The sequence below is a fragment of the Duganella sp. BJB476 genome (genome assembly GCF_003416895.1).
In the GTDB taxonomy this organism is placed as follows: Bacteria; Pseudomonadota; Gammaproteobacteria; order Burkholderiales; family Burkholderiaceae_D; genus Rugamonas.
Genome location: NZ_QVIO01000007.1, coordinates 1 through 227,122, shown reverse-complemented (window position 1 = coordinate 227,122; position 227,122 = coordinate 1). Strand labels below are relative to the sequence as shown.

215 protein-coding genes, 1 other RNA gene and 1 riboswitch (1 of these 217 cut by a window edge) are annotated in these 227,122 nt (G+C 63.8%); of the genes, 138 read left to right on the top strand and 78 right to left on the bottom strand.

The features are described 5' to 3' along the window. Positions 1-360, bottom strand: the 5' portion of a protein-coding gene (locus D0T21_RS25105) for a valine--tRNA ligase (RefSeq protein WP_116992331.1). The gene continues 2,436 nt to the left of window position 1, outside the view; only the first 360 of its 2,796 coding nucleotides appear in the window; the start codon lies at positions 358-360; its stop codon lies beyond the left edge, outside the window. Positions 361-548: 188 nt separating this feature from the next. On the opposite strand from D0T21_RS25105, the gene D0T21_RS25100 reads away from it, so the two are divergent. After that, entirely contained in the window at positions 549-2,108 is a 1,560-nt protein-coding gene (locus D0T21_RS25100; RefSeq protein WP_116992332.1) for a M20/M25/M40 family metallo-hydrolase, read from the top strand. Between the two features lie 75 nt (positions 2,109-2,183). Further along, positions 2,184-2,999, top strand: coding sequence for a crotonase/enoyl-CoA hydratase family protein (locus D0T21_RS25095; RefSeq protein WP_116992333.1), 816 nt, complete (start codon positions 2,184-2,186; stop codon positions 2,997-2,999). 5 nt (positions 3,000-3,004) lie between these two features. On the opposite strand, the gene D0T21_RS25090 is transcribed toward D0T21_RS25095, so the two are convergent. From D0T21_RS25090 to D0T21_RS25080, 3 genes are read right to left on the bottom strand one after another with little or no spacing between them, the layout of a single operon-like run. Next, complete coding sequence (locus D0T21_RS25090) at positions 3,005-3,241, bottom strand: type II toxin-antitoxin system HicB family antitoxin (RefSeq protein WP_116992334.1); 237 nt, start codon at positions 3,239-3,241, stop codon at positions 3,005-3,007. Between the two features lie 2 nt (positions 3,242-3,243). Next, positions 3,244-3,468, bottom strand: a complete 225-nt coding sequence (locus D0T21_RS25085) for a hypothetical protein (protein WP_116992335.1) — start codon at positions 3,466-3,468, stop codon at positions 3,244-3,246. A 45-nt stretch (positions 3,469-3,513) separates the two neighbouring features. Beyond that, positions 3,514-4,086 carry a TetR/AcrR family transcriptional regulator gene (locus tag D0T21_RS25080; RefSeq protein ID WP_158568050.1) on the bottom strand — a complete coding sequence of 191 codons (573 nt, stop codon included), beginning with the start codon at positions 4,084-4,086 and terminating at the stop codon, positions 3,514-3,516. 120 nt (positions 4,087-4,206) lie between these two features. Between D0T21_RS25080 and D0T21_RS25075 the strand changes: the two genes are divergently transcribed. The 12 genes from D0T21_RS25075 to D0T21_RS25020 all read left to right on the top strand — a co-directional run bounded on the left by D0T21_RS25075 (position 4,207) and on the right by D0T21_RS25020 (position 17,619). Then, positions 4,207-5,079, top strand: a complete 873-nt coding sequence (locus D0T21_RS25075; RefSeq protein ID WP_116994555.1) for a sterol desaturase family protein — start codon at positions 4,207-4,209, stop codon at positions 5,077-5,079. 128 nt (positions 5,080-5,207) lie between these two features. Beyond that, a riboswitch (TPP riboswitch) is annotated at positions 5,208-5,308 on the top strand. A 66-nt stretch (positions 5,309-5,374) separates the two neighbouring features. Continuing rightward, positions 5,375-7,291, top strand: a complete 1,917-nt coding sequence (gene thiC, locus D0T21_RS25070) for a phosphomethylpyrimidine synthase ThiC (protein ID WP_116992338.1) — start codon at positions 5,375-5,377, stop codon at positions 7,289-7,291. 7 nt (positions 7,292-7,298) lie between these two features. Then, a complete protein-coding gene (thiS, locus tag D0T21_RS25065; protein WP_070271109.1) occupies positions 7,299-7,502 on the top strand; it encodes a sulfur carrier protein ThiS in 204 nt (67 codons plus the stop codon). A 112-nt stretch (positions 7,503-7,614) separates the two neighbouring features. Beyond that, positions 7,615-8,406 carry a thiazole synthase gene (locus D0T21_RS25060; RefSeq protein WP_116992339.1) on the top strand — a complete coding sequence of 264 codons (792 nt, stop codon included), beginning with the start codon at positions 7,615-7,617 and terminating at the stop codon, positions 8,404-8,406. Then, positions 8,403-9,275 (top strand): hydroxymethylpyrimidine/phosphomethylpyrimidine kinase, encoded by an 873-nt coding sequence (locus D0T21_RS25055; RefSeq protein ID WP_116992340.1) that lies wholly within the window; start codon positions 8,403-8,405, stop codon positions 9,273-9,275. The genes D0T21_RS25060 and D0T21_RS25055 overlap by 4 nt, the downstream gene beginning before the upstream one ends. 16 nt (positions 9,276-9,291) lie before the next feature. After that, positions 9,292-9,936, top strand: coding sequence for a thiamine phosphate synthase (gene thiE / locus D0T21_RS25050; protein WP_116992341.1), 645 nt, complete (start codon positions 9,292-9,294; stop codon positions 9,934-9,936). A gap of 70 nt (positions 9,937-10,006) precedes the next feature. Next, complete coding sequence (locus D0T21_RS25045; protein WP_020704940.1) at positions 10,007-10,636, top strand: ANTAR domain-containing response regulator; 630 nt, start codon at positions 10,007-10,009, stop codon at positions 10,634-10,636. 254 nt (positions 10,637-10,890) lie between these two features. Continuing rightward, positions 10,891-11,346, top strand: coding sequence for a response regulator (locus D0T21_RS25040; protein WP_116992342.1), 456 nt, complete (start codon positions 10,891-10,893; stop codon positions 11,344-11,346). A 100-nt stretch (positions 11,347-11,446) separates the two neighbouring features. Continuing rightward, positions 11,447-12,553, top strand: a complete 1,107-nt coding sequence (locus D0T21_RS25035; RefSeq protein WP_116992343.1) for an S-(hydroxymethyl)glutathione dehydrogenase/class III alcohol dehydrogenase — start codon at positions 11,447-11,449, stop codon at positions 12,551-12,553. 128 nt (positions 12,554-12,681) lie between these two features. Beyond that, complete coding sequence (locus D0T21_RS25030; RefSeq protein WP_116992344.1) at positions 12,682-12,864, top strand: hypothetical protein; 183 nt, start codon at positions 12,682-12,684, stop codon at positions 12,862-12,864. A 132-nt stretch (positions 12,865-12,996) separates the two neighbouring features. Continuing rightward, entirely contained in the window at positions 12,997-15,201 is a 2,205-nt protein-coding gene (locus tag D0T21_RS25025; protein ID WP_116992345.1) for a M56 family metallopeptidase, read from the top strand. Between the two features lie 114 nt (positions 15,202-15,315). Beyond that, positions 15,316-17,619, top strand: a complete 2,304-nt coding sequence (locus tag D0T21_RS25020; RefSeq protein ID WP_116992346.1) for a UvrD-helicase domain-containing protein — start codon at positions 15,316-15,318, stop codon at positions 17,617-17,619. A 9-nt stretch (positions 17,620-17,628) separates the two neighbouring features. Here the strand turns inward: D0T21_RS25020 and D0T21_RS25015 are convergent, their stop codons facing one another. From D0T21_RS25015 to D0T21_RS25000, 4 genes are all read right to left on the bottom strand, one after another. Continuing rightward, entirely contained in the window at positions 17,629-18,726 is a 1,098-nt protein-coding gene (locus D0T21_RS25015) for an acyltransferase (protein WP_116992347.1), read from the bottom strand. 15 nt (positions 18,727-18,741) lie between these two features. Beyond that, a complete protein-coding gene (locus D0T21_RS25010; protein ID WP_116992348.1) occupies positions 18,742-19,515 on the bottom strand; it encodes a BPSS1780 family membrane protein in 774 nt (257 codons plus the stop codon). Further along, entirely contained in the window at positions 19,512-20,471 is a 960-nt protein-coding gene (locus tag D0T21_RS25005) for a homoserine kinase (RefSeq protein WP_116992349.1), read from the bottom strand. The genes D0T21_RS25010 and D0T21_RS25005 overlap by 4 nt, the downstream gene beginning before the upstream one ends. Positions 20,472-20,553: 82 nt before the next feature. Beyond that, on the bottom strand, positions 20,554-20,958 hold the full coding sequence (locus D0T21_RS25000; protein ID WP_116992350.1) for a hypothetical protein: 405 nt from the start codon (positions 20,956-20,958) through the stop codon (positions 20,554-20,556). 248 nt (positions 20,959-21,206) lie between these two features. Here D0T21_RS25000 and polA point away from each other — a divergent pair, with 248 nt between their 5' ends. From polA to D0T21_RS32890, 5 genes are all read left to right on the top strand, one after another. Further along, on the top strand, positions 21,207-23,999 hold the full coding sequence (polA, locus tag D0T21_RS24995) for a DNA polymerase I (RefSeq protein ID WP_116992351.1): 2,793 nt from the start codon (positions 21,207-21,209) through the stop codon (positions 23,997-23,999). Positions 24,000-24,045: 46 nt separating this feature from the next. Beyond that, the gene (locus tag D0T21_RS24990) at positions 24,046-24,930 is read left to right on the top strand and encodes a dienelactone hydrolase family protein (RefSeq protein WP_116992352.1); all 885 of its coding nucleotides are present in this window, start codon (positions 24,046-24,048) and stop codon (positions 24,928-24,930) included. Between the two features lie 185 nt (positions 24,931-25,115). Next, positions 25,116-25,817: a ZIP family metal transporter gene (locus D0T21_RS24985; RefSeq protein ID WP_116992353.1), complete on the top strand. Its 702-nt coding sequence runs from the start codon at positions 25,116-25,118 to the stop codon at positions 25,815-25,817. A gap of 61 nt (positions 25,818-25,878) precedes the next feature. Then, complete coding sequence (locus D0T21_RS24980; protein WP_116992354.1) at positions 25,879-26,160, top strand: hypothetical protein; 282 nt, start codon at positions 25,879-25,881, stop codon at positions 26,158-26,160. Then, on the top strand, positions 26,132-26,434 hold the full coding sequence (locus D0T21_RS32890) for a type II toxin-antitoxin system RelE/ParE family toxin (RefSeq protein WP_116992355.1): 303 nt from the start codon (positions 26,132-26,134) through the stop codon (positions 26,432-26,434). The genes D0T21_RS24980 and D0T21_RS32890 overlap by 29 nt, the downstream gene beginning before the upstream one ends. On the opposite strand, the gene D0T21_RS24970 is transcribed toward D0T21_RS32890, so the two are convergent. From D0T21_RS24970 to D0T21_RS24960, 3 genes are all read right to left on the bottom strand, one after another. After that, positions 26,431-27,282, bottom strand: coding sequence for a sulfurtransferase (locus tag D0T21_RS24970; RefSeq protein WP_116992356.1), 852 nt, complete (start codon positions 27,280-27,282; stop codon positions 26,431-26,433). The genes D0T21_RS32890 and D0T21_RS24970 overlap by 4 nt on opposite strands. Positions 27,283-27,399: 117 nt before the next feature. Then, positions 27,400-28,323, bottom strand: a complete 924-nt coding sequence (locus D0T21_RS24965) for a DMT family transporter (protein ID WP_116992357.1) — start codon at positions 28,321-28,323, stop codon at positions 27,400-27,402. A 7-nt stretch (positions 28,324-28,330) separates the two neighbouring features. Next, a complete protein-coding gene (locus D0T21_RS24960) occupies positions 28,331-29,431 on the bottom strand; it encodes an aromatic ring-hydroxylating dioxygenase subunit alpha (protein WP_116992358.1) in 1,101 nt (366 codons plus the stop codon). A 335-nt stretch (positions 29,432-29,766) separates the two neighbouring features. On the opposite strand from D0T21_RS24960, the gene D0T21_RS24955 reads away from it, so the two are divergent. From D0T21_RS24955 to D0T21_RS24940, 4 genes are all read left to right on the top strand, one after another. Beyond that, the gene (locus tag D0T21_RS24955) at positions 29,767-30,024 is read left to right on the top strand and encodes an exodeoxyribonuclease VII small subunit (protein ID WP_116992359.1); all 258 of its coding nucleotides are present in this window, start codon (positions 29,767-29,769) and stop codon (positions 30,022-30,024) included. Further along, on the top strand, positions 30,021-30,911 hold the full coding sequence (locus D0T21_RS24950) for a polyprenyl synthetase family protein (RefSeq protein ID WP_116992360.1): 891 nt from the start codon (positions 30,021-30,023) through the stop codon (positions 30,909-30,911). The genes D0T21_RS24955 and D0T21_RS24950 overlap by 4 nt, the downstream gene beginning before the upstream one ends. Then, on the top strand, positions 30,912-32,783 hold the full coding sequence (dxs, locus tag D0T21_RS24945) for a 1-deoxy-D-xylulose-5-phosphate synthase (RefSeq protein ID WP_116992361.1): 1,872 nt from the start codon (positions 30,912-30,914) through the stop codon (positions 32,781-32,783). A 106-nt stretch (positions 32,784-32,889) separates the two neighbouring features. After that, positions 32,890-33,642 carry a M48 family metalloprotease gene (locus D0T21_RS24940; RefSeq protein ID WP_116992362.1) on the top strand — a complete coding sequence of 251 codons (753 nt, stop codon included), beginning with the start codon at positions 32,890-32,892 and terminating at the stop codon, positions 33,640-33,642. 5 nt (positions 33,643-33,647) lie between these two features. Here D0T21_RS24940 and D0T21_RS24935 read toward each other — a convergent pair whose 3' ends face one another. Together D0T21_RS24935 and D0T21_RS24930 are read right to left on the bottom strand one after the other, a co-directional pair. Next, positions 33,648-34,202 (bottom strand): cob(I)yrinic acid a,c-diamide adenosyltransferase, encoded by a 555-nt coding sequence (locus tag D0T21_RS24935; RefSeq protein WP_116992363.1) that lies wholly within the window; start codon positions 34,200-34,202, stop codon positions 33,648-33,650. A gap of 23 nt (positions 34,203-34,225) precedes the next feature. Beyond that, positions 34,226-34,780 (bottom strand): suppressor of fused domain protein, encoded by a 555-nt coding sequence (locus D0T21_RS24930; protein WP_116992364.1) that lies wholly within the window; start codon positions 34,778-34,780, stop codon positions 34,226-34,228. A gap of 125 nt (positions 34,781-34,905) precedes the next feature. Here D0T21_RS24930 and D0T21_RS24925 point away from each other — a divergent pair, with 125 nt between their 5' ends. Genes D0T21_RS24925 through glcF form a run of 3 tightly spaced genes read left to right on the top strand, consistent with a single transcriptional unit; the run spans position 34,906 to position 38,721 of the window. Then, positions 34,906-36,405 (top strand): FAD-linked oxidase C-terminal domain-containing protein, encoded by a 1,500-nt coding sequence (locus tag D0T21_RS24925; RefSeq protein WP_116992365.1) that lies wholly within the window; start codon positions 34,906-34,908, stop codon positions 36,403-36,405. 10 nt (positions 36,406-36,415) lie between these two features. Further along, positions 36,416-37,489: a glycolate oxidase subunit GlcE gene (gene glcE, locus D0T21_RS24920; protein ID WP_116992366.1), complete on the top strand. Its 1,074-nt coding sequence runs from the start codon at positions 36,416-36,418 to the stop codon at positions 37,487-37,489. Positions 37,490-37,497: 8 nt separating this feature from the next. Beyond that, positions 37,498-38,721 (top strand): glycolate oxidase subunit GlcF, encoded by a 1,224-nt coding sequence (gene glcF, locus D0T21_RS24915; RefSeq protein ID WP_116992367.1) that lies wholly within the window; start codon positions 37,498-37,500, stop codon positions 38,719-38,721. Here glcF and D0T21_RS24910 read toward each other — a convergent pair. The 4 genes from D0T21_RS24910 to D0T21_RS24895 all read right to left on the bottom strand — a co-directional run bounded on the left by D0T21_RS24910 (position 38,704) and on the right by D0T21_RS24895 (position 44,160). Next, on the bottom strand, positions 38,704-41,208 hold the full coding sequence (locus D0T21_RS24910; protein ID WP_229211632.1) for an EAL domain-containing protein: 2,505 nt from the start codon (positions 41,206-41,208) through the stop codon (positions 38,704-38,706). The genes glcF and D0T21_RS24910 overlap by 18 nt on opposite strands. 172 nt (positions 41,209-41,380) lie before the next feature. Next, complete coding sequence (locus D0T21_RS24905; protein WP_116992369.1) at positions 41,381-41,866, bottom strand: glutathione peroxidase; 486 nt, start codon at positions 41,864-41,866, stop codon at positions 41,381-41,383. 4 nt (positions 41,867-41,870) lie between these two features. Then, entirely contained in the window at positions 41,871-43,007 is a 1,137-nt protein-coding gene (locus D0T21_RS24900; RefSeq protein WP_116992370.1) for a PilT/PilU family type 4a pilus ATPase, read from the bottom strand. 109 nt (positions 43,008-43,116) lie between these two features. Continuing rightward, on the bottom strand, positions 43,117-44,160 hold the full coding sequence (locus D0T21_RS24895) for a type IV pilus twitching motility protein PilT (RefSeq protein WP_116992371.1): 1,044 nt from the start codon (positions 44,158-44,160) through the stop codon (positions 43,117-43,119). 79 nt (positions 44,161-44,239) lie between these two features. Between D0T21_RS24895 and D0T21_RS24890 the strand changes: the two genes are divergently transcribed. Genes D0T21_RS24890 through D0T21_RS24880 form a run of 3 tightly spaced genes read left to right on the top strand, consistent with a single transcriptional unit; the run spans position 44,240 to position 46,749 of the window. Further along, complete coding sequence (locus D0T21_RS24890; RefSeq protein WP_116992538.1) at positions 44,240-44,944, top strand: YggS family pyridoxal phosphate-dependent enzyme; 705 nt, start codon at positions 44,240-44,242, stop codon at positions 44,942-44,944. 1 nt (position 44,945) lies between these two features. Then, positions 44,946-45,770 carry a pyrroline-5-carboxylate reductase gene (gene proC, locus D0T21_RS24885; RefSeq protein WP_116992372.1) on the top strand — a complete coding sequence of 275 codons (825 nt, stop codon included), beginning with the start codon at positions 44,946-44,948 and terminating at the stop codon, positions 45,768-45,770. Between the two features lie 13 nt (positions 45,771-45,783). After that, positions 45,784-46,749 carry a PHB depolymerase family esterase gene (locus D0T21_RS24880; protein WP_116992373.1) on the top strand — a complete coding sequence of 322 codons (966 nt, stop codon included), beginning with the start codon at positions 45,784-45,786 and terminating at the stop codon, positions 46,747-46,749. Between the two features lies 1 nt (position 46,750). Here the strand turns inward: D0T21_RS24880 and D0T21_RS24875 are convergent, their stop codons facing one another. Both D0T21_RS24875 and D0T21_RS24870 read right to left on the bottom strand, forming a co-directional pair. Then, positions 46,751-47,887 (bottom strand): SO2930 family diheme c-type cytochrome, encoded by a 1,137-nt coding sequence (locus tag D0T21_RS24875; protein WP_116992374.1) that lies wholly within the window; start codon positions 47,885-47,887, stop codon positions 46,751-46,753. Further along, the gene (locus D0T21_RS24870) at positions 47,884-49,143 is read right to left on the bottom strand and encodes a parallel beta-helix domain-containing protein (RefSeq protein ID WP_116992375.1); all 1,260 of its coding nucleotides are present in this window, start codon (positions 49,141-49,143) and stop codon (positions 47,884-47,886) included. Before D0T21_RS24870 ends, D0T21_RS24875 begins: the two co-directional genes overlap by 4 nt. 143 nt (positions 49,144-49,286) lie before the next feature. On the opposite strand from D0T21_RS24870, the gene D0T21_RS24865 reads away from it, so the two are divergent. Continuing rightward, positions 49,287-49,586, top strand: a complete 300-nt coding sequence (locus tag D0T21_RS24865) for a high-potential iron-sulfur protein (RefSeq protein ID WP_116992376.1) — start codon at positions 49,287-49,289, stop codon at positions 49,584-49,586. A gap of 1 nt (position 49,587) precedes the next feature. Continuing rightward, positions 49,588-49,959, top strand: a complete 372-nt coding sequence (locus D0T21_RS24860; protein WP_116992377.1) for an MmcQ/YjbR family DNA-binding protein — start codon at positions 49,588-49,590, stop codon at positions 49,957-49,959. On the opposite strand, the gene D0T21_RS24855 is transcribed toward D0T21_RS24860, so the two are convergent. From D0T21_RS24855 to D0T21_RS24845, 3 genes are all read right to left on the bottom strand, one after another. After that, positions 49,928-50,275, bottom strand: coding sequence for a YqjD family protein (locus tag D0T21_RS24855; protein WP_116992378.1), 348 nt, complete (start codon positions 50,273-50,275; stop codon positions 49,928-49,930). The genes D0T21_RS24860 and D0T21_RS24855 overlap by 32 nt on opposite strands. 84 nt (positions 50,276-50,359) lie before the next feature. Continuing rightward, positions 50,360-51,214: a 4-hydroxybenzoate octaprenyltransferase gene (gene ubiA / locus D0T21_RS24850; protein WP_116992379.1), complete on the bottom strand. Its 855-nt coding sequence runs from the start codon at positions 51,212-51,214 to the stop codon at positions 50,360-50,362. Positions 51,215-51,271: 57 nt separating this feature from the next. Then, complete coding sequence (locus D0T21_RS24845; protein WP_116992380.1) at positions 51,272-52,207, bottom strand: hydrogen peroxide-inducible genes activator; 936 nt, start codon at positions 52,205-52,207, stop codon at positions 51,272-51,274. 111 nt (positions 52,208-52,318) lie between these two features. On the opposite strand from D0T21_RS24845, the gene D0T21_RS24840 reads away from it, so the two are divergent. The 11 genes from D0T21_RS24840 to D0T21_RS24790 all read left to right on the top strand — a co-directional run bounded on the left by D0T21_RS24840 (position 52,319) and on the right by D0T21_RS24790 (position 61,067). After that, the gene (locus D0T21_RS24840) at positions 52,319-53,503 is read left to right on the top strand and encodes a PilT/PilU family type 4a pilus ATPase (RefSeq protein ID WP_116992381.1); all 1,185 of its coding nucleotides are present in this window, start codon (positions 52,319-52,321) and stop codon (positions 53,501-53,503) included. Positions 53,504-53,515: 12 nt separating this feature from the next. Continuing rightward, positions 53,516-53,998, top strand: coding sequence for a D-glycero-beta-D-manno-heptose 1-phosphate adenylyltransferase (rfaE2, locus tag D0T21_RS24835; protein ID WP_116992382.1), 483 nt, complete (start codon positions 53,516-53,518; stop codon positions 53,996-53,998). A 4-nt stretch (positions 53,999-54,002) separates the two neighbouring features. Beyond that, positions 54,003-54,314 carry a hypothetical protein gene (locus D0T21_RS24830; RefSeq protein ID WP_116992383.1) on the top strand — a complete coding sequence of 104 codons (312 nt, stop codon included), beginning with the start codon at positions 54,003-54,005 and terminating at the stop codon, positions 54,312-54,314. Positions 54,315-54,361: 47 nt separating this feature from the next. Beyond that, complete coding sequence (locus tag D0T21_RS24825) at positions 54,362-54,865, top strand: hypothetical protein (RefSeq protein WP_116992384.1); 504 nt, start codon at positions 54,362-54,364, stop codon at positions 54,863-54,865. Positions 54,866-54,880: 15 nt separating this feature from the next. Further along, complete coding sequence (locus tag D0T21_RS24820; protein WP_116992539.1) at positions 54,881-55,972, top strand: cytochrome c oxidase subunit II; 1,092 nt, start codon at positions 54,881-54,883, stop codon at positions 55,970-55,972. Positions 55,973-55,982: 10 nt separating this feature from the next. Then, on the top strand, positions 55,983-57,722 hold the full coding sequence (ctaD, locus tag D0T21_RS24815; protein ID WP_116992385.1) for a cytochrome c oxidase subunit I: 1,740 nt from the start codon (positions 55,983-55,985) through the stop codon (positions 57,720-57,722). Next, entirely contained in the window at positions 57,719-58,312 is a 594-nt protein-coding gene (locus tag D0T21_RS24810; RefSeq protein WP_116992386.1) for a cytochrome c oxidase subunit 3, read from the top strand. The genes ctaD (D0T21_RS24815) and D0T21_RS24810 overlap by 4 nt, the downstream gene beginning before the upstream one ends. Beyond that, positions 58,309-58,974 carry a heme-copper oxidase subunit III family protein gene (locus D0T21_RS24805; protein ID WP_116992387.1) on the top strand — a complete coding sequence of 222 codons (666 nt, stop codon included), beginning with the start codon at positions 58,309-58,311 and terminating at the stop codon, positions 58,972-58,974. Before D0T21_RS24810 ends, D0T21_RS24805 begins: the two co-directional genes overlap by 4 nt. 8 nt (positions 58,975-58,982) lie before the next feature. Next, positions 58,983-59,288: a cytochrome C oxidase subunit IV family protein gene (locus D0T21_RS24800; RefSeq protein ID WP_116992388.1), complete on the top strand. Its 306-nt coding sequence runs from the start codon at positions 58,983-58,985 to the stop codon at positions 59,286-59,288. Between the two features lie 28 nt (positions 59,289-59,316). Then, entirely contained in the window at positions 59,317-60,060 is a 744-nt protein-coding gene (locus D0T21_RS24795) for an AraC family transcriptional regulator (RefSeq protein ID WP_116992389.1), read from the top strand. 65 nt (positions 60,061-60,125) lie between these two features. Further along, entirely contained in the window at positions 60,126-61,067 is a 942-nt protein-coding gene (locus tag D0T21_RS24790; protein WP_116992390.1) for a DMT family transporter, read from the top strand. On the opposite strand, the gene D0T21_RS24785 is transcribed toward D0T21_RS24790, so the two are convergent. Beyond that, a complete protein-coding gene (locus D0T21_RS24785) occupies positions 61,064-61,990 on the bottom strand; it encodes a LysR family transcriptional regulator (RefSeq protein WP_116992391.1) in 927 nt (308 codons plus the stop codon). The two genes, D0T21_RS24790 and D0T21_RS24785, sit on opposite strands and share 4 nt — an antisense overlap. Before the next feature lie 101 nt (positions 61,991-62,091). On the opposite strand from D0T21_RS24785, the gene D0T21_RS24780 reads away from it, so the two are divergent. Then, a complete protein-coding gene (locus D0T21_RS24780) occupies positions 62,092-63,111 on the top strand; it encodes an aldo/keto reductase (protein ID WP_116992392.1) in 1,020 nt (339 codons plus the stop codon). Positions 63,112-63,119: 8 nt separating this feature from the next. Here D0T21_RS24780 and D0T21_RS24775 read toward each other — a convergent pair whose 3' ends face one another. From D0T21_RS24775 to D0T21_RS24760, 4 genes are read right to left on the bottom strand one after another with little or no spacing between them, the layout of a single operon-like run. Beyond that, on the bottom strand, positions 63,120-63,662 hold the full coding sequence (locus D0T21_RS24775) for a hypothetical protein (RefSeq protein ID WP_116992393.1): 543 nt from the start codon (positions 63,660-63,662) through the stop codon (positions 63,120-63,122). Between the two features lie 40 nt (positions 63,663-63,702). After that, positions 63,703-64,440: an ABC transporter substrate-binding protein gene (locus D0T21_RS24770; RefSeq protein WP_116992394.1), complete on the bottom strand. Its 738-nt coding sequence runs from the start codon at positions 64,438-64,440 to the stop codon at positions 63,703-63,705. Positions 64,441-64,444: 4 nt separating this feature from the next. Beyond that, positions 64,445-64,915, bottom strand: a complete 471-nt coding sequence (trmL, locus tag D0T21_RS24765) for a tRNA (uridine(34)/cytosine(34)/5-carboxymethylaminomethyluridine(34)-2'-O)-methyltransferase TrmL (RefSeq protein ID WP_116992395.1) — start codon at positions 64,913-64,915, stop codon at positions 64,445-64,447. A 21-nt stretch (positions 64,916-64,936) separates the two neighbouring features. Beyond that, positions 64,937-65,704 carry a ComF family protein gene (locus tag D0T21_RS24760; protein WP_116992396.1) on the bottom strand — a complete coding sequence of 256 codons (768 nt, stop codon included), beginning with the start codon at positions 65,702-65,704 and terminating at the stop codon, positions 64,937-64,939. Between the two features lie 71 nt (positions 65,705-65,775). Here D0T21_RS24760 and D0T21_RS24755 point away from each other — a divergent pair, with 71 nt between their 5' ends. From D0T21_RS24755 to D0T21_RS24730, 7 genes are all read left to right on the top strand, one after another. Beyond that, positions 65,776-66,702, top strand: a complete 927-nt coding sequence (locus tag D0T21_RS24755; protein WP_116992397.1) for a methyltransferase domain-containing protein — start codon at positions 65,776-65,778, stop codon at positions 66,700-66,702. A 395-nt stretch (positions 66,703-67,097) separates the two neighbouring features. Then, positions 67,098-68,333, top strand: coding sequence for a cytochrome c oxidase subunit II (coxB, locus tag D0T21_RS24750; protein ID WP_116992398.1), 1,236 nt, complete (start codon positions 67,098-67,100; stop codon positions 68,331-68,333). Positions 68,334-68,348: 15 nt separating this feature from the next. Beyond that, on the top strand, positions 68,349-69,938 hold the full coding sequence (gene ctaD, locus D0T21_RS24745; RefSeq protein WP_116992399.1) for a cytochrome c oxidase subunit I: 1,590 nt from the start codon (positions 68,349-68,351) through the stop codon (positions 69,936-69,938). Then, positions 69,935-70,048, top strand: coding sequence for a cytochrome oxidase small assembly protein (locus D0T21_RS32565; RefSeq protein WP_307720730.1), 114 nt, complete (start codon positions 69,935-69,937; stop codon positions 70,046-70,048). The genes ctaD (D0T21_RS24745) and D0T21_RS32565 overlap by 4 nt, the downstream gene beginning before the upstream one ends. Before the next feature lies 1 nt (position 70,049). Continuing rightward, the gene (locus tag D0T21_RS24740) at positions 70,050-70,607 is read left to right on the top strand and encodes a cytochrome c oxidase assembly protein (protein ID WP_116992400.1); all 558 of its coding nucleotides are present in this window, start codon (positions 70,050-70,052) and stop codon (positions 70,605-70,607) included. Positions 70,608-70,618: 11 nt separating this feature from the next. Further along, positions 70,619-70,822 carry a DUF2970 domain-containing protein gene (locus D0T21_RS24735; protein ID WP_116992540.1) on the top strand — a complete coding sequence of 68 codons (204 nt, stop codon included), beginning with the start codon at positions 70,619-70,621 and terminating at the stop codon, positions 70,820-70,822. A 16-nt stretch (positions 70,823-70,838) separates the two neighbouring features. After that, positions 70,839-71,699 (top strand): cytochrome c oxidase subunit 3, encoded by an 861-nt coding sequence (locus D0T21_RS24730; protein WP_116992401.1) that lies wholly within the window; start codon positions 70,839-70,841, stop codon positions 71,697-71,699. Between the two features lie 81 nt (positions 71,700-71,780). Here the strand turns inward: D0T21_RS24730 and D0T21_RS24725 are convergent, their stop codons facing one another. Next, on the bottom strand, positions 71,781-71,984 hold the full coding sequence (locus D0T21_RS24725) for a twin transmembrane helix small protein (RefSeq protein WP_116992402.1): 204 nt from the start codon (positions 71,982-71,984) through the stop codon (positions 71,781-71,783). Positions 71,985-72,023: 39 nt separating this feature from the next. Here D0T21_RS24725 and D0T21_RS24720 point away from each other — a divergent pair, with 39 nt between their 5' ends. Genes D0T21_RS24720 through D0T21_RS24695 form a run of 6 tightly spaced genes read left to right on the top strand, consistent with a single transcriptional unit; the run spans position 72,024 to position 77,083 of the window. After that, positions 72,024-72,755: an SURF1 family protein gene (locus tag D0T21_RS24720; protein WP_116992403.1), complete on the top strand. Its 732-nt coding sequence runs from the start codon at positions 72,024-72,026 to the stop codon at positions 72,753-72,755. Beyond that, the gene (locus tag D0T21_RS24715) at positions 72,739-73,356 is read left to right on the top strand and encodes a redoxin domain-containing protein (RefSeq protein WP_116992404.1); all 618 of its coding nucleotides are present in this window, start codon (positions 72,739-72,741) and stop codon (positions 73,354-73,356) included. Before D0T21_RS24720 ends, D0T21_RS24715 begins: the two co-directional genes overlap by 17 nt. Positions 73,357-73,360: 4 nt before the next feature. Continuing rightward, complete coding sequence (locus D0T21_RS24710) at positions 73,361-74,527, top strand: heme A synthase (RefSeq protein ID WP_229211631.1); 1,167 nt, start codon at positions 73,361-73,363, stop codon at positions 74,525-74,527. Positions 74,528-74,546: 19 nt separating this feature from the next. Continuing rightward, a complete protein-coding gene (cyoE, locus tag D0T21_RS24705; protein WP_116992406.1) occupies positions 74,547-75,440 on the top strand; it encodes a heme o synthase in 894 nt (297 codons plus the stop codon). Between the two features lie 3 nt (positions 75,441-75,443). Beyond that, a complete protein-coding gene (locus tag D0T21_RS24700) occupies positions 75,444-76,043 on the top strand; it encodes an SCO family protein (RefSeq protein ID WP_116992407.1) in 600 nt (199 codons plus the stop codon). Beyond that, entirely contained in the window at positions 76,043-77,083 is a 1,041-nt protein-coding gene (locus tag D0T21_RS24695; RefSeq protein ID WP_116992408.1) for an AI-2E family transporter, read from the top strand. Before D0T21_RS24700 ends, D0T21_RS24695 begins: the two co-directional genes overlap by 1 nt. Here D0T21_RS24695 and D0T21_RS24690 read toward each other — a convergent pair. Genes D0T21_RS24690 through nhaR form a run of 3 tightly spaced genes read right to left on the bottom strand, consistent with a single transcriptional unit; the run spans position 77,080 to position 80,202 of the window. Beyond that, positions 77,080-77,892, bottom strand: a complete 813-nt coding sequence (locus D0T21_RS24690) for an ABC transporter substrate-binding protein (protein WP_116992409.1) — start codon at positions 77,890-77,892, stop codon at positions 77,080-77,082. The two genes, D0T21_RS24695 and D0T21_RS24690, sit on opposite strands and share 4 nt — an antisense overlap. Before the next feature lie 16 nt (positions 77,893-77,908). After that, positions 77,909-79,246, bottom strand: coding sequence for a hemolysin family protein (locus tag D0T21_RS24685; RefSeq protein ID WP_116992410.1), 1,338 nt, complete (start codon positions 79,244-79,246; stop codon positions 77,909-77,911). Between the two features lie 44 nt (positions 79,247-79,290). Beyond that, positions 79,291-80,202 carry a transcriptional activator NhaR gene (gene nhaR, locus D0T21_RS24680; protein ID WP_116992411.1) on the bottom strand — a complete coding sequence of 304 codons (912 nt, stop codon included), beginning with the start codon at positions 80,200-80,202 and terminating at the stop codon, positions 79,291-79,293. 104 nt (positions 80,203-80,306) lie between these two features. On the opposite strand from nhaR, the gene D0T21_RS24675 reads away from it, so the two are divergent. From D0T21_RS24675 to D0T21_RS24635, 9 genes are all read left to right on the top strand, one after another. Further along, the gene (locus D0T21_RS24675) at positions 80,307-81,356 is read left to right on the top strand and encodes a DUF475 domain-containing protein (protein WP_116992412.1); all 1,050 of its coding nucleotides are present in this window, start codon (positions 80,307-80,309) and stop codon (positions 81,354-81,356) included. A gap of 86 nt (positions 81,357-81,442) precedes the next feature. After that, entirely contained in the window at positions 81,443-82,018 is a 576-nt protein-coding gene (locus D0T21_RS24670; protein ID WP_008445327.1) for a TerD family protein, read from the top strand. Positions 82,019-82,048: 30 nt separating this feature from the next. Further along, positions 82,049-82,747 carry a TIGR00266 family protein gene (locus tag D0T21_RS24665; RefSeq protein ID WP_116992413.1) on the top strand — a complete coding sequence of 233 codons (699 nt, stop codon included), beginning with the start codon at positions 82,049-82,051 and terminating at the stop codon, positions 82,745-82,747. A gap of 18 nt (positions 82,748-82,765) precedes the next feature. Further along, on the top strand, positions 82,766-83,347 hold the full coding sequence (locus tag D0T21_RS24660) for a TerD family protein (RefSeq protein ID WP_116992414.1): 582 nt from the start codon (positions 82,766-82,768) through the stop codon (positions 83,345-83,347). Positions 83,348-83,461: 114 nt separating this feature from the next. Further along, complete coding sequence (locus D0T21_RS24655) at positions 83,462-84,280, top strand: HDOD domain-containing protein (RefSeq protein WP_116992415.1); 819 nt, start codon at positions 83,462-83,464, stop codon at positions 84,278-84,280. Between the two features lie 161 nt (positions 84,281-84,441). Then, positions 84,442-85,209 (top strand): FadR/GntR family transcriptional regulator, encoded by a 768-nt coding sequence (locus D0T21_RS24650; protein WP_116992416.1) that lies wholly within the window; start codon positions 84,442-84,444, stop codon positions 85,207-85,209. Between the two features lie 144 nt (positions 85,210-85,353). Continuing rightward, the gene (kdgD, locus tag D0T21_RS24645; protein ID WP_116992417.1) at positions 85,354-86,265 is read left to right on the top strand and encodes a 5-dehydro-4-deoxyglucarate dehydratase; all 912 of its coding nucleotides are present in this window, start codon (positions 85,354-85,356) and stop codon (positions 86,263-86,265) included. Positions 86,266-86,334: 69 nt separating this feature from the next. Then, a complete protein-coding gene (locus D0T21_RS24640; RefSeq protein WP_116992418.1) occupies positions 86,335-87,909 on the top strand; it encodes an aldehyde dehydrogenase (NADP(+)) in 1,575 nt (524 codons plus the stop codon). Then, positions 87,897-88,775 carry an SMP-30/gluconolactonase/LRE family protein gene (locus D0T21_RS24635; protein WP_116992419.1) on the top strand — a complete coding sequence of 293 codons (879 nt, stop codon included), beginning with the start codon at positions 87,897-87,899 and terminating at the stop codon, positions 88,773-88,775. The genes D0T21_RS24640 and D0T21_RS24635 overlap by 13 nt, the downstream gene beginning before the upstream one ends. 68 nt (positions 88,776-88,843) lie before the next feature. Here the strand turns inward: D0T21_RS24635 and D0T21_RS24630 are convergent, their stop codons facing one another. The 8 genes from D0T21_RS24630 to D0T21_RS24595 form a co-directional block, all read right to left on the bottom strand. After that, positions 88,844-89,329, bottom strand: a complete 486-nt coding sequence (locus tag D0T21_RS24630) for a hypothetical protein (protein WP_116992420.1) — start codon at positions 89,327-89,329, stop codon at positions 88,844-88,846. Positions 89,330-89,383: 54 nt separating this feature from the next. After that, the gene (locus D0T21_RS24625) at positions 89,384-89,875 is read right to left on the bottom strand and encodes a hypothetical protein (RefSeq protein WP_147328170.1); all 492 of its coding nucleotides are present in this window, start codon (positions 89,873-89,875) and stop codon (positions 89,384-89,386) included. Between the two features lie 73 nt (positions 89,876-89,948). Beyond that, a complete protein-coding gene (locus D0T21_RS24620) occupies positions 89,949-91,796 on the bottom strand; it encodes a glycoside hydrolase family 28 protein (protein ID WP_229211630.1) in 1,848 nt (615 codons plus the stop codon). A gap of 10 nt (positions 91,797-91,806) precedes the next feature. Next, positions 91,807-94,428, bottom strand: coding sequence for a pectinesterase family protein (locus D0T21_RS24615; RefSeq protein ID WP_116992423.1), 2,622 nt, complete (start codon positions 94,426-94,428; stop codon positions 91,807-91,809). Then, the gene (locus D0T21_RS24610) at positions 94,425-95,219 is read right to left on the bottom strand and encodes a rhamnogalacturonan acetylesterase (protein WP_116992424.1); all 795 of its coding nucleotides are present in this window, start codon (positions 95,217-95,219) and stop codon (positions 94,425-94,427) included. The genes D0T21_RS24615 and D0T21_RS24610 overlap by 4 nt, the downstream gene beginning before the upstream one ends. A 52-nt stretch (positions 95,220-95,271) precedes the next feature. Beyond that, positions 95,272-97,146, bottom strand: a complete 1,875-nt coding sequence (locus tag D0T21_RS24605) for a glycoside hydrolase family 28 protein (RefSeq protein WP_116992425.1) — start codon at positions 97,144-97,146, stop codon at positions 95,272-95,274. 11 nt (positions 97,147-97,157) lie between these two features. Then, on the bottom strand, positions 97,158-99,881 hold the full coding sequence (locus D0T21_RS24600) for a TonB-dependent siderophore receptor (RefSeq protein WP_116992426.1): 2,724 nt from the start codon (positions 99,879-99,881) through the stop codon (positions 97,158-97,160). A gap of 215 nt (positions 99,882-100,096) precedes the next feature. Then, the gene (locus tag D0T21_RS24595) at positions 100,097-100,840 is read right to left on the bottom strand and encodes a FadR/GntR family transcriptional regulator (protein WP_116992427.1); all 744 of its coding nucleotides are present in this window, start codon (positions 100,838-100,840) and stop codon (positions 100,097-100,099) included. Between the two features lie 294 nt (positions 100,841-101,134). Between D0T21_RS24595 and garD the strand changes: the two genes are divergently transcribed. Both garD and D0T21_RS24585 read left to right on the top strand, forming a co-directional pair. After that, complete coding sequence (gene garD / locus D0T21_RS24590) at positions 101,135-102,697, top strand: galactarate dehydratase (RefSeq protein ID WP_116992428.1); 1,563 nt, start codon at positions 101,135-101,137, stop codon at positions 102,695-102,697. A gap of 17 nt (positions 102,698-102,714) precedes the next feature. Further along, positions 102,715-103,524 carry an NAD(P)-dependent oxidoreductase gene (locus tag D0T21_RS24585; RefSeq protein ID WP_116992429.1) on the top strand — a complete coding sequence of 270 codons (810 nt, stop codon included), beginning with the start codon at positions 102,715-102,717 and terminating at the stop codon, positions 103,522-103,524. On the opposite strand, the gene D0T21_RS24580 is transcribed toward D0T21_RS24585, so the two are convergent. From D0T21_RS24580 to lepB, 5 genes are all read right to left on the bottom strand, one after another. Then, a complete protein-coding gene (locus D0T21_RS24580) occupies positions 103,521-104,516 on the bottom strand; it encodes a GlxA family transcriptional regulator (protein ID WP_116992430.1) in 996 nt (331 codons plus the stop codon). The two genes, D0T21_RS24585 and D0T21_RS24580, sit on opposite strands and share 4 nt — an antisense overlap. 22 nt (positions 104,517-104,538) lie before the next feature. Then, positions 104,539-105,609: a DJ-1/PfpI family protein gene (locus D0T21_RS24575; RefSeq protein WP_116992431.1), complete on the bottom strand. Its 1,071-nt coding sequence runs from the start codon at positions 105,607-105,609 to the stop codon at positions 104,539-104,541. 99 nt (positions 105,610-105,708) lie between these two features. Beyond that, entirely contained in the window at positions 105,709-108,111 is a 2,403-nt protein-coding gene (locus D0T21_RS24570; protein WP_116992432.1) for a CPBP family intramembrane glutamic endopeptidase, read from the bottom strand. After that, positions 108,108-108,848 carry an ABC transporter ATP-binding protein gene (locus D0T21_RS24565; protein ID WP_116992433.1) on the bottom strand — a complete coding sequence of 247 codons (741 nt, stop codon included), beginning with the start codon at positions 108,846-108,848 and terminating at the stop codon, positions 108,108-108,110. Before D0T21_RS24565 ends, D0T21_RS24570 begins: the two co-directional genes overlap by 4 nt. Before the next feature lie 69 nt (positions 108,849-108,917). Continuing rightward, a complete protein-coding gene (lepB, locus tag D0T21_RS24560) occupies positions 108,918-109,598 on the bottom strand; it encodes a signal peptidase I (RefSeq protein ID WP_116992434.1) in 681 nt (226 codons plus the stop codon). Positions 109,599-109,720: 122 nt separating this feature from the next. On the opposite strand from lepB, the gene D0T21_RS24555 reads away from it, so the two are divergent. Continuing rightward, positions 109,721-110,851, top strand: coding sequence for a cytochrome P450 (locus D0T21_RS24555; RefSeq protein ID WP_116992435.1), 1,131 nt, complete (start codon positions 109,721-109,723; stop codon positions 110,849-110,851). 109 nt (positions 110,852-110,960) lie between these two features. Beyond that, a complete protein-coding gene (locus D0T21_RS24550) occupies positions 110,961-111,194 on the top strand; it encodes a hypothetical protein (RefSeq protein ID WP_116992436.1) in 234 nt (77 codons plus the stop codon). A gap of 13 nt (positions 111,195-111,207) precedes the next feature. On the opposite strand, the gene ggt is transcribed toward D0T21_RS24550, so the two are convergent. Both ggt and D0T21_RS24540 read right to left on the bottom strand, forming a co-directional pair. Continuing rightward, positions 111,208-112,968: a gamma-glutamyltransferase gene (ggt, locus tag D0T21_RS24545; RefSeq protein WP_116992437.1), complete on the bottom strand. Its 1,761-nt coding sequence runs from the start codon at positions 112,966-112,968 to the stop codon at positions 111,208-111,210. 18 nt (positions 112,969-112,986) lie between these two features. Then, complete coding sequence (locus tag D0T21_RS24540; RefSeq protein WP_116992438.1) at positions 112,987-113,478, bottom strand: hypothetical protein; 492 nt, start codon at positions 113,476-113,478, stop codon at positions 112,987-112,989. 136 nt (positions 113,479-113,614) lie between these two features. Here D0T21_RS24540 and D0T21_RS24535 point away from each other — a divergent pair, with 136 nt between their 5' ends. Further along, positions 113,615-113,878 carry a hypothetical protein gene (locus D0T21_RS24535; protein ID WP_116992439.1) on the top strand — a complete coding sequence of 88 codons (264 nt, stop codon included), beginning with the start codon at positions 113,615-113,617 and terminating at the stop codon, positions 113,876-113,878. A 71-nt stretch (positions 113,879-113,949) separates the two neighbouring features. On the opposite strand, the gene rpoH is transcribed toward D0T21_RS24535, so the two are convergent. From rpoH to D0T21_RS24510, 5 genes are all read right to left on the bottom strand, one after another. Next, positions 113,950-114,849, bottom strand: coding sequence for an RNA polymerase sigma factor RpoH (rpoH, locus tag D0T21_RS24530; RefSeq protein WP_199538567.1), 900 nt, complete (start codon positions 114,847-114,849; stop codon positions 113,950-113,952). Positions 114,850-115,119: 270 nt separating this feature from the next. Beyond that, a complete protein-coding gene (ftsX, locus tag D0T21_RS24525; protein ID WP_116992441.1) occupies positions 115,120-116,040 on the bottom strand; it encodes a permease-like cell division protein FtsX in 921 nt (306 codons plus the stop codon). Beyond that, positions 116,037-116,693, bottom strand: coding sequence for a cell division ATP-binding protein FtsE (locus D0T21_RS24520; RefSeq protein WP_116992442.1), 657 nt, complete (start codon positions 116,691-116,693; stop codon positions 116,037-116,039). Before D0T21_RS24520 ends, ftsX begins: the two co-directional genes overlap by 4 nt. Positions 116,694-116,712: 19 nt before the next feature. After that, positions 116,713-117,753, bottom strand: coding sequence for a signal recognition particle-docking protein FtsY (gene ftsY, locus D0T21_RS24515; protein WP_116992541.1), 1,041 nt, complete (start codon positions 117,751-117,753; stop codon positions 116,713-116,715). Positions 117,754-117,872: 119 nt separating this feature from the next. Then, a complete protein-coding gene (locus tag D0T21_RS24510) occupies positions 117,873-118,817 on the bottom strand; it encodes a MerR family transcriptional regulator (RefSeq protein ID WP_116992443.1) in 945 nt (314 codons plus the stop codon). Between the two features lie 1,151 nt (positions 118,818-119,968). Here D0T21_RS24510 and D0T21_RS24505 point away from each other — a divergent pair. After that, the gene (locus D0T21_RS24505; RefSeq protein WP_116992444.1) at positions 119,969-121,045 is read left to right on the top strand and encodes a porin; all 1,077 of its coding nucleotides are present in this window, start codon (positions 119,969-119,971) and stop codon (positions 121,043-121,045) included. A 71-nt stretch (positions 121,046-121,116) separates the two neighbouring features. Then, positions 121,117-121,671, top strand: a complete 555-nt coding sequence (locus D0T21_RS24500; protein ID WP_116992445.1) for a hypothetical protein — start codon at positions 121,117-121,119, stop codon at positions 121,669-121,671. Between the two features lie 106 nt (positions 121,672-121,777). On the opposite strand, the gene D0T21_RS24495 is transcribed toward D0T21_RS24500, so the two are convergent. Next, complete coding sequence (locus D0T21_RS24495) at positions 121,778-123,481, bottom strand: thiamine pyrophosphate-binding protein (RefSeq protein WP_116992446.1); 1,704 nt, start codon at positions 123,479-123,481, stop codon at positions 121,778-121,780. A gap of 115 nt (positions 123,482-123,596) precedes the next feature. Between D0T21_RS24495 and rnpB the strand changes: the two genes are divergently transcribed. From rnpB to D0T21_RS24385, 22 genes are all read left to right on the top strand, one after another. Beyond that, positions 123,597-123,940: RNase P RNA component class A (rnpB, locus tag D0T21_RS24490), an RNA gene on the top strand. A gap of 66 nt (positions 123,941-124,006) precedes the next feature. Beyond that, on the top strand, positions 124,007-125,497 hold the full coding sequence (gene glpK, locus D0T21_RS24485; RefSeq protein ID WP_116992447.1) for a glycerol kinase GlpK: 1,491 nt from the start codon (positions 124,007-124,009) through the stop codon (positions 125,495-125,497). 215 nt (positions 125,498-125,712) lie between these two features. Next, positions 125,713-126,477 (top strand): AraC family transcriptional regulator, encoded by a 765-nt coding sequence (locus D0T21_RS24480; RefSeq protein ID WP_116992448.1) that lies wholly within the window; start codon positions 125,713-125,715, stop codon positions 126,475-126,477. Between the two features lie 189 nt (positions 126,478-126,666). Further along, positions 126,667-128,913, top strand: a complete 2,247-nt coding sequence (locus D0T21_RS24475; RefSeq protein ID WP_116994554.1) for a M9 family metallopeptidase — start codon at positions 126,667-126,669, stop codon at positions 128,911-128,913. Between the two features lie 632 nt (positions 128,914-129,545). Then, positions 129,546-129,974 (top strand): division/cell wall cluster transcriptional repressor MraZ, encoded by a 429-nt coding sequence (mraZ, locus tag D0T21_RS24470; RefSeq protein ID WP_116992450.1) that lies wholly within the window; start codon positions 129,546-129,548, stop codon positions 129,972-129,974. A gap of 9 nt (positions 129,975-129,983) precedes the next feature. Further along, complete coding sequence (rsmH, locus tag D0T21_RS24465) at positions 129,984-130,952, top strand: 16S rRNA (cytosine(1402)-N(4))-methyltransferase RsmH (protein WP_116994553.1); 969 nt, start codon at positions 129,984-129,986, stop codon at positions 130,950-130,952. After that, positions 130,949-131,224, top strand: coding sequence for a cell division protein FtsL (gene ftsL, locus D0T21_RS24460; protein WP_020705059.1), 276 nt, complete (start codon positions 130,949-130,951; stop codon positions 131,222-131,224). The genes rsmH and ftsL overlap by 4 nt, the downstream gene beginning before the upstream one ends. Beyond that, the gene (locus D0T21_RS24455; RefSeq protein ID WP_116992452.1) at positions 131,221-132,996 is read left to right on the top strand and encodes a penicillin-binding protein 2; all 1,776 of its coding nucleotides are present in this window, start codon (positions 131,221-131,223) and stop codon (positions 132,994-132,996) included. Before ftsL ends, D0T21_RS24455 begins: the two co-directional genes overlap by 4 nt. Further along, entirely contained in the window at positions 132,993-134,549 is a 1,557-nt protein-coding gene (locus tag D0T21_RS24450) for a UDP-N-acetylmuramoyl-L-alanyl-D-glutamate--2,6-diaminopimelate ligase (protein ID WP_116992453.1), read from the top strand. Before D0T21_RS24455 ends, D0T21_RS24450 begins: the two co-directional genes overlap by 4 nt. Next, positions 134,549-135,946: a UDP-N-acetylmuramoyl-tripeptide--D-alanyl-D-alanine ligase gene (murF, locus tag D0T21_RS24445; RefSeq protein ID WP_116992454.1), complete on the top strand. Its 1,398-nt coding sequence runs from the start codon at positions 134,549-134,551 to the stop codon at positions 135,944-135,946. Before D0T21_RS24450 ends, murF begins: the two co-directional genes overlap by 1 nt. A 2-nt stretch (positions 135,947-135,948) precedes the next feature. Then, positions 135,949-137,118 carry a phospho-N-acetylmuramoyl-pentapeptide-transferase gene (gene mraY / locus D0T21_RS24440; protein WP_116992455.1) on the top strand — a complete coding sequence of 390 codons (1,170 nt, stop codon included), beginning with the start codon at positions 135,949-135,951 and terminating at the stop codon, positions 137,116-137,118. Next, on the top strand, positions 137,118-138,659 hold the full coding sequence (murD, locus tag D0T21_RS24435; RefSeq protein WP_116992456.1) for a UDP-N-acetylmuramoyl-L-alanine--D-glutamate ligase: 1,542 nt from the start codon (positions 137,118-137,120) through the stop codon (positions 138,657-138,659). The genes mraY and murD overlap by 1 nt, the downstream gene beginning before the upstream one ends. Beyond that, entirely contained in the window at positions 138,659-139,879 is a 1,221-nt protein-coding gene (gene ftsW, locus D0T21_RS24430) for a putative lipid II flippase FtsW (protein WP_116992457.1), read from the top strand. Before murD ends, ftsW begins: the two co-directional genes overlap by 1 nt. Further along, positions 139,876-140,943, top strand: a complete 1,068-nt coding sequence (gene murG, locus D0T21_RS24425; protein ID WP_116994552.1) for an undecaprenyldiphospho-muramoylpentapeptide beta-N-acetylglucosaminyltransferase — start codon at positions 139,876-139,878, stop codon at positions 140,941-140,943. Before ftsW ends, murG begins: the two co-directional genes overlap by 4 nt. Beyond that, on the top strand, positions 140,940-142,331 hold the full coding sequence (gene murC, locus D0T21_RS24420) for a UDP-N-acetylmuramate--L-alanine ligase (protein ID WP_116992459.1): 1,392 nt from the start codon (positions 140,940-140,942) through the stop codon (positions 142,329-142,331). The genes murG and murC overlap by 4 nt, the downstream gene beginning before the upstream one ends. Positions 142,332-142,333: 2 nt before the next feature. Next, on the top strand, positions 142,334-143,293 hold the full coding sequence (locus D0T21_RS24415) for a D-alanine--D-alanine ligase (protein WP_116992460.1): 960 nt from the start codon (positions 142,334-142,336) through the stop codon (positions 143,291-143,293). Positions 143,294-143,301: 8 nt separating this feature from the next. After that, positions 143,302-144,093: a cell division protein FtsQ/DivIB gene (locus tag D0T21_RS24410; protein ID WP_116992461.1), complete on the top strand. Its 792-nt coding sequence runs from the start codon at positions 143,302-143,304 to the stop codon at positions 144,091-144,093. Between the two features lie 10 nt (positions 144,094-144,103). Further along, positions 144,104-145,336, top strand: coding sequence for a cell division protein FtsA (gene ftsA / locus D0T21_RS24405; protein WP_020705070.1), 1,233 nt, complete (start codon positions 144,104-144,106; stop codon positions 145,334-145,336). A 122-nt stretch (positions 145,337-145,458) separates the two neighbouring features. Next, on the top strand, positions 145,459-146,685 hold the full coding sequence (ftsZ, locus tag D0T21_RS24400; RefSeq protein WP_116992462.1) for a cell division protein FtsZ: 1,227 nt from the start codon (positions 145,459-145,461) through the stop codon (positions 146,683-146,685). Between the two features lie 83 nt (positions 146,686-146,768). Further along, positions 146,769-147,272 (top strand): peroxiredoxin, encoded by a 504-nt coding sequence (locus D0T21_RS24395; protein ID WP_116992463.1) that lies wholly within the window; start codon positions 146,769-146,771, stop codon positions 147,270-147,272. Positions 147,273-147,351: 79 nt separating this feature from the next. Further along, positions 147,352-148,470, top strand: coding sequence for an XRE family transcriptional regulator (locus D0T21_RS24390; protein ID WP_229211628.1), 1,119 nt, complete (start codon positions 147,352-147,354; stop codon positions 148,468-148,470). After that, positions 148,467-148,967: a DUF4411 family protein gene (locus D0T21_RS24385; protein WP_116992465.1), complete on the top strand. Its 501-nt coding sequence runs from the start codon at positions 148,467-148,469 to the stop codon at positions 148,965-148,967. The genes D0T21_RS24390 and D0T21_RS24385 overlap by 4 nt, the downstream gene beginning before the upstream one ends. A gap of 75 nt (positions 148,968-149,042) precedes the next feature. On the opposite strand, the gene D0T21_RS24380 is transcribed toward D0T21_RS24385, so the two are convergent. Both D0T21_RS24380 and D0T21_RS24375 read right to left on the bottom strand, forming a co-directional pair. Beyond that, positions 149,043-149,507, bottom strand: a complete 465-nt coding sequence (locus D0T21_RS24380) for a DUF2244 domain-containing protein (protein WP_116992466.1) — start codon at positions 149,505-149,507, stop codon at positions 149,043-149,045. Positions 149,508-149,570: 63 nt separating this feature from the next. Then, on the bottom strand, positions 149,571-150,347 hold the full coding sequence (locus tag D0T21_RS24375) for a class I SAM-dependent methyltransferase (protein WP_116992467.1): 777 nt from the start codon (positions 150,345-150,347) through the stop codon (positions 149,571-149,573). 90 nt (positions 150,348-150,437) lie between these two features. On the opposite strand from D0T21_RS24375, the gene D0T21_RS24370 reads away from it, so the two are divergent. The 7 genes from D0T21_RS24370 (at position 150,438) to lpxC (ending at position 155,114) form a co-directional block, all read left to right on the top strand. Next, positions 150,438-151,208: a helix-turn-helix transcriptional regulator gene (locus D0T21_RS24370; protein WP_116992468.1), complete on the top strand. Its 771-nt coding sequence runs from the start codon at positions 150,438-150,440 to the stop codon at positions 151,206-151,208. Positions 151,209-151,317: 109 nt separating this feature from the next. Then, positions 151,318-151,866 (top strand): DUF2867 domain-containing protein, encoded by a 549-nt coding sequence (locus D0T21_RS24365; protein WP_116992469.1) that lies wholly within the window; start codon positions 151,318-151,320, stop codon positions 151,864-151,866. Continuing rightward, positions 151,863-152,327, top strand: a complete 465-nt coding sequence (locus tag D0T21_RS24360; protein WP_229211627.1) for a VOC family protein — start codon at positions 151,863-151,865, stop codon at positions 152,325-152,327. Before D0T21_RS24365 ends, D0T21_RS24360 begins: the two co-directional genes overlap by 4 nt. 40 nt (positions 152,328-152,367) lie before the next feature. Next, positions 152,368-152,862 (top strand): hypothetical protein, encoded by a 495-nt coding sequence (locus D0T21_RS31835; protein WP_147328169.1) that lies wholly within the window; start codon positions 152,368-152,370, stop codon positions 152,860-152,862. A 48-nt stretch (positions 152,863-152,910) separates the two neighbouring features. Next, a complete protein-coding gene (locus D0T21_RS31830; protein WP_147328168.1) occupies positions 152,911-153,102 on the top strand; it encodes a hypothetical protein in 192 nt (63 codons plus the stop codon). A gap of 179 nt (positions 153,103-153,281) precedes the next feature. Beyond that, positions 153,282-154,124 (top strand): DMT family transporter, encoded by an 843-nt coding sequence (locus tag D0T21_RS24355; protein ID WP_116992543.1) that lies wholly within the window; start codon positions 153,282-153,284, stop codon positions 154,122-154,124. Between the two features lie 54 nt (positions 154,125-154,178). Next, positions 154,179-155,114, top strand: coding sequence for a UDP-3-O-acyl-N-acetylglucosamine deacetylase (gene lpxC, locus D0T21_RS24350; RefSeq protein WP_116992470.1), 936 nt, complete (start codon positions 154,179-154,181; stop codon positions 155,112-155,114). A 1-nt stretch (position 155,115) separates the two neighbouring features. Here lpxC and D0T21_RS24345 read toward each other — a convergent pair whose 3' ends face one another. After that, the gene (locus D0T21_RS24345) at positions 155,116-155,595 is read right to left on the bottom strand and encodes a DciA family protein (protein WP_229211626.1); all 480 of its coding nucleotides are present in this window, start codon (positions 155,593-155,595) and stop codon (positions 155,116-155,118) included. Between the two features lie 223 nt (positions 155,596-155,818). Between D0T21_RS24345 and secA the strand changes: the two genes are divergently transcribed. Both secA and D0T21_RS24335 read left to right on the top strand, forming a co-directional pair. Then, positions 155,819-158,605: a preprotein translocase subunit SecA gene (gene secA / locus D0T21_RS24340; protein WP_116992472.1), complete on the top strand. Its 2,787-nt coding sequence runs from the start codon at positions 155,819-155,821 to the stop codon at positions 158,603-158,605. 133 nt (positions 158,606-158,738) lie between these two features. Then, positions 158,739-159,710, top strand: a complete 972-nt coding sequence (locus tag D0T21_RS24335) for a dienelactone hydrolase (protein ID WP_116992473.1) — start codon at positions 158,739-158,741, stop codon at positions 159,708-159,710. A 12-nt stretch (positions 159,711-159,722) separates the two neighbouring features. Here D0T21_RS24335 and D0T21_RS24330 read toward each other — a convergent pair whose 3' ends face one another. Further along, the gene (locus D0T21_RS24330; protein WP_229211625.1) at positions 159,723-161,807 is read right to left on the bottom strand and encodes a TonB-dependent siderophore receptor; all 2,085 of its coding nucleotides are present in this window, start codon (positions 161,805-161,807) and stop codon (positions 159,723-159,725) included. A gap of 144 nt (positions 161,808-161,951) precedes the next feature. Between D0T21_RS24330 and D0T21_RS24325 the strand changes: the two genes are divergently transcribed. After that, positions 161,952-163,064: a sensor histidine kinase gene (locus D0T21_RS24325; RefSeq protein WP_116992475.1), complete on the top strand. Its 1,113-nt coding sequence runs from the start codon at positions 161,952-161,954 to the stop codon at positions 163,062-163,064. A gap of 5 nt (positions 163,065-163,069) precedes the next feature. After that, positions 163,070-163,837 carry a LytTR family DNA-binding domain-containing protein gene (locus D0T21_RS24320; protein WP_116992476.1) on the top strand — a complete coding sequence of 256 codons (768 nt, stop codon included), beginning with the start codon at positions 163,070-163,072 and terminating at the stop codon, positions 163,835-163,837. Here D0T21_RS24320 and D0T21_RS24315 read toward each other — a convergent pair. The 3 genes from D0T21_RS24315 to D0T21_RS24305 all read right to left on the bottom strand — a co-directional run bounded on the left by D0T21_RS24315 (position 163,834) and on the right by D0T21_RS24305 (position 167,543). Beyond that, positions 163,834-165,837, bottom strand: coding sequence for an ATP-binding protein (locus D0T21_RS24315; protein ID WP_229211624.1), 2,004 nt, complete (start codon positions 165,835-165,837; stop codon positions 163,834-163,836). The two genes, D0T21_RS24320 and D0T21_RS24315, sit on opposite strands and share 4 nt — an antisense overlap. Before the next feature lie 74 nt (positions 165,838-165,911). Next, positions 165,912-166,313 (bottom strand): hypothetical protein, encoded by a 402-nt coding sequence (locus D0T21_RS24310; protein WP_116992478.1) that lies wholly within the window; start codon positions 166,311-166,313, stop codon positions 165,912-165,914. A 15-nt stretch (positions 166,314-166,328) separates the two neighbouring features. Continuing rightward, on the bottom strand, positions 166,329-167,543 hold the full coding sequence (locus tag D0T21_RS24305; RefSeq protein ID WP_116992479.1) for a porin: 1,215 nt from the start codon (positions 167,541-167,543) through the stop codon (positions 166,329-166,331). A 357-nt stretch (positions 167,544-167,900) separates the two neighbouring features. Between D0T21_RS24305 and argJ the strand changes: the two genes are divergently transcribed. From argJ to D0T21_RS24285, 4 genes are read left to right on the top strand one after another with little or no spacing between them, the layout of a single operon-like run. Further along, the gene (gene argJ, locus D0T21_RS24300) at positions 167,901-169,139 is read left to right on the top strand and encodes a bifunctional glutamate N-acetyltransferase/amino-acid acetyltransferase ArgJ (RefSeq protein ID WP_116992480.1); all 1,239 of its coding nucleotides are present in this window, start codon (positions 167,901-167,903) and stop codon (positions 169,137-169,139) included. A gap of 1 nt (position 169,140) precedes the next feature. Continuing rightward, positions 169,141-170,013 carry an ATP-binding protein gene (locus D0T21_RS24295; protein WP_116992481.1) on the top strand — a complete coding sequence of 291 codons (873 nt, stop codon included), beginning with the start codon at positions 169,141-169,143 and terminating at the stop codon, positions 170,011-170,013. Further along, positions 170,010-170,426 carry an NUDIX domain-containing protein gene (locus tag D0T21_RS24290; RefSeq protein ID WP_116992482.1) on the top strand — a complete coding sequence of 139 codons (417 nt, stop codon included), beginning with the start codon at positions 170,010-170,012 and terminating at the stop codon, positions 170,424-170,426. Before D0T21_RS24295 ends, D0T21_RS24290 begins: the two co-directional genes overlap by 4 nt. A gap of 20 nt (positions 170,427-170,446) precedes the next feature. Next, positions 170,447-170,869 carry an anti-sigma factor domain-containing protein gene (locus D0T21_RS24285; RefSeq protein WP_373886688.1) on the top strand — a complete coding sequence of 141 codons (423 nt, stop codon included), beginning with the start codon at positions 170,447-170,449 and terminating at the stop codon, positions 170,867-170,869. A 4-nt stretch (positions 170,870-170,873) separates the two neighbouring features. Here the strand turns inward: D0T21_RS24285 and yacG are convergent, their stop codons facing one another. From yacG to D0T21_RS24265, 4 genes are all read right to left on the bottom strand, one after another. Next, positions 170,874-171,047: a DNA gyrase inhibitor YacG gene (gene yacG / locus D0T21_RS24280; RefSeq protein WP_116992484.1), complete on the bottom strand. Its 174-nt coding sequence runs from the start codon at positions 171,045-171,047 to the stop codon at positions 170,874-170,876. A gap of 9 nt (positions 171,048-171,056) precedes the next feature. Continuing rightward, positions 171,057-171,812 carry a cell division protein ZapD gene (zapD, locus tag D0T21_RS24275; RefSeq protein WP_008445477.1) on the bottom strand — a complete coding sequence of 252 codons (756 nt, stop codon included), beginning with the start codon at positions 171,810-171,812 and terminating at the stop codon, positions 171,057-171,059. Positions 171,813-171,877: 65 nt separating this feature from the next. Beyond that, positions 171,878-172,516 carry a dephospho-CoA kinase gene (gene coaE, locus D0T21_RS24270; RefSeq protein WP_116992485.1) on the bottom strand — a complete coding sequence of 213 codons (639 nt, stop codon included), beginning with the start codon at positions 172,514-172,516 and terminating at the stop codon, positions 171,878-171,880. A 7-nt stretch (positions 172,517-172,523) separates the two neighbouring features. Next, positions 172,524-173,399 (bottom strand): A24 family peptidase, encoded by an 876-nt coding sequence (locus D0T21_RS24265; RefSeq protein WP_116992486.1) that lies wholly within the window; start codon positions 173,397-173,399, stop codon positions 172,524-172,526. A gap of 173 nt (positions 173,400-173,572) precedes the next feature. Between D0T21_RS24265 and D0T21_RS24260 the strand changes: the two genes are divergently transcribed. Beyond that, on the top strand, positions 173,573-173,866 hold the full coding sequence (locus D0T21_RS24260) for a hypothetical protein (protein ID WP_147328167.1): 294 nt from the start codon (positions 173,573-173,575) through the stop codon (positions 173,864-173,866). Here the strand turns inward: D0T21_RS24260 and D0T21_RS24255 are convergent. From D0T21_RS24255 to uraH, 5 genes are all read right to left on the bottom strand, one after another. After that, on the bottom strand, positions 173,863-175,086 hold the full coding sequence (locus D0T21_RS24255) for a type II secretion system F family protein (RefSeq protein ID WP_116992488.1): 1,224 nt from the start codon (positions 175,084-175,086) through the stop codon (positions 173,863-173,865). The genes D0T21_RS24260 and D0T21_RS24255 overlap by 4 nt on opposite strands. 11 nt (positions 175,087-175,097) lie before the next feature. Then, the gene (pilB, locus tag D0T21_RS24250; protein ID WP_116992489.1) at positions 175,098-176,831 is read right to left on the bottom strand and encodes a type IV-A pilus assembly ATPase PilB; all 1,734 of its coding nucleotides are present in this window, start codon (positions 176,829-176,831) and stop codon (positions 175,098-175,100) included. 132 nt (positions 176,832-176,963) lie between these two features. After that, entirely contained in the window at positions 176,964-178,253 is a 1,290-nt protein-coding gene (locus tag D0T21_RS24245; RefSeq protein ID WP_116992490.1) for an HlyC/CorC family transporter, read from the bottom strand. A gap of 213 nt (positions 178,254-178,466) precedes the next feature. Then, positions 178,467-179,984, bottom strand: coding sequence for a tetratricopeptide repeat protein (locus D0T21_RS24240; protein WP_116992491.1), 1,518 nt, complete (start codon positions 179,982-179,984; stop codon positions 178,467-178,469). 40 nt (positions 179,985-180,024) lie between these two features. Continuing rightward, positions 180,025-180,378 carry a hydroxyisourate hydrolase gene (gene uraH / locus D0T21_RS24235; RefSeq protein ID WP_116992492.1) on the bottom strand — a complete coding sequence of 118 codons (354 nt, stop codon included), beginning with the start codon at positions 180,376-180,378 and terminating at the stop codon, positions 180,025-180,027. A 114-nt stretch (positions 180,379-180,492) separates the two neighbouring features. Between uraH and puuE the strand changes: the two genes are divergently transcribed. The 10 genes from puuE to D0T21_RS24185 all read left to right on the top strand — a co-directional run bounded on the left by puuE (position 180,493) and on the right by D0T21_RS24185 (position 196,443). Then, positions 180,493-181,446: an allantoinase PuuE gene (gene puuE / locus D0T21_RS24230; RefSeq protein WP_116992493.1), complete on the top strand. Its 954-nt coding sequence runs from the start codon at positions 180,493-180,495 to the stop codon at positions 181,444-181,446. Positions 181,447-181,453: 7 nt separating this feature from the next. Then, the gene (xdhA, locus tag D0T21_RS24225; protein WP_116992494.1) at positions 181,454-182,923 is read left to right on the top strand and encodes a xanthine dehydrogenase small subunit; all 1,470 of its coding nucleotides are present in this window, start codon (positions 181,454-181,456) and stop codon (positions 182,921-182,923) included. Between the two features lie 11 nt (positions 182,924-182,934). Beyond that, the gene (gene xdhB, locus D0T21_RS24220; RefSeq protein ID WP_116992495.1) at positions 182,935-185,268 is read left to right on the top strand and encodes a xanthine dehydrogenase molybdopterin binding subunit; all 2,334 of its coding nucleotides are present in this window, start codon (positions 182,935-182,937) and stop codon (positions 185,266-185,268) included. A gap of 10 nt (positions 185,269-185,278) precedes the next feature. Next, positions 185,279-186,406, top strand: a complete 1,128-nt coding sequence (gene xdhC, locus D0T21_RS24215; RefSeq protein WP_116992496.1) for a xanthine dehydrogenase accessory protein XdhC — start codon at positions 185,279-185,281, stop codon at positions 186,404-186,406. 28 nt (positions 186,407-186,434) lie between these two features. After that, positions 186,435-187,742, top strand: coding sequence for a guanine deaminase (guaD, locus tag D0T21_RS24210; RefSeq protein ID WP_116992497.1), 1,308 nt, complete (start codon positions 186,435-186,437; stop codon positions 187,740-187,742). Between the two features lie 17 nt (positions 187,743-187,759). Beyond that, positions 187,760-189,235, top strand: coding sequence for an adenosine deaminase (locus D0T21_RS24205; protein WP_116992498.1), 1,476 nt, complete (start codon positions 187,760-187,762; stop codon positions 189,233-189,235). Positions 189,236-189,843: 608 nt separating this feature from the next. After that, positions 189,844-192,237, top strand: coding sequence for a TonB-dependent receptor (locus D0T21_RS24200; protein WP_116992499.1), 2,394 nt, complete (start codon positions 189,844-189,846; stop codon positions 192,235-192,237). 188 nt (positions 192,238-192,425) lie between these two features. After that, the gene (locus D0T21_RS24195) at positions 192,426-194,144 is read left to right on the top strand and encodes a bifunctional UDP-sugar hydrolase/5'-nucleotidase (RefSeq protein ID WP_116992500.1); all 1,719 of its coding nucleotides are present in this window, start codon (positions 192,426-192,428) and stop codon (positions 194,142-194,144) included. An 8-nt stretch (positions 194,145-194,152) separates the two neighbouring features. Continuing rightward, entirely contained in the window at positions 194,153-195,379 is a 1,227-nt protein-coding gene (locus D0T21_RS24190) for a phospholipase D-like domain-containing protein (RefSeq protein WP_116992501.1), read from the top strand. After that, complete coding sequence (locus tag D0T21_RS24185) at positions 195,376-196,443, top strand: S1/P1 nuclease (RefSeq protein ID WP_116992502.1); 1,068 nt, start codon at positions 195,376-195,378, stop codon at positions 196,441-196,443. Before D0T21_RS24190 ends, D0T21_RS24185 begins: the two co-directional genes overlap by 4 nt. Before the next feature lie 6 nt (positions 196,444-196,449). Here D0T21_RS24185 and D0T21_RS24180 read toward each other — a convergent pair whose 3' ends face one another. Then, positions 196,450-197,358, bottom strand: a complete 909-nt coding sequence (locus D0T21_RS24180) for an ABC transporter substrate-binding protein (protein WP_116992503.1) — start codon at positions 197,356-197,358, stop codon at positions 196,450-196,452. A 196-nt stretch (positions 197,359-197,554) separates the two neighbouring features. Here D0T21_RS24180 and D0T21_RS24175 point away from each other — a divergent pair, with 196 nt between their 5' ends. The 4 genes from D0T21_RS24175 to D0T21_RS24160 all read left to right on the top strand — a co-directional run bounded on the left by D0T21_RS24175 (position 197,555) and on the right by D0T21_RS24160 (position 201,727). Beyond that, positions 197,555-198,343: a TorF family putative porin gene (locus tag D0T21_RS24175; protein WP_116992504.1), complete on the top strand. Its 789-nt coding sequence runs from the start codon at positions 197,555-197,557 to the stop codon at positions 198,341-198,343. 20 nt (positions 198,344-198,363) lie between these two features. Further along, positions 198,364-200,508: a methyl-accepting chemotaxis protein gene (locus D0T21_RS24170; protein ID WP_116992505.1), complete on the top strand. Its 2,145-nt coding sequence runs from the start codon at positions 198,364-198,366 to the stop codon at positions 200,506-200,508. A 115-nt stretch (positions 200,509-200,623) separates the two neighbouring features. Next, complete coding sequence (locus tag D0T21_RS24165) at positions 200,624-201,193, top strand: hypothetical protein (protein ID WP_147328166.1); 570 nt, start codon at positions 200,624-200,626, stop codon at positions 201,191-201,193. A gap of 9 nt (positions 201,194-201,202) precedes the next feature. Beyond that, a complete protein-coding gene (locus D0T21_RS24160) occupies positions 201,203-201,727 on the top strand; it encodes a phospholipase D family protein (protein ID WP_116992507.1) in 525 nt (174 codons plus the stop codon). A 3-nt stretch (positions 201,728-201,730) separates the two neighbouring features. On the opposite strand, the gene D0T21_RS24155 is transcribed toward D0T21_RS24160, so the two are convergent. Further along, complete coding sequence (locus tag D0T21_RS24155; RefSeq protein WP_116992508.1) at positions 201,731-202,501, bottom strand: DeoR/GlpR family DNA-binding transcription regulator; 771 nt, start codon at positions 202,499-202,501, stop codon at positions 201,731-201,733. Between the two features lie 76 nt (positions 202,502-202,577). Here D0T21_RS24155 and D0T21_RS24150 point away from each other — a divergent pair, with 76 nt between their 5' ends. Then, complete coding sequence (locus D0T21_RS24150) at positions 202,578-203,153, top strand: NUDIX domain-containing protein (protein ID WP_116992544.1); 576 nt, start codon at positions 202,578-202,580, stop codon at positions 203,151-203,153. A 10-nt stretch (positions 203,154-203,163) separates the two neighbouring features. Continuing rightward, complete coding sequence (locus D0T21_RS24145; protein ID WP_116992509.1) at positions 203,164-203,523, top strand: cytochrome c family protein; 360 nt, start codon at positions 203,164-203,166, stop codon at positions 203,521-203,523. Here the strand turns inward: D0T21_RS24145 and D0T21_RS24140 are convergent, their stop codons facing one another. The 5 genes from D0T21_RS24140 to tal form a co-directional block, all read right to left on the bottom strand. Continuing rightward, positions 203,524-204,495: an ABC transporter permease gene (locus tag D0T21_RS24140; protein ID WP_116992510.1), complete on the bottom strand. Its 972-nt coding sequence runs from the start codon at positions 204,493-204,495 to the stop codon at positions 203,524-203,526. Between the two features lie 7 nt (positions 204,496-204,502). Beyond that, positions 204,503-205,582, bottom strand: coding sequence for an ABC transporter permease (locus tag D0T21_RS24135; RefSeq protein WP_116994551.1), 1,080 nt, complete (start codon positions 205,580-205,582; stop codon positions 204,503-204,505). Further along, positions 205,579-207,108 (bottom strand): ABC transporter ATP-binding protein, encoded by a 1,530-nt coding sequence (locus D0T21_RS24130; RefSeq protein ID WP_116992512.1) that lies wholly within the window; start codon positions 207,106-207,108, stop codon positions 205,579-205,581. Before D0T21_RS24130 ends, D0T21_RS24135 begins: the two co-directional genes overlap by 4 nt. Before the next feature lie 88 nt (positions 207,109-207,196). Then, the gene (locus D0T21_RS24125) at positions 207,197-208,192 is read right to left on the bottom strand and encodes a BMP family protein (protein ID WP_116992513.1); all 996 of its coding nucleotides are present in this window, start codon (positions 208,190-208,192) and stop codon (positions 207,197-207,199) included. A gap of 120 nt (positions 208,193-208,312) precedes the next feature. Beyond that, entirely contained in the window at positions 208,313-209,404 is a 1,092-nt protein-coding gene (gene tal, locus D0T21_RS24120; protein ID WP_116992514.1) for a transaldolase, read from the bottom strand. A 544-nt stretch (positions 209,405-209,948) separates the two neighbouring features. On the opposite strand from tal, the gene D0T21_RS24115 reads away from it, so the two are divergent. The 4 genes from D0T21_RS24115 (at position 209,949) to pcp (ending at position 214,709) form a co-directional block, all read left to right on the top strand. Continuing rightward, on the top strand, positions 209,949-212,264 hold the full coding sequence (locus D0T21_RS24115) for a TonB-dependent receptor (protein WP_116992515.1): 2,316 nt from the start codon (positions 209,949-209,951) through the stop codon (positions 212,262-212,264). A 73-nt stretch (positions 212,265-212,337) separates the two neighbouring features. Beyond that, positions 212,338-213,045 carry a DUF969 domain-containing protein gene (locus D0T21_RS24110; RefSeq protein WP_116992516.1) on the top strand — a complete coding sequence of 236 codons (708 nt, stop codon included), beginning with the start codon at positions 212,338-212,340 and terminating at the stop codon, positions 213,043-213,045. Next, entirely contained in the window at positions 213,042-213,998 is a 957-nt protein-coding gene (locus D0T21_RS24105) for a DUF979 domain-containing protein (RefSeq protein ID WP_116992517.1), read from the top strand. Before D0T21_RS24110 ends, D0T21_RS24105 begins: the two co-directional genes overlap by 4 nt. Before the next feature lie 60 nt (positions 213,999-214,058). After that, positions 214,059-214,709 carry a pyroglutamyl-peptidase I gene (gene pcp / locus D0T21_RS24100; RefSeq protein ID WP_116992518.1) on the top strand — a complete coding sequence of 217 codons (651 nt, stop codon included), beginning with the start codon at positions 214,059-214,061 and terminating at the stop codon, positions 214,707-214,709. Here the strand turns inward: pcp and D0T21_RS24095 are convergent. The 3 genes from D0T21_RS24095 to D0T21_RS24085 are packed head-to-tail and all read right to left on the bottom strand — an operon-like array spanning position 214,706 to position 217,708. Next, entirely contained in the window at positions 214,706-215,614 is a 909-nt protein-coding gene (locus tag D0T21_RS24095) for a LysR family transcriptional regulator (RefSeq protein ID WP_116992519.1), read from the bottom strand. The two genes, pcp and D0T21_RS24095, sit on opposite strands and share 4 nt — an antisense overlap. Positions 215,615-215,642: 28 nt before the next feature. Then, a complete protein-coding gene (locus D0T21_RS24090) occupies positions 215,643-216,554 on the bottom strand; it encodes a pseudouridine-5'-phosphate glycosidase (RefSeq protein WP_116992520.1) in 912 nt (303 codons plus the stop codon). 11 nt (positions 216,555-216,565) lie between these two features. Further along, positions 216,566-217,708 (bottom strand): carbohydrate kinase, encoded by a 1,143-nt coding sequence (locus D0T21_RS24085; protein WP_116992521.1) that lies wholly within the window; start codon positions 217,706-217,708, stop codon positions 216,566-216,568. 211 nt (positions 217,709-217,919) lie between these two features. Here D0T21_RS24085 and xapA point away from each other — a divergent pair, with 211 nt between their 5' ends. The 8 genes from xapA (at position 217,920) to D0T21_RS24045 (ending at position 226,712) form a co-directional block, all read left to right on the top strand. Beyond that, on the top strand, positions 217,920-218,759 hold the full coding sequence (gene xapA / locus D0T21_RS24080; RefSeq protein WP_116992522.1) for a xanthosine phosphorylase: 840 nt from the start codon (positions 217,920-217,922) through the stop codon (positions 218,757-218,759). 52 nt (positions 218,760-218,811) lie between these two features. Then, the gene (locus D0T21_RS24075; RefSeq protein WP_116992523.1) at positions 218,812-220,005 is read left to right on the top strand and encodes a phosphopentomutase; all 1,194 of its coding nucleotides are present in this window, start codon (positions 218,812-218,814) and stop codon (positions 220,003-220,005) included. After that, the gene (deoC, locus tag D0T21_RS24070; protein ID WP_116992524.1) at positions 220,002-220,952 is read left to right on the top strand and encodes a deoxyribose-phosphate aldolase; all 951 of its coding nucleotides are present in this window, start codon (positions 220,002-220,004) and stop codon (positions 220,950-220,952) included. The genes D0T21_RS24075 and deoC overlap by 4 nt, the downstream gene beginning before the upstream one ends. 16 nt (positions 220,953-220,968) lie before the next feature. Beyond that, complete coding sequence (locus tag D0T21_RS24065) at positions 220,969-223,353, top strand: aldehyde dehydrogenase family protein (RefSeq protein ID WP_373886689.1); 2,385 nt, start codon at positions 220,969-220,971, stop codon at positions 223,351-223,353. Between the two features lie 82 nt (positions 223,354-223,435). Continuing rightward, positions 223,436-224,755 carry a thymidine phosphorylase gene (gene deoA, locus D0T21_RS24060; RefSeq protein ID WP_116992526.1) on the top strand — a complete coding sequence of 440 codons (1,320 nt, stop codon included), beginning with the start codon at positions 223,436-223,438 and terminating at the stop codon, positions 224,753-224,755. A gap of 11 nt (positions 224,756-224,766) precedes the next feature. Next, a complete protein-coding gene (locus tag D0T21_RS24055; protein WP_116992527.1) occupies positions 224,767-225,174 on the top strand; it encodes a cytidine deaminase in 408 nt (135 codons plus the stop codon). A 1-nt stretch (position 225,175) separates the two neighbouring features. Then, positions 225,176-226,396: a nucleoside deaminase gene (locus D0T21_RS24050; RefSeq protein ID WP_116992528.1), complete on the top strand. Its 1,221-nt coding sequence runs from the start codon at positions 225,176-225,178 to the stop codon at positions 226,394-226,396. A 73-nt stretch (positions 226,397-226,469) separates the two neighbouring features. After that, a complete protein-coding gene (locus D0T21_RS24045; protein WP_147328165.1) occupies positions 226,470-226,712 on the top strand; it encodes a hypothetical protein in 243 nt (80 codons plus the stop codon). Positions 226,713-227,122: the final 410 nt, after the last annotated feature.

The window sequence follows — 227,122 nt, the reverse complement described above, 5'->3', positions numbered from 1 at the left end:
CTCTTTCCACTCCCACACTTTCTTGACGAACTCTTCGCGGCCGAGGTCGTGGCGCGAGATTTTCTGCGCGTCCAGCTGGCGCTCCACCACGATCTGGGTGGCGATGCCGGCGTGGTCGGTGCCCGGGATCCAGGCGGTGTTGTGGCCCAGCATGCGATGGTAGCGGGTCAGGCCGTCCATGATGGTCTGGTTGAAGGCATGGCCCATGTGCAGGGTGCCGGTGACGTTCGGCGGCGGCAGCTGGATGCTGAAAGAAGGTTTGCCGGCGTCGAGGGTGGCGGTGTAGTAACCGCGCTGTTCCCACTCGGTACGCCAGAATTGTTCAATGTCGGCAGGCTCGAAAGACTTGGCTAATTCCATGATTTGGCAGATTAAATTTGGGAAAACAGCCATTATAGATGACGCGGCAAGCCACGAGCACATTAGCGGCTTGTTAAACTCTGGACATTTCCCGCCCGGATGTCGAATTCCGCAAGTTTTTTGACTCGCCCCCTCGAACAGCATACCGTTGCCTGTCCTAATAATGTTTTTTTGACATGGAGATGGAAATGACAACTCGCATCATTGCTGTGCTGATCGCAGGCTTATTCGCCGGCGCATCGGCTTCCGCGCTGGCCCAATCCGACAAGGTCTGGATCAGCGTCGGCGACGCCGCCTATGCGCAATTGCAGAAAGTCGCACCACAGGCGCTGGCGCGCGAAAGCCGCGCCAGCTTCGCGGCCTCGGCCGGCCAGGAGAAACTGCACCTGGTCGAAGTCGACGAGCAGCAGATGCTGGCGCTGTCGGCCGCCGTGCACCGCAAGTTGCGCCGTTGCGGCGGCTTCATGTTCCATGCCAGCGAGGCGGCCGGCATCGCCGCGCTGACGCCGGCCAAGGCCCAAGGCCAGGGCCGTGCTGCGCAGCTGGCCGCGGCGCGGCCGTCCTATGTGATCGACCAGCAAAGCGTGGTCAACCCCATGCTGAGCCAAATGCAGGCCAGCAACATCGGCCAGACCATCGTCGACATGTCGTCCTACGCCAACCGCTACTACACCACCAACAACGGCGTCAACGCGTCGAACTGGCTCAAGCAGCGCTGGACCACGATGGCGGCCGGCCGCAGCGACATCGCCGTGACCCAGTACACGCACGCGTCCTGGCCGCAGAAGTCGGTGATCCTGACCATCACCGGCAGCGACAACCCGAATGAAGTGGTGGTGCTGGGCGGCCACCTCGATTCGATCAACCAGGCCGGCACCAGCGAGACCACCAAGGCCCCCGGCGCCGACGACGACGCCTCCGGCATCGCCAGCATGACCGAAGTGTTGCGGGTGATGATCGCCAGCGGCTACAAGCCGCGCCGCACCATCAAGATGATCGGCTACGCCGCCGAGGAAGTGGGCCTGCGCGGCTCGCAGGACATCGCCCAGAACCACAAGGCCAACAACGTCAACGTGGTCGGCGTGATGCAGCTCGACATGACCAACTACAAGGGCTCGGTCAACGACATCTACCTGTACACCGACTACACCGACAGCGCACAGAACACCTTCGTCGGCAACCTGATCACGACCTACCTGCCGACCCTGAAGATCGGCTACGACAAGTGCGGCTACGCCTGCTCCGACCATGCGTCGTGGACCTCGGCCGGCTACTGGTCGTCGATGCCGTTCGAGGCGGCGATGGGCGAGGACGATCCCTACATCCACACCGCCAACGACACCTACGCCAACACCGGCAGCCAGGCCGACCATGCGCTCAAGTTCGCGCGCATGGCGCTGGCCTACGCGGTCGAGCTGGGCAGCGACGGCGCCGGCGTGACGCCGCCGGCCGACCACACCGAGACCTTCACCGGCACCCTGACCAGGGGCCAGACGCGCGCCTACGGTCCATATGCGGTGGCCGCCAACGGCAGCTTCAAGGCCGCGCTCAGCGGCAGCGGCGACACCGACCTGTATGTGCGCAAGGCCGGCGCGGCCAGCACCACCAGCTACGACTGCAAGTCCGACGGCCCGACCAGCACCGAGAGCTGCAGCGTGTCCTACACCGCCAACGGCAACGCCTACGTGCTGCTGAACGGCTACGCCGCATCGAGCTACACGCTGACCGTGACGTATCCGCCGCAATAAAGATGATGGGGCGGCTGGCTTGTTGCGGCCGCCCCACCTGGGGTATTCTTGAGCGATACATAACAGGAGACCTCGATGCCCAGCTTTGAAACCGTGACCGTCAGCGTGGAAGACCATATCGCCACCGTGCGTCTGAACCGCCCGGAGAAATTGAACGCCATGAACCTGGCGATGTGGAACGACATCCGCAGCGCCTTCCAGCACATCGACGCGACGCCGGGGATCCGCGTGGCGATCCTGGAAGGCGAGGGCAAGGCCTTCACCGCCGGCATCGACCTGCAGATGATGATGGGCCTGGGCCCGCAGATCCGCGACGACTGCGACGGCCGCACGCGCGAGAACCTGCGCCGCGTGATCCTCGACCTGCAAGACACGCTTACCAGCCTGGAGCGCTGCCGCAAGCCGGTGCTGGCGGCCGTGCACGGCGCCTGCGTCGGCGGCGGCATCGACCTGATCTGCTGCGCCGACATGCGCTACTGCTCGGCCGACGCCTGGTTCACCATCAAGGAAATCGACATCGGCATGACCGCCGACGTCGGCACCTTGCAGCGCCTGCCTAAACTGATCGGCGACGGCATGGCGCGCGAGCTGGCCTACACGGCGCGCAAGGTCGACGCCGCCGAGGCGAAAGAGATCCGCCTGGTCAACCGCGTGTACGACACGCCGGAAGCCTTGCGCGCCGGCGTGCGCGCGATCGCCGCCGAAATCGCGGCCAAGGCGCCGCTGGCCATCCGCGGCGTGAAGGAGATGATCACCTACGCCCGCGACCACTCGGTGGCAGACGGCCTCAACTACAACGCCACCTGGAACGCCGCCATGCTGATGTCGGCCGACCTGCAGGCGGCGATGATGGCCGGCATGAGCAAAACCACGCCGGTCTTCAAGGACTGAGCAGCTCAGCCCGTAAGGCGGTCCGCGCCTTTCCTGCTATTGGGCGCGGGTACCGGCAAGTTTTCAGCCCGCAAGGCTTCAATGGTCGCGATCAACGCATCGCGGCCATTGACGATGGCTTCCTCGACGGTTTCACCATCAGAAAAACATCCCCAGAAGTCGGTATAACTGATCAGGAAACCGCCACCCTCATCCTCGGTCAGAGGACGAATCTTATAAGGGTAGTCGTCAAGGTTGTCCATGCTCACATTCCCTCCGCAAACAAAATAAACTGCCGCAAATAAAATGCTTTGACTGTGCGATGAACCGGTATCGACAGTATCTCGCCATCCCATCGTTTGAATACACAATGGCTTCCGCTCATATGCCAAGCCATATTACGCCGTTTTGCGACCGTTTGAAGATCGCGCAAGTGCCAGTTGTGTGGGTTTGCGCGCATGGCTGCAAACAACTTTTCCGCAGTATTCATTTTATGGCTCTCGATGGGAGATCATCTCTCGTCATCAGAGCCGATTTATGGGGTGGCTGTTTTGCTACCGCGCAGAGATGCCTCAGCCAGCGCATCGAGCTCGCGCTGCATGGCGGCGATCGACGGTGCTTCCGGCGCGTCCACCCACCATGCCATCGCCTCGACGATGCCGCCGGCCACGAAGCGGGCCACCCACGGATGCGCCGCCGCCGGATGCCTCCGCCTTTGCAGTTCGATTTCCACCAACTGGCATACCATGGTCCTGAAGCGGCGCGCCACGCCGTGTCCGCCACGGCGCCCGATGGCGGCGCGGAACACGTCGCGCTGCTGCGCCATGTGCTCCAGCAGGCCGGGCAGGAAGTGGCAGCCCGCCTGCTCCACATCCGCCGTCTGCGCCGCAATCATGTCGCGCAGGTCGTTCATCCCTTCCGACAAGAGATCGTCCTTGCTCTGGTAGTGCATGTAGAAGGTCGAACGCCCCACGTTGGCGCGGTCGCAAATTTCCTGGATGGTCATCTCGTCCCAGCCGCGCGGCGCCATCAAGTCCAGCATCGCGTCGCGCAGCGCCGCCTTGGTTTTGAGGACGCGGCGGTCCGGTTCTGGTCTGCTGTCGGTCATGGCGTTCCTGGACATAAAACGGGTGGATGTCTGCTAACGGACATCGCCCCTGCCTGCGCGCTGTCGCGGACGACGGGCGGGAACGATCATGGACACCTGTCCACTTCAGGAGTTTAATCCATGTCCGATTCCCACGTTCCCGCGCGCTGGTGGCGCTACCTGTTTTACCCGCTCGCCCTGGCCGCCACGCTGGCCTTCATCCACGCTTCGGTTGGCGGCCGGCTCGGGCCGCTCGGCAAGGCTTATCCGGCTTACCTGCTGGGCATGATCGCGACCATGGTGCTGCTCGAACGCATCGCGCCGATGCGCCGCGAATGGAATATGACCAGGGCCTCGTTTTTCATGCGCGACCTGCCCATGCTGGTCGTCAACGGCGCCACCATCGCCGCGACCACCTACGTCGTGACCTGGCTGGCCGGCCGTCATGCCGGGCTGCCGCTGCATCGGAGCACGCTGCCGTGGCCAGTCGAAGCGGTGTGTGCCGTGCTGCTGTCGGACTTCCTCTGGTACTGGCTGCACCGCTACAGCCACGAAGGGCGGGGCGCGCTGGCCCGCTGGCTGTGGAAGACCCACGCGGTCCACCACCTGCCCGGCGAAGTCTATGTGTTCATGCACGTGGTGGGACACCCCATCAACAGCGCCTACGTCCGCGTGCTGCTGATGCTGCCGGCCATCCTGTTCGGCTTCTCGCCGGCGGCCGTGTTCGCGGCCTCGGTGTTCAACGGCTTCCAGGGGCTGGTGTCGCACTTCAACGTCGACGCCAGGGCGGGATGGTTCAACCGGCTGCTGGTCGGCACCGAGTTGCACCGTTTCCACCACAGCGCAAGCCGGGACGAGGCCGGGAACTACGGCGCCACCATCTCGATCTGGGACCAGCTGTTCGGCACCTACCGCCTGCCGGCCGCGCCGCCGCAACGGCTGGGCGTCGACGACCGCCAGCACTATCCCGGCGATCGCCAGTGGGCCAGGCTGCTGGGCTTGCCCTTCCGCTAGCAGGGAAAGTACGGCAGCGGCGGTTTTTGGTTCGTCTTCCGCGCCATACCAGGTATTGCGGTATTTTTTTGCGCAGGCATTGTCCGCGCGGCGCGGCGCGGCGTATAATCGTCCCGCTACCGCAAGGTGGCACACGCTAGGGGTCCTGCGCATTGCGATGCGCGGGTGAGAAATACCCTCCGAACCTGATCTGGATAATGCCAGCGAAGGGAAGCTTAGGACACCGCCGCCACACCCTGTGGAGAGGCACCGTCCAATCTCCTTTGCTGGCTCCTGTAGCTAACGAAGGAGCCACATGAACGCCAACGCCAAATTCCTCTCCGCCACCGCCACGGTGGACGAGGCAGCCATCAAGCCCTTACCGAATTCCCGTAAAGTCTACGTCGAAGGCAGCCGTCCCGACATCCGCGTGCCGATGCGCGAAATCACCCAGTCCGACACGCCGGCCTCGTTCGGCTTCGAAGCCAATCCGGCTATCTACGTCTACGACACCTCCGGCCCGTACACCGACCCGGACGCGGTGATCGACATCCGCTCCGGCCTGGCCGCGACCCCGCGCCTGCCGTGGATCCTGGAGCGCAACGACACCGAAGAACTGGACGGCCCGACCTCCGAATACGGCCAGGCCCGCCTGGCCGACCCTGCGCTGGCCGAGCTGCGCTTCAACCTGCACCGCAAGCCGCGCCGCGCGCAGGCTGGCAAAAACGTCACGCAGATGCACTACGCGCGCCAGGGCATCATCACGCCCGAGATGGAATTCGTCGCCATCCGCGAAAACCTGCGCCGCCAGGAATACCTGGGCAACCTGAAGAACTCCGGCCCGATGGGCCAGCGCCTGGCCGACCTGATGGGCCGCCAGCATCCGGGCCAGTCGTTCGGCGCCAGCATCCCGGCCACCATCACGCCGGAATTCGTGCGCGAGGAAATCGCCCGCGGCCGCGCCATCATCCCGGCCAACATCAATCACCCGGAAATCGAACCGATGATCATCGGCCGCAATTTCCTGGTCAAGATCAACGCCAACATCGGCAACTCCGCCGTCACCTCGTCGATCGGCGAGGAAGTCGAAAAGATGACCTGGGCCATCCGCTGGGGCGGCGACAACGTCATGGACCTGTCGACCGGCAAGCACATCCACGAAACGCGCGAATGGATCATCCGCAACAGCCCGGTCCCCATCGGCACCGTGCCGATCTACCAGGCGCTGGAAAAGGTCAACGGCAAGGCCGAGGACCTGACCTGGGAAATCTTCCGCGACACCTTGATCGAGCAGGCGGAGCAGGGCGTCGACTACTTCACCATCCACGCCGGCGTGCTGCTGCGCTACGTGCCGATGACGGCCAAGCGCCTGACCGGCATCGTCTCGCGCGGCGGCTCGATCATGGCCAAGTGGTGCCTGGCGCACCACAAGGAATCGTTCCTGTACACGCACTTCGAAGAGATCTGCCAGATCATGAAGGCCTACGACGTCTCGTTCTCGCTGGGCGACGGCCTGCGTCCCGGCTCGATCTACGACGCCAACGACGAAGCGCAACTGGGCGAACTGAAGACCCTGGGCGAACTGACCCAGATCGCCTGGAAGCACGACGTGCAGGTGATGATCGAAGGCCCCGGCCACGTGCCGATGCAGCTGATCAAGGAGAACATGGACCTGCAACTGGAGCAGTGCCACGAAGCGCCGTTCTACACGCTGGGCCCGTTGACCACCGACATCGCGCCAGGCTACGACCACATCACCTCCGGCATCGGCGCCGCGCAGATCGGCTGGTACGGCACCGCCATGCTGTGCTACGTCACGCCGAAGGAACACCTGGGCCTGCCCGACAAGAACGACGTCAAGGACGGCATCATCACCTACAAGATCGCCGCCCACGCGGCCGACCTGGCCAAGGGCCATCCGGGCGCGCAGATCCGCGACAACGCGCTGTCCAAGGCGCGCTTCGAGTTCCGCTGGGACGACCAGTTCAACATCGGCCTCGACCCGGACAAGGCGCGCGAATTCCACGACGAGACCCTGCCCAAGGATTCGGCCAAGGTGGCGCACTTCTGCTCGATGTGCGGTCCGCATTTCTGCTCGATGAAGATCACCCAGGAAGTGCGCGAGTTCGCCAAGGCCAACGGCGTGTCCGACGGCGCGGCGCTGGAGCAGGGCATGCAGGTCAAGGCGGTGGAGTTCATCAAGAACGGCGCCGAACTGTATCGCAAGCTGTGAGGCCGGCATGATCGACATCGAATTGAACGGCGCCCCGCACCAGGTGCCGCCGCGCCAGACGCTGAATGAACTGATCGACGCTTTGTCGTTGACCGGGCAGGCGCTGGCGCTGGCGGTCAACCGCGCGGTGGTGCCGCGCCAGCAGTGGCCGCAGCGCGAGCTGCAGCCGCAGGACAAGGTCGACATCGTGCGCGCCATCGGCGGCGGCTGATTTTTTTTGGTGGGGTCAAGTCTGACATTCGGACACGAACTCTAGCGTAGCGCGTGCTACGGCAGGGCTCGTGTCCGAATGTCAGACTTGACCCCCGAGTGAGGAGACGGACATGAACGCATCAACCCAAGACCTGCTGACCATCGCAGGCAAGAGCTACAAATCGCGGCTGCTGGTCGGCAGCGGCAAGTACAAGGACTTGCAACAGACCCGCGAGGCGACCGACGCCGCCGAAGCGGAAATCATCACCGTGGCCATCCGCCGCGTCAATATCGGCCAGGACCCGAAGGCGCCCAGCCTGCTGGACGTGCTGCCGCCGTCGCAGTACACCATCCTGCCCAACACGGCCGGCTGCTACACCGCCAAGGATGCGGTCTACACGCTGCAGATGGCGCGCGAACTGCTGAACGGCCACAAGCTGGTCAAGCTGGAAGTGCTGGGCGACGAGAAGACGCTGTTCCCGCACATGCCGGAAACCCTGGTCGCCGCCGAGGCGCTGGTCAAGGACGGCTTCGACGTCATGGTCTATTGCAGCGACGATCCTATCCAGGCCAAGATCCTGGAGGAAATCGGCTGCGTCGCGGTGATGCCGCTGGCCTCGCTGATCGGCTCCGGCATGGGCATCCTCAACCCGTGGAACCTGTCGTTGATCATCGAGCAGGCCAAGGTGCCGGTGCTGGTCGACGCCGGCGTCGGCACGGCGTCGGACGCCGCCATCGCCATGGAGCTGGGCTGCGACGGCGTGCTGATGAACACCGCCATCGCCGGCGCGCGCGATCCGGTGCGCATGGCGCGCGCCATGAAGCTGGGCGTGCAGGCCGGCCGCGAGGCTTACCTGGCCGGCCGCATCGCCCGCAAGTTCGCCGCCTCGCCGTCCTCGCCGATGGCGGGCCGGCTGGCATGAGCGAGCGCCTGTCCTCGCAAATGACGGCGCAGCTGATGGCACAACTGGTGGCGCGCCCGTGCGTGCTGGTGTTCGCCGGACTCGATCCGTCCGGCGGCGCCGGCATCGCCGCCGACCTGCAGGCGGTGGCCGGGCAGGGCGCGCATGCGCTTACCGTGGCCACCGCGCTGACGGTGCAGGACAACGACCGCGTCTACGGCGTGCAGCCGGTCGACGGCGCCATGGTGCTGCGCCAGGCGCAGGCGCTGGTCGACAAGGTGACGGTGTGCGCGGTGAAGATCGGCATTCCCGGCAGCGCCGCCAACGCGCTGGCGATCGCCGAAATCATCGCCCGCCTGCGCGCCCGCCAGCCGGAGCTGCCGGTGGTGCTGGACCCGGTGCTGACCAGCGGCCATGGCGACCTGCTGTCGCGCGACGACGCGGTGCAGGCGCTGGCGCCGCTGCTGCCGTTGGTGACGGTGATCACCCCCAACGGCCCGGAAGCGCTGGCGCTGACCGGCGTCGCCGATCCAGCCGCGCAGGCGCAGGCCTTGCGCGCGCGCGGCTGCCGCCATGTGCTGATCACCGGCGGCCATGGCGAGGGTGATGAAGTGGTCAACCGCTGGTTCGGCCCCGGCGCCACGCCGGCGCCGCGCCTGTCCGACAGCGAGCCGCCGGAAGACGCGCGCGACTGGAGCTGGCCGCGCCTGGCCGGTGAATTCCACGGCAGCGGCTGCACATTGGCCTCGGCCATCGCCGGCCAGCTGGCGCTGGGCATGTCGATCGAACGCGCGCTGGAACTGGCGCAACAGTATTGCTATCGCGCGCTGCGCGGCGCCTACACGGTGGCCGCCGGCCAGCGCATTCCGCAGCGCCTACCTTTGATCTGAGAGCTGAGAGCACATCATGCAAGGACTTTATTTGGTAACCCCCAACTGGGACGACACCAGCCGGATGCTGGACCTGAGCGAGCAGGCGCTGGCCGCCGCCCAGGGCGCGCAGCCGGGCGTGGCGATGCTGCAATACCGCCACAAGGAAGCCGGCCCGGAACAGCGGCTGGAGCAAGCCGGCGCCTTGCTGGCGTTGTGCCGGCGCTACGGCGTGCCCTTCATCGTCAACGATTATGTCGAGCTGTGCGAGGAGCTCGGCGCCGACGGCGTCCACCTCGGCGGCACCGATGCCGACGTGGCGCAGGTGCGCGCCCGGCTGGGGCCGGACCAGATCATCGGCGCCTCCTGCTATGGCGACCTGCCGCGCGCGCTGGCGGCGCAGGCGGCCGGCGCCAGCTACGTGGCGTTCGGCGGTTTCTACCCGTCGCGCGTGAAGAAATACGCAGTGACTACCAAGATGGAGATCCTCGACCAGGCGCGCGAGGTGATCCGCGTGCCGAGCGTGGTGATCGGCGGCATGACGCCGGACAACGCCGCGCCGCTGGCGGCGCGCGGGGCGTCGATGGTGGCGGCCATCAGCAGCGTCTACCAGGCCGACGACGTCGGCGCCGCCGTGGCGGCCTTCCTGCGGCTTTATGCTGATGAAAAAACGGGCAGATAAAACGCTTGGAGAATAGGCGGTTTTCCGCCTTATAATTGGTGCGTTAGCTTAAGCCTAAGGTTGCCGCCACATGAATGTCCCTTCCAGCCCGAAGCGTCTGATTCTGATCGTCGACGATGACCAACTGCTGCTCGATTTCCTGGGCGAGGTGCTCGGTCACGCCGGCTACGACATCCTCAAGGCCTCGTCGGCCGAACAGGCGCTGGAGCAGATCGCCCAGCGCGAACCGGACCTGGCCCTGCTCGACATCCACATGCCCGGCATGAACGGGCTGGAGCTGGCCAAGCAATTGCACGCCACCAGCTCGGTGCCCTTCATGTTCCTGTCCGGCCGCGGCGACGCCGACGCCGGCAAGCAGGCCGCCTCGTACGGCGCGGTCGGCTTCCTGGTCAAGCCGGTCGACGAAAAACACCTGATGCCGGCCTTTGCCGCCGGCCTGGCGCGCGCCGACGAAATCCGCCAGCTGCGCCGCACCGAACTCAATCTGAACGCCGCGCTGGCCGCCGGCCGCGAGACCAGCCTGGCCGTCGGCCTGCTGATGTGCAAGTTCCAGACCGACCGCAACACCGCCTTCGAAGTGCTGCGCGACCACGCCCGCTCCAACCGCCGCAAGGTCAACGAGGTGGCCGACCAGCTGCTGGCCGCCGAGGAAACCTTGAACAGCCTGCATGTGGCCTTCAACCAGCGTCTGAAAAAGTAAACGCCGGCGGTTTTTTTGCGGTATTTTCTTGCTTTACAGTACTTATCATGTAGACTGTGTCCATGAGCGGCAGGGTTGACCTGCCCGCTTCGTAGTGCGGCGGGGCCTCCAACCTGCACCTGCCGCCTCTCCGGTCGCCTGTTCCCTGCGACCGTCAATATTCCTTCGGCCCAACTCCGCCGACTCTTGCGTTGCCTTGCCAGCCCCGTGCTGCCGGCGTCGCATTTCTATCAGTTTTGTGTGCGGAGACACTTATGACGAACGTTTATTCCCAGGACAGCTATCGGCCTTTCAGCGAGCAGGACGGCGGCGCCGCGATCGGGTTTTCGATTTTCGCGGAAGCGCCCCGTGTGCTGCATATCGACAAGGACTTCGATGCGGCGCTGGTGCTGTCGACGCTGCTGGTGCCGGAAACCCGGGTCACCCATGCGTCCACCCTGGCCGATGCGCGCGAGATGCTGCAACACCAGCAGTTCGCGCTGGTGGTGATGGATCCCGACCTGCCCGACGGCGATGGCGCCAGCCTGCTGCCGCTGCTTTACCAGCAGCAGGGCGACGCCCGCGTGCTGGTGTACTCGGCGCGCCATCCCGAGCGGCACACGGCCGGCAGCGCCTTCCTGCCCAAGCCGTGGACTTCGCCGCGCCAGCTGTGGCGCACCGTGTCCGACCTGCTGGGCATCGGTTCGGCGATGCCGGTCGAACCGCAGTAGTCGCACGCGCCACAGATCGTCCCCGGCTTGCTATCATGGCGGACCACCGGAACGGCCCCCCCGTTCCGGTGCCCCGAACAACGCAGCCACAGGACGAACAATGAAAACCAAAGCAGCTATTGCATGGCAGGCGGGCAAACCGCTGACGATCGAGGAAGTGGAATTGGGCGGCCCGCGCGAAGGCGAGGTGCTGGTCGAGATCAAGGCCACCGGCATCTGCCACACCGACTATTACACGCTGTCCGGCGCCGATCCGGAAGGCATCTTCCCGGCCATCCTCGGCCATGAAGGCGCGGGCGTGGTGGTCGACGTCGGTCCCGGCGTCAAATCGCTCAAGAAAGACGACCACGTCATTCCGCTGTACACGCCGGAATGCCGCCAGTGCAAATTCTGCCTGTCGCAGAAGACCAACCTGTGCCAGTCGATCCGCTCGACCCAGGGCCGCGGCCTGATGCCGGACGCCACCAGCCGCTTTTCCATCGACGGCAAGCCGATCTACCACTACATGGGCACGTCGACCTTCTCCAACTACATCGTGGTGCCGGAGATCGCGTTGGCCAAGATCCGCGAAGATGCGCCGTTCGACAAGGTTTGCTACATCGGTTGCGGCGTCACCACCGGCGTCGGCGCGGTGCTGTTCACGGCCAAGGTCGAGGCGGGCGCCAACGTGGTGGTGTTCGGCCTGGGCGGCATCGGCCTGAACGTGATCCAGGCGGCCAAGATGGTGGGCGCCGACAAGATCATCGGCGTCGACATCAACCCGGCCCGCCAGGACATGGCGCGCAAGTTCGGCATGACCCACTTCATCAATCCGAAGGAAGTGGAGAACGTGGTCGACGCCATCATCCAGCTGACCGACGGCGGCGCCGATTACTCGTTCGAGTGCATCGGCAACACCACCACCATGCGCCAGTCGCTGGAGTGCTGCCACAAGGGTTGGGGCCAGTCCATCATCATCGGCGTGGCGGCGGCCGGGCAGGAGATCTCCACCCGTCCGTTCCAGCTGGTGACCGGCCGGGTGTGGAAGGGTTCCGCTTTCGGCGGCGCGCGCGGCCGCACCGACGTGCCGAAGATCGTCGACTGGTACATGGAAGGCAAGCTCAATATCGACGACCTGATCACCCATCGCCTGCCGCTGGAGCGCATCAACGAAGGCTTCGATTTGATGAAGAGCGGCGAATCGATCCGTTCCGTCGTCATTTATTGACGCCTGTCGCGGCGGAATGCAGCTGGCTCCGGTCAACGTGCATTCCGTCGCAATCCGCAGGCGTTCGGCGGCATGTTTGTCTACAGTGGAGTCATGGAAGTAAGGCCCACCACTGAAGGAGAAACATCATGAACGTACTGAAAAACATGGAAATCATCTTCGTCGCCAGCGCAGTCATCCTGTGCGCCACCGGCTACGCCAGCGCCCAGGTGCGCGCCACCCCGGCCATCGACGCCGGTTCGATCAAGGTGGTCGTGGTGGACGGCGTCAAGATGCCAGTCGTCACCATCAGCGCCAAACGCGCCCACTAAACCCGGTTGGATGAATGTAGAAAAAAAGTTCTAGACATCGTCATCTAGATAATTTATTCTACATCCATCAACTGGGGAGTGCGGAATGGAAGCTATACGCAATCATAAGATTTCACGGCAGGCAGGACGCTCATGAGCAGCGTCCTGGCCGCCCTGGTGCCCGCCATCGGCTGGGCGCTGCTGCACTTTATCTGGCAGGGCCTGCTGATCGGCTGGGCTGTCGCGCTGGCGATGCATGCGCTGCGCGGGGCCCGTCCGCAGACCCGTTACGCCGTGGCCTGCGCCGGCATGCTGTTGTGCGTGGCGCTGCCGCTGGCCGGCATCCTCGCCCAGTTGGCCGATGCCGACCGCGGCGCCGGCTCCGCCGCGCTGCTGCGCGTGCTGGCCGGGCAGGGCGCCGGCATGGCGGACGCCGCCGGCCAGGCCGCCGCTGCCGCCGCGCCCGGCCTGCTGGGCGACGGCGCCTTCTCCTCCTTTGAAGCGGTGCTGCGGCGCCAGTTGCCGTGGGTGGTCGGCCTGTGGCTGGCCGGTGCGGCACTGATGTCGCTGCGCCTGGCGCTGGGCCTGAAATGGGTTGCCGAGCGCACCCGCGCCGGCGAATACACCGTCAATCATTACTGGCAGCGGCGCCTGTCCGAACTGGCGCGGCGCTTCGACATCGAACGCCATGTACGGCTGGGCGTGGCCGATCTGCTGGACAGCCCGATCACGGCCGGCTGCTGGCGCCCCATCGTGCTGGTGCCGACCGCGCTGGTCAGCGGCATGCCGCCCGATCTGCTGGAAGCCTTGCTGGCGCACGAGCTGGCGCACATCAAGCGGCACGACTACCTGGTCAACCTGATTCAAAGCGCGATAGAGATCGTGCTGTTCTATCACCCTAGTGTTTGGGCCCTGTCACGCAGGATACGGATCGAGCGGGAACAAATCGCCGACGACCTCGCGGTGGACATGCTTGGCCAGCCCCAGAGGCTGGCAAAGGCCCTGTCGGAACTGGATCGGTTTCAGTTCGACACCACACAACTAGCCCACGCGGCTCACGGAGGAAATCTCATGTCTCGTATTAAACGCCTGCTGCGTCCCGATGTCGAACCGGTCAGCTGGAAAATGGCCTTGCCCCTGATGGGTTTGTTTGCCGCCGGCGCGGTGTTCTACGCCCAAGCCGCGCCGCAGCCGCCGGCCGTTGAAGCCGCCGCACCGATGGCGCAGGTCGAGCCGGTGCCGCCGCCGGCACCGGCTGCGCCAGCAGCACCAGCAGCACCAGCAGCATTAGAACCTGCACCGGCAGCGCCGGCCGCACCAGCAGCACCAGCAGCACCAGCAGCACCACCAGCAGCATCAGAACCAGCACCAGCAGCACCGGCCGCACCAGCCGCGCCGGTCGCCGAGTTGACCGTGCTACCCGCGCCGGCCAAGCCGGCTAAGCCAGCCAAGCCTCCGCGCGTATTGGCGGCTGCTCCCGCGCTGCCAGCCCTGCCAGCGTTGCCGGCAGCTCCGGCAGTCCCGGCTATGCCCGCAGCGCCGCCCGCACCGCCTGCGCCTCCGGCCGGAGTACAAAGCTACCACTATGACCGCTACACCTTCCCAGGCCGCGACGGCCAGCGTGCCGGCTATGCACTGGTACACGCCAACAAGGAGAACATCACCGTCTCGGCTGGGCATCAGGACCTGTCCAAAATCGAGAATGCGCGCCGCGCCGTCAAGGGCGACTTCATCTGGTTCCGCGACGGTGACAAAGCCTATCTGATCCAGGACCCGGCCGCCATCGCCAAGGCTGACGAAGCGTGGGCCGCCGTCAACCGCATCGGTGTGAAGATGGATGAGCAGGGCAAGAAAATGGATGCGCAAGGCAAAGTCATGGACGCGCTGGGCCGGCAAATGGAAAAACTGGGCCGGGATACCGAAGGCCGGGCCCAGCTGGACATGGATCGTCAGCAGCGTTTGATTGAACGGGTCACCCGCCAGCAGGAAGCGCTGGGCCGCCGCATCGAGCAGGCCGCGCGCGAAATGGGCGACGATCCGACCCCGGAAAAGATGCGCCGCTTCCACGAGCGCCAGGCTGCGTTGCAGGCGGAAATGGCGCCGTTGCAGAGCCAGATCGCCCAATCCCAGCGCGAAATGGCGCCGCAGCTGGAGAAAATCCAGGCCATGCAGGAGCCAATGAAGGCGCTGAGCAAGCAGATGTCGGAAGCCGGCAAGCCGATGGCCGAGCTGGGCCAGGCCATGGGCGAGCTGGGCCGCGAGCAAGCCAAGGCCAGCCGCGAAGCCGAGCGCACCATGAAGGAGCTGATCAAGGACGCCATCAAGGCCGGCAAAGCCGTTCCTGCACCGTCCGCATAAATCTGGGGCGGGGGTCAAGTCTGACATTCGGACACGAGCTCTGCCGTAACTTGCATTACGGCAGAGCTCGTGTCCGAATGTCAGACTTGACCCCCGCCCCGGTATAATCACGGGATGCACAATCTTCTTCATAATCTCAACGACGAACAACTCGCCGCCGTGACCCTGCCGGCACAAAGCGCCCTGATCCTCGCGGGCGCCGGCTCCGGCAAAACCCGCGTACTGACGACCCGCATCGCCTGGCTGATTCAAACCGGCCAGGTGTCGCCGTCCGGCCTGCTAGCGGTGACCTTCACCAACAAGGCCGCCAAGGAAATGATGACGCGTTTGTCGGCGATGTTGCCGATCAATACGCGCGGCATGTGGATCGGCACCTTCCACGGCCTGTGCAACCGCCTGCTGCGCACCCATCACCGCGACGCCGCGCTGCCGCAGACCTTCCAGATCCTCGATACCCAGGACCAGCTGTCGGCCATCAAGCGCCTGATCAAGGCCAACAACGTCGACGATGAGAAGTTTCCGCCGAAAGAGGTGATGTACTTCATCAACGGCGCCAAGGACCAGGGCCTGCGCGCCAACAAGATCGAGCCCTACAACGCCGACGAGCGCAAGAAGTGCGAGCTCTACCAGCTGTACGACGACCAGTGCCAGCGCGAAGGCGTGGTCGATTTCGCCGAGCTGCTGCTGCGCACCTACGAGCTGCTCAGCCGCAACCAGCCGCTGCGCGAGCACTACCAGCAGCGCTTCAAGCACATCCTGGTCGACGAGTTCCAGGACACCAATGACCTGCAATACAAGTGGCTCAAGCTGCTGGCCGGCCACGGCGAACGCGACGGCGGCAGCGCCCTGTTCGCCGTCGGCGACGACGACCAGAGCATCTACGCCTTCCGCGGCGCCAACGTCGGCAACATGAGCGCCTTCGAACGCGAGTTCAAGGTGCAGAACCTGATCAAGCTGGAGCAGAACTACCGCTCCCACGGCCACATCCTGGACGCCGCCAACGTGCTGATCGCCAACAACAGCAAGCGCCTGGGCAAGAACCTGCGCACCGACGCCGGCCATGGCGAGCCGGTGCGCGTGTACGAAGCCAGCTCCGACCTGGCCGAGGCGCAGTGGATCATCGAGGAAACCAAGAACCTGATCGCCGACGGCGCCGCCCGCAGCGAGATCGCCGTGCTATACCGCTCCAACGCGCAGTCGCGCGTGATCGAGCATGCGTTGTTCTCGGCCGGCATCCCGTACCACGTGTACGGCGGCCTGCGCTACTTCCAGCGCGCCGAGGTCAAGCACGCGATCGCTTATCTGCAGCTGATGGACAATCCGCACAACGACTCGGCCTTCCTGCGCGTGGTGAACTTCCCGACGCGCGGCATCGGCCTGCGTTCGATCGAAGCCTTGCAGGCGGCCGCCGACCAGCACCGCATTTCGCTGTACGCGGCCGTGCCTTACGTGGCCGGCAAGGCCGGTTCGTCGCTGGGCGGCTTCGTCAAGCTGATCGAGGGCGCGCGCTTTGAAACGCAGCAGATGGCCTTGCCGGAACTGGTGCGCGTGGTGCTGGAGGCCAGCGGCCTGCTGGCCCACTACCAGACCGAAAAAGAAGGCGCCGACCGCATCGAGAACCTGGAGCAGATGGTCAGCGCGGCCACCCAGTTCGTGTCCGAAGAAGGCTTCGGCCAGGGCGCGCCGGCGCACCTGGGTCCGCAGGCCCAGGCCCAGGCGGGCGTGTCCATCGTCAACGAAGACGGCTTCGAGATCCTCGACGCCGATGCCGCGCTGCCGACCGTGATGTCGCCGCTGTCGGCCTTCCTGTCGCACGCGTCGCTGGAGGCGGGCGACAACCAGGCCACCGCCGGCCAGCAAGCAGTGCAGATGATGACGGTGCACTCGGCCAAGGGGCTGGAATTCAACAACGTCTTCATCACCGGATTGGAAGAGGGCCTGTTCCCGCACGAGAGCAGCTCGCGCGAGCACGACGGCGTGGAAGAGGAACGCCGCCTGATGTACGTGGCGATCACGCGCGCGCGCCAGCGCCTGTACATGTGCTTTGCGCAGACCCGCATGCTGCACGGCCAGACCCGCTACAACATGAAGTCGCGCTTCTTCGACGAGCTGCCGGAGGAATCATTGAAGTGGCTGTCGCCCAAGGTGCAGTCCCACTGGTCGGGCAACAAGAAATCGGCCTGGGACCAGGCGCCGCTGGTCGGTTCGGACAACGCCATCGCGCAGAAGATCGCGCAGAAATCGCCGGGCAGCGGCTGGCGCATCGGCGAGTCTGTCGCGCACGGCAAGTTCGGCGAGGGAGTGATCGTCAACATCGAGGGCAGCGGCAACAACGCCCGCGCGCAGATCAACTTCGGCAGTCACGGCATGAAGGTGCTCGACCTGAGCATCGCCAAGCTGGACCGCCTGGGCCGCTAGGCCGCAGACTTACGCCGCAGCGGCGGCGATCGCGCGCCGCCGCTTCAGCGCGGCGCGCACATAGGCCAGCGCTGGCGCTTCCACGAAGTGCCAGCTGAACACCGACAACGGCAGCACGATCGCCAGCGTGGCCGCCAGCATGGTCCAGATGCCTGACGGCGGCAGCACGTTTTTCAGCATGATCATCACCGGCCAGTGATAGATATAGATGGCGTAGGAGTAATCGTGGCGCTGCAAATGGCGCCAGCGCAGCATCTGCGAACTGCCTACCCACAGCGCCAGCGTGATGCAGACCAGGTTGACGCCGAACACGGTCAGGGCCTGGTGTTCCAGGTCCAGCCAGCGCGTCGAATTCAAGGCCAGCAGCACACAGGCGACGATGAATTGGCGCGGGCCGAAGCGCACATGGGCGGCCAGCGTTTGCAGCAGCATGCCGCTCAGGAACAGCGTCCACAGCCGCGCTTCCCACACATAGCCGGCCAGCACGGTCGGGAATTGAAACGCCGCCACCGCCAGGATCAGCGACATCGCCATCATCCAGCGCCGCATCGGCAGGATCGCCGCGAAGCCGATCAGCGCCACCATCACATACATGCGGCCTTCCCAGTACACCGTCCACAGCGAGCCGTTCAGCGGCGCGCCGCCCAGCACCTTGGGCAGCGCCAGTTCGGCCGGCGGGATGATGTAGACCAGCCAGTGCAGCATGGCGCCGTTGAAGATGTAGCGCCACGGCGCCGGATCGGCCAGGCCGGCGATCCCTTCGGCCGAGAAGAAGATCACGGCGACGATGGTGGTCAGCGCCAGGCAGACGAACAGGCCCGGCACCAGGCGCGTGACGCGGCGCGCGATGAAGCGCGGCAGGTCGGGGTCGCGCATCCAGCTTTGTGTGATGAACAGGCCGCTCAGGACGAAGAAGACGTCGACCGCCAGCGCGCCGATGTCGGCGGTCGGCGGCAGCAGCGCGCTCAACGGGTCCGGCCCCGGCGCCACAATGCGGTGCACGCCGGCGTGGTACAGCACCACCAGCAAGGCGGCCACCAGTCGCACCAGGTTGAAACTATTGTCGTTCGATTCGATGGCGGCAGCCAGCGTGCGGGGTGTGGTCATAGGGCGAAAAAAGGATTAAGGAGCGGGTGGTGCGACCGGCGGCGCGCTGGCCTCCGGCGTGCCGAAAATCTGGCGGTAGCAGGCGTACAGGGTGCAGTGCATCAGCACGACCATGATCAGGAACAGGGTGAAGATGGCCGTCACCTTCAGCTGCGCCGAGTCGAACACCAGCATCGGGATCATGCTGCCGACCTGGAACATCAGGAACAGCACCACGGCCGCCGCCAGGAAGGCCTTGATGTCGCGGCATACCGCCACCACGCTGAAGAACAGCGCCTTGGCCAGCGTCATCTTCTGCCAGTAGATCAGCGGCGCCGCCAGGCAGGTCAGCATCCAGCCCAGCATGTAGATGCCGGACGAGATGAACAGGGCGCTGCGGGAATTTTCCAGCAAGTCCTGGTCCACCGGGATCTGGCGCGAGGCCATCTGGATCAGCACGCCGTCGTCCAGCCAGCTCAGCACCGCCAGCGCGAGCAGCATCACCAGCAGGTGCAGCAGGCCCAGGCCCAGCAAGGGGTTGCGCACCGGCTTGCGGAAGCCGCTGAACACCAGGTTCGGCAAGGCGCGCTTGTCGTGGTCGACGTCGGCGCAGGCTTGCAGCATGGCGATGCTGAACATCGGCGCCAGCAGGGTCGGCGCCACCGAGCCGAGGAAGGGCACCACCAGCGAGAACAGCGACAGGAACATGCAGCAGAAGAACAGCGCCATCAGCGCGCCCGGCTGTTTGCGGAACAGCTGCATGGCCTGCTTGACCCAGTGCCAACCGGCCTTGGCGGGGAGCTTGTTCATCCGCGCAATCCCGGCGCCGGCGTGGCGATGCGTTCGCGCAGGATGCGTTCGAAGTGGGTCGGGTCGTGCGGCGTCAGCATCTCCGCCGCGCGCGGCAGGTGGAAGTCGTACAGGCGCGACAGCCAGAAACGCAGCGCCGCCGCGCGCAGCATCGGCTGCCAGGCGGTCTGCTCGGCGTCGGTGAACGGCCGCACCGCGTGGTAGGCGTCCAGCATGGCGCGCACGCGGGCTTGGTCCAGCACGCCGGTGTCCAGATCGATGCACCAGTCGTTGACGGTGACGGCGACATCGAACAGCCAGGTGTCGCAGCCGGCGAAGTAGAAGTCGAAGAAGCCGGTCAGGCGTTCGCCGTCAAACATCACGTTGTTGCGGAACAGGTCGGCGTGCACCGGGCCGTGTTGCAGCGCGCGGTAGGTGTCGCAGCCGGCAAACGCGTCCTGGAAATGCATCTCGGCGCGCAGCAGGTGGGCGCAGCTCTCGTCGAGGAAGGGCAGCACTTGCGGCGTGGTCTCGTTCCACCAGTCCAGGCCGCGCAGATTGGGCTGCTCGAGCGGATAGTCGACGGCGGCCAGGTGCATACGCGCCAGCATGGCGCCGACGGCGGCGCAATGCACCGGCTGCGGATCCATCTGCGACTTGCCTTCGAGCTTGGTGACGATGGCCGCCGGCTTGCCGTGCAGGGCGGCCATCAGCTCGCCCTGGTCATTGGCGACCGGCGCCGGCACCAGCACGCCGCGATCGGCCAGGTGGTGCATCAGTTTGAGGTAAAACGGCAGCTGCTCGAAGGACAGCACCTCGAAGATGGTCAGGACGTAGTCGCCCGCTTCCGTCGTCAGGAAAAAGTTGCTGTTTTCGATGCCGCTGGCGATGCCTTTGAGCGCCAAGGGCTGGCCAAGGGGGAATTGCTTGATCCACTGGGTAAGGTCGTCCAGGCTGACCGGGGTAAACACTGCCATGAGAAAACTTGATGAGGTTCGGTGAGCGGCGCCGCCGTCGGGACGGGCGCCGGGGGACGCCCGCGCAGGGCGGGCGCGCGCGTTATTTCACGGCAGGTGGCGCGGCGGTGTCCGTCGAGCCGTCTTCTTCCGTGGTTTTTTTCTTTTTCTTGCCGATGTCGAATTCCATCACCGTCCATTGCGGGCCGCGGTTGGCGCCCCCCATCGCATCGCCGGGTAAGGCGGTGCCGGCCGGGCGGTTCGGCTTCAGCGTGTAGGTGCTGGGGCCGCTTTTGACGGTCGCTTCCACCACTTGACCGCTGTTGTCGCGCTTTTCGGTGATCTTGTGTTCCGGCGTCGGCTTGGCGGTCACGGTGATCGGATCTTCGGCCACTTCCTCGATCTTTTCCAATTTTGGCGGCGCCTGGCTCGGAGTCGACTGGGCAAACGCCGTGTGGGCGCTGAGCGTCAGGAGGAGGGCAGGCACAAGAATGGAGGTGCGCTTCATGATGGATCGCCTTAGGGTGAAAAACGGCTGTGAGAAACCGTCAAAATTTTATGTATGATCCATTGTAACAAACAGACACGCTTCGCTGTTTTTAAAAGCCGATTTCCCCATGGCGCCGGCGGTTATGTTGTTGTTTTGAAAAGACTGTGGCGGGTGGCGGAAGCGCCGCCAAAACCTGCGATAATGCGCCATTCGTTCGTGGTCTAGCCGCCATTGTTGCGCGGCCCCCTCACCCATATCTAGTTTCTATGCAAAATACCCTGCTGTTAGTTGACGGTTCCAGTTACCTCTATCGCGCCTTCCACGCGCTGCCCGACCTGCGCAGCCCGGACGGCCATCCGACCGGGGCCATGCACGGCATGGTCAATATGTTGCGTCGTTTGCGCGCCGACTACCCGGCCGCCTACATCGCCTGCGTGTTCGACGCCAAGGGCAAGACTTTCCGCGACGACATGTATCCCGAATACAAGGCCACGCGGGCCTCGATGCCGGACGACCTGCGCCTGCAGATCGAGCCCATCCACGAGGCGGTCAAGGCCATGGGCTGGCCCATCCTGATGGTCGAGGGCGTGGAGGCGGACGACGTCATCGGCACGCTGTCGGTGCAGGCGGCGCAGGCCGGCATGAACGTGGTGGTGTCCACCGGCGACAAGGACCTGGCGCAGCTGGTCAATCCGCAGGTCATGCTGATCAACACCATGACCAACGAAAAAATGGACGAGGCCGGCGTGCTGGCCAAGTTCGGCGTGCCGCCGAACCGCATCATCGATTACCTGACCCTGATCGGCGACACCGTCGACAATGTGCCGGGCGTGTCCAAGTGCGGCCCGAAGACCGCGCTCAAGTGGCTGGCCGCCTACGACTCGCTGGACGGCGTGATGGCCAACGCCGCCCAGGTCGGCGGCGCGGTGGGCGAGAACCTGCGCAGCGCGCTGGAGTGGCTACCCAAGGGCCGCGAACTGATCACCGTCAAGCTGGACTGCGACCTGTCGGCCCACATGGCGACCATCGCCGAGTCGCTGGTGGCGCGCGGCGAAGACCAGGAAACGCTGCTGGCCTTCTTCAGCAAGTACGGCTTCAAGACGCTGCTGCGCGAGCTGGGCGGAAGCACGCCGTCGGCGCCGGTCGGCGCGGCAGGCAAGGCTGCCGCAGCAGCTGCTGCCACCACCGCTGCACCGGCGGCCGGGGGCGCCGTCTCCGTCAACATGGACATGTTCGGCGAAGCGCCCAAGCTCAACACCAACTACGAAACCGTGCTCACCGACGAGCAGCTGGACAAGTGGATCGCGCTGATCGACGCCGCCAAGCTGACCGCCGTCGATACCGAAACCACGTCGCTGGAGCCTATGACGGCGCAGATGGTCGGCATTTCGCTGTCGGTGGAGCCGGGCGTGGCCTGCTACATCCCGGTGGCGCACAGCTACCAGGGCGTGCCGGAGCAGCTGTCGCGCGAGCACGTGCTGGCCAAACTGAAGCCTTGGCTGGAAGACGCCAGCAAGCTGAAAGTCGGCCAGAACCTGAAGTACGACAGCCACATCTTCGCCAACCATGGCGTCAAGCTGCAAGGCATCCAGCACGACACGCTGCTCGAATCGTATGTGTTCGAATCGCACCGCACGCACGACATGGACAGCCTGGCGCTGCGCCACCTGAACCACACGACGATTCCGTTCGTGGACGTGTGCGGCAAAGGCGCCAGCATGATCACCTTCGACAAGGTGGAGATCGCCCGCGCCACCGAATACGCAGCGGAAGACGCCGACATCACGCTGCGCCTGCACCTGGCGATGATCGGCGAGGTGGAGAACGACGCCAAGCTGAGCTTCATCTACCGCAACATCGAACTGCCGACCGCCGTGGTGCTGCAGAAGATCGAACGCAACGGCGTGCACATCGACGCCGAGCTGCTCAACATCCAGTCGGCCGAGCTGGGCGCGCGCATCGTCGAGCTGGAAGCGAAGGCGCATGAGCTGGCCGAGCAGCCGTTCAACCTCGGCTCGCCGAAGCAGATCGGCGAGATCTTCTTCGAGAAGCTGAAGCTGCCGGTGGTGAAGAAGACCCCGAGCGGCGCGCCGTCGACCGACGAGGAAGTGCTGCAAAAACTGGCCGAGGATTATCCGCTGCCGAAAGTGCTGCTGGAATACCGCAGCCTGTCGAAGCTGAAGTCGACCTATACCGACAAGCTGCCGAAAGGGATCAACCAGGAAACCGGCCGCGTGCACACCAACTACGCGCAGGCGGTGGCGGTGACGGGCCGGCTGGCCTCCAACGATCCGAATTTGCAGAACATCCCGATCCGCACCAAGGAAGGCCGCCGCATTCGCGAAGCCTTCATCGCGCCGCCGGGCAGCCACATCGTCTCGGCCGACTATTCGCAGATCGAGCTGCGCATCATGGCCCACATCTCGGAAGATGAGAACATGCTGCGCGCGTTTGCCGAGGGCGTGGACATTCACCGCGCCACAGCCGCCGAAATCTTCGGCGTGCCGCCGGACGAAGTCAGCAGCGAGCAGCGCCGCTACGCCAAGGTCATCAACTTCGGCCTGATCTACGGCATGAGCGCCTTCGGCCTGGCCGGCAACCTGGGCATCGAGCGTGGCGCGGCGCAAAGCTATATCGACCGCTACTTCGCGCGCTTCTCGGGCGTCAAGCAGTACATGGACGACACCCGCTTGCAGGCCAAGGCGCGCGGCTACGTGGAGACGGTGTTTGGCCGCCGCCTGTGGCTGCCGGAGATCAATTCGCCGAACGGCCCGCGCCGCCAGGGCGCCGAACGCGCGGCGATCAACGCGCCGATGCAGGGCACGGCGGCCGACCTGATCAAGCTGGCCATGGTGGCGGTGCAGGATTGGCTGGAAAAGGATAAGCTGCAGACCAAGATGATCATGCAGGTGCATGATGAACTGGTGCTGGAAGTGCCGGATGCCGAACTGGCGCTGGTCAAGGAAATGCTGCCGAAGCTGATGGCCGGCGTGGCGGAGCTGAAGGTTCCGCTGACCGCCGAAGTCGGCGTTGGGAAAAATTGGGACGAGGCTCACTGAGCCTCGGCGAACTGAGCTTCCGCACACTAATTTACGGAGGAATCGCATGGATGATTTGAGGCAGGATGCAGAGAGTTTGCTGACTAAAACCAGTCTGTCGGACGGCGTCGACCGCCGCGACTTCCTGAAGGTGGCGCTGGGCACCGGCTTTGCCGCCGCCGCGCTGCCGGTGGTGGCGCAGAACGTCATCAAGACCGACACCGCCGGCCTGACCGCCGGCACCATCACCCTCACGGTGGACGGCGTACAGGTGCCCGTGTACCGCGCCCAGCCCGAAGGCAAGACCAATCTGCCGGTGATACTGGTGGTATCGGAAATCTTCGGCGTGCACGAGCACATCGCCGACGTCGCCCGCCGTTTCGCCAAGCTGGGCTACCTGGCGCTGGCGCCGGACCTGTTCGTGCGCCAGGGCGATCCGCAAAAGGCCGCCTCGATCGCCGAACTGCAACGCGACATCATCTCCAAGACGCCGGACGCGCAAGTGATGGCCGACCTCGACGCCACCGTCGCGTGGGCCAAGGCCAACGGCGGCAACGGCGACAAGATCGGCATCACCGGCTTCTGCTGGGGCGGCCGCATCACCTGGATGTACGCCGCGCACAATCCGAGCATCAAGGCCGGCGTGGCCTGGTACGGCCGCCTGATGGGCGACAGCACTCCGGTGACTCCCAGGCACCCAGTTGATATCGCTGGATCTCTGACGGTGCCGGTGCTGGGCCTGTACGGCCTGAAGGACACCGGCATCACCCAGGAATCGATCGCGGCAATGAAGGCGGCGCTGGCCAAGGGGCCGAACAAGGCGAGCTTCGTCGTCTATCCGAACTCCGGCCACGCCTTCCACGCCGACTACCGCGCCAGCTACGTCGAGGCCGACGCCAAGGATGGCTGGGCCCGTTTACAGGCGTGGTTCAAGCAAAACGGCGTGATTTAAGCCCTGTTTTGCCGGGTTTTTAGCCAAAGATGAGCATAAAACCGGGCCGGGCGGTAAAATGACGCCCCCGGCCTGCGCGCAGCGGCGCGGTCCCTGCTACAAGAGGCTATAACATCGATCCCGTACTCATCTCCATCCTACTGGCCACCACGGTTGCCGGCGTCGTCAGCATCTCGGCTGCCGCGGTGTTCTCGTTTACGCTGCTGTCGAAGGTGGTGGAGCGCATGGTCAGCCTGTCGGTGGGCATCATGCTGTCGACCTCCTTGCTGCACGCCTTGCCGGAAGCATTCGAATCGGGCGCCAGCGCGCGCAGCCTGTTCGCGACCCTGCTGGGCGGGTTGCTGGCCTTCTTCCTGCTGGAGAAGACGGCCATCCTGCGCCATTCGCACCACCACGAGGGCGACGGCCACCACCACCATCACGGCCACGACAAGCGCGAGGCGGGCAAGGCCGGCTGGATGATCCTGGTCGGCGACGGCATGCACAACTTCACCGACGGCATCCTGATCGCGGCGGCCTTCCTAGCCAATCCGGAGCTGGGGCTGGTGACCGGGCTGGCCATCATCGCGCACGAGATTCCGCAGGAGATCGGCGACTTCATCGTACTGCTCAACGCCGGCTTCTCGCGCACGCGGGCCTATGTCTACAATTTGCTGTGCAGCCTGCTGGCGATCGCCGGCGGCCTGCTCGGCTATTACACGCTGGAACGCGCCAGCAGCATGATTCCGTATGTGCTGGTGTTCGCGTCGTCGGGTTTCATCTACATCGCCGTCAGCGACCTGATGCCACAGATGCAGCGCCGCGCCACAGTGCGCGAAACCATCCCGCAAGTACTACTGATCGCGCTCGGCGTGGTCATCGTGCTGTTCCTGACCCACGGTCACTGAGGCTTCTGACCGCTCAATCCGGCACGCTTGCACCAGGCGGCGCCGGGAGTATCATGGTGGGATGAACTCCAGACAAAAAAAGCAGACTGAAGCGTTAGCGGCTCTCTCCGCCGCCGATCGCGCTCGCCTGGAGCGCTTGGCTGCCTTGGCTCAAGTGACTGCAGAACATCTGTGGCCCGATGTCTGGCTATACGGCTTCGACGATACGGAAGAGAGCATTCAAGCCGATCTCGCAGCCCAAGCTGACATAGAGGCGGGCCGAACGATTCCAAACGAAGAAGTCATGGCGCAGGCGCGGCGAATACTGGAATCGAATGTCCAGCGCAAACGGAAAGCCGGCTAGACTCGTTGTAAGCTGGTCTGCTCAAGCGCAAGAGTCGCTCGATCAGACCATGGCGCATGTCTATGCACAGGATATGAGTGCCGGGAACCTAATGCTTCAACGACTGCAAAAAGCGCTTGATCTGATTGCGGAACAACCTGGAATAGGCACTCCAACAAAGCAGAAAAACCTGCGACGGTTTCCGATTCCCCGAACCGGCCATACTATTGAGTATAGGGTTGGCCGGAGGGGAATTACCATCACTCGTTGGGTGCGACAAACACGCAAGCCTTAGTTGCCAGTCGCCACCGGCCGGGCCGGGTCGGCGCACCATTCGCTCCAGGAGCCGGGGTAGAGCGCGGCTCCGGTCAGGCCGGCCACTTCCAGTGCCAGCAGGTTGTGGCAGGCCGTCACGCCCGATCCGCATTGCATGATTGCCTGCGGCGCGCTGGCGAACAGCGGCGCGAATTCTTCCTTCAATTGCGCGGCGTCCTTGAAGCGGCCGTCGGCGTTCAGGTTGTCCTTGAAGAAGCGGTTCTTCGCGGCAGGAATATGGCCGCCCACCGGATCGATGGTCTCGTTTTCGCCGCGATAACGGTCGGCCGCGCGTGCATCGACCACGGTGCGCGCCTGCGTGGCCAGATTGGCCACCACGTCCTCCACCGACACCGTCGGCGCCAGCGATGGTTGCTCGTGGATCGTGCCACGCGCGCGCGGCGCTTCCGGTGTCACCATCGGCAAGCCTTGCGACTGCCATGCGGCCAGGCCGCCGTCCAGTACCGCCACCGCCGGATGGCCCACCCAGCGCAGCAACCACCACAGACGCGCCGCGAACATGCCGCCGTGCGCATCGTACGCCACGACCTGCGTGTCGTCGTTGATGCCCCAGCCACGCAAGGTCTCGATCAGCGCCGCGCGCTCCGGCAGCGGATGGCGGCCGCGGAACTTGCCGTCCGCACCCTGCTTGGCGCCCGACAGGTCGGTATCGATATTGGCAAACTGCGCGTTCTGGATATGGCCGATGGCAAAGCCGTCGCGGCCCGCGTTGGGATTCATCAGGTCGTGGCGGCAATCGAGTATCACCCAATTGTCGTCGGTCAGGTGCTGGGACAGTTCGGCGGCGCCGATCAGAGTGGTGTGCATATTCCGGGGTTCCTTAGAGGTTGTTTCAACATGCCCGCAGCGAGGCGCAGCGACGAAGGCAGTGCGCCTGCACGGCGAGGAGCTGTAACGAAGCTGTGGGCATGTTGAAACGGCCTCTTAGACTTCGCTGGCTATCGGATCGGTAATGGCTATCGCCTTACCGTGCTCGGTGTTACGCGTATTGTAAAACGTTGTGGCCACACCGGACACCAGTATCACGCCTATGCCCGCCCAGCTGTGCCAGCTGAACACGTCGCCGAACACGAACACGCCCCACACGCTGGAAAACACGATGCCGGTGTATTGCAGATTGGCCACCACCAGCGTCTGGCCCAGGCGATAGGCGCGCGTCATGGCGATCTGCGCGCTGGTGGCGCAGATACCGATGCCCAGCAACAGCAAGCCGCCGTGCACGCTGGTGATCGGATGCCACACCGCACCCTGGTCGCCGGCAAACACGAAATTGCCGGCGATGCCGGCCAGCAGGTTCATGATCGAGAAGTAGAACACCACGCGGTTCTCGGGCTCGCCGGCCAGCCCCAGCTTGCGCACCTGCATATAGGCCATGGCCGACAGCACGCTGGAGCTGAGCGCGATCAGCGCCGGCGTCAGTTGATTGGCCTGGAAGGCCGGCTGCAACAGCAGCGTGACGCCGACAAAGCTCATGCCGACCGCCGCCAGCAGCGGCCACTTGACCTGGTTCTTGGCGTGCCACCAGCCCATTGCGAACAGCCACACGGCGATCCAGATCGGCGCCATGTAGTTGAGGGTCATGGCGGTGGCCAGCGGCAGCTTGGCGATGGCGTAGAACCACAGCCACAGCGACACCACGCCGACCAAGCCGCGCCACAAGTGGGCGCCCGGCATGGTGGTGGTGAATTTGCCGCCTTGAAGTTTGATGATGGTGAACAGCACGGTCACGCCGACCACGCCACGGTACATCACGATTTCGGATGTGGAGAACTGCTCCGAGGCCAGCTTCACGCACACCCCCATCGCGGCGAACATGAAACTGGCAAACAACATCCAAAGTGACTGCATCGTTTTCCTATAAATCGATATTGGCTCGATACCATTCGTGGAAGTGCTGCATGCCGTCTTCCATCGGCGACTGGTAAGGACCGGCGTCGCTGGTGCCTCGCTGCATCAGCACCTTGCGGCCGGCGTCCATGCGCAGGCCGATCTCGTCGTCCTCGGCGCAGGTTTCGAAGTAGGCCGCGCGTTCCGCTTCGATGAACTCGCGCTCGAACAGCACGATTTCCTCGGGGTAGTAGAACTCGACCACGTTCTTGGTGCGCTGCGGGCCGTCCGGCCACAGCGTCGAGACGATCAGCACATGCGGATACCACTCGACCATGATGTTCGGATACAGCGTCAGCCAGATCGCGCCATACGGTGGCGGTTCGCCGCCGCGGAACTTGAGCACCTGCTCCTGCCAGCGCTTGTAGATCTCGGAGCCGGACTTCTGCAAGCCCTTGTTGACGCCGACCGTCTGCACGCTGTAGTCGCGGCCGAATTCCCAGCGCAGGTCGTCGCAGCTGACAAAGCCGCCCAGGCCCGGATGGAAGGGCTCGACGTGATAGTCTTCCAGATAGACTTCAATGAAAGTCTTCCAGTTGTAGTTGCAGGTCTGGACTTCGACGTGGTCGAACATATAGCCGGAGAAATCCAGGTCCTTGGTGACCGAGAGTTCGGACAGCTTTTCCATGACGTTGTAGCCATTCTGCTCGAACAGCAGGCCGTTCCAGTTTTGCAGCTTGGTCTTCGGCAGGTTCAGGCACGGCGTCTCCGGGAAGTGCGGCGCGCCGATCAGCTCCCCCTTGAGGTCGTAGGTCCAGCGGTGCAGCGGGCAGACGATGTTGTTGGCGTTGCCGCGGCCGTTGAACATCAGCGCCTGGCGGTGGCGGCAGACGTTGGACAGCAGCTCCAACCCGTTTGCGTTGCGCACCAGCATACGCCCTTCGTTTTCGGAAACGAGGGTCGCGAAGTCGCCGACATTCGGCACCATCAGCTCGTGCCCGATATAGCGCGGGCCGGCCTGGAACAGTTGCTGCATTTCCCGCTGCAGTAGCGCTTCGTCAAAATAGACGTCAACCGGAAGTTGCGCGTGTGGACGCGCCAGCTTGGCGTGGGTACCCAGATCGGACATCCCAACCCCCCTTAATATGTACATCAAACCAAAGAGAGACAGAATCCGTAAAGACCTGAATTCAAAGTTGTTGAAAATGGTATTTCGGACAGAACCGGAGATTATACCGCGTTTCTCCCCGTTCTAGCGGACTGCCGTGCTCGTTTATAGGTGTATTTATATGCGTATCATTGTAATAAACGCATGCTTATGCAGCATATAGGGACGATTGCGATAAAATCCATAGTTTACGCCCTCGGCTTGGCCGCTATAGTTCCACCGGATAAGGTGGTTTGTTCTAAAATAACGGGCTACACTGCGCTGGCACGTGTTTTTGCCTTGAAACCTGAGTGACTATGTCTAAGAAATTAACTGCCGACGCGACCGCCGCCGCCCCCGTCTCGTTTGAAGAAGCGATGGCGGAACTGGCGCAGCTGGTTGCCCAAATGGAGGCGGGCCAACTGCCGCTGGAAGCCTCGGTGGCCGCCTATGCGCGCGGCTCGGAGCTGGTGAAGTTCTGCGCCGCCCAGCTGGAAAAAGTGGAATCCCAGGTCAAGGTGCTGGAAGGCGACATGCTCAAGCCTTTCGCGGAAGCCGGCGAGGCCGAACAATGAGCGGCGCCTTCGACGATTGGATGAAGACCGTGCAGGCGGCATCGGAAAACGATTTATCCGGTTTCCTGCCCCCAGCCACGGTGGTGCCGACCAAGCTGCACGCGGCGATGCGCTATGCGCTGCTGGGCGGCGGCAAGCGTGTGCGTCCGCTGCTGGTATACGCGGCCGGCGCGCTGTTCGGCGCCGATGCGGCCATTTTGAGCCGCGCGGCGGCGGCGGTGGAAATGATCCACGCCTATTCGCTGGTGCATGACGACATGCCGTGCATGGACGACGATGAACTGCGCCGCGGCAAGCCGACGGTGCACGTGGCCTACGACGAAGCGACCGCGCTGCTGGTCGGCGACGCGCTGCAATCGCAGGCCTTCCTGGTGCTGTCCGAGGCGGACAGTATCCCGGCCGCGCGCCAGGTGGCGATGCTGCGCCTGCTGGCGCACGCCTCCGGTTCGGCCGGCATGTGCGGCGGCCAGGCAATCGATCTCGACAGCGTGGGCCTGAGCCTGACGCTGGAACAGCTGGAGCAGATGCACCAGCTTAAAACCGGCGCGCTGCTGCGCGCCGCAGTGGTGCTGGGCGCGCTGGCCGGCAAGGATCTCGATCCGGCCGAGTTGACCGCGCTGAACGACTATGCACGCGCCATCGGCCTGGCCTTCCAGGTGGTGGACGACGTACTCGACGCCACGGCCGATTCGGCCACGCTGGGCAAGACCGCCGGCAAGGACGCCGCCGACAACAAACCGACCTATGTCTCGATCCTGGGTCTGGAACCGTCGCGCGCACTGGCGCAAAAATTGCGGCTCGACGCGCACGCAGCGCTCGCGCCGTTTGGAGAAAAAGCTCTGCGGTTACGCGAACTCGCGGATTTGATCGTGCAGCGGAAGGCATAAATGAAATTGCTCGAAAACATAGACTCACCAGCGGATGTGCGCAAACTGGCGCGCACCCAGCTGACCCCGCTCGCGCATGAACTGCGCAGCTACCTGCTGGATTCGGTATCGAAGACCGGCGGCCACCTGTCGTCCAACCTGGGCACGGTCGAACTGACCGTGGCGCTGCACTACGTGTTCAACACGCCGCACGACCGCATCGTGTGGGACGTGGGCCACCAGACTTATTCGCACAAGATCCTCACCGGCCGCCGCGAGCGCATGCACACGCTGCGCCAGCTGAACGGCATCTCCGGCTTCCCGAAGCGCGACGAAAGCGAATACGACACCTTCGGCACCGCCCACTCGTCGACCTCGATCTCGGCGGCGCTGGGCATGGCGCAGGCGGCCAAGATCAAGGGCGAGCACCGCCACGCGATCGCCGTGATCGGCGACGGCTCGATGACGGCCGGCATGGCCTTCGAAGCGCTGAACAACGCCGGCGTGCAGGAGGACGTCAATCTGCTGGTGATCCTGAACGACAACGACATGTCGATCTCGCCGCCGGTGGGCGCGCTGAACCGCTATCTGGCGAGGCTGATGTCGGGGCAGTTCTACGCCGCCGCCAAGAACGTCGGCAAATCCGTGTTGCCCGGCCCCGTGCTGGAGCTGGCCAAGCGCCTGGAAGAGCACGCCAAGGGCATGGTGGTTCCGGCCACCATGTTCGAGGAGTTCGGCTTCAACTACATCGGCCCGATCGACGGCCACGACCTCGAATCGCTGATCCCGACGCTGCAGAACATCAAGCAGCTCAAGGGGCCGCAGTTCCTGCACGTGGTGACCAAGAAGGGCCAGGGCTACAAGCTGGCCGAGGCCGATCCGGTGCTGTACCACGGTCCGGGCAAGTTCAACCCGGCCGAAGGCTTCAAGCCGGCCGTGGCGCCGGGCAAGGTCACCTACACGGAAGTATTCGGCAACTGGCTGTGCGACATGGCCGCCGCCGACAAGAAGCTGGTCGCGATCACGCCGGCCATGCGCGAAGGTTCGGGCATGGTGCGCTTCGAGCAGGAATATCCTGACCGCTACTTCGACGTTGGCATCGCCGAGCAGCACGCCGTAACCTTCGGCGCCGGCCTGGCCTGCGAAGGCCTGAAGCCGGTGGTGGCGATCTACTCCACCTTCCTGCAGCGCGGCTACGACCAGCTGATCCACGACGTGGCGCTGCAAAACCTGGACGTGACGTTCGCGCTGGACCGCGCGGGCCTGGTGGGCGCCGACGGCGCCACCCACGCCGGCAACTACGACATGGCGTATCTGCGCTGCATTCCGAACATGGTGGTCATGGCCGCCTCGGACGAAAACGAATGCCGCCAGATGCTGACCACCGGCTACCAGTACAAAGGTCCGGCGGCGATCCGCTATCCACGCGGCGCCGGCGCCGGTGCGGCGATCAAGCCGGAGCTGACCGCGCTGGAAATCGGCAAGGGCGAAATCAAGCGCAAGGGCCAGAAGATTGCCATTTTGGCCTTCGGTTCGATGGTGGCGCCTGCGATGGCCGCCGGCGAAGCGCTGGACGCCACGGTCGCCAATATGCGCTTCGTCAAACCGCTGGACGTGGAACTGGTGAAGCAGCTGGCCGCCGAGCACGACTACCTGGTAACGGTGGAAGAGGGCTCCATCATGGGCGGCGCCGGCTCTGCCGTGGCCGAAGCGATGGCCGCCGAAGGCATCGTCAAGCCATTGCAGATGCTGGGCCTGCCGGACAAGTTCATCGACCATGGCGACCCGGCCAAGCTGCTGGCCAGCGTGGGCCTGGACGCCGCCGGCATCACCGCCTCGATCAAGCAGCGCCACGCCGCCGCCGAGCCGCGCCTGGTGGTCAACAACGGCTAAATACCGTTGCTGTTACGCTCAAAGCCGCCTCCGGGCGGCTTTTTTCTTGCCTGCTGCAATAATGCGACCTATATTGATATAAACAGTTTATTCGGTTTATATCGCCATGAATGCCGCCGCTTCCCTGTTTGCCGGTTTGCTGTTCGCTTGCGGGACGGCGGGCGCGCAGGTGCCGGAATCGGGCAGGGCGCAGGAAATGGGTTTCAGCGCCGAGGAAGTGGCCAGCACCGTGGAAGACCGCTATATCGACCGCGTGGTCGAACTGGCGGCGGCCGGGCGGCTGGACGACGACCGCCTGTTGCTGGCGCGGCTGCAAACCATAGGCGCCGGCCTGATACGCGCCGCGGTGGCGCTGAAGCCGGAAGTGGCCGGGTGGGAGTGGGAGTTTCATACCACCAGCGATGCCGAAGTCGACGCCATCTGCATGGCCGGCGGCAAAATCCTGGTGGGCAGCGCCTTTGTGCGCCAGCTGGCGTTGAACGACGGCGAACTGGCAACCCTGCTGGGTCACGAAGTCGCGCACGCGGTGGCCGAGCATCACCGCGAAACCTTGTCGGAAGCGCTATTCCTGAACCGCTATCCGGCGGTGCCGCTGGAGGTGGTGATGGAACGGCTGGAAAGCGACCTGTCGGTGCAGATCCGCCTGTCCAAGCTATCGAGCATGCAGGAATCGGAGGCGGACCAGCTGGGCATGGTGCTGGCGCACCGAGCCGGCTGGCCGGCGGCCGACATGGTCAGCTTCTACCGCAAGCTGTCGACCGGCGACCAGGCGGCGCTGGTGTCCAGCGCCTATCCGGCCAGCGCCTCGCGCCTCAGCATGGCCAAGGGCATGGCGCTATTGTTCCAGTCCGACCGTTAAGCGTCTTAGCCGCGCTTGCGCTCGTGCTGCCACAGCACGTCGCTGCCGCCGCCAAAACGGTTCAGCACCCGCGACAGCACAAACATCAAGTCCGACAAGCGGTTCACATACTGGCGCGGATGCTCATGGATGGTCTCGGTCTTGCCCAGCGTGACGATGGCGCGCTCGGCGCGGCGGCACACGGTGCGGCACACGTGCGCCTGCGAAGCCGCACGGGAGCCGGCCGGCAGGATGAATTCCGTCAGGGCCGGCAGGGTGGCGTTGTACTTGGCCAGCAGCGCGTCCAGGCGCTCGACGTGCGCCTCGGTGATCATCTGGTAGCCGGGAATGCACAATTCGCCGCCCAGGTCGAACAGGTCGTGCTGGATGGTGACCAGCTCTTCGCGCAGGTCGGCCGGCATGTCTTCGCACAGCAGCAGGCCGATGTGCGAGTTCAGCTCGTCGACTTCGCCGATCGAGTGGATGCGCACGCTGTCCTTGTCGGTGCGGCTGCCGTCACCGAGGCCGGTGGTGCCGCCGTCGCCGGTGCGGGTGGCGATTTTGGAGAGTCGATTTCCCATATTGATTCCTGGTCTGTTTCGGATCAGCGCTTTGCCAGGCTGACGCGATGCGGGTTGAGGGGGGCATAGCCCGGCGTGTTCCAGAAGGCCTGCATGCCGATGGTTTCGTACAGGCTCACTTCCTCATCGTACATCGGATACAGGCCGGCGAGGAAAATGGTGCGGTCGGGCAGCTCGAACTTGAGCTGGTCGCCGTCCAGGAAGGGCGGTTTGTAGACGAAGCAGGCGTTCATGTCGCTGTCGCTGGACATGGGCGTGTCCAGCTTGAAGCAGGAACGGTAGGCGAAGGAGCCGGTGTGGAAGAAGTTCTGCGCCAGCAGGGCGGCGGCGCTGCCCCACAGCGGATCGGTGGTGTGCAGCGAGAACATCAGCTCCGGTTTGCCGTGTATCCATTCAGGACGGTTGGCGTTCGACAGGCCGCAGGTCACGGCGGTCAGCATGTCCTTGACGGGGTAATCCTTGAAGTAGTACACGAGCATGCGCGGCTCGCTCTCGGTCTTGATGCCGGCAAGCTGCATCTTGACGCCGAAACGCTCTTCCAGCGCCTCGCGCCAGGCCTGTTCGAAATTATTTTCCATATCTGTTCCAGTGGTGTGGTGAAGCTGCGCTCGGAAGAATACAACAATTTGGTCGGGTATTTCGACCGGACGGCCGTTTGTGCTTACAATCGATGCCTGATCAAGTGCTTCCAGGTGCCCGCTCCATGAACACTGCCACTCCCGAACGGACCGTACTGGCCGATATCGCCGCCCGCCGCGCGCAGGTCGCCGCGGCCTTGCTGCAGGTGCTGCCGGCGCGCGCCATCCTGTCCGAACCGGAAGACACCCGTCCCTATGAATGCGACGGCCTGGCCGCCTACCGCCAGTTGCCGATGATCGTCGTGCTACCCGACAGCGAGGCGCAGATCGTCGCCGTGCTGCGGGTATGCCGTGAGCTGAAGGTGCCCATCGTGCCGCGCGGCGCCGGCACCGGCCTGTCCGGCGGCGCCATGCCGATCGCCGACGGCGTGGTGCTGTCGACCGCGCGCCTGAACCGCATCGTGCGCATGGACGCCTATTCGCGGACCGCCGTGGTGCAGCCGGGCGTGCGCAACCTGGCGATCTCGGAAGCGGCGGCGCAGCATGGCCTGTACTACGCGCCCGATCCGTCGTCGCAGATCGCCTGCACCATCGGCGGCAACGTGGCGGAGAATTCCGGCGGTGTGCACTGCCTCAAATACGGCCTGACCGTGCACAACGTGCTGCGCGTGCGCATGGTGACCATTGATGGCGACGTGGTGGAACTGGGCAGCGAAGCGCTCGACGCGCCGGGGCTGGACCTGCTGTCGGTGTTCATCGGTTCGGAGGGCATGCTGGGCATCGTCACCGAGGTGACGGTCAAGCTGGTGCCCAAGCCGGCCACCGCGCGCGTGATCATGGCGTCGTTCAACGAGGTGACGGCGGGCTGCCACGCGGTGGCGGCGCTGATCGCGGCCGGCATCATCCCGGCCGGGCTGGAGATGATGGACCAGACCTCCTCGCGCATGGTCGAACCCTTCGTCAAGGCCGGCTACGATACCGACGCCGCCGCCATCCTGCTGTGCGAGGCCGACGGCACCGTCGAGGAAGTGGAAGAGGAAATCGCCCGCATGTCGGCGGTGCTGAACACGGCCGGCGCCAGCGCCATCGCGGTGTCGCAGACGGAGGCGGAGCGCCTGAAGTTCTGGTCCGGCCGCAAGAACGCCTTTCCGGCGGCGGGCCGCATCTCGCCCGACTACTACTGCATGGACGGCACCATCCCGCGCAAGCGCCTGGGCCAGGTGCTGGAGGGGATCGCGCAGATGGAGACCAGGTACGGCCTGCGCTGCGCCAATGTGTTCCACGCCGGCGACGGCAACCTGCATCCGCTGATCCTGTTCAACGCCAACATCCCCGACGAATTCGAGCGCGCCGAAGCCTTCGGCGCCGAGATCCTGGCGCTGTGCGTGGAAGTGGGCGGCACCATCACCGGTGAGCATGGCGTCGGCATCGAGAAGATCAATTCGATGTGCGCGCAGTTTGCGCCGGCCGAGCTGGATGCCTTCTTCTCGGTCAAGCGCGCTTTCGACACGGCCGGCCTGCTCAATCCCGACAAGGCCATCCCCACGTTGAACCGCTGCGCCGAATTCGGCAAGATGCGCGTCAGCGGCGGCATGCTGCCGTTCTCCCATCTTCCGCGCTTTTAAACGGAGCGACATGACGACCGAATCGTATTCCCACATCGCCGCGCAGTTCAGCGAGCGCATACGTGTCGCAACGGAGGCCGGCACGCCGCTATGCCTGCGCGGCGGCGGCAGCAAGGACTGGTACGGACAGCCGCCGCATGGCGAGGTGCTCGACACGCGAGCTTACGCCGGCATCGTCTCCTATGAGCCGACCGAATTGGTCATCACCGCGCGCTGCGGCACGCCGCTGGCGGAGATCGAAGCGCTGCTGGCGCAGCACCAGCAGATGCTGGCCTTCGAGCCGCCGCGCTACGGCGCCGCATCGACCATCGGCGGCGTGGTGGCCAGCGCCTTGTCCGGCCCGCGTCGCGCCAGTGCCGGCGCGGTGCGCGACTTTGTGCTCGGCGCGGTGCTGATGGACGGCCACGGTGAGGCGCTGCGCTTCGGCGGCCAGGTGATGAAGAACGTGGCGGGCTACGACGTATCGCGCCTGCTGGCCGGTTCGCTGGGCACGCTGGGTCTGATACTGGAAGTGTCGCTCAAGGTGCTGCCGGTGCCGCTGCGCGAGGCCAGCCTGCGCTTCGAGATGAGCGAGATCGACGCGCTGCGCCATCTGAACGAATGGGCCGGCCAGCCGCTGCCGATATCGGCCAGTTGCTGGCATCAGGGCGTGTTGTCGCTGCGGCTGTCCGGTGCCGAGGCGGCGGTGGAGGCGGCGCAGCGCAAGCTGGGCGGCGCGCCGCTGGAAGACGACGCGGCATTCTGGACTTCGCTGCGCGACCAGACGCACGGCTATTTCGACGGCGGCAGTTTGTGGCGTTTGTCGGTGCCGCCGGCTGCCAGCGCCATCATCCTGCGCGGCGAGCAGCTGATCGAGTGGGGAGGGGCGCAGCGCTGGCTCAAGGTGGAATCCACCGATGCCGAGCACGCGGCCGGCATACGCCGCGCCGTGGCGGCGGCTGGCGGCCATGCGACGCTGTTCCGGGGCGCGGACAAGAGCGTCGGCGTGTTTCATCCGCTGGCGCCGGCCGTGGCAAAGATTAACGAGCGGTTGAAACAGTCCTTCGATCCGGCGGGGATCTTCAATCCCGGCCGCATGTACTAGCGAACCCTATGCAAACCAACCTGGCTGATTTCATCAAGAACACCCGCGAAGGCGAAGAGGCCGACGCCATCCTGCGCGCCTGCGTCCACTGCGGCTTTTGCACCGCCACCTGTCCGACCTATCAGCTGCTGGGCGATGAGCTGGATGGCCCGCGTGGCCGCATCTACCTGATCAAGCAGGTGCTGGAAGGCGCGCCGGTGACGGTCAAGACGCAGACCCACCTGGACCGCTGCCTGACCTGCCGCAACTGCGAGACCACTTGTCCGTCCGGCGTCAAGTACGGCCGCCTGATCGACATCGGCCGCAAGGTGGTGGAGGAGCGCGTCGAGCGGCCGTTCATCGAGCGCATGAAACGACTGGTACTGAAGGAAGCCTTGCCGCGCAAGGCTGTCTTCACGGCGGGATTGCGCGCGGGGCAGCTATTCCGGCCGCTGCTGTCGCCCGCCATGCAGGACAAGATCCCGGCGATGCAGAGCGCCGGCGTGTGGCCGTCGCGCGAGCATGCGCGCAAGATGCTGGTGCTGGAAGGCTGCGCGCAGCCGGCGATGGCCCCCAACATCAACACCGCCACCGCGCGCGTGCTCGATGCGCTGGGCGTGCAGCTGATCGTCGCCCCCAAGGCCGGTTGCTGCGGCGCGGTGCGCCATCACCTGAACGACCAAGAGGCGGCGCTGGACGACATGCGCCGCAACGTCGACGCCTGGTGGCCGCACGTGCAGGATGGCACGATGGAGGCGATCGTGATGACCGCTTCCGGCTGCGGCGTCACCGTCAAGGAATACGGCCATCTGCTGGCGCACGACAGCGCCTACGCCGCCAAGGCGCAGCGCATCTCGGCGCTGACGCGCGATCTGAGCGAAGTGATGCCGGAGTTTGAGGAAGAGCTGAAGCGCCGCGCCAGCATCAAGGAGCGCGTGGCCTACCACCCGCCATGCACGCTACAACACGGCCAGCAGATACGCGGCAAAGTGGAGGGCGTGCTGCGCGCGGTCGGCGTCGATGTCGTGCTGTGCGCGGACAGCCATCTGTGCTGCGGCTCGGCCGGCACCTACTCGCTGCTGCAACCGGAGTTGTCGCTGCAACTGCGCGACCGCAAGCTGGCCAACCTGGCCGATACCGGCGCCACCACCATCGTCTCGGCCAACGTCGGCTGCACCGCGCACCTGCAATCGGGCACGGACACGCCGGTCAGGCACTGGATCGAACTGATCGACTCAGCCCTGAACAAATAGGGGCATCTGCGCGGTGCCGCCGGCCGGTTCGCCGTGCAGGCTGAGGATGGGCGGCAGCTGTGCGGCCGCCTGCCACACGGCCGCCGTGTCGAAACTGGCGACCCAGGCCAGCACCTCGTCCGCCGGCATCGGCCGGGCGATGCCGTAGCCTTGCACCAGGTCGCAGCCCAGGCGCATCAGCATGGCGCCGTGCTCCATGGTTTCCACGCCCTCGGCGATCACGCCCAGGCCGAAGGACTTGGCCAGGCCGATGACGGCGCTCACCAGGTGCAGGTCGTCGCGGTCCACCAGCATGTTGCGCACGAAGCTTTGGTCGATCTTCAGCATGTCCGCCGGCAGCCGCTTCAGGTAGGACATCGACGAATAGCCGGTGCCGAAATCATCCAGCGCGAAGCTGATGCCCAGCGCCTGGCAATCGAGCATGATGCTGCGCACGTGGGCGATGTCGCTCAAGGCCGACGACTCCAGTATCTCCAGCTCCAGCATATGCGGCGGCACGTCCGGGAACTCGGCCAGGATGGCGGTTAGCCGCTCGACGAAATCGGCGCGCTGGAAATGGCGGGCGGCGATGTTGACGCTGATGACCCAGCGCGCATCGAAGGCGCGCCAGTCCTGCAGCTGGCGCAAGGCTTCGCGCAGCACCCATTCGCCGATATCGACGATGACGTCGCTGTGCTCGACGATGGGCAGGAAGTCCCCCGGCCCGACCACGCCGCGCAGCGGATGTTCCCAGCGCAGCAGCGCTTCCATGCCGACGATGCGGGCCTTGCGCATGTCCAGCTTCGGTTGATAGTACAGCCGCAGCTCGCCGTCGCGCAGGGCGGCGCGCACTTCGGTGCGGCGGTTGTGGTGGGTGCGCACCTGTTCGTCCAGGTCGGCGTCGAAGAAGTGATAGCGGTTGCGGCCCGTGATCTTGGCCTGGTACAGCGCCTGGTCGGCGTGGCGCAGCAGGCTGTCGGCGCTGATCTCGTTGCCGGTGTAGACCGCCACGCCGGCGCTGGCCGACATGCCCACCGCTTCGCCCTCGCACAGATAGTCGCGCGACAGCGCCGCCATCAAACGGTCCAGCGCCTGCTCGACGGCGGCGCGGCTGTCCATCTCCGGCAGCAGCAGCACGAATTCGTCGCCGCCCAGGCGCGCCACGTAATGGCGCTGGCCGGCAAAGTCGTGCAGGCGGCTGGCGGCCTGCTTGAGGATCTCGTCGCCGATGTCCTGGCCCAGCGTCTGGTTCACGTGCTGGAAATGATCGAGGTCGAACAGGCAGACGGCCAGCAGGTAGTCCTGTTCGCGCGCGCGGATGACTTCCTGCTCGAAGCGGGTGGCCAGCGCCGAGCGGTTGGGCAGGCCGGTGAGGATGTCGTGGTTGCTTTGCCAGGAGATCTGCTGCATCAGCTGGCGGCGCTCGGTCACGTCGCGGAACACCAGCACCGAGCCTTGTACTTCGTTTTGTGCGGAGCGGATCGCGTTGGCGGTGTATTCGACGGTGATGATCTGGCCCATGCGGTTGCGCAGGCTCTGGTTGCCGACCTTGATGACTTCGCCGCCGGCGTAGATCGCCGCCATCGACTTGAGCAGCGAATGCTGGCCGAAATTATTCGCCAGCACGAACACCTGGTGCAGCTCCATGCCGCGCGCGCGCGATTCGGGCCAGCCGGTGAGCTGCTGGGCGACATCGTTGACGGTGGCGATCTTGCCGCTTAAATCGGTGGTGATGACGGCGTCGCCGATGGAGGCCAGCGTGACTTCGATGCGTTCCTTCTCCACTTGCAGCAGCGCCTGCGCTTCCAGCGTCTGCGCCAGCTGCTCGCTCAATTTGTTCTGGCTTTGCTGGAGCTTGTGCACCAGCGCCTGCACGCGCTGCGCCATGTTGTTGAAGGTGACAGCCAGCATGCGCGCCTCCAGCGTGCCGCTGACGGGCAGGCGTACGCCATGATCGCCGTTCTGGAAGCGGGTGGTGGTGTGGGTCACGCGCCTGAGCATGCGCTGGTTGGCGAAGATGATGATGCCCAGCAGCGTGTAGATGATGGTGATGTTGACCAGCGAGATCGCCGCCTGCTGGCGTAGCGTGCGCCACACCTGCGCCAGCGGCAGCGTCGGTTCGAAGCCCAGCACCAGGCTGGCGCTGCCGATGTAGATGGTGCGGTTGATCGGCTCCAGCCCGTGCAGGCCGCGGAACCACGTCGGGTAGTCCGCCAGCGGCGGCAGGCTGCGCAGCGCTTCCAGGTGGCCGCCGGCATAGTCCAGCCGCGCCGAGACCAGGTCGGCCTCCAGCAGCAGGGCGCTGGACAGGGTGTTGTCGAGGGCGGCGCGGTCCGGCGTGTTCAACGCGGGCAGCAGGGCCTTGTGCAGGTATACGCCCAGTTCGCCCGCGTCGCGTTGATAGCGGGCGTTGGCGTAGGCGGTTTCCGACTGAAACAGCAGCGTATATCGCACGCCCACCACGATGGCGATGATGAGGAAGATGGGAATGAACAGACGGGAATACATTCCCATCCGCATCCAGCGCGACAGTAGTTTTCCAAACAACGACATAGGCTACGGATTCGATTCTTGGAAATGACCAGCGGCCATTATTACCGAAAAGTTAACCTAAAGCACGTTTTTTGGAAAACGTTTTCACTCTTTTTACAATTTTTTATGAAGCGCCGGTTTTGCGTGCTTATTCCGCCAGCAGTTTAGTAATGTCGGCCACCAGGTCTTCCGGCTTGGTGGCGGGGGCGTAGCGGTTGTAGACAGTGCCGTCCTTGCGGATAAGGAACTTGGTGAAGTTCCATTTGATCGCCTCGGTGCCGAGGATGCCGGGGGCGTCTTTTTTCAGTTTAGTAAACAGCGGGTGGGCGTTGTCGCCGTTGACATCGATCTTGGCGAACAGGGGGAAGGTGACGCCGTAGTTCTTTTCGCAGAAGGCGCCGATTTCCTCGGCCTGGCCCGGCTCCTGCGCGCCGAACTGGTTGCAGGGGAAGCCCAGCACCACCACGCCCTTGTCCTTGAACTGTTCGTACACGGCCTCCAGTCCCTTGTACTGCGGCGTGAAGCCGCATTTGCTGGCGGTGTTGACGATCAGCAGCACCTGGCCTTGGTACTGGCCCAGGTTGACGGGGGCGCCGGACAGGCTGTCGGCGTTGATGTCGTAAATGGTGGTCATGGTGTCAGACGAGTCCTAAATGTTCGGTTCCGGCCGAGAGATCCCGGTTCTTGGCGGCCTTGCCTTCGAGCTTGATGGCCAGCCGCAGGTCGTTGACGGAGTCGGCGTTGCGCAGCGCGTCTTCGTAGGTGATGATATCCGCTTCGTGCAGATCGAACAGCGACTGGTCGAACGTCTGCATGCCCAGCTCGCGCGACTTCTTCATCAGCTCCTTGATTTCGTGGACTTCGCCCTTGAAGATCAGGTCCGAGATCAGCGGAGAATTTAGCATGATCTCGATCGCCACGGCGCGCCCCTTGGATTCCTTGCGGGGGATCAGGCGCTGCGAGATCATGCCTTTCAGGTTCAGCGACAGGTCCATCAGCAACTGCTGGCGGCGTTCCTCGGGGAAGAAGTTGATGATGCGGTCGAGCGCCTGGTTGGCGCTGTTGGCGTGCAGGGTGGCCAGGCACAGGTGGCCGGTCTCGGCGAAGGCGATCGCGTGGTCCATGGTTTCGCGGTCGCGGATCTCGCCGATCTGGATCACGTCCGGCGCCTGGCGCAGCGTGTTCTTCAGCGCGATGGCCCAGTCCTCGGTGTCGACGCCCACTTCGCGCTGGGTCATGATGCAGTTCTTGTGCGGGTGGACGTATTCGACCGGGTCTTCGATGGTGATGATGTGGCCGTAGCTGTTCTCGTTACGGTAGCCGACCATGGCGGCCAAGGTGGTCGACTTGCCGGAGCCGGTGGCGCCGACCATGATGACCAGGCCGCGCTTGGACATGACCACGTCCTTGAGCACGTCGGGCAGGCCGAGGTCTTCCAGTTTGGGGATTTCGCTGGTGATGGTCCGCAGCACCATGCCGACCGAGCTCATCTGCACAAACGCCGACACGCGGAAGCGGCCCAGGTCGCCGGGGCTGATGGCGAAGTTGGCTTCCTTGGTCAGTTCGAACGAGGCGGTTTGCTTGTCGTTCATGATGGAGCGCGCCAGGTCCATGGTGTGGGCCGAGGTCAGCACCTGCGACGACACCGGCGTCATCTTGCCGTCGATCTTGATGGCGGGCGGGAAGCCGGCGGTGATGAACAGATCCGAGCCCTTCTTGCTGGTCATCAGCCGCAGCAGGTCGAACATGAATTTGGAGGCCTGGTCGCGTTCCATGATGTGTCCTTTTCAGTGGGGGTCAAGTCTGACATTCGGACACGGCCTCTGCCGTAGTTGTGCTTACGGCAGAGGCCGTGTCCGAATGTCAGACTTGACCCCCAGGTTTTTAGCCGGGGAAGTTGTCCGGCGTCTTGGCGGCGTTGCGGGCGGCGGCGGCGCTGATGACGTTGCGGCGCACCAGGTCCGTCAGGTTCTGGTCCAGCGTCTGCATGCCGACGTTGCTGCCGGTCTGGATCGCCGAGTACATCTGCGCGATCTTGGCTTCGCGGATCAGGTTGCGGATCGCCGGCGTCGCCACCATGATTTCGTGCGCCGCCACGCGGCCGTTGCCGTCTTTGGTTTTCAACAGCGTCTGCGAGATCACCGCTTGCAGCGATTCGGACAGCATCGCCCGTACCATTTCCTTTTCATCGGCAGGGAAGACGTCGACGATACGGTCGATGGTCTTGGCGGCCGACGAGGTGTGCAAGGTGCCGAACACCAGGTGGCCGGTCTCGGCCGCCGACAGCGCCAGGCGGATGGTCTCCAGGTCGCGCAGCTCGCCGACCAGGATGCAGTCCGGATCCTCCCGCAGTGCCGAACGCAGCGCGTTGTTGAACGACAGCGTGTGCGGTCCCACTTCGCGCTGGTTGATCAGGCATTTCTTCGATTCGTGCACGAACTCGATCGGGTCTTCGATCGTCAGGATGTGGCCGTATTCGTTTTCATTGAGGTGGTTGACCATCGCCGCCAGCGTGGTCGACTTGCCGGAACCGGTCGGCCCCGTCACCAGCACCAGCCCGCGCGGCTTGAGCGCGAACTCGGCGAAGATCTTCGGCGCGTTAAGGTCTTCCAGGCTGAGGATCTTGGACGGAATCGTCCGCAGCACCGCCGAGGCGCCCCGTTCCTGGTTGTAGGCGTTGACGCGGAAGCGCGCCAGGCCGGGAATCGCGAACGAGAAGTCGCATTCCAGCATCTCTTCGTAGGCCTTGCGCTGGCCGTCGTTCATGATGTCATAGATCATGCCGTGCACGTCCTTGTGCTCCAGCGGCGGCAGGTTGATGCGGCGCACGTCGCCGTGCACCCGTATCATCGGCGGCAGCCCGGCCGACAGGTGCAAGTCCGAAGCCTTGTTCTTGACGGAGAATGCGAGAAGTTCGGAGATGTCCATTTATAATCCCTGTGCCTGACGTTGGTGAGGTGCCGTTCCGGCGCCAACCGTTGTTTCTAACGATTTTTACTCGATGATTATGTCCCTGATCCCCCAGAACTTGCAAGCAATCACCTCGACTATTGTTGCCGCAGCCCAAGATGTTGGCCGTGCGCCGCAATCGGTGCAGTTGCTGGCCGTGTCCAAGACCTTCGGGCCGGACGCGGTGCTGGAGGCGGTGCAGGCCGGCCAGCGCGCTTTCGGCGAGAATTACCTGCAGGAGGCGCTGGACAAGATCGCGGCGCTGAAGGCGGCCGGCGCGCCCACGCTGGAGTGGCATTTCATCGGCCCGATCCAGAGCAACAAGACCCGCCCCATCGCCGAGCACTTCGATTGGGTGCACACGGTCGAGCGCGAGAAGATCGCGCAGCGGCTGTCGGAGCAGCGGCCGGCCGGCATGGCGCCGTTGCAAATCTGTTTGCAGGTGAATATCAGCGGGGAGGCCAGCAAGAGCGGCGTGGCCCCGGCGGAATTGGCGGAGCTGGCCCACAAGGTCGCGGCGCTGCCGAATCTGACGTTGCGCGGCCTGATGGCGATCCCCGAGCCGGCCGAAGACTTTGCGCAGCAGCGGGCGGCGTTCGCCCAGCTGCGCGTGCTATACGAGCAGCTGCGCGCCGACGGTCTGGCGCTCGACACGCTGTCGATGGGCATGTCGGCCGACCTGCGCGCCGCGATTGCCGAGGGCGCGACCATCGTGCGCGTCGGCAGCGCCATTTTTGGTTCACGAAACTACAACAAGGCTTGAAATGAAAATAGCATTTATCGGCGGCGGCAACATGGCCTCCGCCCTGATCGCGGGACTGGCCAACAAACTCACCGACGGCGCCAACATCCATGTGGCCGATCCGAACGCGGAAGCGCTGGTTCGCCTGCAGCAGCAATTCGGCGTGACCACGGCCAGCGGCGCCGATGTCGCCGTCTCGGCGGCGGACGTGATCGTGTTGGCGGTCAAACCGCAAAGCATGCGCGAAGTGGCAGCCCAACTGCTGCCGCTGATCGACCAGGCCAGGCAGCCGGTGATCGTCTCGATCGCGGCCGGCATCCGCATCGTGGACTTGTCGCGCTGGCTGGGCGGCTACGGCGCCATCGTGCGCTGCATGCCGAACACGCCGGCGCTGATCGGCATGGGCATCACCGGCATGGCGGCGACGGCCGGCGTGTCCGCTGCGCAGAAGCAGGCTGCTGACGATATCCTGCGCGCCGTCGGCCCGACGGTGTGGCTGGACGACGAGTCGCAGATCGATGCGGTGACGGCGGTGTCGGGCAGCGGCCCGGCTTATGTGTTCTACTTCATCGAGGCGATGCAGCAGGCCGCCGTGGACATGGGCCTGAGCGCGGAGCAGGGCAAGCAGCTGGCGATGGCCACCTTTGCCGGCGCTTCGCAGCTGGCGGTGCAGTCGAGCGAACCGGTCTCGCTGCTGCGCGAACGGGTGACGTCGAAAGGCGGCACCACCTACGCGGCGCTGACCAGCATGGAAGACAGCGGCGTGAAGGCAGCGATCATCAAGGCGATGAAAGCGGCCCAGCAGCGCGGCAAGGAAATGGGCGACGAACTGGGTTCTTCTAACTAAGACGAAAGGTTGCATGATGACGGTAGTACGATATCTCCCCTTGATTGCAGCCTTCACCGTTTTACAGGCGGGCGCCGCGACCATCGTTTCCGAGACGATGCAGCGGCCAGAAGGGCCGCGCCACTATCTGCTGGCGCAGCCGGCGACTCCGGTGGCGGGCAAGTTGCCGCTGGTGATCCTGCTGCACGGTCACGCGGCCTCCGCTAACCTCACTTTCGGCAAAGGGCGGATCGATGATCCAGCCGCCGCCTGGCTGGCCGTGGCCGATCGCGAAGGCCTGCTGGTCATCGCGCCCGACGGCGCCAAAGGTAGCGACGACAAGCAGGGCTGGAACGACTGCCGCGCGGACGCTCCCACCAATCCCAAGACCGACGATGTCGGCTTCATCGCCGCGCTGATCGACCAGGCAGTCGCGCAGCACAATGCCGATCCGTCGCGGGTGTATCTGTCCGGGGCTTCCAATGGCGGCGGCATGGTGTATCGCGCGGCGATCGAGCTGGGGCCGCGCCTGGCGGCGGTGGCCGTGTCGAGTATGCTGATGCCGGTCAAGAATCTGTGCCCGGCCCCCAAGCGCGCCGTGCCGATACTGGTGGCGCATGGCACCGAGGACAAGATCGCGCCCTACTCGGGCGGCGAGGTCGGTCACTTCCTGTTGACGGGGCGCGGCTCCGGCCTGACCGCCGAGGAGTCGGTGAAATACTGGCGCGAGCTGGCGCAGTTGCCGCCTACGCCGACGATCACGCAGGTGCCGCATCGCGATGCGGCGGACAAGACGTCGCTGGTGCGTTATGTCTGGGGCGGCGATCCGAAACAGACGCAGGTCGAATTCCTCAAAATGGAAAACGCCGGCCACGTACAGCCCAGCATCGCGCACAGCCTGTCATGGCTGGTGCTGGCGGTGCTGGGCAAGCAAAACGGCGACCTTGAATACGCTGACGAAACCTGGGCCTTCTTCAAGGACAAGCGCGTAGCGCCTTAACCTAACTGGTTCCGCCGCAGCCTTGCTTCATCGCGGCGATCCACGCCCGTATCAGTTCCACGCCCTCCTTGTGGACCGAGCCCCGTCCCAGTTCCGGCATCATGACGCCGGTCTGGTCGGAGCTGAGCCGGTAGACCATGATCGAGTCATCCGGCTGGCCCGGTGCGATGCCGTAGTTGTGACCACCCGTGCCCGCGCCCGCCGCCACCGGCGGTTTGCACAGTCCCAGATGCAGGTCGGCCGGCGCCCCCATGTTCAAGTGCAGCGCGGTGGTGTTGGCCGCGCCCTTGTCGTTGTGGCAGTGGGCGCAGTTGATGTCCAGGTAGGCGCGGGCGCGCGCGTTCAGCGTCTGACCCTTGTCTAGCCAGTTGGCGTTGTGCGGCGCCGCCGTCGCCGCATTGGCGGGCGCGCCGCTCAGGTAGCCGATGCGGGCCAGATAGTCGAGCTGATTGCTGGTCACGCCGTCGTAGCTGTAGCTGCGGTTCATATGCCGCGCCTTCGGGCCGATGGGCTGGAACTGGCGCGACTTGACGTCCGCCACGTGGCAGGACGCGCACTGGTTCACGTTCGGCACCACGTAGGTCAGCGGCTTGCGGTCGCCGTTTTCATGCACCACTTCCAGCGGTATCTGGTCGCCGGTGCGCGACAGTACGGCTTCGGTCTGCTCGGCGTTCCACACATAGGGCAGGGCGATCCAGCCGTCGGCGCGGCGCACCAGCAGACGGGTTTCGACCAGGCGCACGTTGGCCAGGTCCAGCTTGTCGCCGCCGGTCTTGCTGGTGTCGTACTTGGCCAGCACCGCCTTGGAGGGACCGTCGGCCTTCGGATAGTAGAAGGTCTTGCTGATGATGGTCCCGACCGGGAAATCAAACGTTGTATCGGCGTTGTAGGCAGCGCTCTGGCCCTTCGGCATCCAGACGGTGCGCAGCTTCTGCGCGTAGTCGGTGAACAGTGGCGTATTGAGGTCGTACGGAACCACGCCGGAGTTCAGGTTCAGGCGGCCGCCGGAGACGGCCATCAGATGCCAGTCGCTCAACTTGGCCGGATTGCCTTCGGTGATAAAGCTCACCGGGGCCTGGGTCTGCGTGCACGCCGCGAGCATCAGCGTGCAGGTGATCGCTGCGAATCTCACCATCATGACTGCGCGGCGAGTTGGGCGATGGTCACCGGCGGCAGCTTGGCCAGCTCGCAGCGGAACGGCGCTGTTTCCTTGCTGGGGTTTTTGTACTTGTTAGGACCGTCGGCGTTCAGCACTTCCACGCCGTCCTGGATGCAGATGCGCTGCTCGGCCGGCATCACGCCTTTGACCAGCAGCTTGGTGTCGACATAGCCGTCCCACAGCACGTCGGGCAGGTGGCCGCTGATGCCGTACATGGCGATCTTCAGCGCCTTCAGGTCCAGGCCATCGGGCGAATCGCCGCCGCCCTTGAAGCGGTTGCCGTAGACGTAGATCGCCTTCGGATACGGATCGTAGCCGGCGGCCACGCCTTTCTCGGTGAAGTAGCCGGTGGAGTGGTAGCTGGAGATGATGACGTTGGCGGTCTGGTTGTCGGTGACGTCGTTGTCGAAGATCTCAACTTTCGAGTTGGAGTTGATGACGATGCCGGAACCGGCCGGCACGCTGGCCACGGCCGTGCCGCGCGCGGCGAAGTTGCCGAGGTTGTTCTTCTCGACCTTGTTCTTGTACACGCGGGTGCTATGGCCGGGCTGCGACAGGTTGGGCATGTTGAACACCAGGATGCCGCCGGTGTTGTTGGTGGCGACGTTGTCGTAGACGTCGGCGTTGATGGTGTTTTCGATTTCGATGCCGGCCACGTTTTGCTCGGCGCGACAGCGGCGCACCACGACACCGTTGGACTGGCCGACGTAGATGCCGGCGTCGGAGGCGGCGATGGCCACGCTGTCCTCGATCAGCACGTTGCGGGTCTTGACCGGGTAGATGCCGTAGGCACCGTTGGTGACCTTGGAGCCGCCGGTCCACTGCACCTTGACCTTGCGGATGGTGATGTTGTCGCCGTCGTTGATCTTCAGGCCATCGCCCTTGGAGTCCTCGATGGTCAGGCCTTCGATGGTGAAGTTGCTGGCGTAGACCAGCATGCCTTCCGGCCCGGTGACCTGGCCCTTGAATGAGAGGATGGTCTTGTCCATGCCTGCGCCGCGTACCGTGACGCCGTTGCCGCGCAGGGTGAGGCCGCTAGTGAGATGATAGGTACCGGCCGGGATCTCGACCACGCTGCCGGGTTTGGCGTCGAGCAGCTGCTCCTGCAGCTTCTTCTGGAACGCCGCGTCGGCGCTGGCCTGCTCGGCCGAGACGGGCGCCTCGGACTTGCCGCAAGCGCCCAGCAGGGCGCCGATCGTACCGCAAAGAGCTAGTGTGCGTATGGCCTTGTACATGTCGTCCCCTCATTCTATTTGTTAGAATTTGTTAGATGTAGAGTGCTTGGCAACATTGAGTATAGCAGTATGTTTTCGACATTAAGCGCGTATCATTGCCGGGCCGAGGCCATGTGGCGCGGCAGCGACGGAAAGGAAAAAAGATGACGAATCGCCGGGTATTTATTCTGAACACTTGCGCCGGGCTGGCCGCTGCTACGCTGGGCTGCATGGCATGGGCAGAGGACCGCGTGCCGCTGAAGGAAGACGAGCCGCTGGCCAAAGAGTTCAACTATGTGGTTGACGCCGCCAAGGTAGACGGGCACAAATTCCCCGACTTCAAAGCCGGCGACCGCTGCAGCAAGTGCCAGATCTACGAGGACGGCCCGAACGACATGGGCGGCTGCGCCATCTTCCCCGGCAAGCTGGTGACGGCCGCCGGCTGGTGTACCTCGTTCGGCTGACATGGACTTCGACGCATTCAAGGCGCTGGGCCTGGCGCTTCCGCTAGTCGAAGAGTCGACCTCGTACGGCACGCCGGCGCTGAAGGTGAAGGGCAAGCTGATGGCGCGGCTGAAGGAGGATGGCGAGTCGGTGGCGGTGCGCACCACGTGGGAAGAACGCGAGCGCCTGCTGACGGTGGAGCCGGAAACGTACTACATCACCGACCACTACCGCGACCACCCGTGGGTACTGGTGCGCCTGCCGCAAGCGCATCCCGATGGCGCGAAGCTGCGTCTGGCGCAAGCCTGGCTGCTGGCGGCGCCGAAGTCGCTGCTCAAGCTGCATGGCGCCAGTGTGGAGTCTATCTGCGCGCTACCAGCAGCCCGACGATGACGCCGATCGCCGCGCCCAGGCCCACCGATTTCCACGGATTGTCGCGCACGTAGACGTTGGCCGAGTCGGCCGCGCTGCGGCTGCGGGCGATGACGCTGTCTTCCAGTTTGCGCAGGTCGGTCTTGGCGGTGCGTAGCGTGTCGTCGAAGCGGGCGCGGGTTTCGGAGTTGGGTGCGGGCTCTTTGGTGGCATCCTTCAGCCAGTCCTCGGCTTCGCCGATGGCGTGCTTCAGTTCATCCATCAGCTTGTCGCGCGCGGTGGCGCTGGCGGCCTGGTTGTCGGCGATGCCTTTGCCGTTCTGTTGTGTCTGATCCATGATGACCTCATCGAATGTCTGGGTGGCAGGGGATAGCCATTGTAGGCAGCACAGGCGTCGCCGCCTTGCGCTGTCTCAATCGCGTTAGCGCAGCGCGTAATCCAGCGCCACGCCCGCGAACACCGCCGCACCCAGCCAGTTGTTGTGGCGGAAGGCGTAGAAGCAGGCATCACGCTCGCGGCCGCGGATCAGCGTGTAGTGATAGCAGGCGATGCCCGCCGCCACCGCCACGCCACCGGCGAACCAGACGCCCATGCCCAACTGCCAGCCGCAGGCCAGCAGCAAACCCAGGTGCACGGCGTAGCACAGCATCACTGCCGCCACGTCGTAGCGGCCGAAGGTGATGGCCGAGGTCTTGATGCCGATCTTCAGGTCGTCGTCGCGGTCGACCATGGCGTACTCGGTGTCGTAGGCCACGGCCCAGAACACGTTACCGAGCAACAGCACCCACGCCACCATCGGCACCGTGTTCTGGATCGCGGCAAACGCCATCGGGATGCCGAAGCCGAAGGCGATGCCCAGATAGGCTTGCGGAATCGCGAAGAAGCGCTTGAAGTAAGGGTAGGTGCCGGCGATGATGACAGCCGCCACCGACAGCTGCTTGGTCAGCGCGTTCAGCGGCAGGATCAGGCAGAACGACAGCACCGCCAGCGTGCCAGCGATGGCCAGCGCTTCCTTGCCGCTGATGCGGCCGCTGGTGATGGGGCGCTGCGCCGTGCGTTTGACGAACTTGTCGATATCCTGGTCGGCGTAGTCGTTCATCGCGCAGCCGGCCGAGCGCATCAGCAGTGTGCCGAGCGAGAAGATCAGCACCAGCGTCAGGCTGGGCTTGCCGTTGGATGCCAGCCACAGCGCGCACAGCGTCGGCCACAACAGCAGCAACGTGCCGATGGGTTTGTCCAGCCTGACCAGGCGAAAATAGAGCTCCAGCTTGTTCATGGATAGTGCCGCTTGTAGGGAAAGATCAGGATTATCGCAAATCCTGGCGCTGCCAGCTCAATCGTCGGCGCAGAGGGTGGTGATGCCAGGCAGGTTGCAAGCGGCTACCACTTCGCACACGGCGTCGATGGCGGCCTTGCGGGTGAAGCTTTTACGCCACACGATGACCACGCGGCGCGACGGCTGCTGCCCTTCGAAGGGACGGAATTGCAACATGCCTTCCTTGGTGTCCATGTCCGGCACCGAGGCGCGCGGCAGCACGGTCAGGCCGATGCCGCTGGCCACCATGTGACGGATGGTTTCCAGCGACGAACCCTCGAAGGTACGCTGCATGCCATTGCCCGGCGCGGAGAAGCGGGCCATTTCGGGACATACTTCCAGTACCTGATCGCGGAAGCAGTGCCCGTTGCCAAGCAGCAGCATGTTTTCGGTTTTCAGGTCGTCGGCGGGAATGCTGCGGCGTTTGGCCCAAGGATGCTGGGACGGCATCGCCACCACGAACGGCTCGTCGTACAGCGCCTGCATCGCCATGCCGTGCTCGGGCAGCGGCAGCGCCATGATGGCGGCGTCCAGCTCACCCTGGCGCAGCATCTCGATCAGGCGCACGGTGAAGTTTTCCTGCAAGATCAGCGGCATCTGCGGGACTTTGGCTATCATGCCCTTGACCAGCGGCGGCAGCAGGTAGGGGCCGATGGTGTAGATCACGCCCAGGCGCAGCGGGCCGGCCAGCGGGTCCTTGTTCTGCTTGGCGAGTTCCTTGATGGCGGCGGTCTGTTCCAGCACGCGCTCGGCCTGGGCGACGATTTGCGCGCCCAGCGGGGTGACGGAGATCTCTGCGCCGCCCCGTTCAAACAGGACCACGCCCAGTTCATCTTCCAGTTTCTTGATGGCGACCGAAAGCGTCGGCTGCGCGACGTAACAGGCCTCGGCCGCATGTCCGAAGTGTTTCGCTCTTGCAACGGCGACGATATATTTCAGTTCGGTCAGTGTCATAAATGTATTTGAACACAGGCAATGCTGGGATGCAATAATTAGAAAAGGTATTGTAGCGAATGCTGTCGATATAATGCAGCGTATGTTGGTACTACCCATCGAAAGGCAAGCATGTCCTCCACATTTGGTCCAGAAGAAGCGCAAGCCTATCTGCACAAGCTGCTCAAGGTGATGCACCACACCGGCGGTTCGGATTTGTTCATTTCCGCAGATTTCCCGCCGAGCATGAAGTCGCAGGGCGCGATGAAGCCCCTGAGCCAGCAGAAGCTGACCGGCAGCGTGACCCGCGCGCTGGCGCTGTCCATTATGAACGACAAGCAGAAGCGCGAGTTCGAGGCCGAGCTGGAATGCAACTTCGCGATCTCCTTGCCGGACGTGTGCCGTTTCCGCGTCAACGTTTTCGTGCAGCAGCAGAACGTGGCCATGGTGATACGGACCATTGCCTCGGAAATCCCGAATTTCGAAAAGCTTGACCTGCCCGAGGTGCTGAAGGAAGTCATCATGACCAAGCGCGGCCTGGTGCTGGTGGTGGGCGGCACCGGTTCCGGCAAGTCGACCACGCTGGCGGCGATGATCGACTACCGCAACGCCAATTCGGCCGGCCACATCATCACGGTGGAAGATCCGGTCGAGTACGTGCACAAGAACAAGGGCTGCCTGATCACGCATCGCGAAGTGGGCGTCGATACGCTGTCGTGGCACAACGCGCTGAAGAACACGCTGCGCCAGGCGCCGGACGTGATCCTGATCGGCGAGATCCGCGACACCGAGACCATGGAGCACGCGATCGCGTTCGCCGAGACCGGCCACCTGTGCCTGGGCACGCTGCATGCGAACAACTCCAACCAGACCATGGACCGCATCATCAACTTCTTCCCGGAAGAGCGGCGCAACCAACTGCTGATGGATTTGTCGTCCAACTTGCGCGCCATCGTGTCGCAGCGCCTGGTGCGCACCGAGGACGGCAAGGGACGCAAGGCCGCGATTGAAATCCTGCTCAACACGCCGACCATCGCCGAGATGATCTTCAAGGGGAACTTCCAGGCGATCAAGGAAATCATGCACAAGTCGCGCGAGCTCGGCATGTGCACTTTCGACCAGGCGCTGTACGAACTTTATAATAAGGGCTATATCGCCTACGAAGAGGCGATCCGCAACGCCGACTCGGCCAACGGCCTGCGCTTGCAGATCAAGCTGCGCGGCGACCGCAAGGAGCCGGGCGACAACAGTCCGACCACCGCCGATTCGCTCAGCATGCAGATCGACGAAGAGCCGGAAGACGAAGAACCCAAATAACCGAAGAACCTCATGCCTCAATTTGAAACCAAGATCTGCACCCGTGAACAACTGGCCGCGCGCGTCGCCGCACTGCCCAAGCCGGTGGTGCTGACCAACGGCGTGTTCGACATCCTGCACCGCGGCCACGTGACCTATCTGGCGCAGGCGCGCGCGCTGGGCGCCTCGCTGGTGGTGGCCGCCAATACCGACGCCTCCGTCAAACGCCTGGGCAAGGGCGACGACCGTCCGCTCAACAACTGCGCAGACCGCATGGCGGTGCTGGCCGCGCTGGAAGCGGTGAGCCTGGTGGTGGACTTCGACGAAGACACCGCGTTGGAAGTGGTGCAGCAGGCGCGGCCGGAAATCTACGCCAAGGGCGGCGATTACCAGATGGACGCCATCCCGGAAGGCAAGGCCGTGCTGGCCTACGGTGGCCAGGCGATCGCCATCGACTTCGAGCACGACCGCTCGACCACCAAGCTGCTGACCAAGGTGCGCGCCCAGCGTTCTTGATATCATGCGCATCCTGATTGCCGTGTTCGCGGCGCTGGTGTTCCTCGGCGTGTTGTGGGGACCCGCGTTCGCGATCGCGCTGCGCTACTGGCGGCGCGGCGACGCGCGCGCCTTCCGCCAACTGCGCTTCCTCTATCCGGCTCAGCTGATCGCAACCGTGTCGCTGGCCTTCGCCGCCGACCTGCTGGGCCTGCGCAATCCGGCCGCGCTGGCGGCCGCCAGCACCGTATGCGTGAGCCTGGCCGGCGCCGGCGCGCTGGCTTTACTGTTGTCTTTCTCCATCCGTTCCAATCGCGCGCGGGCTGACAGGGCCTGAAAAAACTCCTAGACTGAATCTCCCAAAAATCTTTCGGGGAGGACGTCATGGAACTGCATCTGCAATCGCATCGTTGGCAGGCGCGCCTGCCGGACTGGGCCGCCGCTGCGGTCGCCGGTTTCGGCGCCGGCGGCGTGTTGATGTTGCTTGAACTCAGCTGGTCCGCCATCACCAACGCCGCCGATCCCTGGTTGGCCACCCACATGATCGCCGCACTGGTGATGAGCTGGGACGTGCTGCAAACCAGCGGCTACAGCCTGGGCGTGACGGTCGCCGCATTGCTGGTGCATTACGCGCTGGGCGTGGCGTTCGGCGTCATGCTGGCCGCCATCATCGCACCGTTCCGTCTTGACTCCAGCGTCGCCCTGGCGCTCGCGACCGGCGCGGTGTTCGGACTTCTGCTCTATGTGCTGAACTTTTATGGCATGGCCGGTGTCTATACATGGTTCGTAGCGCTGCGAGGCTGGCCGACAGCCATCGCCCACGTCATCTTCGGGATGACCGCAGCCTTCATTTATCTCAAGCTGGAACGGCCGAGCAGGCCACGTTAGCTTTTGGAAGCCGCCATGGCGTTAGCATTGATACTGATATTGATCGTAGTTGGCGCCCTGGAATTTCATTATATGAGTCCGTGGTGGCTCACGCCCATCGCCTCCAACTGGCAGCAGATGGACGATGCCTTGCTGCTGACCTTTGCCATCACCGGCGTGGCCTTCGTCGTCATCAACCTGTTCGTGGCGTATGCGCTGGTGACGTTCAGACATCAGGACGGCGTGCGCGCGGCGGCCACGCACGGCAGCGCAAAGCTGGAGTGGTGGCTGGTCGGCGCCACCACGGTGGGCGTCGCCGCGCTGCTGGCGCCGGGCTTGTCGGTGTATGCCAAGCTGATCGATCCGCCGCGCGACGCGATGGTGTTCGAGGTGCTGGGCCAGCAGTGGCAATGGCATTACCGCCTGCCGGGCAAGGACGGCAAGCTGGGCAGCACCGATATGCGCTTCATCAGCAACGCCAATCCCTATGGCATGAATCCGGCCGACCCAAGCGGGCAGGACGATCTGCTGGTTGAAGGGCAGGAGGTGCATATCCCCGTCGGCCGGCCGGTGCGCGCGCTGCTGCGTGCGCAGGACGTGCTGCATGATTTTTATGTGCCGGAATTCCGCACGCGGATGAATATGGTGCCAGGCATGGTGACGTCGTTCTGGTTCACGCCGTCGCGGGTCGGCAGGTTCGAGGTGATGTGCGCGCAGCTGTGCGGCATCGGCCATTTCAATATGCGCAGCTATGTCGTGGTGGACGATGGGCCGGCGTATGACGCCTGGCTGGCGGCGCAGCCGACCTTTGCTGCAATGACGGCGGTCGCGGCTGGCGGTGCGGAGCCGGGCAAGCAGGGACGCCTGCTGGCGCAGTCGCGCGGCTGCGCGGCCTGCCACAGCATCGACGGCAACGCCGGCGTGGGGCCGACGTGGAAAGGGCTGTTCGGCAAGAACGAGACCATGAACGACGGCGCCACCGTGCATGTGGACGAGGTGTATCTGCGCGAATCGATCACCAATCCCGCCGCCCGCATCGTCAAGGGCTATCAGCCCATCATGCCGGCGCAGCAGCTGAGTCCGACCGAAGTGACGCAGCTGGTCGATTACATCAAGACCATCAAATAGGGAGGCGGGCATGGGCTACGGCGGCGAGCATCCTCACAGCTTCTGGACGCGCTACGTGTGGAGCCAGGACCATAAAGTGATCGCGATCCAGTACACCATCACGGCGCTGGTGATCGGGCTGGTGGGGCTGGTGCTGTCGGACCTGATGCGTTTGCAGCTGGGATTTCCCGGCAAGTTCGCCTTCATCGACGCCAGCCGTTACTACCAGTTCATGACCATGCACGGCATGATCATGGTGGTGTATCTGCTGACGGCGCTGTTCCTGGGAGGTTTCGGCAACTACCTGATCCCGCTGATGGTGGGGGCGCGCGACATGGTGTTTCCCTTCCTGAATATGCTCAGCTATTGGTTCTACCTGTTGGCGGTACTGATCCTGGCGGGCAGCTTTGTCGTGCCCGGCGGGCCGACCGGCGCCGGCTGGACCCTGTATCCACCGCAGGCGATACTGCCCGGCACACCGGGCACTGAATGGGGCATCATCGTGATGCTGGTGTCGCTGCTGGTGTTCATCGCCGCCGCCACCATGGGCGGCTTGAACTACGTGACCACCGTGCTACAGGCGCGCACCCAGGGCATGACGCTGATGCGCATGCCGTTGACGGTGTGGGGCATCTTTACCGCCACCATCCTGGCGCTGCTGGCGTTCCCGGCCTTGTTCGTCAGCGGCGTCATGATGCTGCTCGATAAAACGCTGGGCACAAGTTTCTTCATGCCGGCCGTGGTGTCGATGGGGCAGCACTTGCCGCACCAGGGCGGCAGCCCGCTGTTGTTCCAGCACCTGTTCTGGTTCTTCGGCCACCCGGAGGTGTACATCGTGGCCTTGCCGGCGTTCGGCATTATTTCCGACCTGATCAGCGTGCATGCGCGCAAGCAGATCTTCGGCTACAAGATGATGGTGTGGGCCATCGTGGTGATCGGCGGGCTGAGTTTTGTCGTGTGGGCGCACCATATGTACGTGAGCGGCATGCATCCGTATTTCGGTTTCTTCTTCGCCACCACCACGCTGATCATCGCCGTGCCGACCGCGCTCAAGGTCTACAACTGGACGCTGACCTTGTGGCGCGGCGATATACACCTGACGGTGCCGATGCTGTTTGCCGTCGGCTTCATCAGCACCTTCGTCATCGGCGGACTGACCGGGCTGTTCCTGGGGAATGTCAGCGTCGATATCCCGCTGTCAAACACTTATTTCGTCGTTGCGCATTTTCACATGGTGATGGGAGTTTCGCCGGTGCTGGCGGTGTTTGGCGGGCTGTATCACTGGTTCCCCAAGGTGAGCGGGCGCATGTGCGACGTGATGCTGGGGCGGGTGCATTTCTGGATCACCTTCGTTGGCACGTACTTGATTTTCTTCCCGATGCACTACCTGGGCTTGCTGGGCATGCCGAGGCGCTACTACGCTTACGATCACTACGCCTTCATTCCCGAATCGGCGCAATCGCTGAACGCGTTCATCACCATCGTCGCCTTGTTTGTCGGTGTATCGCAATTGCTGTTCGTGCTGAATTTGTGGTGGAGTACCTTCCGTGGCCGCGAGGCGGGCGGCAACCCCTGGCGCGCAGCCAGCCTGGAGTGGCATACGCCGCAGACGCCGCCGGTGCACGGCAACTGGGGCGAACAAACACCGGTGGTGTATCGCGGCGCCTACGAGTACGGCCAACAGGATGGCGACAGCGACTATGTGGCGCAGGACCAGGCGCCGATTGATGAGACGGACAGCCGGCCGGTCCCGGTGCCGGAGACGCCATGAATCCCAGCCTCTACCTGGTGAGCAACCACGCCGACATGCTCAGGCGGCGCACCGGCCTGTGGGTGTTCATGGGCGTGATCGGCATGCTGTTCTTCCTGTTCAGCAGCGCCTACGTGATGCGCATGGCGGCGCCGGATTGGCGTCCGCTGCCCTTCGTTCCCGTGCAGCTTTGGCTGAGTACCGCATTGTTGGTCGCCGCTAGCGTGGCCTGGCAACGCGCCTGGCATGCCGCACGCGGCCGTGGTGTGGCGGGATTGCGGACGGCATACGCCATGGCCTGCATCTGCTCGCTGGCCTTCCTGGCGTCGCAGCTGTGGGCGTGGCAGCAGATGGAGGCGGCCAATCTGACGCTGGGCGCCAATCCAGCCAACAGTTTCTTTTACCTGATCACCGGCCTGCACGGCCTGCATGTGATCGGCGGACTGGTGGTAGCCGCCTGGGCGCACCGCGACCTCGGGCGTGATAGCGTGACGCTGCAGCTGTGCGCGCGCTACTGGCATTTCCTGCTGGGCTTGTGGCTGGCCATGTTCGGCCTGCTCTTCGGCGTGACGCCGGCACTGGTGAATCAAATCTGCGGAGGCGGGCCATGAGCAAACCAAGCGACACGGCCGGCTGGCAAGGCATGGTGGCGGACTGGTCGGGCGACCGCGCCGCCTTCAGCGTGCCGTGGGGCAAGGCGATGATGTGGATCTTCCTGCTCAGCGACACCTTCATCTTTGGCAGTTTCCTCACCGGCTACATGTCGGTACGCATCTCGGCCACGGCGGCCTGGCCCAATCCCAGCGAAGTGTTTGCGCTGACGATAGGCGGCGCCAAGCTGCCGCTGATACTGATCGCCATCATGACCTTCATCCTGATCACCAGCAGCGGCACGATGGCGATGGCGGTTAACTACGCCTACCGGCGCGAGCGCGCCCGCTGCGCGGCGCTGATGCTGCTGACCGCGGCGTTGGGCGCGACCTTTGTCAGCATGCAAGCCTTCGAATGGAGCAAGCTGATCGCGGAAGGCGTGCGGCCATGGATTAACCCGGACGGCGCGGCCCAGTTCGGCGCGTGCTTCTTCATGATCACCGGCTTCCACGGCCTGCATGTGACGGCCGGCGTGATCTACCTGAGCATCGTCGCGCGCCGGGTGCGGCGCGGCCATTACGAGCGCGGCGGCAATTACGACATCGTCGAGATCGCCGGCTTGTACTGGCACTTTGTCGACCTGGTGTGGGTGTTCATCTTTGCGCTGTTTTATCTTTGGTAGGAGTTGCCATGGAAGCCGCCACTCATCCGATCGGTCTGTACCTGAAGGTCTGGCTGCTGCTGTTCGTGCTCAGCACGTTTTCCTATCTGGTCGATTTCTTTCATGCCGAAAGCTATCTGCGCTGGACCTTGATCCTGCTGCTGATGATGGCTAAGGCCGGGCTGATCGTGGCGGTGTTCATGCATTTGCGCTGGGAGCGCGCGGCGCTGATCTACGTGGTGCTGGCGCCGCCGCTGTGTTTGCTGGTGCTGGCCTTGCTGATGTGGGTGGAATCGGACTATACCTTCTTCACCCGCACGCTGTATTTCCGTTGATGGAGGAGGCTGCTACACTGTAGCCACCATGCCGACCGAACTCGATCTCCGCAGCTACGTCGCCGAACCCTTGTCCGGCGTGCACAGCTTCGCCCAGTTGGTGCTGCCAATCAAGGGCAGGGTGATCATGGACATCAAGGGTTCCGGCGCCGTGGTCCATCCGCAGCGCGCCGCGTTTGTCGAGCCGGGCCTGGTGCATGAGGCTTCCGCCACCGGGCCGAACCAGTCGCTGATACTGGACTTCGACCTGGCCGCAGTACCTGAATCCACCGCCGCCAAGCTGTCCGAGCGGCGGTACTCACCCATCAGCGCGCCGGCCGCCAAGCTGATCGACTTTATCGGCCTGCTGCGCGCGCAGTCTGGCGCCAGCGAGGCGACGCTGGCCCACTGGATGCCTCTGCTGCTGGAAGCGCTGGCGCAGCAGGAAATCCGTCCCGCCTCGCGCCTGTTGGCCGCGCTGGGCCAGATCGAAGCCCATCCCGGCCAACCGTGGAATACCGACACGATGGCCAAGGCCGCGCACATGAGCGTGAGCAGCCTGCACCGCGCCTTCCGCGACGAGATGCAGACCACGCCGCTGGCCTGGCTGACCGATATGCGCCTGCGCTGGGCCTGCCGCCAACTGGCGCAAACGGAACTCCCCATCGCCCGGCTGGCGACACAGGCCGGTTACGCCGACCAGAGCGCACTGACACACGCGATGCGGCGCGCAATGGATGTCACGCCGCTGGCCTACCGCAAGCGCGAACGGCAGAACCAAACAAAAATCTGACAGCCAAGCACAATCCCTGACCGCCGCCCGCGCCGACAATGACCGCTTCAATGACAGGAGGCGGTATGTGGTACGGCGTGTTGTGCGGTCTTGCGGCCGGATCGATGTGGGGCATGGTGTTTGTGCTGCCGAAATGGCTGGCGGATTTTTCCCCGTTCGAGCTGATGTTTGGACGCTACGTGGCCTACGCGTTGATCTCGCTGGTGCTGCTGGCGCCGCGCCTCGGCGGCCTGTTGCGCCGGCTGACCCGCGCCGACTATTGGGTACTGCTACGCTATGCCTTGGCTGGCAATGTCGTCTACTACCTGCTGCTGTCGTGTGGTGTGCAATTGGCTGGCGTGTCGGCCGCTTCCCTGATTATCGGTCTGCTGCCTTTGAGCATATCGTTGCTGGGCCAACGCGATCACGGCTCGGTGTCGCTGCGCGTGCTGGCCTGGCCGCTGGCGCTGGTGGCGGTGGGCATGGTGTGTATCAACGTCGAAGTGTTTGCCAGCCCGCCAGGACATGCCGCGTGGCCGACCGTGGCGACAGGGATGTTGTGCGCCGTTGGCGCGCTGGTCAGCTGGACCTGGTATGCCGTCGACAACACACGCTTCCTGAAGCGCAACCCGCGCTTCAGCAGCGGCGACTGGTCCGGTCTGTTCGGCATCGCCAGCGGCCTGGTGGCGTTGGCGATGGGACTGGTGATGTTTTGCATCGGTGGCGCGGAGCAAGCCACCGCGCCACCGCGCGACTGGCTGCGCTTCTGGGGCCTGATCACGCTGGTGGCCGCAGGCGCCTCGGTGATCGGCAACCAGCTGTGGAACATGGCTTGTCGCCGCGTGCCCGTGACGTTGTCCGGGCAACTGCTGCTGTTCGAGATCCTGTTCGGCATGTTGTACGGCTATCTCTACCAGCATTCAGCGCCGCGCATTCTGGAGGTCATGGCTATCGTGCTGCTGATCGCCGGCGTGGCGTGGTCGGTGTGGTTGCACACGGAGCCGCGGCCCACCCGCTGTCCTGCTTAACCGGCAGCGACAGGCTGCGCATCCAGTCGCAGGCTGCTGGTTTCCAGCAGCGTCTGGCGGAAGATTTCCACCAACGGCCGCAGGTTGACCTTGTGCCAGGCCAGCCAGAGTGGCGTGCGGTAGCTGAACCATGGCAGTTCATGCAGCACCACGCCGCGCGGCGCCTGATAGCGCAAGCTCTCCTGTATGACCGCCAGTCCCAATCCAGCCGCCACCATGCCCAGCGCCGCCTGCGGCTCCGCGACATCCATCGTGATGGTCGGCGTAAAGCCAGCCTTGGCGCAGGCCGCGATGAACTGGTCATGCCGCAGCGGATGATCGCGGTGCACCACGCCTATCCATTTTTGATCGGCCAGGTCGGCCGGTTTGATTTTCTTTGCCCGCGCCAGCGGATGACCTTCCGGTACCGCCAGCAGCATCGGATCGTCCAGCACCTGTATGCGATCCAGGTCGGGATCGTCGGCGGCCGGTGGTGCGCAGACCAGCGCAATATCCAGGCTGCGCTGACGCAGGCCTTCCAGCTGTTCGGGCGAATGATAGTTGTACAGCGCCACGTGGACCGCCGGCCGGTGCGCGCGCAGTTCGCGCAGCGCGTCCGGCAGCACGCCGGAATGCACGGCGTTCTCGAGATAGCCAATGCACAGTCCGCCTTCGTCACCCTTGCCCAGGCGGCGCGCCAGCGATTCCAGCCGGTTGCCATGGGTCAGGAAGGCGCGCGCCTCGGCCAGGAACACCTTGCCGTCGGCGGTCAGGCGGATGCGCTGCTGCGAGCGTTCGAACAGCACCAGTCCCAGCTTGTCTTCCAGTTGCGCGATCTGCCGGCTCAGCGGCGATTGCGAGATGTGCAGCCGTTCCGCCGCCCGCCCCACATGCTCCTCTTCGGCCACCACGACGAAATAATGGAGTTGTCGCAAGTCCAACATGTAAGACCTTTCGTGACTTAAGTGTGGCTAATTATGTCTTAGACAGACTGACTAAAGCAACCTAGACTTGCCTCATCGTTCAACTGAAAAGGATTTACACCATGAGTCTCAAGGATAAATTGCCGCACAACGCGGTACTGGGTTTTGGCACCGCCCCACTGGGCAATATGTTCCGCAATATTCCCGAGCAAGAGGCGGCCGCAACCGTCGATGCGGCCTGGGACCAGGGCATCCGCTTTTTCGACACGGCGCCGTTCTACGGTGCGGGCCTGTCCGAGATGCGTCTCGGCCAGGCGCTGGCCAAGCGCCCCCGCAATGAATACGTGCTGAGCACCAAGGTCGGCCGCCTGATCCTGGATGAAACCGAGGACACCAGCAAGCGCGACCTGGGCGAGAAGGGCGGCCTGTTCGAGTTCGGCCGTCCGAACAAAATCGTCAACGACTACTCGGCCGATGCCACGCAACGCTCGATCGAGGACAGCCTGAAGCGTCTGGGCACTGATCACCTGGATATCGTCTGGGTGCACGACGTGGCGCAGGATTTCTACGGCGATGGCTGGCTGGCGCAGTTCGAGATCGCGCGCACCGGCGCCTTCCGCGTGCTGACCCGCCTGCGCGAGGAGGGCGTGATCAAGGCATGGGGCCTGGGCGTCAACCGCGTCGAGCCATTGGAATTGACGCTGGACCTGAGCGAAGCGCAACCGGACGGCTTCCTGCTGGCGGGCCGCTACACGCTGCTCGATCACGAGCGCGCCTTGCAGCGCCTGATGCCGGCAGCGGCGGCGCGGCAGGTCGACATCGTTGTCGGCGGCCCGTACAGCTCCGGTATCCTGGCTGGAGGCACGCACTTCGAGTATCAGCAGGCGTCGCCTGAGATCGTGGCCAAGGTGGCGCGCATCAAGGCGATTGCGGACCGCTACGGCATTCCGGTGAAGGCTGCGGCCTTGCAGTTTTCGCTGGCCAATCCCGCCGTCGCCGCAGCGATTCCTGGCGCCAGCCGGCCGGAGCGCATTGCCGAAGACATGGCGGCGTTGAAGGTGGAGATTCCAGCCGGCTTCTGGCGCGAACTGCGCGAACAGCAACTAGTGGCTGCTACGGCACCGTTGCCGATCGATCGCTAACCGTTCGCTTACGGCCCTTGGTGAAGAAGAGTGAACGATGTGACCAGTACCTCTTGCTCATACATGCCAAGGTGGCCGTAACCGCCTCGAGGGCTGAGATAGCCAACGATATGGACTTGAGCTTGACCTGATGGCGCATCGGCGTGGTTGGTCCCGAGCTCAGTCCATTTCACACCGCCAAACGATGTCATCCACCACTTCCCAGGCTGGCTATTGACGGGAACGAAACTGCTCTTCTCAAAGCCTCGCGACCATACGCCGTCGGCCTCCACGGCTTGATAGCCATATCCCGAAAAGATTTGATCGCGCTCGTTGGCATGCTCGCGCCAATAGGACTGGCCTTGGGTATAGGCATCCCTCATCAGGTCGAGGTTGGTCGAAATCCCGCCTACCGGATGGGTAAAACCTGCGAAGAACCAGCGCGCATACTCTTCCCGGGAAGCCGCGTACGAATCGGAAAGTCGCATGACGACGTCGGGGATGTTGGCGGCCGTCGCAAGGCCATGCGCCAGACCGATAGCGATAAACAGGGATTTTGAAATTGAATGCATGCTCAGAAGATGAGGTGGACGGTTGTAAGGTTGCGTGATTTTAGCGCGGCATTTCCTTCTCATAGCCATACTGCACGTAGATGCGGCGCATGGTGCCGTCGCGATACATGCCGTGCAGGATGTCGTTGAGCCGTGCCACCTCGGCCTTGTCCATGTCCTTGTGACAGGCCAGGTACATCTCGGCGTGCGCGAAGGACAGCACCTGTTCGAAGTCGTCGATGCCCAGTTCGCGTTGCAGGAACAGGCCCGACATCCGACCCACCGACCACAGCTTGATGCGCTGCTTTTGCAGCTTGGGCGGATTGAGCCTGTCGTTGGGCACGATCGCCACCCGCAGCTTGTGCTCGCGCAGGAAGGTCACCGAGGCGTCGCCGATGAAGGTGCCGATCTGGTAGCCGGCCGCCTCGTCCAGGCTGTTGAGTTTGATGTGGTCGTCGCGCCGGGCGAACAGCACCCAGTTGTTCTGGCCGATCGGGCCGACCCACTGGTAGTTGTCCTCGCGCTCGGGCACGCGGGCCGTGGTGTACAGGCAGGAATTGGCGGTGCTCATGGTCAGCACCATTGCCCGCGCCCACGGCGCGACGATGGGCTGGGTGGTCGGCACGCCGGCCCGCTGCATCAGTTCGGTGACGATGTCGGCCGCCAGGCCGACCACCTTGCCGCTGCTCTTGTCGACCCAGCTGAAGGGCGGATAGTCTTCCGTGTACAAGGTCACCGGCTCCGCCGCGTGCGCGCTGGCTAGCAGCATCAGGCACAACAGGGCGGAGCGGATCAGCATGGCCTTATGCTCCGCCGGCGTAGCCGTTCTGGCGCCAGGCTTCGAACACCACCACGGCCACCGTGTTCGACAGGTTCAGGCTGCGGTTGTCGGGGCGCATCGGCAGGCGGATGCGCTGGGCCGGCGGGAATGTCTCGCGGAAGGCCGGATCGAGGCCGCGCGTTTCCGAGCCGAACACGAACACATCGCCCGGCTTGAAGGCGGCGTCGGCGAACGGCGACGAGCCGTGCGTGGTCATGGCGAACATGCGGGCCGGGTCCGGCTGCACCTCGGCCAAGAAGGCCGACCAGTCCGGGTGCACTTTCATCTGCGCGTATTCGTGGTAGTCCAGGCCGGCGCGCTTGAGCTTGGAGTCTTCCAGCGGGAAGCCCAGCGGCTCGATCAGGTGCAGTTGCGCGCCGGTGTTGGCGCACAGCCGGATCACATTGCCGGTGTTCGGGGGGATTTCGGGTTGGACTAGTACGACGTGAAACAAAGTGGTTCTCCTCTTTCAAATTCAATGTGGCGGCGTGCGGGCAAACACCAGGTTGCTCACGCGCGCGGCGCCGTGGCGCTTCAGCGTTGCCGCCAGTTCGTTCAGCGTGCGGCCGCTGGTCATGACGTCGTCGACGACGCCGATGTGGCGGCCCCGCACCAGCGCGGCGTCCGGGATCGCAAACGCGCCGGCAATGTTGTGCCGCCGCTGCTCGGGGGCGACGCTGCTCTGGGCCGCGGTTTCCTGCACGCGGCTGGCCAGCCGCGGATGCAGCGCCACGCCCAAGCTGCGCGCCAGCGGCCGCGCGATCTCCAGGGCTTGATTGTAGCCGCGTTCGGCCAGCCGGCGGGGCCCCAGCGGTACCGGGCACAGCAGGGCGGGCAAGGTGAAGCCGGGCTGTTGCAGGACGGCGTCGCGCAGCAGGCGGGCAAACAGTGTTGCCAGAGCGAGACGGTGGCCGAATTTCAGCTGCAATACCAGCTGGTCCAGCGGCATGGCGTAATCGGCGGCGACCAGCGTGACGTCGAAGGCCGGCGGTTCGACGCGGCAGCTGCCGCACAGCTGGCCTTGCGCCGAGTCCGGCAAGGGATTGGCGCAGCGCGGACAACGAACAACGGCAGCCTCGGCGCCGAAGAACTGGGCGGCGCAGGCGGGACACAGCAGCTCGCCGCTGGCGGCGGCGCACAGTGCGCATGAGGCCGGTAGCAGGCCGCGCAGCAAGGCCGATCCACTGCGATGGAGCAGGGCGCTGATTGTGCCGATTGTGCCGATTCTCGGAGTGGCAAGCATCGAAGCTCCAGGACGCGTTTGCGTTCAACCATGTACACTGCCGACATTATCGCACTACACCGAACCACATCATGCAAGTCCCCGCAAATCCCCCGAAGCTGAGCGCCCCGATCGACCAGGAGCGCGTGCGCGCGCTGTTCAACCGTCCCGAGCGCATCGCGCCGTCCGATTTCCTGCGCCGCGAAATCGCGTCGCGCATGTTCGACCGGCTGGAACTGATCAAGGTCGGCCCGCAGCGCGTGCTGGACGCCGGCTGCGGCGCCGGTGCCGATCTGGCACTGTTGCAGAAATCTTATCCGGCCGCGCAAATACTCGGTATTGATGCGGCCGAAGCCATGGTGCGCGCCGCGCAAGGCCCGGCGGCGAAACAATCGTCGCTGAACCAGCTGCTGAGCAAGCTGCTGCCGGCCAAGACCGGCGTCGACCTGCTGTGCGGCGACTTCGCCGAGCTGCCGCTGGGGCCGAACACGGTGGACCTGGTCTGGTCCAACCTGGCGCTGCACTGGCATCCGCAGCCGGACCGCGTGTTCGCCGAGTGGCGCCGCGTGCTGCGCGTGAACAGCCTGTTGATGTTTTCCTGCTTCGGCCCGGACACTTTCCGCGAACTGCGCGCCGCCTTTGCCGAGGCCGACCTGGCCCAGCACGTGCTGCCTTTCGTCGATATGCACGATTTTGGCGACCAGTTAGTGGAAGTTGGCTTTTCGACACCGGTGCTGGACATGGAAGTCATCACCGTCACCTACGACACGCCGCAAGCGCTGCTGGCCGACGTGCGCGCGCTGGGCGGCAACCCAATGAGCACGCTGCGGCGCGGTTTGATGGGCAAACAGGCGTGGCAGCGCATGCTGGCCACGCTGGAAAAAGGCCGTCGCGCGGATGGCAAGCTGGGCCTGACTTTCGAGGTGATTTACGGCCATGCCTTCCGTCCGGCGCCCAAAATGACCTCCAAGGGCGAAGCGATCATCCGATTTGATTTACCACGAAAGCCGCGCCAGTAGCGGCTTTGCGGGCACACTGTGGTGCCACGGGCTACGCCATAGTTGTGATTTGGATTATTTCTTGAGCGGGGCGATGTTGTTATATATAATCATTGACTAATTTTGCCAGCAAGTCACGTCGCCAGCTATAAACCAGCGAGCGGAGCAATAGGCAGGCAAAAACGAGCACGAACGAGCATTTGAATTAAGCAGAATCAGGCTTTTGCGTTGTCCCTGGGCAGTATGTGGGGATGATGTGGAAGGCCTCAAGGTCCCGCCGGGGTCGCGTCATGAAGAATTTTTCGGACGAGACTGGCAAGGGGCCTGAAGTTGTTTAAGGAGCGGCGCCGGTTCAGTTCACCGAAATCCGGAGTCGTTAAAAAAATATTTTAATTTCTTGGGTGGTTGGGGAAAACATGAAACATGCGAAGCGACTTCAATCGTTGATGCTCGGGCTGTCGGTAACGGCGGCAAGTATCCCAGCGTGGGCGGCTGACAAGGCGGCAAGCGCGGTAGGCACGGCAGGCACTTACGCCGCAGCGACCGGCGGTACCGGCGGTCCCGTTGCCGGCGAGCTTAATCTGCAACCTCCAGCGACCCAGATCGCGACCGAAATCTACAATCTGCACACCTGGATGATGCTGGTCTGTCTGGTCATCTTCGTCGCCGTGTTCGGCGTGATGTTCTACTCCATCTTCAAGCACCGCAAATCGCTGGGCCACAAGCCGGCCACCTTCCACGAATCGACCGCGGTTGAAATCGCCTGGACCGTGGTGCCCTTCCTGATCGTCATCGGCATGGCCTTGCCTGCGACCCGCACCGTGGTCGGCATGAAAGACACCTCCAACGCCGACATCACCATCAAAGTGACCGGCATGCAGTGGAAGTGGGGCTACGACTACCTGAAGGGCGAGGGCGAAGGCATTTCCTTCCTGTCGACCCTGTCGACCCCACGCTCGCAAGTGGGCGCCCCGGGCTTCGAGCCGACCGAGAAGCGCGGCGACAACTACCTGATGGAAGTCGACAACGATGTCGTCGTTCCAGTGAACAAAAAAATCCGCATGGTCACCACCGCCAACGACGTGATCCACTCGTGGTCGATCCCGGCCTTCGGCGTCAAGCAGGATGCCATCCCAGGCTTCGTGCGCGACACCTGGTTCAAGGCTGAGCACACCGGCGTCTATCGCGGCTATTGCTCCGAGCTGTGCGGCAAAGAACACGCCTTCATGCCTATCGTGGTCAAGGTCGTCACCGACGACGAGTACAAGGTCTGGGTCGACGGCAAGAAAAAAGAAATGGCCGCGCTGGCTGACGATCCAACTAAAACCTGGACCATCGACGAGCTGAAAACCAAAGGCGAGAAAGTCTACTCGACCAACTGCGTGGTCTGCCACCAGGCCAACGGCAAGGGCGTGCCAGGCACGTTCGCCGCGCTGGACGGTTCGGAAACGGTCAACGGTCCTAAAGCTGAACAGATCAACGTTCTGCTGCACGGTAAGAAGAGCGGCAAATACAGCGCTGAAATGCCGGCATGGAAGCAACTGTCGGATACGGATATTGCGGCTGTCATTACCTACACCCGTAACAGCTGGTCGAACAAGGCCGCCGAAAACATCGTTCAACCAGCCGAAGTTGTGGCTGCACGTAAGTAATCAGGAGCGTTACAAATGAGCACTAGCACCTTGGATCACGCACACGATCACGATCACGCTCACGACCATCCCCATGGTCTGTCGCGCTGGTTGTTCGCCACCAATCACAAAGACATCGGTACCTTGTACCTGTGGTTCTCGTTCATCATGCTGCTTTCGGGCGGCGTGCTGGCACTGATGATCCGCACCGAGCTGTTCAAGCCGGGCCTGCAGTTCTTCCAGCCTGAGTTCTTCAACCAGCTCACCACCATGCACGGCCTGGTGATGGTGTTCGGCGCCATCATGCCGGCCTTCGTCGGCTACGCCAACTGGATGATCCCGCTGCAAGTGGGCGCGTCGGACATGGCCTTCGCCCGCATGAACAACTTCTCGTTCTGGCTGCTGCCACCGGCGGCCATCCTGCTGGCGACCTCGTTCCTGGTCCCTGGCGGCGCCACCGCGGCCGGCTGGACGCTGTACGCGCCGCTGTCGACCCAGATGGGCCCAGGCATGGACATGGCGATTTTCGCGATGCACCTGATGGGCGCCTCGTCGATCATGGGTTCGATCAACATCATCGTCACCATCCTGAACATGCGCGCGCCTGGCATGACCCTGATGAAAATGCCGATGTTCTGCTGGACCTGGCTGATTACCGCCTACCTGCTGATCGCCGTGATGCCGGTTCTGGCTGGCGCGATCACCATGACCCTGACCGACCGTCACTTCGGCACCTCGTTCTTTAACGCTGCCGGCGGCGGCGACCCAGTGATGTATCAACACATCTTCTGGTTCTTCGGCCACCCGGAGGTCTACATCATGATTCTGCCGGCCTTCGGCATCGTTTCGCAGATCCTGCCGGCCTTCGCCCGCAAGCAGCTGTTCGGCTACGCGTCGATGGTGTACGCCACCGCGTCGATCGCGATCCTGTCGTTCATCGTCTGGGCCCACCACATGTTCACCACCGGCATGCCGGTGACCTCGCAGCTGTTCTTCATGTACGCCACCATGCTGATCGCGGTGCCGACCGGCGTTAAAGTGTTCAACTGGATCGCCACCATGTGGAAGGGTTCGATGACCTTCGAAACCCCGATGCTGTTCGCCGTCGGCTTCATCTTCGTGTTCACCATCGGCGGTTTCACCGGCCTGATCCTGGCTGTGACCCCGATCGACATCCAGCTGCAAGACACCTACTACGTGGTGGCGCACTTCCACTACGTGCTGGTGGCGGGTTCGCTGTTCGCGCTGTTCGCCGGCTTTTACTACTGGTCGCCGAAGTGGACCGGCCACATGTACAACGAAGCCATGGGCAAGACCCACTTCTGGCTGTCGCTGATCACCTTCAACGTCACCTTCTTCCCGATGCACTTCCTGGGCCTGGCAGGTATGCCGCGCCGCTACGCCGACTACTCGGCGCAGTTCACCGACTTCAACATGATCGCCACCATCGGTGCTTTCGGTTTCGGTCTGTCGCAGGTGTTCTTCCTGTTCTTCGTGATCCTGCCAACCATCCGTGGCGGCAAGAAAGCCGCAGACAAGCCATGGGATGGCGCTGAAGGCCTGGAGTGGACCGTGCCATCGCCGGCGCCGTTCCACACCTTCGAAACGCCACCGCAGTTCAAATGATCATGAGCGAACAGAAGAAGCCGAATAACGCAAGGACCGGCCTGCTGTTGGCCGGCGTGGCCCTGTTCTTTTTCCTGTCCGTGTTTGTCAAGCGGATGTGGCTGAGCTGACGTGAGCGAAGATAAGGAAACAGGCGGGCTGAACCGCACGCTGCTGGGCAAGCTGATCGTGGTGGCGGTGTTGATGTTCGGGTTTGCGTACGCGCTCAACCCGTTCTACCGCCAGATCTGCGAGGCGCTGGGCATCAACGTGCTGACGCAGAAGGACGGCACGGTCAGCGCCGACACCAACACGCAAATCGACAAGACGCGCGATGTGGTGATCGAGTTTGACGGCAATGCGCAAGGCCCGTGGCGTTTCCGTCCGGTGACGCGCAGCATGACGGTGCATCCGGGCGAGCTGGCGACGGTGATGTATGAGGTGGTCAACACCCAGAATCGCGAAGTCAGCGCGCAGGCGATACCGAGCTACGCACCGCAAAGCGCGATGCCGCATTTTAAGAAGGTCGAGTGTTTCTGCTTCAAGCAGCAGACCATGAAGCCAAACGAAGCACGGCAGATGCCGGTGGTGTTCTTCATCGATCCGGCGCTGCCGAAGGAAGTGAAGACCATCACCTTGTCGTACACCTTCTTCGAGGTGGGCGGTCTGGACAAGACCGCATCCAAGTAAGGGTGGGCGCCATGGAAGAGAAGAAGAAACAAGCGTCGTTCATGTATTCGATGAAAGCGGTGTTCTGGTCGTTCTTTGGCCTGCGCCGCAAAAGCGATTTCGACACCGATTCGGCCAAGCTGAATCCGGTGCACATCATCATCGCGGCCTTGATCGGCGTGGCATGTTTTATTGGACTGCTGATCACTATCGTTAAGGTTGTAGTTTCAAAATAAATTTAGGGAGATGAAGATGAGTTCACACAACGCCTCGGCACCGTACTACTTCGTGCCTGGTCCATCCAAATGGCCGCTGCTCGCAGGCATGTCCCTGCTGACCACCATGATCGGCGCTTCGGCCTGGGTCAATGACGTATCGTGGGGCCCGACCGTGAACTTCATTGGTCTGGCTGCCATCATTTCGGTGCTGTACTTCTGGTTCGGCGACGCCATCAAGGAATCCGAAGCCGGCCAGTACGGCCAGCGCGTGGACCACTCCTATCGCTGGTCGATGGCCTGGTTCATCTTCTCGGAGGTGATGTTCTTCGGCGCCTTCTTCGGCGCGCTGTTCTATGCCCGTACCATCTCGATGCCTTGGCTGGGCGACCTGGATCACAAGTTCATCTGGCCTGACTTCGCCGCGCACTGGGGCAACGTCGGTCCGGCCGGCACGGTGCAGGAATTCAAGACCATGGGTCCGTTCCCTATCCCGACCATCAACACCGCGCTGCTGCTAACCTCGGGCCTGACGCTGACCATCTCGCACCATGCGCTGCGCGCCGGCCATCGCGCGCAGACCGCGTTCTGGCTGTTCGCCACCATCGCCCTGGGCGCGATCTTCATGGGCTTCCAGGCCTTCGAATATCACCACGCCTACACCGAACTGAACCTGAAACTGACCTCGGGCATCTACGGTTCGACCTTCTTCATGCTGACCGGTTTTCACGGCTTCCACGTGACGATGGGCGCGATCATGCTGTCGGTGGTGCTGTTCCGCGTGCTCAAGGGCCACTTCACGGCCGACAACCACTTCGCCTTCGAAGGCGCGGCCTGGTACTGGCACTTTGTGGACGTTGTGTGGCTGGGCCTGTACGTCGTCGTATACTGGCTGTAACGAGGCTATAATGCCGCAGCGATGCTGCTGCGGCGCTGAAGAAAAGCCGCATCGGTCAACACCGGATGCGGCTTTTTTATTTTAGCCACGGATGCCGGTGGGCTGGATGTAGCCGAGCTTGTGCGCGACCAGCAGGGCGATGAACAGGGCGATCGACAAGCCCACCCGCACCGCCAGCGCGCGCACGGTGTTGTTGCTCTTGCCCTTGTCGCGCATCAGGAAGTAGAACGCGGAAGCCAGGCTGCCGATGATCAGGATGAACGCGATGGCGACAGCAATTTTCATGGCGGGGCAGGAGAGTGAATTGATGAAGGTTCCATTGTAATGGGTATTGCGTTCCGTTTTAAACTGATCCCCTTCGTGGCGACCGTGCTGGTGGTCGCGCTGGGCGTCCAGCTGGGCAACTGGCAGCAGCGCCGCGCCGCGCAGAAAATCGTCTTGCAGGCCAAGCTGGCCCAGGGCAACGCCAGCGCGCCTGTGCAGCTGGACGGCGCGCCGCTGGCGGCCGAGGCGGTGGAGTTCCGCCGCGTGTCGGTCACCGGCGAATTCGTCGCCAACTGGCCGCTGTACCTGGATAATCGCCCGTCGGCGGGCCGCTCCGGTTTTTACCTGCTGATGCCGTTTAAAATTGCGGGAACGGGCATGCATGTGCTGGTGGCGCGGGGCTGGCTGCCGCGCGATCCGGCCGATCGCGCCAGGCTGCCGGCCTACGCCACGCCGGCCGGCACCGTGACCTTGCAAGGCACGGCGCGGCTGGACGCCGGCCATGTGATGGAGCTGGCCAAGACGCCGACGCTGACGCCCAAGGCCATCGTGCAGAACGCCGATCCGCTGCAAGTGGCCAGGGACAGCGGCCTGACCATGCAACCGTTCGTGATCGAGCAAACCGCCGCGGCCCAGCCGGCCGGCGACGACGCGCAGATGGTGCGCGACTGGCCGGCGCCGGCGCTGGGCGTGGAAAAACATCAGGGCTATGCCTTCCAGTGGTACGCACTGTCGGCGATGGCTGTTATCTTCTTTGTGGTGAACGGATTCAGACGTGGAAAACAAAAGTAATCAAGGCCGTGGTCGTTGGAAGTTGTTGCTGGTGCTGGCCGTGTGCGCGGCGCCGCTGGTGGGTTCTTATCTCACCTATTACGTCATCAAGCCCAAGGGCGGCGTGACCAATTTCGGCGCGCTGATCGACCCGCGCGACCATCCTATCCCGGCCATGGCCAGCACCACGCTGGACGGCAAGCCGGCCACGCTGGAGAACTACAAGGGCAAGTGGATCATGCTCAAGGTCGGCCCGTCCGATTGCAAGCAGGATTGCCAGGACCAGCTGTTCGCCATGCGCCAGCTGCGCACCATGCAGGGCAAGGAGATGGAGCGCATCGAGCGCGTGTGGATGATCACCGACGACCAGCCGCTCGATACGCTGCTGATGCGCGTCAACGACGGCACCCGCATGCTGCGCGCGCCGGCCGCCGTGATCGATAAGTGGCTGCCGCTGGAGCAGGGCGCCGGCGACCGCGTATCCGACCACGTCTACCTGATCGACCCGCTGGGCAACCTGATGATGCGCTTCCCGAAAGGCGCCGTCTCCAGCGACACCGAGAAGGTGAAGAAAGTTCACAAGGACATCAGCAAGCTGCTGAAGGCTTCCGCGATAGGCTGACCCCATGCACTCGACCACTCTCGCTCAAATGGCCGTGACGGCGCTGCTGGTGGCGCTGCTGCCGCTGTCGCTGGTGTGGACCTCGTCCGACGCCAACAAATACCGCAAGCTGGTCTGGGTCTGCGTGTTCCTGACCTTCGACCTGATCGTGTTCGGCGCCTTCACGCGCCTGACCGATTCCGGCCTCGGCTGCCCGGACTGGCCGGGCTGCTACGGCGCCGCCAATCCCTTCCTGGCGCACGAGCAGATCACGGCGGCCGAAGCGCTGCTGCCGACCGGCCCGGTGACCGTGTTCAAGGCCTGGATCGAGATGATCCACCGCTATTTGGCGATGGCGATCGGCGTGCTGATCGTGGCGATGATGGCGCAGTCCTGGTATCAATGGCGCAAGTCCAAAGGCGAGCGCGTGGAGTACGCGCCGTGGCTGCCTACCGTGCTGTTCCTGTTCGTCTGCCTGCAAGGCGCGTTCGGCGCCTGGACCGTGACCCTGAAACTGCAACCGGTGATCGTCACCACCCACCTGCTGCTGGGCATGGGCCTGCTGGCGCTGCTGGCGTGGTACGGTGGCCGCCAGAACCAGCTGATCGCGCCGGTGCGCACAGTGACGGCCTCGCCGCCGGCGATGCGCAACATCCGCCTGCTGGCCGGCGCTTCGGCCATCCTGCTGCTGGTGCAACTGGCGCTGGGTGGCTGGACCAGCACCAACTACGCCACCTTGGCCTGCACCGATTTCCCGCTGTGCGGCGGCAAGCTGGTGCCGGACATGGACTTCGAACACGGCTTCACGCTGTGGCGCGAGCTGGGCAAGACCGCCGCCGGTCACTACCTGCCGTTCGCGGCGCTGACGGCGATCCACTGGGTGCATCGCAACTTCGGCATGCTGGTCGCGCTGGTGGCCGGCTACACGGCCTGGCGCGCCTGGGAGCACCGGGCGCTGCATAAAACCGCCCGCTATCTCGCGCTGACCCTGGCGGCGCAGATCGCCACCGGCATCGCCACCATCTACCTCAGCTTCCCGCTGGCGATCGCGGTGCTGCATAACGCCGGGGCGGCGCTGCTGGTCCTGCTACTGACCATGTTAAACTACAAGGCTAAGTACCAGTACGATATTGCAAAAAAGGCAGCCTCGGGCGCGGCAAACCCGCACGCTTCCGCTGCCCGGCAAAAGTAAGCATCACTAAGCCCCACTAATGACCACACACACCGCCACATCCAAACCCGCCAGCCGCGCCTCCCAATACTGGGCGCTGACCAAGCCCCGCGTCACGCAACTGGCCGTCTTCTGCGCCGTGATCGGCATGTTCCTCGCCAGCGACGGCATGCCGGACTGGCGCCTGCTGGTGGCCGCCACCGTCGGCATCTGGCTGCTGGCCGGCGCTGCCTTCGCCGTCAACTGCCTGGCCGAGCGCGAGATCGACGCCCGCATGGCGCGTACCGCCCGCCGCCCGATGGCGATGGGCGACATCAGCGTCACGCAAACCGTGATCTTCGCCACCGTCATCGGCGGCGCCGGCATGTGGATCCTGTACGCGCTGGTGAACCCGCTGACGATGTGGCTGACCTTTGTCACCTTCGTCGGCTACGCCATCATCTACACCATGATACTGAAGCCGGCCACGCCGCAGAACATCGTCATCGGCGGCCTGTCCGGCGCCATGCCGCCGGCGCTGGGCTGGGCCGCCGTCGCCAACGACGTGCCGATGCAAGCCTGGCTGCTGGTGCTGATCATCTTCGTCTGGACGCCGCCGCACTTCTGGGCGCTGGCCATGTACCGCCGCGACGACTACGCCAAATCCGGCCTGCCGATGCTGCCCGTCACGCACGGCATGAAGTTCACGCAGTTCCACGTCTGGCTGTATTCGATCGCGCTGGCCGCCACCACCTTGCTGCCGTACGCGGTGCATATGAGCGGCCTGATCTACCTGGCCAGCGCCGTCGCGCTGAACGCCGTGTTCCTGCATCACGCGTGGAAAATCTACCGCCACTACACCGACCTGATCGCCCGCAAGGCCTTCACCTGGTCGATCATCTACCTGTCGCTGCTGTTCCTGGCGCTGCTGGTGGATCACTACTTCAAATACTGAACAATGAAAAAACTGCTCGTCGTCGGCCTGATGGCCCTGTCCGCATTACTGGCCGCCTGCGAGCGCCGCGCCACCGCGCCGCGGCCTGAGTTCACCAACACTGACCTGACCGGGCTGCCATACGCCAAGGACTTCGCGTTGACCGACCACAACGGCAAGCCGCGCACCCTGGCCGACTTCAAGGGCAAGGTCGTGCTGATGTTCTTCGGCTATACCCAGTGCCCGGACGTGTGCCCGACCACGATGGCCGAGATGTCGGCCGCGATGAAGGAACTGGGTCCGCAGGCCGACCAGGTACAGGTGCTGTTCGTCACCGTCGACCCCGAGCGCGACACCCAGCAGTTGTTGGCCGAATACGTGCCGGCCTTTGACAAGCGTTTCCTCGGCCTGTACGGCACCGCCGAGCAGACCGCCGCCGTCGGCAAGGAATTCAAGGTGTTCTACGCCAAGGTGCCGGGCAAGACGCCGGGTAGCTATACGATGGACCACACGGCCGCCAGCTATGTGTTCGACAAGCAGGGCAAGATCCGCCTGCTGGTGCGCTCCGGCCAGGGGCCTGCACCGATCGTGCATGACCTGAAGTTGCTGCTGTCCCAGCCTTGATGCAGCAACGCTTCCAGCCGTACACCCGCCTTGCGGCCATCGTCCTGCTGGTGATCGGCTGTTTGACCGTGCTGCGGCCGTTCCTGGCCGCGATCCTGTTCGCCGCCGCCATCACCATCTCCAGCTGGCCGCTGTACCTGCGCTTGCTGGCGCGCTGCAAGCAGCGCCGCTGGCTGGCGGCCGCCATCATGAGCGTCGGCCTGACCGTGCTGATCATCGTGCCGTTGGCGCTGGTGACCTGGAATGTGGCTGACAACGCCGGCGCATTCTACGACCAGGCCAAGGCCAGCCTCGAAAGCGGCACGCTGGCGCCGCCGGCCTGGCTGAAGGAACTGCCGCTGGTGGGTGAGGCGGCCGACACCTATCTGCGCAAGCTGCTGGGCAGCCGCGAGGAATTGCTCAACGTCGCCAAGAACCTGCTGGAGCCCGCGCGCCGCTTTGTGCTGGGCGGCGGCATGGTGCTGGGCAGCGGCGTGGTCCAGGTCAGCCTGGCGGTGTTCGTCAGCTTCTTTCTGTACCGCGACGGCCAGGCGCTGGTGGCGGCGCTGGCCTCCCTGATGAACAAGCTGATCGGCGAACAGAGCGCGGCCGTGGCCGACACCGTCAGCCGCACCGTGCGCGGCGTCATGTACGGCCTGCTGGGTACGGCGCTGGCGCAGGCCGGCGTGGCCGCCGTCGGCTTCCTGATCGCCGGCGTGCCGGCCGTGGCGCTGCTGTCGGTGGCGACCTTCCTGTTCTCGCTGATCCCGGTCGGCCCGCCCTTGATCTGGGGCGGCGCGGCGATCTGGCTGTTCAATCAAGGAAGCACCGGCTGGGGCGTCTTCATGCTGGTGTGGGGCACGTTCGTGATCAGCGGCGTCGACAATGTCGTCAAGCCCATGCTGATCAGCCGTGGCAGCAGCCTGCCGTTCATCCTGGTGCTGCTGGGAGTGATGGGCGGCGTGCTGGCGTTCGGCTTTGTCGGCCTGTTCATCGGCCCGACGCTGCTGGCGGTGGCCCTGGGCCTGCTGCGCAACTGGACCGGCGGCGACGCCGTCTAGAAATTGATCATCTGCGCGGCGCGCTCGGCGTCTGTATGGCGCTCGAAGATGCGGCGCAACGTGCCGTCTTCGCGCATGGCGCGGATCGCCTGGCTGAAGCGGGCCACGGTGGCGGCGTCGACGTTCTGGCGCGACAGCACCAATCCCGACACCATATTCTCGCGCGGCGCCCAGTCCATCACGCTGTAGGTGCCGGCCAGCTGTTCCTGCTTGACCAGCGGATACCAGGTGGTCGGCGTGGCCATCACCGCGTCCACGCGGCCCAGCTTGAACAAGCGCATCATCGACAGCTTGTCAGCCGTCTCGAACACGCGGCCCTGGACGCGCAATTTGTCCAGCCAGTCATCGTAGGCGGGGCCATGCTTGTAGCTCTTGACCACGCCGATCTTGTACTGGGGATGGGCCAGGAAGCTGTCCATGCTGCGCAGCCGGCCGCTCAGCTCCTTGTGCAGCAGGACGAAATTGCGGCCTGTCATATAGGGCACGAAGCGGCCGATCTTTTCGCGTTCAGGCAGGGGAATGGCGGATACCGACATATCGATGTTGCCGCCGCCGAGGCCGGCCCAGATGCGCACGCGGGAATCGACGCTGGCGTCGATGGTGCAGCCGAGCCGGCGGGCCACTTCATCGACCACGTCCTTGTCGATGCCGGTCCAGCCGCCGCCGGGGGCGTGGTAGAACAGCGCGCCGTCCTCGTAGAAGGCGACGCGCAGATGCTGGCAGCCGCTGCGCGGCTCCGCCACCCCGGCGCCGGCGGCGCAGAGCAGGGTGCAGCTCAGGGTACAGCTTAGGACAAGGCGACTGAGCACGTCTCCTCCCATCGGGTTAGTCCTGGTCGGCGTTATCCTCGGTGTCATCCTTGGGAATGACCTTGACCAGCAGGATGCGTGGACCGTTCATTTTCTTGGCGACGATGTCGAAACCGCGGAAACTGATGCGTTGGCCCTGTTTCGGGATATCGCCCAGTTTCAGCATGATCAGGCCGCCTACCGATTCTACCTCTTCCAGGCCCAGATCCTCGTTTTCGATGTCTATGCCCAGTGTGCGCTCGAGCGAGAAGATAGGCAAGCTGGCCTTGCCGACCAGCGTGCCGTCGGGCTGCTTGAGCCAATCGTTCTCGTTGAGGCGGAATTCGTCGTGGATTTCGCCGACCATCGCGCCCAGCAGGTTGTCGAGCGTGATGAAGCCGAGCGGACGCTTGCCTTTTTCGCCGATCAACGCGAAGTGGGGGGCGCCGTCGCGGAAGCGGCGGAACTGCTCCAGCGCCGGGGTGCGGGCGGAAATCGTCTCCACCGGGCGCAGGAAGGGCACCAGGTCGGTCACCGGCTTGCCGGACTGCTGGGCGAAGAACAGGTCTTTCAGGTGCACCACGCCCAGCACCGTCTCGCCGTCCTTGTCGTAGTAGGGGTAGCGGCTGAAACGGTTGCGCAACATGGTCTGCAGGTTGTCGTTCAGCGGACGGTTGGCGTACAGGCCGATCACCTCGTTGATCGGGCGCATCAGGTCGGACACCGACAGGTCGCTGAAATCGAGCGAATGGGCCAGGATGTTGCGTTCGTCTTCGTTGAATTTTTCACCCGGCTGGCTGGTGCGCAGGATCAGCTTGAGTTCGTCGACCGAATAGTGGCTGTCGTGACTGCCTTTGCCCGCCAGGCCCACCAAGCTCAGCACCATGTTGGCGCTGGCGTTGAGCACCCAGATGAAGGGGTACATGGCCCAGTAGAAGCCGTACAGCGGCAGCGCGCTCCACAGGCCGATCACTTCCGGCATGCGGATGGCCAGCGACTTCGGCGCCAGTTCGCCGACCACGATGTGCAGGAAGGAGATCACGCAGAAGGCAAACACGAAGGCGATGCCGTGGACGATTTCCGGCGAGCTGACGCCGACCGCGTGCAGCAGCGGCTCCAGCAGGCTGGCGAAGGCCGGCTCTCCGACCCAGCCCAGGCCCAGCGAGGCCAGCGTGATGCCCAGCTGGCAGGCGGACAGGTAGGCGTCCAGCTCGCCGTGGACCTTGCCGAGGATGCGCCCCTTGAGTCCCTGCGTCTTGGCGATGGCGCGCACGCGCGTCTTGCGCAGCGTGACGATGCCGAATTCGGCCGCCACGAAGAATCCATTGAGCGCGACCAGGAAGACGGCGAGCACGACAAGCATAAGGTTTTGCATAGGGGCCGAGCGGTGGCTCAGGTAGTCAAAACACGCATCTTAGCCTATTCGGCGATGGCGAAGGGCCCGCTATGGACGGCCGACAGGATGGCTTCGATCGCCGGATGGGTGATTTTGCGGGCGTTGGAGATGGCGTAGAACTGCTCGCGCAGCTCGGGCGCATCGCCCACCAGCACGGCGCCGAACTGCTCCTCAATGTCCTGCGCCAGCGCCGACGGCGCGAAGAACAGGCCCAGGCCGTTGCGGCCGAAAGTGTTCAGCATGGCGTTGTCCTCGAACTCGCCGACGATGTCCGGCCGCACCTTGTGCTGGACAAACCAGGCGTCGATGCGGCCGCGCAGCGCGTTGTTGCGGGTCGGTAGCAGCAGCGGCGCGCCGTGCAGGCTGTGCGGGAAGTTGCGCCGGTACTTGCGCGCCAGCTTGTGCACGCCGTACAGCTTCATGTCGCTTTCGCCCAGCAAGTGACTGAACACCTTCAGGCTGCCGCCGGCGCGCACGGCGCGGTCGGTCAGCACCACGTCCAGCTTGCCCAGCGCCAGGTCGGCCAGCAGCGATTCGAATTCATCCTCCATGCACACCAGCCGAACCTGCTGCTCCAGCTGCTGCGTCGCTTGCAGCAGGCGGTAGGCGATCAGCTTGGGCAGCGAGTCGGAGATGCCGACTGTCAGCCGCATTTTGCTCGCTTCCGTTTCGTCCAGCGCATCCTGCAACTGGTCGCCCAGCAGGAAAATCTGGTCGCAGTAAGTGAGCGCCAGCTTGCCCGCTTCGGTCGGCACCAGACGGCGCCCCTGCGGCTCCAGCAGCTGCTTGCCGATCGACTGCTCCAGCGATGCGAGTTGCATGCTGATGGTCTGCACGGCCAGCCCCAGGCGCTCGGCCGCGCGCGTGACGCCGCCTTCCTTGGCCACCGTCCAGAAGAAATACAGATGCCGGAAATTGAGTCCACTGGTTTTCATGATCTTCTGTTTTTACGAAGTAATACTTCAATTATCTTCTATTTTTAAAAAACGCATTGTTCTCTACACTGCAACCCATCGATTTATAACCATGAGAGTAAAGAATGAAACACTTCAAAGTGTCATTCCTCGTCACGTTCCTCTGCCTTGCTGCAGCGGGCTGGTGGGGCTACGAACTGTCGGGATGGAGCGGCGCCTTGTCCGCCGTGGGTATCGCCGCGATCCTGGCCGCGATGGAAGTGTCGCTGTCGTTCGATAACGCGGTGGTCAACGCCTCCGTGCTGAAGACCTGGGACGCCTACTGGCAGAAGCTGTTCCTCGGCGTCGGCATCATCATCGCGGTGTTCGGCATGCGCTTGCTGTTCCCGCTGGTGATCGTGGCGGTGGCGGCGGACATCGGCATCATGGATGTGTGGCACCTGGCGCTGAATGACCCTAAAACGTATTCGATGCACCTGACGAATCACCACGCGGAAGTGGCGGCATTCGGCGGCATGTTCCTGCTGCTGGTGTTCCTGAACTTCCTGTTCGATGACGAGAAAGAAGTCCACTGGCTGGGCAACGTCGAGAAGAAACTCGGCTCGCTGGGCAAGGTCTCCTCGATCTCGGTAATGATTGCGCTGGCTGTCCTACTGGGCTCTATGGGCCTGGTAGGCGAAGCGCAAAAGCTGGTGGTGCTGGTGTCTGGCCTGTGGGGCATCCTGATCTACGTCGGCGTCGACGCGGTCAGCAACCTGCTGGAGAAGGAAGAAGAAGGCAGCAATGTCGGCGACCTGGTCAAGAAGGGCGGTATCGGCGGTTTCCTGTACCTGGAAGTGCTCGATGCTTCGTTCAGCTTCGACGGCGTGATCGGCGCGTTCGCCATCACCACCGACGTCGTGATCATCATGCTGGGCCTGGCCATCGGCGCGATGTTCGTCCGCTCGCTGACGGTGTACCTGGTGAAGAAGGGCACGCTCGACGAATTCGTCTTCCTGGAGCACGGTGCGCACTATGCGATCGGTATCCTGGCCGCGATCATGTTGGCGAGTATGAAGTTCCACATCCCGGAACTGTTCACCGGCCTGATAGGCGTGGCCTTCATCGGTGCTTCGCTGTGGTCCTCAGTGCGTCATCGCCGCCATAAGGAAGCCGCTGTCGCCATCGCAGCATAAAGAATTCGGCGGGCCGTTAATTACGGACACGGCTCGCCGCCTGTAGCACCCAAAGTCCGGTTCTCTTTTTTTAGGAGCATCACATCATGGCAATCAGTCTGCAAAAAGGCGGTAACGTTAATCTGAGCAAGGAAGCGCCAGGCCTGTCGAAAATCGTTGTTGGCCTGGGCTGGGATGTACGCAGCACCGACGGCAAGGACTTCGACCTGGATGGCTCGGCCTTCCTGTTGAAAGTGGACGGCAAGGTCCGCGCCGACAATGACTTCATCTTCTATAACAACCTGAAATCGTCGGATCAATCGGTGGCCCACTCCGGCGACAACCGCACCGGCGCCGGCGATGGCGACGACGAAACCGTCACCATCGACCTGACCAAGGTACCGGCCGATGTCGAACGCATCGCCATCTGCGCCACCATTCACGAAGGCGACGAGCGCCGCCAGAACTTCGGCATGGTGCAGAAGGCCTTCATCCGCTGCCTGAACGGCGCTGGCAACGGCGAGATCGCCCGCTACGACTTGTCCGAAGACGGCTCGACCGAATCGGCGATGATCTTCGGCGAGGTGTATCGCAACGGCGCCGATTGGAAGTTCAAGGCCGTCGGCCAGGGCTTCAAGGGCGGCCTGGGCCCGCTGGCATCGTCGTTCGGCGTGCGCGTTTAATTTTTAACCTGAAGAAGAAAGGACTCCGTCATGCCTAAATTTTCGATCACCGGCGACATCGATCCCTTCCTGCACGTCTCGCTGGCTCAAGGTGAAAAAATCTACTGCGAGTCGGATGCGATGGTGATGATGGAAGCGGCGCTCGATTTGAAGGGCAAGGTCACCGGCGGCATCGGCGCGGCCATCATGCGCCGCTTTGCCAACGGCGAGTCCTTCTTCCAGCAGCATATCGAAGCAGTGCGCGGCGAGGGCGATTGCCTGCTGGCGCCGCGCCTGCCGGGAGCGATGCAGGTGCTCGACGTCGGCCAGCATCAGTACATGCTGAGCGACGGCGCCTTCGTCGCCGCCACCTCCGGCGTCGAGCTGAAGGTGCGTACCCAAAGCCTGGGCAATGCGCTGTTCGCGCAGAGCGGCGGCTTTTTCATCACCGAGACCGCGGGCGTCGGCCAGGTGGCGGTATCGGGCTTCGGTTCGATGTCGCAGCTGGACGTCACGCCGGGCCGCGATGTGATTATCGATAACTCGCACGTGGTGGCATGGGATAGCGCGCTGCGCTACGAAATCTCGGTCACCACCGGCGGCAACAGCGGCTTTCTGAGCAATCTGGTCAACAGCCAGACCAGTGGCGAAGGCATGGTGCTGCGCTTTTCCGGCCACGGAAAAATCCTGATCTGTTCGCGCAACGGCGCGGCATTCCAGGCCTGGGCGCAGCGCGGCGTTGCGCAGTAAATTCAAAGGAGTACCAAGATGACAGTCAGTTTAAGCAAGGGCCAGAAGATCTCACTGGCCAAGGAATCGGGCGGCGCATTGGGCCGCGTGACCATGGGCCTGGGTTGGGATGCGATCAAGACCAAGGGCTTCCTGGGCTTCGGCTCGAAGACCGAGGCGGTTGACCTGGACGCCTCGTGCGTGATGTTCAACGAGTCCGGCGCGCCGGTCGACGTGATCTGGTTCCGCCAGTTGAAGAGCAGGGATGGCAGCATCCAGCACACCGGCGACAACCGCACCGGCGCCGGCGATGGCGACGATGAGCAGATCAACGTCGACCTGAACGCGGTGCCGTCCACGGTCAAGAGCCTGGTGTTCACGGTGAACAGCTTCACCGGCCAGACTTTCGAGCAAGTGGAAAACGGCTACTGCCGCCTGCTGGACGCCAGCAGCGGCAAGGAAGTGGCGCGGTTCAACCTGTCCGTGCAAGGTCCGCACTCGGCGCAGATCATGGCCAAGTTGTATCGCCACAACGGTGAGTGGAAGATGCACGCCATCGGTGAAAACGGCAAGGGCCGCACCTTCGACGAGTTGCTGCCGCAGATCGCCGCCCACCTGTAATCACCTGGGGTCAAGTCTGACATTCGGACACGAGCTCCGCCGTAGTGGTCGCTACGGCGGAGCTCGTGTCCGAATGTCAGACTTGACCCCAATTTTCCACGGTATAATATTGCCATGGAAAAACTAAAAGACTACGCCGAGATTGTTGCCCAAGCTTCAAAGGGAGAGCTGGTTTTTCCTACCAGCGTCAATGCCGCTTTGCGGTTGCAACTGGCGTTGGCTGATCCCGATTGCGATGTCGAGGACGTGATCCGTAAGGTGCTGGGCGAGCCGCTGCTGGCCGCGCGCACCGTGGCGCTGGCCAATGCGGTGGTGTTCAACCGTGGCGGCGCGCCGGTCACCAGCGTGCGCGCGGCGGTGCAGCGGGTCGGCTTCCGCAACCTGTACACGATGGCCGCCGCGATGGTGGTGCGCCAGTTCGGCAGCCGCATCCGCGACGCCGCCTTGCGCGCCCAGGCCGAACAACTGTGGCGCCACTCGGCCCACGTGGCCGCGCTGTCCCACGTGATCGCCCGCAAGCTGACCCGCACCGACGCCGATACCGCGCTGTTCGCCGGCATCGTGCACGAAGCAGGGGGCTTCTACCTGTTGTCGCGCGCCGACGACATTCCCGGACTGCTCGACGACCCCGAAGACTGGATGGGCGCGGCGCAGGAAATCATCACCCGCGAAATCATGAAGAAGATGGCGATCCCGGAGCCGGTCAGCCAGGCCATCGTCTCGCTGCGTGGCGCCACGCTGACGCCGCCGCCGCTGGGCCTGCGCGACACCCTGCTGATCGCCAAGCACCTGGCCCCCGTGCCGTCGCCGCTGGCGCCGGAACGCGAACACGCCAGCCTGGCCGGTTTCTTCGACGACAACGCCGCGCTGGAGCAAATCCTGTTCGAATCGGCCGACGAAGCCGCCTCCATGAGCGCCGCGCTGTTGGCCTGAGTATTGGCCTGAGTGTTGTTTAACGAACTAGTCCATATGCACTAATCGTGCCGAAAATAGTGTCTAAGGCACAATTGTTGCTCAAAGTCTGGCAATATGCGGATCGTGCGACACGCCAGAAGCGTGTATGCTAACAGTCGTCATACAACAGTAAAAAGACCATGAACCAGACCGCCGCCGCTCCCATGTCCGCTCCTACCGTCCTCGTGCCGAAGAAGAAGCATCGCAACCTCGCCCAGGGCGTGGTCGAGGCTTTCACCAACAGCATCCAGGCCGGCACCGTGAAGCCGGGCGAAAAGCTGCCGACCGAGTCGGTCATCATGGAGATGCACGGCGTCAGCCGCACCGTGGTGCGCGAGGCGATTTCGCACCTGCAAGCGGCGGGGCTGGTGCAGACCCGCCACGGCATCGGCACCTTCGTGCTGGAGCCGCAGCCGGCCAACCTGCGCATCTCGGCCGACACCATCCGCACCATCGGCGACGTGCTGGCCATCCTGGAGCTGCGCATCAGCCTGGAGACCGAGGCGGCCTGGCTGGCCGCCACCCGCCGCACCGAGGAACAGGTGCAGGAAATGGGCGCGGTGCTTAAGCGCATCCAGCATTCGCAGGGCCGTCCCGGCTCTGTCGAATCGGACGTGGCCTTCCACCTGCTGATCGCGCAAGCCACCGGCAACCGCTATTTCGTCGACATCCTCAGCGACCTGGGCAACACCATCATCCCGCGTGCCCGCGTCAACTCGGCACAGCTGGCGCATGACGATCCGGCCGTGTACCTGGAACGCCTCAACCGCGAGCACGACGACATCTACAACGCCATCCTGCGCAAGGATGCCGAGGCGGCCCGCGCCGCCATGCGCACCCACCTGAGCAACAGCCGCGAGCGCCTGCGCCGCGCGCAAGAAGGCATCGCCGCCGGTCAAACTGCATAAAAAGCAACAATGGCAGGGCGATTTGGCGGATTTTGCTAAATCGCTTGCTCACTCACGAAGATGGTTGTACGATGTCATACAACAGATGGCGCAAAGCTGTCGCGTTCCCCGTCCTGAGATGAGCTGTCGATTATTGGAGACCTTATGCAACCGAATGACCTTAAAAAAATTCTTTCCTCCGGCCTGCTGTCGTTCCCGGTCACCGACTTCGACGCTGAAGGCAACTTCCGCAAGTCGACCTATATCGAGCGCCTGGAGTGGCTGGCTCCCTACGGCGCCAGCGCGCTGTTCGCCGCCGGCGGTACGGGCGAGTTCTTCTCGCTGACCGCCAACGAATACACCGACATCATCAAGACCGCCGTCGACACCTGCGCCGGTCAAGTGCCTATCCTGGCCGGCGTCGGCGGCCCGACCCGCGTGGCCGCGGCCTACGCCAAGGAAGCCGAGCGCGTAGGCGCGCAAGGCCTGCTGCTGCTGCCGCACTACCTGACCGAAGCGAGCCAGGACGGCCTGATCGAACACGTCGCCGAAGTCTGCAAGGCGACCAATCTGGGCGTGGTGGTCTACAACCGCGCCAACTGCCGCCTGACGCCGGACTCGCTGGCCAAGCTGGCCGACCGCTGCCCGAATCTGATCGGCTTCAAGGACGGCGTCGGCGACATCGAGCTGATGGTCTCGATCTGGCGCAAGATGGGCGACCGTTTCAGCTACCTGGGCGGCCTGCCGACCGCCGAAGTTTACGCGGCCGCGTACAAGGCTTTGGGTACTCCGGTATACTCATCGGCGGTATTCAACTTCATGCCGAAACTGGCGATGGACTTCTACCATGCGGTTGCCTCGGACAATCACGCCGAACAAAACCGCATGCTGGACGAGTTCTTCCTGCCATACCTGGAGATACGTAACCGCAAGGCCGGCTACGCAGTGAGTATCGTTAAGGCGGGTGCACGCCTGGTGGGCCACGATGCAGGCCCGGTGCGCGCGCCACTGACCGATATGACTGCGGAAGAATGCGACATGCTGGACAAACTGATCCGCAAGCAAGGCGCTCAGTAATCCCTGCGGCGGCGACAAATATAAAACAAGCGCGGCTGGTCCGCGCTTTTCATACATTGAGGAGTCAATATGCAAGTTGCTGGTGAAATGGTTATCGGCCGCAGCGCGGTCCTGGGTAAAGAAGGCACGATGAAGGCGATCGATCCATCGCGTAACGTGGAAATCGAACCGGCCTTCGGCCTGGCCGGCGCCGCCGACCTGCAACGCGCCTGCGAACTGGCCGACCAGGCTTTCGACATCTACCGCGCCACCGGCCTGGAAGCGCGCGCCAAGTTCCTGGAAACCATCGCCGACCGCATCATGGACATCGGCCCTGCGCTGATCGAACGCGCGATGCAGGAAAGCGGCTTGCCGCAAGCCCGCCTGGAAGGTGAGCGTGGCCGTACCTGCAACCAGCTGCGTTTGTTCGCGAAAGTCGTGCGCGACGGCCGCTTCCAGTCGGCCACGCTGGACAGCGCGCTGCCGGAACGCACGCCGCCGCGCAGCGATCTGCGCCTGCGCAAGATCGGCCTGGGCCCGGTCGCCGTGTTCGGCGCATCGAACTTCCCGCTGGCGTTCTCGGTGGCCGGCGGCGATACCGCGTCGGCACTGGCAGCCGGCTGCCCGGTCGTGGTCAAGGCTCACTCGGCCCATCTGGGTACTTCTGAACTGGTCGGCAAGGCTGTCGCCAAGGCCGCTCAAGAATGCGGCATGCCGGAAGGCGTGTTCTCGATGCTGATCGGCTCCGGCCAGACCATCGGCCAGGAACTGGTCAGCCATCCGGCGATCAAGGCCGTGGGCTTCACCGGTTCGCGCTCCGGCGGCCTGGCGCTGATGCGCACCGCCGCCGCGCGCAAAGAGCCGATCCCGGTCTACGCTGAAATGAGCTCGATCAATCCGGTGTTCCTGCTGCCGGGCGCGCTGGATAACGCCAAGCTGCCGCAGGCCTTCGCCGATTCGCTGACGCTGGGCTCGGGCCAGTTCTGCACCAACCCAGGCATGCTGGTCGGCCTGAAGAGCGACAAGCTGCAAGCCTTCGTCGCCGCCGTGTCGGGCACGCTGGGCGCGAAAAACGCGACCACCATGCTGACCCCTGGCATTCACAAGGCCTATGTCACCGGCGTCAGCGGCCTGGCCGCCATCGACGGCGTGCAGCAGGTCGCCGCAGGCCAGGGCACGGACGCACCGTGCGCCGCGCAAGCTTTCCTGTACCAGGTGGACGCCAAGTCCTTCCTGACCAACACCGCGCTGGAAGGCGAGATCTTCGGACCGACCTCGCTGCTGGTCGTTTGCGATGATGAAGCGCAGATGCTGGCCGTGGCCGAACACGTGGAAGGCCAGTTGACCGCAGCCGTTCACGCCACCGCCGACGACCGCGAACTGGCCGCGCGCTTGATGCCTACGTTGGAACGCAAAGTGGGCCGCATCCTGTTCAATGGCTTCGGCACCGGCGTGGAAGTGTCGCACGCGATGGTGCACGGCGGCCCGTTCCCGTCGACCTCGGACAGCCGCACGACTTCGGTCGGCGCTTCGGCCATCGACCGCTTCCTGCGTCCGGTGTGCTACCAGGACGTGCCTTCGTACCTGCTGCCTGAGTCGCTGGCTGACGCCAATCCGCAAAACATCCCGCGCGTCGTCAACGGCGACCTGGCATGGAACGCGTAAGCGACATTCGCTGCACGGTGGGCGAAAGCCCGACGTGGAGCGCGGCGGAATTGGCCTGGTACTGGGTCGATATTCCCGCCAAACGCGTGTGGCGCCTGGACGGCGCCAGCGGCGCGGCGCGCTTCTGGACCACCACCGAAATGGTCGCTTGCGTGGCGGCCAAGGCGGGCGGTGGGCTGATCGCCGGCATGGAGACGGGTATCTTCAGCCTGGAGTTGGGCGAGGCGGAAGCCGCCGTCCAGATCAAGCTGGCGACGCCCGCCGCCGGGCTGGGCGAAGGCATGCGCTTCAACGACGGCCGCTGCGACCGTCAGGGGCGCTTCTGGAGCGGCACCATGTTCATGGACATGTCGGCCGCGCGCGCGGTCGGCGAGCTGTATCGCTATGATGCGGCGCGCGGTATTTCGGCGCCTGTCGTGTCGGAGCTGATCACGCAGAACGGCCTGGCGTTCTCGCCGGACGGCCGCACCATGTACCTGTCGGATTCGCATCCGGCGCGGCGCATGGTGTGGGCGTTCGACTACGACATCGACGACGGCGTGCCATCCGGCCGCCGCGTGTTTGCGGACATGTCGACATATGTGGGCCGTCCCGACGGCGCCGCAATCGACAGCGACGGTTGCTACTGGATCTGCGGTAACGACGGCGGCTGCGTGCTGCGCTTCACGCCGGACGGCAAGCTGGATCGCCGCATCGACGTACCGATGCTCAAGCCGGCCATGTGCGCGTTCGGCGGCAAGGATCTGGATACGCTGATGGTGACGTCCATCGTCTCCGGCAAGCCGGAGGACGCGGAGTGGGGCGGCGCCGTGCTGCTGCTGCGGCCCGGCGTGCAAGGCGTGGCGGAAACGCCGTTCGGACTGTAATGACGGGACAGATGCTGAACAGGCTTCTGCCCTTTTTGTTTCAACATGATTGCCTGTGCCAGAGGAGCTTACTGCTTCTTCAGCACCAGCTTGAACTGCGTGACCCATTTATCCTTGATGTTCATTTCGCTAAAGGCCTCGTAGGCGTCGGCGCCTGAGGGCGTCCAGCGGACGCGGTAGGTGAGGGACTGGCCGTCGGCGACGTATTGCGTGGCGGGGAATTCCAGGCCGGTGGCGGTTGGCGTCATCGTGCCGCGGCTGTAGCCGCCGCCGTTTTCCACGTACAGAAAAGCCACTTGCCTGGCCGCTGAATCGTAGTAGTAGATCGTCTCGCCGACATAGTCCGGCTTGCCCGGCGTGCGCACCGTGTGCACGTCGCGCAGCACATTGCCGTCGTATTGCCACTGGAAGCAATGCTCGTCGCTCTGCTTGCCTTCCGGGAAGTCACCCTTCCAGCAATGCCCGGCCAGGAAGGCCATCGGCTTGAGCGCTTCGACAGGCGCGGCCTGCGCGGCGGCGGAAGACAACAACAGCAGCATGAACAGTGGACGCATGGCGGACTCCGGACGTGTAAGTCACTCCAGTATATGCGCCGACGATCGGCCCGCCTAGTCCGTCAGGTAAATCTCGTGATAGGCGCCGTCGGCAAAATAGATGATCTCGCAGCTGGCTTCGCCGAAGCACAATCCGATCGACTCGTTGGCGATGCTGAGCGGCGCGCAGCTGTTTCCGGTGTGGCATGCAGGCTGGTAGCTGCCCGGCTGGACCAGCGACAGGTGCGGCGGATTGGCCTTGATGTCCTTGAAGGTCTTGACGATGCTGGCCGTGCCGTCAGTCACTGAGCCCGGCACCACGGCCAGTCCGTACGCTCCATCCTGGCCGTTTTGCACGACAAGCGCGGTGTCGACGTTCCCTTGCCGCTGGAATTTTCCCGACAGCGAAAGGCCCGCGTCCGGCGCGCTAGCCGCGAGCGGCGTCCAGCCCGGCGGCAGCTGTTTGACGATAGCCTCGCTACCATAAGCGTAGCCAGTCGATGACAAGACCAGCAGCAAGCCTGCTGCCAGTCCTGCGCGATGAAGTTGCTGCGTCAATGTGCACATGGGCTTCCTCGATGCTTTTATTGCAATGAACCCATTCTATTTTTCACCGTGTTCGTGGTCAATAAATTAATGATTACGAATTGGACAGGGTCGTGTTGTGGACCTTGCCGCCGATGGTGACGTTCTTCAGCGTCAGGCCCTGCACGTTGTACAGGTACCAGGGCTGCGCCATGTTGGCGGGCAGGCCGAAGTCGCAGTCGGTGATGGTGACGTCGGTGACGGGGACGACGGCCGGCATCGGCTGCGGGCCGTTGTAGTCCGACGCCACCGGGCCGAGGATCACGATCGCCTGGTAGCACGACACCACCTTGCCATCCTTGGTCTTGACGTTGCCGACCCTGACGTTGGAGATGTGGATATTACTGACCACCGGCGGCCGCGTGCGGACGTTGTCGCTGAGCGGCGTGTAGTCGCAATCGAAGGTGACGATGGCGCCGGCCGCCGTGGCCACGGTCTTCGATTGTATCGGCGATCCCGGCAGCGACGCGTAGAACGAAGGGCTGGTCTGCACGCCGTTCGGTATCGAGATGTCGCGCACATGGAAGTTGCGCAGGTAGCCGCCGCGATTGAGGTTGGTCTTCAGGCGGATCGCCGTGTTCAAGGGATTGGTGGCCCAGTTGATGTTCTGGAAAACCAGATTTTGCGCGAACACGTTCTGGATGCCGCCCGCCATCTCGCTGCCCAGCGTGACGGCGCCGTGGCCGCTCTGCATGGTGCAGTTCTGGATCACGATGTTCTGCGACGGGCCATACTGCGTATCGAGATCCTTGCCGGCCTTGATGGCGATGCAGTCGTCGCCGGTGTCGAAGGTGCAGCCGTCGATCAGCACATGGTCGCACGCTTCCGGATCGAAGCCGTCGCTGTTGGGGCCCAGGCTTTCGCAGTGCACCTTGCGGATGACGATGTTGCGGCAGTGGACAGGGTGGTGCTGCCAGAACGGCGTGTGCGTGACGTGGTAGCCCTCTAGCAGCACGTTGGTGCAGCCGATCAGCTGTATCATCGGCGGTCGCAGGAAGTGGCCCAGGCCGAACACGCGCCGCGACAGCGGCACGTCCGCTTCCGAAAGCGCCGGCAGGTATTGCGCGTCCGCGCGCCAGCGGGCGCCTTCGCCTTGTATCAGCTGGCGTTCCGCTTCGGTCAGTTGCGGCGCGATGGCGGACAGCGACTCGGCGTTCAACGGGTTCTCGGTATTCTCCGACATCTTCCCCTTGGTGAAATTGGGCGTCGAACCTTGCGCCACCGCGTTCAGCGTTTTGAGTTTGCCTTTCCACGTCCACCAGCAGTCGCCCTGTTCGTTGAACGGTACGCCGCCCTGGCCGTTCAGGATGCTGGTCCAGTCGTCGCCGGTCAGGGCGATGTTGTCCTGGCCGTAGGCGTAGATCATCGACGAGAAGTTCAGGCAGTCGTTGCTCTGCCAGCGCGAGATCGACAGCTTGCCCTGCTTGCCGCAATCGATGTCGCCGTACTTGGCGTAGTCGGCAGGGTTGTTGCTGAAGTAGATCTGCGCGCCGGCGCTCAGGTGCAGGTTCACGTTCGACAGCAGCACGACAGGGCCGGCGCAGTACCAGTTCCCGGCCGGGACCAGCACGCGGCCGCCGCCCGCTTCATGGCAGGCTTTGATGGCGGCCTTGATGGCGGCGTAGCAGTCGCTTGATCCGGCGGCCGGGGTATCGATGGTGTCCTGTTCCTCGAACGAGATCCAGGCCTTGACCTTGGCCATCTTGCAGGTCTGCGCGCCGTAGGCGGTGATGACGAAGTCCTGCTTGCGGAAGGTGAGCGGCCGCGAGACGCGGTCGATGATGGCCTGCGCTAGCAGCCACGGATCGGGCGCGGTGGCGGCGCGCGCCGGCATGCCGAGCGACAGGCCGGCGGCGGCTGGCAGGGCTTTCATCAGGCTGCGGCGCTGGGTGTTGATAGTCATGCGGTGTTCCTTATTCATCCGAATTGTTGAACTCACCGAGGAAGACTTCCGCCGGCGATGGTTTTTCGGTGTAGCCGAGGTCCTTGACGGGATCGATGCCGGCTTTAATCAGGTTGTTCCAATGGTCGTCGGAGTTGTATTGGGCCGGGCGGTAGGCCAGCGTGCCTTTCTTGTTCCAGTCAGACCATGGCGATGCGCGATTGATGTGCGGGCCGATGCGCGAATTCATGACGACCATTTTTCCGACCGCTTCCAGCGAGTTCCGGGCGATGGTGCCTTTCGGCGCCTGGTAGCCGTTGGCGGGGCCGAAGGTGCAGGCGTAGCCTTCGACAGGGACTTTGTCGTAAGGCGTGCAGCGCGAGTTGTGGAACCACTGGCGCAGCAGGTAGAACGCGTTGGCGTTGGCTGATGCATCGCGGGTGAAGCGGCAGTGATCGAAGACGAAGCCGTACCTGGTTTTGATGTGGGTATCCGGCGCGGCGGCGTAGGACTGGCCTCGGTCGCCCAGCGATTTGATCTCGGTCTGGTGGAAGTAGGCAGTGCTGTCGCCGAAGATGAAATCGACGTCGCCTTCGATGTAGGATTTGTTGAAGAAGCTGCGCGAGGTGTTGGCCACCTGCGGGGCCTTCAGGTACAGCGTGTCCTGGAAACCGATCAGGCGGATATTTTCGAACTGCGCCTTGTCGGCGCCATCCACCTGCAGCGCCAGCGCCTGGTGGTGGATGTTGTTGACGTTGGGGAGCGCCTCGGCGCGGGCGTTGCCGGTGTCCTTGTTGTAGGCGTTTTCGAACGTCAGGTTGCGGGCCTGGAAGCCGTTGTCCTGCACCCAGACGGTGGCTGTGCCGAAGGTGCCGATCTGGGCGCGGTCCTTGATGGTCGCGTACATGGCTTGTACCGCCGGAGCGGCTTTGGCGAATTGCGCGCCGTATTGCCTTGCGTAGTCGGCGCCGGTGTTGGATGCGTCCAGCCGGGCGGTGATTTTGGTGGCGCCTGCATCCTTGCCTTCGCCGTACATGGTGATCGGCGCGGCGGAAGCGGGGATGTAGACCAGTTCCTGATAGATGCCCGGTTTGAGCAGTAGGTAAAGGCGTCTGGCAGGATGGGCCTTGCTGTCGGCGACCGCGCGGCTGACGGCTTCTTGTGCGGTGCTGAACAGCTTTACACCATCGGCCTTCGCGGATTGATCGACGATGTAGTCGGGCGTGAAGGCCGCGCCTTTTGCCAGTGGATCGGACAGCGGGTCCCATGGATCGATGGTTTCGCTGCCGGCGGCGCCGACGTATTTCAGCACTTCGCCATAGGCGTATTGTCTGGATTGTTCGATGCTGAGTTGCGGGCGCGTGGCGGCCGTTGTGGCGGCGGGGAAGGGGGCGAATCGATCGGCGCATGCGGTTGCCGGTGTGGCGGCGAGGTCGCCGGCGATCCTGGCGAATTCAATCTTCCTGTCCGCCTTGCCGGCGATGCCGACGTCGTGCAGCGTGGCTTGCAGCGGGTGCTGCTCGTCGTAGCCTTGCATGATGACGCGGCCCGGCGTCACGCTATGCACGCCGTCGAGGGCGATGTTGGTGTAGACCGGTATCTGCGTGCCTTCCGCGCGCGGGTTGTAGTGGGTGCTGATGTCTATCGGTGCTTTGACGTCCCGCAGGCAGACGTTCCGGTAGTTGACCTGGTCCACCGTGCCGCCGCGCGAGACGTCGCTCTTGATGCGCAGGCCGGAGGTCGTGCCGTCCATGCTCAGGTCATCGACCAGCACGCGCCGCACGCCGCCATTGGTCTCGCTGCCGATGGACATGCCGTGGCCACTGTAGAAGTGGTTGTGCAGGATGGAGATGTTCTCCGTCGGCCCGTTGCTGCCGGCCTTGATGGCGACGTTGTCGTCGCCGGTGCGGATATGGCTGTAGGCGATGGTGATGTTGCGCGACGAGATGGGATCGATGCCGTCGGTGTTGCGCGCGGTGGCAGGCGTGTCGATGCGCATGCCCCATGCGGTGAAACCGTCCACATTGTTCAGCGTGACGTGGAAGTTGGGCGAATTGCGCAGCGTGATCTTGTGCAGCGTGAAGTCCTGCGAGCCGGTGACTTCGATCAGGCGCGGTACGTTCTGGCGTGCGTCTTCCTTCTGTGCGCGGCGGGCCAGCTGCCACCAGGATTCGCTGGCGCCATCGACCACGTGGCCGCCCTGGCCGTCGATGCTGCCCTCGCCATAGATGCCGCTGCCCTTGGTTTTGTCGGCCGTGATGAAGGGCTTGCAGCCTTTACCCAGCTTGTCGACAGTGCCGCAGCTTCCGGCGCCGCGATCGAACAGTTTTGGATTGGTGCTTGCGTGCAGTGTGGTCGTGGCATCGATCAGCAGGCTGACGCCATTGCGCAGTGCGAGCGGGCCGGAGACGAAGCTGTGCTTCTCATTTTGAGCGGACAGCCGCACGGCCTGGCCAGGGGCGCATTGGTCGATGGCGTGCTGGATGCGGGCGGTGTCGTCCTTGCCGGGAGCGTCGTCGGTGGCCGTCAGCACTGCGCAGGACGTTGGCGCGACAGGTTCGGCGACCTTGCGCATGTCTTGTGCGTTGGCGGCGCTGACGCCGGAAGCGGCCAGCAGAAAGGCGATACCTGCTTTGGACAACTGTTTCGTCATTGTTCGCCCTCAGGCTTGAACTGGCCGGCCGTCTCAGGCAAGGCGCGCTTCATTTCTTCCATTACCATGCGCGAGAAGCAAGCCGCGCCTTTTGCGCCGACGTGGGTGCGGTCGAAGGCGGATTTGGCGGCGCCGGCCACTTCCACCTTGCCGGCCGCCAGTGCAGCCTCAGTGATCTTCTCGGGGCGCGGCGCCCCCGCCAGCGTATCGGCTTCGTCTTCACCCATCGCCTGCACGGCGGCGTAGCTGTCGGCGTTCAGGTCCAGCAGCGCGACGTGCTGCGCGCTGGCGGTGGCGCGGATCACATCGGCCCACGGCAGCAGGTTGTTTTCCAGGACTTTGTCAGTGAAGCTGCGTCGAGTCAGCGGCGTGACCAGCACCGGGATGCCGCCCAGCGCCTTCACTTCCTGCACGTAGCGCGTCATGTTGACGGGGAATTCGGTTGTCAGGTCGGTCGAGCGGCCAGGCTTGCCCGGCTGGTCGTTGTGGCCGAACTGGATCAGCACATAGGTCGCGCGATAGGCGGCGCCGCCGCGCAGCAGGCCTTCCACTTCGTCCCAGCGGCCTTCTGCGCGGAAGCTGCCGGAGCTGCGGCCGCCCTTGGCCAGATTGAGGCAGGTATTGGCGCGGTTGATGCGCGCGCAGAACGCGTCGCCGTAGCCGCTGCTGTTGGCCATCGTCGAATCGCCGACCAGGATCACGCGGATTGGTTTGGCGGGCGTTTCGGCGGCGTGGGGCACGGCGCTCGCCAGCATCAGGGCGGCGGCAAGGGTGAGGCTCTGGAAGTTCATAGGGATATCCGAAAAAAAAGGCGCCGGCCGCATCGCGGTCCGGCGCCTGGACTCAGGCGGAGAAGCTTTGATTGACGGCCTTGCCGCCGATCTTGACGTTCTTCAGTTTCAGTCCCTTGACGTTGTACAGATACATAGGCTTGTCGGCGTTGACCGGCGTGCCCAGATCGCAGTCGCTGACTTCGATGGCGGACACCGGCAGCACCACCGGCTTGCCCGGACCGTTGTAGTCCGACGCCACCGGCCCCAGGATCACGATGGCCTGGTAGCAGGAGTAGCTGCCGGTCTTGGTCTCGACGTTGGCGCAGGTGACGTTCGAGATCCGCACATGGCTGACGCTCGGTGGACGGATACGCACATTGTCGCTGACCGGATCGTAGCCGCAGTCGATGGTGATGATGCCGCCCGCCGACGTGGCCACCGACTTGGTCGGGATCAGCGAGCCTGGCAGCGTCGAAAAGAACGCCGGCGTGGTGCGGATGCCGTTCGGGATATGCACGTTACGGACGTGCATATTGCGCAGGTAGCCGCCGCGGCTCATATTGGTCTTGAGGCGGATCGCGATGTTCAGCGGGTCGCTTTTCCAGTTGCTGTTCTCGAACACCAGGTTCTGCGCGTAGATGTTCTCGATCCCGCCGGACATGATGCTGCCCAGCGTGAGTGCACCATGACCGCTCTGCATTTTGCAGTTCTGGATCACGATGTTCTTGGCGGGGCCGAACTGGATATCCGGACCCTTGCCCGAATCGATGGCGATGCAGTCGTCGCCGGTGTTGAAGTGGCAGTCTTCGATCAACACATTGGTGCACGATTCAGGATCGAAGCCGTCGCTGTTCGGGCCCATGCTGTTGGCGTAGACCTTCTTCACATGCATGTCGTGGCAGTTGACCGGGTTGTGCTGCCAGAACGGCGTGTTGGTGGTCTGGTAGCCTTCGAACAGCACGTTGGTACAGCTGATGAACTGCACCATGTGCGGCCGCAGGTAATGGCCGATGCCGAACACGCGCTTGGCCACCGGCACGCGGGCTTCCGCCAGCGAACGCAGATAGTAGGAGTCGGTGCGCCACTTGTCGTTCGGACCCTGGATGAACAGGGCTTCCGCTTCGCTCAGGTGCGGCGCGATCTCTCGCAGCGAGGTTGGGTTGGCCGGATTGACGTGCACTTCGGTCTTGCCCTTGGTGTGCTTGACGTAGTTGCCGGCGCCGGCGGCGATGTCGCCGGCCCAATTCGGTTTCTCGCGGCCTTTCCACGACCACCAGCAATCCGGGTCGCCGTCGAAGGCGACGCCGGCCTGGCCGTCCAGGATGCTGGTCCAGTCCTCGCCGGTCAGGGCGATGTTGTCCTGGCCGTGGGCGTACACCATTGACGAGTAGTTCAGCAGGTCGTTGCCTTCCCAGCGCGTGATCGACAGTTTGCCGTTCTTGCCGCAATCGTAGGCGCCGTACCTGGCGTAGTCGGCCGGATTGTTGCTGAAGTAGACGTGGGCGCCGGCCTTCAGGTGCACGTTCACGTTCGACAGCAGCACGATAGGACCGGCGCACAGCCAGTTCCCGGCCGGGATCACCACGCGGCCGCCGCCGGCCTTGTGGCAGGCCGCGATGGCCGCCGCGATCGCCGGGTAGCAGTCGTGCGAGCCGGCCACCGGTGTTTGCAGCGTGTCCGACTCGGTGAACGAAGTCCATGCCGTTACCGGTTTAGTCTCGCAGGTGGCGGCGCCGAAGGCCGTCACCACGAAGTCTTCGTCGCGGAATTTCAGCGGTTTCTTGAAGCGGTCGATGATGGCTTGCGCCTCCTTCCACGGATCGGCCGCCTTGGTGCTGGCGGCCAGCGCCGCCGGGCCGGCGCCACCGGCCAGGCCGGCCGCCGACAAGGCTTGCAGGAAGCGGCGGCGGCCGAGGCCACCGCCTTTCTGTTCGTCGTTATGCATCTGTGTTCTCATCAGAAGGTGTAGGTGGCGCGGACGTTGTAGGCGCGGCCGATCGGGCTGGCGGCGCTGCTCAGGTAACCGAAGCTATACAGGCTGCTGTTGGTCACAGGCGGATTCACGTTGAACAGGTTGTTGATGCCGGCGGTAACCTGGATGTTCTTGAAGCCGTTGTAGGTCGTGGTCCAGTTCCATACCTTGTACGAATTGATGTTGCGCCAGTACTGCTGCGCCACCAGGTTCTGGTCGGTGTACTTGGAGTTGTAGTTCTGGGTCAGCTGGGTGTTCCAGTTGCCGGCGGCCCAGTTCAGCTTCAGCGTGTGCTTCCAGCGGAAGGTGATGATAGGCAGGCTGCTGGTGGTGCCGTTGCTGGCCAGGCCGAACTGGCCGATGTTCGACACGTAAGGGCTGCCTTTGTCGAGCTGGTTGTCGAACTGGGTCAGGTAGGTGCCGTCGAGCGAAACCTTGAAGTCGCCGTACGAAGTGCGCGGGAAGGCATACGAACCCGATACGTCGATACCGGCCGCCTTCTGCCCGCCCAGGTTCATCGTGGTGTTCTTGATGTAGTTGATGGTGCCGTCGGCGTTACGCACGAAGAACGATGCGTACTTGACCGGATCGAGGAAGTAGACCTGCTCCGGCAAGTTCGCCAGCATGTCGGTCATCTTGATGTTCCAGTAGTCGATCGAGACCATCGCCGACTTGGTCGGCTCGAACACGGTACCCAGCGTGAAGCCTTTCGATTTTTCCGGCACCAGGTCCGGATTGGAGCCGGTCTGCTTGGGCAGCGTGGTGTTGCAAACCGACGACGACACCAGGCCTGGCAGCGCAGTGCCGGTGCCGGCCACGCCAGGCTTGCCACCAGGGCAGAGGACCGGGTCGTCCCACTTGGCCGAGGTCAGGCCGGTGGCGCCGGCCAGGCGGTAGCCGTAGCGGTCGAACAGCGTTGGTGCGCGGAAGCCAGTGTTGGCCGAGCCGCGGAACATCAGCTGCTTGGTCGGCTCGTAGCGGAAGCTGACCTTCGGGTTGATGGTGTTGCCGAAATCGCTGAAATGGTCATCACGTACGGCGACGTTCAGTTCCAGCTTTTGGGTGAGCGGCACATTCAGCTCGGCGAACAGCGCTGCGACGTTGCGCGCGCCTTCGCCGTGCGATGGCGACGCGCTGGCGTAGGTGACTTCGGCGCTGATCGGCAGCTTGGTGTCTTCGGTGGTGTCGCGATGGAAGTCCGCGCCCAGCGCCAGCGCCATGGAGCCGCCCGGCAGTTCCATCAGCGCGCGGCTGGCGGTCAGGTCGACGCCGGTGAAGGTCGATTTGGAGGTGCGGTTCTTGGCGCCATCGACCTTGATGGTGTCGAGGTAGGCTTGGCCGGTGGCGTCCTGTATGCCGAATGGATTGAGCGCGCCGCTCTTCAGGCCATCCAGCAGGCCCTGGCCTTTGACGTAGCCAGAGTAGTAGTAGTTGTCGCGCTGCGAAACGCCGATCACCAGGCCGGCCTTGTAGTCCCAGCCCGCCAGCGTGCCTTCATCCATGACGGACAGGCGCTGGTTCAGCTGCACGTCCTTGGTGGTGGCCAGGCCCAGGTCGGCCACGGCCCAGGTCAGGATCAGCGGTGCGTTGTTCAGGCCTGCAACCGCAGGCACGCCGCCGCTTTTACCCGGATACCATTTGCTGGTCGATGGCAGCGTGGCGCTGACGCCGCTGACGGCCAGCGCATTGGTCGGGTTCTTGGTGCCGAGGATGAATTCCTCGCCGCGCGAGTAGTCGACGGAGACGGTATGGTCCTCGCTCAGCTTCTTGGCGGCGCGGGCGTAGAACGTGACCTGCTGGTTGGCGTACAGCGCGGTGCCGTATTCGTTGGCGTCCTGGATGCAGGTATTCTTCTGGCCGACGATCGAGTAGGGCGCCAGGCAACCGCTTGCGGCGTATGGGTTCTGCGCGGTCTTGTTGGTCGAGGTGGTGAAGTTGGCCGGCGTGGCGTTGCCGCCGGAGCCCAGCGTCGGCGCGCGGCCGATGGAAGTCAGCAGGTCGGCGGAGCTCAGGTCGGCGCGGTCGCGCGCGGCCAGGCGGATGCGCTGGTGGGCATCGATGGTGCCATAGATGCTCCAGCCGTCGCGTTCCAGGTTGCCCTTGCCCCAGGTGATGCTGGCGCGCTGTTCGTCGCCGCCGCCGTTCTTCTCCGGCTGGACTTCCTGGCCGGTCAGCGACAGGCCTTCGAAGGAGGTCTTGGTGATGAAGTTGACCACGCCGCCGATGGCGTCGGAGCCGTAGATCGACGATGCGCCGTCGCGCAGGATCTCGACGCGGGCCAGTGCGCTCATCGGGATCACGTCCAGGTTGGCGTAGCCGTCGGCGATCGCCTCGTTGGCCATGCGGCGGCCGTTGAGCAGCACCAGGGTGCGGTTCACGCCCAGGCCGCGCAGGTTGATGTTGGTGCCCGAGCCGGCGTTGGACGGCGCCAGCGATGCGGACTGCGGCAGCGACATCATGATGTCGGCCAGCGTGGTGATGCCTTGCTTGATGAAGTCCTCGGCCTTGACGGTGCTGACCGGCAGCGAGGCTTCGGTGGCCAGGCGCTTGATGCTGGAGCCGGTCACTTCGACGCGGGTCATTGCCGCTTCTCCGCTCTGTTGCGCGGCCGCCTGGTTGGCCAGCGTCAGCACGGCCACGGTGATGGCCGACAGCAGCAGGCGGGGTTGGGCGGAACGGTTCTGGACCGAGTGATCGGACGTGTTCATGCGTGTCTCCTTCGTCTTTTTGAATAAAGTTATGCGCCGTGCTGGTAAAGCACTGGACGGGATTGGAGCACCTCGCGTACTCCGTGCCGTTGAGACGAGGGCCGTCGTGGTGAACACGGGCCGAGGTCGCAAGACGGTCGATAACTTATTGCTTTGTTCGCGGACCGGCATCGAGGCCGGTCCTGCGCTACTGCCTTACTGCTTGCTACAACTGCTTATCCGCGCGAGAAGGTGCGGGTCACGCGCTCCAGGTGGGCGCGCATGGCTTTGCGCGCTGCCGCCGGATCGTGGGCGGCGATCGCTTCCAGGATGCGGCGGTGGTCCTTCAGCGTTTCCTGGCGCAGTTCCTCGGTCTGGAAGTGTTCTTTCAGTTTGTGCCACAGGCGGCCGCGCTGGTCCCACAGGTAGTCCAGCGATCCGACCAGCGCGCTATTGCCGGTGGCCCGGGCTATCGCGAGGTGGAAGTTGCGGTCGGCGTTCTCGTTGCTCGAATAATTGTGGTGGTTCTGTTCCATCTCGACGACGGCCTTGAGGATGGCGTCGATGGCGCCGTCGGTGGCGACGCGGGCGGCGATGGCGGCGATCTCGGATTCGATCAGGCGGCGCGCCGACAGCACTTCGAACGGACCGGGGCCGGCTTCGGGCAGGTCGGCGGCCGAGGGTTCCGGCACTTCGCTGACGTAGACGCCGGAGCCGCCGCGCACTTCGATCACGCCGCCCAGTTCCAGCGCGATCAACGCTTCGCGCAGCGAGGCGCGGCTGACGCTCAACTTGGTGGCCAGGTCGCGCTCCGACGGCAGGCGTTCGCCGCCGGCGATCTTCTCTTCGCGTATCAGTTCCTGGATGCGGTCCGCCACAACGCGATACAGGCGCGGTTCGTGGGCGGTGCTATCGGCAGGGGCGGAAGTCTTTTTCAGCATCTGTGTCTCGTATTCGTAGGGTGGCTTGGATATCGCCATCTGGTCAGACCATTCTAAGGTGGTCAGACCAAATATGCAATGTGGACTAGCCAAATTAATTTTTAGCTGTCATACTAAAATCGTCATGCAGCTGCGGGAAGGGGGAGTTTACAGGGCTGTAGCCCAGCAAACAAGCCGTTTTCTCCTGTGGTGCCAAGGCCACAAACGGCGCCAGTCAGGCCAGCGGAGAAGTGGCCTGACCACTTTTGCGGCGCACCAAATTACGCAAAAAACAACGCGAAAAACAACGTTCGCCGGGACGCAGGGCCCGGAACAGGAAGACAAGGAATACACATGCCGACACCGACGATCACAGGTACGCCGCGCTACATCCTCATGCACGACAACGACAACGTCGCCATTGTCGTCAACGACGGCGGCCTGCCTGCCGGCGCGGTCTTCGCCAGCGGCCTGGCGCTGCGGGAAGCCGTGCCGCAGGGGCACAAGGTGGCGCTGTGCGCTATCGCCAAGGGCGATCCGGTGCGGCGCTACAACGTCACCATCGGCCACGCCGCGCACGATATCGCCGCCGGCAGCTGGGTCGCCGAGCCGCAGGTGGTGATGCCTCCCGCGCGCGAACTGGTCAACCTGCCGATATCGACCAAGCTGCCGCCGCCGGCCGAGCCGCTGGAAGGCTATACGTTCGAAGGCTTCCGCAATCCCGATGGCAGCGTCGGCACGCGCAACATCCTGGCCATCACCACCACCGTGCAGTGCGTGGCGGGCGTGGTGGAGTTCGCGGTCAAGCGCATCAAGGAAGAACTGCTGCCCAAGTATCCCAACGTCGACGACGTGGTGGGGCTGGAGCACACCTACGGCTGCGGCGTGGCGATCGATGCGCCGGGCGCGATGGTGCCGATCCGCACGCTGCGCAATATCAGCCTGAATCCGAATTTCGGCGGACAGGCGATGGTGGTCAGCCTCGGTTGCGAGAAGCTGCAGCCGGCGCGCCTGTTCCCCAAAGGTTCGATCCCGATCCAGAACGGCGGCGGCGCCGATCCGGCGGTGGTCTGCTTGCAGGACGCGGGCCACGTGGGCTTCATGTCGATGATCGAGTCGATCATGAAGCAGGCCGAGGTCAACCTGGCCGCGCTGGACCGGCGCCGCCGCGAGACCGTGCCCGCGTCCGAGCTGGTGGTGGGCGTGCAGTGCGGCGGCAGCGACGCCTTCTCCGGCGTGACCGCCAATCCGGCCGTGGGCTATGCCACCGACCTGCTGGTGCGCGCCGGCGCCACGGTGATGTTCTCCGAAGTGACCGAGGTGCGCGACGGGATCGACCAGCTGACTTCACGCGCGGCCACGCCGGAAGTGGCGCAGGCGATGATCCGCGAGATGGAGTGGTACGACAATTACCTCAAGCGCGGCGGCGTGGACCGCAGCGCCAACACCACGCCCGGTAACAAGAAGGGTGGCCTGTCGAACATCGTCGAGAAGGCGATGGGCTCTATCGTCAAATCCGGCAGCAGTCCGATTTCCGGCGTGCTGTCGCCGGGCGAGAAGCTGACGCAGAAAGGCCTGATCTACGCCGCCACGCCGGCCAGCGATTTCATTTGCGGCACACTACAAGTGGCGGCCGGCATGAACGTGCATATCTTCACCACCGGCCGTGGCACGCCGTATGGACTGGCCGAAGTGCCGGTCATTAAAGTCGCCACCCGCAACGAGCTGGCGGCGCGCTGGCATGACCTGATGGATATCAACGCCGGCAGCATCGCCAGCGGCGAGGCCACGATCGCGGACGTCGGCTGGGAGATGTTCCAGCTGCTGCTGGATGTCGCCAGCGGACGCCGCACGTGGGCGGAGAAATGGAAGCTGCATAACGCACTGGTGCTGTTCAACCCGGCCCCGGTGACCTGATAACAAGAGACTGAATCATGACCAAACCATTCAAACGATTGCTGCTGACCGGCGCCGCCGGCGGCCTGGGTAAAATCCTGCGCGACCGCATCAAGCCCTGGGCCGATGTGGTGCGCCTGTCCGATATCGGCGACATGGGTGATGCACGCGAGGGCGAGGAAATCGTCCAGTGCGACCTGGCCGACAAGGCCGCCGTGTTCAAGCTGCTGGAAGGCGTGGACGCGGTGCTGCACTTCGGCGGCATCTCGACCGAGAACACTTTCGAGAACATCATGGCGGCCAATATCGCCGGTACCTACAACCTGTACGAGGCGGTGCACAAGCACGGCGTCAAGCGGGTGGTTTTCGCCAGTTCCAACCATACCATCGGCTACTACAAGACCACCGACTACATCGACGCCGACAGCCCGATGCGGCCGGACAGCCTGTACGGCGTGAGCAAGTGCTTCGGCGAGTCGCTGTCGCGCTACTACTATGACCGCGCCGGTATCGAGACGGTGTGCCTGCGCATCGGCTCATCGTTCCCGGAGCCGGTGAATCCGCGCATGCTGGTGACGTGGTTCAGCTACGACGATCTGGTGGAGTCGCTGCGGGTATCGCTGTTCACGCCGCGCGTGGGTCATACGATATTGTTTGGCGCGTCGGCCAATCCGGGCCGCTGGTGGGATAACAGCAAGGCGGCGCACCTGGGCTTCAATCCCAAGGACAGCTCGACGCGCTTTGCGTCGAACTTCCCGGACACCGGCGCCTATCCGCCCAAGGATGACGTGGCCACCATTTACCAGGGCGGCGGCTTCCTGATGTCCGGGCCTCAGTACAAAGACTAGTTCACCGCCGCGCCGTGGCCGGAGAACCGGCTGCGGTACTGGGTTGGGCTCACGCCCAGCTGGCGCTGGAACACGCGCCGCAGGTTCTGCTCTTCCACATAGCCGGTGTTGGCCGCGATGGCTTTCAGCGGCAGCACGGTCTTCTCCAATGCGCGGCAGGCGGCCTCCAGCCGCATCGCTTCCACCATCTTTGCCGGCGTGCGTCCCGATTGGCTGGCGTAGCTGCGGGCGAAGGTGCGCGGCGTCATGCCGGCTTGTTCCGCCAACCGGTCCACGGTCAGGTTTTCGTGCAGGTTGGCGGCGACCCAGGCGTGCAGGTCGTCGAAGCGTCCGCCTTCGTGCGCCTGTGCGGCCAGCGGCACGCTGAATTGCGACTGGCCGCCGGTGCGCTTGATGAACATCACCAGCTGGCGCGCCGTTTCGATGGCGACGTGATGGCCGTAATCCTCTTCGATCAGCGCCAGCGTCAGGTCGATGCCGGCGCTGACGCCGGCCGAACTCCACACCGAACCATCCTGTATGAAGATTTTATCGGCGTCGATGTTGATGCCCGGGTACTGGCTTTGAAGCCGGTCTACCCATTCCCAATGCGTGGTGGCGCGCTTGCCGTCCAGCTGCCCGGCGGCTGCCAGCAGGAAGGCGCCGGTGCAGACGGAGCACAGGCGGCGGACCAGCGGCGCCTGGCGCACGACCCACTTCACCAGCGCCGGCGGCGCGTAGTATTCCTGTCCCTTGCAACCGCCCGGCGTGATCAGCGTGTCGATGGCCAGGTCATCCAGCGTGGCAATGGCGACCGTCATCACCGGCAGGCCGGCGCTGGTGGTAATCATGCCGCCGTCGGCCGAGGCGACGATGGTTTCGTACAGCGCAGGACCCTTGCCGGTGTGGCGCTTGCTGGCGGTGGCGAGCGCCTGCAAGGGACCGCACAGGTCCAGCAGGTTCATGTCGTCGTAGGCGAGCAGTACGACGCGCAGGGTTTTCTTTGACGGCATGACGGAATTTGTTTGGATGACCTCAATGGTAGGAAGGATACTCGAATTCCAGCGCGACCAGCAGGGCGGTGCGGTGGCCGTAGCGCTGGTCCAATCCTTCCAGCGCGCGGTCGAGCGCTTTGGCTGGCAAGGCCGCCACAGCGGTGGCCGGCAGCAGTTCCGGCGCATCGGCCGCGCCCTGCAAGCGATCCGGCAGGATGGTCAGGCCGGAGCGCGATTGCAGCGGTTCGGCGCTCGCGGCGACTGAGTAGACCTTGCTGCGCTTGGAGCGCGACCAGGCGTCGGCGGTGAAGGCCAACGTGATTTCATCCACGCCGGGTGCCACCAGTACGCCGATGTCGTCGCGGGAGTGGAACCATTGATTGGTGTAGCCGGTGATATAGGCGGTGAGGTTGGTGCCCAGCCGTGGACGGAAGATGTCGCTGTCGTGGGTGGTGCTCCAGTCGGCGACGCCGATCTGCTGCGCCACGTCGGTGGCACGCGCGGTGCCGGCGATGGCTTCCACCAGTGCCAGCGTGGTCGGCATGGCGGCGCTGACGCCGGCGCTGGAGATGACTTTACCGTCGGCGACGTAGCGGATATTGCTGACCCATTGCACGTCCTGGTAGTGCTCCTTGCGATAGGACTCGGTGGCCCAGTGGGCGGTGGCGCGTTTGCCCTTGAACAGGCCCGCGTTGGCGACGATCAGCGCGCCGTCGCAGATGCTGACGACGGTGGCGCCTTTCGCGCCTTGCGCGGCGACCCAGGCCACCAGCGTCGCATCGTCCGGCTTGACGACGGCCGGCACGATCACATAGTCGGCGCCTTGCGGGTAGCGCTGGTCGAATTCTGCGGTGGTGGCGTCGGGCTGGAGCTTCAGCGCCGGGCGCATGGACAGCGAGCCGGTTTGGGTGGCGACGCTCAATAGCTGCACCGCGCCGGAGCGGGCCAGCACGCCGTAGGGGATGACGAAATCGGTCAGCTCGGTGCCGCTGTTTTCGCCGACCACGGCGACCACCGGTTTGGCGCGGCCGAAGCGGTCCTGGTAGGTTGGGATTTCGCCGGCAGTGGCCAGTTGGCCGATCAGCAGGAAGAGGTAGATCAGTTTGCGCATTGGGACGGTCCTGTGTATGGTTTTACAAGGATTATCCGGGGCGCGGGCCGTGGCAGGATGACATAAGACAGTCAATTCCTGCCACGGCGGACTTGATTGCTACATCCAGAACTGCCAGGACAGGATGATGGCGTTGTACACGGCGTGCACCAGCATCGGGCCGAGCAGGGTCTTGCTGCGCTCATAGGTCCAGGCGGTGCACAGGCCAAGCACGAAGACCGGCAGCATAGAGACCGGCGGGTGTACGACGGCGAAGATGGCTGCGCTCATCAGCATGGCCGGCGCCGCCGGCATCGAGCGGCGCAAGCCGCCGTAGATCAGGCCACGGAAGATGAACTCCTCGAACAGGGGCGCCGCCAGCACGGCCAGCAACAGCAGCCAACCGCGCGGGCCGGTCGATGCGGTCATCTGCCTGGCGATCTCGGACCACAGCGAAGAGTGCTGGAGAACGACCAGGTAAGCCAGGCCGACGGCGCAGGCCACGGCGGCCGCCATGGCGCCGTAGCGCAGCGTCAGCCGCGTGTCGCCGCCGCGCAGGATGGCCGGTACGCCGGCGGTCTTGCTGCGCCAGTAGACGAAGCGCATCAGCACATAGACCAGCAGGCCGGATGTGACGAAAGCTATCGTCGCGGCTTTCAGCGTGGGCGTGGTTGTCGCCGTGTCCTTCATGATCCACAGCGTGGTCAGGCTCTGCAGGATGAAGAAGGCGGTGGCGGCGATCAGGCCGTCCGAGGTGGAGACGCGCGGCGGCGGCGCGGCGGCCGGGTCCAGCAGGTAGGGCAGGGCGTCGCGCGCCTTCTGCCACAGCGCCAGCGCCATCGATGCGACCAGCACCATCACCACCAGTTTTTGCGACCACACGCTGCTGTAGATCGACCAGGTGTAGAAACCGGCCAGCAGCATGTAGAGGTAGATGTAGGTCGGCCGCACGCGGGCGCGCACGTCGACCGCCAGTGGATCGCAGGCGAACACGCCCAGCGAGACGGCGATCAGCGAGTAGATCGGGATGCCGGCGAAGACCGTCAGCAGCAGCACCAGCATCGACCATTCGAAGTGCGTGGTGTACCAGGCGCTGATGCCGATGACGACCAGCGGGTAGAGCATCGTCAGCGTGCCCCACAGCTGGGCCTTTTCCTTCAACACGCTCTCGATCGAGCGCGGCACGGTGTACAGCAGCCACAGGACCTGGCCTTCGTTGTTCAGCGTCTGGAAGGCCGACAGCATCAGCACGTAGACGCCCATGCCGAAGGCGATGGCGGCGGTGGTGGTGTGGTGCTGGCCCAGTTCCGCGAAGCTGCTCAATTTGCCGTTGAAGATCATCTGGCTGATCACGATCACCACCGGCAGCACCAGCGTTTGCACCAGGAAGTTGCGGTCGCGGCTCAGCAGCCGCAGCTCGCGGCGCTTGATCGGCGACATGGCGCCGGACAGCCACGTGCGCAGGCCTCCACGCGCGGTGTCGCCGGCGACGGCCGGCTGTTTGCGCCGCACGCTTTCCCGCGAGCCGGCGTTGACGACGCCGTTGCGCAGCTGGTAGCGCATCAGCGCCACGCCGGCCCATATCAGCACCGCAGCCTGCACCAGCAGCAGGGCGATGGCCTGCACGGCTTGCGCCAGGCCGGGCGCCTGCATCGCTTGCAGTACCATGCCTGGCGGCGTCCAGCTGGCCCACGCGGGAAAGGCGCGTGCCCAGTCCATCACGAAGCCGCTGGCGCCCGGCATGCCGAGCGCCATGACGAAATACATCAGGGGCATGCTGAACAAGCCGGTGACGGCTTGCAGGTTGCGCAGCTGCGATGCAGGGAGCCACATGCGCAAGCCGGTGTCGGCCAGCGTATGCAGCAGCGCGGCCAGCGGCAGCAGCACGATCAGCGCCGCCAATGCGGCCAGCGGCGCGAACCAGCCCAGGCCCGAGTACCACGCAATGATGCCGAGCGGCGGCAGCAGCGCGAACATGCCTGTGAAGTTGGCGGCGCTGCGTTCCAGCAGGCGCCCCCACAAGAGCGTGGAGCGTTCGACCGGCATGGTGACCAGCCATTCCATGTCCCAGTCGGGTTGCGCCAGCTCCTTGCTGCCGAGGGGGAGCAGGACGGCGATCCCGCACAGCACCGTGATGACCATCGTCAGGCCGTGCGCCAGCTCGGGTTGGAACGGCGCCTGATGCAGCTCGGCCGCGGTCAGCTCCATGTTGTCGCGGCGTTCGCCGTCTTTCTCTACCACGTGGCAGGCGCTGTCGGCGACCAGGTGGCAGCCCATGTTGAGCACCACGTTGCGCGACAGGCCGACGAAGGAGAAGGCCATGAACAACACCATGACCACGGTCAGCACCCACATGCTGCTCGTCTTGGCGATGCCGTCGCGCGCCTTTTTCTGCTTTTTCTTCCCCCTGAATTTGCGGAACAGGTTATTGGCCACCATGTTGCGCTGGCGGGTCAGGCGCATTTTGGTCATCAGCCAGATGGCGCGCGCCTGCGATAGCGGCTGGGCCGCCTGCTGCGTCATTCCGCCTGCTCCTCTGCGGCTTCGTCGGTGATCTTCAGGAACACGTCTTCCAGCGAGCCGCTGGCCGAGGCTTCGGCGCGGATCTCGTCGAGCGTGCCGGTGGCCACCAGCTGGCCGTGGTGGATGATGCCGACGCGGTCGCACAGCTTTTCCGCCATGTCCAGCAAATGGGTGGAGACGAAGATGGTGACGCCGCGCGCGGCCGCCGCCAGCAGGCGCTCCTGCACGTCGCGCGAGGCGCGCGGATCGAGGCCGTTGATCGGCTCATCGAGGATCAGCACCGTCGGATCGTGGATCAGCGCGCAGGCCAGGCCGAGGCGCTTCTTCATGCCCAGCGAGTAGTTGACGGCGTAGTCTTCGGCCGCTTCTTCGAGGCCGAATTCGGCCAGCAGGCGCGCGCCGCGTTCGGTCGCCTCGGTGCGCGAGTAGCCGTGCATCTCGCCGACGAATTGCAGGATCTCGCGGCCGCGCAGGTAGTCGTAGAAGATGGGGGTGTCGGGCAGGTAGCCGACGCGCCGCTTGACTTCGGCCGGATCGGCGTGGCAATCGAGACCGTCGATCAGCACGTGGCCGGCGCTCGGCACCAGGATGCCCATCATCATGCGGATGGTGGTGGTTTTGCCGGCGCCGTTGGGGCCGAGGAAGCCGAACACTTCGCCGCGCCTGACGGTCAGGTTCAGGGGTTTGACGGCATTGAAGCCACCGTAGACTTTGGACAGTCCCTGGAATTCGATCATATGGTTCCCGACAATGTTATGAGATTTTCTACTGATCATAGCACTGCCGGGAGCCGCTGGGGAGGGGGCTTACGGTGTCGGGTAGAGGCTCATGCCGAAGCGTTCGGTGCGGGGATGCCAGTTGCCGGTGATGTCGGCGGAGGCCAGCACGCGCTCGGCGCGGCCGATCAGCAGGGCGCGCGGCACCAGGCCGATGTAGCGTGAGTCTTCGCTGTTGTCGCGGTTATCGCCCAACATCATGTACTGGCCGGCGGGTACGGTGACGGGCGCGAAATCGCGGCGGGCCTGCACCTGCGGCATCAGCTGGATGGAGTGGGCGCGGGCGTCGGCGATGGCTTCGCCGACGTGCAGCGCGGCGATATCGCCCAGGCCTTTGACGGATTCGGTGCCGCGGCTCAGGGCCGAGTAGCCGGCCTGCTGGCCGTTGATGATGAGCTGCTCGTTGCGCATCTCGACGCGGTCGCCCGGCAGCGCGATCACGCGCTTGATCAGGCGGGTGCCGTCCTTGGGCGAGGAGAAGGTGACGATGTCGCCGCGCTGCGGTTCGCCGGTGGTGCCGATGACGACGTCGGTCAGCGGCAGCTTGACGTTGTAGGCCAGGCGGTTGACGAACACCACGTCGCCTTCCAGCAGGTTGGGGTGCATGGAGGCGGAGGGAATCGGATTCCAGTCGGCGACGGCGGTGCGGAAGATCCCGAACAGCATCAGGAAGAGTAAGAAGCCTTTGTTGGCGCGTGCCCAGTTTTTCATTGTGGTTCCCAGAGTGGTATCGGTGGCTTAGTTTGTTGGCGGATTCTTAAACATGGCTTAGCGGCTGGCTTACTTCGGCGCAGGCCTAACTATCGCGGTGAAAATGGTGGCATTCTGGTCACATGAATACTACCTATCCCCAACACGCGCTGGCTGCGGTGACGCATGCCGATCCTTATCCATACTACGACGAATTGGCGTCACTGCAAGGGCTGCGTTTCGACGCCGGTCTCGGTCTGTGGATCGCCGCCAGCGCCGCCGATGTGATGGCGGTGATGCGGCATCCCGATTGTCGCGTGCGACCGCTGGCCGAGCCGGTGCCGGCGGCCATCGCCGGCGGCGCGGCGGGGCAGGTGTTCGGCGCGCTGGTGCGCATGAACGACGGCGAGCGGCATGCCGTGCCCAAGCTGGCCTTGCAGCGGGCGCTGGCCGGCGTGAGCGTGCAGGCGGCGCAACAGCGCGCGGCGCTGATCGCCCGGCGCTTGTGGCGCGACGATGGGCTGGCGTCGTGGATGTTCGAGGTGCCGGTGTCGGCGATGGCCAGCCTGCTGGGTTTTGCGGACCACCAGTTGCCGGCGGTGGCGGCGTGGATGGGCGAGTTCGTGGCCTGCCTGTCGCCGTACAGCGATGCGTCGCAGATCGGGCGCGCGCATGCGGCGGCGCTGGCGCTGCTGGACAGCTTCAAGGAATTGCTGCGCGATGCCGCATCGTCGGCCGCGGCGGACAGCCTGCTGTCGCAAGTGATCGCCGAGGCGCAGGCGGTGGGATGGAGCGAGTCGCATGGCTTGCTGGCCAATCTGGTCGGCCTGCTGTCGCAGACTTACGAGGCCACGGCTGGGCTGATCGGCAATAGCGTGCTGGCGCTGGCGCGTCAGCCGGAGGAGGAGCGTAGCGGCGGGCGGGATGCGGCCGCGCTGGTGCAGGCGGTCAGCCGCTTCGATCCGCCGATTCAGAATACGCGCCGTTTCGTGGCGAACGACTGCGAGATCGGCGGCGTGCCAGTGCTGGCGGGGCAAACGATATTGCTGGTGCTGGCGGCGGCCAATCGCGATCCGCGAGGGATGGGACGTGAATTCGGTTTTGGACATGGCGTCCACGCGTGCCCGGGGCAGGCGCTGGCCTGTGCGTTTGCCACCGGGGCGATGGCTGCGCTGATGGCCGAACTGGCGGGGCAGTCCGAATCGGATTTGCTGCGGACACTGAGCTGGACGTATCGTCGTTCGCCCAACGCCCGCCTGCCAGTCTTCAGCTAAATTGCTTGTATGGTTTCCAACTGGGACAATTTGTCTCGATGTATGGAAATTGCTTTTAAGTAGTATGCCTGCTTAGATAGTGTCGAGTAATAGCCTGGAAAGACTCAAAATGATGGAATGGATCCCTGTAGTCTTCGTTACGTTCAAGTTTCTCGTGCTCGGCACGGGCATGTTCTTCGCCATCAAGTGGCATTACGATCAAGGGAAGACGGCGAAGGAGACGCGCGCGGTGCTACGCGCGGGCGGCAAGGTGGCCGCAGCCTTCGTGCTGTCGCTGCTGGGCCTGGGACTCGTCACCTTCGTCCTTATCAGGATGCTCGGCATGGACTTGACCTTCCCTTGACTTGAACAAGCCCCTAGTGCGCCGCCTTCTGCACCAGCGCGCTGCCGGCGCCGTGGCGGTGGCCTTCGCTGACAGCGGTGATGGTGCCGTCCGGGTTGAACACCAGCGCGTTGGCGGCGCCGATTTCTTCCGGCTGGTTCCAGTGCTGGCCCGTCTTCTCCAGCGCCTTGGCCTGCGCGGTGCCGGCGAAGCCCGGCTCGACGTCGGTGGCGACGCCGTTGCGTTCTGACAGGCGCGGGGCGTTCAGCGCGTCCGGCATGCTCATGCCCAGGTCGACGTAGTTGAAGATGGTTTGCAGCACGGTGGTGATGATGGTGGCGCCGCCCGGACTGCCGATCGAGAACGCCGGCTTGCCGTTCTTGAAGGCCAGCGTCGGCGACATGCTGCTGCGCGGACGCTTGCCCGCCTCCGGCACGTTGGGCGCCGGACCGGAGAAGTCGAAGTCGGTCATCTCGTTGTTCAGCAGGAAGCCGTAGCCGGGCACCACGATGCCGCTGCCGCCCCAGGCTTCGATGGTGTAGGTGTAGGAGACGATGTTGCCGTCCTTGTCCGACACGGTCAGGTGGGTGGTGTGCGCGCCTTCGGCCAGCAGCTTGTTGGCGTTGGGGCGCAGCGGCACGCTGATGTCGTTCTGGAACGGATACGGATCGCCGGCCGGCGCCTGCACGCTGGCCTGGTTTGGATTGATCAGCTCGCGGCGGCGCGCGGCGTAGTCCTTGTTCAGCAGGCCGGCCACCGGCGCGTCGACGAATTCGGGATCGGCCAGGTAGGCGTTGCGGTCGGCGAAGGCCAGGCGGCTCGCTTCCAGGTACAGGTGTTCGGCCTTCTCCTTGGGCATGGCCTTGAGGTCGTAGCCTTCGAGGATGTTCAGCGCTTCGGCGATGGCGATGCCGCCGCTGCTCGGCAAGGGCATGCCGTATAAATCGTAGCCGCGATAGGTGCTGTGCACCGGCTGGCGCAGGCGCGCTTCGTAGTTGGCCAGGTCGGCCATCGTCATCTGGCCGGCGCGCACTTGCACGCCGCTGGCGACCTTGGGCTGGTTCACGGCGTCGACCACGGCGCGGCCGATCTTGCCTTCATAAAACGCCTTGACGCCGCCGGCCGCCAGTTCGCGGTAGGCCTTGGCCAGGCCCGGGTTGCGCAGGATGCTGCCGGGCTGGATGGCCTTGCCGTTTTTCAGGTAGAGCGCGGCGGTGTCGGGGAACATGCGGAACTTGGCCTCGCTGTCTTCGACCAGGTGGGTGAAGTTGGCGTTGACGGTGAAGCCGTCGCTGGCCACGGCGATGGCCGGCGCCAGCACCTGCTTGAACGACATCGAGCCGTAGCGGTCCAGCGCTTCGTGCCAGCCGCGCACGGTGCCGGGCACGCCGACCGCCATGCCGCTGGCGACCACGGTGTCGAAGTCCATGATCTTGCCGTCCTGCTGGAACACGGTGGGCGTGAAGTTGGCGGGCGCGGTTTCGCGGTGGTCGATGGTGATCACGCGCTTGTCCCTGGCCAGGTAGATCACCATGAAGCCGCCGCCGCCGATGCCGCAGCTGAACGGATCGGTCACGCCCAGCGTGGCGGCCGCGGCGACGGCGGCGTCGATGGCGTTGCCGCCCTGGTTGAGGATGGCCAGCGCCGCCTTGGACGCCGGTTCGCTGATGGTGGCGACGGCGCCGCCGCTGCCGGTGGCGACCGGGGTCTTGGCCCAGGCCGCCGGCGGCAGGATCAACGTCAGGATGATGGAGGAAACGAGAACGGTGCGGGCGGGGCGGTGGGCTTGAGTCATGTGTGCGCTGGGTCCGGGTTAGGATGAAGGTGCGTTGCTCACCCTCAAGCTTACCCGATAATCCGGCGCGGCTTCATTCTTGGCAGGGACCGCCTGCGGCTCGACGCCGGTCAGCGTGAAGGTCAGGCCGTTTTGCGTGACGCTGGCGCTGGCGTTCGGCATGCTGTCGGACAGCACGAAGTTGCTGGTCGTGCCGTCGGGCGCGGTCAGCGCGAAGCTGTAGCTGATGTAGCCGGCCCAGACGCAGACGGCGCCGGTGCGGCAGCGGCTGTCGTTGACGCGCTCCAGCTTGAGGCTGGGCGCGCTGGCGGTGGCGCCGCTGACGCCGGGCGTGGCGGCCGGCGCGATGGCCACGCTGGCGCCCTGGGTCAGCACGTAGGTCTGCGAGAACGCCGGCGGCGCGGCGGCGGCGCGGTTGATGGCGGACGCGGAACCGCAGGCGTGCAGCAGGGCCAGCATGGCCACCAGCAGCGGCAGGATGATCAACTGCCTTAATAATGTAGATTTCATAAATACCTCTTCCCTCGAAGTAGACGGCAAGCTTAGCAAAAAGATCATGTCGGCGGCGCACGAACCGCAGCTTTACAGCGCTGGGTCAAACTATGTGCCGTAGAATGGGGGCCCTGAATCACATTGACTGAACAAAATGAAAAAGACCGGCATGGCGAAAAGCGACGCTAAAAAATTAATGGGCCAGATGTCCGCCCCTGGCGCCGCCAGCTTCGGCAAGGTGGCCGAGGTGGTCGACAAGCGGGAGCAGCGCAAGCGCGATCAGGCTTTGGGGCTGGTGCCGTTCGCGGTCAAGCTGAACGGCGACTTGGTGCAGCAGTTGCATGCCAAGGCGAAAGAACGTGACGTCGACCTGAATCAGCTGGTCGGTGAGCTGCTGGCGCAAGGCCTGGCAGCGTAATTACTGGTGGAAAAAGAAAAAGCCCCAAGCGGGGCTTTTTTTATGGCTGGGCCCGGTCGCTTACACGTGAATTACACGTAGGCGGCCAGCGAGCCTTTCATTTTTTTCAGCGCGGCCACTTCGATCTGGCGGATGCGCTCGGCCGAGACGCCGAATTCCTCCGCCAGCGTGTGCAGCGTGGCGCCGGAGCCGTCGTCGTTGGCCAGCCAGCGGCTTTCGACGATGCGGCGCGAACGGGCGTCGAGCTTGCCCAGCGCTTCTTCCAGGCCTTCCGATTGCAGGCGGGTCACCTGTTCGGCTTCCAGCACGCGGGTCGGCTCGCTCGCTTCCGACGACAGGTAGGCGATCGGCGCGAACTTGTCGTCTTCGTCGTCGGTCGGCGATTCCAGCGCGATGTCGCGGCCGCTCAGGCGGGTTTCCATCTCGATCACTTCTTCGCGCTTGACGTCCAGCAATTTGGCCAGGCTGTCGATCTGGGTCGGCGTCATCGCGTCCAGGCCGGTCTTGTGGCTGCGCAGGTTGAAGAACAGCTTGCGCTGTGCTTTCGTGGTCGCCACTTTGACCAGGCGCCAGTTTTTCAGGATGTACTCGTGCATCTCGGCCTTGATCCAGTGCATCGCGTACGACACCAGGCGCACGCCCTGGTCCGGGTCGAAGCGCTTGACCGCCTTCATCAGGCCGATATTGCCTTCCTGGATCAGGTCGGCGTGCGGCAGGCCGTAGCCCAGGTAGCCGCGGGCGATCGACACCACCAGGCGCAGGTGCGACAGCACCAGTTCCTGGGCGGCGCCGAGGTCGTTCTTTTCCTTGAGGCGCTTGGCCAGCGAGATTTCATCGTCGTGCGTCAGCATCGGCAGGCGATTGACGGCCGAAATGTAGGCGTCCAGGTTGCCCAGGTTGCCAGTGAACCCGAGTCCCAGGGCGCTATTGGTCGCAGGTACCAAGGCAGTCGGTGCGGACATCATAGTCATATTCATTCCTTCGCTCGATGATAGTGCTTATTCTTAATGTTGCTTGATGCTGTAGAGAACTGTTTTGCTCTTCAGTTCACGTATATTAGCACTCTCCTTCGTTGAGTGCCAATCACCCGATATTAATTGCTTCGATAGCAAAAGGCTATGAGGTTTTTCAGCATCATGATGGTCTTTGATCAAGCATGCGCGTTGGAGCTTAGGCAGGACTTAATGCTAAGCGGGCAGGGAGGGGCGCTTCCGTGCGCGGACGCACGGAAGGCTGGTGGATCAGTTCAGGCGGGACAGGTGGCGCTGCACGGACAGCAGCGCGCCGACCAGGCCGAGGCCGGCCGACAGGGCCAGCAGGCCGGCCATGGCCAGCGGCGGCAGCGGCGCCAGCTGGAATTCGGAGGCGTACAATCTTGCGAATTCGGCAATCGCGATGTTCAGCGGCTGCAGCGCCAGCGACACCGCGCCCAGCGCCACGCCGCCGGCGCACAGGCCCAGCAGCGCGCCGGTGTAATAGAAGGGGCGGTGGATGAAGCTGTCGGTGGCGCCGATCAGCTTGGAGACCAGGATTTCCTCGCGCTGGGTCATCACCTGCAGGCGGATGGTGTTGAAGATCACCGCGATCACCACCGTGCCCAGCGTGGCCGCCAGCAGCAGCAGCGCCAGGCGCAGCACGTTGAGCAGCGCCGCCAGCCGCTTGACCCAGGCCGAGTCGACTTGCACCGTGTCGACGCCGGGCAGGGCGCGGATCTGCTCGGCCAGCTGGTCGACGTCGCCGCCGGCCTGGGCGTTGCGGAAGGCGTCCAGCTTCAGCACGTAGCTGTCCGGCAGCGGGTTGTCGCCCAGGGTGGTCAACACGTCGGCCAGGCCGCTCTTGTCCTTCAGCTGGTCGAGCGCCTTTTCGCGCGGGGTGAAGATGATCTTGGCCTGCTTGTCGCGGACGGTCTGGCGCAGCGATACGGCCAGCGCCTCGGCCTGCTCGCGCGGGGTGTCGAGCGTGAGGAAGACGCTGATCTCGGGATCGACTGACAGCTGCTCGGACATGGGGCGCACGTTGTCGAGTAGGGTGACGCCGGTGAACGGCAAGGCCAGCGCGATCGCCACCACTAATATGTTGAACAAAAAGCCGCCCGGCGAGCGGCGCAGGTGGACCAGCGCCGCGGCCAGCGCGTAGCGGTGTTGACGGAACCAGAGCGTCATGCCTGCACCTCCAGTTGACCTTGCTTGAGGTGGATGACGCGCGCGGCCGCATCGAGCATCTGCTCGTCGTGGCTGGAAATCAGGCAGGTGACGCCGACCGAGTGGAAGGCCTTGAGCGCGTCCAGTACTTTATTGGCGCTGGCGCGGTCCAGGTTGGCGGTCGGCTCGTCGGCCAGGATCACTTGCGGGCGGTTGACGATGGCGCGCGCGATCGACACCCGCTGCTGCTCGCCGCCGGACAGGGCCAGCGGCTGGGCGTCGGCGCGTTCCAGCAGGCCGACCTTGTCGAGGGCGGCGCGGGCGCGCTGCTCGGCCTGGGCGCGCGAGGCGCCCGTCACCAGCAGCGGCAGCATGACGTTGGCCAGGATGGAGCGGTCGGTCAGCAGCCGTTGCTGCTGGAAGATCAGGCCCAGGTTGCGCCGCAAAAACGGCACGGCGGCCGGCTTGATGCGGGCGATGTCCTGGCCGTTGACGATTACCTGGCCGGCGCTGGGACGCTCGACGGCGGCGATCATTTTCAGCAGGGTGGACTTGCCGGCGCCTGAGGGGCCGGCCAGGAACACCAGTTCGCCCTTGGCCACCGTGAACGAGACGTCGCGCAGCGCCGTCGCGTCGGGGGAATATTGTTTCGAGACGTTGCGGAATTCGATCATGGAGGGCTTATCGGTGGGGTTAGCCCAGCAGGGCTTCGACAAATTCGGCGGCGACGAAGGGCTGCAAGTCTTCGATCTTTTCGCCGATGCCGATGAAGTACACCGGCACCGGGCGTACCCGGGCGATGGCGGCCAGCACGCCGCCCTTGGCCGTGCCGTCCAGCTTGGTGATGACCAGGCCGGTCAGCTTGAGGGCGTCGTCGAAGGCCTTGACCTGGGCCAGCGCGTTCTGGCCGGTGTTGCCGTCGATCACCAGCAGGGTTTCGTGCGGCGCGCCTTCCATGCCCTTGCCGATGACGCGCTGGACTTTCTTCAGCTCTTCCATCAGGTGCAGCTGGGTCGGCAGGCGGCCGGCGGTGTCGATCATCACCACGTCCAGGCCCTTGGCCTTGCCGGACTGCACGGCGTCGAAGGAGACGGCGGCCGGGTCGCCCGAGGCTTGCGAGATCACGGTGATGTTGTTGCGCTGGCCCCAGACCATCAGCTGCTCGCGGGCGGCGGCGCGGAAGGTGTCGCCGGCGGCCAGCAGCACCGACTGGCCGTGGGTCTGCATGTGTTTGGCCAGCTTGCCGATGGTGGTGGTCTTGCCGGCGCCGTTGACGCCGGAGATCATCATCACGGTCGGCTGGTGGCGGCCCAGCTCGAACGGGCGCTGCAGCGGCGTCAGCAGCTCGATCAGCAGCTGCTTCAGCGCGGCCTTGACGGCGGCGGCGTCGAGCAGCTTGTCGTCCTTGACCTTTTGCTTGAGCGCGTCCAGCAGGTACTGGGTGGCGTCGACGCCGGCGTCGGACATCAGCAGGGCCGCTTCCAGTTCCTCGTACAGCTCGTCGTCGATCTTGGCGCCGACGAACAGGATGGACAGGTTGTTCGAAGTCTTGGACAGGCCGGCCTTCAGGCGCGACATCCACGACAGTTTCGGCGCCGGTTCTTCGATCGGCAGCAGGTCGGGCAGCGGCGCGGCAAAGGCGGGCGTGGCGGCGGTTGGGGTGGGGGCCGGTGCCGGGGTTTTGACCTCAGGCACTTCCGGGGCGACGGGTTTTTTCTTGAAGAAACTAAACATGGACATGTGGTTGGGGGGCGCTTCAAGCTGATGGCCGGCAGCGCCGGACACGGGGAAATGCGGCTATTTTACCAGAGCGCGGCGCGGCCGCCCGGCCATGCTACCGGAATGACAACGTTTCAGCCGGCGGCGGGGACGTTGCGCTGGCGCCATTCGGCGATGGCGGCGCTGATGTCGGACAGGGCGTAGACCCGCACGTAAGGCGGGCGGCGCCGCTTGAAGGCGGCGTTGCCGCCGCCGGCCCACAGCGCGACGCCGCCGTTCAGGCGGGTGTGCAGTTCGGCCAGCGCGTCGAGCGCCTGGCGCGCGTTCATGGCGACCGAGAACGACAGGGCGATGATGTCGATCCGCTGCACGCGCGCCGCCTCGACGATGTCGGGCAGCGGCGTCTGCACGCCCAGCGAGATGCAGTGCGCGCCCTCGGCCACGCACATCGCTTCGGCCATCAGCAGGCCCAGGCCATGACGCTCCTGCGGCAGGGTGGTCAGCATGATGCGCGGCGCGCCCAGGTTGCTGGCGTTGGCCTGCGGCATGGCGAAGATCGCGCTGCGCATGACCACCGTCAGGGACTCGGTATATAAGTGTTCTTCGAAGGTGGCCAGGGCGCCGCTGGCCCAGGCTTCGCCGATGAGCGCGGTCAGCGGCGCCACCAGCTCGATCACGAAGCTTTTCAGGCCCATCATCAGCAATGCCTGCGACAGCTTGCGGCGCAGCGCTTCCATCTGGTGGCTCTTGCACAGGTCCAGGTAGCCTTGCAGCGCCGGCGGCGTGGCCGTGGCGCCGTGCTGTCCGCCGCTGGCCTGGCCGGTCAGCGCCTGCAGCTCGGGGGTGGTGTACTGGATGACCTTGCCCGGACGGTAGCCCAGGTCGATCAGGCGCTTGACCAGGCGCAGCTTGTGGACTTGCTCGATCGGGTAGACCCGTTCGCCGTTCGGGTCGCGCAGCGGCTGCGGGAAGTCGTAGCGCCGTTCCCACACGCGCAGGGTTTCCTTGGCGACGCCGGTGTCGCGCTCGACGTCGCTGATCGTGCTGGGAACTGTTTGTGAGGAAACTTTAATAGTCATCAGGCATAAGCGGCCGCCATTTATTTGACAGTCGCGAGGGTTGGCACGGGGTCCAGGTGCACAGTGCGCGAACAGGCCAGGCCAGGAGCACGCGACCTGCATTTTACATTCGATTTGCGCCCGAAAGTATGGTGCGCGCTATCGGGTTTTGCCGCGTTTTCGCTATGAAAAAGTGCTTGTCCACGACACACAGTTGACATACAGAACTAATGAACTGAATACGGGCTTTCCCCTTGATTTGTCTTGGACAAGATATTTTGCAACGATGTGAAAAATATCCTGATATCTGTTGCTGCCAGTGACATTTCGACGCCGGACCGTTACCGCGGGGGCTATTTTGTGCGCCAGATCAAGTGCGACGGGCCGCCGCGCACCATGCATGGGATTCATGCAGATGCTGCGCGATTCAGACACCATTCCATCGTATTTTGCAAGACTTGTCGCTCGGCCTGTCTCTAATGCGCAACACGTAGCAATTTCTTACAAATTGCTGATGCAGTGCAATACCTTGCGCGGCTGACAAAATTTCCTACACTAATAAAGGGCTATCACTATGAGCAAAGTTGGTCCCGAGGCCATTTTGCCGACATAAACTGCCAAACAAAGTCCTGAGTTGTAAGCTTATTACCATTGAGTCGGGGCGAACGACGGGGTGCTTCAGTATAAAATGGCGTCAGAAATAGCAAAGTGGCTATTTTTACTTGGTCCGACAACGATGTAGTCACGCATGCCTAGCGCTTGCATTTGTCACTCGGGCAGCCCGCATAACGGGGTGCTGCAATGGATGCATCGGGCGGAATTACCGGGCTAGTTTTGGCTTACTCGGCAGGAAATATTGCGATGCGGTAAAATGCTGTTGTTTTGAAAACGGGCGGGGGTAAAGGCAGGCAAGATGAACGCTTTTACACTTGATCGACAAGCAAAGCATCAGTATAGTGCCGCCTCTGGCGCATTTTGCGCTGCGATAAAGCCGGCGTCGATTAAATCGGCCGCAACTTAAGTGAACGCGTCCCGCAGCCGGGACCGCATAGTGGCAGCTGGGGAGTTTGCCCTCACGCATAGACGGCGCTGCAGAAGGCGCCGATAAGCACCGAACACGCCGCAATACTAGCTTTACCTTTTTACAGCAACACAACTGAAGGAAACACGTAATGAAAAAATCCCTTATCGCCATGTCCGTCCTGGGCGCAATGAGCTCGGCAGCATTTGCACAATCGAACGTCACGATCTACGGTATCGTCGATGCCGGTATCGTCAGCGAGCGCGGCGGCGTTGCCAACACCACCAAAGTAACCAGCGGCGTAGGCTCGGCCTCCCGTCTGGGTTTCAAAGGTACGGAAGATCTGGGCGGTGGTCTGAGCGCTGTCTTCGTGCTGGAATCGGGCGTTAAAGTTGACACCGGTGAGTCCGATGTTGCTGGTTCGATCGCTAACCGTCAGTCGTACGTTGGTCTGAAATCGACCACCGCCGGCCAGCTGACCCTGGGCCGTCAGTACACCCCTTACTACGAAACCCTGCGTGACGTGGCTGACCCGTTCGCACTGGGCTACGCTGGTACCGCCAAGAACCTGTTCGGCGTGGCTGGCAACAACACCCGCAACAGCAACGCTATCGTGTACCAGTCGCCATCGATCGAAGGCTTCCAGGGCGAAGTGTCCTACTCGGTAGGCGAGCAAGCTGGCGACGCATCTGCACAACGCCAAATCGGCGCATGGGCTGGCTACTCGAACGGTCCTCTGAACGTTCGCGTTGCTTACAATGCACGCAACAACGACACCGTGGCTCCTAAACTGAGCACCGACATCGGCCGCAACACCCTGATCGCTGCTAACTACGACTTCGTCGTTGTTAAAGCTTTCGCTGCTTACAGCAAAGACAAGGGCACCAACAGCTCGGCTCTGGCTAACACCAGCAACCCGTTCGGCTACACCGTCGCTCCTACCGCTTCGAAAGACAGCAGCGTTGCTCTGATCGGCGCTACCGCTCCTATCGGTCCTAACGGCACCCTGATGGCTTCGTACACCCGCAAGAACGACAAAGAAGTCGCTAACCACGATGCAGATCAGTGGGCAGTTGGCTACTCGTACGCTCTGTCGAAGCGCACCAGCACCTACGTTGCTTACGCTAAGATCAAGAACAAGAACGGCGCTAGCTACACCGTTGGTAACAACACCGAAGCTGGTTCGGGCGACAAAGCCTTCAACATCGGCATGCGTCACTCCTTCTAATCTGATTTAATCAGTTAGAATCCACAACGGCTGCCTGGTGCAGCCGTTGTTCATTTCTGAAAGCCGTTACCATGACGACCTCCCGACGCGCCGTGCTAGCCGGCGCCATTTTGCTGGCTTCCTGCGCGGTGTTTGCCGCGCCCAAGCTGGCGCGCAAGCCGGTTCCGGCGGGCACCTTGCCGCGCTATGGCATGGTGGTGTACTCGGACTTGTGCATCCACATGGACAGCGGCGAGTTCGGCGGACAGCGCATCACGCTGCAACGGTTTTCAGAAGTGGATACGGTGCTGTATGAATACACGGCCGGCGGACTGAGCTGGCCGGTGGTGGCCAGCGACGTCACCATCGACCCGCGCGGCAAGCAGCTGTACTTCACGGTGCAGCCGCCGGACGAGGACGAGCGCACCATCAGCGGCAAGCTGGCCGACGGCGGCAAGACGCTGGTGCTGGACGGCGGCTACTGCGGCGACGCGGCGGTGCCGATGCGGCTGTCGCTGGTGACCGATTTCGGCCGCAAGGCGAGTGCCTGCCGCGCCTGTCCGGCGCCCAAGCAGAAGAAAGAACTGGAAGAAGAAGCGCCGGCGCCGATGATCGAGGCCGGCAAGACCACCACCGCCGGCCTCTGAGCCGGCGGTTTTCATTGGGGTCAAGTCTGACATTCGGACACGGGCCCGGCCGTACAGACGTGTACTGTAGAGGTCGTGTCCGAATGTCAGACTTGACCCCCGGTGTTTATTTCGCGGCCTTGGTGGCCTGCGCGTTCTTGCGGATGGTGTCCAGCGTGGCGCCCGGCGTGATCAGGTTGCCGTCGTAGCGCAGCTCGATCACGGCCGGCAGCTGCTCGCTGTTGGCGTAGGCCAGCGCGCGCTCCAGCGCCGGCGCGAAGTCCGCCGTCGCTTCCACCACCTCGCCATGGCCGCCATAGGCCACCGCCAGCGCGGCGAAGTCCGGGTTGTGCAGCTGGGTGCCGGACACGCGGCCAGGGTAGTGCAGCTCCTGGTGCATGCGGATGGTGCCGAACATGCCGTTGTTGAACACGATGATGACCACGCCCGCGCGGTACTGCACGGCGGTGGCCAGCTCCTGGCCGTTCATCATGTACTCGCCGTCGCCGGCGAAGGTGATCACGGTGCGCGCCGGGGCTATGATCTTGGCGGCCACGCCGGCCGGCACGCTGTAGCCCATGGCGCCGCTGGTCGGCGCCAGCTGCGTGCGCATGCCGCCGTAGCTGTGGAAGCGGTGCGCCCAGGTGGCGTAGTTGCCGGCGCCGTTGGTGATGATGGTGTCGTGCGGCGCGATCTGGTCGATCTGCTGCACCACCTGCCACAGGTCCAGCGGCGCGCTGCCGTCCTGGAAGATCGGCGGCTGGCGCTGCCAGGCGGCCAGGTCGGCGCGGGCTTCGGCCACCGTGCCTTGCCAGGCGCTGGAGTCGACCGGCGCCATCGCGGCCAGCATCGCCGTCATCTGCGGCATGCCGCTGTTGATCATCAGTTCAGCCTGGTAGACGCTGCCCAGTTCCTCGGCGTCGGCGTGCACGTGGATCAGGCGCTGGCTAGGGACCGGCGCGGCGATCAGCGCGTAGCCGCCGGTGGTCATCTCGCCCAGGCGCGGGCCGATGGCCAGGATCACGTCGGCTTCGCGCACGCGCGCGGCCAGCTTGGGATTGATGCCGATGCCGACGTCGCCGACGTAGTTCGGGTGGGCGTTGTCGAGCAGGTCCTGGAAGCGGAACGCGCACGACACCGGCAGATGGTTGGCTTCGGCGAAGGCTTGCAGGTCGGCGCAGGCTTGCGCGTTCCAGCCGCCGCCGCCCAGCAGTACCAGCGGCTTCTTGGCGCCGGCCAGCAGCGCGCGCACCTGGGCTATCTGCGCGGCCGACGGCGAGGCTTGCACCGGCTGGTAGCAGCGGGTGTCGGCCACGCTGGCGACGGCGGTCAGCATGTCTTCCGGCAGCGCCAGCACCACCGGGCCGGGACGGCCGCTGGTGGCGATCTGGAAGGCGCGGGCGATGTATTCCGGCACGCGGTCGGCGCGGTCGATCTGCGCCACCCATTTGGCCATCTGGCCGTACATGCGGCGGTAGTCGATCTCCTGAAACGCCTCGCGGTCGACGAAGTCGTTGCCGACCTGGCCGATGAACAGGATCATCGGGGTCGAGTCCTGGAACGCCGTGTGCACGCCGATCGAGGCGTTGGTGGCGCCCGGGCCGCGGGTGACGAAGCAGATGCCGGGCTTGCCGGTCATCTTGCCGTAGGCGTCGGCCATGAAGGCGGCGCCGCCTTCCTGGCGGTTGATGATGAAGCGGATGTCGGAGTCGTGCAGCGCGTCGAGCACGTCCAGATAGCTTTCGCCGGGTACGCCGAAAGCGGTGTCCACGCCGTGGATCTTCAGGGCGTCGACCAGGATCTGGCCGCCGGTGCGGGATGGTTGCGTCATGTCTGGCCTTATGGGTATAGGTATCCTGCATTCTACGGCTGGGCATAGCGGCCGGCTTTTCTAATGGCGACACCAAATTTCAGAATTAGGGGGCCGGGCTGTTACAATAGCGATTGAAGCAAGCCAGACAGCCGCTGGCCAGTGCGTAATGCCTGGCGGGAGGAAGGTCCGGACTCCATAGAGCGGGGTGACGGTTAACGGCCGTCCGCTGAAAGCCGCAAGCGCAAGCCCAAGGTATAAGGCGAGGAATAGGGCCACAGAGACGAGCGTATTAAGTTACGGTGAAACGCGGTAACCTCCACCTGGTGCAATTCCAAATAGGCACGCGATGATGCTGCTCGCGGAGCGTGCGGGTAGGAAGCTTGAGCGCTGGAGTAATCCAGCGCCTAGAGGAATGGCTGTCATAGCGCAGGTTCGCCTGCGCCGTAACAAAATCCGGCCTATCGGCTTGCTTCAACTAATAACGATGTTCGCGGCTGCCGCGGGACCGACGCGCACGCCGCGGCGCTCCCGGGGACTTTGCCGATGAAAAAATACATACTGGCCTTGGATCAAGGCACCACCAGCTCGCGCGCCATCCTGTTCGACCATCAGGGTCATATCTGCGGCAGCGCGGCGCAGGAATTTCCACAGCATTTCCCGCAGCCCGGCTGGGTCGAACACGACCCCAACGAGATCTGGAACAGCCAGCTCACCGTGGCGCGCAAGGTCTTGCACGACAACCATGTCGACGGCAGCCAGATCCTGGCGATCGGCATCGCCAACCAGCGCGAGACCACCGTGGTGTGGGACCGCAAGAGCGGTGAGCCGATCGCGCCGGCCATCGTCTGGCAGGACCGCCGCACTGCCGATTACTGCGAAGCGCTGCGCGCCGACGGCAAGGCCAAAAAAATCACCTCGATCACAGGCCTGGAGCTGGACGCCTATTTTTCCGCCACCAAGCTCAAATGGCTGCTCGATCACGTGCCGGGCGCGCGCGAGCGGGCGCGCCACGGCGCGCTGGCCTTCGGCACCATCGACAGCTGGCTGACCTACAAGCTGACCGGGCGTCATGTGACGGACGTCAGCAACGCCTCGCGCACCATGCTGTTCAACATACACCTGATGCGCTGGGATCACGATCTGCTGCAGCTGTTCGATATTCCGGAAGAGATGCTGCCGCAGGTGGTGTCGTCCAGCGAGGAGGTGGGCCATACCAAGGCCGCGCTGTTCGGCGCCGAGATCCCGGTGGCCGGCATCGCCGGCGACCAGCAGGCCGCCACCTTCGGCCAGGCTTGCCACAAGCCGGGCATGGTCAAGAATACCTACGGCACCGGCTGCTTCATGCTGATGCACCTGGGGCGGCATGCGGTGGCTTCGCACAACCGGCTGCTGACCACGGTCGGCTGGCGGGTCGACGGCGCCACCGATTATCTGCTGGAGGGCAGCGTCTTCATGGGCGGGGCCACGGTGCAGTGGCTGCGCGATGGGCTGGGCATCATCCAGCAATCGGGCGAGGTCGAGGCGCTGGCCGCCAGCGTGCCCGATAGCGGCGGCGTGTTCATGGTGCCGGCCTTTGTCGGCTTGGGCGCGCCGCATTGGGATCCGTATGCGCGCGGGGCGCTGGTTGGCTTGAGCCGGGGCAGCAACCGTGGCCACATCGCCCGCGCGGCGCTGGAGGCGATCGCCTATCAAAGCGCGGAGCTGATGGCGGCCATGCAGAAGGATGCCGCCATTCCGTTGACCGAGGTGCGCGCCGACGGCGGCGCGGCCCGCAACGATCTGCTGATGCAGTTCCAGGCCGACCTGCTGGGCGTGCCGGTGGTGCGGCCCAAGGTGACCGAGACCACGGCGCTGGGCGCGGCTTATCTGGCCGGGCTGGCGGTGGGCTTCTGGGAGACGCAGGAAGAAATCGCCGCGCAGTGGTCGTGCGAGCGGCGCTTCGAGCCAACCATGTCGGCCGAACGCCGCGCCGAGTTGCTGGCGCAGTGGGGCCGCGCGGTCGAGCGCTCGCGCGGCTGGGAAGTGGCGCGGTAGCTTACTGAAACCTACTGAATTTTGCTTCCGGTTACTGAGTTAGACAGCGGCAGCCCAAGGAAGTCCAATTCAGTAGAATTCAGTAAAAAATTCAGTAGGTTTGCTAGAAGGAGACGGCAGGTACACCCGGTGTGTGTATTCTCACGGCATGGTTCCAGTGTGCGCAAGGATAAGGTAATATTGTTTGTCTTGTCACCTAAGCAACTGGAGCAGCGATGCAAAACGTCGAGTTGAATGCGATTGAAATCCTGTTCGATGAACTGAGCGATGTCGCCTTTTTCGTCAAGGACCGCGATGGCCGCTACCTGGCCGCCAACCGCACGCTGGTGCGCCGCTGCGGCCTGCGCACCAAGCAGGAAATCGTCGGCAAGACCGTGCTGGAAGTGCATCCGCGCCACCTGGCGCAGAACTACATGGCGCAGGACCGCGAAGTGATCGAGGCCGGCCACACCATCAGCAAGCACCTCGAACTGCACCTCTATCCCAACCGCCGCCACGGCTGGTGCCTGACCCACAAGACCCCGCTGCGCAACGACGCCGGCGCCATCGTCGGCCTGGTCGGCACCTCGCACGACCTCGGGCTGGCCGACGACCACCACCCGGTGTACCGCCAGATCGCCAGCATCGCCCAGCACATCCGCGACAACTACAAGGAACCCCTGTGCCTGAACCAGCTGGCGCAGGAAGCCGGCCTGCCGCTGGCGCGCGTGGAGCGGCTGTTCCAGCGCGTGTTCCACTACAGCCCGCGCCAGCTGCTGCTGCAGTCGCGGCTCAACGGCGCGCTGGCGCTGATCGAGGCCGACCAGACCCGCAGCATCGCCGACATCGCCAACGATTGCGGCTATTCCGACCACAGCGCCTTCAGCCGCCAGTTCAAGGCGCTGACCGGCATGACGCCGGTGCAGTACCGCGCCCAACACCACGGCGCGCGCGCGCAGGCGGCGCCGGCCGTGTCCTTGTGGCAGGAACTGGGCGCCTGAAGCCCGCAGAGTGTGGTTTTTCGGTGGCGGCGCTGTGCCGTTCCCGCACCCCCGGCTGTTTAAATAGACCGAACCGCCCGCACGCCTGCGGTGCGCGCAATGGCCTGCAAACTTGTCAAGCTAGTATTTCCTTGCCGCGCAACCCCTGCGGCAAAGACCAATAACTATTCTTGAAGAAAAGAGGCAGACATGTCGTTATCGAGGAACATCCTGTATCTAGGCGGCCTATGCGTGGCCAGCCTGACCATTACCGCCCATGCCGATCAAAGCGTCAATCCGGCCGCGGACCAGCACGGCCGGCTGAAGCAGGCGCCCATGCCGCACGAGCGTCAAAGCTTGCCGCCGTCGGTGGAGCAGTCGAAGTACCAGCTGGCGCCGACCACCAAGCCGCGCTACGACCTGTTGCCGCGCCAGCAGCGCAACAGCCTGACGCCGCTGAGCACCACGCCGGACTGCCAAGACATGAACAAGCTGGCCGGCTACAGCGGCGCCGCGCTGGCCGACTACCTGGTCAACCTGCCGGACTACGAATGCACCTACGGCCTGTTCTCGCTGACGGCGGCGCAGGGCGCGACGGTCTACTCGGCCGCCAACTTCAACGCCATCGCCAGCCGCCTCACGCAGGAGGCCGGCAGCTACAACGCCAGCGACATGAAGCTGGTCAACCTGGTGCTGTACCTGCGCGCCGGCTACTACCTGGCCGAAGGCGGCACCATCGCCCAGCCGGCGCAGTCGCTGAAGACCGCGCTGCGCACGCCGATCAAGCAGCTGGCCGAAGGCACGGCGCTGTACGTGCCCAACGCGGCGGCCACCACCACCGCCGGCGAAACGCTGCGCCTGATCACCAATATGCATGACGAACCGTTCTACCTGCCCAGCATGAAGGCGCTGGTGCAGCGCTACACCAACACCCCGTCCAACCCGAACGCGGTGCAGGGCCTGCGCAACGCCAGCGCCAGCGGCGGCTTCACGTCGGCGCTGACGGTGTTCTTCTACTCCCACTTCCGCCCGGAGGGCCCGCCGCTGCTGCAAAACGACCTGTCGTATGCGACCGCGCTGAATGCCTTCGTCACCTCCAACAAGGCGACGCTGCTGGGCGACTACTACGGCTACCAGCTTAACGACGCCACCAACGAGGCGTTCCGCTTCATGCAGTACCCGGCGCTGAAGGCCGGCGTCAAGCCGATGGTGCAAGCCATGCTGGCCAGCTCCAGCATGACCGGCGCCGACAGCGACCTGTGGCTGGCCGCCGCCAGCGCCGTCAAGTACTACGACAACGCCAACTGCGCCGAATACGGCACCTGCGACTACGTCACCACGCTGGCCAACGCCGTGCTCAAGTACAGCAAGGACTGCAGCCCGACGCTGCACATCCGCGCCCAGGACATGACGCCGGCGCAGATGCAGGACAGCTGCGACAAGCTGGCGGTGGAGGAGAGTTATGTGCACGAGATGTTGAAGACCAACCGCACGCCGGTGGCCAACGACAACAACACCTCGCTGGAACTGGTGGTGTTCGACGACTACACCAACTACAGCAAGTACGCCTCCATCATCTACGGCATCGACACCAACAACGGCGGCATGTACCTGGAAGGCGAGCCGGACGTGCCGGGCAACCAGGCCCGCTTCATCGCCCACGAAGCCTCGTGGCTGCGTCCGACCTTCCAGGTGTGGAACCTGGAGCACGAGTTCGTCCACTACCTGGACGGCCGCTTCGACATGCTGGGTGATTTCGCCCAGGCCACCTCGGTGCCGACCGTGTGGTGGATCGAGGGTATCGCCGAGTACATGTCGCTGAAGAATAACAACCAGGTGGCGATCGACATCGCCAAGACCGGCACCTACCGCCTGAGCCAGATCTTCGGCAACACCTACGGCATGAACGACTATGTGACCCGGGCCTATCGCTGGGGCTACATGGCGACCCGCTTCATGATCGAGAAGCACCGCGCCGACGTCGACGCCGTGCTGGGCAACTTCCGCGTCGGCGCCTACAGCACCTACCAGGACTTCATGGGCCGCATCGGCACCAGCTACGACGCCGAGTTCGCCGACTGGGTCAACAACGCCACCACCGCCGGCCAGCCGCCGCTGCCGGAGCCACAACTGCCGCGCTGCTCCTCGCTGACCTACCTGGGCAAGAACTGCGGCATCACCGGCCAGGCCTCGACCAGCCAGGGCTATCTGTTCCTGATGGTGCCGGCCGGCGCCAAGAACGTCAAGGTGTACAGCCGCGGCGGCAGCGGCGACGTCGACCTGTACATGGCGCTGGACCGCTATCCGACCGTGGCCTCGTACGACATGGTGTCGGCCACCGCCGGCAACGCGGAAAACCTGTACCTGCCCAATCCGGTGGCCGGCCACTGGTACTACATCATGCTGAAGGCTAAAACCAGCTACAGCGGCGTGACGGTGTACGCGACCTACGAATAATTCTTGATTAAGAAGCACTTAAAACGGCAGCCGCACGGCTGCCGTTTTTTGTTTTGCGCCGGCGGATTTCGTATAATACGGGCTGGCGGCGCAAGCCTGATTTGTCTATACAAGTTGGGCGGTGCCGCGGTAATGTCCCACAACGCACCCAGGTTTCCCCATCCGCTTAATTGCGCCACCGGCGCGACTTGCCGCAAGAAATCCCCTCCGTCCACACATTCCCGGCCCCGCCCAGACCTTGTCTATTCACTACCGCAATGTTGGTGTCTTGCAACTATATGCATTTAATTCAATTATTTTATTCGGTCATTTTCCCCTTTTTAGTGCACTTAAACACATGTGCATAGATGAGGTAGCACATTCACACTGTGACATAAGTACTTAATTTGCCTGACTATTTTATTTCTACCCGGCTTCAAGGAATCGCGCTAAGTCCTTAATTTCATTACTAAAATCGCTGTTTCGTTTGCCTGAAAGCGCTTGACCACTATTCTTGCTTCCTCTAAAGTGGGCATCTGTGTGAAAAAGTGTCTTTTTGTGGGAAATTTCACCCGACTTAGCGGCGGGGGAAATGAAAACCGGAAAACGCCGATCATGCTCCGCTAACCCTACTGAGGTCAAAAGGTAATCCCGTGTTTCAAGGCGCGTCCGCAATCAATCTCGATGCCAAAGGCAGGATGTCTATCCCCGCCAAGCACCGTGACGCGCTCTCGATCCAGTGCGAAGGCCGCCTCACGCTGACCCGCCATCCCGATGGCTGCGTCATGCTGTTTCCCCGCCCCGTGTGGGAACAACACCGTCAACAGATCGCCCAATGGCCGATGCAGGCCCGCGCCTGGCAGCGCATTTTCCTCGGCTACGCCACCGACGTCGAGATGGACACGGCCGGCCGCATCCTGATTTCCCCCGAGCTGCGCAACGCCGTCGGCCTGGAGCGCGAAGTCATGATGACGGGCATGGGTTCACATTTTGAAATCTGGGATGCCGCCAAGATGGCGGAAAAAGAGCAGCAGGCGATCGACGCCGGCACCCCCGATGTACTCGCCAATTTCTCCTTCTAAGGCTCCGTGATGACAATTACATCGGTGCCGGAATTTCAGCATCGGACGGTGCTGCTAGACGAAGCGGTCGACGCGCTGGCGCTGGACGGCGCGCGCGCCGACGGCGTCTACGTCGACGGCACCTTCGGCCGCGGCGGCCACTCGCGCCTGATCCTGTCCAAACTGGGCGCCAAGGCGCGCCTGATCGCCTTCGACAAAGACCTGCAGGCGATCGCCACCGCCGAGCAGATCGCCGACCCGCGCTTCACCATCGTCCACGACAGCTTCGCCACCATGCACGCGGCGCTGGCCGAGCGCGGCGTGGCGCAGGCCGACGGCATCCTGCTCGACCTGGGCATCTCGTCGCCGCAGGTGGACGACGCCGCGCGCGGCTTCAGCTTCCGTAACGACGGCCCGCTCGACATGCGCATGGACACCACGCGCGGCATGTCGGCGGCGGAGTGGCTCGCCATAGAAACCGAACAGACACTGGAAAAGGTGATCAAAGAATATGGGGAAGAACGGTTTGCTTTTCAGATTGCAAAGGCGATTGTTGCTCGCAGGGCAGTCGAACCAATTTCAACCACACGACAGCTTGCCGGCATCGTGGCAGGCGCGGTCAAGACTCGGGAAAAGGGCAAGGACCCGGCCACCCGTACCTTTCAGGCTATCCGGATTTTCATCAATAAAGAGCTTGAAGACCTCGAGATCGGTCTGACCCAGGCCTGGAACAGCCTGGCGCCGGGCGGCATCATCGCCATCATCAGCTTCCATTCGCTGGAAGACCGCATGGTCAAGCGCTTCTTCGCCTCCAAGGCCAACGTCGAGCAACCGGACCGGCGCCTGCCGATCCGCGCGGTCGACCTGCCGCAGCCGGAGCTGAAGCTGCTGGCCAAGTTCAAGCCGTCCGACGCCGAGATCGACGCCAACCCGCGCGCCCGTTCGGCCGTGATGCGCGTCGCCCGCCGTTTGCCGTTCCCTGCGAAGGGCGCGGCATGAGCGGCAAGATCAACCTGGTGCTGGCGGCGCTGCTGGTGGCCTGCGGGCTGTCGCTGGTGAACGCCCAATACCAGGCGCGCCATCTGTTCATCGAACTGGAACGCACGCAGTCGCAGGCGCGCCAGCTCGACATCGAATGGGCGCAGCTGCAGCTGGACCAGTCGACCTTGGGCAAGCACGCCCGCATCGAGGAAATCGCCCGCCGCGACCTGAACATGACGCCGCTGACCGCGGCGCGCACGCAGTACCTGACGCCGGAAGGATCGAAATGAGCCGCGGCAGCAATGTGAACACCTCGCGCGTAGCCGCCTCCAAGGGCGTGCCGTTCTCGAAGAACCCGGTACTGGCGGTGCGTCTGCCGGTCTGGCGTTCGCGCGTGGTGCTGTTCGTATTGTTTGCCGCCTTCGCCGGCCTGGCCGCGCGCGCCCTGTGGCTGCAAGGCCTGTCGACCCAGTTCCTGCAAAAGCAGGGCGAGATCCGCTACGCCCGCACGCTCGACCTGCCGGCCACGCGCGGCAAGATCACCGACCGCGACGGCCAGGTGCTGGCCTCCTCGGTGCCGGTCAAGGCCATCTGGGCGATCCCGGACGACGTCCAGGACGCGCCGCCGGCCAAACTGAAAGAGCTGGCGCGCCTGCTCGAGATGAGCAACGCCGACCTGCAAAAGAAACTCGACTCCGACCGCGGCTTCGTCTACCTGAAGCGCCAGGTCGAGCAGGACGTGGCCGACCAGATCACCAAGCTCGGTATCGACGGCATCCAGACCCGCAAGGAATACAAGCGCTTCTACCCGCAGGGCGAAGTGACGACCCACGTGGTGGGCTTCACCAACGTCGAAGACGCGGGCCAGGAATCGATGGAGCTGGCGCAGCAGAAAACCCTGGTCGGCCAGCCGGGCAGCCGCCGCGTGATCAAGGACCGCCTCGGCCACATCGTCGAGGACATCGAGTCGGTGCGCGAACCGCACGACGGCAAGGACCTGACGCTGTCGATCGACAGCAAGATCCAGTACATCGCCTTCATGCAGGTCAAGGAATCGGTGGAGAAGTTCCACGCCAAGGCCGGCGCCGCCGTGGTGCTGGACGTGCACACCGGCGAAGTGCTGGCGCTGGCCAACTGGCCGACCTACAACCCCAACGACCGCTCCAAGCTGACCGGCGAACAGCTGCGCAACCGCGTGATGACCGACACCTTCGAGCCGGGCTCCTCGCTCAAGCCGTTCACCGTCGGCCTGGCGCTGGACGAGAAGCGCATCACGCCGCACACCATGTTCGACACCGGCGCCGGCGCCATGGTGATCGCCGACCACGTGGTCCACGACACCCACCCGCACTACCTGATCGACGTCCAGACCATCATCCAGAAATCGTCCAACATCGGCACCTCGAAGATCGCGCTGGGCATGCCGCCGCAGGAGATGTGGGAAATGTTCACCAAGGTCGGTTTCGGCCAGCAGCCCAAGTGGGGCTTCCCCGGCGCCGTGGCCGGCCGCGTGCGCCCGTACAAATCGTGGCGTCCGATCGAGCAGGCCAATATGAGCTTCGGCCAGGGCATCTCGGTGTCGCTGATCCAGCTGGCGCGCGCCTACATGATCTTCGCCCGCGACGGCGACATCATCCCGCTGTCGTTCCAGAAAGTGACGGAAGCGCCGCACGGCACGCAGGTGGTCAGCGCCAAGACCGCGGCCGAGATGCGCGAGATGCTGGAAATGGTCACGCAGCCGGGCGGCTCCGCCGTCAAGGCCCAGGTGCCCGGCTACCGCGTGGGCGGCAAGACCGGCACCGCGCAGAAGTTCATGAACGGCCACTACTCGCAATCCAAATACATCGGCAACTTCGTCGGCATGGCGCCGATGTCGAACCCGCGCTTCATCATCGCCGTCATGATCGACGAACCGGGCGGCCCGGTGCACGTCGGCGGCGACGTGGCCGGCCCCGTGTTCTCCGCGCTGGCCGCCAACGCGCTGCGCGCCAAGAACATCACGCCAGACTCCACCCTTACCCATATCATCATTCCTGATAATGCATCACAGGAGAACATGTGACGACTTCTGACTTCGACCCGCTGGCAATTGCCGCCGCCATCCGCAAGCTTGCGCCGTCCGCGCAACTGGCTTCGGATTCGCGCCGGATCAAGCTGGGCGATGTGTTTTTTGCCTATCCCGGCGACGCCGGCGATGGGCGCAGCTTCATCGACAGCGCCGTCGAGCAGGGCGCCGCGCTGGTGGTGCTCGACCCGGCAGGCTTCACCTGGAACGACAGCTGGTCCGTCCCTTATATCACCGTTGAAAAGCTCAAGCAGCACGCCGGCGTGATCGCCCACGCCTTCTATGAACAGCCGGATGCGGCGATGTTCACCGTCGGCGTCACCGGCACCAACGGCAAGACCTCCAGCGCCGTATGGCTGGGCCACGCGCTGTCGCGCGGCGCCGAACCGGCCGCCGTGGTCGGCACGCTGGGCGTGGGCCTGTTCCGCGCGCGCGGCGAAGTCGAATATGACGTCACCGGCTACACCACGCCGGACGCGGTGCTGCTGGCGCGCACGCTGGCCGAGCTGCGCACGCAGGGCGCCGCCTCGCTGGCGATCGAAGTGTCGTCGATCGGACTGGAACAAGGCCGCGTCGCCGGCATGCACTTCGACGTCGCGCTGTTCACCAACCTGACCCGCGACCACCTGGACTACCACGGCAGCATGGAGGCCTATGAGGCCGCCAAGACCAAGCTGTTCGACTGGCCCGGCCTGAAAACGGCGGTGATCAACCTGGACGACCCGATGGGCCTGCGCCTGATCGCGCACCTGAAGGCGAAGGCGCCGCTGGCCGGTGACATTCCGTTGATCGGCTACACGCTGCACGACGTCGCCGCGCAACCGGACATCGAGGGCGTGCTGATGCTGCGCGCCAGCCAGTTCCGCAGCAGCCGCAACGCCGGCACCGAATTCCACCTGGAGTGCCCGCTGGGCGTGGCGCTGGTCAAGACTCACCTGGTCGGCAACTTCAACATCAGCAACGCGCTGGGCGTGATGGGCGCGATGCTGGCCAAGGGCCTGGGCCTGCGCGCCGCCATCGAAGCGGTCGAATCGCTGCTGCCGGCGCCGGGCCGCATGCAGCAGGTCGGCGGCCAGGATGCGCCGATGATCGTCATCGACTACGCGCACACCCCGGACGCGCTGGAAAAAACCCTGGCCGCGCTGCGCCCCGTGGCCACCGACCGCGGCGGCCAGTTGTGGTGCGTGTTCGGCTGCGGCGGCGACCGCGATCCGGGCAAGCGCCCGCAGATGGGCAAGATCGCGCAGATGGCCGACCACGTGCTGGTCACCAGCGACAACCCGCGCAGCGAAGATCCGCACACCATCATCGAGCAGATCGTCGCCGGCATGGACCGCAACAACCCGGCATCGACCGTGCAGACGCTGGACGACCGCGCCGCCGCCATCCTGTCGGCGATCAAGCACGCCGGCAAGCCGGACGTGATCCTGCTGGCCGGTAAAGGCCACGAGCCGTACCAGGAAATCAAGGGCAAGAAACTGCCATTCTCCGACGCCGACCACGCGCAGCTGGCGCTGTCGGCCCGCTTAACCATGATGAGGACGAATTGATGCGTGCAGCACTCGCACAGATTCTGCCTTCTGTGACCGGCGCCGAATTGATCGGCTCCGGTGAAATCGTATTTGACGGCGTCTCCACCGACAGCCGTAGCGTCGCCGCCGGCGCGCTGTTCGTCGCCTTGCGCGGCGAAGTATTCGACGCCCACAACTTCCTCGCGCAAGTGGCGGGGCAGGGCGTGGCCGCCGTCGTGGTTGAAGAACTGCCGCAAGGCTGGACCGCATCGACCGGTATCGCGGCCATCGTCGTGCCGAACACGCTGGTGGCGCTGGGCCAGATCGCCAACTACTGGCGCCGCCAGTTCGCCATGCCCGTCATCGGCGTCACCGGCAGCAACGGCAAGACCACGGTCAAGGAAATGATCGCCGCCATCCTGGCCTCCGCCCACGGCGAAGACGGCCGCCTGGCCACGCGCGGCAACCTGAATAATGAGATCGGCGTGCCGCTGACGCTGTTCCGCATGGAAGCGAAGCAGCAGTCGGCCGTGGTCGAACTGGGCATGAACCATCCCGGCGAGATCGGCCGCCTGAGCGCCATCGCCGCGCCGACCATCGCCATGGTCAACAACGCCCAGCGCGAACACCAGGAATTCATGCACACCGTGGAAGCGGTGGCGCGCGAGAACGGCGCCGTGCTGGCCAGCCTGCCGGCCGACGGCGTGGCCGTGTTCCCGTATGGCGACGAGTTCACGACTATCTGGGAAGAACTGTCGGCCGGCCGCCGCGTGCTGCGCTTCGGCCTGACCAAGGACGCTGAGGTGAGCTGCACCTTCCGCGCCAACGATTTCGGCAACGAGATGTTCGTCACCATCCGCGAAGGTGCCGGTGAGCCTGAACAGTTCTTCGTCAACCTGCAGGCGGCGGGCGAGCACAATGTGCGCAACGCGCTGGCCGCCGTGGCCTGCACCTACGCCGCCGGCATCGCGCTGGACAAGATCAAGCTGGGCCTCGACACCTTCGCACCGGTCAACGGCCGCCTGCAGAAGAAGGCCGCGGCCAACGGCGCCGTCGTCATCGACGACAGCTACAACGCCAACCCGGACTCGGTGCGTGCCGCCATCGATGTGCTGTCCAAAACCGCCGCCCCGCGCGTGCTGGTGCTGGGCGACATGGGCGAAGTCGGCACCCAGGGCCGCGAGTTTCACGAAGAAATCGGCGCGTATGCGCAGACCCAAGGCATCGAACAGGTGCTGGCAATCGGCGAACTGGCCGCGCATATGCATGGCGCGACCATCCGTCATTTTGAAAACTTCGGCGATTTGCTGGCTGCTGTCGAAGCAGCCGTCACGCCGGATGCAACCGTATTAATCAAGGGCTCCCGCTTCATGAAAATGGAACGGGTCGTGCAGCATTTGATTGGATCGCAACAAGCTAACAAGGAAAGTCACTAATCATGCTGCTCTGGCTCGCACAGTATTTTCAGCAGGACCTCGGACCACTCCGGGTCTTCAACTTCATCACCTTCCGCGCGGTGTTCGCCACCGCGACGGCGCTGCTGATCGGCCTGTCGGCCGGTCCGGCCGTGATCCGCAAGCTGACCGCCATGAAGTACGGCCAGGCCGTGCGCACCGACGGTCCGCAGACCCACCTGAAAAAACACGGCACCCCGACCATGGGCGGCGTGCTGCTTTTGATCGCCATCGGCGTCTCGACGCTGCTGTGGTGCGACCTGTCCAACCGTTTGATCTGGCCGGTGCTGGTCGTCACGCTGGGCTTCGGCGCGGTCGGCTGGGTCGACGACTACCGCAAGGTGGTGCGTCAGGACCCTGAAGGCATGCGTTCGGCGGAAAAATACTTCTGGCAGTCGCTGGTCGGCTTGGCCGCCGCGCTGTACCTGGCGTTCTCGGTGTCCGCACCCAACGCCGGCAAGGTATTCGAGCTGTTCTTCGCCTGGGTGCAGTCGGGCTTCTCGATGGACCTGCCGCCCAAGGCCGATTTGATCGTACCGTTCTTCAAGACCATCAGCTATCCGCTGGGCGTGTGGGGCTTCATCGCGCTGACCTACTGTGTCATCGTCGGCACCAGCAACGCCGTTAACTTCACCGACGGCCTGGATGGCCTGGCGATCATGCCGACGATTATGGTCGGCTCGGCGCTCGGCCTGTTCGCCTACCTGACCGGTAGCGCCACGTATTCGAAGTACCTGTTCATCCCGCACATACCCGGCGCGGGCGAACTGATTATCTTCTGCGGCGCGCTGGCCGGCGCCGGCCTGGCCTTCCTGTGGTTCAACACCCACCCGGCCCAGGTGTTCATGGGCGACGTCGGCGCCCTGGCGCTGGGCGGCGCGCTGGGCACCATCGCCGTCATCGTGCGCCAGGAAATCGTCCTGTTCATCATGGGCGGCATCTTCGTCGCCGAGACGGTGTCGGTGATTATCCAGGTGGGCTGGTTCAAGATCACCAAGAAACGCTTCGGCGTCGGCCGCCGCGTGTTCCTGATGGCGCCACTGCACCACCACTTTGAACAAAAAGGCTGGAAAGAGACCCAGGTCGTCGTGCGCTTCTGGATTATCACGATGATGCTGGTGCTGATCGGTCTCTCTACTTTGAAACTGCGCTGATGATCTACGAAGGCAAAAACGCACTGGTACTCGGACTGGGTGAATCCGGTCTGGCGATGGCGCTGTGGCTCGCCCGCAGCGGCGCGCGCGTGCGCGTGGCCGATACCCGTGAAGCGCCGGAGCGCCTGCCGGCGCTGCGCGCGGCCGTGCCGGAAGTGGACTTCGTCGCCGGCCCGTTCGGCGCGTCGTTGCTGGAAGGCGTGGACTTCGTCGCCGTCAGCCCCGGCCTGGCGCCGTACCGCGAACTGGCCGGGATCGCGCCCGCCGCCGCCGCCGCCGGCGTGCCGGTATGGGGCGAAATCGAACTGTTCGCGCAGGCGCTGGAGTCGCTGGAACGTGAACGCGGTTATACGCCCAAGATCATCGCCATCACCGGCACCAACGGCAAGACCACCGTCACCACGCTGGTCGGCCAGCTGTGCGAACGCGCCGGCAAGACCGTGCGCGTGGCCGGCAACATCAGCCCCGCCGCGCTGGACGTGCTGCGCGAAGTGCTTGACGCTCCGGCAGGGGAGGACGCGCTGCCCGCGCAGTTGCCCGAAATCTGGGTGCTGGAACTGTCGTCCTTCCAGTTGCAAACCACCTTCACGCTGGAGGCGGATGCCGCCACCGTATTGAACGTGACCCAGGACCACCTGGACTGGCACGGCGACATGCCGTCCTACGCCGCCGCCAAGCACCGCATCTTCGCGGCCGACACCGTGCGCGTGTTGAACCGCGACGACGCCACCGTGATGCGCATGGCCAGCGCCACCGGCCAGAACGTCACCTTCGGCACCGACGCGCCGACGCTGCGGGACGACCTGGGCCTGAACAGCGAGCGCGGCGTGCTGTGGCTCGCCACCGCCGTGCCGTCGGAAGAAGAGGGCGAACCGAAGAAGCGCAAGAAAAACGATCCACCGCCGCCACCGGTTGAGTGCATGGTCAAGAACCTGATGCCGGCCGACGCGCTGCAAATCCGCGGCGTGCATAACGCCGCCAACGCGCTGGCCGCACTGGCCCTGTGCCGCGCCATCGACCTGCCATTGGCGCCGCTGCTGCACGGCCTGCGCGAGTATCGCGGCCAGCCGCACCGCGTGGAACTGGTCAGCGCCATCAACGACGTCGAATACTACGACGATAGCAAGGGCACCAACGTCGGCGCCACCGTGGCCGCCTTGAACGGTTTGGGCAAGGCCTTCACCGGCGCCAACCAGCGCCTGGTGGTCATCATGGGCGGCGACGGCAAGGGCCAGGATTTCACGCCGCTGGCCGAACCGGTATCGCGCTACGTGCGCGCCGTGCTGCTGATCGGCCGCGACGCGCCGCAGATCCGCGCCGCGCTGGAGGCATCGGCGGACCTGGGCTATGAAATCGAAGACTGCGGCACCGACCTGCCGCAAGCCGTCAAGCGCGCCAGCGAACTGGCGCAAGCCGGCGACGCCGTGCTGTTGTCGCCGGCCTGCGCCAGCATGGACATGTTCAAGAACTACGCGCATCGCGCCCAGGTGTTCATCGACACCGTGCGCGAGATCGCCCTCGATGCAGGACAGGAGCTCTGATGGCCTTCCAGATGCCGTTCCGCTTTGCTGACAAGTCGACGCCGCCGTCGATGGACAGCCGCGCGCGGCAATCGAAGATGATGGAATACGACCAGCCGCTGGTCTGGGTCACGCTGCTGTTGATGCTGCTCGGGATGGTGATGGTGTACTCGGCCTCGATCTCGCTGCCGGATTCGCCCAAGTTCGCCAACTACGTGCGCTGGCAGAATACCTACTTCCTGCAACGGCAGGCGATGTTCATCGTCGTCTCGCTGCTGGCCGGCCTGTTCGTGTTCCGCATCCGCGTCTGCGACCTGCAGAAGGCCGCGCCGTATCTCTTCATCGGCACGCTGGTGCTGCTGGTGATGGTGCTGATCCCCGGCCTCGGCGTGGTGGTCAACGGCGGCCGCCGCTGGCTGTCGCTCAAAGTGATCAACGTGCAGCCGTCGGAGCTGATGAAAGTCGTGGCCGTGCTGTACGCCGCCGACTACACGGTGCGCAAGCAGGAATACATGCACAAGCTGACCAAGGGCTTCATGCCGATGGCGGCGGCGGTCGGCTTCGTCGGCCTGTTGCTGCTGCTCGAACCCGACCTGGGCGCGTTCGGCGTGATCGTCTGCATCGCCATGGGCATCCTGTTCCTGGGCGGGATCAACGCCATCTGGTTTGGTGGCATCGGCGCTGTGCTGGTGGTGATCTTCGGCTCCATCATCGCACTGTCCAAATTCCGCCGCGAGCGCTACTTCGCCTACCTCAATCCGTGGGAAGAAGACAATGCATTGAACAAGGCCTACCAGCTGACCCACTCGCTGATCGCTTTCGGGCGCGGCGAGATTTTTGGCGTTGGCCTGGGCGGCAGCGTGGAAAAGCTGCACTACCTGCCGGAGGCGCATACCGACTTCCTGCTGGCGGTGATCGGCGAAGAACTCGGCCTGGCCGGCGTGCTGGTGGTGATCGCGCTGTTCTACTGGCTGATCAAGCGCGCCTTCGACATCGGCCGCCAGGCCATCGCCATCGACCAGACCTTTGCCGGCCTGACGGCCAAGGGCATCGGCATCTGGATCGGCGTGCAGACGTTTATCAATATGGGTGTCAACCTTGGCCTGCTGCCGACCAAGGGCTTGACCTTGCCGCTGATGAGCTATGGCGGCACGGGTGTGGTAATTAACTGCATCGGACTCGCGATCCTGCTCCGGATCGACTACGAGAACCGGGTCCTGATGCGTGGTGGCAGACTATGAAACGATTGATGATTATGGCGGCCGGCACCGGCGGTCACATTTTCCCCGGACTGGCGATTGCGCAGACGCTGCGCGCGCGCGGCTGGGAAGTGACCTGGCTGGGCACCGCCGCCGGCATGGAACAGGATTTGGTGCCCAAGCACGGCATCGCGATGGACAGCATCGACTTCACCGGCATGCGCGGCAAGGGCTTGAAGCACTCGCTGGGCGGCGCGCTGAAGATGGTCAAGGCCTTCGCCGCCTGCTTCGGCTACATCGGCAACCGCAAGCCGGACGTGGTGCTGGGCATGGGCGGCTACGTCACCGTGCCGGGCGGCCTGATGGCGCGCCTGCGCGGCGTGCCGCTGGTGCTGGTCAACGCCGACGCCGCGCTGCTGCTGTCGAATAAAACGCTGGTGCCGTTCGCCGAGCGCGTGTGCTTCGGCTTCCCGGCCAACTTCGGCAAGGCCGCCAGCAAGGCCGTCGTCACCGGCAATCCGGTGCGCAAGGAGATCCTGGAGATGGCCGCGCCGGACCTGCGTTTCTTCGGCCGTGAAGGTCCGCTGCGCATCCTGGTGGTGGGTGGCAGCCTGGGCGCCAAGGCGCTGAACGACAACCTGCCGGCCGCGCTGGCGCTGATCCCGGCCGCGCAGCGTCCGCAGGTAACGCACCAGTCGGGCAAGAAGAACATCGATGCGCTGCGCACAGCCTATGCGCAAGCGGGCGTTGAGGCCAATGTGGTCGACTTCATCGACGACATGGCCGCCGCCTACAGCCACGCCGACGTGGTGATCTGCCGCGCCGGCGCGATCACGCTGTCGGAGCTGACCGCCGCCGGCGTGGCCAGCGTGCTGGTGCCGCTGGTCGCATCGACCACCAGCCACCAGCGCGACAACGCGCAGTGGATGGCGAAACAGAACGCGGCGATCCACATGCCGCAATCGGAAATGAGCGCGCAGAGTGTAGCGACGCTGTTGGAAACGCTGACCCGCGGCGCCTGCCAGACCATGGCAACGGCGGCGCGCAGTGTCGGCAAACGCGATTCGAACGACGCTATCGCACAAGTATTGGAACATTTAGCATGAAGCATAAGGTACAAAATATTCACTTCGTCGGCATCGGCGGCAGCGGCATGAGCGGCATCGCCGAAGTGCTGCTGACGCTCGGCTACACCGTGTCCGGCTCGGACCTGGGCAGCAATGCCGTCACCCAGCGCCTGGCCGACATGGGCGCTACGGTATTCCAGGGCCACGCCGCCGCGAACATCGGCGACGCCGACGCCGTCGTCACCTCGACCGCCGTCCAGCAGGACAATCCTGAAGTCGTGGCTGCGCGCAGCCGCAAGATCCCCATCGTTCCACGCGCCGTGATGCTGGGCGAGTTGATGCGCCTGAAGCGCGGCATCGCCATCGCCGGCACGCACGGCAAGACCACCACCACCAGCCTGGTCGCATCGGTGCTGGCGCAGGGCGGCCTGGATCCGACCTTCGTCATCGGCGGCCGCCTGACCGCCGCCGGCGCCAACGCCAAGCTGGGCACCGGCGAATACCTGGTGGCCGAAGCCGACGAATCGGACGCATCGTTCCTGAACCTGACGCCGATGATCGAAGTCATCACGAACATCGACGCCGACCACATGGAAACCTACGAGCACGATTTCGAAAAGCTCAAGCAGGCCTTCGTCAGCTTCACGCACCGCCTGCCGTTCTACGGCCGCGCCATGCTGTGCATCGACGACCAGCACGTGCGCTCGATCCTGCCGCAGGTGACCAAGCCTGTGACGACCTACGGCTTCCACGAGGACGCCGAAGTACGCGCCGTGAACGCCCGCGCGGTCGGCGTCGAGATGCACTTCACCGTGATCCAGGAAGGCTATCCCGACCTGGACGTGGTGCTGAACCAGCCCGGCCTGCACAACGTGCAGAACGCCTGCTCGGCCATCGCCATCGCGCGCGAAATCGGCATCGAAGACAAGGATACGCAAGCCGGCCTGGCCGCCTTCGCCGGCGTCGGCCGCCGCTTCACCAAATACGGCGACGTCGCCATCCCCGGCGGTGGTACGTTCACGCTGGTGGACGACTTCGGCCACCATCCGCTGGAAATGGACGTGACCACCGCCGCCGCGCGCGCCGCCTATCCCGGCCGCCGCCTGGTGCTGGCCTTCCAGCCGCACCGCTACAGCCGCACGCGCGACCTGTTTGAAGATTTCGTCAAGGTGCTGGGCACCGTCGATGTGCTGGTGCTGGCCGAAGTCTACGCCGCCGGCGAAGCGCCGATCGTGGCCGCCGACGGCCGCGCGCTGGCGCACGCATTGCGCGCACGCGGCAAGACCGAACCGATATTTGTAGAGGCGATCGGCGATATGCCGGAAACCATCATGGGCGTGGTGCGCGACGGCGACGTCGTCATGACCATGGGCGCAGGCTCGATCAGCGGCGTCCCTGCCAAACTGACTAACTATCCAAAGGTCTGAAAGTGAATCACCTTACTCCTGTTGACGCAAAAGCTTTCGGCAAGGTCGGCGTGCTGTACGGCGGCCGCTCCGCCGAGCGCGACGTTTCCATCATGTCCGGCAACGGCGTGCTGGCGGCCCTGCAAAGCAAGGGCATCGACGCCCACCTGTTCGACACCGGCGTGCGCACGCTGGCTGAACTGGCCGCCGAAAAATTCGACCGCGTGTTCATCGCGCTGCACGGCCGCTTCGGCGAAGACGGCAGCCTGCAAGGCGCGCTGGAACTGCTGGGCATTCCCTACACCGGCAGCGGCGTGATGGCCAGCTCGGTGGGCATGGACAAGATCACCACCAAGATCGTCTGGCTGGCCGCCGGCCTGCCGACGCCGCGCTACGCGGTGCTCAATGCTGGTTCCGACCTGGCCGCCGTGTGCGCCGACCTGGGCCTGCCGCTGATCGTCAAGCCGCCGCATGAAGGATCGACCATCGGCATCACCAAGGTCAGTGCGGCTAATGAATTCAAGGCCGCCTTCGGCATCGCCGCCGCGCTGGACGACTCGGTGCTGGCCGAGGAATTCGTCACCGGCCGCGAGTTCACGGTCGCCATGCTGGGTTCCGGCGCCACCGCGCGTCCGCTGCCGGTGGTGGAGATCGTCGCCCCGCAAGGCAATTACGATTACCAGAACAAGTACTTCACCGACGACACCAAGTATTTCTGCCCGGCCGTGCTGCCGGAAGCCTTGACGCAGGAGATGCAGCGCCTGGCCGTGCTGGCCTACCGCGCCATCGGTTGCGAGGGTTGGGGGCGGGTCGATTTCCTGCTGCGCGAAAGCGACCAGAAACCGTTCCTGCTGGAGGTGAACACCTCGCCGGGCATGACCGGCCACTCGCTGGTGCCGATGGCGGCGCGCGCGGAAGGCATCAGCTATGAAGATCTGTGCGTGGAAATCCTGCGCACGGCGCGCTTGAAGATGAAGGGCTAAGTAACAGCATGTGGCAAGACGCTAAAGCCTTGAATGCGACCGCCAGCGGCATTTTCGTCCTGACGCTGTTGGCATGCATCGCGGCAGGCGTGTGGTGGGTGGCGCAGCGGCCGATGTTCACGCTGCGCACCATCCGTATCGAGACGATCGGGCAGGACGAGTTAAAGCATGTGAATCACCTGACGCTGCGTAACAACGCGCTGGGCCGCATCAAGGGTAACTTCTTCACGACGAATCTGGATGCGGTGCGCCAGGCGTTTGAATCGGTGCCCTGGGTACGCCGCGCAACGGTGCGGCGCGAATGGCCGGACCAGCTGATCGTGGCGCTGGAAGAGCATGAGGCGCTGGGCACGTGGGGCGAGGATGGAAGGCTGCTGTCGACCAAGGGCGAGTCGTTCACCGCCAACCTGGCCGAGGCGGAAGAGGACCATGTGCTGCCGGAGTTCGACGGACCGGAGGGCAGCGAGAAGGAAGTGCTGTCGCGGTACGACGAGCTGCGCACCTGGTTCGCGCCGCTCAAGCTGGTGCCGGAGGCGTTGTCGCTGTCGGGGCGCTATGCATGGACGGTGAAGCTGAATAACGGCATGAGCGTGGCGCTGGGACGGGAACAGACCAGCACCACGTTGAAGGAAAGGGTGGACCGCCTGCTGGGAATTTATCCGCAGCTGGTGGAGCACTTGCAGAACATCGAGACCATCGATATGCGTTACCAGAATGGGCTGGCACTGAGTGCGACGGGATTGAAGATTCCGGCCGAGGGAGCCAAGCCAAAACCGATCGTGAAGAAAAAAATACAGTAGGCAGAGATAAATGACTAAAGACGCTAAAAACCTGATCGTTGGCCTCGACATCGGCACCTCGAAAGTGGTGGCCGTGGTGGCCGAGGTGATGGGCGATGGACGCCACGAGGTGATCGGGCTGGGCCAGCACGAATCGAAAGGCCTGAAGAAGGGCGTGGTGGTCAACATCGAAGCGACCGTCGAATCGATACAGCGCGCGCTGGAAGAAGCGGAGCTGATGGCCGACTGCAAGATCCGCAATGTCTACGCCGGCATCGCGGGCAGCCATATCCGCAGCTTCAATTCCAGCGGCATGGTGGCCATCAAGGACAAGGAAGTGACGGCCACCGACGTGGCGCGCGTCATCGAAACGGCAAAGGCGGTTAACATTCCGACCGACCAGCAGCTGCTGCACACGGTACCGCAGGAATTCATCGTCGACAGCCAGGAAGACGTGCGCGAGCCGATCGGCATGAGCGGCATCCGCCTGGAAGTCAAAGTCCACATCGTCACCGGCGCCGTGTCGGCGGTGCAGAACATCGTCAAGTGCGTGCGCCGTTGCGGCCTAGAAGTGTCCGACCTGATTTTGCAGCCGATGGCCTCGGCCGACGCGGTGCTGACGCCTGATGAAAAAGAACTGGGCGTGGTGCTGATCGACATCGGCGGCGGCACCACCGACGTCGCCGTGTTCTCGGACGGCGCGATCCGCCACACGGCCGTGATCCCGATCGCCGGCGACCAGATCACCAACGACATCGCGATGGCCTTGCGCACCCCGACCTCGGAGGCGGAAGAGATCAAGATCCGCTACGGCGTGGCCAAGCAGGTGCTGGCCGATCCGGGCGAATCGCTGGAAGTGCCGGGCCTGGGCGACCGCGGTCCGCGCAACCTGTCGCGCCAGGCGCTGGCCGCCGTGATCGAGCCGCGCGTCGAAGAGCTGTTCGCCATGGTGCATCAGGTGGTGCGCGAGTCGGGCTACGAAGGCGTGCTGTCGTCGGGCATCGTGCTGACCGGCGGCACCGCGATCATGCCGGGCATGGTCGAGATGGCGGAAGACATATTCCTCAAACCGGCGCGCCTCGGCACGCCGGACTACCGTGGCCAGCTGGCCGACGTGGTGCGCAGCCCGCGCTACGCGACCGTGCTGGGCCTGTTGTTGGAAGCGAAAAAGCAGTACCTGCGTGGCCATATCGTTACGCGTCAGGATGGTTCGGTGAAGGCAGTATGGCAGCGCATGAAAGAATGGTTCTTGGGTAATTTCTGAAGCACTTTGCAGCAAAAAATTAGCTAAATTTTTTATATTAAAACCGCAGTTTTCAATCCCCAGTTCTTCTAACGATATGAGGACTGGCGCTTGAAAACCGCATTCTGATAGGGAGTCACATCATGGAGTTTGATATGGTCGATAACGCAGCTTTGGGCACCGTCATCAAGGTCGTCGGAGTCGGCGGCGCAGGTGGCAATGCAGTTCAACACATGATCAACAAGGGTATGTCCGGCGTCGAGTTCATCGCCGCCAATACCGATGCGCAGGCGCTGTCGACCTCCAAGGCCGACAACGTGATCCAGATCGGCGAGACCGGCCTGGGCGCCGGCATGAAGCCCGACGTCGGCCGCCGTCTGGCCGAGGAATCGCGCCAGCGCATCGAAGACTCGCTGCGCGGCGCGCACATGGTGTTCATCGCCGCCGGCATGGGCGGCGGCACCGGCACCGGCGCCGCACCGATCGTGGCGGAAATCGCCAAGTCGCTGGGCGCGCTGACCGTGGCCGTGGTGTCGAAGCCGTTCTCGCACGAAGGCCAGAAGTGCATGGACATCGCCGACGAAGGCCTGGAGCAGCTGTCGGCCCACGTCGACTCGCTGATCGTGATCCTGAACGAGAAGCTGGAAGAGATCTACGAAGACGAATCGCTGATCGACTGGCTGCAGCACGCCGACGATGTGCTCAACAACGCCGTCGCCGGTATCGCCGAGATCATCAACGTGCCGGGCCACATCAACGTCGACTTCAACGACGTCAAGACCATCATGGGCGAGCAGGGCAAGGCCATGATGGGCACCGCGACCGCGTCCGGCGTCGACCGCGCGCGCATCGCCGCCGAGCAGGCCGTGGCGTCGCCGCTGCTGGACGGTGTCGACCTGTCGGGTGCCCGTGGCGTGCTGGTCAACGTGACCGCGTCGCGTGGCCTGAAGGGTAAAGAGATCAAGGAAGTCATGGCCGCCGTGCGCGCCTTCGCCGCGCCGGACGCGTCGATCGCCCAGGGTATCGCCTACGACGACAACATGGGCGACGACATCCGCGTCACCGTGGTGGCCACCGGCCTGGGCAAGGCCAAGAAGCACGTGCAGCTGGTTCCTCAGCAGATGCTGCGCACCGGCACCCACAACAGCCCGATGATGCCATCGGCTGCACTGGGCGGCGGCGCGGCTTCGTCGTCGGTGTCGATGGGCGCGACCAGCGGCATGGGCGGCGGTGCATCGCCGGCCTTCGACGGCATGAAGGCGCCGGCCGTATGGCGTCGCGAATCGGCTTCCGAGCAGGTGCGCGCGATGGAAAAGAATGGCATGGAAACGTACGACATTCCTGCCTTCCTGCGCAAGCAGGCGGATTAAGGCATACTGCTGGCTCTAAGCCGGTGAAAGCCGCGCCTGGGCGCGGCTTTTTTACGTTCAACATTTTATAAAAGGAGTCATCCATGACCATCAAGATTGGCGACACCCTGCCAGAAGGCACCCTGTCCGAATTCATCGAAACCGAAACCGAAGGCTGCTCGCTGGGCCCGAACACGTTCAACGTACAAGACCTGGTCAAGGGCAAGAAGATCGCGATCTTCGGCCTGCCGGGCGCCTACACCCCGACCTGCTCGGCACAGCACGTGCCAGGCTACGTCAAGCACGCCGCCGACCTGAAAGCCAAGGGCGTCGACGAAATCTGGTGCATCTCGGTCAATGACGCCTTCGTCATGGGCGCGTGGGGCCGCGACCAGAAAGCCACCGGCACCGTCCGTATGATGGCCGACGGCAACGCCGCCTACTCCAAGGCCCTGGGCCTGGACGCCGACTTCAACAAGTTCGGCATGGGCACCCGCTCGCAGCGCTACTCGCTGCTGGTTGAGAACGGTGTCGTCACCCAGCTCAACATCGAGCAGGGCGGCAAGTTCGAAGTATCGAACGCTGAAACCCTGCTGGCCCAGGCGTAATCGCCGGACTGGTTGGATGCAGTAAAAAAACGGCGCCGCGGCGCCGTTTTTGTATTAATCTCACAATATGACTCAAGCCTTGATCAATCCAGCTTTGATGACATGGTCCCGCCGCAGGGCCGGGCTCACTCAAGCTGAACTCGCTGAAAGCATTCCCGTCAAAGAGGAAAAGGTGCTGGCTTGGGAAACGGGCGAGAGCAGGCCTACATTCCGTCAAGCGCAACAATGGGCTGACCGCGCTCATATTCCTTTCGGCTTCCTGTTCCTGAAGGCGCCGCCGCAGGAGGCGTTGCCTCTTCCTGACTTGAGAACGGTCGGTAGCGATACACCAGAAGATCCAAGTGTCGATTTGCTCGATACGGTACGCGACGTGCTGCGCAAGCAAGCGTGGTATCTCGATTATCTGGCCGAGCAGGAGCGTGAAGCGCTTCCTTTTGTCGGCAGGTTTAGTAGCACTGATGCGATCGACGATGTCGTTGCAGACATCCGTCGGGTGCTAGGTGTTCAGGCTCCGCTTAAAAAGGGCGGAGATGAATATATGCGGCAATTGGTAGCCGGTGCCGACGCTGCCGGCATACTCGTCATGCGCAGCGGAATTGTGGGTTCGAATACCCATCGAAAACTGGATGTCGGCGAGTTTCGGGGCTTTGCGATCGGCGATAGGTATGCTCCTGTCGTTTTTATTAACCTCGCGGATGCGCCGGCGGCGAGGCTGTTCACATTGATCCATGAACTGGCGCATATCTGGATTGGAAGTAGCGGGATTTCCAGTGTGTCGCCGGCGGACAACCGGAAAACAGAGACTTTCTGCAATGCCGTGGCGGGTGAGTTTTTGGTTCCGGAGTTGCTATTCCGTGAGCGCTGGAAGCATGCTGTTGATTGGATAGCGCAGTTGCCGGAGTTGGCCGCTGGCTTCCATGTCAGTAAGCTGGTCATCGCTCGCAGAGCCTGTGATTTAGGATTCGTTTCCCGCGACGCCTACGTTGCATTCTATCTGGCGGAATTAAAGGCATATCGGGACCAGAAGGGCGGTGGCGGGAATTTCTACCAAAGCGCGGAGGGCAAGAATAGCAAGCGATTCAGCCGGGCGGTTTTGTCGGAAGCATTGAGCGGACGCTTGCTGCTGCGCGAAGCCGGAAAGCTGCTGGGAGTGCAGCCGGCCAAAGTCCGTACTTATGCTGAAAAGACGGACGAATGAGGTATCTGCTTGACGCCAATACGTTTGTCGAAGCTAAGAATCGTTATTACAACATGACGGTCTGTCCGGCGTACTGGGAATGGATACTTCAAAAATTCGGCTCCAACGATGTGGCAAGTATCTCGATGATAGGCGATGAATTAAAGCGAGGTGACGATGAGCTCGCCTCTTGGGTTAGATGCCATCCGGCGTTGTTCGAGGCTGTTGACGATGAGAGCACGCAAGCCTGCTTCGTCAAGGTTGTCGAGTTCGTCGCCTCAGAAACTCATCGGATGAAGGTTGGCGCGGTTGAAGATTTTCTTTCCGGCGCGGATCCATGGCTGATAGCCAAAGCAATGGCGACCGGCGCCACTGTGGTGACTCACGAGCGTCATCATGCAGACGTCGTCAAGAAATTCCTTATTCCAAATGTGTGTGATGTCTTTAATGTCGAATGGATGAATACTTTTGACTTGCTCTACAAGTTAGAAGCACGTTTTGTTTTGCCGGGTGGATGATGCGAGTTCTAGCTATTTCCGGCAGCCTGCGGGCGCTTCCCATCAGCTCGATGCTGCTGCGCACGGCAAGGCCGATCAGTAACCCTGCACGCGCAGGCAGACGGCCAGTTCATCGGCCAGCCGGCGCCGCTGGGCCGCGCCGATAAAGCGGCCGAGTTCGACCTGCTCGCCGCAGTCCTCAAGATGGATAAGATCACCGTCGCGCCGGGGCGGCAGCAGGCGGGTGGTGCGTGGGCGCAGACTGCGCTCGCTGCGCTTGCGTCCCCGGCATTGCTCCACCACGATGGCGCCGGGGGAAATCGCGATGCGGTCGTAATCGCCCCGATGGCGCGCGCAGTAGTGCAGGCAGGCCGCCAGCGCCGCCTGCTCCAGCGTGGCGTAGACCAGCACATACCAGTAACCCTGCCACAGGAACGCCAGCGCCACCAGCGCCGACGGCACGCACAGCGTCACGAACACCAGCGCCAACTGGCGCTGGGTCAGTGTGCAGCGGCGCTCCAACAGCCAGCTGCGCGGTTCCGATGGCACATCGCGCGGCATCGCATTCTCCCTGGACGTCCGTAAAGTATATCCCGGTTCGTCAGCGCGCCGCCGAGGTGGACGTCAATAGATATCGCCGAAATCGTGCTTGGCCTTGAACAAGGTCGAGTCGATGGAGAACGAGCAGTCGGCCTGCACGGCGAAGTATTTCAACGTCTCTTCCGGCGCCGTCGTGAACAGGCTGCGGATCGCCGTCACGCGCTCGGCCGGCGTGCGCATGCGGGCCGTCCACTCGTCGAATTTCATCTCCAGCTTCCAGTCGCCGGCGCGCTCGCAGGTGAAGCCGGCGTCCGCCAGCATCGCGAGCCATTCGGACGGCCGGTAGTCGCGCACGTGCGAAGCGTCGCGCAACAGTTCGACCGCCTGCAAGGTGGTGTCGTGCAGCGGGTTTTCCGGCGCGGTGATGTCGACCACGACCAGCACGCCGCCTTTCTTCAACACCCGCTTCACTTCGCGCAGCGCGGCAGGCACATCCAGCCAGTGATGCGCCGAGAAGCGCGTGACCACCATGCAGAACGAGGCGTCCGCGAACGGCAGGCTGGCGACGTTGCCTTGCTGCGTGGTGATGTTGTCCAGCTCCCGTTCGGCGGCGGCGCCGCGTACCACGGCCAGCATCTGTTCGGACAGGTCGAAGGCCGTCACCGATTTCGCCACCGGCGCCACGGCGAAGCTGGCGTGGCCGGCGCCGCAGCCCAGGTCCAGCACCGTCGGATGCGGCCCCAGCAGGCGGGCGACCTCGCGCAGCGCGGCCAGGTCGGCGCCTTGCGCGTGGACGGTGCTGGTCAGGTAGGCGCTGGCGGTATTGCCGAACTGTTGGGCGACGACGGCTTGCTGTTTCATGTTTTTCTCCAAAAATGGGCGAGTCAGGGCAGAATAGGCGTGTTTTTATCCTGTAACAAGACAAGTACTTATCCTGGTATAAGAACTACCATGCACAGCAAACTCGGCGAATTCATCCGCGCTCATCGCGAGCGCACCCTGCCCGACAGCGTCGGCCTGCCCGGCGGCGGACGGCGCCGCACGCCCGGCCTGCGGCGCGAAGAGCTGGCGCAATTGTGCGACGTCAGCCCGACCTGGCTGACCTGGCTGGAGCAGGGCAGGGACGTGCAGGCGTCCGGCAAGATGCTGGCGCGGCTGGCGGAAGTGCTGCGTCTGTCGGCCGCCGAGCGCGCCTACCTGTTCAGCCTGGCCGACCGGCTCGATCCGCATCACGATGACGATGGTGGTAGCGCGGAGGAAGCGCTGGACGCGATCGTCGCCGCCATTGATGCTCCCGCCTACATCCTGGACCGGCAATGGGATGCGGTGGCGTGGAACCCGCAGGCGGCGCAGCTGTTTGCCGGCTGGCTGTCGGCGTCGCCGTCATCGCGGCCGAATCTGCTGCGCTACATGTTCCTCAGCCCAGCGGCGCGCGAACTGATCGTCGATTGGCCGGAGCGCGCCCGGCGGCTGGTGGCCGAATTCCGCGCCGACATCGGCCGCCACGCCAGCGAGGAGGTGCTGGCCGGCCTGATCGCCGAACTGTCCGACGCCAGCACCACCTTCGCCGAGCTGTGGACCCTGCAGGACGTGGTCGGCAGGGAAGGCGGCCTGCGCCGTTTCCGCCATCCGCGACAAGGTGATCTGGACTTCAATCAGGTAACGCTGCATCTGGCCAAGCGGCATGATTTGAAGCTGGTGATGCTGCTGCCGCAGACGTGATTGGACAGCTGCGTGAAGTGTCCGGCTTTTGATGTTATAGTTCCTGCATCATTCTGACGTTCCGCCCATGGGGACGTCCCTTTGCGCATCAGATTTTTAGAATGCTCACATGCCGATCGAACTCAACTTTGCAACGCCGGTCGCGCTTCCCGCGCAGTCCAGCATCTCCGACCTCTACCAGGCGGTCAACCTGGCCGACGCATTTGCAATCAGGCTGCCGTCCGGCGCCTCCGCTGATCCGGATCTGCTGGCCCGGTTCATCTTCGCGCATCAGCCTGCATGGATCGGGACACTCACCAATCTTCGCGATCTGATTGTTGCCCGCTTTGGTCTGAAGACTGCCAGGCATCTGGCAACCCTGGCCCATGTTGCGAAGGTTGAACGGCTTGGCATCTTCAAGGTCTACCGCACCAGCGAAACCGAGGTTGTGGTGGGGGAGGACGACGCGCATCTCGATTTCCGCGTATCGATCCTGTGCAGCGGCGGGCCGGAGGCTGACAGCGGACGCGAACTGACCGTCTCGACGGTGGTCCATTGCCATAATCTGCTGGGGCGGGTCTACATATTTTTCATTGCGCCCTTTCACCGCATGGTGGTCAAGGCCAGCCTGCGCCGCGCTGCGCATATCGGCTGGCCTGTGAGTGGAGCACGGCCATGACGATGCGAACAATAGCAGCACTGTGCATGGGAGTGCTGATGACGGTTGCTCAGGGCGAAGCAGCCGCTGCCGAACCAGCGGGACACATCACCGGCGTGGGCGGCGTCTTCTTCAAAGCCAAGGACCCGAAGGCGCTGGCGGCCTGGTATCGCGATGTGCTGGGCATGCCGCTGGAAGTGTGGGGCGGCGCGAAACTGCGCTACGACGCGCCCCAGCATCCGCCTGCGTTGATCTGGAGCGCCTTCCCGGCCACGACGAAATACTTCGCGCCATCGACCAGCGAGTTCATGATCAACTACGCGGTCGACGACATGGACGCCTTGCTCGCGCGGCTGGAAGCGAAAGGCGTCGCCATCCTGAAGCGCACCGACGACGACCCGAATGGCCGCTTCGCGTGGATACTCGATCCGGAAGGTAACAAGATCGAACTCTGGGAGCCGAAACGTGCGCCGCCTCCCTGATTGGCTTGGTAAAGGCTCAGACAAATGACGGAGTTTGATTATGCGGTTGCTATTGTTGTGGTTTGTACTGGCTATTACGAATATCGCGTCGGCGAATACTCCTTACGAAATGAGAGGAGTCGTTCTGCTACAGCCTGAGTCCGTTCTGAATGAACGTATCCAGACGAATTCGCTAGCGTCGTATATCCGTTCGGTTAACGCCGCTGCCACCGATGTTTTTGCTTCCCAGACGCACGGGCCGGCGGCCGGGTTTCTGGTCCTTGCCATCAGGCCAGGCAATCAATCCGCTGCATGGCTCGATGTTAGCCCTGCGTTGCCACCTGATCTCGCAAACGATCTGGTTGCAAGGCTGCGTGCCCTGCCTGTACCAGAAGTTCAGCTTGGCCCCGTCGTGTTTGCTGTACGCGCCGTGTTGTGGGGAGGAGAGCCTTTGGATCAAAATCTGCCTGAGCCTGAGGAGTGGAGGCGAGCGGCACATGAGGCAGGGCAACCCCTTGAGATCGGTGAGTTGGTTGGTCGCATTTGGCCGCGCTAACCTGAGGCGAAAAACTGCTTGTGGGGCCGGAATTTTATAATGCCAAGCATGAAACCACTCATCGTAATATTGCTGACCGCCTTCTCCAGTTCGGCATTGGCCTGCCAGACGCCGACGCAAAAGCCTGCGCGCAGCCTGGACCACCTGGCGCGCGGCCACGCTGAAAGACGAGCCGGGCGTCTCGGCCCGGCTCTACAAATTCCCCTTCCCAAAGATGGCGTCACCGACGGCATACGCTGAGTCGGCGCGGCGTTCTGCAAGGAAAGCATCGCCTTGCTATAATCGGTGCGTCCGGGCACTACCCGGTCCTGGCTCCCAACGTCGCCATGATGACGTTCCCAGTGGTCCGCACGGACCTGCCGCAAGGAGCTCCCCTGTCCACCGCCACCCGCTCAGAAAACCTGCGCAGCATCTACGCGATGCTGGCCGCGGTCGCCATGTTCTCGTTCATGGACACCACCATGAAAGTGCTGTCCTCCCACTATCCCGCCACGCAAGTGACCGCCATGCGCGCGCTCAGTTCGCTGCCGCTGCTGTGCGGCTACATGCTGTATCGCGGCGCCTTCCGCGGCATCTTCCAGGTGCGCTGGGGCATGCACGTCTTCCGCAGCGTGCTCGGCATCGCCATGCTGACTTCGTTCGCCTACGGCCTCAAGGCGCTGTCGCTGGCCGAGGCGTATTCGATCTTCTTCATCGCGCCGTCGCTGATCACGGCGCTGTCGGTGTTCGTGCTGAAGGAGAAGGTCGGCATCGGCCAGTGGGTCGCGATCGTGGTCGGCCTGCTCGGCGTGCTGGTGGTGCTGCGCCCCGAAGGCACGGGCTTCCTGACCCTGGGCGGGCTGGCCTTGCTGGGCTCGGCCGCCTGCTACGCGATGGCCGCGATCACCAGCCGCGTGCTGGCCCGCACCGACAGCAACGAATCGATGATGTTCTGGTACCTGTTGCTGATGGCGGCCGGCGGCCTGGCGATGTCGGCCAGCCACTGGGTGCCGGTGCGCGCCGAAGACGGCTGGGTGCTGCTGGCGCTGGCGCTGAGCGGCTTCCTCGGCCAGCTGGCGATCACGCGCGCGTTCAGCTCCGGCAAGGCCTCGGTGGTGGCGCCGTTCGAATACTCGGCGCTGGCCTGGGGCGTGGCGATCGACTGGCTGCTGTGGCACACGCTGCCCGACGGCTACACGCTGCTCGGCGCCGGCATCATCATCGCCAGCGGCATCTACCTGGTGCGGCGCGAATCGGTCCATGCGGAAGCCGAACATCCTTGACGATGGGAAACTCCGCCGACAGCGCGGCGGACCCAACTTCGCTATAATCGTCGGATGTTAAAACAACGCACTATCAAAGAACTGGTCCGCACCACAGGTGTCGGACTGCACTCCGGCACCAAGGTCGAGCTGACCCTGCGCCCGGCCGCGCCGGACACCGGCATCGTGTTCCGCCGCGTCGACCTGACCCCGGTGGTGGAGTTCCCCGCCAGCGCGATGGCGGTTGGCGATACCCGCATGGCCTCCGTGCTGGTCAAGGACGGCGCCCGCGTGTCGACCGTCGAGCACCTGATGTCGGCCTGCGCCGGCCTCGGCCTGGACAATCTGTACATCGAAGTCAGCGCCGAGGAAATCCCCATCATGGACGGTTCGGCCTCGTCATTCGTGTATTTATTGCAACAGGCTGGCGTGCAAGAGCAGCCGGTCGCGAAGAAATTCATCCGCGTGCTGAAACCGGTGGAAATCCGCGAAGGCACGGGCGACAAGGAAAAATGGGCCCGTTTGACGCCGTACAACGGCTTCAAGCTGGACTTTTTCATCGAATTCAACCATCCGGCGGTCGACGGTACCCAGCAGCGCGCCCATGTGGATTTCGGCGACGTCTCCTACGTGCACGACGTGGCCCGCGCCCGCACCTTCGGCTTCATGCAGGACGTGGAAATGCTGCGCGGCATAGGCCTGGCGCGCGGCGGATCGCTGGAAAACGCGATTGTGATGGACGAGTATCGCATCCTCAATTCGGACGGGCTGCGCTATGACGACGAGTTCGTGCGCCACAAGATCCTGGACGCCATCGGCGACCTCTACCTGGTCGGCCACCCGCTGCTGGCCAGCTACGAGGCCCACAAATCCGGCCACGCGCTGAACAACCAGCTGCTGCTGGAGTTGCTCAAGCATCCGGATGCCTATGAAATCGTCTCGTTCGAGACCAATGAAGTCGCGCCACCGTCGTATCTGCGCCAGATGGCGCGTGAGTGGGCACTAACTTAGTTTAAGTCTGCCGCCGCTTGGCCACCATCGCCTTGAGCGCCGCGATCAGCGTGGCGTTCTGCGGGGTGTCCTCCAGCGCATCGCCAAGCTCGTCGAAGGCCGTCACGGCCGCCTCCGTCAGCCACAGGGCGCGCATCTGCTCCTTGATCTCGGCCGGCTTGGTCATCAGCACCTTCAATTTCACGCCGTGCACCTGCCAGCCGCGCCGCGCCAGCGTGTCCTGCAGCTTGGGCAGCTGTTGTTTGAGCTTGGCCGCCAGCGCCGCATTCGGCAGCGACAAGGTCAATTGCCCATCCTCGAACGCCAGGATCTCGCAGTACTTGAACATGGCCGGCAGGGCCGCCGCGCAGTCTTTTTGCAGCGAGGCCATGCGCTCGATGGCCGGCAGCAGCGCCGCCATTTTGTCGTCGCGGCGCAGGAAATCGGTCGCTCCGACAGGGGCGCGGCGTTTGATGGACAAGTTGGAAGAGTTGAATCGCATGTGGCGCAACATATCACAGGGGCAAAAAAACGTCACCACCGGTTAAAATAGCTTAATTTTGTGACATTGTTCACTCTTGGGCTATTGTTAAACCGGTCAATAACCCAATGTAGGCGCGGACGCATGATAAAATCACCGTCTTTTGCCATAGTCGAACTCCGTGCGGTAAGGCGTTTTTCCCCTACAGAGCTTTTTTTAACGGCGTTTTTTCAAGAATTCAAGCATGTCATTACTGACCCAGATTTTCGGTAGCCGCAACCAGCGGCTGCTCAAGCAATACCAAAAAACGGTACGCGAGATCAATGCGCTCGAGCCGGCGATGGAAAAACTGTCCGACGCCGAGCTGCAAGCGAAGACGCCTGCATTCAAGGAACGCATCGCCAATGGCGAATCGCTCGACGCGATCCTGCCTGAAGCGTTTGCGGTCTGCCGCGAAGCAAGCAAGCGTGTCTTCAAGATGCGCCACTTCGACGTGCAGCTGATCGGCGGCATGGTTCTGCACTACGGCAAGATCGCCGAAATGGGCACCGGTGAGGGCAAAACCCTGACCGCGACCCTGCCGGCCTATCTGAACGCGCTGTCGGGCAAGGGCGTGCACATCGTCACGGTCAATGATTACCTGGCGCAGCGCGACGCGGAAACCATGGCCAAGCTGTACGGCTGGCTGGGCCTGTCGACCGGTATCAACCTGTCGCAGATGGAACATGCCACCAAGCAGGCGGCCTACGCGTCCGACATCACCTACGGCACCAACAACGAATTCGGTTTCGACTACCTGCGCGACAACATGGTGTTCGAAGCCCGCGACCGCGTGCAGCGCGTGCTGAACTTCGGCATCGTCGATGAAGTCGACTCGATCCTGATCGACGAAGCCCGCACCCCGCTGATCATTTCCGGCCAGGCCGAGAACCATACCGACCTGTACTACAAGATCAACGAGCTGCCACGCCTGCTGACCTTGCAGATCGGCGAAGAAACCCCGGACGGCAAGGGCAAGGTCGAAGTCCCAGGCGACTACACCAAGGACGAAAAAGCCCACCAGGTGCTGCTGACCGAAGCCGGTCACGAAAAAGCCGAAGCGATCCTGACCAAAATGGGTCTGCTGCCGGAAGGCGCCTCGCTGTACGACTCGGCCAACATCACGCTGGTGCACCACCTGTACGCGGCGCTGCGCGCGCACGCGCTGTACTTCAAGGATCAGCACTACGTGGTGCAGAACAATGAAGTGGTGATCGTCGATGAATTCACCGGCCGTCTGATGACGGGCCGCCGCTGGTCCGACGGCCTGCACCAGGCAGTCGAAGCGAAAGAGGGCGTGAAGATCCAGAACGAGAACCAGACCCTGGCCTCGATCACCTTCCAGAACTACTTCCGCATGTATTCGAAGCTGGCCGGCATGACCGGTACCGCCGATACCGAAGCCTACGAATTCCAGGAAATCTACGGCCTCGAAACCGTGGTGATCCCGCCTAACCGTCCATCGCAGCGCAAGGACCGTCAGGACCAGGTCTACAAATCGTCGGCCGAGAAGTACAACGCCATGATGCTGGAAATCCGCGAATGCTACGACCGCGGCCAACCGGTGCTGGTCGGTACCACCTCGATCGAAAACTCGGAACTGCTGTCGGGCATCCTGACCAAGGGCGGCCTGCCGCACAACGTCCTGAACGCGAAACAGCACGCCCGTGAAGCGGAAATCATCGCCCAGGCAGGTAGCCCGAAAGCGATCACCATCGCCACCAACATGGCCGGTCGCGGTACCGACATCGTCTTGGGCGGTAACGTCGAGAAGCAGATCCAGTTCGTTGAAGCCAACGCTGAACTGAGCGACGCCGACAAGGCAGCGCAATCGAAGGCGCTGCGCGACGGCTGGCAGGCATTGCACGAGCAGGTGGTTGCCGCCGGCGGCCTGCATATCGTCGGCACCGAGCGTCACGAATCGCGCCGCGTCGACAATCAGCTGCGCGGCCGCGCCGCACGTCAGGGCGATCCTGGCATGTCGCGCTTCTTCCTGTCGCTGGACGACCAGCTGCTGCGCATCTTCGCGGGCGACCGCGTGCGCGCCATCATGGACCGCCTGAAGATGCCGGAAGGCGAACCTATCGAAGCGGGCATCGTCTCGCGTTCGATCGAGTCCGCACAGCGCAAGGTCGAGGCACGCAACTTCGATATCCGTAAGCAGCTGCTGGAATACGACGACGTCGCCAACGACCAGCGCAAAGTGATCTACCAGCAGCGTAACGAGCTGCTGGAAGCGACCGACATCTCGGAACTGATCGAGTCCCTGCGCCACGGCGCCTTCACCGACCTGGTACGCGAATACGTGCCGGCGGAATCGGTGGAAGAGCAGTGGAACATCAAGGGCCTGGAAGCGGCGCTGGCGGCGGAATGGCAGATCGACCTGCCGTTGCGCGCCATGCTGGAAAAAGAACAGAACCTGAACGACGAAGACATCGTGGAGCGCGTGACCGCTGCTGCCGATGCGCTGTACCAGTCGAAGATCGACATCGTCGGCAAGGAATCGTTCGGCGGCTTCGAACGCAACGTGATGCTGCAAAGCGTGGACAGCCACTGGCGCGAACACCTGGCGGCGCTGGATCACCTGCGCCAGGGTATCCACCTGCGCGGCTACGCTCAGAAGAACCCCAAGCAGGAATACAAGCGCGAAGCGTTCGAACTGTTCGGCCAGATGCTGGATATGATCAAGAACGAAGTGGTCAAGCTGATCATGACGGTCCGTATCCAGTCGCGCGAAGAGATCGATGCGGCAGAAGCGGCGATGCAGCAGTCGCACGTTGAGAACGTGAGCTACCAGCACGCCGACTTCAACCCGAACGCAGCGCCGGAAGACCTGCTGGCGCCAGCGCCTTCGATGGGCGGCCTGCCACCGGAGCTGCAAGGCCTGAGCGCCGAGCAGCTGATGGAGATGGGCCTGAAAGTCGGACGCAACGACCCATGCCCATGCGGCAGCGGCAAGAAGTACAAAGCCTGCCACGGCAAGCTGGCATAAACAAAAAAACCGGAGCTAGTCTCCGGTTTTTTTTCGTCTCGTGACAAATGTCAGTGCTACTTCATGACACACTGGACTGTTGGCCCCAGCATCCCTGTTCCATAATGATTATCCAACAGAACAGGGAAATCCCATGAAATTGATAGTGTGTTTCGCTTTGACTACCCTGGCCATGACGCTGGCACATGCCGCTGGATTCCAGTACGGATCTGCCGCCGATTCCAACGGCAAGCCGCTGGCGATCGGCATCTGGTATCCGAGCCAGGCAATACCGCAGTCCATGTCAGTGGGGCCAACTACGATGTCGGTTGCGCTCAACGGCCCGGTGGAAGGACGCGCATTGCCGTTGGTGGTGATGTCGCACGGCGCCGGAGGCTCGTTCATGGAGCACTACGATACAGCCATTGCCTTGGCTGACGCGGGCTATGTTGTTGCTGCCGTCACCCACACTGGCGACAACTATGCTGACCAGAGTCGCAGCATCTACATCATGGATCGCCCCAAACAAATGAGCCGTGTGATCGACCATATGTTGTCGAGCTGGGGCGGGCATGCCGCCATCGATTCAGCGCGTATCGGGATGTTCGGATTTTCTTCTGGTGGCTTTACGACGCTGGCAAGCATAGGCGGGCTTGCGGATCTCTCCAAGGTGGGCCCGATGTGCCGCGAACATCCAGAAGATTTTGCTTGCAAGGTGATGGCGAAAAGCGGGCAGACTGATATCGCGCCGCCCGATTCAAGCCTTGTGCAGGATTATCGCGTCAAGGCAGCGGTTGTGGCGGCACCGGCCCTGGGGTTCACGTTCTCGCCGGATGGACTGAAAAACGTCAAGGTACCAGTGCAACTCTGGCGTCCCGAGGATGACGTCATCCTGCCGCATCCGCGTTTCGCCGAAGCGGTTCGGTTGGCTCTTCCGCAAGCACCGGACTACCAGGTGGTGCCCAAAGCTGGCCATTTTGACTTCCTGGCGCCTTGCAGTGTCGCATTCGCGAACATGGTCCCTGCTATTTGTACCAGCGCTGCAGGGTTTGATCGCGTGGCTTTTCACCAAACCTTCAACAAGTCGGTAGTCGAATTTTTCGGGAAAAATTTGACACGTAACTGAGTCGCCTCGCGTTCAAAGCTGGCGCTCGTAGACCGCGCGGATGCCGGCGCGGGTTGGCGTGCTGGAGGTGCGCGCGGTGCTGTAGCCGCTGTCGGCGTAGAACTGGCCGAGCAACTGGTCCTGATGCAGCACGTTCAGCAGCGACACGCGCAGCCGCGATTTGCTGTCGAACTTCCATAGCGCATAGCCATCCAGTGTGCGCGTCACGCCGGTGTAGCTGGCCAGGCTGCCGCTGATCCTGACCATGCCGCCGGTCTGCAAGCCGGCGTTGAAGCCCAGCGTCAACGCGCCTGCGGGGCGGTAGTCCAGCCCGACGTTGGCGCTGAAGGGGATTTGCGCGCTGAGGCGATTGTCCGGCCCCGGCACCGCGTCCAGCCGCGACCAGTTGCGCGACGCGTTGGCGCGTACGTCGACCGGCCATGCACGCAGCGGGAACTTGGCGTCGAACTCGATGCCCGCCACCTTGGCCTTGCCGCCGTTGAACGGCGTCGTCACCCAGGAACCGTTTTGTTCGAACAGACGCTGCACCGTCACGTCACGGATGCGCCGCGCGTAGGCCGATACGCTCACCGAGCCCTCCTTGCCGAAGTACGATTCATACGCCGCGTCCAATCCCCACGCCAGTTCCGGCCGCAGATCGGGATTGCCCTGCACGTCGGGGTTGGTGGGGCCATTGTCGTTGTTGATGGTGTAGCGGCGCGGCAGCAGGTCGCGGGTCGGTGGCGCCTTGTAAGTGCGGGCGAGGGCCAGCCGTACCTGGTCGCGCTCCTGATTCGGCAGTTTCCACATCATCTGCGCCACAGGGCTGAAAACGCTGGAGCGGTTTTGCACCGCCGCCAGCAGGGCGCCGTCGGTGCGGGTGTCCAGCCCCTCCCAGCGCAGGCCGAGATAGGCTTGCAGGCGCGGCGTGACATCCCATTCGTCCTGGGCGAAGAGAGCGATGCGGCGCACACGCGCCTCGTACTCTTGCAGCAGCTGGCCCAGCGCCGCGCCACTGGCCGAGCTGTCGTCCTGGCGACGCATCTCGCTGCGGCGCGTGTCGGCGCCGTCCCAGCCGATGGCGAGATTGTGTGCTTCGCGCAGCCGGGTCAGGTATTTGCCGCTGGTGGTAATGCTGTCGTCGTCGGCGTTCGACGTGACTGCGCGCGTGAACAGCGGCGTGCCGTCGGCACCGGCGCCGTGGAAGGCATAGTCGGTGTTACGGTGGTTGTAGTCGTAACCCAGCTTGACGCTTAGCTTGCCGTCCGCGCCGACTGCATGCGTCCACGTCACGCCGCTGCGCAGGAAGGTCGTGTGCGACAGCGCGTGCCAGTCGTTGTTTGGGTAGGCGGTCGATGCACCGTAGATGCTGGTTTCGCGGGAGTCCCCGTGGCTGCTGGTGCGGTACAGGTCCAGCAGGTTTTGCCAAGCCAGTGTGTCGCCGTTTGCCAGCGTCCAGTTCAGGCGTGGCGCCAGATTCAGCTTGGCCTGGTGCGATTCGTTCAGTTCCGCGAAGGTGCGCAGTGCCGCCGGTCCTTCCACTCGCTCGGTGGTGGTTGGCGTGTTGCGGAAGCCGGTATCACTCAGCGTGCCGGCCAGGCCGTAAGACAGGGCGCCGTCGCGGTCCGCGATCTGCATCGTGGCGGATGGGCCGGTCACACCTTGCAGGTTTTCGATGCCCAGTTTCAGGTCGCGCTGCGCGCGGCTGCCTTTGCGCAGGATGACGTTGATGCTGCCCGCCATGGCCTGCGCGCTGTATTCGGCCGATGCAGTGCGCAGTATCTCGACGCGCTCTATCAGTTCTGGCGAGATGGCGTCGATGGACATGCCCTGCGGCGCTGGCTCGCCGTTGATCAGCAACTGCGTGTAGCCTGAGCCCAGGCCGCGCATGCGCACCTCGCCGCCGGCCACCGAGATGCCGGGCTGGCGCTTGAGCAGGGCGGACAGCGTGGTGTCGCCATATTGTTCGATGTCCGCGCGGCCGACGACGATCTTGGCCGCCGTGTCGTTGCGGCGCAGGGTCTGTGCTGCGGAACCGGTGATGTCGACGCGCTGCATGTCGGCGGCGTCTTGTGCATTCGCGCTCGCCGCAAGGCAGAGCAGTAAAAGAGATTTCATGAAGTGGGCGTAAGTTAATCCGGCGCAGAGTATCGCGCCGGACCAGCCGCGTCAAACCACCTTTGTGACGAGCGCCCGGATTGCCGTGACGATGTTCCACCGCCGCGCATTTTGGCGGCGCATGCGGCTGATATACTCGCCGTCATGGATCAACCCTCCCTCACATGGCGCGAAGTGCGCAACACCTTGCTGGTCAATCTACTGGTGTGGGGCCTGCTGTGCGCGGCCGGCGCGGCCAGCGTCTACAGCGACGTGCTGCGCGAAGGTGGCAGCCGCAGCTACGGCCGCGTGATGCTGAATTGGGACCTGAACCACGCGCTGATGATGACGCTCAGCTTCGGCCAGTACCTGGCCTTCCGGCGCTGGCCCGAGCTGACCGCCAGCGCCCGCGCCATCGCGCGCTGCTACGCGATGGTGGTGTTCATCTTCCTGCCGCTGCAGCTGGCCTACATGGCGATGCTGGACGCGGTGCGCGCCGACGGCGTGCTGGACCTGGCCCATGCCTTGCGCCTGTTCCTGTCGCCGCACGGTTTTGATGTGTTCCTCGAATTCGCCTGGGCGACCGGAACCTACACGGCGGTCACCGCCATTTGCGTCTGGCGCCGCAGCCAGGCGCGGGACAAGGCATGGCAGCAGGCGCTGACCGACAACCTGCATCTCAACCTGGAACTGGAACGCCAGCGCATGCTGGCCCTGCGCGCGCAATTGGAGCCGCATTTTATCTTCAACGCCTTGAACGCGATCAGCGCGCTGGTGCGCACCAGCGACGGCGACCTGGCGCTGAACGGCATCAACCGCCTGAGCGATCTGCTGCGCTACGCGCTGACGGCCAGCGGCCGCGATTGGGTCAGCGTCGGCGAGGAGCTGGCCTTCGTCGGCGACTATCTCGCCTTGCAGCGCCTGCGCTACCGGGCGCGCCTGCAAGTGCAGATGGATATCGGCGACGTCCATGGCGGTGAATGTCCGCCGCTGCTGCTGCAGCCGCTGATCGAAAACGCCCTGCGTCACGACCTGGATTGTCACGAAGGGGACAGCGATATCCGCATTCACCTGCACCTCGAAGGCGCGCAACTGCACATCCGCATCAGCAATCCCGTCACGCCGGACGCGTCGCCAAATCCGGGACTCGGGATGGGGTTGGCCAACACGCGGGCGCGCTTGCAGCTGGCCTATCGCGGCCAGGCATCGCTGGACAGCGCCTTGCGCGACGGCCGCTTCGAAGTGGCGATCCGCATGCCTTTGTACCCGAAGGAGTGACGACGATGCGTGTCTTGCTGGTCGATGACGAAGAACCGGGGCGCATCAACTTGCGCTATGCGCTGGCGCGGCACCCGCAGTGGCAGGTGGCCGGCGAATGCTCCAGCGCCGCCGCCGCCCGCGAGCTGCTGGCGCGGCAGGAGGTGGACCTGGTGTTCCTGGACGTGCAGATGCCGAAGGAATCCGGCATCGACCTGGCGCGCAGCCTGAGCGCGATGGCGGAGCCGCCGTTGATCGTGTTCGTCACCGCCTACAACGCCTACGCGATCGAAGCCTTCGAAGTGCATGCGCTGGACTACCTGCTCAAGCCATTCGACGACGCCCGCCTGGCGCAGACGCTGGAGCGCGCGGCGGCGATGCTGGCGCAGCGCCAGCTGGCGGGCTTTGCGCCGGCCCTGCGCGCCTACGTTGCGGCCCAGCCGGCGGCCGCGCCGGCGGGCTACTGGCATCAGGTCAGCGTGCGTTCGATTGGCCGCATCGAGTGCATACGGCTTGAGGATGTGCAGTGGCTGGAGGCGGACGGCAACTACGTCAAGCTGCACCTGGAGAAGCGCTGCGTGTTGTACCGCATGCCGCTCAGCCGCCTTGAAGAGCACCTGGACCCGGCGCGTTTCGTCCGCGTGCACCGCCGCGCCATCGTCGGCGCGGAGCAGTTCTCCTCGATGTCCGTGGTGGGCGACGGCAGCTACCTGCTGGCGCTGCGCTGCGGCGATACGGTTGCCGTCAGCGAGCGCCACGTGGAAGCTGCGCGCGCCCGCCTGGCGGCAGGCTAGCGCGAAGGATCGCGCTGCGGCGCGGAGTAGGGCAGCAGCATGCGCACCGCCGTGCCCACGTTGGGTGCGGAATCGATGGTGATGCGTCCACCCAGCACACCGGTGACGATGTTGTAGACGATGTTCATCCCCAGCCCTGTCCCGCCCTGGCCCATCTTGGTGGTGAAGAAGGGGTCGAACACGCGGCGCAGCACATCCTCCGGCATGCCGACGCCGTCGTCGCTGAACATCAACTCGACGATGTCATCGTCCACCGCTTCCGCGCGCACGGTGATGGTGCCGCCCTTGCGCTGGTCGAAGGCGTGGTTGAGCGTATTGTTGACGAGGTTATTCAGCACCTGGTACAAGGCGCCGGGATAGGAATCGAAGCTCAGTCGTTCCGGGATCTGCAGGACCACCTCGCATTCGGCGCGGCGCAGGCGCGGCATGTAGGTGGCCATGGTGTCGTGCACCGCCGACAGCAGGTCGAAGCGGCGGCGCTGGTCGTTGGTCTGGTCGACGGCGATCTGCTTGAACGACGAGATCAACTCGGCCGCCTTGTGCAGCGAACCGGAAATCAGCTGGCTGGCCAGGCGCACTTCCTCCAGGTGGGCGATCAGCTCCGAGCGCCGCAGCGCGCCGGCCGCCACGTGCTGGTCGAACTCCACCACGCGGTCGCGCAGCGCGGTCGATGCCAGCAGGCTGTTGCCGATCGGCGTATTGAGCTCGTGCGCGATGCCCGCCACCAGCGATCCGAGCGAGGCCATTTTTTCGGCCGCCAGCAGCTCGTCCTGCGTATGCTGCAAGGTCTCCAGCGCCGTGCTCAGGTCCGCGTTGGCGCGTTCCAGCGCCGCCGAGCGCTCGCGCACGCGCGATTCCAGTGATATGTTCAAGTCCTTCAGCTCGCGCTTGGCGTTGAGCTCCTCGGTCAGGTCCAGCAGCGCCCAGATGATGGAGTCGTTGCCGTCCAAGGTCAGCGACGACGACCAGATCGCCACGCTGCCCACGCTGCCGTCGGGCAGCAGCACGCCGGCGATGGCGCCGTGCACCGCGCCGTCGGTCTGGTACATTTTCCAGATGCGGTCGCGCTCCAGCGTGCTGGCCCAGAACGGCACCTCGTCGCTGCGCTTGCCGATCAGGTTGGCGGCGCCCGAGCCGAAGGTGTGCGTGACCGCGCGGTTGGCGGCGACGATGCGGCCGTCGCGGTCCGACACCGTCAGCGGCAGCGGCGCCATGTCGAACAAGGTCTTGAAGCGCGCCTCCGATTCCGACAGCCGCCGTTGCGATTGTTCCAGTTGCTCGATGCGTTCGCGCAGCGCCGCGCTCATGGCGTTCAGCGTGTGCGTGAAGACGGCGATTTCATCGTCGCCCTCGACCGGCAGCGCCTTGTTGTAGTCGCCCAGCGCCATTTGCTGCGATTGGTCCGTCAGCGCGTGCAGGCGGCGCCCGATGCCATGGGTGAAGGCGTAGAACAGCACCACGCCCAGCGCCAGCCCGACCAGCGAGATCACGCCGCCTTGCAGCAGCACCTCGTCGCGCGCCTTCTTCAGGTCCTTGGTGGTGAGGCCGAAATTGATGGAGCCGACGCGGTTATCGCGCAACAGCAGCGGCGAGCGCGCGTGCAGCATGGTGTCGTCGAGCAGGGTGCGCACACCTTTGAAGCTGGTGCCGCCGCCTTGCCGCAGCACGTCCGGCAGCGGGCCTTTGCGCTTGCCGGCTTCGATGATGGGTTTTTCGTTTTCGTCGAGGATGACGAGGTAGCGCACAAAACTGTCGTCCGGATCGGACAGCATTTCGGTCAGGTAGTTGGTCAGTTCGGGCAGGCGGCCGCGCGTGGCGTAGGGGCTGAGGGACAGATTGAGCGTGACCGCGTATTCGCGGGCGACGCGTTCGGCATTGGTGCTGACGGCTTGATTCATCAGGCGCAGGCTGTTCCAGATCAGCAGGCCAACCACCAGCGCCTGGATGACGGCGCTCAGCAGCAGAAATTTCGCGCGCAGCGATAGACTCAAAACGTACACTCCTTGTGGCGATGCCAGGAGCGCACGCCCCTGCCGTCCACGCGGGACGGCAGGGGACCAGGGCTACCTGGAGGTTAAGGCAGGGTCAGGATCACTTTGACGGTGTCGTCCACTGCCGACTTGTCAATATAACCGATCGCCTTGGGATCGGCAGCAACTGCTTTTTTTACCTCGGCGTTGCTCGGGTATTCCTTCGGCGGCGTGCCTTTACCGGTGAACACCAGCTTGGACCACAGGGCCTTGACCTGCGCCGGGTCTTTTTCCGCGACCTTCTGGTAGAAATCGGCGCGGATGTGCGAGCCTTCGGCCTGGTCGACCGGCGTGAACAGGTTGGATTTACCGAGGAAGAATTGCGACGCCTGTTCCGAGAACATGCGGGTCGCCGGGTTCTTCTGGCTGACGATAACCACGGTTTCCGCCGAGGCGCCGGCTGCGGCGAACGACGACAGCAGCGCAGCGATGATCATTTTTTTCATTTTATGGACTCCGGATTAGAAGACGAAATCGAGCGCCGCGGCGACGACGGTGACGTTGTTGCTGAAGCCAGGCTGCACGAAGATCAGCGAGCCGCCTTTGGTCTTAGGCTTGGCGCGGTCGACCTGCACTTTCAGCGCCATCGATTTGGCGAAGTCCCAACGCACGCCGATCAGGTCGGACGTTTGTTCCGTCGCTGGCAGCAAGCCATAGACAACGGCGCCCAGTGGGCTGTTCTTCGGCAGGGTCGCCGGTGGGGTCACCGAGCTGCCGGCGTCGCGCACGGCGGCGTGGGCGTAGTAAGGCAGGACCTTGCCGACGCGGTAGCCGACCATGGTGTACCAGGCGTTGGTGTCGGGGATGTACACCGCTTCCTTGGCGCGGCGCTGCGCGTATTCGGTCTGGACGACGATGTTGTGCCAGTCCATGGTGGCGCCGAGCGAGGTGAAGGCGATTTTTTTGCCGTCGGTCAGGCCGAGGTCATTGGCCAGCTGCTTGAAGCCGAACTGGGACAAGGTCGCGGTCAGGCTGTTGATCGGCGCCAGATCGTTGGTCTTCAGGTCAGCGCGGGCGTGGCCGAGGCGCACCAGGAACGGGCCGTATTCGCCGGTGAAGCTGATGCCGACGGCAGGCGCGCGGTAGGTCGCAACGGCGCCGGCGCCGGTTGGCACGAACAGCTTGCCGCGGCTGACGCCTGCGAACGCCTGGGTGGTGAAGTTGAAGTCGCCGAAGGCGCGCTGGAAGTTGACGTCCGCGCCATCGACGTTTTCGATCGGCGCCTGGCCGTACATTTCAATCGGAGGACGCATCATGGTGTTGGCGTAGCCGACGTTCTGGTAGTCCGAGATCAGGAAGGTCGGCAGCACGACACGGCCGACGCGCACGCTCACTTCGTCGTTGACGCGGGCTTTCAGGAAGGCCCAGGTCAGATCGGTAGTGAAGGTCGGGCTGGTGTTCTTGCGGGTCAGGATCTGCGCGGTGCCGGACAGCCAGTCGTTGATCTTGTAGGTCGCTTGCAGGCCCAGGTTGGTGTCGAGGCCGATCTTGGCCTTGTCGGCCACGCCTTCGGCCTGGTTGTAGCGGGCAAATTGCGCCTGGTCGGTATTGCTCTTGGCCACGCCCAGCGTGCCGAAGCCGCTGATGGTCAGGTTTTCGTCGCCCAGGGAGCCGGCCTGTGCCTGCATGGAGGCGGTGGCGGCAAATACGGCAGCTACTAGAAGTTGCTTTTTCATGTGGTCTGTATCCTTTGATTTGTTGTCAGTTGTTTCTTGCTATGGACGATCGTGTCGCCTTGTTTGTCTCGTGACATGCGGGGATGGGGCACTCGGGCTAAACCTTAAACTAATTTCCGTACGGCATGAATTCAATTTTTGTAAATTAGAACGTACGTACTAAAATCTTGTAGCTTTTAAGTTGAAAATAACGATTTCTTCAATGAATTCATGGTGTTGTATGACATCCTTCTAGTGCTTTTTGAACAAACTTGCGGATGAATCATGCAAACCGTCAGTAACATTGATGCGATGCGCCATTTTGTCCGTCAGGTATTACAATAGCGGCTCCCACTTTCCACTCACGAGAACACTCATATGGCCGTCAATTCCCCTCTGCCCGTCGCCTCCGCACTGAAGCCTGTAGCCGGCATCGAAATCGGTTTTGCCGAAGCCGGCATCAAGAAGCCGAACCGCAAGGACGTGCTGGTGATGAAAGTGGCGCCTACCGCCACCGTGTCCGGCGTGTTCACGCTGAACCGCTTCTGCGCCGCGCCGGTGCAGATCGCCAAGGCCCACCTGGCGGCCGCCAAGGAAAGCGGCAAGCCGATCGCCGCGCTGCTGATCAACACCGGCAACGCCAACGCCGGCACCGGCGAACTGGGCCTGTCGCTGGCCAATGAAACCTGCGCCGCGCTGGCCGCGCAGCTGGGTTGCGAAGCGTCGCAGATCCTGCCGTTTTCCACCGGCGTGATCCTGGAGCCGCTGCCGGCCGCCAAAGTCATCGCCGGCCTGCCGCAAGCGGTCGCCGGCCTGAAGGCCGACAACTGGTACAACGCCGCCGAAGCCATCATGACCACCGACACGCAGCCGAAAGCCGGCTCGCGCACCGTCACCGTCGGCGGCCACACCGTCACCATGAGCGGCATCAGCAAGGGCGCCGGCATGATCAAGCCGAACATGGCGACTATGCTGGGCTACCTGGCGCTGGACGCCAAGGTGGCGCAGCCGGTGCTCGACGTGCTGGTCAAGCAGGTGGCCGACAAGTCGTTCAACTGCATTACCATCGACGGCGACACCTCGACCAACGATTCCTTCATGCTGATCGCCACCGGCGCCGGCACGCTGGAAATCAACTCGGTCGATACGCCGGAATACGCCCAACTGGCGGCCGCCGTGACCGAACTGTCGCTGTTCCTGGCGCAGGCCATCGTGCGCGACGGCGAGGGCGCGACCAAGTTCATCACCATCACCGTGGAAGACGGCGCCAGCGTCGAAGAGTGCCGCAAGATCGCCTACTCGATCGGCCACTCGCCGCTGGTCAAGACCGCGTTCTTCGCGTCCGACCCTAACCTGGGCCGCATCCTGGCGGCCATCGGCTACGCCGGCGTCGACGACCTCGATGTCAGCAAGCTCAATCTGTACCTGGACGATGTTTGGGTCGCCAAGAACGGCGGCCGCAATCCGGACTACAAGGAAGAAGACGGCCAGCGCGTGATGAAGCAGAGCGAGATCCTGGTACGCGTCAAGCTGGCGCGCGGCGCGGCTGCGGCCACCGTCTACACCTGCGACCTGTCGCACGATTACGTGAGCATCAACGCCGACTACCGTTCCTGATATGGCGACGCCTCTCGAACAATTCCTGGTGCGCGCCGAGGCCTTGCTGGCGCGCGTGGAGGCGGTGCTGCCGCAGGCGCCGCGCGAACCTGACTGGAAGCTGGGCTTCGCTTTCCGCTGGCGCAAGCGCAGTGGCGGCGGCGCCAGCTACCTGCAAGCGGTGGCCCACGTGTCGCCGATCGCGCTGGACGACCTGCAGCACATCGGCCCGCAGAAAGAGCAGATCGAGCAGAACACCCGCCAGTTCGTGCAGGGCAAGCCGGCCAACAACGTGCTGCTGACCGGCGCGCGCGGCACCGGCAAGTCCTCGCTGATCAAGGCTTGCCTGAACCAGTTCGGCAAGGACGGCCTGCGCCTGATCGAAGTCGACAAGGCCGACCTGGCCGAGCTGCCCGATATCGTCGACATCGTGGCGGGCCGGCCGGAGCGCTTCATCATCTTCTGCGACGACCTGTCGTTCGAGGAAGGCGAGAGCGGCTACAAGGCGCTGAAGGTGGCGCTGGACGGCAGCATCTCGGCGCAGTCGGACAATGTGCTGATCTACGCCACCTCCAACCGCCGCCACCTGATGCCGGAGCGTATGTCCGACAACATGAGCTACAAGCACGACGAGGACGGCGACCTGCATCCCGGCGAGACGGTGGAAGAGAAGATCTCGCTGTCCGAACGCTTCGGCCTGTGGCTGACCTTTTATCCGTTCAAGCAGGACGACTACCTGGCCATCGTTGGCCACTGGCTGTCGTCGCTGGGCTGCACCGAGGCACAGATCGAAGCCTCGCGCGCCGACGCCTTGCGCTGGGCCTTGCAGCGCGGCTCGCGTTCGGGCCGCGTGGCCTGGCAGTTCGCCAAGGATTTCGCCGGGAAGCAGGCATGAGCGGCGCGGAGCTGAAGGTCAAGCCGGTCGATGTCGCCGTCGGCATCCTGATGAAGCCCAACGGCGACGTGCTGCTGGGCCAGCGTCCGGTTGGCAAACCGTACGAAGGCTATTGGGAATTCCCCGGCGGTAAAGTCGATCCGGGCGAGACGGTGCTGCAGGCGCTCAAGCGTGAGTTCGTCGAGGAGCTGGGCCTGACCATCAACAGCGCCGAAGAATGGTGCGGCGTCGAGCACGTGTACGAGCACGCGCATGTGAGGTTGCACTTCTTCATCAGCCGCGATTGGAGCGGCGAGCCGCAAGGTCTGGAAGGCCAGGCCTTTGCCTGGCAAGGCGCGGTCGGCGTCGAACCGCTGCTGCCGGCCACCATTCCGCTGCTGGAATGGCTGGACCAGGTGCGCTACGGGTCGTGATGGAGCGCTGGTGGAATAGTGTGAGCATCTGGCGCGGGCTGGCTGGCGCCGCGCTGGCGGCCTGCGTGGCGCTGGGCGCGCTGCTGGTGCTACGCTCGCCGCCGCCGGGACCTGTCTACATGGCCGTGCTGTCGGCGCCGCAGGACCGCAACGCCGGCTGGATCGCGTCCGTGAGCGTGGACCGCCAGCTGACGCTGACGCCGCTGCACGACACCATCGTCGCCAACCGCAAGGCGTTGCAATTATGGATATCCGCACCGGGCTGGACTGCGCCGGTGTCACTCGGTTTGCTGGAGCAGGACCGTCAACTGAAACTGTCGCTGGAGCAGTTGCCGCCGCTGAGCGCGGAGCCGGCATTCGAGATCACGCTGGAGCCGCAAAGCGGATCGCCGGCGCCGAGCGGACCGGTGCTCTACACCGGCCAGGCCGTCAAGCCGAAATAAGGGCTTACTCTTCTTCGAGCGGATCTTTGGGAGGGGCGGCCGGGATGGCGTACTTTTCCTCGGCCCAGGCGCCGAGATCGATTTGTTTGCAGCGTTCCGAGCAGAACGGGCGGAATTTATTCTCTTCCTTCCACTCCACTTTGGCGGAGCAGGTAGGGCAGTCAACTACGGTGGCCATGATAATTCTTTAGAAGTTACAGAGTGTGAGCTCGAATGGTACATCATCTTCCAGCGGCTTGGGTTTCAGGTCGCCGCCCTGCGAGGTGAAGCGCACCCACAACATGTACTTGTTGGCGGAGATTTCCGGGATCGCGCCCAGCGATTCGTCCAAGGTCAGGCGCAACATCTGGTAGACCTTGCCCTGCAACATTTGCTGGTAACTGCCGGCCACGGCGATCATCTTGACCGGACCGCCGGAATCGCGCAGCAGGCGCAGCACCAGGCCCAGCGCGTCGAACAGCGGCGCCAGCGGCGCGAACCAGGTGGCGATGTCGTTGAAACGCTGCTCGGCCGGACGCTTTTGCCAGGCGTAGTAGGACGGCAGGTCGAATTCGCAGGCGCCGCCGGGAATGATGGTGCGGCCGCGGATGCTCATCAGCCACTCGTTGTCGCGCACGTTCTGGCCGGTCTTGCCCTGGGCGGCGACCAGCGCGCTGCTCACGCCGTCCAGCTCGGCCAGGATGGCGTCCAGCGTTTCCGCTTGCACATTGGGGTTCATGCGGTAACCCAGCAGCGATTGGCGCTGGCGTTCCAGTTCTTGCAACAGGTCGGATTTCAAGTCGGCGCGGCCGGCCACCTCCAGCATGTCGAAGATGGTCGCGAGGGCGACATGGTGCTGCATAGGGTGTTCTTGATGCACAAAGAACTTGAATTTCTCGTACAGATCCTCTAATCGCAACAACGTGCGGATGCGCTCGTTGAAAGGATATTCGTAGACAATCAAAATAACATCCCTCAGTAGTTGGACTTGCGATTAATTCCCGTGATTTTGAAGCAAGCCAAGCAAAATTACAAACGTTGCGAAGGTATTGTTGCCGTTCTTTTCGAAAATGCCAGATATAAATCGTGAAGTCGGGCGATTTGGGGCTCCAAAGCCTCGATTCCGTTGCCGTTTTCGATAATGTCGTCCGCCGCGTCCAGCCGTTGCTGGCGGCTGGCCTGCGCCGCCATGATGGCGCGGACCTGCGTTTCCGGCAGATTGTTACGCGCCATCACGCGGGCAATTTGCACTTCTTCCGGACAGTCTACCGCGAGTACGCGCGTAACCCGCGCACGCCAAGTGCCCGATTCGACCAGCAGCGGCACGGCGAAGATCACATAGTCGCCGGTGGCGGCTTCGGCGGCGGCCAGCGCGGCGTCGCGGATGCGCGGGTGCAGGATGGCTTCGAGGCGGGTCTTGGCGCCGGCGTCGGCAAACACCAGGCTGCGCATGCGGGCGCGGTCGAGCGCGCCGTTGGCGTCGGCGAATTCGGCGCCGAATTCGGCGACGATGGCCGGCATCGCCGCGCCGCCGGGCGCGGTCAGGCTGTGGGCGATCTGGTCGGTGTCGACGATGCTGGCGCCGCGCGCGGCGAACAGGTCGGCCACCGTGCTCTTGCCGCTGCCGATGCCGCCGGTCAGGCCGATGGAGAAGGGCAGTGTGCTCATCGTTGGCTTACAGGTAAGGATAGAAGTTGCGGGTAAACGCCATGATCGGATCGCGGTACAGGAAGATGATCAGGCCGGCCGCCGCCAGGTAAGGGCCGAACGGGATCTGGTAATCGAAGCCGCGGCGGTTGAGCACCATCAGCGCGATGCCGACCACCGAGCCCACCAGCGACGACATCAGCACGATGGCCGGCAGCGTCGCCCAGCCCATCCACGCGCCCAGCGCGGCCAGCAGCTTGAAGTCGCCATAGCCCATGCCGTCGCGGTGACGCACCAGTTTATACGCCCAATTGACGGACCACAGCGCCAGATAGCCGGCCGCCGCGCCAATGACGGCGTCGTGCAGCGTGGCGAAGGTGCCGTTGATGTTCATCAGCAGGCCGGCCCAGATCAGCGGATAGGTCAGGTCGTCCGGCAGCAGCTGGGTATCGAAGTCGATGAAGGTCATGGCGATCAGCAGGTACAGGAACAGCAGGCCGGACAGGCCGGCCCAGCCGCTGCCGAAGTGCCACACCACCACCGCCGACAGCACGCCGGTCAGCGCTTCGATGGCCGGGTAGCGCGCCGAGATCGGCGCCTTGCAGTTGCTGCATTTGCCGCGCAGCACCAGGTAGCTGACCACCGGGATGTTTTCCAGCGCGGTGATCTGGTGCTGGCAGTGCGGGCAGGCCGAGCGCGGCACCATCAGGTTGTAGCGGGTGGTGTGCGGCTCGTCCTTGCCCGCCTCGACGGCGCAATAATTGTCCGATTCGCGCTGCATCATTTTCGGCAGGCGGTGGATCACCACGTTCAGGAAGCTGCCGAACAGCAGGCCGAACAGGCCGGCAATCAGGCTGATGGCGAGCTCGCCGGCGGGGGCAAACAACAAGGTTGGTTCAGGCATAGGTCAGGCCGCATGGGTAAAGACAGTGGCTCATATTAAAGCATTACGGCAACATTGCGGAACGGTTTTTCAACGCGCGCCATCCGCCGCAAGCCCCTCCTTGGGGATATGGAAATCAAGTTGGAATTCAGGCAAGGTAGAGAGCCTGCCACCACGCATCGCGGAGTCCGCTCTTGTTCCCGCTTATCCTCTTGCTTTTGGGCGTGCTGCTGGCCTGCCTGCTCACCATCGGGCGCCGTCACCGGCGCCGGCTGGCGCAACTGGCCGAGCGCGAACGCGCCACGGCGGCGGTGCAGGATACGCTGCTGCAAAACATGCAGGGCCTGATCCTGCGCTTTCAAAGCGTCAGCCATCGCCTGCCGGAAGGCTGCAACGAGCGCGCCGCCATCGAAGCCATACTCGACCAGGCCGACGAGGCGCTGGCCGAGGCGCGCAACCGCATGGCGGCGCTGCGCGACATCGACTAGACGACCGAACCGAGCTTGAAGATCGGCAGGTACATGGCCACCACCAGGCCGCCGATCAGCACGCCCAGGATCACCATGATGGCCGGTTCCATCAGGCTCGACAGCGCGGCGACGGCCTCGTCCACTTCCTCCTCGTAGAAGTCGGCCACCTTGCCCAGCATGGCGTCCAGCGAGCCGGACTCTTCGCCGATGGCGACCATCTGCGTCACCATATTCGGGAACACGTCGGCGTTCTGCATCGCCACCGTCAGGCTGGTACCGGTGCTGACCTCGTTCTGGATCTTGCGGGTGGCGTCCAGGTAGACCGCGTTGCCGGCCGCGCCGCCCACCGAATCGAGCGACTCCACCAGCGGCACGCCGGCGGCGAACATGGTGGCCAGGGTGCGGGTCCAGCGGGCGATGGTGGCCTTGCGGATCACGTCGCCGAACACCGGCAGGCGCAGCAGCAAGCGGTCCATGAAGCGCTGCATTTGCAGCGAGCGCTGCCACGCTCGGAAGAAGAAGTAGATGGCGCCGAAGATGCCGCCGAAAATCAGATACCACCAGGCCACGAAGAATTCCGACAGCGCCATCACGAACAGCGTTGGCGCCGGCAGGTTGGCGCCGAAGCTCTTGAACACTTCCTTGAACGCCGGCACCACCCAGATCATGATCACCGCCGTGACGATGAAGGCGATCGCCAGGATCGACACCGGATACATCAGCGCCGACTTGATCTTGGCCTTCATGGCCAGCGTCTTTTCCTTGTAGATCGCCAGCCGCGTCAGCAGGTCTTCCAGGATACCGGCCTGTTCGCCGGCGCCCACCAGGTTGCAGAACAGCGGATCGAAGTACAGCGGGAACTTGCGGAACGCCTGGTTCAGGCTGGTGCCGGTCTCGATATCGGCGCGCAAGTCCATCACCAGCTTGGAGACCGAGGGATTGGAGTGGCCCTTGCCGACGATGTCGAACGATTGCAGCAGCGGCACGCCGGCCTTCATCATCGTCGCCAGCTGGCGCGTGAACAGCGAGATATCCTTGTCGGTGATTTTCTTGCCGCTGCGGTAGGCCTTCTTCTTGACCTTGGTGACCATGATGCCCTGGCGGCGCAGGGTGACGTTGACCACGGCCTCGCCGCCGGCGCGCAGCTCGCCGCGCACGGTCTTGCCGCTCTTGTCCTTGCCTTCCCAGGAGAAGATCGATTCCTTGACCTGGTTGCCCGCGTTGCCCGATGTCGCCATGGAGAGTTGTCCTATTCGTTGGTACAGCCGAGCACTTCTTCGAGGCTGGTCAGGCCGTTCTTGACCTTCACCAGGCCGGAGCCGCGCAGCGACTTCACGCCTTCCGCTTCCGACTGGGCGGCGATTTCCATGGCGTTGCCGTTGGCCAGGATGATGGCTTCGATGGCCGGTGTGATCGGCATGATCTGGTAGATGCCGACCCGGCCCTTGTAGCCGCCGCCGTTGCAGCGCTCGCAGCCGACCGGGCCGTAGGGCTTCCAGCTGCCGTCCAGTTCATGTTGCTTGAAGCCGGCCTTGAGCAGCAGGTCGTTGGAAATCTCCACCGGCTGCTTGCAGGTGCACAGCCGGCGCGCCAGCCGCTGCGCGGTAATCAGGATCACCGACGAGGCGATGTTGAACGGCGCCACGCCCATGTTCATCAGGCGCGTCAGCGTCGACGGCGCGTCGTTGGTGTGCAGCGTGGAGAACACCATGTGGCCGGTCTGCGCCGCCTTGATGGCGATGTCGGCCGTTTCCAGGTCGCGGATCTCGCCGACCATGATGATGTCCGGATCCTGGCGCAGGAAGGATTTCAATGCGACCGGGAAGGTCAGGCCGGCCTTGTCGTTGACGTTGACCTGGTTCACGCCGGGCAGGTTGATCTCGGCCGGATCTTCGGCGGTGGAGATGTTGATGCCCGGCTTGTTGATCACGTTCAGGCAGGTGTACAGCGACACCGTCTTGCCCGAGCCGGTCGGCCCCGTCACCAGCACCATGCCGTAGGGGCGCTGGATGGCGTCGAGCAGCAGTTCTTTCTGGTCCGGGTCGTAGCCCAGCGCGTCGATGCCCATCTGCGCCTGGGTGGCGTCGAGGATACGCATCACGGTCTTTTCGCCGAACAAGGTCGGCAGGGTCGAGATACGCAGGTCGATGGTCTTGGTCGGCGACACGATCAGGCGCATGCGGCCGTCCTGCGGGATGCGCTTTTCCGAGATGTCCAGCTTGGCCAGCACCTTGATGCGCGAGACCAGTTTTTCCTTGATCGAGATCGGCGGCTGGGCATGCTCCATCAGCACGCCGTCGACGCGGAAACGCACGCGGTAGAATTTTTCAAACGGTTCGAAGTGCAAGTCCGAGGCGCCCATGTTGACGGCGTCCATCAGCATCTTGTTGAGGAAACGCACCACCGGCGCGTCCTCGACATCGTTGGCGCCCGGATCGGCGGCGGTGTCGGCGGCCGCGGCTTCTTCCTCGGCGAACTGGATGTCGGACTCGTCGCCGCCCAGGTCGCTGATGGCCTGTTCGCTGTCCTTGTTGATGCGCGCCAGCAGTTGCAGCAGCGCGTCGTGGGCGACGATGATGGGTTCGACCGTGGATTCGGTCTGGAACTTGATCTGGTCCAGCGCCTGGATATTGGTCGGATCGGAAATCGCTACCGACATCTTGTTGCCGCGCTTGGCCAGCGCGATCACGCGCTGCGCCTGCATCAGCTTGTTGTCGATGATCTTGCCCGGCAGCGCGTCGATGTTGAGCGCCTGCACGTCCATCAGCGGATAGGCGAAGGTTTCGGAACAGAACATGGCCAGCGCGCGGGCGTCGATGGTGCCGCTGGCCAGCAGCACGTCGATGAAGGCGTGCTTGTCGGTGACGGCTTTTTTTTGCAGCATGTCGGCCTGGGCCGCGGAGAGGCGCCCGGCTTGCATCAATGCCCGAGCCAGCCCCGGCATCGGGGCGCCTGGCGCGGCGTTGGGTAGGACTGCTGCCATAGATGCGTCTACTGGATGGTGGGGGCTGGATCACGGAATGATGCTCTCAGGCATCATATTTGTAAAGCCGTTTGTCGCCCCGAGGAAACGATTGTACTCCCCAGTGTTGCGTTTGCCGCACGAGTGCGCGGTTTAGTGCGCCCGCTTTCCGGAGGGGCGTATCAATTTGACGACTTTGATCGCCTGGTCGTGCACCTGCACCACTTCGATGATGCAGTTGGCGACTTTGATGCTGATCGGCGCGTCTGGAATTTCTTGCAACAGTTCCAGCAGCAGGCCGTTCAGGGTCTTGGGGCCGTCCAGCGGGAAGTTCAGGCCGAGGCGCTTGTTGATGTCGCGCAGCGCGGTCGCGCCTTCCAGCAGGCACTCGCCTTGCTCGGTCCAGCCGAAGCTGTCGGCGCGGGCAGCGCCCGGCATCGATGTCGTAAATTCACCGATCATTTCCTCGATGATATCGTCCAGGGTGACCAGGCCCTGCACCTCGCCGTACTCGTCGACGATGATGCCCAGCCGTTCCTTGTTCTCCTGGAAGTACTGCAGCTGGGTGAAGACGCCGGTGTCCTGCGGGATGAAGTAGGGCGTGCTCAGCAGTTCGCGGAAGTGCTCGATGGTCAGTTCGTCTTCCTGGTTCAGCAGCGCCACCGCCTTGCGCACGTGCAGGATGCCGATGATGCGGTTGATCTCGCCTTCGTAGACGGGCAGCTTGTTGTGGTAGCAGGTGGTCAGCTCGCGCTTGATTTCGTCGACCGTCAGCTCCAGGTTCAGCGCCTCGATCTGCGAGCGTGGCGTCATGATGTCCTCGACCGAGATGGTTTCCAGGTCGAACAGGTTGAGCAGGATGCTCTTGTGCTTTTGCGGGATGAAGTTGCCGCCTTCCAGCACGATCGAGCGCAGCTCTTCCGGCGACAGGCGCGCCTCGTGCGCGTGGGCGCCGGCCTTGATGCGGAACAGCTTGAGCACCAGCGTGACGAACAGGTTGACGAACCAGATCACCGGCTTGGCCAGCGTCATCAGCGGCTTGAGCACCATGCTGGTGGGCAGGGCGATGCGTTCCGGGAAGGTGGCGCCGATGACTTTCGGCGAAATCTCGGCGAACACGATCAGCAGGAAGGCCACCACGCCGGTGGAGATGGTGATGACGTTGTCGTCATGGCCGAAGGATTGGATGGCGATGGCGGTAACCAGCGCGGTGGCCATGGCGTTGATCAGCGTATTGGCGATCAGCACCAGCGACAGCAGCTTGTCGGTGCGGTCGAGCAGCCACAGGGTGGTGATGGCGCTGCGGCTGCCGCGCTTGGCCATATGGCGCAGGCGATAGCGGTTGGCCGCCATCAGCGCGGTTTCGGCCATGGCGAAGAAGGCCGAGCACAGTATCAGGAGGGCGAGCGCAAGAAATTGCACCCAAAACGGCACGGTATCCAAGGGTCACCGTAAAGAATCTTGCATGGGAAACTGGTCGGCCTGATCACTGCACCGGCCCAGACGGCATGGCCCAAAACGCGGCCACAGAGCTACGGATTCTAAGGCAAGCCCGGCTTACATGCAAGTTTGGCTATCTTGGCTGGGGGTCAAGTCTGACATTCGGACACGTGCTCAGCCGTTGCGGTTGCTTACGGCTGAGCGCGTGTCCGAATGTCAGACTTGACCCCGGGGTTTTTGCAACATGATGGCCAGGGCGGCGGTGGGGGCGCCGTTTTCCTGGCGGGCCGTCAGCGCTTCGGCGGACTTGAGCCGGAAGCCGGTCGCGGCGGCCAGGCGCTCGATGTAGGCCTGCGCGTGGGCGTAGCGGTTCGATGGCCGCAGCACGAAATCGGCGCCGTCGCCCGCTTCGACCGTGAAGCAGAAGTGGCCGCCTTCGCGCAAGGCGCGTTGTACGCCCGCGAAGACCGGCGCCAGGTCGCCGATGTAGACGAAGACGTCGGCCGCTACCGCCAGGTCCCACGCGTCGCGCTGGCCCTCCAGGTAGGCGATCAGGTCGTCGCAGGCGAGGTTGTCGTACAGCTTGCGTTCGACGGCCTTGTCCAGCATCTGCTGCGACAGGTCGACGCCGGCCAGGCTGCGCGAGTAGGCCTTCAGGTATGGCCCGCACAGGCCGGTGCCGCAGCCCAGGTCCAGCGTATCCAATTGATCGGCGCCGACGATGCGGCGGATCAGCCCATCCAGGTAGGACGGCGTCTGATAGTCCAGCACTTCCACCAGATGCTGGTCGAAGTGGTTGGCGTACTGGTCGAACAGCGAGCGCACGTAGTCGGCCGGTAGCACGGCAGGCGTGTCGCCCACGCCCAGCGAGGCCAGTGCGAAGGCGATGGTTTCGGGATTGTCGCCATGCGCCAACGCGGCGCGGTAGGCGGCGATGGCCTCATCGTTGCGCTGCATCGAGCGCAGCGTGTTGCCGCGCGCGTAGTGGGCCAGCGCGTAGTCCGGCTTGAGCGCCAGCGCCTGGTCGTAGCTGTCCAGCGCGGCGTCGAAGATGCCCAGCCGCTGCAAGGCCGCGCCCTGGCCGTTGTAAGCCTCGGCCCATTGCGGCCGCAGATGGATGGCGCGGTCGAAGCTTTCCACCGCCTCCGGCAGCAGGCGCAGGCAGTGCAGCGCATTGCCGCGCGCGAACCACGCCTCGGCGTTGCGGTCTTTAATATGCAGCGCATCTTCCGCTACGCCCAGCGCATCGAGATAACGGCCCTGGTCTTGCAGCACGATGGCGCGGTTGCAGTGGGCTTCGGCATAGGAGGGCTGGATCGCCAGCGCGCGCTGGTAGCTCAGCAGTGCTTCATCGAGCCGCCCCAGCCGGCGCAGCGCGTTGCCGCGATTGCTCCAGGCCATGGCGTAGTCGGCTTGCAGGGTGATGGCGCGGTCGTGGCTGGCCAGCGCGTCGTCGGCGCGGCCGGCGTCGAGCAGCGCCACGCCCAGATTGCAATGGGCCTTGGCTTGCGCGCCGTCGACCGCGATCGCCTGCGAGATCAGCGTGATGGCCGCCTGCGCGTCGCCCTGTTGGCGGGCGATCACGCCCAGCAGGTGCAGCGCGTCGAATTGGCGCGGGTCGAGTTCCAGCACCTGGCGGTACAGCGCCTGTGCCGGTTCAAGCCGTCCCTGCTGGTGCAGTTCGACGGCTTGTTGCAGAAAGGACGCAGTCAGCGCCGAATTGGTTCCATTCATAGTGCACGCATCTTAGCCGATGCGGCACCGGCACGGAAGATCAGCTGCCGCGATAGGTCGAATACGCCCACGGCGAAACGACCAGCGGCACGTGGTAGTTCTGGTCGGCGCTGGCGATGCCGAAGGCCAGCGTCACCTCGTCGATAAAGCGCGGCTCCGGCAGGTCCACGCCCTGGGCCGCGAAGTAGGCGCCGGCGCCGAACACCAGCTCATACTTCCCCGGTTTCATGGTCGCGCCTTCCAGCAGCGGCGCGGCGCAGCGGCCGTCGGCGTTGGTGACGTCGGTTTTCAGCAACTCGCGGCCTTGCGCCGTGACGGCGAACAAGGCCACCTTGACGCCGACGCCTGGTTTGCCAACGGTGATATCGAGAACGTGTGTACTAAGCTTGCCCATGGTAAGTCCTATATCGGTAGGTAATAAGTATCTATTGGACAAATCATATACCGATGCTGTTCTACGCATATATGATTGTAGATATATTCCTCATAGACTAACCAGCCTGCGCCCATGACTACCTACAACAACTACCCACGCGACCTGATCGGCTACGGCCCGAAACCACCTCACGCCCAGTGGCCCAACCGCGCCCGCGTCGCCCTGCAATTCGTGTTGAACTACGAAGAGGGCGGCGAGAACAACGTGCTGCACGGCGATGCCGGATCGGAGACCTTCCTGTCCGAGATCATCGGCGCCGCCTCCTTCAGCAACCGCCACCTGAGCATGGAATCGATCTACGAGTACGGCTCGCGCGCCGGCTTGTGGCGCCTGCTGCGCATGTTCGAGGAGCGCAAGCTGCCGCTGACCATCTTCGGTGTGGCGATGGCGCTCAAACGCCACCCGGAGGCGGTGTCCGCCTTCCAGGAACTGGGCCACGAAATCGCCTGCCACGGCCTGCGCTGGATCTCCTATCAAAACATGGACGAAGCCACCGAGCGCGCCCACATGAAGGAAGCGGTGCAGATCATCCGCGAGCTGACCGGCAGCGCGCCGCAGGGCTGGTACACCGGCCGCGATTCGCCGCAGACCAAGCGCCTGGTGGTGGAGCACGGCGGCTTCCGCTACGACGCCGATAACTACAGCGACGACCTGCCATTCTGGCAAAAGGTCGACTACACTGATGCAGAGGGCAAGGCCGCCGTCGCGCCGCAGCTGATCGTGCCGTACACGCTGGACACCAACGACATGCGCTTCGCCGCCGCGCAGGGCTTCAACTCGGGCACGCAGTTCTTCGACTACCTGAAGGACGCCTTCGACGTGTTGTACGCCGAGGGCGACCCGGATGGCCTGAATCAGCCGAAGATGCTGTCGATCGGCCTGCACTGCCGCATCGTCGGCCGCCCGGCGCGCGCCGCGGCGTTGGCGCGCTTCCTCGACTACGTGCAAAAGCACGATAATGTGTGGATCACCCGTCGCATCGATATTGCCGAACATTGGCGCAAAACCCATCCATTCGCAGCTTGAGGCCAGGATGTCGGAACCGATACGCTTTTACTACCGTGGCGCAGTTCAGGAAATCTCCGGCGCCGCACCGACGCGCACCGTGCTGCAGCACCTGCGCGAGGACCTGCATTGCACCGGCACCAAGGAAGGCTGCGCCGAAGGCGATTGCGGCGCCTGCACCGTGGTGGTCGGCAGCCTGAATGCGGCCGGTCAGCTGGAAATGAAAGCCGTGAACTCCTGCATCCAGTTCGCGCCTACGCTGGACGGCAAGGCGCTGTTCACCGTGGAAGACTTGCAGCAGCCGGACGGCGCGCTGCACCCGGTGCAGCAGGCGATGGTGGAATGCCATGGTTCCCAGTGCGGTTTCTGCACGCCCGGTTTCGTCATGTCCCTGTGGGGCATGTACCTCGACAAGGACGGCCAGCCCGCGCAGCGCAAGGAGATCGACGACTGCCTGTCCGGTAACCTGTGCCGCTGCACCGGCTACCGCCCGATCATCGAGGCCGCGCACCGCATGACCGAATTGCCGAAAGTCGGCTTCGACCGCGCGGCGTTGACCGAACAGCTGCGCGCCTTGCAGCGCAACGCCGGCGCCAGCTACATCGCGCGCGGCCAGACCTTCCACGCGCCGCGCACCCTGGATGAACTGGTGGCCTTGCGCGCCGCGCATCCGAAAGCCACGCTGCTGTCGGGTTCCACCGACGTTGGCCTGTGGGTCACCAAGCAGATGCGCGAGCTTGGCGATATCATTTATCTCGGCCACGTCAGCGCGCTGCAAACCGTCAGCGAAGCGGACGGCATGCTGCACATCGGCGCCGGCGTATCGCTCAACGATGCGTATGAAGCCTTGTGCCGCCTGTATCCGTCGCAACTGGGCGAGATGTGGCAGCGCTTCGCATCGCTGCCGATCCGTAACGCCGGCACCTTGGGCGGCAACGTCGCCAACGGTTCGCCGATCGGCGATTCGATGCCGTGGATGATAGCCGTCGGCAGCGAAGTGGTGCTGCGTGGCCCGGCCGGCGAACGCGTGATGCCGCTGGAAGCGTTCTATCTCGACTATCAGAAAAAAGACATGCGGCCCGATGAATTCGTGGCCGCCGTGCGCGTGCCGCTGCCGCGTAAGGGGGTGCAGTTCCGCACCTACAAACTGGCCAAGCGCTTCGACCAGGATATCTCGGCCGTCTGCGCCGCGTTCGCGTTCAAGCTCGATGGCGATCATATCGTCGAGGCCCGCATCGCTTTCGGCGGCATGGCAGCCACGCCGCGCCGCGCCGCCCGCGCCGAAGCCGCGTTGACGGGCTTGACCTGGAGCGAAGCCAATCTGCGCGTGGCGATGGACATGCTGGCGCAGGACTTCGCGCCGCTGTCGGACATGCGCGCCTCCAGCACCTACCGCATGCAGACGGCGCAGAACCTGCTGCGCCGCTTCTGGTTCGAAACCCGCGCCGACGCGCCATTGGCGGCCGATGCCGTCAATGCCTTCGCCTGCCGCGCCTGAAAGGAGCCATCATGAATCAACCAGTCGCTCCCTCGCTGCTCGCCGCGCAAGCGTGGAAGGCGGTCGGCGTCGCCCGTCCGCACGAATCGGCCGAGCTGCACGTGCTCGGCCAGGCTACCTATACCGACGACATCCCCGAGCTGCAAGGCACGCTGCATGCGGCGCTGGGCCTGTCATCCAAGGCCCATGCGCGCATCAACACGATGGACCTGGCGCCGGTGCGCAATGCGCCCGGCGTGATGGCGGTCTACACCGCCGAAGATATCGTCGGCACCAACGATTGCGGTCCCATCATCCACGACGATCCGATCCTGAGCGCGGGCGAGGTGATGTATGTCGGCCAGCCGATCTTCATCGTCGTCGCCGACACGCACGACAACGCCCGCCGCGCCGCCCGCCGCGCGGTGATCGGCTACGACGAACTGCCGGCCATCTTCACGCCGCAGGAAGCCAAGGCCGCGCAATCGTATGTGCTGCCACCGATGCAGCTCAAGCGCGGCGATTACCAGGCCGCGTTCGAGCAGGCGCCCAATGTGGTCAAGGGCCAGTTGTTCGTCGGCGGCCAGGAGCAGTTCTACCTGGAAGGCCAGATCGCCTACGCGATCCCGAAGGAAGACAGCGGCATGCTGGTGCAGTGCTCGACGCAGCACCCTAGCGAGATGCAGCACGTGGTGGCGCACGCGCTGGGCGTGCATGCGCACAAGGTGCTGGTTGAGTGCCGCCGCATGGGCGGAGGCTTCGGCGGCAAGGAGTCGCAATCGGCGTTGTGGGCGGCTTCGGCCAGCATCGCGGCGGCCAAGCTGCGCCGCCCGGTCAAGCTGCGCGCCGACCGCGACGACGACATGCTCGTCACCGGCAAGCGCCATTGCTTCTTCTACGAATACGAAGTCGGCTACGACGACAGCGGCAAGATCCTCGCCGCCAAGGTCGATATGACTTTGCGCTCCGGCTTCTCGGCGGACTTGTCCGGCCCCGTGGCCACGCGCGCGGTCTGCCACTTCGATAACACCTACTACCTGTCGGACGTGGATATCCGCGCCGGCTGCGGCAAGACCAATACCCAATCGAATACCGCGTTCCGCGGCTTCGGCGGTCCGCAGGGCGCGATCGCCATCGAATACATCGTCGACGAAATCGCCCGCAACCTGGGACGCGATGCGCTGGATATCCGCCGCCTGAATTTCTACGGCAAGACGGAACGCAATGTCACGCCGTACGGCCAGGAGATCGTCGACAACGTGATCGAGGCGCTGACGGCGGAGCTGGAGCAGACCAGCGAGTACCGCGCCCGCCGCGCCGCTGTCGAAGCCTACAACGCCACCAGTCCGGTGCTGAAGAAAGGCCTGGCGCTGACGCCGCTGAAGTTTGGTATCGCCTTCAACGTCACGCACCTGAACCAGGCCGGCGCGCTGGTGCATGTGTATGTGGACGGCTCGGTGCTGGTCAATCACGGCGGCACGGAGATGGGGCAGGGCATCAACACCAAGGTGATACAGGTGGTGGCGCATGAACTGGGCCTCGACCTGGATCATGTGCGCGCCACGGCCACCGACACCAGCAAGGTCGCCAACACCTCGGCGACGGCCGCCTCCACCGGCGCCGACTTGAATGGCAAGGCGGCGCAGGACGCGGCGCACACGATCCGCGAACGCCTGGCCGCCTTCGCTGTCAAGCTGTATGGCGACGAGGACGGCGTGCCGGTGCAGTTCTTCAACAACGCCGTGCATGTGAACGGCCACGTGGTGCCGTTCGCGGAGCTGGTGCAGAAGGCCTACCTGGCGCGGGTGCAGCTGTGGTCCGACGGCTTCTACGCCACGCCCGGCCTGCACTGGGATCCGAAGACGATGAACGGCCATCCGTTCTCGTACTATGCCTACGGCGCCGCCGTTTCCGAAGTGGTGGTCGATACGCTCACTGGCGAGTGGAAGCTGCTGCGCGCGGACGCCTTGTACGACGCCGGCCGCTCGCTCAATCCCGCCATCGACCTCGGTCAGGTGGAAGGCGCCTTCATACAGGGCATGGGCTGGCTGACCACCGAGCAGCTGTGGTGGAACCCGGCCGGCAAGCTGATGACGCATGCGCCGTCGACGTACAAGATCCCCGGCGTATCGGACTGCCCGGAAGACTTCCGCGTGCGGCTGTTCGACAACGGCAATGTCGAGGACAGCATCCATCGTTCCAAGGCGGTCGGCGAACCGCCGCTGCTGCTGCCGTTCTCGGTGTTCTTCGCGATTCGCGATGCGATTTCCGCTGTCGGCGGGCACCGCGTCAATCCGCCGCTGAACGCTCCGGCGACCAGCGAGGAGATCCTGCGCGCCGTGGCTGCCGTGGAAATGGCGGCTTGAGGATATCGGCATGAACGAGTGGCTGACAACTGTGATGGCGGAACCGGCGGTGCTGGTGACGGTGGCGATCGTCGAGGGCTCCGGCCCGCGCGAACCCGGCGCCCGCATGCTGGTCACGGCTGGCGGCCAGGTCGATACCATCGGCGGCGGCCATCTGGAAATGTGCGCGGTCGATGTCGGCCGCAGCATGTTGAACAGCACCGCCAAGGCAGGCGAGGGCGTACATGCACGGCTGGAGCGGTACGCGCTCGGCCCGTCGCTGGGCCAGTGCTGCGGCGGCGTGGTGCACCTTGCGTTTGAACTGATCGATAGCGCATTGGCCGACGTGATGGGCAGCCTGCGCAAGCGCTGGCGTGAAGACAGCTGGCGACTCAGCGCCATCGACGGCACGCCGGTCTCGCTGCTGCTGGACGCCAGCGGCGCGGTCATCGCCGGCACGGGCACGGGCGCCGCTTCCGGCCCGCGCTCCGACTCCGACTCCGACTTCGGCGGCGCCGCCATCTTCGGCCCCGCTTATCCATCGGTCGACCACCAGCGCGGCACCCACATCCTGCGCGACACCGCCGGCCGCCGCTGGCTGGCCGATCCCTGCCTCGCTCCGCGCGCGCATCTGCTGCTATTCGGCGCCGGCCACGTCGGCGCCGCCATCGTCCGCATGCTGGGTGAGCTGCCGTGCACCGTCAGCTGGATCGACGAGCGCGAGGACATGTTCCCGGCTACGATACCCGCCAATGTCACCATCGAAGCAACCGACGCGCCGGAAGCACTGGTGGCCGCGGCGCCCGCCGGTGCAAGCTATCTGGTGATGACCCACAGCCACGCGCTGGACCAGCGCCTCAGCGAAGCGATCCTGGCGCGCGCCGACGTCGGCTGGTTCGGCCTGATCGGCTCCAAGACCAAGCGCGTACAGTTCGAACGCCGCATGGCTGCGCGCGGCCTGCCGGAAGAGCGCATCGCCGCCATGGTCTGCCCGATCGGCATCGCCGGCATCACCAACAAGCTGCCCGCCGCGATTGCCGCCTCCGTCTGCGCGCAACTGCTGATGGTATGGGAAGTGCAGCAAATCGCCGCCCTCGAAACTGACGCACGCGATGGGCAAACCCCAAACGCGCCGGTGCGCCTGGTCGCTTCGCGCTAGAATCAGCATTCCTCTTCAGGACATCGCCATGCCTAACAACTTGCAAGCCTACCGCGGCAGCTTGCTGCACTTTGTCGCCGATCCGGCGTTCAGCGCGCAGTCTCACGAGTGGCACGAAGACGGCCTGCTGATCGTCGCCGACGGCAAGGTGCAGGCGGCCGGCGACTACGCCGCGCTGCGCGCCACGCTGCCACCCGGCGCTGAACTGCACGACTACAGCGGCAAGCTGCTGATGCCCGGCTTTATCGACACCCACGTCCACTATCCGCAGGCCGACATGATCGCCTCGCCGTCGGAAGGCCTGCTGCCCTGGCTGGAAACCTACACCTTCCCGACCGAACGCCAGTTCGAAGACCCGGCCCACGCGGCCGGCGTGGCCGACTTCTTCCTCGACGAGCTGCTACGCTGCGGCACCACCACCGCCATGGTTTATTGCACCGTGCACCCGCAGTCGGTGGACGCCTTCTTCGCCGCCAGCGAGCAGCGCGGCCTGCGCATGGTGGCGGGGAAGGTGATGATGGACCGGAACTGCCCCGAGTTCCTGCGCGATACCGCCGAATCCAGCGCCCGCGACACCGAGGCGCTGATCCAGCGCTGGCACAAGCGCGGCCGCGCGCTGTACGCGATCACGCCGCGCTTCGCTCCCACCTCCACCGAGGCGCAGCTGCAACTGGCGGGCGAACTGGCGCGCGCCTATCCCGACACTTATATCCAGACCCACGTCTCCGAGAACGAAGCCGAATGCGCATGGGTGCGCGAGCTGTTCCCCAATTCGCGCAGCTACATCGACGTCTACGACAGCTACGGCATGCTGCGGCCACGCGCCATGTACGGCCACTGCATCTGGCTCAATGAACAGGACCGCGTCCGCATGGCGCAAACGCAGTCGGCAGCCGCCATCTGCCCGACCTCCAACCTGTTCCTCGGCAGCGGCCTGTTCGACTTCGAACGCGCCGACCAGGCGGGCGTGCTGCTGTCGCTGGCGACGGATGTGGGCGGCGGCACTTCGTTCTCGATGTTGCAAACGATGAATGAAGCCTATAAAGTAGCGCGACTGAAGGGCAGTTACCTGCCGGCCTTGCGGATGTTCTACCTGGCCACCCTGGGCGCCGCCCGCAGCATGCAGCTGGAAGGCACGATCGGCAATTTCGCCGCCGGCGCCGAGGCGGATTTCATCGTGCTCGATCCGCAGGCCACGCCGCTGCTGCAACGGCGGACCGCGCGCGGTGCGAGCCTGGAAGAACTGCTGTTCGCGCTGGCCCTGTTGGGCGACGACCGTGCGGTGGCGGCGACCTGGTCGGCCGGCCGCCAGGTGCATGCCCGCGTAATGACTTAATTCACATTGGAAGACTCATGCAAAATAAAATCGCCAGCCTGAAGGCCGCCGCCATTGCCGCCGCCCTGTTCTGCGCCTTGCCGCACGGCGCGCAAGCGGCCAGCAACGAAGAGATCACCAAGCGCCAGTTCGCCGCGCTGGTCTCGGGCCCGGAGCCGAAGACGGCCGAGCTGACGATGTTCCTGACCATGATGCCCAAGGGCGGCGACCTGCACCACCACTATTCGGGTGCGATCTACGCCGAGCAGTACCTGGAGTGGGTGGACAAGGAAGGCTTCTGCGTCAACAAGGTCACCTACCAGATCGATACCAACAAGGCGGACACCACCGCCGAACAGGCCAAGCCGCTGGCCGACCGCGTCTGCCTGTCCGGCCAGGACGTGATGAACAATAACACCGTGCTGGCCAACCTGCTGCAGCGCTGGTCCGACAAGGACTTCTACAACCACGGCGCGCTGCAATCGCCGCCGGACCGCCAGTTCTTCGACACCTTCGGCTACTTCAACGCGGTGGCTTCGACCAACGCGGCGGACGGCCTGCATCGCCTGAAGCAGCGCGCCATCCAGGAAAACCTGGGCTACATCGAGACCATCTACGAGATCGCGCCGATGGCGCAAGACGCCACGTTCGACCAGAAGGCAGCCGCAGGCGGCATCACCGACGCCGACCTGGCCGCCTACGCCGCCGCGCTGGACACCAACGGCGCGTTCCAGGGCTGGATCAGCGCCTACCTGCAAAACGTCGACACCGCCGGCGCCGGCATCGACGACGCCAACTTCACGCTGCGCTACCAGCCGTTCGCGCTGCGCTTCCTGACGCCGTCGCAGGTGTTTTCGCAGATGGTGTCGAGCTTCAAACTGGCGCTGGCGAACCCGAAAATCGTCGGCGTCAACATCGTCGGCCAGGAGAGCGTCTACGTCTCGATGCACGACTATGCGCTGCACATGCAGATGTATAAATTCCTGAAAGCCAGGCATCCGAGCGTGAAACTGGCGCTGCATGCGGGTGAGCTGGCGCTGGGCGTGGTGCCGCCGGAAGGCCTGACCTTCCACATCAAGGACGCCATCGACGTCGCCGGCGCCAGTCGCATCGGCCACGGCATCGACATCGCCCACGAGACCGATTCGCTGGCGATCATGAAAAAAATGCACGATAAGCAGATCGCCGTCGAGGTCAACCTGACCAGCAACCAGTTCATCCTGGGCGTCAAGGGCGAGGCCCACCCGGTCACCCTGTATCGCAAATATGGCGTGCCATTCGTGCTGTCGACCGACGATGCCGGCGTGTCGCGCAACAATCTGTCCGGCGAATACGTGCTGTACGCCGCCCGCTACAAGCCGGACTACGCCGAGATCAAGAAACTGTCCTACGACAGCATCCGCTATTCCTTCCTGGCTGATGCTGATAAACAACGTTTATTGAAGGCATTGGATGGCAAGTTCGCCAAATTCGAAGCCGCCATCGCCGCCGCGCCGGTCTCCAAGGGCCGCTAAGCATCTTCCCCGCGGCCGGCTCCATCCGGCCGTGGATGTTGCGTTGCTGCGACGAGAGTATTAGTGCCGCTTATCTAAATTCCCCTTCGGGCCGCCTGCCAGGCGGCTTGTCATCTTTGTCATATTTTGCTGAAGTGTAGCAACATTGCGACAAAATCAGGCCGCCACGCACCAGTTTCGCGCATTTCTTGAGTGAAAATTTTTCAAGTGGTGCAGGGGCCACTATAATGCTCCCCTTAAAGATGCCGCTCCGCTTACAGAGTGGAACCTGCGCGGTTCAGCGCCCCATTTATATCGCTTTCGTATAAATCCCTAAAGTAAATCGTATTTGTCACACATTTTTTGCTGATGCATAGTTGTTTGAGATGCTTCAAAGCTGCCAACTTTGTTGTGGTTTTGAGGGTGTTGCATGCAAATGTCAGTCAGGCAAGATCATGACATTCTGATCAACTGACCACTTGTCATGTTGATGAAATATTTACTGGTTACAATTTTGTGATGTCATGGGCACATTGTGTCAAGAATGTGACCGCAGGCCATAAGCCCGCCCGGTCCAGAGGCATCGTAGAACACAATAAATTTTTTTACATAAACTGGGAGTTCCCTTAATGCAATCCGCCGTTAAACACAATCCGACGCTACGTCTGAGCCTGGTCGCTCTGGCCTGCCAGATGGTCTGCATGGGTGCCGCGTTCGCACAGTCCGACGCCGCCCCTGCCGCCAAGCCAGCCACCGAAACCGTGACCATCACCGGCCGTAAAGTCGGTATGGGCCTGATGGTGCAGGAAGATGTGCCAAAAGCACGTTCGACCGTTACCGCCGAGGAACTGGCGAAACAGCGTCCTACCGGTAACGCCTACGACGCCCTGGCCCTGCTGCCAGCAGTGAACACCTACAGCTACGACGCCACCGGCCTGTTCGGCGGCGGTCTGACCCTGCGCGGCTTCAACAGCGACCAGATCGGCGCGACCATTAACGGCGTTCCAGTGAATGACTCGGGTAACTTCGCCGTGTTCCCACAAGAATACGTCGACCAGGAAAATACCTGCACCACCTTCGTGACCCAGGGTTCGACCGACGTCGACTCCCCACAAGTTGGCGCCACCGGCGGTAACTTCGGCATCACCACCTGCGAACCAGAAGATGTCAAGCGCTTCCGCGTCGCCCAGACCCTGGGTACGCTGAGCATGTTCAAAACCTATATGCGCTACGACACCGGCCGCTTCTGGGACAACAAGGCCAAGGTCTTCGTCTCGGTATCGCAAGCCAAGTCGGACAAGTGGAAAGGCGCCGGCGAAGCCAATCGCAAGCACATGGACATCGGTTTCAACTACGACTGGGATCGCTTCAACTACATCCACGGTACCGTGTTGTATAACCGCGCCGTCAACAACAACTTCAGCACCTTCAACCTGGCTGACCTGGCGAAGAACGGTTACCACTACGACTACAGCACCACCTTCATCGGTCACGCTGCGCCTAGCCCAGGCAAGGCAGTGAGCGATCCGGCACAGAACAACGCCGACTCCTACTACAAGCTGTCGCTGAACCCGTTCGAGAACGTGATTGCTTCGGCCACCGCCAAGTTCCGCATCGGCGAGAACACCGACATCAAGATCCTGCCTTACTTCTGGTACGGCTACGGCACCGGCGGCGTGCAGCAGAAACTGCAACAGGAAAATGCGTTCCTGAACCCGGCCACCGGCAAATTCGTCGGCCAGGACTTGAACGGCGACGGCGACACCCTGGACAAAGTCTGGATGTACAGCGGCTCGATCACCCGTACCCAGCGTCCTGGTATTTCGTTCTCCGTGACCCACAACTGGGACAACCACCAGATTCTGGGTGGCTTCTGGTATGAGCGCGCTAGCCACAAGCAAACCGCCCCGATGGAAAAAATCGGCGCCAACGGCGAGCCTACCGACATCTGGCTGCGCGACGGCCTGGTAACCCGTCCTGACGGTTCGCTGTACGAATCGCGCGACTGGAAGAGCATCTCGACCGCCTTCCAGGCGTTCATCCAGGACACCGCCACCTTCATGGACGACAAGTTGACCGTCAACGTAGGCCTGCGCACTCCGCACGTCAAGCGCGACTTCACCAACTACGCCAACGAAGGCAACAGCCAGACCTCGCCGAACTCGGGCGTCACCTACAACTACAACAAGACCTACTCGACCTTGTTGCCGCAGTTGGGTGTGCGTTACCGCATCACCAACGACGACCAGCTGTTCGCCAGCCTGGCCAAGAACATGAAGGCGCCACCTAACTTCGTGTACTCGACCACCAACGGCAACCTGTCGCTGATCAACAATCTGCCGACCCTGCTGGGCGACGTGCGTCAAGAAACCTCGATGAACCTGGACATGGGCTACCGTCACCAGACGACCGCCATCACCACCCAGGCCACCATCTTCTTCAGCGACTTCAAGGATCGCCAGGCAACCGCCTTCGACCCGAACTCGCAGACCTCCACGCTGACCAACGTCGGCAAGGTGAAGAACAAGGGCTTCGAAGTTGAAGCGGGTAACACCCCGGTCAACGGCTGGTCGTTCTACGCTTCGCTGGGTTACAGCAGCAGCGAGATCCAGGAAAACCTGCAAGCGGGCAAAGGCATCTACCTGCCAACCAAGGGCAACCAGTTCCCACTGACCCCGAAATGGAAAGGCGGCCTGTCGGCTTCGTATGAAACCAACAGCTGGTACACCCGTCTGAAAGCCAAAGTCACCAGCACCCAGCAGGCGACCCTGGCCAACGACGAACTGGTTCCTGGCTACACCACCGTCGACTTCGACGCTGGCTACCAGTTCCCAAGCGGCGAATTCTTCAAGAATCCGAAGCTGACCCTGAACGTGTCGAACCTGCTGGACCGCGAATATCGCAATCCATCGTCGCAGTCGGTGACCAACGCCACCGCCTACCCAGGCATCACTGCGAAGGGCGTGTTCTACTACCTGGGCGCTCCGCGCGCTGTGTCGGCTACGCTGCGCGTCGACTTCTAAGTTAAGATACCGGTCTGGCGCACGCACTCTCGTGTATGTGCCAGACCTGATCTGACCGGCAGGCCTTCGGGCCTGTTGTCGTTTTCGGGCCGGATTGTTCGTCGATCCGGCCATATGCGAGCGCCGCGCGCGACGTTCGCATATGGCCGCCGCCATCAGGGCGGCTGCCGAATTCGGAGTAACGTTAGATGATCAAGTTTCCTCTGCCGGCGCGCGCGCTGCGGCCCGTGCTGGCGTGCTGCGCGACGCTGGCCTTGTCTTCCTGCGCCTGGTTCCAGCCGCTGCCGCCCGGCGTGGCGCAAGTCGAGCTGGTCACGCTGAACGATTTCCACGGCAATATCGAAGCGAGCAAATACGTGCTCGACAGCGCATATGGTTCCGGCGAACGCACCGTCGTCGCCGGCGGCATCGACACGCTGGGCGCGGCGCTGCAAGCGTGGCGCAAGCAGGATCCCGAGCTGCTGCTGGTCGGCGCCGGCGACCTGATAGGCGCCAGCCCTGCGATCTCGTCGATGTGGGCCGACGAGCCCACCATCGGCGCGATGGACTTGCTGGGCATGCGCGCCAGCTCGGTAGGCAACCATGAATTCGACGCCGGCCGCGTTGAGCTGCTGCGCCAGCAGCAAGGCGGTTGCAAGTCGCCGCGCGCCGACAAGGCCTGCAAATTCGAGAACCCCTACGGCGGCGCGCAGTTCCAGTACCTGGCCGCCAACGTGATCGACATGGTGACCAAGAAGCCGCTGCTGCCGGCCTACAAGATCGAACAGGCGCACGGCGTCAAGATCGGCTTCATCGGCGCGGTGCTGCGCGAGGCCACCGAGAAGGCGCCGGCCTCCGGCATCGCCGGCCTGGACTTCGTCGACGAGGCGGACGCCATCAACCGCCAGCTGCCCGAGCTGCGCAAGCAGGGCGTGGGCGTGTTCGTGGTGCTGATCCACCAGGGCGGCCGCACCACCGATAAATTTGACCAGCAGGAATGCAGTCATTTAAAGGGCCCGATTGTCGATGTGGTCAAGCGCCTCGATCCGGCGATCCGGCTGGTCATCAGCGGCCATTCGCACCGCGGCTACCTGTGCCGCATGGACGGCCGCCTGGTGACGCAGTCCGACATGGGCGGCCATGTGATGTCGCGCATCCGCCTCACCGTCGATACCGCCAGCAATACGCTGCGCGATGTCAGCGCCAAGCAGGAAGTGATGATCCCCGGGACCTGGCCGGCCAATCCGGCGCTGGACGCCTACCTGAAAAAAGTCCGCGACCGCAGCGCCAGTGCGCTGGCGCGTCCGGTGGCGGCGCTGGCCGTGCCGAGCGTGCCGCGCGAGAAGCAGGACGACGGCGAATCGGCATTGGGCGACCTGGTCACCGACGCCACGCTGGCGGCGGGCCGCGCTTACGGCGCGCAGATCGCTTTCGTCAACAACGGCTCGTTGCGGCATGACCTCGACACCAGCGCCGGCAACCGCGTCAACGTCGGCCAGTTGCTGGCGGCGCTGCCGTACACGAATTCGCTGGTGGTGATGAACCTGCGCGGCTCGCAGATCCGCGACCTGCTGGAGCAGCAGTGGAGCGGCGGCCGCGATATCACGCGCGGCCTGCTGCAAGTGTCGGACGGCTTCAGCTACGCCTGGGATCCGCGTCGCGGCGAAGGCGGTAAAGTGGTGGCCGACAGCTTGATGCTGAACGGCGTGCCAATCGAGAACGGCACCGCCTACCGCGTGGTGGTCAACAACTTCCTGGCCGAGGGCGGCGACGCCTTCCCAGCCTTCACCCAGGGCAGCAACCGCGCCGAGACCAACATCCGCGACATCGACGCCCTGACCGATTACCTGACCCAGCGCGAGCAGTATGGCAAGCCGGCCGGCCGCAGCGAAACACAGGGCCGCATCAAGCGCCTGCAACAACCCTAGGAGTCACCATGCGTCGCGTTTTACTTTCCGTTTTGCTGCCAGCCCTGCTGGCGTCGGCCGTCCCTGCGCGCGCCGAGTTTTCGATCCCCGGTTTTGAACTGGTGCAGACCGCACCGGTGGAAACGCCGCTCCACAGCAGCGACCTGCGCGACCCCGCCACCGTCTGGAGCGAGTTGTTCGACGGCGCCAAAAGCGAGATCGTGCTGGGCCAGTTTTATGTGGTCGGACATGAGGGCAGCGTTTTCAACAAAGTGGTGGAGCGCCTGGCGGCTGCCGGCAAGCGCGGCGTCAAGATCCGCTTCCTGCTGGACCAGAAGGGCGTGGGCCTGTCGGACAAGGGCACTATCGAGCAGCTCAAGGCGATACCCAACCTGGAACTGCGCATCATCGATTTCAACAAGCTGACCGGCAACGGTATCCTGCACGCCAAGTACATGGTGGTCGACGGCGCCGTCGCCTACATCGGCAGCCAGAACTTCGACTGGCGTTCGTTCGAGCATATCCACGAGACCGGCCTGCGCATCACCGATGCGAAGATCGTCGGCCAGGTGCAGGCGGTGTTCAACCAGGACTGGCGCGCGCAGGCGATCACCGTGCAGGGCCTGGTGGCGCCGGCGCTGAACGTCAAGGCGACCACGCCGGACATCCATCAAGGCGCCTTCCTGCTGTCCAGCCCCAACCAGTTCAACCCGGCCGGCGTCGGCGATTCCGAAGCGGGCCTGCCGGCGCTGCTGGCCGAAGCCAAGAGCGAGGTGCGGGTGCAACTGCTGGACTACGCGCCGCTGAGCTATGGCCCGAAAGGCACGCGTCCTTACTACGCCGTGATCGACAACGCGGTGCGCGCCGCCGCCAACCGCGGCGTCAAGATCAAGCTGATGGTGTCGAACTGGAACCTGGAAGAACTGCCGCAGGTTTACCTGAAAAGCCTGGCCGTGCTGCCCAACGTGGAAATCCGCGTGGTCACGCTGCCGACCGCCAGCAGCGGCTTCATTCCGTTCGCGCGCGTCATCCACAGCAAGACCATGGTGATCGACAACCAGGTGGCCTGGGTCGGCACCAGCAACTGGAGCGGCGGCTATATGGATTTGTCGCGCAACCTGGAAGTGGTGATGCGCAACGAGAAGATGGCGCAGCGCCTGGCCGCGCTGCACGAACAGACCTGGAGCTCGCCGTATGCGCAGCCACTGGACATCAACAAAAAATACGCCAAACCGGCCAAGGGCAGTCCTGAATGAAGAAGCTTGTTTTGACCGTGGTGCTGAGCGGCGCCTTCATCTCTTTCAACGCCCACGCATGGGGCAATGACGGCCACCGCGCCGTCGGCGCCATCGCCGACCAGCTGATCCAGGGCAGCAACGCCGAGCAGCGCGTGAAGGCCTTGCTGCTGCCGGGCGAGAGCCTGGAAAAAGTCTCCATCTGGGCCGACTGCGTCAAGGGCAGCTATTGCGGCCCGCAGAGCGACGAGATGGTGGCCTACGTGACCGCCAATCCGCAGCACGCCGAGTACCACTACACGGACGTGCCGTTCCAGAACCCGCACTACCACGACCATGACGCCGGCACCGCCGACAACGATATCGTGCAGACGCTCAAGCAGTGCATCGCCACCTTGCAGGGCAAGGGCGACAAGATCAGCAACCCGCACGGTTTCACGCCGCGCCAGGCGCTGCTGATCCTGACCCATCTGGCCGGCGACGTGGTGCAGCCGCTGCACGTGGGCGCGGCGTTCGTGGACAGGAACGGCGCCTTCGTGGTGCCGCAAAAGCAGGCGCAGGTCGACGCGGTCAATATGTTCGACGCGCGCGGCGGCAACAACCTGCTGCTGGACGATATCAAGTTAAGCGCCGTCAGCGCGCAGCTGATCCCGGCCGGGCCGCCGGAAACCAGGGTGACCGCGCAGGCCATCGCGCCGCGCGCGCCGCAGACTACTCGTCCCTTCCATTCGTATTGGGATACCACGGTGGTGAGCTATGTCTTCCGCCGCATCGGTGCGCGCTCGCCTCAGGAGTTTGCGCAACTGGCCATCGCCGGCAAGCCCGCAGTGGATGTCAACAGCGGCGATCCTGTCAGCTGGCCGTATGCCTGGGCCGACCAGTCGCTGGCCGTGGCCAAGCTGGCGCACGCCGGCGTGACGGCCGGCGCCATCGGCCAGCAGACCAGCAAGACCGGCGAAGTCTATAACGTGTGGGCGCTGACGGTGCCGGACGATTACCCCGTCCCCAGTTCGGCCGCCGCCAAGACGCAGCTGATCCAGGGCGGCTACAACCTGGCCGCCGTGCTGCAGGCAATCTGGCCCTGATAGCCGCTATTTTCCGGTTAGGGGATTGAACCACAGTTCGCTGCGCGCCAGCGGCGTCTGTGGCGTCAGCTTCGGATTGGCCAGGTTGATCACGCGGCGCTTGTGCATGGCCGTGTTCTTGATCAAGTCTGCCTTGTAGCGCTGGAACAGCGTGTTCAGCGTGCCGTCCTTGATCATCATCTCCATCCCGGTCTCGATGCGCTTGGCCAGCAGCCTGCCCTCGGCATCGCGCCGCAGGAAGAAGTAGCGCGGCAGCGGATAGTGCAGAAGCAGCGTTTGTTCCACCGCCATCTGCGGATGCGAGGCGCTGCGTTCCTGGAATTCGCGCAGCGCTTCATCGGCGGAGCGCGAATAGAAATCGAAGCGGTCCGCTTCCAGCATGGCGAACAGGCCGTCGTAGCTGCTGCCTTCCACCACCGGCACGCCGGCTTTTTCGAAGACGGGGATGTCGGCCCAGCCCTGGCCCAAACCCGCGCGCAGGCGGCGCAGGTCGGCGACGGATTTGATGCCGGCGAAGCGCTGCTGGTCGGCGCCGCGTATCAGCAACAGCCGGTAGCCCAGCAGGCCGCGGTCGACGGGCAGGCGTACCGGCAGGAACTCATGCTCCAGTTCGGGCGAGGTGGCGCGCACGAAGATGTTGATGCGTCCCGATGGCGACGACATCTCCTGCACCACGCGCGCCGGCGACATCGCCACCTTGGATTGGTGCTGCTCGAATACGCCGTGGCGCGGCGCGGTCTTTTCCAGCGCCGCCCGCAATACCGCCCAATCGTAGTCGTAGCGGCTGTCGATGCCGTCGCTGGTGAGCGGATAGGTGAGATGGGTCGCGGCCCATGCCGGAGCCGCAACCACGCAGGCCGCCAGCAGCAGCATGCTCCACGCCCTGCGCAATCCATCGCCCATGTCTCGCTTCATGCCGCCTACACCTCGTAAAACGGGTAGTGTGCCATGCCCCATGGTGCGCCGCCAAATTTTTCCGCGCGGTGGACCTGGCCGCAAGCGGCGGGACTGCTGAAGAAGACTGTCGCGAAATGAGAACACGCTGTCGTCCTATGTGTGATTCCGCCGGAAGGACCGGGCTATACTCGATAAAACTCTGGAGGTGTCGAGTATGAAGCATATATTTTGCATAAGCATTGCCAGTGCGCTGGCTTTCGTGGCCACAGCGCCGGCGCTGGCCCAGAGCGCGGCCGATCCGGCGACGCCCGCGGCGTCGCCATTCACCGCCAACGTCACGCTGGCATCGCAATATATCTCACGCGGCTTCCGCCAGACCTGGGGCAAGCCAGCGCTGCAAGGCGGCTTCGATTACGCGGGGCCGAACGGCTTTTCCGCCGGTACCTGGCTGTCCAACGTCAGCAACCGTTTCGTCGAAAACGGCTCGCTGGAATGGGATATATACGGCGCCTATGGCGGCACGGCCGGCGATGTCGGCTACAGCGCCGGCGTCTACTACTACAAATATCCGGGCGCCGAAATACACGCCACCCACACCACCTACGACTACGCCGAACTGGCGCTGGGGCTGACCTACAAGTTCGCCTACGCCAAGTACAACTACACGGTGACCAAGGAATTCTTCGGCATCGAAAATGCACGCGGCACCGGCTACCTGGATCTCGGCGCAAACGTGGAACTGGGCGACGGCTACACGCTCAACCTGCACTTCGGCCACGGGCGCGTGGCCAACAACAGCATGTGGAGCTGGCGCGATTACAAGGCCGGCGTGACCAAGACGCTGGCGCCGGGATGGGCTGTTTCGGCGGCCTACACCAAGGCGCACGGCAAGACCAGCGCCTACGATAACTACACGCTGGGCATACCCAATTCCGCCGGTGTGATCGAGACGTCGAATCCCGCCGACGGCACGCTGGTGCTGGCGCTGACGCGAACGTTCTGATTCCTTTTTTGGGACCTTACATGACTACAGCCTATTCGACTTCCTCGTCTTCGCCGGCTTCGCGTTCGCGGTTCGGCCTCTCCCTTTCATTGAACGGCAAGATCTGCGCGGCGGCCACCGCGCTGGTGGTGCTCAGCCTCGCCGTGACGGCCACCGTCATCGGCATCCGCAGCAGCGCCAGCGCCGAGGCGGCGGCGATGAACCTGGCTCGCACCTCGGCCCGCGAAGTGGCGGGCGCACTGCAGGCGCGCATCGTCGGCAATTTGTCGTCGGTGGTCAACCTGGCCGGCTCCATGCGTGGCACGCGCGCCGCCAACCAGGCGCTCGCGCGCGACCAGATCAACGAGATGGTCAAGGCCACGCTGCTTGGATCGGAAGACCTGATCGGCGCCGCCGTCACCTGGGAACCGAATGCGCTGGACGGCAAGGACGCCGACTTCGCAGGCAAGCTGCCACTGTACGACGCCACCGGGCGCTTCATGCCTTACTGGACGCGCGGCAGCGGCAGTGGCGGCACCCATGTCGAGCCTATCGTGTTCGACAGCGCACCGGGCGCCAATGATTGGTACGACATTCCCAAGCGCAGCGGCAAGGTGTTCTTCACCGAGCCATACATTTATCCGGTGGACGGCAAGCCGACGCTGATGGCGTCGCTGGTGGCGCCGATTATGATCGAAGGTAAATTCCAGGGCACCGCCAGCGCCGACTTCATGCTGACGCGCCTGACCAGGATCCTCAACGAATTGAACGTGATCGACGGCGCCAAGCTGAGTCTCATTTCCAACGGCGGCCTGTACGCCAGCAATCCCGTCGCCGAAAAGCTGGGCAAGAAGGCCGACGACGTGCCGGCCGCCGGTCTGGATCGCGTGCGTCAGGGACAGGCATATGAATACGAGGAGCAGGGCCAGGTACATTTGCTGCAACCGCTGTTGATCCACGGCGAAACCGGCCCATGGTCGGTGCAGCTGACCTTCCCGAAAAGCGTGGCGCTGGCGCCGGCGCGCCAGCTGCTGTTGTACACGCTGATCGTGTCGCTGGTGTGCGCGGTGGTGGCGGCCCTGGTGCTGATCACGGTGCTGTTCCGCCTGACCGCGCCCTTGCGCACGCTGGCTTCGCGCATGACGGCGCTCTCCAGCGGCGATGCGGACCTGAGCGTGAAGCTGGAGGTGAACGGCAACGACGAGCTGGCGGTGATCGGCAACGGCTTCAATCAATTCGTCGGCAATATCCACGATGTGCTGGTGCAGGTGAGCGCCAGCGCGGAGAACGTAGCGCGCGGCAGCGCCGAGATCTCGCACGGGAATACCGACCTGTCGGCGCGCACCGAGCAGCAGGCCAGCGCGCTGGAGGAAACGGCGGCCTCGGTCGAGGAGCTGACCAGCACCGTCAAGGAGAATGCGGAGAACGCGCGCCAGGCCAACCAGCTGGCCGGGTCGGCGTCGGAGGTGGCGCAGCGCAGCGGCGCCGTGGTGTCGCAGGTGGTGGCGACGATGGCGTCGATTAACGATTCGTCCAACAAGATCGTCGACATCATCAGCGTCATCGACGGCATTGCGTTCCAGACCAATATCCTGGCGCTGAATGCGGCGGTGGAGGCGGCGCGCGCCGGCGAGCAGGGACGCGGCTTTGCGGTGGTGGCGTCGGAAGTGCGCAATCTCGCGCAGCGCAGCGCGGCGGCGGCCAAGGAGATCAAGACGCTGATCGACGATTCGGTCGGCAAGGTGGCCGTCGGCAGCCGTCTGGTGGACGAAGCGGGGAGCACGATGGATGAAGTGGTGTCCAGCGTGCGCCGCGTGACCGCGATCATGAGCGAGATTACGGTCGCCACGGCGGAGCAGAGCGAAGGCATCTTGCAGGTCAACCAGGCCATCGTGCAGATGGATGGCGTGACGCAGCAGAACGCGGCGCTGGTGGAGGAGGCCGCGGCTGCGGCGGAGAGCTTGCAGGAACAGGCCGCGCACCTGGCGCAGGCGGTCAGCGTGTTCAAGCTGGATCGCAGGGCTGCGCCGGCGGAGCATGTGGCGCCGCGAGCGTTGCCGCCTGCCGCGCCCGCACGCAAGGCGCCGCCGGCCGCACCGGCCGTCCGCCCGCCAGCGCCTCAGCGCGCGGCCATCGCCAAGCCGAAGCCGGCGTCCAAGGCCGACAGCGAGTGGGAAGAGTTCTAGCCAACGTACCGCAGGCCGGGCGCTTTGGTAGCGTGGCGGAGCGCTAGCGACAAAGCGCCCGCCGCGCATGGGGATAGCTGATACATTTGCAAAATTGTAAATGTTTGGAGATCCCATGAAGCGCACTCTTATTGCCTCGTTGTCCTTGGTGCTGATGTCGGCGGCGTCGGCGCAGCAGCGCGACACCGACCCCCTGGCGCCGCTGACGAAGTGCTTCGACGGCACATGGTTCCGCGTTGGCTCCACGGACCGGTTGCCGGCAACGACGAAGTGGCGCACGGTGGAAGGCCCTGACGGCAGGGCCAAGGTGTCGATGGATGACGGCTACCGCCTGATGCTCTACACGGACGGCCCCAAGCCGGTGGTGAATCTGAAGATCGAACGCGCGGCGCTGGGGCGCATCGCCGAGGACCGAGCCGCCATCGTCGCGCAGATGCAGTATCTGGTGGAGCACAATCCTGTCAATTCCACTGCGTTTAGCTCGGAGGAGCTGGGCAGCCTGGAACACCTGACGGTGCGAAAGACGTCACGGGACGGCTCCGGCATCGCCAACATCGAAACGCTGATCCAGCAGCGCACCGGCACTGTCGCCACCGCCTACCTGATCGACACCAACTCCCCCGGCTTCGATGCCTTGCGCACGGACTTCCTTGCGATGCTTGCTGCCTGCATGGAGAAGCAATAGACTGGCCGGATGAGAAAAAACATCGTCATTTTGGCGCTTGCCCTGGCAACTGCGCCTGCCATCGGAGCAGCCGCGCAGGCGCCGGCGATCGAGAACGCGTTCGCTCCTGATGCGGGAGGCGAGGCCTTGGTTTTGAAAGTGATCGACGCGGCGACTTCGAAAATCAGGCTGGCCGCGTACTCCTTCAATTCACCGCACGTGATGCAGGCGCTGCTCAACGCGAAGAAGCGCGGCGTGGACGTCAAGGTGATGGTGGATGCACGGCGCAATCAACGGCCGGCCAGCATTGCAGCGCTGCGCCCTTTGGTCAATGCCGGCATTCCGACGCGAACGGTTGCGGTGTACGCCATGCATCACGACAAATACATCGTCGTTGACGACCGCACCGTGCAGAATGGCAGCTTCAATTACAGCAAGGACGCCGCCACGTCGAACAGCGAAAACGTGCTCGTGGTGTGGGACAACCCGCAATTGGCGAAGTCTTTCCTGGATCACTGGGAAGACCGTTGGGCCAAGGGCGTCGACTACAAGTAGGCCTTACTGCGCCTGTATCACCTCGATGCCCAGCTCGCGGTAGGGCGCCAACAGCCGCGCCGATACGCCTGCATTCACCACGATCGCGCCGATGCGCTCCAACGGCGCGATCTGGAACGGCGATGCGGTGTCGAGCTTTTCCGGTGACGCCAGCACCACCGTTTTCACGGAAGCCGCCGCGATGGCGCGCTTGATCCCCGCCTCATCGTGGTCGCCGGTGCTGATGCCGTGCAGCGGATGCAGGCTGCACACACCCATGAAGAAGATATCGGTGCGGATCTGCGCAATCGCCTCTAGCGCGGACGGCCCCATCGCCACGATGGAATGCTTGAACAGGCGGCCGCCGATCAAAATCACTTCAATCAAAGGATGCTCGGCAAGCTCCACCGCCACGCTCGGGCTGTGCGTGACGACGGTGCAGCGCAGCTCCGGCGGCAGCGCGCGCGCCAGCTGGACGGCGGTGGTGCCGCCGTCGATGAACACTACTTGTCCCGGCGCGATCATGGCCGCCGCCGCGCGGGCGATGGCGGGCTTGGCGTCGCTGGAAAGCTGCTGGCGCTGGGCGAAGTTGCCCATCGCCGGCGAGGCGGGCAAGTCCAGCGGCAGCGCGCCGCCGTGCACCCGTTGCAGCAGACCTTCGGCGGCCAGCTCGCGCAGGTCGCGGCGGATGGTGTCTTCCGATAGCCCCAGCTCCTCGCTGAGGGATTTGGCGATGATCTGGCCGTCCTGTTTCAGGCGGGCGATCAGCAGTTCTTTGCGTTGACGTGTCAGCATATGCGTGAATTTTCTTGATGTTGCACGATATTGCATGATATCGTAAAAAAACGCAACCTTGATCAAGGAGATCGACATGCCCGAAGACCGCATCCGCATCCACAAAGTGGAAACCCTGTCCGACGACTGGTTCCTGCTGCAAAAGACCACCTTCGACTACCGCCGCAACGACGGCAGCTGGCAGCGCCAGACGCGCGAAACCTATGACCGGGGCCACGGCGCCACCATCCTGCTGTACAACCGTGAGCGGCGCACGGTGGTGCTGGTGCGGCAGTTTCGCTTTCCGACCTACGGCAACGGCCATGACGGCTTCCTGATCGAGGCCGCTGCGGGATTGTTGGACCATGCCAGCCCGGAGGACCGCATCAAGGCCGAGGTGGAGGAGGAAACCGGCTACCGCGTAGGCGAGGTGCGCAAGGTATTCGAGGCCTTCATGAGTCCCGGTTCGGTAACGGAGCGATTGTATTTTTTCGTGGCCGAATACGACCCGAGTTCGCGCATCGGTGATGGCGGCGGCATCGAGGAAGAGGGCGAGGACATCGAAGTGCTGGAGCTGGCGATGGACGAGGCCATGCAGATGATGGCCGACGGCCGCATCGCCGATGGCAAGACCATCATGCTGCTCCAATACGCCGCACTGCACCTGCTGTAAAGTGACAAGCATGAAGACATACTTTTTACTGGCGCTGCTGGCGGCAGGCCAAGTTGTAGCGGCAGGTGATGCCAAGGTGGGGGCGGTGCTGTTCAAGCGCTGCGCATCCTGCCATCAGGTCGGGCCTTACGCGCAAGGCGGTTTCGGGCCGCAGCTAAATGGCATCATCGGCCGGCGCGCGGCATCGACCAGGGACTACAAGTATTCGGAAGCGATGAAGAAGTCGGGACTGGTGTGGGACGAGAAAACACTGGCCGCATATCTGCGCGCGCCGCACGACGTGGTGCCGGGGACCAGTATGCGTTTTTGGGGAATCAAGGATGAACAGCAGGTCGCCGACCTGCTGTCCTTTATGCGGACGCTGAAGTAATCAGCGGGACTTCACGAACGGCGTACCCAGCGCTTTCGGCGCCACCGACTTGGCCATCAGGCCTGCCAGCACAATCACGGTGACCACGTAAGGCACCATCTGGATCAGCGAACCTGGCAGGCGGCCGACCAGCGGCAGGTCCACGCCTTCGATCTGGATTTGCACCGCGCCGAAGAAGCCGAACATCAGGCAGCCGAGGAAGGTGTACACCGGGCGCCAGTTACCGAACACCATCGCCGTCAACGCCAGGTAACCAGCGCCGGCCGACATATCACGCAGGAAGAAGCCGCTCTGCACAATCGCCAGGTAAGCACCCGAGAACGAGCACAGGATGCCCGCGATCAGCATCGCCATGTAGCGCTGGCGCTCGACGCTGACGCCGGCCGCATCGGCCGCATGCGGGTTCTCGCCGCAGGCGCGCAGGCGCAGGCCGAAGCGCGTGTGATACAGCACCCAGTGCACCAGCGGCACCAGCGCGAACGCCAGGTACACCAGCACCGAATGGCCGCCGATCAGGTGCGCGTACAGCCAGCCGATGAACGGTATGCCTTCCACGGCGGCGCTGCCCGGCAGCACCACGTCGAACAAACGCGCCTGGCCCAGGTCCGGCGTGCGGCCGCCCTGCTGGAAGAAAAATTGCGCGACCACGAAGGTCAGGCCGCTCATGGCGATGTTGATCGCGATGCCGGCCACCAGCTGGTTGCCCTTTTGGGTGATCGCGACATAGGCTTGCAGCGTCGCCAGCAGCACCGACACCAGCATGCCGGCGGCCACGCCGTACCACGGGTTTTGCGTGGCGAAGGCGACGGCCGCCGACACGAAGGCCGAGGCCAGGATCTTGCCTTCGAGGCCGATGTCGATCACGCCCGAACGTTCGGCGAACAGGCCGGCCATGCCGGCGAAAATCAGCACCGGCGCATTGCGCACGGTGGACACCAGGATGCTGCCGATTTGGAGGTCTTCAAAAGTCATGACTATCTCACTTTGTCCGTTTGATCAGGGCGGCGATGGCGGGGGCGTAGAAGTTTTCCATCGCGCCGCAGAACAGGATGATCAAGCCCTGGATGAAGATGAAGGTCTCAGGCGGTATGTTCTGCTTTTCCAGCGACAGGTCGAAACCGCCCTGTATCAGCGCGCCGAACAGCACGGCCGACAGGAAGATGCCGACCGGATGCTGCCGGCCCATCAGCGCAATCGCGATGCCGACGAAGCCCGCGCCGCCGACAAAGTTCAGCGACAGGTAATGGGTCGAACCCATGATGGAGTTGACCGAACCCAGGCCGGCCAGCGCGCCCGAGATCAGCATCACGGTGATGATCATCTTGCTGATGCGGACGCCCGCGTAGTGCGCCGCATGCTTGTTCAAGCCGGTGGCGCGCAGCTTGAAGCCCCACGAGGAACGCGACACCATCACGCCATAAATCACCAGCGCGATAATCGCCAGGAAGAAGCTGATGTTCAGCGGCGTCTCGCCCAGCACCGGGAACCACTGGTTCAGGCGCGGCATTTCGGCGGCGGCGCTGAAGGCGCGGCTGGCCGGATTCTGCTCGCCGGCCGGCACCAGGTACTTGACGATCACGGTGTTCATCAACGCGCCGGCGATGTAGTTGAACATGATGGTGGTGACCACCACATGGCTGCCGCGCTTCGCCTGCAGGTAGCCGGGCAGGAAAGCCCACAGCGCGCCAAACAAGGCCGCGCCCAGCATGCCGATGGGGATCAGCGCCCACATCGGCAGCGAACTGTCGAAGGTCAGCATGGCGAGTGTCAGGCCCAGGCCCGCAAAGTACATCTGGCCTTCGGCGCCGATGTTGAACAAGCCGGCCTGCATGGCGATCGAAACCGCCAGGCCGGAGAAGATGAAGGTCGAGGCGTAGAACAGCGTGTAGCTCAAGCCTTCCGGATTGATGACGGCGCTGTTGATCAGGATGCCCATCGATTCGACCGGGCTTTCACCCAGCAGATAGATCACCAGCGCGGCCACCAGCAGGGCCGACAACAGGTTCAGGACGGGCATTACAAACGCGGTAGCCCAGCGTGGCAGGTCGTGGTTATTCATGATTTGTGCATCCCGCCCATCAGCAAGCCGATACGGGTAGTGTCGAATTCTTCAATTTTCAGTTCGCCGGTGATGCGGCCGCCGCACATGACCAAAATACGGTCCGCCAGCGCGCGCACTTCTTCCAGCTCCACGGAGACCAGCAGGATCGCCACGCCGGAATCGCGCAAGGCGAGCAGCTGCGTGTGGATGCTTTCGATGGTGCCGATGTCGACGCCGCGCGTCGGCTGGCCGACCAGCATCAGCTTCGGCTGCGCCAGCACTTCGCGGGCGATCACCACCTTTTGCTGGTTGCCGCCGGAGAGCAGGCCAATACGCAGGTCGTGGTTGTTGGGGCGGACGTCGAAGTTTTTCATCAGCTCCGCGCAGCGCGCGGCGATGGCCTTGAAGTCGAACAGGCCCCAGCGGTTTTTCAGCTTGTCCTGGTAGCCGAGGATGGTGTTGTGCATGACCGAGAAGGCCTTCACCACGCCATCGCGCAGGCGGTCTTCCGGGATGTGGGCGATGCCCAGGTCGCGGAAGGTGCGCGGCAGGCCGTCGGCGTCGGAGCGGCCGGCGAACGGCAGCGCCTTGCCGAGGAAGTCCAGCTTGCCGGAGGTCGGCAGGCGCATGCCCGACAGGATCTCCATCAACTCGCTCTGGCCGTTGCCGGACACGCCCGCAATCGCGACGATCTCGCCGGCGCGCAGCGTGAAGCCGATATCGGCCAGCAGCTTGACCTGCTGCTCGTCCTGCAGCTGCAGGCTCTCGACGTGCAGCACCGGCGCGCCCGGATTGTACGGTTTGCGCGGCAGGTTGTTTTCGATCGGACGGCCGACCATCATGTTGGCCAGGTCTTCCTTGGTGGTGCCGGCGGTCGGCACGGCGCCGATCACGCGGCCGCCACGCATCACGGTGACGGTGTCGGTGATGTCGAGGATCTCTTGCAGCTTGTGCGTGATCAGGATGATGGTCTTGCCCTGTTCCTTGAACAGGCGCAGGATCTCGAACAGCGATTCGGTCTCCTGCGCGGTCAGCACGGCGGTCGGCTCGTCCAGGATCAGGATGTTGGCGCTGCGGTAGATCTGCTTGAGGATCTCCACGCGCTGCTGCGCGCCCACCGACAGGTCGTGGATGGTGGCCAGCGGATCGACGTCGAGGCGGTAGCGGGTGCAGATTTCGCGCAGCTGCGCCTCAACGGCGGCGCGCTTGGACTTGAGCTGGAAGCCGCCTTCGCTGCCCAGCATCACGTTATCGAGCACGGTCATGTTCTCGACCAGCATGAAGTGCTGGTGCACCATGCCGATGCCCAGCGTGATCGCTTCCTGGCTGTTGCGGATGTTGCGCGCCTGGCCATCGAGCAGGATCTCCCCGCCGTCGGCGCGGTAGTATCCGTACAGGATGCTCATCAGGGTCGATTTGCCGGCGCCGTTCTCGCCCACCAGGCCGTGGATCGAACCCTTGGCGATGGTGAAGTTGACGTCCGTGTTCGCTTTGACGGCTCCAAAATGCTTGGAGATGCCGCGAAATTCTACTGCTGGCTGCATAGGATCGTTTTCGGTGCGGTTAAGTAAAAAGTTAAACGCGCCGCATGAGGAATATCCTCCGGCGGCGCGCTCAATGTTCAAACAGGTGTCAGGCCGGGCAGGCAGCGCCCGAACGGATGTCGATGACTTTTACTTTGCCGTCGATGATGTCCTTGCGGGCACCAATGACGCGCTTTTCGATTTCCGGCGTGATCAGCTTGCGGTTGTTCGCATCCAGCGCCCAATCGACGCCGTCTTCCTTCAGGCCCTTGGCGGTGACGCCGGCCTTCCAGGTGCCGTTCTTCATCTGCATGAAGGACTCGTAGACGGCGTTGTCGACGCGCTTGACCATGGAGGTCAGGATGCTGCCTGGGTACAGGCTGTTCTGGTTGGAGTCCACGCCGATCGCCAGCTTGCCTTTTTCCTTGGCGGTTTGCAGCGTGCCCAGGCCCGAACCGCCGGCCACGGCAAACACCACGTCGACGCCGCGGTCGAATTGCGAGCGCGCCAGTTCGCCGCCCTTGGCCGGGTTGTTCCACGAATCGGAAGTGGTGCCGACCATGTTGTTGCTGACTTCAATTTTCGGATTGACCGCCTTGGCGCCCTGGGCGTAGCCGCAGGCGAAGGTGCGGATCAGCGGGATGTCGACGCCGCCGATGAAGCCCAGCTTCTTGGACTTGGAAGCCATGGCCGCGGCCACGCCCACCAGGTACGAACCTTCTTCTTCTTTGAAGGTGATGGAGTTGACGTTGGCGCCTTGCGCCACGCCGTCGATCAGCACGAAGCGGACTTTCGGGAATTCCTTGGCGACCTTCTGCACGGCTGCCTGCTGGGCGAAGCCGATCGAGGCGATCAGGTCCAGGTTCTTGCGGGCGAGGCCGCGCAGCACCTGCTCAGCCTGGGTGTCGCTGGAGGCTTGCACCTCGATGAAATTGATGTTGGTTTCCTTCTTGAAGCGCGAGGCGCCTTCAAAAGCGGACTGGTTGAACGACTTGTCGAACTTGCCGCCTGCGTCATACACGATGCCCAGTTTTGGGTCAGCCGCGGACGCGCTGGCAGCGATAAACAGTGCTGCAACCGTCAAACTAAGTTGTGAAAGTTTCATGAATAGGCTCCTGGAAGATCGATATTGTATATTTTTATTGGACGAAACATGTAATTTGGCGCCGCTATATCGCTGCAAACCCCTGATTTTTAGAGGTTTGCCTCGGGGTTTGCGGGTGTTTTACGCCGTCAGCGCCAGTAGTTTGTCAAAAGCTTGTTCAAATTGCAGCAAGCCGGCGGCCAGCAACTGCTGGCCCACCGTTTCCAGATCGATGCCGTGGCGCGCCAGTTGCGCCATCACGGCGCGGTCGGCGTCGATGTCGGCGTCCAGCAGCGTGGCCACCGCCTCGCCGTGGTCGCGGAAGGCGGCCAGGGTGGCGTCGGGCACGGTATTGATGGTATGAGGACCGATCAGGCCTTCGACGTAGCGCACGTCGCGCTGGACCGGCTGCTTGGTGCCGGTGCTGGCCCACAGCAGCCACTGCGGCGTGGCGCCGAAGGCGGCGAACACGGCGAAGCCGCCGTCGTTCTTCCAGTCGTGATAGGCGATGCGGGCGGCGGTCATGGCGGCGCGGCCGCGCAGGGCCACGGCGCTGCTGTCGGCCGAATTTTCCAGCAGGGCGTCGACGGCGACGTCGATGCGGCTGATGAAGACGCTGGCGACGCTGGCGATGCGCTGCACCGAGGCGGTGTCCTGCAGGCGGCGCGCCAGGCCGCGGCGGTGGGCGGCGCGCACCGCGTGGATCTGGCTGGCGGTGAAGATCAGCGTCATGTTGACGTTGATGCCGGCATAGATCACTTCCTCCAGCGCGGCGATGCCGGCCGGCGTGGCCGGGATCTTGATCATCACGTTCGGCCGGGCGATGGCGGCCCACAGGCGCTTGGCGGCGGCGATGGTGCCGTCGATGTCGTGGCTCAGGCGCGGCGACACTTCAAAGCTGACAAAGCCGGCGCGGCCATCGGTATCGCGGTACAGCGGCGCGAACAGGTCGCAGGCGCGCTGCACGTCCGGCAGCACCAGCGCTTCGAAGCGCGCTTCCGGCGTCGCCAGCGCGGTGCGCAGCTGCGGCAGGGCGGCCTGGTAGGCGGGGTCGTGCTGGATGGCGTGGTAGAAGATCGCCGGGTTGGACGTCAGGCCCTGGATGCCGTCGGCGGCGATCAGGTCCGCCAGTTGGCCGGAGGCGAGCAGGTTGCGGCTCAGGTTGTCGAGCCAGATTTGTTGTCCCAGGTCGCCGACCGCGCGCAGGCGGCTGTGTTCGAGCATGTTATTCATCTACATCTTCCATCCAAGATTGTGTCCTGGCGACCAGTGCTGGGCGCAGTGCTGGGACCCATGTCGCACTGCCGCAACAGTTAGTGCCGAATTTAATATTTTTGTGCTGTTGCTTTTTTGTCCGTTTGGAAAAATTTCCTACTTGTTGGATAAATAATTTTCCGCATGGGTCGGGGCTTTCAGGGCATCCGGCCTTGTCTTGGAAATCAACAATTTACCTGCAAGCGGGGTGGTTTTCCCGTACTCAGCGGCCTGTTCTGGAGGCCGTCCACTACTATGCATCAGCGTCGATATGTACGGCAAATTCGATTTTATTTAGCTATTTATATAAAATTGATATGAATCGAATCACTCAGAAAGTGAGTTTCTGTCATTTTTTTCCATGCTAGCATGGTTGGTAGTTTGCATATTCTTATGCGAAACGTAGTAGTTTTGATACATTTTTGCCAACAAAAAACAAAGACATCGCCCGCTGCAATCCGCAGTGAGGGCGGGATTTTGGATTGATATTTCAACCTTGCCTACACAATAGGGAGCAGGACTCATGAGCAAAAAAAGTAGTGGTTACGCAGTGCGATCGCTGATCGCGCTGGCAGTTGCAAGCGCATTCCCCCTGCACGCGGCCATGGCCGCCGAAGCGGCCGCCGTTGCAGCAGGCCAGCCGGCGGCGGACGCCCCGGATACCGCCACCAAAGGCCAACTGGAAACCGTGATCGTGACCGCGCAACGCCGCGCGGAAAACATCAAGGACGTTCCGATGTCGATCGCCACGCTGAAAGGCGACAAGCTCGACGTGCTGACCTCGGGCGCCGCCGACATCCGTTTCCTGGCCGGCCGTTCGCCGTCGGTCAACGTGGAATCGGACTACGGCCGCACCTTCCCGCGCTTCTACATTCGCGGCCTGGGCAACACCGACTTCGACCTGAACGCTTCCCAGCCAGTCGGCCTGGTGATGGACGACATCGTCCAGGAAAACGCCATGCTGAAGGGCTTCCCTGTGTTCGACGTGGACCAGGTCGAAGTGCTGCGCGGCCCGCAGGGCACGCTGTTCGGCCGTAACTCGCCGGCCGGCGTGATCAAGTTCGACTCGGCCAAGCCGGTCTTCAAGCAAGAGGGCTACCTGACCCTGGGCGTGGGCAACTACTCGGCCAAGACCGCCGAAGGCATGTTCAACATCCCGGTCAGCGATACCGTTGCGCTGCGCTTCTCGGGCACCAGCCAGCACCGTGGCGACCGCGTGCACAACACCAATCCAACCCCGAACAAGGGCACCCAGGACTTCGAAGGCTACGGCGACAACGCCTTCCGCCTGCAAGCGCTGGTCAAGCCGAGCAAGGACTTCAGCGCGCTGTTCAACTACCACGAGCGCGACTACCACGGCAGCGCCACGCTGTTCCGTGCCAACATCATCAAGAAGGGCACCAACGACCTGGTCGACGGCTTCGACTACGGCTCCTACCCGAGCGATGGCATCAACTACCAGAAGCTGACCACCAAGGGCGGCAACGTCCGCCTGAAGTACAACCTGGACGACATCACGCTGCACTCGATCACCGGCTACGAAACGCTGAAGTTCAACAGCCGCGCCGACGTTGACGGCGGCTACGGCGCGTCGTACGCGCCGCCGTACGGTCCAGGCTATATCCCGTTCGCGGTTGAAACGGCCGACTTGCTGCCTAACCACAAGCAGTTCTCGCAAGAGTTCCGCGCCGAGTCGAACTACAAGGGCCCGTTGCAGTGGATCGGCGGCCTGTTCTTCTTCAACGAAGACATCCAGATCGACTCGATCAGCTTCGACACCTTCAGCGCCGGCAATCCGCAGAACGCTGCTTACGCACAGCAGTTCCAGCACGCCAAGTCGTGGGCGGCCTTCGGCTCGCTGAACTACACCGTCAGCGACAAGCTGAAGGTACGCGGCGGCCTGCGCTACACCACCGACAAGAAGGACTTCTCGGCCGTGCGCTACGAACCGCCGAAGATGTCCGGTCCGTTCGAGATCGACAACACCTCGCACAACCTGAGCTGGGACATGAGCGGCACCTATGAGCTGGACAAGACCACCAACTTGTTCGCCCGCGTTGCCACCGGCTACCGCGCGCCTTCGATGCAGGGTCGTTTGAACGGCCTGGGCGACAAGCCATCGTTCGCCGGCGCCGAAAAAGCGCTGTCGTATGAAGCCGGTATCAAGCAGGACCTGTTCGACAAGCGCGCGCGCCTGAGCGCCTCGGTGTTCCAGTACCGCGTCAAGGACAAGCAGCTGACCGCCGGTAGCGGCACGATCAACATGAATCAGCTGATCAACGCTGAGAAAGTGACCGGCCAGGGTGTTGAAGTGGACTTCCAGGCCAACCTGAGCGACGAGTTCAGCATGACCCTGGGCGGCAGCTACAACGACACCGAGATCAAGGACAAGAACCTGTTCGTGCAGTACTGCGGCAACCTGCCGAACACCGCGCCGAACCCGTACGGCTGCACGCCGACCAACGCGGCCGGCCCGTTCCCTGGCACCTCCAAGATCGACGGCAACCCGCTGCCACGCGCGCCGAAGACCCAGCTGAACTTCACGCTGAAGTACAGCAAGGACATCGGCAACGGCGAGTTCTACGCCTACACCGACTGGACCTACCGTACCAGCTACAACTTCTTCCTGTACGAGGCGCCTGAGTACAAGGCCAAGCCTCTGGCGGAAGGCGGCGTGCGCACCGGTTACAAGTGGGGCAACGGCAAGTATGAAGTGGCGCTGTACGGCCGCAACATCACCGACAAGCGTGTGATCCTCGGCGCCATCGACTTCGACAACCTGACCGGTATGTTGAACGAGCCGCGCACCTGGGGCGGCACCTTCAAAGTCAACTTCTAAATTGACCGCTATCTGAAAATCCCCGCGCATCGTAAGATGTGCGGGGATTTTTTTTATGGATGGAGCCTGATTCGTGAATCATACCGTCGTTAATCTGTGGCCGCTGCTCGGCGTGGCCGTCATCATCCTGGGCTTCGCCCTGCGCGCGCATCCGGTGCTGGTGGTGATCGCCGCCTGCGCCGTCACCGGCGCCGCCGCCGCCATGCCGGTCGAGAAGCTGCTCGCAACCTTGGGCACGGCCTTCATCAAGACCCGCAACCTGCCGCTGATCCTGCTGCTGCCGCTGGCGGCCATCGGCCTGCTGGAGCGCTTCGGGCTGAAGGAGCATGCGCAGGCGTCGATCGCCCGCATCAAGTCCGCCACCACCGGCCGCCTGCTGATCGTCTACCTGGCGATCCGCGAGATCAGCGCCGCCTTCGGCCTGACCAGCATCGGCGGCCATCCGAACATGGTGCGCCCGCTGATCGCGCCGATGGCGGAGGGCGCCGCCGAGGTGCGCTACCCGGCGCTGACCGAGGAGCTGCGGCACCGCATCCGCGCCATGTCCGCCGCCACCGACAACGTCGGCCTGTTCTTCGGCGAAGACGTGTTTGTGGCCTTCGGCGCCATCCTGCTGATGCAGACCATCCTGCGCGGCGAAGGGCTGGAAGTCGATCCGCTGCACATGGCGCTGTGGGGCATACCGACCGCGGTGACGGCCTTCCTGATTCACTCCTGGCGCCTGCACCGGCTGGACGCGCAGATCGCCCGCGCCATGCTGGCGGTGAAGGAGCCGGCATGATACTCAGGCTCGATTACTTCTACTACGTGCTGGGCGCGATGCTGTTGATGGTTGCGTACATGTCGCTGACCGATAAACATAACCCCAAGCGCTATTCCAGCGCCTTGTTCTGGGCCTTGTACGCCGTGATCTACCTGGCCGGCGAGCAGTTGCCGCCGGTGGCTGCGGGCGTGCTGATGGTGGTGATGGCGCTGATCGCCGGCTTCGGCGGCGTGGCGCTGGGCCGCTACGGCGACCGCACGCCGGAGGAACGCAAGAGCAGCGCGCAGCGGCTCGGGCATCGCCTGCTGATCCCTGCGCTGATCATTCCGGCGACGACGGTGATCGGTTCGACCCTGCTGAAGGAAGTGCACCTGGGCGGCCTGCTGCTGCTCGACCCGAAAAACGCCACGCTGGTCAGCCTGGGTTGCGGCTCCCTGTTCGCGGTGGTCACCGCTTGCTGGCTGACCCGCGCCACGCCGATGCAGGCGATGCGCGAATCGCGCCGCCTGATCGATCACCTGGGCTGGGCAGTGGTGCTGCCGCACATGCTGGCGGTGCTTGGCCTGCTGTTCACGGAGGCTGGCATGGGCAAGGCGGTGGCGCACGTGGTCACGTCCTACATCAACCTCGATGTGCGGCTGGTGGCGGTGGCGGTGTATTGCATCGGCATGGCGCTGTTCACCGTCATCATGGGCAACGGCTTCGCGGCGTTTCCGGTGATCGCGGGCGGTGTCGGCATCCCGGTGCTGGTCGGCGTGTACCACGCCAATCCGGCGGTGATGGCGGCGATCGGCATGTTCAGCGCCTACTGCGGCACGCTGATGACGCCCATGGCCGCCAACTTCAACATCGTGCCCGCTGCGCTGCTGGAGCTGCCCGACAAGAACGCCGTCGTGAAGATTCAAGTGGGCACCGCATTGCCGCTATTGCTTGCTAATATTGCACTTCTTTATTTTCTAATGAACATGTGACGTGCATGTGACTTGGAGTAGAGTAGCGCACAAACAGCGCAGCAATCGGAGTCCATGTAGATGAAAAAGATAATATTGTTGACCGGTTTCGAACCGTTTAACAAGGAGACCATCAACCCCTCGTGGGAAGCGGTACGCACACTTCAGGGCTGGCACGAAGGTGACTTCGTGGTCCATTCGCGTCAGTTGCCGTGCGTGTTCGGGCAGGCCAGCAAGGTGCTGCACCAGGCGGTGGAGGAGCTCCAGCCCAGCATCGTGATCGCGGTGGGGCAGGCGGGCGGCCGGGTCGATCTGTCGGTGGAGCGCATCGCCATCAACATCGACGACGCGCCTATCGCCGACAACCAGAAGCGGCAGATCGTCGACCAGCCCATCGTCACCAACGGCCCGGCGGCTTACTTTGCCACGCTGCCGATCAAGGCCATCGTGCATGCGCTGCGCGAGGCGGGCTTGCCGTCGTCGGTGTCGCAGACGGCGGGGACGTATGTGTGCAACCACGTGTTCTATAGCCTGATGCATCAGGCGCACGAGTGGGGTACGACCATGCGGGCCGGTTTCATTCACATTCCGTATTTGCCGCAGCAGGCGGCCGCGCATCCGGGTTCGGCCAGCATGAAGCTGGAAGATATGGTCGAAGGCCTGCGCATCGCCATCCGCACCACGCTGGCCCACGATGTGGACATGCGCGAGGCGGGTGGGGTGACCCACTAAACCCCGGGCTTTACCGGGTTGAGGATATTCAGGAAAGCCCGCACCACCGGCGCGTCGTCCAGCGTGGTGTAGGTGATGTACAGGTTCGCCGACGGCGGATTGGTACGAATCGGCAGGAACACCACGCCCGGCCAGCCGATGCGGCTGGTGGTCTCCGGCAGCAGCGCCACACCCAAGCCCGCACCCACCATCGCCAGCAGCGTCTGCGGCTCGGACGCTTCCTGGAATATCGTCGGCTGGAAGCCGGCCTTCACACAGCATTGAATCAGGTAGCGCGGGAAGGACGACTTGTCCAACGCCAGCGTCAGCATCGGCTCGTCGGCGATGTCGGTCAGTTCGATCGCTTCCTGCTTGGCCAGCGGATGATGTTCGTTGATGGCCACGCACACGTCCTCGCGGAAGCACAGCTCCTGGCGCAGGTTGTCGTTTTTCAGGTCGTCCTCGTCCAGCTTGGGCTCGCGCCAGAAGCCGACGTCGATCTGCTTGGCGCGCAGCGCGTCGTATTGCAGCGTCGGACCCAGTTCGTGCAGGGTCCAGCTCACGCGCGGGAACTTGGTCTGGAACTCTTCCAGCAAACTCGGTATCGGTCCCCACATCGCCGAGCCGACGATGCCCACCCGCAGGCGGCCCACTTCGCCGCGGTCGATCTGGCGGATGGTGTCGATGGTCATGCGCATCTTGCCCAACAGGTCGGACGCTTCGCCCATCAGCGCCTTGCCCGCCACCGTCAGCTCGAAGGTGCGGGTGGTGCGGGCGAACAGCTTCACGCCCAGTTCACTTTCCAGCTTCATGATCTGCTGGCTCAAAGGCGGCTGCGAAATGTGCAGGCGCTCGGCGGCGCGGCTGAAACTCTTTTCTTCTGCGACGGCGAGGAAGTACTTTAGTTGTTTCAGATCGATGGACATGGCGTTCTTTGGGCGATGTGGGACGATGTCAGTGCGCGTGCATGGCTACCGCAAGGGCGGCGCCGCAGCGGGCGTTGTTCTTCACCAGCGCGATGTTGGTGGCCAGGCTGCGGCCCTCGGTCAGCTGCTTGATGCGGCTGAGCAGGAAGGGCGTGACGTTCTTGCCGGTCACGCCTTGCGCATCGGCTTCCTGCAAGGCCTGCGCGGTGATGGCGTCGATCTCCGCCTTCGGCATCGCTTCGCCGACCGGCACCGGATTGCTGACCACCACGCCGCCCTTGAGGCCCAGCTGCCACTTGGTGTGGATGAAGGCCGCCTGTTCGGCCGCTGTGTCGAGCTGGAAGTCGGCATTGAAGCCGCTCTCGCGCGTGAAGAAGGCGGGGAAGCCGCGCTGGCCCACGCTGACCACCGGCACGCCGTGGGTCTCCAGGTATTCCAGCGTCAGGCCGATGTCGAGGATGGACTTGACGCCGGCGCACACCACCGCCACCGACGTCTGCGCCAGTTCCTGCAAATCTGCCGAGATATCGAAGCTGGTCTCGGCGCCGCGATGCACGCCGCCGATGCCGCCGGTGACGAACACGGAGATGCCGGCCAGTTCGGCGCAGATCATCGTGGCCGCCACGGTGGTGGCGCCCAGCTTGGCCTGCGCCAGCACGTAGGGCAGGTCGCGGCGACTGACCTTCATGGCGTCGGGCGAAGTGCCCAACAGTTCAAGTTGTTCTTCCGACAGGCCGATGCAGATCTTGCCGCCGATGATGGCGATGGTGGCCGGCACGGCGCCGCCGTCGCGGATGATCTGTTCCACTTCACGCGCCATCTGCACGTTCTGCGGGTAGGGCATGCCGTGCGAGATGATGGTCGATTCCAGCGCGACGATCGGCTTGCCGGCGGCGCGGGCGGCCGCTACTTCGGGCGAAAACAGCAAATATTGGTGCATGGTGTGATTCCTTATGCCTTGTTGGGGAAGAGCGGCGGGTTGTATTCCGCCGACAGGTCGAAGTCGTGGATCTCGTCGAGGACATCGGCGGCCAGCATCGGCGACACCGTCTCCTGGGATTCGAGCGTCATCGCGGCGACCTTCAGGCCGCGGCGGCAGGCCAGCGTCAGGTCGGCGCTGCCCTGGTACAGCGACCAGCAGACGGCGGCCGAGAAGGCGTCGCCGGCGCCGGTGACGTCGACCACGTCCACCTGATGCGCGGCCAGCCATACCAGCTCGCCGTCGCGGGTGTGGAACACGCCCTGGCTGCCGCAGGTGACGATGACGTCCTGCGCGCCCTGGGCCTGCACGTCGCGGCAGGCGGTGCGCACATCGGCTTCGGTCGGCAGCGCGCGGCCGGCGCGGGTTTCCAGTTCGCCGCGATTGAGGATCAGCAGACGCAGGCCTTTCAGATCATCCGGCAGGCGCGCCATCTTCGGCTGCGATACGGCCACGATCACCAGCGGCACGTTGTCGGCACGGGCGCTGTCGAGCAGCAGGGCGATGCTGTCGGCGGGCAGGTTCAGGTCGACCACCGTCATCGCGGCTGCGGAGCGCTGCGGCTGGCGGCTGGCCAGGTAGTCAGGCGTGATGCGGTCGTACAGCGCCATGTCGGCCAGCGCCACCACCAGTTCACCGGCGTCGTCGAGGATGGCGGTGTAGGTGCCGGTCGGCGTCTCCGGCAGTTTCAGGCTGCCGCGCGTGTCGATGCCGGCGCCTTCCGCATGGTCTTGCAGACTGCGGCCGGCGACGTCGTCGCCCAGGGCGGTCAGCAGCGCGGTGGGCAGGTTCAGGCGCGACAGATTCTCGGCGATGTTGCGGGCCACGCCGCCATAGACTTCCTCGGCGGTGGCGGGATTGGAGGTCCCCAGCTGCATGGCGGCGATGGTGCGCAGCTTGCGGTCCAGGTTGGCGGCGCCTATGCACATCACCGGACGCTTATCCGGCAGCACGTAGGCGCGGCCCAGCAGGCGCCGTTCGCGTATCAAACCGGCAATATGGCCGGCCACGGCGGAACGCGACAGGCGCAGTTCCACGGCCAGGTCCTGCTGGGAAATGAAGGGATTGGCGCGGATCAGCTGGTAGAGCTGGTCCTTCTTGGAGGAATCGGTCACGGGCTACTCGCTAAAACATTTGTCCATCATGGTAAACATTTGTTCAAATCAAGTCAATCGCGCACTGCGGCTAAGTTTGGCTTCATTTATAATACCCCTGATTTATATCGCTTTAGTATAAATGCTTAAGAAAAATGGTATTTGCCATACATATGGACGATGATGCATAGTGTCAGCTTCCCCAGCCACAACAGAAAAACAGAGGATAACCATGTCTAATAATTCCCCATTCCAGGCAGCTGACATCATTCGCGCCCGTGTCCCTGCGGGCTTCAAGCCGCGCATCGCAATGATCTTGGGTTCCGGCCTGGGCGTGCTGGCGGAAAAAATGACCGACGCGGTCACCATCAGCTACGACGAACTGCCTGGCTTCCCGATCAGCACCGTGCACGGCCACGCCGGCGAACTGGTGATCGGCACCCTGTCGGGCGTGTCGGTGGTATGCATGAAGGGCCGCGGCCACGTCTACGAAGGCTATGGCCTGGGCGTGATGACCAGCGCCGTGCGCACCATGAAGCTGCTGGGCTGCGAGATGCTGTTCGTGACCAACGCCGCAGGTTCGCTGCGCACTGAAGTCGACGCCGGTTCGCTGGTGGCGCTGACCGACCATATCAACTACCTGCCGGGCACCCCGATGATGGGCCCGAACGACGAGCGTTTCGGTCCGCGCTTCTTCAGCATGGCCAACGCCTACGACGCCGACCTGCGCGCGCTGCTGCACTCTTCGGCCAAAGAGAAGAACGTCACCCTGCACGACGGCGTGTACATCGCCTACGCCGGACCTAACTTCGAGACCCCTGCCGAAATCCGCGCCTTCAAGACGCTGGGCGCCGACGTGGTCGGCATGTCGGTGGTGCCGGAAGTGGTGTCGGCCCGTCACTGCGGCCTGAAAGTGGTCGGCGTGTCGGCCATCACCAACCTGGCGGAAGGCCTGTCGCCGTTCCCGCTGTCGCACGAGCAGACCCTGAAGTACGCCGCCGTTGCAGCGACCTCGCTGATTGAAGTGATCCTGGGCTTCCTGGCCAACGTGGCCAAAACGCCGCAGGCGTAAGATTCCCGAGGGGCGGCTGGACCGCCCCTTTGCTTTTAAGGAGTTCGAAATTATGAAACGCGCATTTATCCTCTTGCTCGATTCGTTTGGTTTGGGCGCCACGCCCGATGCCGCGAAGTACAACGACGTCGGCGCCAACACCTTCGGCCACATCGCCGAATGGGCCGCCAAGAGCGGCAAGCCGATGTCGCTGCCGACCATGGAAAAACTGGGCCTGGCCGCGGCCGCCCATACCGCCAGCGGCCAGTGGGCCGCCGGCTTCGCACAACGCGAAGGCTTCACCGCCGCCTACGGCGCCGCGCGCGAACGTTCGACCGGCAAGGACACGCAGTCCGGCCACTGGGAAATCGCCGGCGTGCCGGTGGAATTCGACTGGGGCTACTTCCCGAAAACGGTGCCGTCGTTCCCGGCCGAGCTGACCGCCAAGCTGCAGCAGCTGGCCGGCGTGCCAGGCTTTCTGGGCGACTGCCACGCATCGGGCACGGAGATCATCAACAAGCACGGCGACGAGCATGTCGCCAGCGGCAAGCCTATCATCTACACTTCCGCCGACTCGGTGCTGCAAATCGCCGCGCACGAAGAATCGTTCGGCCTGGAGCGCCTGTATGAAATCTGCGAGATCGCCTTCAAGCTGGTCGAGCCGTACAACATCGGCCGCGTGATCGCGCGTCCGTTCACCGGCGCAGACGGCAACTACACCCGCACCACCAACCGTCATGACTACGCGGTCGCACCGCCGGCGCCTACGCTGCTGGACCATGTGAAGAACGACGGCGGCGAAGTCATCGCCCTCGGAAAAATCAGCGACATCTTCGCGACCCAGGGCGTATCGCGCATGGTCAAAGGTAAAGACAACATGGCGCTGTTCGACGCGCTGATGAAGGTGGAAGAAGAAGCCGGCGACAAGTCGCTGACGTTCGTGAACTTCGTCGACTTCGACCAGGCTTTCGGCCACCGCCGCGACGTCACCGGCTACTCGAACGCGCTGCACGAGATGGATGCGCGCCTGCCTGAGTTCATCGCCAAGCTGAAAGAGGGCGACCTGGTGGTGATCACCGCCGACCATGGCTGCGATCCAACCTGGCCTGGCTCCGACCACACCCGTGAACATATTCCGATGATCTTCTTCGGTCCGGGCGTGAAGGCGCAGAAGCTGCCTATCTCCGAAACCTTCTCCGATATCGGCCAGACGCTGGCCCATCACCTCGGCGTCAAACCACTTTCTCACGGAAGCAATCTGTTATGACTTTCAAACGTAACGAAGCGGTCCCACTGGACCTGGGCTGGATCAACCACATCCACATCAACAAGAGCGCTGCCGACCGCCGCGCCGCCAGTCTGGCGAACCGCCGCACGGTGAAGAAGGAATACCAGGCTGCGTGGCTGGTCAAGGCCATCGGCCTGATCGACCTGACCACGCTGTCCGGCGACGATACCCCGGGCCGCGTCGAGCGCCTGTGCATGAAGGCCATGCGTCCGCTGCGTTCGGACCTGGTCGAGGCACTGGGCCTGCAGGACTACAAGCTGACTACCGGCGCCGTCTGCGTGTACCACGAGATGATCAAGCCGGCGACCCAGGTGCTGCAAGGCCGCCTGCCTATCGCCGCCGTGTCGACCGGCTTCCCGGCTGGCTTGACCAGCATGGAAACCAAGGTGCGCGAGATTGAATTGTCGGTGGCCGCAGGCGCGACCGAGATCGATATCGTCATCACGCGCCAGCACGTCTTGACCGGCAACTGGCAAGCGCTGTACGACGAGATGCTGGCTTACCGCAAGGCTTGCGGCGAAGCGCACGTCAAGGCGATTCTGGCGACCGGTGAACTGGTCACCTTGGAAAACGTGGCCAAGGCTTCGTGGGTCTGCATGATGGCTGGTGCGGACTTCATCAAGACGTCCACCGGCAAGGAGCCGGTCAACGCGACGATCCCGGTATCGCTGACGATGGTGCGCGCGATTCGCGACTACCACGAGCAGACCGGCTTCAAGATCGGCTACAAGCCAGCGGGTGGCGTCGGCACGGCCAAGGCCGCGCTGCAGTACCTGTCGCTGATGAAGGAAGAACTGGGCAACGAGTGGCTGGAGCCACACCTGTTCCGTATCGGCGCATCCAGCCTGCTGACCGACATCGAACGCCAGCTTGAGCACTATGTGACCGGCAACTACTCCGCCGCACACCGCCACGCGCAACCATAAAGAATACGGACACGTCATGCCATCAATTAAAGAGATCCTGAATACTATGGAATACGGCCCAGCACCGGAAAGCACGAAAGAAGCGCAAGCGTGGCTGGAGCAGCACGGCCGCACCTTCGGCCTGTTCATCGACAACCAGTGGAGCGAGCCGGGCGAGTTGTTCGCCTCGACCAATCCAGCCGATGCGGCCAAACTGGCTGACCTGACGCAAGCCACCGGCAGCGATGTCGATCGCGCCGTGGCAGCCGCGCGCGCCGCGCAGCCGGGCTGGCAGGCACTGGGCGGCCATGGCCGCGCCAAGGTCATGTACTCGCTGGCCCGCCTGATGCAGAAGCACGCGCGCCTGTTCGCCGTGCTGGAGACGCTGGACAACGGCAAGACCATCCGCGAAACCCGCGACGTCGACCTGCCGCTGGTGGCGCGTCACTTCTACTACCACGCCGGTTGGGCGCAACTGCAAGCCGAAGAATTTGCGGACTACCGCGCCGTCGGCGTGGTTGGCCAGATCGTGCCTTGGAATTTCCCGCTGCTGATGCTGTCGTGGAAAATCGCACCGGCCATGGCCGCTGGTAACACCATCGTCTTCAAACCGGCCGAATTCACGTCGCTGACCGCGATGCTGTTCGCCGAGATCTGTGTACAAGCCGGCGTACCTGCCGGTGTGGTCAATATCGTCACCGGCGATGGCCGCGTGGGCGAAGCCATCGTCAACCATGCAGGCATCGACAAGCTGGCCTTCACCGGCTCGACCGAAGTAGGCCGCTTGATCCGCGTTGCCACCGCAGGCAGCGGCAAGAAGCTGTCGCTGGAACTGGGCGGCAAGTCGCCGTTCATCGTCTTCGATGATGCCGATCTGGATGCCGCCGTTGAAGGCCTGGTCGATTCGATCTGGTTCAATCAGGGACAAGTATGCTGCGCAGGTTCGCGCCTGCTGGTGCAGGAATCGGTACAGGATAAATTCCTGGCCAAGCTGCGCGCCCGCATGGACAAGCTGACCCTCGGCTCGCCGCTGGACAAGTCGATGGACATCGGCGCCCTGGTCGATCCGGTGCAGCAGCAGCGCATCGCCGGCCTGGTGGAATCGGCCCGCGCCGAAGGCTGCGATGTCTATCAGCCTAAGTGCGAAATCCCGGCCAACGGCTCGTGGTTCCCGCCAACGCTGATCACCGGCGCATCGACTTCCGCCGCCGTGGCGCAGGCCGAAATCTTCGGCCCTGTGCTGGTGGCGATGAGCTTCCGCACCCCGCCGGAAGCCGTGCAACTGGCGAACAACACCGTCTACGGCCTGGCCGCTTGCGTCTGGACCGAGAACATCTCGCTGGCGCTGGACGTCGCGCCGCAGATCAAGGCCGGCGTGGTGTGGATTAACACCGCCAACCAGTTCGACGCCGCTTGCGGCTTCGGCGGCTACCGCGAATCCGGCTTCGGTCGTGAAGGCGGCCGCGAAGGCATGTACGAATACCTGACCGCCAAATCGGAAGATGCGCGTCCTGCGACGCCTGTAGTGGAAGCCAAGGCCAAAGCCAAGGCGGCCGCACCGGCAGCTGGCGGCGCGTTCGCCATCGACCGCACCGCCAAGCTGTACATCGGCGGCAAGCAGGCCCGCCCTGACGGCGCCTACAGCCGCGCGATCCACGGTGCTGACGGCGCCTTCATCGGCGAAGTCGGCGAAGGCAATCGCAAGGACATCCGCAACGCGGTGGAAGCGGCGCACAAGGCCGGCGGCTGGGCGAAAGCCACGTCGCACAACCGCGCGCAAGTGCTGTACTACATCGCTGAAAACCTGGCCGCGCGCGGCGAGGAATTCGCAGCCCGCATCGCCGCCATGACCGGCTCCAAGAACGCCGAAAAAGAAGTACAGGCTTCGATCGAACGCCTGTTCTACTACGCGGCTTGGGCCGACAAGTACGACGGCCTGGCGCACCAGCCACCTATGCACGGCATCACCGTGGCGCTGAACGAACCGGTCGGCGTGATCGGCATCGTCTGCCCGAACGAGTCGCCGCTGCTGGGCTTCATCTCGCTGGTGGCGCCGGCTATCGCGCTGGGCAACCGCGTGGTGGTGGTGCCGTCGGAAGCGCATCCGTTGTCGGCCACCGATCTGTATCAGGTGTTCGATACGTCGGACCTGCCGGACGGCGTGGTCAACATCATCACCGGTTCGGCCGACGAACTGGCGCGCACGCTGGCGACGCACTCGGACATCGACGCGGTATGGCGTCATGACGGTTCGGCTGAAGGTTGTGCGGAAGTGGAGCGCCTGTCGGCTGCTTCGCTGAAGCGTACCTGGGTCGGCGGCGCGAAGGGCCGCGACTGGTACAGCACCGCGCAATCGGGCGGCCGCGCAGTACTGGCACACGCTTCGCAAGTTAAAAACGTCTGGATTCCATACGGCGTTTAAGTAAGCGCTCAGGTACGGCAGGGCGGGTCTGTGGACCCGCCTTTGTGCTTTCAATACCCTACAAATTCAAGTGGAGAATTCCATGTTTTTACCTCAAGAGATCATTCGCAAGAAGCGTGACGGCGGCGTCCTGACCGCTGAAGAGATCCAGTTCTTCGTTGGCGGTATCACCTCGAACCGCGTCACCGAAGGCCAGATCGCCGCGCTGGCGATGGCGGTCTACTTCAACGACATGACCATGGACGAACGCGTCGCCTTCACGCTGGCGATGCGCGATTCCGGCGAAGTGCTGGACTGGCGCTCGCTGGACCTGCCAGGCCCGGTGGTCGACAAGCACTCGACCGGCGGCGTTGGCGACGTGGTCTCGCTGCTGCTCGGCCCCATGGTCGCAGCCTGCGGCGGCTTCGTGCCGATGATCTCAGGCCGTGGCCTGGGCCACACCGGCGGCACGCTGGACAAGTTCGATTCCATCCCCGGCTACACCACCGTGCCGACCAATGAACTGTTCCGCAAAGTGGTCAAGGAAGTCGGCGTCGCCATCATCGGCCAGACTTCGTCGCTGGCGCCTTCGGACAAGATCTTCTACGGCGTGCGTGACGTGACCGCCACCGTGGAATCGGTCGCCATGATCACCGGCTCCATCCTGTCGAAGAAGCTGTCGGCAGGCCTGGACGCGCTGGTGATGGACGTTAAAACGGGCAGCGGCGCCTTCATGCCGACCTACGACAAATCGGTCGAACTGGCGGACAGCATCGTCAAGGTCGGCAATGGCGCCGGCATGATGACGTCGGCCATCCTGACCGACATGAACGAATCGCTGGCGCCTTACGCCGGCAACGCGCTGGAAGTACGCGGCGCGATGGATTACCTGACCGGCAAATCGCGTCCTGCGCGTCTGCATGAAGTGACGATGGCGCTGTGCGCCGAGATGCTGGTGCTGGGCAAACTGGCCGCGACCGAAGAAGAAGCGCGCGCCAAGCTGCAAGCGTCGCTGGACAGTGGCGAAGCCGCCGAGCGCTTCTCGCGCATGGTGGTGGCGCTGGGCGGTCCGGCCGACCTGATGGACAATCCGGACAAATACCTGGAGCGTTCGCCTATCATCGTGCCGGCGCTTGCGCTGGTTTCCGGCTACGCTGCCACCGCCAACTGCCGCGAGATCGGCCTGGCCGTGGTGTCGCTGGGTGGCGGTCGTCGTCGCGCTGCCGACCCGATCGACTTCGCCGTTGGCCTGACCGACCTGGTTGGCCTGGGCGACAAGATCGAAGCCGGCCAGCCGCTGGCGATGGTGCACGCACGCACGCAGGAAGCTGCGGAGCAGGCGATCCGCGAAATCCAGGCGGCTTACCAGATCGCCGCCGCGCCGACTGCGAATCCGGTCATCTACCGCACGATCCGTCCTTAAGAGAGCCGCACATGAACAAACAAGAACTGATCGTCGAAGCCACGGCTGCGCGCCTGAAGGCTTACACGCCTTACTCCAACTTCAAGGTCGGCGCAGCGCTGCTGACCAACGACGGCAAGGTCTTCCACGGCTGTAACGTGGAAAACGCATCCTACGGCTTGTGCAACTGCGCCGAGCGTACCGCCTTGTTCAGCGCTTTCGCGCATGGCTACAAGCCGGGCGATTTCGCGCAGCTGGTCGTCATCGGCGAGACCGACGGTCCTATCGCACCGTGCGGCGCTTGCCGCCAGGTGATCCTGGAGTTGGGCGGTAACGAACTGCCGGTGCTGCTGACTAACCTCAAAGGCGACATTTACGAAACCACCGCAGCCGAGCAACTGCCGAACGCCTTCGGCGGCGCTGACCTGAAGAAGAAGTAATTTGGCCTTCAAGAAGACAATCGATGTGCAGGCTGCCGTTGCGATCGCGGCGTCGGAGGCTATTGCCGCCAAAACGCAGGGCACCTTTGGTGTCGGCGGCTTGATGCTCGACCAGCGCGGCAACGTGCTGCAGTCGCTGCACAACAACGTCATCAAACAAGGGCTGATCTTCGACCCGACCGCGCACGGCGAGCGCCAGTTGATCGACTGGTACTACGCCGAACGCGCCAAGGGCCGCGAGCTGCCGGAGCCGCAGGACATCACCATCGTCACCTCGCTTGATCCGTGCTGCATGTGCAGCGGTGCGATCCTGGCCGGTGGCTTCAACGTGGTGGTGGCTGCGCCGGACAAAAGCGCGGGCGTCAACTACGACGCCAGCGCCACCTTCAGCACGCTGCCGGAAGCGCTGCGGCCGCAAGCCGAGGCGACGTTCAGCTATCCGGCCATCCTTGGCTCGTCGCTGTACACGCGTGCCAGTTCGGGCGCCGTACCGAAGTCCTTCTTCATCGGAAAAACCATCTCCGAACCGACGCAGGCCTTATGTTCATTGGTGTTCGAGGCCACGGCCAATGAGGTGATGGAGCTGTTCAACACCGATCTGCCGCAACAACAATTGAAATGCCCGATGACGCTGGCGCCCGACCACGCCATTGTGCACGCGCTCCGGCAGCTGTATCCCGACGCGCTGGCCTACCGCTGCACGCCGCAGCAGCCGGACGCCGGCCTGGCGCCGTTCCTGCTGCAAGCGATGGCGCGCGACCGCGAACATGCTGGGGCAGGGGAGGCGGTGGCCTTGCTGGATTCGTTCGGCAATCTGCTGTTGTGCATGCCGGGCCGGATGTCGCAGTCGGGCATCCGCAGCGCCTTCATGGAAACCACGCGCGCCTACGCGCAGCTACGCTACAAGCTGATGGCCGGCGCCACGCCGGCGCAGCAGGAAGAGGTACGCCAGTACCTCGGCCATCCGAAGGACGGAACCTTCGTCTTCGCCAAGGGACCTGATAGTGGCGCGATCAGCTTCATGAACCTGGGCGCCTACGGTTCGACGATGGAAGGTCCACTGCCGCTGAAAAATCCGACGCAGTTCCAGTACGTTCTGCCGGGCATGCCGGAAGCCGAACTGGTGGCGCTGTGCGCCGCCATGCCGCCGCTGTATCGCAACATCATCCGCATCCGCCCCACGCAAGTCGCCGACCAGGACCTGATCGCCGCGCTGGCTTAAGCTTGTCTTGCACGCTTGGCGTGGCATTCGGATAGTGCTAGGCTAAATTCCATTCCCGATGGAGGAACTGGAAATGTCTACATTGCAAAAGGAACTGCAGGTATTCGCTCGAAATCTTGGCGCATTGCTGGCGGACGAAGGAAAGTTCGCCGTGATTTCTGGCGAAACCATACTTGGTACCTATGACAGTTTTGAGGAAGCCATCAAGGCGGGCTATGTCAATTTCGCGTTGACACCGTTTTTGGTGAAGCAAATCCTGCCAGTTGAGGAAGTCGTTTTTATCAATCGCGACATTCTTCTCCAATGCTCAACATGATTTTGGGCATCGGCATCGGCCGCGATGCGCCAGATTTTTCCTGGAATTATGGTTCAAGAGTGTCTGCAAGACACATGGCGACTCACTTCTTGTAGCAGACTAGACGCGGCGTTCAAAATTATGCGGGGCTGTCTACGATCCTCCGCATCCTGTGTTCTTGCAATCGGCGATTGCGCTCAACAGACGCGAAGAGTCTTCGCTACTCACTTTAAACGTAAATTCTTGACCGTTCGCAGACTTGAGCTTTACCCAGATTCCATCCTGAGCCGCGCGCTCGACAAACTGCCTGTTAAGTTGCACTGAAAATTGACCCACGTTCCCCACGAATTTGCAACGGAATCTGACCCACGTTAGTAGCACAATTCCACCTGTCTCATCGGCAGGAGATCGGAGTGATCAACGTGGCTTTA

Excerpts from the sequence above, each read along its gene's own strand:
- uraH (WP_116992492.1), bottom strand. The coding sequence starts at position 180,378 with ATGGGCAAGCTTAGTACACACGTTCTCGATATCACCGTTGGCAAACCA.
- cyoE (WP_116992406.1), top strand. The coding sequence starts at position 74,547 with ATGACCACACACACCGCCACATCCAAACCCGCCAGCCGCGCCTCCCAA.
- D0T21_RS24875 (WP_116992374.1), bottom strand. The coding sequence starts at position 47,887 with ATGATGGTGAGATTCGCAGCGATCACCTGCACGCTGATGCTCGCGGCG.
- argJ (WP_116992480.1), top strand. The coding sequence starts at position 167,901 with ATGGCCGTCAATTCCCCTCTGCCCGTCGCCTCCGCACTGAAGCCTGTA.
- pilB (WP_116992489.1), bottom strand. The coding sequence starts at position 176,831 with ATGGCAGCAGTCCTACCCAACGCCGCGCCAGGCGCCCCGATGCCGGGG.
- D0T21_RS24495 (WP_116992446.1), bottom strand. The coding sequence starts at position 123,481 with ATGACGCAACCATCCCGCACCGGCGGCCAGATCCTGGTCGACGCCCTG.
- ctaD (WP_116992399.1), top strand. The coding sequence starts at position 68,349 with ATGAGCACTAGCACCTTGGATCACGCACACGATCACGATCACGCTCAC.
- D0T21_RS24770 (WP_116992394.1), bottom strand. The coding sequence starts at position 64,440 with ATGCTGATCCGCTCCGCCCTGTTGTGCCTGATGCTGCTAGCCAGCGCG.
- glcE (WP_116992366.1), top strand. The coding sequence starts at position 36,416 with ATGACGACCGAATCGTATTCCCACATCGCCGCGCAGTTCAGCGAGCGC.
- D0T21_RS24165 (WP_147328166.1), top strand. The coding sequence starts at position 200,624 with ATGAAGCGCACTCTTATTGCCTCGTTGTCCTTGGTGCTGATGTCGGCG.
- ftsL (WP_020705059.1), top strand. The coding sequence starts at position 130,949 with ATGAGCGGCAAGATCAACCTGGTGCTGGCGGCGCTGCTGGTGGCCTGC.
- D0T21_RS24550 (WP_116992436.1), top strand. The coding sequence starts at position 110,961 with ATGATGGAATGGATCCCTGTAGTCTTCGTTACGTTCAAGTTTCTCGTG.
- D0T21_RS24630 (WP_116992420.1), bottom strand. The coding sequence starts at position 89,329 with ATGCGTCCACTGTTCATGCTGCTGTTGTTGTCTTCCGCCGCCGCGCAG.
- D0T21_RS25020 (WP_116992346.1), top strand. The coding sequence starts at position 15,316 with ATGCACAATCTTCTTCATAATCTCAACGACGAACAACTCGCCGCCGTG.
- polA (WP_116992351.1), top strand. The coding sequence starts at position 21,207 with ATGCAAAATACCCTGCTGTTAGTTGACGGTTCCAGTTACCTCTATCGC.
- D0T21_RS24655 (WP_116992415.1), top strand. The coding sequence starts at position 83,462 with ATGGAAAAACTAAAAGACTACGCCGAGATTGTTGCCCAAGCTTCAAAG.
- D0T21_RS24090 (WP_116992520.1), bottom strand. The coding sequence starts at position 216,554 with ATGCACCAATATTTGCTGTTTTCGCCCGAAGTAGCGGCCGCCCGCGCC.
- D0T21_RS24620 (WP_229211630.1), bottom strand. The coding sequence starts at position 91,796 with ATGACTATCAACACCCAGCGCCGCAGCCTGATGAAAGCCCTGCCAGCC.
- D0T21_RS24075 (WP_116992523.1), top strand. The coding sequence starts at position 218,812 with ATGAAACGCGCATTTATCCTCTTGCTCGATTCGTTTGGTTTGGGCGCC.
- D0T21_RS31835 (WP_147328169.1), top strand. The coding sequence starts at position 152,368 with ATGCGGTTGCTATTGTTGTGGTTTGTACTGGCTATTACGAATATCGCG.
- ftsW (WP_116992457.1), top strand. The coding sequence starts at position 138,659 with ATGGCCTTCCAGATGCCGTTCCGCTTTGCTGACAAGTCGACGCCGCCG.
- D0T21_RS25090 (WP_116992334.1), bottom strand. The coding sequence starts at position 3,241 with ATGGACAACCTTGACGACTACCCTTATAAGATTCGTCCTCTGACCGAG.
- ggt (WP_116992437.1), bottom strand. The coding sequence starts at position 112,968 with ATGACTCAAGCCCACCGCCCCGCCCGCACCGTTCTCGTTTCCTCCATC.
- D0T21_RS24990 (WP_116992352.1), top strand. The coding sequence starts at position 24,046 with ATGGATGATTTGAGGCAGGATGCAGAGAGTTTGCTGACTAAAACCAGT.
- D0T21_RS24345 (WP_229211626.1), bottom strand. The coding sequence starts at position 155,595 with ATGCGATTCAACTCTTCCAACTTGTCCATCAAACGCCGCGCCCCTGTC.
- yacG (WP_116992484.1), bottom strand. The coding sequence starts at position 171,047 with ATGGCCACCGTAGTTGACTGCCCTACCTGCTCCGCCAAAGTGGAGTGG.
- D0T21_RS24475 (WP_116994554.1), top strand. The coding sequence starts at position 126,667 with ATGTCGTTATCGAGGAACATCCTGTATCTAGGCGGCCTATGCGTGGCC.
- D0T21_RS24695 (WP_116992408.1), top strand. The coding sequence starts at position 76,043 with ATGCAGCAACGCTTCCAGCCGTACACCCGCCTTGCGGCCATCGTCCTG.
- D0T21_RS24925 (WP_116992365.1), top strand. The coding sequence starts at position 34,906 with ATGAACACTGCCACTCCCGAACGGACCGTACTGGCCGATATCGCCGCC.
- ftsX (WP_116992441.1), bottom strand. The coding sequence starts at position 116,040 with ATGACGCTCTGGTTCCGTCAACACCGCTACGCGCTGGCCGCGGCGCTG.
- D0T21_RS32890 (WP_116992355.1), top strand. The coding sequence starts at position 26,132 with ATGTCCAGCGCAAACGGAAAGCCGGCTAGACTCGTTGTAAGCTGGTCT.
- D0T21_RS24360 (WP_229211627.1), top strand. The coding sequence starts at position 151,863 with ATGACGATGCGAACAATAGCAGCACTGTGCATGGGAGTGCTGATGACG.
- xdhB (WP_116992495.1), top strand. The coding sequence starts at position 182,935 with ATGAATCAACCAGTCGCTCCCTCGCTGCTCGCCGCGCAAGCGTGGAAG.
- D0T21_RS24145 (WP_116992509.1), top strand. The coding sequence starts at position 203,164 with ATGAAGACATACTTTTTACTGGCGCTGCTGGCGGCAGGCCAAGTTGTA.
- ftsZ (WP_116992462.1), top strand. The coding sequence starts at position 145,459 with ATGGAGTTTGATATGGTCGATAACGCAGCTTTGGGCACCGTCATCAAG.
- deoC (WP_116992524.1), top strand. The coding sequence starts at position 220,002 with ATGACTTTCAAACGTAACGAAGCGGTCCCACTGGACCTGGGCTGGATC.
- puuE (WP_116992493.1), top strand. The coding sequence starts at position 180,493 with ATGACTACCTACAACAACTACCCACGCGACCTGATCGGCTACGGCCCG.
- D0T21_RS24600 (WP_116992426.1), bottom strand. The coding sequence starts at position 99,881 with ATGAACACGTCCGATCACTCGGTCCAGAACCGTTCCGCCCAACCCCGC.
- D0T21_RS24615 (WP_116992423.1), bottom strand. The coding sequence starts at position 94,428 with ATGACGAAACAGTTGTCCAAAGCAGGTATCGCCTTTCTGCTGGCCGCT.
- D0T21_RS24150 (WP_116992544.1), top strand. The coding sequence starts at position 202,578 with ATGCCCGAAGACCGCATCCGCATCCACAAAGTGGAAACCCTGTCCGAC.
- D0T21_RS24380 (WP_116992466.1), bottom strand. The coding sequence starts at position 149,507 with ATGCCGCGCGATGTGCCATCGGAACCGCGCAGCTGGCTGTTGGAGCGC.
- D0T21_RS25055 (WP_116992340.1), top strand. The coding sequence starts at position 8,403 with ATGAGCGAGCGCCTGTCCTCGCAAATGACGGCGCAGCTGATGGCACAA.
- D0T21_RS24860 (WP_116992377.1), top strand. The coding sequence starts at position 49,588 with ATGGACTTCGACGCATTCAAGGCGCTGGGCCTGGCGCTTCCGCTAGTC.
- D0T21_RS24395 (WP_116992463.1), top strand. The coding sequence starts at position 146,769 with ATGACCATCAAGATTGGCGACACCCTGCCAGAAGGCACCCTGTCCGAA.
- D0T21_RS24950 (WP_116992360.1), top strand. The coding sequence starts at position 30,021 with ATGAGCGGCGCCTTCGACGATTGGATGAAGACCGTGCAGGCGGCATCG.
- D0T21_RS24325 (WP_116992475.1), top strand. The coding sequence starts at position 161,952 with ATGGATCAACCCTCCCTCACATGGCGCGAAGTGCGCAACACCTTGCTG.
- D0T21_RS25075 (WP_116994555.1), top strand. The coding sequence starts at position 4,207 with ATGTCCGATTCCCACGTTCCCGCGCGCTGGTGGCGCTACCTGTTTTAC.
- garD (WP_116992428.1), top strand. The coding sequence starts at position 101,135 with ATGCCGACACCGACGATCACAGGTACGCCGCGCTACATCCTCATGCAC.
- D0T21_RS24775 (WP_116992393.1), bottom strand. The coding sequence starts at position 63,662 with ATGCATTCAATTTCAAAATCCCTGTTTATCGCTATCGGTCTGGCGCAT.
- D0T21_RS24570 (WP_116992432.1), bottom strand. The coding sequence starts at position 108,111 with ATGACGCAGCAGGCGGCCCAGCCGCTATCGCAGGCGCGCGCCATCTGG.
- thiE (WP_116992341.1), top strand. The coding sequence starts at position 9,292 with ATGCAAGGACTTTATTTGGTAACCCCCAACTGGGACGACACCAGCCGG.
- murF (WP_116992454.1), top strand. The coding sequence starts at position 134,549 with ATGCGTGCAGCACTCGCACAGATTCTGCCTTCTGTGACCGGCGCCGAA.
- D0T21_RS32565 (WP_307720730.1), top strand. The coding sequence starts at position 69,935 with ATGATCATGAGCGAACAGAAGAAGCCGAATAACGCAAGGACCGGCCTG.
- D0T21_RS24505 (WP_116992444.1), top strand. The coding sequence starts at position 119,969 with ATGAAAAAATCCCTTATCGCCATGTCCGTCCTGGGCGCAATGAGCTCG.
- D0T21_RS24520 (WP_116992442.1), bottom strand. The coding sequence starts at position 116,693 with ATGATCGAATTCCGCAACGTCTCGAAACAATATTCCCCCGACGCGACG.
- dxs (WP_116992361.1), top strand. The coding sequence starts at position 30,912 with ATGAAATTGCTCGAAAACATAGACTCACCAGCGGATGTGCGCAAACTG.
- D0T21_RS25000 (WP_116992350.1), bottom strand. The coding sequence starts at position 20,958 with ATGAAGCGCACCTCCATTCTTGTGCCTGCCCTCCTCCTGACGCTCAGC.
- D0T21_RS24410 (WP_116992461.1), top strand. The coding sequence starts at position 143,302 with ATGTGGCAAGACGCTAAAGCCTTGAATGCGACCGCCAGCGGCATTTTC.
- deoA (WP_116992526.1), top strand. The coding sequence starts at position 223,436 with ATGTTTTTACCTCAAGAGATCATTCGCAAGAAGCGTGACGGCGGCGTC.
- D0T21_RS24375 (WP_116992467.1), bottom strand. The coding sequence starts at position 150,347 with ATGAAACAGCAAGCCGTCGTCGCCCAACAGTTCGGCAATACCGCCAGC.
- D0T21_RS24970 (WP_116992356.1), bottom strand. The coding sequence starts at position 27,282 with ATGCACACCACTCTGATCGGCGCCGCCGAACTGTCCCAGCACCTGACC.
- kdgD (WP_116992417.1), top strand. The coding sequence starts at position 85,354 with ATGCAACCGAATGACCTTAAAAAAATTCTTTCCTCCGGCCTGCTGTCG.
- D0T21_RS24780 (WP_116992392.1), top strand. The coding sequence starts at position 62,092 with ATGAGTCTCAAGGATAAATTGCCGCACAACGCGGTACTGGGTTTTGGC.
- D0T21_RS25085 (WP_116992335.1), bottom strand. The coding sequence starts at position 3,468 with ATGAATACTGCGGAAAAGTTGTTTGCAGCCATGCGCGCAAACCCACAC.
- D0T21_RS24290 (WP_116992482.1), top strand. The coding sequence starts at position 170,010 with ATGAGCGGCGCGGAGCTGAAGGTCAAGCCGGTCGATGTCGCCGTCGGC.
- D0T21_RS24955 (WP_116992359.1), top strand. The coding sequence starts at position 29,767 with ATGTCTAAGAAATTAACTGCCGACGCGACCGCCGCCGCCCCCGTCTCG.
- D0T21_RS24265 (WP_116992486.1), bottom strand. The coding sequence starts at position 173,399 with ATGCCTGAACCAACCTTGTTGTTTGCCCCCGCCGGCGAGCTCGCCATC.
- D0T21_RS24825 (WP_116992384.1), top strand. The coding sequence starts at position 54,362 with ATGGAACTGCATCTGCAATCGCATCGTTGGCAGGCGCGCCTGCCGGAC.
- D0T21_RS24845 (WP_116992380.1), bottom strand. The coding sequence starts at position 52,207 with ATGACACTGACCGAACTGAAATATATCGTCGCCGTTGCAAGAGCGAAA.
- D0T21_RS24700 (WP_116992407.1), top strand. The coding sequence starts at position 75,444 with ATGAAAAAACTGCTCGTCGTCGGCCTGATGGCCCTGTCCGCATTACTG.
- D0T21_RS24575 (WP_116992431.1), bottom strand. The coding sequence starts at position 105,609 with ATGCGCAAACTGATCTACCTCTTCCTGCTGATCGGCCAACTGGCCACT.
- D0T21_RS24455 (WP_116992452.1), top strand. The coding sequence starts at position 131,221 with ATGAGCCGCGGCAGCAATGTGAACACCTCGCGCGTAGCCGCCTCCAAG.
- D0T21_RS24330 (WP_229211625.1), bottom strand. The coding sequence starts at position 161,807 with ATGAAATCTCTTTTACTGCTCTGCCTTGCGGCGAGCGCGAATGCACAA.
- D0T21_RS24900 (WP_116992370.1), bottom strand. The coding sequence starts at position 43,007 with ATGGAACGCGACCAGGCCTCCAAATTCATGTTCGACCTGCTGCGGCTG.
- D0T21_RS24795 (WP_116992389.1), top strand. The coding sequence starts at position 59,317 with ATGCCGACCGAACTCGATCTCCGCAGCTACGTCGCCGAACCCTTGTCC.
- D0T21_RS24790 (WP_116992390.1), top strand. The coding sequence starts at position 60,126 with ATGTGGTACGGCGTGTTGTGCGGTCTTGCGGCCGGATCGATGTGGGGC.
- D0T21_RS24195 (WP_116992500.1), top strand. The coding sequence starts at position 192,426 with ATGATCAAGTTTCCTCTGCCGGCGCGCGCGCTGCGGCCCGTGCTGGCG.
- D0T21_RS24190 (WP_116992501.1), top strand. The coding sequence starts at position 194,153 with ATGCGTCGCGTTTTACTTTCCGTTTTGCTGCCAGCCCTGCTGGCGTCG.
- D0T21_RS25005 (WP_116992349.1), bottom strand. The coding sequence starts at position 20,471 with ATGGCAGTGTTTACCCCGGTCAGCCTGGACGACCTTACCCAGTGGATC.
- D0T21_RS24535 (WP_116992439.1), top strand. The coding sequence starts at position 113,615 with ATGAAAAAGACCGGCATGGCGAAAAGCGACGCTAAAAAATTAATGGGC.
- D0T21_RS24355 (WP_116992543.1), top strand. The coding sequence starts at position 153,282 with ATGCTGGCCGCGGTCGCCATGTTCTCGTTCATGGACACCACCATGAAA.
- D0T21_RS24760 (WP_116992396.1), bottom strand. The coding sequence starts at position 65,704 with ATGCTTGCCACTCCGAGAATCGGCACAATCGGCACAATCAGCGCCCTG.
- D0T21_RS25060 (WP_116992339.1), top strand. The coding sequence starts at position 7,615 with ATGAACGCATCAACCCAAGACCTGCTGACCATCGCAGGCAAGAGCTAC.
- D0T21_RS24840 (WP_116992381.1), top strand. The coding sequence starts at position 52,319 with ATGTCCTCCACATTTGGTCCAGAAGAAGCGCAAGCCTATCTGCACAAG.
- D0T21_RS24240 (WP_116992491.1), bottom strand. The coding sequence starts at position 179,984 with ATGAATGGAACCAATTCGGCGCTGACTGCGTCCTTTCTGCAACAAGCC.
- D0T21_RS24930 (WP_116992364.1), bottom strand. The coding sequence starts at position 34,780 with ATGGAAAATAATTTCGAACAGGCCTGGCGCGAGGCGCTGGAAGAGCGT.
- glpK (WP_116992447.1), top strand. The coding sequence starts at position 124,007 with ATGAAAAAATACATACTGGCCTTGGATCAAGGCACCACCAGCTCGCGC.
- D0T21_RS24865 (WP_116992376.1), top strand. The coding sequence starts at position 49,287 with ATGACGAATCGCCGGGTATTTATTCTGAACACTTGCGCCGGGCTGGCC.
- coxB (WP_116992398.1), top strand. The coding sequence starts at position 67,098 with ATGAAACATGCGAAGCGACTTCAATCGTTGATGCTCGGGCTGTCGGTA.
- mraY (WP_116992455.1), top strand. The coding sequence starts at position 135,949 with ATGCTGCTCTGGCTCGCACAGTATTTTCAGCAGGACCTCGGACCACTC.
- D0T21_RS24135 (WP_116994551.1), bottom strand. The coding sequence starts at position 205,582 with ATGAATAACCACGACCTGCCACGCTGGGCTACCGCGTTTGTAATGCCC.
- murD (WP_116992456.1), top strand. The coding sequence starts at position 137,118 with ATGATCTACGAAGGCAAAAACGCACTGGTACTCGGACTGGGTGAATCC.
- D0T21_RS24640 (WP_116992418.1), top strand. The coding sequence starts at position 86,335 with ATGCAAGTTGCTGGTGAAATGGTTATCGGCCGCAGCGCGGTCCTGGGT.
- murC (WP_116992459.1), top strand. The coding sequence starts at position 140,940 with ATGAAGCATAAGGTACAAAATATTCACTTCGTCGGCATCGGCGGCAGC.
- D0T21_RS24305 (WP_116992479.1), bottom strand. The coding sequence starts at position 167,543 with ATGAAAAAGCAACTTCTAGTAGCTGCCGTATTTGCCGCCACCGCCTCC.
- D0T21_RS24665 (WP_116992413.1), top strand. The coding sequence starts at position 82,049 with ATGCCTAAATTTTCGATCACCGGCGACATCGATCCCTTCCTGCACGTC.
- D0T21_RS24565 (WP_116992433.1), bottom strand. The coding sequence starts at position 108,848 with ATGATCGAATTCCAGGGACTGTCCAAAGTCTACGGTGGCTTCAATGCC.
- thiC (WP_116992338.1), top strand. The coding sequence starts at position 5,375 with ATGAACGCCAACGCCAAATTCCTCTCCGCCACCGCCACGGTGGACGAG.
- D0T21_RS24555 (WP_116992435.1), top strand. The coding sequence starts at position 109,721 with ATGAATACTACCTATCCCCAACACGCGCTGGCTGCGGTGACGCATGCC.
- coaE (WP_116992485.1), bottom strand. The coding sequence starts at position 172,516 with ATGAGCACACTGCCCTTCTCCATCGGCCTGACCGGCGGCATCGGCAGC.
- D0T21_RS24105 (WP_116992517.1), top strand. The coding sequence starts at position 213,042 with ATGATACTCAGGCTCGATTACTTCTACTACGTGCTGGGCGCGATGCTG.
- tal (WP_116992514.1), bottom strand. The coding sequence starts at position 209,404 with ATGAATAACATGCTCGAACACAGCCGCCTGCGCGCGGTCGGCGACCTG.
- rsmH (WP_116994553.1), top strand. The coding sequence starts at position 129,984 with ATGACAATTACATCGGTGCCGGAATTTCAGCATCGGACGGTGCTGCTA.
- D0T21_RS24045 (WP_147328165.1), top strand. The coding sequence starts at position 226,470 with ATGTCTACATTGCAAAAGGAACTGCAGGTATTCGCTCGAAATCTTGGC.
- D0T21_RS25010 (WP_116992348.1), bottom strand. The coding sequence starts at position 19,515 with ATGAACAAGCTCCCCGCCAAGGCCGGTTGGCACTGGGTCAAGCAGGCC.
- D0T21_RS24335 (WP_116992473.1), top strand. The coding sequence starts at position 158,739 with ATGAAATTGATAGTGTGTTTCGCTTTGACTACCCTGGCCATGACGCTG.
- D0T21_RS25100 (WP_116992332.1), top strand. The coding sequence starts at position 549 with ATGACAACTCGCATCATTGCTGTGCTGATCGCAGGCTTATTCGCCGGC.
- D0T21_RS24295 (WP_116992481.1), top strand. The coding sequence starts at position 169,141 with ATGGCGACGCCTCTCGAACAATTCCTGGTGCGCGCCGAGGCCTTGCTG.
- D0T21_RS24155 (WP_116992508.1), bottom strand. The coding sequence starts at position 202,501 with ATGCTGACACGTCAACGCAAAGAACTGCTGATCGCCCGCCTGAAACAG.
- D0T21_RS24175 (WP_116992504.1), top strand. The coding sequence starts at position 197,555 with ATGAAGCATATATTTTGCATAAGCATTGCCAGTGCGCTGGCTTTCGTG.
- D0T21_RS24730 (WP_116992401.1), top strand. The coding sequence starts at position 70,839 with ATGAGTTCACACAACGCCTCGGCACCGTACTACTTCGTGCCTGGTCCA.
- D0T21_RS24960 (WP_116992358.1), bottom strand. The coding sequence starts at position 29,431 with ATGTCCGATCTGGGTACCCACGCCAAGCTGGCGCGTCCACACGCGCAA.
- D0T21_RS25025 (WP_116992345.1), top strand. The coding sequence starts at position 12,997 with ATGAGCAGCGTCCTGGCCGCCCTGGTGCCCGCCATCGGCTGGGCGCTG.
- D0T21_RS24140 (WP_116992510.1), bottom strand. The coding sequence starts at position 204,495 with ATGACTTTTGAAGACCTCCAAATCGGCAGCATCCTGGTGTCCACCGTG.
- D0T21_RS25045 (WP_020704940.1), top strand. The coding sequence starts at position 10,007 with ATGAATGTCCCTTCCAGCCCGAAGCGTCTGATTCTGATCGTCGACGAT.
- D0T21_RS24385 (WP_116992465.1), top strand. The coding sequence starts at position 148,467 with ATGAGGTATCTGCTTGACGCCAATACGTTTGTCGAAGCTAAGAATCGT.
- D0T21_RS24605 (WP_116992425.1), bottom strand. The coding sequence starts at position 97,146 with ATGCATAACGACGAACAGAAAGGCGGTGGCCTCGGCCGCCGCCGCTTC.
- D0T21_RS24115 (WP_116992515.1), top strand. The coding sequence starts at position 209,949 with ATGAGCAAAAAAAGTAGTGGTTACGCAGTGCGATCGCTGATCGCGCTG.
- D0T21_RS24540 (WP_116992438.1), bottom strand. The coding sequence starts at position 113,478 with ATGAAATCTACATTATTAAGGCAGTTGATCATCCTGCCGCTGCTGGTG.
- D0T21_RS24480 (WP_116992448.1), top strand. The coding sequence starts at position 125,713 with ATGCAAAACGTCGAGTTGAATGCGATTGAAATCCTGTTCGATGAACTG.
- D0T21_RS25040 (WP_116992342.1), top strand. The coding sequence starts at position 10,891 with ATGACGAACGTTTATTCCCAGGACAGCTATCGGCCTTTCAGCGAGCAG.
- D0T21_RS24650 (WP_116992416.1), top strand. The coding sequence starts at position 84,442 with ATGAACCAGACCGCCGCCGCTCCCATGTCCGCTCCTACCGTCCTCGTG.
- D0T21_RS24685 (WP_116992410.1), bottom strand. The coding sequence starts at position 79,246 with ATGCAAAACCTTATGCTTGTCGTGCTCGCCGTCTTCCTGGTCGCGCTC.
- D0T21_RS24610 (WP_116992424.1), bottom strand. The coding sequence starts at position 95,219 with ATGAACTTCCAGAGCCTCACCCTTGCCGCCGCCCTGATGCTGGCGAGC.
- D0T21_RS24820 (WP_116992539.1), top strand. The coding sequence starts at position 54,881 with ATGGCGTTAGCATTGATACTGATATTGATCGTAGTTGGCGCCCTGGAA.
- D0T21_RS24895 (WP_116992371.1), bottom strand. The coding sequence starts at position 44,160 with ATGGACATCTCCGAACTTCTCGCATTCTCCGTCAAGAACAAGGCTTCG.
- pcp (WP_116992518.1), top strand. The coding sequence starts at position 214,059 with ATGAAAAAGATAATATTGTTGACCGGTTTCGAACCGTTTAACAAGGAG.
- D0T21_RS24725 (WP_116992402.1), bottom strand. The coding sequence starts at position 71,984 with ATGAAAATTGCTGTCGCCATCGCGTTCATCCTGATCATCGGCAGCCTG.
- D0T21_RS24800 (WP_116992388.1), top strand. The coding sequence starts at position 58,983 with ATGGAAGCCGCCACTCATCCGATCGGTCTGTACCTGAAGGTCTGGCTG.
- D0T21_RS24880 (WP_116992373.1), top strand. The coding sequence starts at position 45,784 with ATGATGACGGTAGTACGATATCTCCCCTTGATTGCAGCCTTCACCGTT.
- D0T21_RS24870 (WP_116992375.1), bottom strand. The coding sequence starts at position 49,143 with ATGTACAAGGCCATACGCACACTAGCTCTTTGCGGTACGATCGGCGCC.
- ubiA (WP_116992379.1), bottom strand. The coding sequence starts at position 51,214 with ATGAACAAGCTGGAGCTCTATTTTCGCCTGGTCAGGCTGGACAAACCC.
- murG (WP_116994552.1), top strand. The coding sequence starts at position 139,876 with ATGAAACGATTGATGATTATGGCGGCCGGCACCGGCGGTCACATTTTC.
- D0T21_RS24370 (WP_116992468.1), top strand. The coding sequence starts at position 150,438 with ATGCACAGCAAACTCGGCGAATTCATCCGCGCTCATCGCGAGCGCACC.
- rpoH (WP_199538567.1), bottom strand. The coding sequence starts at position 114,849 with ATGACTATGATGTCCGCACCGACTGCCTTGGTACCTGCGACCAATAGC.
- D0T21_RS24710 (WP_229211631.1), top strand. The coding sequence starts at position 73,361 with ATGCACTCGACCACTCTCGCTCAAATGGCCGTGACGGCGCTGCTGGTG.
- D0T21_RS31830 (WP_147328168.1), top strand. The coding sequence starts at position 152,911 with ATGAAACCACTCATCGTAATATTGCTGACCGCCTTCTCCAGTTCGGCA.
- lepB (WP_116992434.1), bottom strand. The coding sequence starts at position 109,598 with ATGAAAAACTGGGCACGCGCCAACAAAGGCTTCTTACTCTTCCTGATG.
- D0T21_RS24980 (WP_116992354.1), top strand. The coding sequence starts at position 25,879 with ATGAACTCCAGACAAAAAAAGCAGACTGAAGCGTTAGCGGCTCTCTCC.
- D0T21_RS24365 (WP_116992469.1), top strand. The coding sequence starts at position 151,318 with ATGCCGATCGAACTCAACTTTGCAACGCCGGTCGCGCTTCCCGCGCAG.
- nhaR (WP_116992411.1), bottom strand. The coding sequence starts at position 80,202 with ATGAAAACCAGTGGACTCAATTTCCGGCATCTGTATTTCTTCTGGACG.
- D0T21_RS24755 (WP_116992397.1), top strand. The coding sequence starts at position 65,776 with ATGCAAGTCCCCGCAAATCCCCCGAAGCTGAGCGCCCCGATCGACCAG.
- D0T21_RS24580 (WP_116992430.1), bottom strand. The coding sequence starts at position 104,516 with ATGCCGTCAAAGAAAACCCTGCGCGTCGTACTGCTCGCCTACGACGAC.
- D0T21_RS24965 (WP_116992357.1), bottom strand. The coding sequence starts at position 28,323 with ATGCAGTCACTTTGGATGTTGTTTGCCAGTTTCATGTTCGCCGCGATG.
- D0T21_RS25095 (WP_116992333.1), top strand. The coding sequence starts at position 2,184 with ATGCCCAGCTTTGAAACCGTGACCGTCAGCGTGGAAGACCATATCGCC.
- D0T21_RS24130 (WP_116992512.1), bottom strand. The coding sequence starts at position 207,108 with ATGCAGCCAGCAGTAGAATTTCGCGGCATCTCCAAGCATTTTGGAGCC.
- D0T21_RS24500 (WP_116992445.1), top strand. The coding sequence starts at position 121,117 with ATGACGACCTCCCGACGCGCCGTGCTAGCCGGCGCCATTTTGCTGGCT.
- D0T21_RS24855 (WP_116992378.1), bottom strand. The coding sequence starts at position 50,275 with ATGGATCAGACACAACAGAACGGCAAAGGCATCGCCGACAACCAGGCC.
- D0T21_RS24200 (WP_116992499.1), top strand. The coding sequence starts at position 189,844 with ATGCAATCCGCCGTTAAACACAATCCGACGCTACGTCTGAGCCTGGTC.
- D0T21_RS24160 (WP_116992507.1), top strand. The coding sequence starts at position 201,203 with ATGAGAAAAAACATCGTCATTTTGGCGCTTGCCCTGGCAACTGCGCCT.
- proC (WP_116992372.1), top strand. The coding sequence starts at position 44,946 with ATGAAAATAGCATTTATCGGCGGCGGCAACATGGCCTCCGCCCTGATC.
- secA (WP_116992472.1), top strand. The coding sequence starts at position 155,819 with ATGTCATTACTGACCCAGATTTTCGGTAGCCGCAACCAGCGGCTGCTC.
- D0T21_RS24310 (WP_116992478.1), bottom strand. The coding sequence starts at position 166,313 with ATGAAAAAAATGATCATCGCTGCGCTGCTGTCGTCGTTCGCCGCAGCC.
- D0T21_RS24320 (WP_116992476.1), top strand. The coding sequence starts at position 163,070 with ATGCGTGTCTTGCTGGTCGATGACGAAGAACCGGGGCGCATCAACTTG.
- D0T21_RS24810 (WP_116992386.1), top strand. The coding sequence starts at position 57,719 with ATGAATCCCAGCCTCTACCTGGTGAGCAACCACGCCGACATGCTCAGG.
- D0T21_RS24670 (WP_008445327.1), top strand. The coding sequence starts at position 81,443 with ATGGCAATCAGTCTGCAAAAAGGCGGTAACGTTAATCTGAGCAAGGAA.
- D0T21_RS24055 (WP_116992527.1), top strand. The coding sequence starts at position 224,767 with ATGAACAAACAAGAACTGATCGTCGAAGCCACGGCTGCGCGCCTGAAG.
- xapA (WP_116992522.1), top strand. The coding sequence starts at position 217,920 with ATGTCTAATAATTCCCCATTCCAGGCAGCTGACATCATTCGCGCCCGT.
- glcF (WP_116992367.1), top strand. The coding sequence starts at position 37,498 with ATGCAAACCAACCTGGCTGATTTCATCAAGAACACCCGCGAAGGCGAA.
- D0T21_RS24595 (WP_116992427.1), bottom strand. The coding sequence starts at position 100,840 with ATGGCGATATCCAAGCCACCCTACGAATACGAGACACAGATGCTGAAA.
- D0T21_RS24510 (WP_116992443.1), bottom strand. The coding sequence starts at position 118,817 with ATGACTATTAAAGTTTCCTCACAAACAGTTCCCAGCACGATCAGCGAC.
- D0T21_RS24890 (WP_116992538.1), top strand. The coding sequence starts at position 44,240 with ATGTCCCTGATCCCCCAGAACTTGCAAGCAATCACCTCGACTATTGTT.
- D0T21_RS24180 (WP_116992503.1), bottom strand. The coding sequence starts at position 197,358 with ATGAAGCGAGACATGGGCGATGGATTGCGCAGGGCGTGGAGCATGCTG.
- ctaD (WP_116992385.1), top strand. The coding sequence starts at position 55,983 with ATGGGCTACGGCGGCGAGCATCCTCACAGCTTCTGGACGCGCTACGTG.
- D0T21_RS24585 (WP_116992429.1), top strand. The coding sequence starts at position 102,715 with ATGACCAAACCATTCAAACGATTGCTGCTGACCGGCGCCGCCGGCGGC.
- D0T21_RS24125 (WP_116992513.1), bottom strand. The coding sequence starts at position 208,192 with ATGAAACTTTCACAACTTAGTTTGACGGTTGCAGCACTGTTTATCGCT.
- D0T21_RS24805 (WP_116992387.1), top strand. The coding sequence starts at position 58,309 with ATGAGCAAACCAAGCGACACGGCCGGCTGGCAAGGCATGGTGGCGGAC.
- D0T21_RS24940 (WP_116992362.1), top strand. The coding sequence starts at position 32,890 with ATGAATGCCGCCGCTTCCCTGTTTGCCGGTTTGCTGTTCGCTTGCGGG.
- D0T21_RS24910 (WP_229211632.1), bottom strand. The coding sequence starts at position 41,208 with ATGTATTCCCGTCTGTTCATTCCCATCTTCCTCATCATCGCCATCGTG.
- xdhC (WP_116992496.1), top strand. The coding sequence starts at position 185,279 with ATGAACGAGTGGCTGACAACTGTGATGGCGGAACCGGCGGTGCTGGTG.
- D0T21_RS24205 (WP_116992498.1), top strand. The coding sequence starts at position 187,760 with ATGCAAAATAAAATCGCCAGCCTGAAGGCCGCCGCCATTGCCGCCGCC.
- D0T21_RS24720 (WP_116992403.1), top strand. The coding sequence starts at position 72,024 with ATGGGTATTGCGTTCCGTTTTAAACTGATCCCCTTCGTGGCGACCGTG.
- D0T21_RS25015 (WP_116992347.1), bottom strand. The coding sequence starts at position 18,726 with ATGACCACACCCCGCACGCTGGCTGCCGCCATCGAATCGAACGACAAT.
- D0T21_RS24635 (WP_116992419.1), top strand. The coding sequence starts at position 87,897 with ATGGAACGCGTAAGCGACATTCGCTGCACGGTGGGCGAAAGCCCGACG.
- D0T21_RS24735 (WP_116992540.1), top strand. The coding sequence starts at position 70,619 with ATGGAAGAGAAGAAGAAACAAGCGTCGTTCATGTATTCGATGAAAGCG.
- D0T21_RS24660 (WP_116992414.1), top strand. The coding sequence starts at position 82,766 with ATGACAGTCAGTTTAAGCAAGGGCCAGAAGATCTCACTGGCCAAGGAA.
- D0T21_RS24905 (WP_116992369.1), bottom strand. The coding sequence starts at position 41,866 with ATGACCACCATTTACGACATCAACGCCGACAGCCTGTCCGGCGCCCCC.
- D0T21_RS24255 (WP_116992488.1), bottom strand. The coding sequence starts at position 175,086 with ATGGCGACATCGGGCAACGCGGGCAACCAGGTCAAGGAATCGATCTTC.
- D0T21_RS24830 (WP_116992383.1), top strand. The coding sequence starts at position 54,003 with ATGCGCATCCTGATTGCCGTGTTCGCGGCGCTGGTGTTCCTCGGCGTG.
- lpxC (WP_116992470.1), top strand. The coding sequence starts at position 154,179 with ATGTTAAAACAACGCACTATCAAAGAACTGGTCCGCACCACAGGTGTC.
- guaD (WP_116992497.1), top strand. The coding sequence starts at position 186,435 with ATGCCTAACAACTTGCAAGCCTACCGCGGCAGCTTGCTGCACTTTGTC.
- D0T21_RS24065 (WP_373886689.1), top strand. The coding sequence starts at position 220,969 with ATGCCATCAATTAAAGAGATCCTGAATACTATGGAATACGGCCCAGCA.
- D0T21_RS24675 (WP_116992412.1), top strand. The coding sequence starts at position 80,307 with ATGAAACACTTCAAAGTGTCATTCCTCGTCACGTTCCTCTGCCTTGCT.
- xdhA (WP_116992494.1), top strand. The coding sequence starts at position 181,454 with ATGTCGGAACCGATACGCTTTTACTACCGTGGCGCAGTTCAGGAAATC.
- D0T21_RS24095 (WP_116992519.1), bottom strand. The coding sequence starts at position 215,614 with ATGTCCATCGATCTGAAACAACTAAAGTACTTCCTCGCCGTCGCAGAA.
- rfaE2 (WP_116992382.1), top strand. The coding sequence starts at position 53,516 with ATGCCTCAATTTGAAACCAAGATCTGCACCCGTGAACAACTGGCCGCG.
- D0T21_RS24185 (WP_116992502.1), top strand. The coding sequence starts at position 195,376 with ATGAAGAAGCTTGTTTTGACCGTGGTGCTGAGCGGCGCCTTCATCTCT.
- thiS (WP_070271109.1), top strand. The coding sequence starts at position 7,299 with ATGATCGACATCGAATTGAACGGCGCCCCGCACCAGGTGCCGCCGCGC.
- D0T21_RS25080 (WP_158568050.1), bottom strand. The coding sequence starts at position 4,086 with ATGACCGACAGCAGACCAGAACCGGACCGCCGCGTCCTCAAAACCAAG.
- ftsA (WP_020705070.1), top strand. The coding sequence starts at position 144,104 with ATGACTAAAGACGCTAAAAACCTGATCGTTGGCCTCGACATCGGCACC.
- D0T21_RS25030 (WP_116992344.1), top strand. The coding sequence starts at position 12,682 with ATGAACGTACTGAAAAACATGGAAATCATCTTCGTCGCCAGCGCAGTC.
- D0T21_RS25035 (WP_116992343.1), top strand. The coding sequence starts at position 11,447 with ATGAAAACCAAAGCAGCTATTGCATGGCAGGCGGGCAAACCGCTGACG.
- ftsY (WP_116992541.1), bottom strand. The coding sequence starts at position 117,753 with ATGTTTAGTTTCTTCAAGAAAAAACCCGTCGCCCCGGAAGTGCCTGAG.
- D0T21_RS24625 (WP_147328170.1), bottom strand. The coding sequence starts at position 89,875 with ATGTGCACATTGACGCAGCAACTTCATCGCGCAGGACTGGCAGCAGGC.
- D0T21_RS24170 (WP_116992505.1), top strand. The coding sequence starts at position 198,364 with ATGACTACAGCCTATTCGACTTCCTCGTCTTCGCCGGCTTCGCGTTCG.
- D0T21_RS24935 (WP_116992363.1), bottom strand. The coding sequence starts at position 34,202 with ATGGGAAATCGACTCTCCAAAATCGCCACCCGCACCGGCGACGGCGGC.
- D0T21_RS24785 (WP_116992391.1), bottom strand. The coding sequence starts at position 61,990 with ATGTTGGACTTGCGACAACTCCATTATTTCGTCGTGGTGGCCGAAGAG.